207 protein-coding genes (1 of these 207 cut by a window edge) are annotated in these 228703 nt (G+C 64.0%); 80 read left to right on the top strand and 127 right to left on the bottom strand.

Going from position 1 to position 228703, the window contains the following annotated elements:
• Positions 1–537, bottom strand: partial view of a sensor histidine kinase gene (locus tag ASR47_RS21190; protein ID WP_065309775.1) — the 5' portion only. The gene continues 1068 nt to the left of window position 1, outside the view; only the first 537 of its 1605 coding nucleotides appear in the window; the start codon lies at positions 535–537; its stop codon lies beyond the left edge, outside the window.
• 206 nt (positions 538–743) lie between these two features.
• Between ASR47_RS21190 and ASR47_RS21185 the strand changes: the two genes are divergently transcribed.
• Both ASR47_RS21185 and ASR47_RS21180 read left to right on the top strand, forming a co-directional pair.
• Positions 744–1082 (top strand): hypothetical protein, encoded by a 339-nt coding sequence (locus ASR47_RS21185; RefSeq protein ID WP_065309774.1) that lies wholly within the window; start codon positions 744–746, stop codon positions 1080–1082.
• The gene (locus ASR47_RS21180) at positions 1079–1942 is read left to right on the top strand and encodes an HDOD domain-containing protein (protein ID WP_065309773.1); all 864 of its coding nucleotides are present in this window, start codon (positions 1079–1081) and stop codon (positions 1940–1942) included. The genes ASR47_RS21185 and ASR47_RS21180 overlap by 4 nt, the downstream gene beginning before the upstream one ends.
• 144 nt (positions 1943–2086) lie before the next feature.
• Here the strand turns inward: ASR47_RS21180 and ASR47_RS21175 are convergent, their stop codons facing one another.
• Positions 2087–2416, bottom strand: a complete 330-nt coding sequence (locus tag ASR47_RS21175; RefSeq protein WP_065309772.1) for a hypothetical protein — start codon at positions 2414–2416, stop codon at positions 2087–2089.
• Positions 2417–2931: 515 nt separating this feature from the next.
• Here ASR47_RS21175 and miaB point away from each other — a divergent pair.
• The 11 genes from miaB (at position 2932) to ASR47_RS21120 (ending at position 14348) form a co-directional block, all read left to right on the top strand.
• Entirely contained in the window at positions 2932–4299 is a 1368-nt protein-coding gene (miaB, locus tag ASR47_RS21170; protein WP_065309771.1) for a tRNA (N6-isopentenyl adenosine(37)-C2)-methylthiotransferase MiaB, read from the top strand.
• Positions 4296–5366 (top strand): PhoH family protein, encoded by a 1071-nt coding sequence (locus ASR47_RS21165; RefSeq protein ID WP_065309770.1) that lies wholly within the window; start codon positions 4296–4298, stop codon positions 5364–5366. The genes miaB and ASR47_RS21165 overlap by 4 nt, the downstream gene beginning before the upstream one ends.
• Entirely contained in the window at positions 5350–5838 is a 489-nt protein-coding gene (gene ybeY / locus ASR47_RS21160) for an rRNA maturation RNase YbeY (protein WP_065309769.1), read from the top strand. Before ASR47_RS21165 ends, ybeY begins: the two co-directional genes overlap by 17 nt.
• Positions 5819–6250 (top strand): DUF4259 domain-containing protein, encoded by a 432-nt coding sequence (locus ASR47_RS21155; RefSeq protein ID WP_065309768.1) that lies wholly within the window; start codon positions 5819–5821, stop codon positions 6248–6250. Before ybeY ends, ASR47_RS21155 begins: the two co-directional genes overlap by 20 nt.
• A gap of 107 nt (positions 6251–6357) precedes the next feature.
• On the top strand, positions 6358–7236 hold the full coding sequence (locus ASR47_RS21150) for a CorC family transporter (RefSeq protein WP_065309767.1): 879 nt from the start codon (positions 6358–6360) through the stop codon (positions 7234–7236).
• A gap of 16 nt (positions 7237–7252) precedes the next feature.
• Entirely contained in the window at positions 7253–8842 is a 1590-nt protein-coding gene (gene lnt, locus ASR47_RS21145; protein WP_065309766.1) for an apolipoprotein N-acyltransferase, read from the top strand.
• A 141-nt stretch (positions 8843–8983) separates the two neighbouring features.
• Positions 8984–9904 (top strand): glycine--tRNA ligase subunit alpha, encoded by a 921-nt coding sequence (glyQ, locus tag ASR47_RS21140; RefSeq protein ID WP_065309765.1) that lies wholly within the window; start codon positions 8984–8986, stop codon positions 9902–9904.
• Between the two features lie 26 nt (positions 9905–9930).
• The gene (glyS, locus tag ASR47_RS21135; RefSeq protein ID WP_065309764.1) at positions 9931–12033 is read left to right on the top strand and encodes a glycine--tRNA ligase subunit beta; all 2103 of its coding nucleotides are present in this window, start codon (positions 9931–9933) and stop codon (positions 12031–12033) included.
• A 14-nt stretch (positions 12034–12047) separates the two neighbouring features.
• A complete protein-coding gene (gene gmhB / locus ASR47_RS21130; RefSeq protein ID WP_065309960.1) occupies positions 12048–12626 on the top strand; it encodes a D-glycero-beta-D-manno-heptose 1,7-bisphosphate 7-phosphatase in 579 nt (192 codons plus the stop codon).
• Between the two features lie 13 nt (positions 12627–12639).
• Positions 12640–13380, top strand: coding sequence for a lysophospholipid acyltransferase family protein (locus tag ASR47_RS21125; protein WP_245714437.1), 741 nt, complete (start codon positions 12640–12642; stop codon positions 13378–13380).
• A gap of 44 nt (positions 13381–13424) precedes the next feature.
• A complete protein-coding gene (locus ASR47_RS21120; RefSeq protein WP_065309763.1) occupies positions 13425–14348 on the top strand; it encodes a M48 family metallopeptidase in 924 nt (307 codons plus the stop codon).
• Positions 14349–14445: 97 nt separating this feature from the next.
• On the opposite strand, the gene waaA is transcribed toward ASR47_RS21120, so the two are convergent.
• The 5 genes from waaA to ASR47_RS21095 form a co-directional block, all read right to left on the bottom strand.
• Positions 14446–15723 carry a lipid IV(A) 3-deoxy-D-manno-octulosonic acid transferase gene (gene waaA, locus ASR47_RS21115; protein WP_065309762.1) on the bottom strand — a complete coding sequence of 426 codons (1278 nt, stop codon included), beginning with the start codon at positions 15721–15723 and terminating at the stop codon, positions 14446–14448.
• Between the two features lie 8 nt (positions 15724–15731).
• Positions 15732–16718 (bottom strand): lipopolysaccharide heptosyltransferase I, encoded by a 987-nt coding sequence (waaC, locus tag ASR47_RS21110; protein ID WP_065309958.1) that lies wholly within the window; start codon positions 16716–16718, stop codon positions 15732–15734.
• Positions 16719–16751: 33 nt separating this feature from the next.
• A complete protein-coding gene (locus ASR47_RS21105) occupies positions 16752–18134 on the bottom strand; it encodes a phosphomannomutase/phosphoglucomutase (RefSeq protein WP_065309761.1) in 1383 nt (460 codons plus the stop codon).
• 77 nt (positions 18135–18211) lie between these two features.
• A complete protein-coding gene (locus ASR47_RS21100) occupies positions 18212–18520 on the bottom strand; it encodes an H-NS histone family protein (protein ID WP_065309760.1) in 309 nt (102 codons plus the stop codon).
• Positions 18521–18589: 69 nt separating this feature from the next.
• Positions 18590–19684, bottom strand: coding sequence for an MraY family glycosyltransferase (locus ASR47_RS21095; RefSeq protein WP_065309759.1), 1095 nt, complete (start codon positions 19682–19684; stop codon positions 18590–18592).
• A gap of 418 nt (positions 19685–20102) precedes the next feature.
• On the opposite strand from ASR47_RS21095, the gene ASR47_RS21090 reads away from it, so the two are divergent.
• A complete protein-coding gene (locus ASR47_RS21090; RefSeq protein ID WP_065309758.1) occupies positions 20103–20951 on the top strand; it encodes a symmetrical bis(5'-nucleosyl)-tetraphosphatase in 849 nt (282 codons plus the stop codon).
• Here the strand turns inward: ASR47_RS21090 and ASR47_RS21085 are convergent.
• From ASR47_RS21085 to ASR47_RS21060, 6 genes are all read right to left on the bottom strand, one after another.
• Positions 20948–21715, bottom strand: a complete 768-nt coding sequence (locus ASR47_RS21085; protein ID WP_065309757.1) for a lysophospholipid acyltransferase family protein — start codon at positions 21713–21715, stop codon at positions 20948–20950. The genes ASR47_RS21090 and ASR47_RS21085 overlap by 4 nt on opposite strands.
• 102 nt (positions 21716–21817) lie before the next feature.
• A complete protein-coding gene (locus ASR47_RS21080) occupies positions 21818–23119 on the bottom strand; it encodes a dihydroorotase (protein ID WP_065309756.1) in 1302 nt (433 codons plus the stop codon).
• Positions 23120–23142: 23 nt separating this feature from the next.
• Complete coding sequence (locus ASR47_RS21075; RefSeq protein ID WP_034746695.1) at positions 23143–24108, bottom strand: aspartate carbamoyltransferase catalytic subunit; 966 nt, start codon at positions 24106–24108, stop codon at positions 23143–23145.
• Positions 24101–24622 carry a bifunctional pyr operon transcriptional regulator/uracil phosphoribosyltransferase PyrR gene (gene pyrR, locus ASR47_RS21070; protein ID WP_065309755.1) on the bottom strand — a complete coding sequence of 174 codons (522 nt, stop codon included), beginning with the start codon at positions 24620–24622 and terminating at the stop codon, positions 24101–24103. The genes ASR47_RS21075 and pyrR overlap by 8 nt, the downstream gene beginning before the upstream one ends.
• Before the next feature lie 28 nt (positions 24623–24650).
• Complete coding sequence (gene ruvX / locus ASR47_RS21065) at positions 24651–25049, bottom strand: Holliday junction resolvase RuvX (RefSeq protein ID WP_171899009.1); 399 nt, start codon at positions 25047–25049, stop codon at positions 24651–24653.
• A complete protein-coding gene (locus ASR47_RS21060; RefSeq protein ID WP_425402753.1) occupies positions 25046–25693 on the bottom strand; it encodes a YqgE/AlgH family protein in 648 nt (215 codons plus the stop codon). Before ASR47_RS21060 ends, ruvX begins: the two co-directional genes overlap by 4 nt.
• Positions 25694–26013: 320 nt before the next feature.
• Here ASR47_RS21060 and ASR47_RS21055 point away from each other — a divergent pair, with 320 nt between their 5' ends.
• The gene (locus ASR47_RS21055) at positions 26014–27480 is read left to right on the top strand and encodes a cryptochrome/photolyase family protein (protein WP_065309956.1); all 1467 of its coding nucleotides are present in this window, start codon (positions 26014–26016) and stop codon (positions 27478–27480) included.
• Between the two features lie 203 nt (positions 27481–27683).
• On the opposite strand, the gene ASR47_RS21050 is transcribed toward ASR47_RS21055, so the two are convergent.
• The 6 genes from ASR47_RS21050 to ASR47_RS21025 all read right to left on the bottom strand — a co-directional run bounded on the left by ASR47_RS21050 (position 27684) and on the right by ASR47_RS21025 (position 36963).
• A complete protein-coding gene (locus tag ASR47_RS21050; RefSeq protein ID WP_065309955.1) occupies positions 27684–32972 on the bottom strand; it encodes an Hpt domain-containing protein in 5289 nt (1762 codons plus the stop codon).
• 55 nt (positions 32973–33027) lie between these two features.
• The gene (locus ASR47_RS21045) at positions 33028–35250 is read right to left on the bottom strand and encodes a methyl-accepting chemotaxis protein (RefSeq protein ID WP_065309753.1); all 2223 of its coding nucleotides are present in this window, start codon (positions 35248–35250) and stop codon (positions 33028–33030) included.
• Entirely contained in the window at positions 35250–35891 is a 642-nt protein-coding gene (locus tag ASR47_RS21040; protein ID WP_082989076.1) for a chemotaxis protein CheW, read from the bottom strand. The genes ASR47_RS21045 and ASR47_RS21040 overlap by 1 nt, the downstream gene beginning before the upstream one ends.
• A gap of 3 nt (positions 35892–35894) precedes the next feature.
• On the bottom strand, positions 35895–36260 hold the full coding sequence (locus tag ASR47_RS21035; protein WP_065309752.1) for a response regulator transcription factor: 366 nt from the start codon (positions 36258–36260) through the stop codon (positions 35895–35897).
• Between the two features lie 32 nt (positions 36261–36292).
• A complete protein-coding gene (locus ASR47_RS21030) occupies positions 36293–36700 on the bottom strand; it encodes a response regulator (RefSeq protein ID WP_082989075.1) in 408 nt (135 codons plus the stop codon).
• Between the two features lie 110 nt (positions 36701–36810).
• The gene (locus ASR47_RS21025; RefSeq protein ID WP_038488910.1) at positions 36811–36963 is read right to left on the bottom strand and encodes a rubredoxin; all 153 of its coding nucleotides are present in this window, start codon (positions 36961–36963) and stop codon (positions 36811–36813) included.
• Between the two features lie 96 nt (positions 36964–37059).
• On the opposite strand from ASR47_RS21025, the gene thiD reads away from it, so the two are divergent.
• From thiD to ASR47_RS21010, 3 genes are all read left to right on the top strand, one after another.
• Positions 37060–37920: a bifunctional hydroxymethylpyrimidine kinase/phosphomethylpyrimidine kinase gene (gene thiD, locus ASR47_RS21020; protein ID WP_065309751.1), complete on the top strand. Its 861-nt coding sequence runs from the start codon at positions 37060–37062 to the stop codon at positions 37918–37920.
• 37 nt (positions 37921–37957) lie between these two features.
• Positions 37958–39244, top strand: coding sequence for a glutamate-1-semialdehyde 2,1-aminomutase (hemL, locus tag ASR47_RS21015; RefSeq protein WP_065309750.1), 1287 nt, complete (start codon positions 37958–37960; stop codon positions 39242–39244).
• A 94-nt stretch (positions 39245–39338) separates the two neighbouring features.
• Positions 39339–40883 (top strand): FGGY-family carbohydrate kinase, encoded by a 1545-nt coding sequence (locus tag ASR47_RS21010; protein WP_065309749.1) that lies wholly within the window; start codon positions 39339–39341, stop codon positions 40881–40883.
• Position 40884: 1 nt separating this feature from the next.
• On the opposite strand, the gene ASR47_RS21005 is transcribed toward ASR47_RS21010, so the two are convergent.
• The 4 genes from ASR47_RS21005 to ASR47_RS20990 form a co-directional block, all read right to left on the bottom strand.
• Entirely contained in the window at positions 40885–41751 is an 867-nt protein-coding gene (locus ASR47_RS21005) for a hypothetical protein (RefSeq protein WP_150127907.1), read from the bottom strand.
• Positions 41752–41758: 7 nt separating this feature from the next.
• Positions 41759–42448: a hypothetical protein gene (locus tag ASR47_RS21000; RefSeq protein ID WP_082989074.1), complete on the bottom strand. Its 690-nt coding sequence runs from the start codon at positions 42446–42448 to the stop codon at positions 41759–41761.
• 13 nt (positions 42449–42461) lie between these two features.
• A complete protein-coding gene (locus ASR47_RS20995) occupies positions 42462–42794 on the bottom strand; it encodes a hypothetical protein (protein ID WP_150127906.1) in 333 nt (110 codons plus the stop codon).
• A gap of 366 nt (positions 42795–43160) precedes the next feature.
• Positions 43161–43865 (bottom strand): HAD-IA family hydrolase, encoded by a 705-nt coding sequence (locus tag ASR47_RS20990; protein ID WP_065309745.1) that lies wholly within the window; start codon positions 43863–43865, stop codon positions 43161–43163.
• A 135-nt stretch (positions 43866–44000) separates the two neighbouring features.
• Here ASR47_RS20990 and ASR47_RS20985 point away from each other — a divergent pair, with 135 nt between their 5' ends.
• Positions 44001–44486: a nuclear transport factor 2 family protein gene (locus ASR47_RS20985; RefSeq protein WP_065309744.1), complete on the top strand. Its 486-nt coding sequence runs from the start codon at positions 44001–44003 to the stop codon at positions 44484–44486.
• A 24-nt stretch (positions 44487–44510) separates the two neighbouring features.
• Here the strand turns inward: ASR47_RS20985 and corA are convergent, their stop codons facing one another.
• The 8 genes from corA to mpl all read right to left on the bottom strand — a co-directional run bounded on the left by corA (position 44511) and on the right by mpl (position 53149).
• Positions 44511–45476, bottom strand: coding sequence for a magnesium/cobalt transporter CorA (corA, locus tag ASR47_RS20980; RefSeq protein WP_065309743.1), 966 nt, complete (start codon positions 45474–45476; stop codon positions 44511–44513).
• Between the two features lie 192 nt (positions 45477–45668).
• Positions 45669–46403: a monofunctional biosynthetic peptidoglycan transglycosylase gene (gene mtgA / locus ASR47_RS20975; protein ID WP_065309742.1), complete on the bottom strand. Its 735-nt coding sequence runs from the start codon at positions 46401–46403 to the stop codon at positions 45669–45671.
• Complete coding sequence (gene aroE, locus ASR47_RS20970; protein WP_065309741.1) at positions 46400–47242, bottom strand: shikimate dehydrogenase; 843 nt, start codon at positions 47240–47242, stop codon at positions 46400–46402. The genes mtgA and aroE overlap by 4 nt, the downstream gene beginning before the upstream one ends.
• Complete coding sequence (locus ASR47_RS20965; protein WP_065309740.1) at positions 47239–48126, bottom strand: TonB family protein; 888 nt, start codon at positions 48124–48126, stop codon at positions 47239–47241. The genes aroE and ASR47_RS20965 overlap by 4 nt, the downstream gene beginning before the upstream one ends.
• A gap of 409 nt (positions 48127–48535) precedes the next feature.
• A complete protein-coding gene (locus tag ASR47_RS20960) occupies positions 48536–50587 on the bottom strand; it encodes a ribonuclease catalytic domain-containing protein (RefSeq protein ID WP_065309739.1) in 2052 nt (683 codons plus the stop codon).
• Positions 50588–50589: 2 nt separating this feature from the next.
• Positions 50590–51195, bottom strand: a complete 606-nt coding sequence (locus tag ASR47_RS20955; protein ID WP_065309738.1) for a chorismate--pyruvate lyase family protein — start codon at positions 51193–51195, stop codon at positions 50590–50592.
• On the bottom strand, positions 51192–51776 hold the full coding sequence (locus ASR47_RS20950; RefSeq protein WP_065309737.1) for a YqiA/YcfP family alpha/beta fold hydrolase: 585 nt from the start codon (positions 51774–51776) through the stop codon (positions 51192–51194). Before ASR47_RS20950 ends, ASR47_RS20955 begins: the two co-directional genes overlap by 4 nt.
• Entirely contained in the window at positions 51773–53149 is a 1377-nt protein-coding gene (mpl, locus tag ASR47_RS20945; RefSeq protein ID WP_082989073.1) for a UDP-N-acetylmuramate:L-alanyl-gamma-D-glutamyl-meso-diaminopimelate ligase, read from the bottom strand. The genes ASR47_RS20950 and mpl overlap by 4 nt, the downstream gene beginning before the upstream one ends.
• Positions 53150–53261: 112 nt before the next feature.
• Here mpl and ASR47_RS20940 point away from each other — a divergent pair, with 112 nt between their 5' ends.
• The 8 genes from ASR47_RS20940 (at position 53262) to ASR47_RS20905 (ending at position 60245) form a co-directional block, all read left to right on the top strand.
• Entirely contained in the window at positions 53262–53885 is a 624-nt protein-coding gene (locus ASR47_RS20940; protein WP_065309736.1) for a hypothetical protein, read from the top strand.
• A gap of 21 nt (positions 53886–53906) precedes the next feature.
• On the top strand, positions 53907–54458 hold the full coding sequence (locus ASR47_RS20935) for a TlpA family protein disulfide reductase (RefSeq protein ID WP_065309735.1): 552 nt from the start codon (positions 53907–53909) through the stop codon (positions 54456–54458).
• Between the two features lie 83 nt (positions 54459–54541).
• Positions 54542–54979: a type II 3-dehydroquinate dehydratase gene (gene aroQ / locus ASR47_RS20930; protein ID WP_065309734.1), complete on the top strand. Its 438-nt coding sequence runs from the start codon at positions 54542–54544 to the stop codon at positions 54977–54979.
• A 91-nt stretch (positions 54980–55070) separates the two neighbouring features.
• Positions 55071–55535: an acetyl-CoA carboxylase biotin carboxyl carrier protein gene (gene accB, locus ASR47_RS20925; protein WP_065309733.1), complete on the top strand. Its 465-nt coding sequence runs from the start codon at positions 55071–55073 to the stop codon at positions 55533–55535.
• Positions 55536–55637: 102 nt separating this feature from the next.
• Positions 55638–57053: an acetyl-CoA carboxylase biotin carboxylase subunit gene (accC, locus tag ASR47_RS20920; protein ID WP_065309732.1), complete on the top strand. Its 1416-nt coding sequence runs from the start codon at positions 55638–55640 to the stop codon at positions 57051–57053.
• Positions 57050–57994, top strand: coding sequence for a 50S ribosomal protein L11 methyltransferase (prmA, locus tag ASR47_RS20915; protein ID WP_065309731.1), 945 nt, complete (start codon positions 57050–57052; stop codon positions 57992–57994). The genes accC and prmA overlap by 4 nt, the downstream gene beginning before the upstream one ends.
• An 8-nt stretch (positions 57995–58002) precedes the next feature.
• Complete coding sequence (locus ASR47_RS20910) at positions 58003–59295, top strand: DUF3426 domain-containing protein (RefSeq protein WP_065309730.1); 1293 nt, start codon at positions 58003–58005, stop codon at positions 59293–59295.
• Between the two features lie 11 nt (positions 59296–59306).
• The gene (locus ASR47_RS20905) at positions 59307–60245 is read left to right on the top strand and encodes a carbohydrate kinase family protein (RefSeq protein WP_065309729.1); all 939 of its coding nucleotides are present in this window, start codon (positions 59307–59309) and stop codon (positions 60243–60245) included.
• 42 nt (positions 60246–60287) lie between these two features.
• Here ASR47_RS20905 and ASR47_RS20900 read toward each other — a convergent pair whose 3' ends face one another.
• Complete coding sequence (locus ASR47_RS20900) at positions 60288–60824, bottom strand: YggT family protein (protein WP_245714435.1); 537 nt, start codon at positions 60822–60824, stop codon at positions 60288–60290.
• Between the two features lie 220 nt (positions 60825–61044).
• Here ASR47_RS20900 and ASR47_RS27560 point away from each other — a divergent pair, with 220 nt between their 5' ends.
• The 3 genes from ASR47_RS27560 to ASR47_RS20885 all read left to right on the top strand — a co-directional run bounded on the left by ASR47_RS27560 (position 61045) and on the right by ASR47_RS20885 (position 63745).
• Complete coding sequence (locus ASR47_RS27560; protein WP_065309727.1) at positions 61045–61269, top strand: hypothetical protein; 225 nt, start codon at positions 61045–61047, stop codon at positions 61267–61269.
• Positions 61251–62195 carry a hypothetical protein gene (locus tag ASR47_RS27555; protein WP_171899008.1) on the top strand — a complete coding sequence of 315 codons (945 nt, stop codon included), beginning with the start codon at positions 61251–61253 and terminating at the stop codon, positions 62193–62195. Before ASR47_RS27560 ends, ASR47_RS27555 begins: the two co-directional genes overlap by 19 nt.
• Positions 62196–62863: 668 nt before the next feature.
• Complete coding sequence (locus tag ASR47_RS20885) at positions 62864–63745, top strand: EamA family transporter (RefSeq protein ID WP_065309725.1); 882 nt, start codon at positions 62864–62866, stop codon at positions 63743–63745.
• 52 nt (positions 63746–63797) lie between these two features.
• On the opposite strand, the gene ASR47_RS20880 is transcribed toward ASR47_RS20885, so the two are convergent.
• The 5 genes from ASR47_RS20880 to ASR47_RS20860 all read right to left on the bottom strand — a co-directional run bounded on the left by ASR47_RS20880 (position 63798) and on the right by ASR47_RS20860 (position 70873).
• On the bottom strand, positions 63798–64949 hold the full coding sequence (locus ASR47_RS20880) for a ribonucleotide-diphosphate reductase subunit beta (RefSeq protein WP_065309724.1): 1152 nt from the start codon (positions 64947–64949) through the stop codon (positions 63798–63800).
• Positions 64950–65017: 68 nt separating this feature from the next.
• Complete coding sequence (locus ASR47_RS20875; RefSeq protein WP_065309723.1) at positions 65018–67978, bottom strand: ribonucleoside-diphosphate reductase subunit alpha; 2961 nt, start codon at positions 67976–67978, stop codon at positions 65018–65020.
• A gap of 647 nt (positions 67979–68625) precedes the next feature.
• On the bottom strand, positions 68626–69684 hold the full coding sequence (locus tag ASR47_RS20870) for a sigma-54 interaction domain-containing protein (protein WP_065309722.1): 1059 nt from the start codon (positions 69682–69684) through the stop codon (positions 68626–68628).
• Positions 69685–69818: 134 nt separating this feature from the next.
• A complete protein-coding gene (locus ASR47_RS20865; RefSeq protein ID WP_065309721.1) occupies positions 69819–70073 on the bottom strand; it encodes a PP0621 family protein in 255 nt (84 codons plus the stop codon).
• Positions 70070–70873 (bottom strand): cytochrome C assembly family protein, encoded by an 804-nt coding sequence (locus ASR47_RS20860; RefSeq protein WP_065309720.1) that lies wholly within the window; start codon positions 70871–70873, stop codon positions 70070–70072. The genes ASR47_RS20865 and ASR47_RS20860 overlap by 4 nt, the downstream gene beginning before the upstream one ends.
• A gap of 250 nt (positions 70874–71123) precedes the next feature.
• Between ASR47_RS20860 and ASR47_RS20855 the strand changes: the two genes are divergently transcribed.
• Entirely contained in the window at positions 71124–71549 is a 426-nt protein-coding gene (locus ASR47_RS20855; RefSeq protein WP_065309719.1) for a MarR family winged helix-turn-helix transcriptional regulator, read from the top strand.
• 185 nt (positions 71550–71734) lie between these two features.
• Positions 71735–72514: an alpha/beta fold hydrolase gene (locus tag ASR47_RS20850; RefSeq protein ID WP_065309718.1), complete on the top strand. Its 780-nt coding sequence runs from the start codon at positions 71735–71737 to the stop codon at positions 72512–72514.
• Between the two features lie 47 nt (positions 72515–72561).
• On the opposite strand, the gene ASR47_RS20845 is transcribed toward ASR47_RS20850, so the two are convergent.
• The 8 genes from ASR47_RS20845 to ASR47_RS20810 form a co-directional block, all read right to left on the bottom strand.
• Positions 72562–73506, bottom strand: coding sequence for an ABC transporter substrate-binding protein (locus ASR47_RS20845; protein ID WP_425402758.1), 945 nt, complete (start codon positions 73504–73506; stop codon positions 72562–72564).
• A 156-nt stretch (positions 73507–73662) separates the two neighbouring features.
• Positions 73663–75615 (bottom strand): ABC transporter permease, encoded by a 1953-nt coding sequence (locus ASR47_RS20840; RefSeq protein WP_065309716.1) that lies wholly within the window; start codon positions 75613–75615, stop codon positions 73663–73665.
• Complete coding sequence (locus ASR47_RS20835) at positions 75612–76817, bottom strand: efflux RND transporter periplasmic adaptor subunit (protein ID WP_065309715.1); 1206 nt, start codon at positions 76815–76817, stop codon at positions 75612–75614. The genes ASR47_RS20840 and ASR47_RS20835 overlap by 4 nt, the downstream gene beginning before the upstream one ends.
• Positions 76818–76836: 19 nt before the next feature.
• Positions 76837–77178 (bottom strand): DUF3325 domain-containing protein, encoded by a 342-nt coding sequence (locus ASR47_RS20830; protein WP_065309714.1) that lies wholly within the window; start codon positions 77176–77178, stop codon positions 76837–76839.
• Positions 77175–78857, bottom strand: coding sequence for a PepSY-associated TM helix domain-containing protein (locus tag ASR47_RS20825; protein ID WP_065309713.1), 1683 nt, complete (start codon positions 78855–78857; stop codon positions 77175–77177). Before ASR47_RS20825 ends, ASR47_RS20830 begins: the two co-directional genes overlap by 4 nt.
• 2 nt (positions 78858–78859) lie before the next feature.
• A complete protein-coding gene (locus ASR47_RS20820) occupies positions 78860–79138 on the bottom strand; it encodes a DUF3649 domain-containing protein (RefSeq protein ID WP_065309712.1) in 279 nt (92 codons plus the stop codon).
• A 149-nt stretch (positions 79139–79287) separates the two neighbouring features.
• Entirely contained in the window at positions 79288–80280 is a 993-nt protein-coding gene (locus tag ASR47_RS20815) for a FecR domain-containing protein (RefSeq protein WP_245714433.1), read from the bottom strand.
• Positions 80277–80786, bottom strand: a complete 510-nt coding sequence (locus tag ASR47_RS20810) for a sigma-70 family RNA polymerase sigma factor (protein ID WP_065309711.1) — start codon at positions 80784–80786, stop codon at positions 80277–80279. The genes ASR47_RS20815 and ASR47_RS20810 overlap by 4 nt, the downstream gene beginning before the upstream one ends.
• Positions 80787–80982: 196 nt before the next feature.
• On the opposite strand from ASR47_RS20810, the gene ffh reads away from it, so the two are divergent.
• Positions 80983–82350, top strand: a complete 1368-nt coding sequence (gene ffh / locus ASR47_RS20805) for a signal recognition particle protein (protein WP_065309710.1) — start codon at positions 80983–80985, stop codon at positions 82348–82350.
• A 135-nt stretch (positions 82351–82485) separates the two neighbouring features.
• On the opposite strand, the gene ASR47_RS27180 is transcribed toward ffh, so the two are convergent.
• On the bottom strand, positions 82486–82683 hold the full coding sequence (locus ASR47_RS27180) for a hypothetical protein (RefSeq protein ID WP_150127904.1): 198 nt from the start codon (positions 82681–82683) through the stop codon (positions 82486–82488).
• A gap of 77 nt (positions 82684–82760) precedes the next feature.
• Between ASR47_RS27180 and ASR47_RS26655 the strand changes: the two genes are divergently transcribed.
• The gene (locus ASR47_RS26655) at positions 82761–83186 is read left to right on the top strand and encodes an SWIB/MDM2 domain-containing protein (RefSeq protein WP_082989072.1); all 426 of its coding nucleotides are present in this window, start codon (positions 82761–82763) and stop codon (positions 83184–83186) included.
• A gap of 303 nt (positions 83187–83489) precedes the next feature.
• Here the strand turns inward: ASR47_RS26655 and ASR47_RS20790 are convergent, their stop codons facing one another.
• Positions 83490–84038 carry a lytic transglycosylase domain-containing protein gene (locus ASR47_RS20790; RefSeq protein ID WP_082989097.1) on the bottom strand — a complete coding sequence of 183 codons (549 nt, stop codon included), beginning with the start codon at positions 84036–84038 and terminating at the stop codon, positions 83490–83492.
• 62 nt (positions 84039–84100) lie between these two features.
• Positions 84101–85837, bottom strand: a complete 1737-nt coding sequence (locus ASR47_RS20785) for a proline--tRNA ligase (protein WP_065309708.1) — start codon at positions 85835–85837, stop codon at positions 84101–84103.
• A gap of 204 nt (positions 85838–86041) precedes the next feature.
• Between ASR47_RS20785 and ASR47_RS20780 the strand changes: the two genes are divergently transcribed.
• A complete protein-coding gene (locus ASR47_RS20780) occupies positions 86042–86674 on the top strand; it encodes an RNA pyrophosphohydrolase (protein WP_065309707.1) in 633 nt (210 codons plus the stop codon).
• Between the two features lie 93 nt (positions 86675–86767).
• On the opposite strand, the gene mqo is transcribed toward ASR47_RS20780, so the two are convergent.
• Entirely contained in the window at positions 86768–88372 is a 1605-nt protein-coding gene (gene mqo / locus ASR47_RS20775) for a malate dehydrogenase (quinone) (RefSeq protein WP_082989071.1), read from the bottom strand.
• Between the two features lie 461 nt (positions 88373–88833).
• Between mqo and ASR47_RS20770 the strand changes: the two genes are divergently transcribed.
• Entirely contained in the window at positions 88834–89256 is a 423-nt protein-coding gene (locus tag ASR47_RS20770) for a DUF1841 family protein (protein WP_065309705.1), read from the top strand.
• Here ASR47_RS20770 and ASR47_RS20765 read toward each other — a convergent pair whose 3' ends face one another.
• The 3 genes from ASR47_RS20765 to nirK form a co-directional block, all read right to left on the bottom strand.
• On the bottom strand, positions 89257–91536 hold the full coding sequence (locus ASR47_RS20765; protein WP_065309704.1) for a nitric-oxide reductase large subunit: 2280 nt from the start codon (positions 91534–91536) through the stop codon (positions 89257–89259).
• 15 nt (positions 91537–91551) lie between these two features.
• On the bottom strand, positions 91552–92229 hold the full coding sequence (gene ytfE / locus ASR47_RS20760) for an iron-sulfur cluster repair protein YtfE (protein ID WP_065309703.1): 678 nt from the start codon (positions 92227–92229) through the stop codon (positions 91552–91554).
• A gap of 153 nt (positions 92230–92382) precedes the next feature.
• Positions 92383–93852, bottom strand: coding sequence for a copper-containing nitrite reductase (nirK, locus tag ASR47_RS20755; RefSeq protein ID WP_065309702.1), 1470 nt, complete (start codon positions 93850–93852; stop codon positions 92383–92385).
• Between the two features lie 141 nt (positions 93853–93993).
• Between nirK and norR the strand changes: the two genes are divergently transcribed.
• Positions 93994–95544 carry a nitric oxide reductase transcriptional regulator NorR gene (gene norR / locus ASR47_RS20750; protein ID WP_425402752.1) on the top strand — a complete coding sequence of 517 codons (1551 nt, stop codon included), beginning with the start codon at positions 93994–93996 and terminating at the stop codon, positions 95542–95544.
• On the opposite strand, the gene ASR47_RS20745 is transcribed toward norR, so the two are convergent.
• Together ASR47_RS20745 and ASR47_RS20740 are read right to left on the bottom strand one after the other, a co-directional pair.
• On the bottom strand, positions 95541–95882 hold the full coding sequence (locus ASR47_RS20745; protein WP_065309701.1) for a c-type cytochrome: 342 nt from the start codon (positions 95880–95882) through the stop codon (positions 95541–95543). The genes norR and ASR47_RS20745 overlap by 4 nt on opposite strands.
• An 11-nt stretch (positions 95883–95893) precedes the next feature.
• The gene (locus ASR47_RS20740) at positions 95894–96223 is read right to left on the bottom strand and encodes a c-type cytochrome (protein WP_065309700.1); all 330 of its coding nucleotides are present in this window, start codon (positions 96221–96223) and stop codon (positions 95894–95896) included.
• 220 nt (positions 96224–96443) lie between these two features.
• Here ASR47_RS20740 and ASR47_RS20735 point away from each other — a divergent pair, with 220 nt between their 5' ends.
• The 5 genes from ASR47_RS20735 (at position 96444) to ASR47_RS20715 (ending at position 101727) form a co-directional block, all read left to right on the top strand.
• Entirely contained in the window at positions 96444–97313 is an 870-nt protein-coding gene (locus tag ASR47_RS20735; RefSeq protein WP_065309699.1) for an AAA family ATPase, read from the top strand.
• 33 nt (positions 97314–97346) lie between these two features.
• Entirely contained in the window at positions 97347–97946 is a 600-nt protein-coding gene (locus ASR47_RS20730) for a GNAT family N-acetyltransferase (RefSeq protein ID WP_065309948.1), read from the top strand.
• The gene (locus tag ASR47_RS20725; RefSeq protein WP_065309698.1) at positions 97940–99109 is read left to right on the top strand and encodes a vWA domain-containing protein; all 1170 of its coding nucleotides are present in this window, start codon (positions 97940–97942) and stop codon (positions 99107–99109) included. Before ASR47_RS20730 ends, ASR47_RS20725 begins: the two co-directional genes overlap by 7 nt.
• A gap of 299 nt (positions 99110–99408) precedes the next feature.
• Positions 99409–100596, top strand: a complete 1188-nt coding sequence (locus tag ASR47_RS20720; protein ID WP_065309947.1) for a cation:proton antiporter — start codon at positions 99409–99411, stop codon at positions 100594–100596.
• Positions 100597–101727, top strand: coding sequence for a YbdK family carboxylate-amine ligase (locus ASR47_RS20715; protein ID WP_065309697.1), 1131 nt, complete (start codon positions 100597–100599; stop codon positions 101725–101727).
• A 132-nt stretch (positions 101728–101859) separates the two neighbouring features.
• On the opposite strand, the gene ASR47_RS20710 is transcribed toward ASR47_RS20715, so the two are convergent.
• Both ASR47_RS20710 and ASR47_RS20705 read right to left on the bottom strand, forming a co-directional pair.
• On the bottom strand, positions 101860–102918 hold the full coding sequence (locus tag ASR47_RS20710) for an alginate lyase family protein (protein WP_150127902.1): 1059 nt from the start codon (positions 102916–102918) through the stop codon (positions 101860–101862).
• The gene (locus ASR47_RS20705) at positions 102915–103931 is read right to left on the bottom strand and encodes a gamma-glutamyl-gamma-aminobutyrate hydrolase family protein (protein ID WP_245714432.1); all 1017 of its coding nucleotides are present in this window, start codon (positions 103929–103931) and stop codon (positions 102915–102917) included. The genes ASR47_RS20710 and ASR47_RS20705 overlap by 4 nt, the downstream gene beginning before the upstream one ends.
• 256 nt (positions 103932–104187) lie before the next feature.
• Here ASR47_RS20705 and ASR47_RS20700 point away from each other — a divergent pair, with 256 nt between their 5' ends.
• Both ASR47_RS20700 and dapA read left to right on the top strand, forming a co-directional pair.
• On the top strand, positions 104188–104463 hold the full coding sequence (locus tag ASR47_RS20700) for a hypothetical protein (RefSeq protein ID WP_245714431.1): 276 nt from the start codon (positions 104188–104190) through the stop codon (positions 104461–104463).
• The gene (dapA, locus tag ASR47_RS20695; RefSeq protein WP_065309694.1) at positions 104460–105410 is read left to right on the top strand and encodes a 4-hydroxy-tetrahydrodipicolinate synthase; all 951 of its coding nucleotides are present in this window, start codon (positions 104460–104462) and stop codon (positions 105408–105410) included. The genes ASR47_RS20700 and dapA overlap by 4 nt, the downstream gene beginning before the upstream one ends.
• Before the next feature lie 93 nt (positions 105411–105503).
• Here dapA and ASR47_RS20690 read toward each other — a convergent pair whose 3' ends face one another.
• The 7 genes from ASR47_RS20690 to kdpF all read right to left on the bottom strand — a co-directional run bounded on the left by ASR47_RS20690 (position 105504) and on the right by kdpF (position 114523).
• The gene (locus ASR47_RS20690) at positions 105504–106256 is read right to left on the bottom strand and encodes a TorF family putative porin (protein ID WP_065309693.1); all 753 of its coding nucleotides are present in this window, start codon (positions 106254–106256) and stop codon (positions 105504–105506) included.
• A gap of 128 nt (positions 106257–106384) precedes the next feature.
• Positions 106385–107092 (bottom strand): two-component system response regulator KdpE, encoded by a 708-nt coding sequence (kdpE, locus tag ASR47_RS20685; RefSeq protein WP_065309692.1) that lies wholly within the window; start codon positions 107090–107092, stop codon positions 106385–106387.
• Positions 107085–109826, bottom strand: coding sequence for a DUF4118 domain-containing protein (locus ASR47_RS20680; protein WP_065309691.1), 2742 nt, complete (start codon positions 109824–109826; stop codon positions 107085–107087). The genes kdpE and ASR47_RS20680 overlap by 8 nt, the downstream gene beginning before the upstream one ends.
• Before the next feature lie 141 nt (positions 109827–109967).
• Positions 109968–110543, bottom strand: a complete 576-nt coding sequence (gene kdpC / locus ASR47_RS20675; protein ID WP_065309690.1) for a potassium-transporting ATPase subunit KdpC — start codon at positions 110541–110543, stop codon at positions 109968–109970.
• 10 nt (positions 110544–110553) lie between these two features.
• Positions 110554–112620, bottom strand: a complete 2067-nt coding sequence (gene kdpB, locus ASR47_RS20670) for a potassium-transporting ATPase subunit KdpB (RefSeq protein WP_065309689.1) — start codon at positions 112618–112620, stop codon at positions 110554–110556.
• Positions 112617–114434: a potassium-transporting ATPase subunit KdpA gene (kdpA, locus tag ASR47_RS20665; protein ID WP_065309688.1), complete on the bottom strand. Its 1818-nt coding sequence runs from the start codon at positions 114432–114434 to the stop codon at positions 112617–112619. The genes kdpB and kdpA overlap by 4 nt, the downstream gene beginning before the upstream one ends.
• Positions 114434–114523, bottom strand: coding sequence for a K(+)-transporting ATPase subunit F (gene kdpF / locus ASR47_RS20660; RefSeq protein WP_034746483.1), 90 nt, complete (start codon positions 114521–114523; stop codon positions 114434–114436). Before kdpF ends, kdpA begins: the two co-directional genes overlap by 1 nt.
• Positions 114524–114989: 466 nt before the next feature.
• Between kdpF and ASR47_RS20655 the strand changes: the two genes are divergently transcribed.
• The 5 genes from ASR47_RS20655 to ASR47_RS20635 all read left to right on the top strand — a co-directional run bounded on the left by ASR47_RS20655 (position 114990) and on the right by ASR47_RS20635 (position 123340).
• Complete coding sequence (locus tag ASR47_RS20655; RefSeq protein WP_065309687.1) at positions 114990–116987, top strand: DNA topoisomerase IV subunit B; 1998 nt, start codon at positions 114990–114992, stop codon at positions 116985–116987.
• Positions 116987–118696 (top strand): molecular chaperone HscC, encoded by a 1710-nt coding sequence (locus ASR47_RS20650; protein WP_065309686.1) that lies wholly within the window; start codon positions 116987–116989, stop codon positions 118694–118696. The genes ASR47_RS20655 and ASR47_RS20650 overlap by 1 nt, the downstream gene beginning before the upstream one ends.
• Positions 118697–120541 carry a J domain-containing protein gene (locus tag ASR47_RS20645; RefSeq protein WP_065309685.1) on the top strand — a complete coding sequence of 615 codons (1845 nt, stop codon included), beginning with the start codon at positions 118697–118699 and terminating at the stop codon, positions 120539–120541. It abuts the gene before it with no gap.
• Positions 120542–120592: 51 nt separating this feature from the next.
• Positions 120593–122947, top strand: coding sequence for a DNA topoisomerase IV subunit A (gene parC / locus ASR47_RS20640; protein WP_065309684.1), 2355 nt, complete (start codon positions 120593–120595; stop codon positions 122945–122947).
• Between the two features lie 144 nt (positions 122948–123091).
• On the top strand, positions 123092–123340 hold the full coding sequence (locus tag ASR47_RS20635; protein WP_082989070.1) for a helix-turn-helix domain-containing protein: 249 nt from the start codon (positions 123092–123094) through the stop codon (positions 123338–123340).
• On the opposite strand, the gene ASR47_RS20630 is transcribed toward ASR47_RS20635, so the two are convergent.
• The 9 genes from ASR47_RS20630 to ASR47_RS20590 form a co-directional block, all read right to left on the bottom strand.
• On the bottom strand, positions 123313–123660 hold the full coding sequence (locus ASR47_RS20630) for a hypothetical protein (protein ID WP_065309682.1): 348 nt from the start codon (positions 123658–123660) through the stop codon (positions 123313–123315). The two genes, ASR47_RS20635 and ASR47_RS20630, sit on opposite strands and share 28 nt — an antisense overlap.
• Positions 123661–123672: 12 nt before the next feature.
• Positions 123673–125664, bottom strand: coding sequence for a DUF8189 domain-containing protein (locus ASR47_RS20625; RefSeq protein ID WP_217270608.1), 1992 nt, complete (start codon positions 125662–125664; stop codon positions 123673–123675).
• Between the two features lie 177 nt (positions 125665–125841).
• Positions 125842–126306 carry a hypothetical protein gene (locus ASR47_RS20620; protein WP_065309681.1) on the bottom strand — a complete coding sequence of 155 codons (465 nt, stop codon included), beginning with the start codon at positions 126304–126306 and terminating at the stop codon, positions 125842–125844.
• A gap of 192 nt (positions 126307–126498) precedes the next feature.
• A complete protein-coding gene (locus ASR47_RS20615) occupies positions 126499–127713 on the bottom strand; it encodes an acetate/propionate family kinase (protein WP_065309680.1) in 1215 nt (404 codons plus the stop codon).
• Positions 127710–129119: a bifunctional enoyl-CoA hydratase/phosphate acetyltransferase gene (locus ASR47_RS20610; protein WP_065309679.1), complete on the bottom strand. Its 1410-nt coding sequence runs from the start codon at positions 129117–129119 to the stop codon at positions 127710–127712. The genes ASR47_RS20615 and ASR47_RS20610 overlap by 4 nt, the downstream gene beginning before the upstream one ends.
• A gap of 8 nt (positions 129120–129127) precedes the next feature.
• Positions 129128–131308 carry a DUF3141 domain-containing protein gene (locus ASR47_RS20605; RefSeq protein WP_245714444.1) on the bottom strand — a complete coding sequence of 727 codons (2181 nt, stop codon included), beginning with the start codon at positions 131306–131308 and terminating at the stop codon, positions 129128–129130.
• A gap of 114 nt (positions 131309–131422) precedes the next feature.
• A complete protein-coding gene (gene fabI / locus ASR47_RS20600; RefSeq protein WP_150127901.1) occupies positions 131423–132205 on the bottom strand; it encodes an enoyl-ACP reductase FabI in 783 nt (260 codons plus the stop codon).
• A 136-nt stretch (positions 132206–132341) separates the two neighbouring features.
• The gene (locus tag ASR47_RS20595; protein WP_065309678.1) at positions 132342–132980 is read right to left on the bottom strand and encodes a hypothetical protein; all 639 of its coding nucleotides are present in this window, start codon (positions 132978–132980) and stop codon (positions 132342–132344) included.
• Between the two features lie 6 nt (positions 132981–132986).
• Entirely contained in the window at positions 132987–134411 is a 1425-nt protein-coding gene (locus tag ASR47_RS20590) for an IgA Peptidase M64 (RefSeq protein WP_065309944.1), read from the bottom strand.
• 158 nt (positions 134412–134569) lie between these two features.
• On the opposite strand from ASR47_RS20590, the gene ASR47_RS20585 reads away from it, so the two are divergent.
• On the top strand, positions 134570–136573 hold the full coding sequence (locus ASR47_RS20585; RefSeq protein ID WP_150127900.1) for a hybrid sensor histidine kinase/response regulator: 2004 nt from the start codon (positions 134570–134572) through the stop codon (positions 136571–136573).
• 3 nt (positions 136574–136576) lie between these two features.
• Here the strand turns inward: ASR47_RS20585 and ASR47_RS20580 are convergent, their stop codons facing one another.
• The 3 genes from ASR47_RS20580 to ASR47_RS20570 all read right to left on the bottom strand — a co-directional run bounded on the left by ASR47_RS20580 (position 136577) and on the right by ASR47_RS20570 (position 141690).
• Positions 136577–137842 (bottom strand): cyanophycinase, encoded by a 1266-nt coding sequence (locus ASR47_RS20580; protein WP_065309942.1) that lies wholly within the window; start codon positions 137840–137842, stop codon positions 136577–136579.
• Positions 137843–137920: 78 nt separating this feature from the next.
• Positions 137921–140668, bottom strand: a complete 2748-nt coding sequence (locus ASR47_RS20575) for a TonB-dependent receptor (protein ID WP_065309677.1) — start codon at positions 140666–140668, stop codon at positions 137921–137923.
• Positions 140669–140700: 32 nt separating this feature from the next.
• Positions 140701–141690, bottom strand: a complete 990-nt coding sequence (locus ASR47_RS20570; RefSeq protein WP_065309676.1) for a MurR/RpiR family transcriptional regulator — start codon at positions 141688–141690, stop codon at positions 140701–140703.
• A gap of 202 nt (positions 141691–141892) precedes the next feature.
• On the opposite strand from ASR47_RS20570, the gene ASR47_RS20565 reads away from it, so the two are divergent.
• The 4 genes from ASR47_RS20565 to ASR47_RS27175 are packed head-to-tail and all read left to right on the top strand — an operon-like array spanning position 141893 to position 145243.
• A complete protein-coding gene (locus ASR47_RS20565; RefSeq protein ID WP_065309941.1) occupies positions 141893–143029 on the top strand; it encodes a succinylglutamate desuccinylase/aspartoacylase family protein in 1137 nt (378 codons plus the stop codon).
• Positions 143030–143042: 13 nt separating this feature from the next.
• On the top strand, positions 143043–144434 hold the full coding sequence (locus tag ASR47_RS20560) for a YfcC family protein (protein WP_065309675.1): 1392 nt from the start codon (positions 143043–143045) through the stop codon (positions 144432–144434).
• Between the two features lie 11 nt (positions 144435–144445).
• Positions 144446–144823 (top strand): hypothetical protein, encoded by a 378-nt coding sequence (locus tag ASR47_RS20555; protein WP_150127899.1) that lies wholly within the window; start codon positions 144446–144448, stop codon positions 144821–144823.
• 30 nt (positions 144824–144853) lie between these two features.
• Positions 144854–145243, top strand: a complete 390-nt coding sequence (locus ASR47_RS27175) for a hypothetical protein (protein WP_150127898.1) — start codon at positions 144854–144856, stop codon at positions 145241–145243.
• Positions 145244–145275: 32 nt separating this feature from the next.
• Here the strand turns inward: ASR47_RS27175 and ASR47_RS20545 are convergent, their stop codons facing one another.
• Positions 145276–147324 carry a M13 family metallopeptidase gene (locus ASR47_RS20545; RefSeq protein ID WP_065309672.1) on the bottom strand — a complete coding sequence of 683 codons (2049 nt, stop codon included), beginning with the start codon at positions 147322–147324 and terminating at the stop codon, positions 145276–145278.
• 263 nt (positions 147325–147587) lie between these two features.
• The gene (locus ASR47_RS20540) at positions 147588–147785 is read right to left on the bottom strand and encodes a hypothetical protein (RefSeq protein ID WP_065309671.1); all 198 of its coding nucleotides are present in this window, start codon (positions 147783–147785) and stop codon (positions 147588–147590) included.
• 266 nt (positions 147786–148051) lie between these two features.
• On the opposite strand from ASR47_RS20540, the gene ASR47_RS20535 reads away from it, so the two are divergent.
• Genes ASR47_RS20535 through ASR47_RS20525 form a run of 3 tightly spaced genes read left to right on the top strand, consistent with a single transcriptional unit; the run spans position 148052 to position 150960 of the window.
• Positions 148052–148960, top strand: coding sequence for an alpha/beta fold hydrolase (locus tag ASR47_RS20535; RefSeq protein ID WP_065309670.1), 909 nt, complete (start codon positions 148052–148054; stop codon positions 148958–148960).
• 51 nt (positions 148961–149011) lie between these two features.
• Positions 149012–149428, top strand: a complete 417-nt coding sequence (locus ASR47_RS20530; protein ID WP_065309669.1) for a BlaI/MecI/CopY family transcriptional regulator — start codon at positions 149012–149014, stop codon at positions 149426–149428.
• Complete coding sequence (locus ASR47_RS20525) at positions 149428–150960, top strand: M56 family metallopeptidase (RefSeq protein ID WP_065309668.1); 1533 nt, start codon at positions 149428–149430, stop codon at positions 150958–150960. Before ASR47_RS20530 ends, ASR47_RS20525 begins: the two co-directional genes overlap by 1 nt.
• Positions 150961–150976: 16 nt before the next feature.
• Here the strand turns inward: ASR47_RS20525 and ASR47_RS20520 are convergent, their stop codons facing one another.
• Positions 150977–151165: a hypothetical protein gene (locus ASR47_RS20520; RefSeq protein ID WP_065309667.1), complete on the bottom strand. Its 189-nt coding sequence runs from the start codon at positions 151163–151165 to the stop codon at positions 150977–150979.
• Positions 151166–151441: 276 nt separating this feature from the next.
• Here ASR47_RS20520 and argH point away from each other — a divergent pair, with 276 nt between their 5' ends.
• Complete coding sequence (gene argH, locus ASR47_RS20515) at positions 151442–152839, top strand: argininosuccinate lyase (protein ID WP_065309666.1); 1398 nt, start codon at positions 151442–151444, stop codon at positions 152837–152839.
• A 75-nt stretch (positions 152840–152914) separates the two neighbouring features.
• Positions 152915–154165: a M24 family metallopeptidase gene (locus ASR47_RS20510; RefSeq protein WP_245714430.1), complete on the top strand. Its 1251-nt coding sequence runs from the start codon at positions 152915–152917 to the stop codon at positions 154163–154165.
• Between the two features lie 3 nt (positions 154166–154168).
• Here ASR47_RS20510 and paaZ read toward each other — a convergent pair whose 3' ends face one another.
• From paaZ to paaA, 17 genes are all read right to left on the bottom strand, one after another.
• Entirely contained in the window at positions 154169–156220 is a 2052-nt protein-coding gene (paaZ, locus tag ASR47_RS20505; protein ID WP_065309664.1) for a phenylacetic acid degradation bifunctional protein PaaZ, read from the bottom strand.
• Between the two features lie 20 nt (positions 156221–156240).
• The gene (paaY, locus tag ASR47_RS20500) at positions 156241–156855 is read right to left on the bottom strand and encodes a phenylacetic acid degradation protein PaaY (RefSeq protein WP_065309663.1); all 615 of its coding nucleotides are present in this window, start codon (positions 156853–156855) and stop codon (positions 156241–156243) included.
• 23 nt (positions 156856–156878) lie between these two features.
• A complete protein-coding gene (locus ASR47_RS20495) occupies positions 156879–157610 on the bottom strand; it encodes an ABC transporter ATP-binding protein (RefSeq protein WP_065309662.1) in 732 nt (243 codons plus the stop codon).
• Positions 157610–158365 (bottom strand): ABC transporter ATP-binding protein, encoded by a 756-nt coding sequence (locus tag ASR47_RS20490; protein WP_065309661.1) that lies wholly within the window; start codon positions 158363–158365, stop codon positions 157610–157612. Before ASR47_RS20490 ends, ASR47_RS20495 begins: the two co-directional genes overlap by 1 nt.
• A 1-nt stretch (position 158366) precedes the next feature.
• On the bottom strand, positions 158367–159359 hold the full coding sequence (locus ASR47_RS20485) for a branched-chain amino acid ABC transporter permease (protein WP_065309660.1): 993 nt from the start codon (positions 159357–159359) through the stop codon (positions 158367–158369).
• The gene (locus tag ASR47_RS20480) at positions 159356–160234 is read right to left on the bottom strand and encodes a branched-chain amino acid ABC transporter permease (protein WP_065309659.1); all 879 of its coding nucleotides are present in this window, start codon (positions 160232–160234) and stop codon (positions 159356–159358) included. Before ASR47_RS20480 ends, ASR47_RS20485 begins: the two co-directional genes overlap by 4 nt.
• Positions 160235–160318: 84 nt before the next feature.
• Complete coding sequence (locus ASR47_RS20475) at positions 160319–161470, bottom strand: ABC transporter substrate-binding protein (protein ID WP_065309658.1); 1152 nt, start codon at positions 161468–161470, stop codon at positions 160319–160321.
• A 91-nt stretch (positions 161471–161561) separates the two neighbouring features.
• Positions 161562–162767, bottom strand: a complete 1206-nt coding sequence (gene pcaF / locus ASR47_RS20470) for a 3-oxoadipyl-CoA thiolase (protein WP_065309657.1) — start codon at positions 162765–162767, stop codon at positions 161562–161564.
• Positions 162768–162801: 34 nt separating this feature from the next.
• On the bottom strand, positions 162802–164130 hold the full coding sequence (gene paaK, locus ASR47_RS20465; protein ID WP_065309656.1) for a phenylacetate--CoA ligase PaaK: 1329 nt from the start codon (positions 164128–164130) through the stop codon (positions 162802–162804).
• 43 nt (positions 164131–164173) lie between these two features.
• Positions 164174–164626, bottom strand: a complete 453-nt coding sequence (paaI, locus tag ASR47_RS20460; protein WP_065309655.1) for a hydroxyphenylacetyl-CoA thioesterase PaaI — start codon at positions 164624–164626, stop codon at positions 164174–164176.
• Positions 164616–166184: a 3-hydroxyacyl-CoA dehydrogenase PaaH gene (gene paaH, locus ASR47_RS20455; protein ID WP_065309654.1), complete on the bottom strand. Its 1569-nt coding sequence runs from the start codon at positions 166182–166184 to the stop codon at positions 164616–164618. Before paaH ends, paaI begins: the two co-directional genes overlap by 11 nt.
• 1 nt (position 166185) lies before the next feature.
• A complete protein-coding gene (gene paaG / locus ASR47_RS20450) occupies positions 166186–166977 on the bottom strand; it encodes a 2-(1,2-epoxy-1,2-dihydrophenyl)acetyl-CoA isomerase PaaG (protein WP_065309653.1) in 792 nt (263 codons plus the stop codon).
• Positions 166978–167069: 92 nt separating this feature from the next.
• Positions 167070–168149, bottom strand: a complete 1080-nt coding sequence (gene paaE / locus ASR47_RS20445; RefSeq protein WP_065309652.1) for a 1,2-phenylacetyl-CoA epoxidase subunit PaaE — start codon at positions 168147–168149, stop codon at positions 167070–167072.
• A 30-nt stretch (positions 168150–168179) separates the two neighbouring features.
• Entirely contained in the window at positions 168180–168707 is a 528-nt protein-coding gene (gene paaD, locus ASR47_RS20440) for a 1,2-phenylacetyl-CoA epoxidase subunit PaaD (RefSeq protein ID WP_065309651.1), read from the bottom strand.
• Entirely contained in the window at positions 168707–169474 is a 768-nt protein-coding gene (gene paaC / locus ASR47_RS20435) for a 1,2-phenylacetyl-CoA epoxidase subunit PaaC (RefSeq protein ID WP_065309650.1), read from the bottom strand. Before paaC ends, paaD begins: the two co-directional genes overlap by 1 nt.
• A gap of 14 nt (positions 169475–169488) precedes the next feature.
• Positions 169489–169773 (bottom strand): 1,2-phenylacetyl-CoA epoxidase subunit PaaB, encoded by a 285-nt coding sequence (paaB, locus tag ASR47_RS20430; RefSeq protein ID WP_034746356.1) that lies wholly within the window; start codon positions 169771–169773, stop codon positions 169489–169491.
• A 26-nt stretch (positions 169774–169799) separates the two neighbouring features.
• On the bottom strand, positions 169800–170789 hold the full coding sequence (gene paaA / locus ASR47_RS20425; protein WP_065309649.1) for a 1,2-phenylacetyl-CoA epoxidase subunit PaaA: 990 nt from the start codon (positions 170787–170789) through the stop codon (positions 169800–169802).
• 233 nt (positions 170790–171022) lie between these two features.
• On the opposite strand from paaA, the gene paaX reads away from it, so the two are divergent.
• Together paaX and ASR47_RS20415 are read left to right on the top strand one after the other, a co-directional pair.
• Positions 171023–171949 (top strand): phenylacetic acid degradation operon negative regulatory protein PaaX, encoded by a 927-nt coding sequence (gene paaX / locus ASR47_RS20420; RefSeq protein WP_065309648.1) that lies wholly within the window; start codon positions 171023–171025, stop codon positions 171947–171949.
• Positions 171950–172030: 81 nt separating this feature from the next.
• Positions 172031–173155: a M14 family metallopeptidase gene (locus tag ASR47_RS20415; protein ID WP_065309647.1), complete on the top strand. Its 1125-nt coding sequence runs from the start codon at positions 172031–172033 to the stop codon at positions 173153–173155.
• 50 nt (positions 173156–173205) lie between these two features.
• Here ASR47_RS20415 and ASR47_RS20410 read toward each other — a convergent pair whose 3' ends face one another.
• The 3 genes from ASR47_RS20410 to pmbA all read right to left on the bottom strand — a co-directional run bounded on the left by ASR47_RS20410 (position 173206) and on the right by pmbA (position 178425).
• Entirely contained in the window at positions 173206–174510 is a 1305-nt protein-coding gene (locus ASR47_RS20410; RefSeq protein WP_065309646.1) for an aminotransferase class V-fold PLP-dependent enzyme, read from the bottom strand.
• A 17-nt stretch (positions 174511–174527) separates the two neighbouring features.
• Positions 174528–176927 carry a TonB-dependent receptor plug domain-containing protein gene (locus ASR47_RS20405; protein WP_082989065.1) on the bottom strand — a complete coding sequence of 800 codons (2400 nt, stop codon included), beginning with the start codon at positions 176925–176927 and terminating at the stop codon, positions 174528–174530.
• Positions 176928–177072: 145 nt separating this feature from the next.
• Positions 177073–178425 carry a metalloprotease PmbA gene (gene pmbA / locus ASR47_RS20400; protein ID WP_065309645.1) on the bottom strand — a complete coding sequence of 451 codons (1353 nt, stop codon included), beginning with the start codon at positions 178423–178425 and terminating at the stop codon, positions 177073–177075.
• A 92-nt stretch (positions 178426–178517) separates the two neighbouring features.
• On the opposite strand from pmbA, the gene yjgA reads away from it, so the two are divergent.
• From yjgA to ASR47_RS20385, 3 genes are all read left to right on the top strand, one after another.
• Complete coding sequence (gene yjgA / locus ASR47_RS20395; protein ID WP_065309644.1) at positions 178518–179117, top strand: ribosome biogenesis factor YjgA; 600 nt, start codon at positions 178518–178520, stop codon at positions 179115–179117.
• A 90-nt stretch (positions 179118–179207) separates the two neighbouring features.
• Positions 179208–179840 carry a molybdopterin adenylyltransferase gene (gene mog / locus ASR47_RS20390; protein ID WP_065309643.1) on the top strand — a complete coding sequence of 211 codons (633 nt, stop codon included), beginning with the start codon at positions 179208–179210 and terminating at the stop codon, positions 179838–179840.
• Positions 179837–180505, top strand: a complete 669-nt coding sequence (locus ASR47_RS20385; protein ID WP_065309642.1) for an alpha/beta hydrolase — start codon at positions 179837–179839, stop codon at positions 180503–180505. The genes mog and ASR47_RS20385 overlap by 4 nt, the downstream gene beginning before the upstream one ends.
• Positions 180506–180562: 57 nt before the next feature.
• On the opposite strand, the gene ASR47_RS20380 is transcribed toward ASR47_RS20385, so the two are convergent.
• The 3 genes from ASR47_RS20380 to ASR47_RS20370 all read right to left on the bottom strand — a co-directional run bounded on the left by ASR47_RS20380 (position 180563) and on the right by ASR47_RS20370 (position 183631).
• Positions 180563–182119: a S1C family serine protease gene (locus ASR47_RS20380; protein ID WP_245714429.1), complete on the bottom strand. Its 1557-nt coding sequence runs from the start codon at positions 182117–182119 to the stop codon at positions 180563–180565.
• Positions 182120–182219: 100 nt separating this feature from the next.
• Positions 182220–182783: a carboxymuconolactone decarboxylase family protein gene (locus ASR47_RS20375; protein ID WP_065309640.1), complete on the bottom strand. Its 564-nt coding sequence runs from the start codon at positions 182781–182783 to the stop codon at positions 182220–182222.
• Positions 182783–183631 (bottom strand): fumarylacetoacetate hydrolase family protein, encoded by an 849-nt coding sequence (locus ASR47_RS20370; RefSeq protein ID WP_065309639.1) that lies wholly within the window; start codon positions 183629–183631, stop codon positions 182783–182785. The genes ASR47_RS20375 and ASR47_RS20370 overlap by 1 nt, the downstream gene beginning before the upstream one ends.
• A gap of 281 nt (positions 183632–183912) precedes the next feature.
• Between ASR47_RS20370 and ASR47_RS20365 the strand changes: the two genes are divergently transcribed.
• Both ASR47_RS20365 and ASR47_RS20360 read left to right on the top strand, forming a co-directional pair.
• Positions 183913–184374, top strand: coding sequence for a cache domain-containing protein (locus ASR47_RS20365; protein ID WP_065309638.1), 462 nt, complete (start codon positions 183913–183915; stop codon positions 184372–184374).
• Between the two features lie 54 nt (positions 184375–184428).
• Positions 184429–186111, top strand: a complete 1683-nt coding sequence (locus tag ASR47_RS20360) for a methyl-accepting chemotaxis protein (RefSeq protein WP_065309637.1) — start codon at positions 184429–184431, stop codon at positions 186109–186111.
• A 4-nt stretch (positions 186112–186115) separates the two neighbouring features.
• Here ASR47_RS20360 and ASR47_RS20355 read toward each other — a convergent pair whose 3' ends face one another.
• Together ASR47_RS20355 and ASR47_RS27165 are read right to left on the bottom strand one after the other, a co-directional pair.
• Positions 186116–186679, bottom strand: coding sequence for a DNA-3-methyladenine glycosylase (locus tag ASR47_RS20355; RefSeq protein ID WP_425402751.1), 564 nt, complete (start codon positions 186677–186679; stop codon positions 186116–186118).
• Between the two features lie 5 nt (positions 186680–186684).
• Positions 186685–186915 carry a hypothetical protein gene (locus ASR47_RS27165; protein ID WP_150127897.1) on the bottom strand — a complete coding sequence of 77 codons (231 nt, stop codon included), beginning with the start codon at positions 186913–186915 and terminating at the stop codon, positions 186685–186687.
• On the opposite strand from ASR47_RS27165, the gene ASR47_RS20350 reads away from it, so the two are divergent.
• Positions 186914–187792, top strand: a complete 879-nt coding sequence (locus tag ASR47_RS20350) for an HDOD domain-containing protein (protein ID WP_065309635.1) — start codon at positions 186914–186916, stop codon at positions 187790–187792. The two genes, ASR47_RS27165 and ASR47_RS20350, sit on opposite strands and share 2 nt — an antisense overlap.
• Before the next feature lie 85 nt (positions 187793–187877).
• Complete coding sequence (locus ASR47_RS20345; RefSeq protein WP_065309634.1) at positions 187878–189092, top strand: hypothetical protein; 1215 nt, start codon at positions 187878–187880, stop codon at positions 189090–189092.
• 88 nt (positions 189093–189180) lie between these two features.
• On the opposite strand, the gene ASR47_RS20340 is transcribed toward ASR47_RS20345, so the two are convergent.
• From ASR47_RS20340 to ASR47_RS20280, 13 genes are all read right to left on the bottom strand, one after another.
• Entirely contained in the window at positions 189181–189642 is a 462-nt protein-coding gene (locus tag ASR47_RS20340; RefSeq protein ID WP_065309633.1) for a hypothetical protein, read from the bottom strand.
• Positions 189643–189742: 100 nt separating this feature from the next.
• On the bottom strand, positions 189743–191287 hold the full coding sequence (locus tag ASR47_RS20335) for a methyl-accepting chemotaxis protein (RefSeq protein WP_065309632.1): 1545 nt from the start codon (positions 191285–191287) through the stop codon (positions 189743–189745).
• A 99-nt stretch (positions 191288–191386) separates the two neighbouring features.
• Positions 191387–192112, bottom strand: coding sequence for a GntR family transcriptional regulator (locus tag ASR47_RS20330; RefSeq protein ID WP_245714428.1), 726 nt, complete (start codon positions 192110–192112; stop codon positions 191387–191389).
• A 72-nt stretch (positions 192113–192184) separates the two neighbouring features.
• Positions 192185–193135: a 2-dehydro-3-deoxygluconokinase gene (gene kdgK, locus ASR47_RS20325; RefSeq protein WP_065309631.1), complete on the bottom strand. Its 951-nt coding sequence runs from the start codon at positions 193133–193135 to the stop codon at positions 192185–192187.
• Between the two features lie 97 nt (positions 193136–193232).
• Positions 193233–195299 (bottom strand): glycoside hydrolase family 28 protein, encoded by a 2067-nt coding sequence (locus ASR47_RS20320; protein WP_245714443.1) that lies wholly within the window; start codon positions 195297–195299, stop codon positions 193233–193235.
• 145 nt (positions 195300–195444) lie between these two features.
• Positions 195445–196716 (bottom strand): porin, encoded by a 1272-nt coding sequence (locus tag ASR47_RS20315; RefSeq protein WP_065309630.1) that lies wholly within the window; start codon positions 196714–196716, stop codon positions 195445–195447.
• A gap of 112 nt (positions 196717–196828) precedes the next feature.
• Positions 196829–198121 carry an MFS transporter gene (locus tag ASR47_RS20310; protein ID WP_065309629.1) on the bottom strand — a complete coding sequence of 431 codons (1293 nt, stop codon included), beginning with the start codon at positions 198119–198121 and terminating at the stop codon, positions 196829–196831.
• A 125-nt stretch (positions 198122–198246) separates the two neighbouring features.
• Positions 198247–199677 carry a tagaturonate reductase gene (locus ASR47_RS20305; protein ID WP_065309628.1) on the bottom strand — a complete coding sequence of 477 codons (1431 nt, stop codon included), beginning with the start codon at positions 199675–199677 and terminating at the stop codon, positions 198247–198249.
• Between the two features lie 11 nt (positions 199678–199688).
• A complete protein-coding gene (locus ASR47_RS20300; protein ID WP_065309627.1) occupies positions 199689–201287 on the bottom strand; it encodes a UxaA family hydrolase in 1599 nt (532 codons plus the stop codon).
• Between the two features lie 26 nt (positions 201288–201313).
• The gene (uxaC, locus tag ASR47_RS20295) at positions 201314–202708 is read right to left on the bottom strand and encodes a glucuronate isomerase (RefSeq protein WP_065309626.1); all 1395 of its coding nucleotides are present in this window, start codon (positions 202706–202708) and stop codon (positions 201314–201316) included.
• A gap of 202 nt (positions 202709–202910) precedes the next feature.
• Positions 202911–203216 (bottom strand): type II toxin-antitoxin system RelE/ParE family toxin, encoded by a 306-nt coding sequence (locus ASR47_RS20290; RefSeq protein ID WP_065309625.1) that lies wholly within the window; start codon positions 203214–203216, stop codon positions 202911–202913.
• Positions 203213–203437, bottom strand: coding sequence for an addiction module protein (locus ASR47_RS20285; protein ID WP_065309624.1), 225 nt, complete (start codon positions 203435–203437; stop codon positions 203213–203215). The genes ASR47_RS20290 and ASR47_RS20285 overlap by 4 nt, the downstream gene beginning before the upstream one ends.
• A gap of 30 nt (positions 203438–203467) precedes the next feature.
• Positions 203468–204007 (bottom strand): DNA-deoxyinosine glycosylase, encoded by a 540-nt coding sequence (locus tag ASR47_RS20280; RefSeq protein ID WP_245714427.1) that lies wholly within the window; start codon positions 204005–204007, stop codon positions 203468–203470.
• 98 nt (positions 204008–204105) lie between these two features.
• Here ASR47_RS20280 and ASR47_RS20275 point away from each other — a divergent pair, with 98 nt between their 5' ends.
• Both ASR47_RS20275 and ASR47_RS20270 read left to right on the top strand, forming a co-directional pair.
• A complete protein-coding gene (locus ASR47_RS20275) occupies positions 204106–204534 on the top strand; it encodes an Mpo1 family 2-hydroxy fatty acid dioxygenase (protein WP_065309622.1) in 429 nt (142 codons plus the stop codon).
• A 118-nt stretch (positions 204535–204652) separates the two neighbouring features.
• Positions 204653–205111 (top strand): outer membrane lipoprotein, encoded by a 459-nt coding sequence (locus ASR47_RS20270; protein ID WP_065309621.1) that lies wholly within the window; start codon positions 204653–204655, stop codon positions 205109–205111.
• A gap of 3 nt (positions 205112–205114) precedes the next feature.
• Here the strand turns inward: ASR47_RS20270 and ASR47_RS28235 are convergent, their stop codons facing one another.
• Entirely contained in the window at positions 205115–205246 is a 132-nt protein-coding gene (locus ASR47_RS28235; RefSeq protein WP_281218459.1) for a hypothetical protein, read from the bottom strand.
• Between the two features lie 162 nt (positions 205247–205408).
• On the opposite strand from ASR47_RS28235, the gene ASR47_RS20265 reads away from it, so the two are divergent.
• The gene (locus ASR47_RS20265; protein ID WP_065309620.1) at positions 205409–206353 is read left to right on the top strand and encodes a DMT family transporter; all 945 of its coding nucleotides are present in this window, start codon (positions 205409–205411) and stop codon (positions 206351–206353) included.
• Positions 206350–206862, top strand: coding sequence for a GNAT family N-acetyltransferase (locus ASR47_RS20260; protein WP_065309619.1), 513 nt, complete (start codon positions 206350–206352; stop codon positions 206860–206862). The genes ASR47_RS20265 and ASR47_RS20260 overlap by 4 nt, the downstream gene beginning before the upstream one ends.
• A gap of 500 nt (positions 206863–207362) precedes the next feature.
• Here the strand turns inward: ASR47_RS20260 and ASR47_RS20255 are convergent, their stop codons facing one another.
• The 9 genes from ASR47_RS20255 to ada all read right to left on the bottom strand — a co-directional run bounded on the left by ASR47_RS20255 (position 207363) and on the right by ada (position 218179).
• Positions 207363–208820: an ABC transporter permease/substrate-binding protein gene (locus tag ASR47_RS20255; protein ID WP_065309937.1), complete on the bottom strand. Its 1458-nt coding sequence runs from the start codon at positions 208818–208820 to the stop codon at positions 207363–207365.
• Positions 208821–208883: 63 nt separating this feature from the next.
• Positions 208884–210116 (bottom strand): imidazolonepropionase, encoded by a 1233-nt coding sequence (gene hutI, locus ASR47_RS20250; protein ID WP_065309618.1) that lies wholly within the window; start codon positions 210114–210116, stop codon positions 208884–208886.
• 9 nt (positions 210117–210125) lie between these two features.
• Positions 210126–210701, bottom strand: coding sequence for a HutD/Ves family protein (locus tag ASR47_RS20245; RefSeq protein ID WP_065309617.1), 576 nt, complete (start codon positions 210699–210701; stop codon positions 210126–210128).
• Complete coding sequence (locus tag ASR47_RS20240; protein WP_065309616.1) at positions 210698–212080, bottom strand: formimidoylglutamate deiminase; 1383 nt, start codon at positions 212078–212080, stop codon at positions 210698–210700. Before ASR47_RS20240 ends, ASR47_RS20245 begins: the two co-directional genes overlap by 4 nt.
• Positions 212065–212850 (bottom strand): N-formylglutamate deformylase, encoded by a 786-nt coding sequence (hutG, locus tag ASR47_RS20235; RefSeq protein ID WP_065309615.1) that lies wholly within the window; start codon positions 212848–212850, stop codon positions 212065–212067. Before hutG ends, ASR47_RS20240 begins: the two co-directional genes overlap by 16 nt.
• A 19-nt stretch (positions 212851–212869) precedes the next feature.
• Positions 212870–214429, bottom strand: a complete 1560-nt coding sequence (gene hutH, locus ASR47_RS20230) for a histidine ammonia-lyase (protein WP_065309614.1) — start codon at positions 214427–214429, stop codon at positions 212870–212872.
• Between the two features lie 4 nt (positions 214430–214433).
• Positions 214434–216125 (bottom strand): urocanate hydratase, encoded by a 1692-nt coding sequence (gene hutU / locus ASR47_RS20225; protein ID WP_425402757.1) that lies wholly within the window; start codon positions 216123–216125, stop codon positions 214434–214436.
• 319 nt (positions 216126–216444) lie between these two features.
• Positions 216445–217128, bottom strand: a complete 684-nt coding sequence (locus ASR47_RS20220; RefSeq protein ID WP_065309612.1) for a 2OG-Fe(II) oxygenase — start codon at positions 217126–217128, stop codon at positions 216445–216447.
• Complete coding sequence (gene ada, locus ASR47_RS20215; protein WP_065309611.1) at positions 217121–218179, bottom strand: bifunctional DNA-binding transcriptional regulator/O6-methylguanine-DNA methyltransferase Ada; 1059 nt, start codon at positions 218177–218179, stop codon at positions 217121–217123. The genes ASR47_RS20220 and ada overlap by 8 nt, the downstream gene beginning before the upstream one ends.
• Positions 218180–218336: 157 nt before the next feature.
• Here ada and hutC point away from each other — a divergent pair, with 157 nt between their 5' ends.
• The 8 genes from hutC (at position 218337) to ASR47_RS20170 (ending at position 228427) form a co-directional block, all read left to right on the top strand.
• Entirely contained in the window at positions 218337–219056 is a 720-nt protein-coding gene (hutC, locus tag ASR47_RS20210; RefSeq protein ID WP_065309610.1) for a histidine utilization transcriptional repressor HutC, read from the top strand.
• 150 nt (positions 219057–219206) lie between these two features.
• Positions 219207–222698, top strand: a complete 3492-nt coding sequence (locus ASR47_RS20205; RefSeq protein ID WP_245714426.1) for a PAS domain S-box protein — start codon at positions 219207–219209, stop codon at positions 222696–222698.
• Positions 222699–222736: 38 nt separating this feature from the next.
• Complete coding sequence (locus ASR47_RS20200) at positions 222737–223174, top strand: response regulator (RefSeq protein ID WP_065309609.1); 438 nt, start codon at positions 222737–222739, stop codon at positions 223172–223174.
• 223 nt (positions 223175–223397) lie between these two features.
• Entirely contained in the window at positions 223398–223724 is a 327-nt protein-coding gene (trxA, locus tag ASR47_RS20190) for a thioredoxin TrxA (protein ID WP_065309607.1), read from the top strand.
• Between the two features lie 151 nt (positions 223725–223875).
• Positions 223876–225138 (top strand): transcription termination factor Rho, encoded by a 1263-nt coding sequence (gene rho / locus ASR47_RS20185; RefSeq protein ID WP_034746249.1) that lies wholly within the window; start codon positions 223876–223878, stop codon positions 225136–225138.
• A gap of 285 nt (positions 225139–225423) precedes the next feature.
• Positions 225424–225693, top strand: a complete 270-nt coding sequence (locus ASR47_RS20180) for a type B 50S ribosomal protein L31 (RefSeq protein WP_065309606.1) — start codon at positions 225424–225426, stop codon at positions 225691–225693.
• A gap of 155 nt (positions 225694–225848) precedes the next feature.
• On the top strand, positions 225849–227573 hold the full coding sequence (locus ASR47_RS20175) for an ArnT family glycosyltransferase (protein ID WP_065309605.1): 1725 nt from the start codon (positions 225849–225851) through the stop codon (positions 227571–227573).
• Positions 227574–227941: 368 nt separating this feature from the next.
• Entirely contained in the window at positions 227942–228427 is a 486-nt protein-coding gene (locus ASR47_RS20170; RefSeq protein ID WP_150127895.1) for a hypothetical protein, read from the top strand.
• 70 nt (positions 228428–228497) lie between these two features.
• On the opposite strand, the gene ASR47_RS20165 is transcribed toward ASR47_RS20170, so the two are convergent.
• The coding region (locus ASR47_RS20165; RefSeq protein WP_171899007.1) for an ATP-binding protein at positions 228498–228703 on the bottom strand (206 nt) is incomplete at its 5' end.

The following is a 228703-nucleotide window of genomic DNA, read 5'->3' as shown; positions in this document are numbered from 1 at the left end:
GCTCAGGCCCAGCGCCGCCACCAGGATCACGTCGAGCAGCAGCACTTCGATCACCTTGCGCCGTACTTCGCTGCGCAGCGCCGCATCGATCTGCGCGCGGCTGAAATTGACCACCACCTTGCCGACGATCACCGGCGTGCCACCGCTGGCGGCGGCCACCGCGTCGCGAAACACCAGCGGCGCCTCGATCGCGGTGCCCTGCAGGGCGGCATCGTTGTTCAACGGCGCCAGCACGCCGTTGGCGTCGCGCATTTCACCGGCGAACAGGCCCACCGAAGCGTCATAGACGCGGATGCCGACCAGTTCCGGCGGCAGCATTTCGGCCGAGACAATGCTGTCGACCTTGGATTTGTCGAGGTCCCACAGCGCCGATGGCAAACTGGTCTGCAAGCGCGTGAGCACGCCGGTGCGCAGGCGCGTGCTGCCCGATTCGAGTTCCTTGCTGAGGGTATATTGGGTATAACTGCCGGAAATGCCGAGCACCAGGGTCACGATCACGATGAAAAGCAAGGTCAGCCGGACTTGGATACGTACCATCAAACAACACTCCCAGGGCCTGGTCCTGGCGTCCGCGACGCGGGCGCACACCGTGGAATGTACGGTATGACCTGCTGATTGGCAAGAATAAGCAGGATTGTCAGCAAGTGTGTCGTCCGCGCCATATTGACGCAGATCAGCGCGGACCCGATTGGCTTCATTGCGCCACGGCAATGGTAATATCGTGCATCACAGGAGGAGTCGTCATGGCTGTCACCCATCAACATTTACCCGTGGACCAGGTGCGTCCGGGCATGATCCTGTCCGACGTGCTGCTTGACGCGCACGGACAAGTCCTGCTGCCGCAAGGCGCGGTACTGACGGAAAACATGCTGTCGCTGATGCCGCGCCACAATATCGACATGCTGCCGATCGCCGCCGCGGCGATATCGCCGCAAGAGCAGGCGCTGCAGCAAGATGCCCACCGCGCGCGCCTGGCTCATCTGTTTCGCAAGTACGACCCCGATAATCCCGACGACGCGGCCACCAGCATGCTGCACAGCTATGTCAACAGCTACCGCCTGGGCCGGGGAGAACCGGCATGAGCGGCGTCACTGCGCCGCTGACGGCCGACGATATCGTGGCCCGCCTCGACGACCTGCCTTCGCTGCCGGTGGTGGTGATGGAACTGCTCAACAGCATGGACCAGGAAGACGTCGATATCTCGGTGCTGGCGAAAAAAGTGTCGTATGACCAGGCACTGACGGCCAAGACCTTGCGCCTGGCCAACTCGTCGCAATACGGCTTGCAGGTGAAAGCCACCACCATCCAGCAGGCGATTACCTATCTGGGCTTCCAGACCACGCGCAGCCTGATCATGTCGGCCGCCATTACCGGCTGCTTTCCGGAAGGACGCTGCGCCGGTTTTGACGACAAGCAGTTCTGGCGCCACTCGGTGGCCACCGCCGCCTGCGCCAAGGTGCTGGCGCGGCAGATCCGCTTCAACCAGGATTATGCGTTTACGGCCGGGCTGCTGCACAATATCGGCCAACTGGTGCTGGTGTCGAGCTTCCCGGAACACTATGCGCAGGTGATCGCCTACCAGGCAGCGCACGATTGCACCATGCTCGAGGCCGAACAGTTGGTGCTGGGCGTGGACCATGTGCAGGCCAGCGTGGCGCTGGCCCAGCGCTGGAATTTTTCCGACACCATGCGGCTGGCGATCGGCAACTATCTGACACCGGAAGCACCGGGCGCCGGTTTCCTGGCCGCATTGATTCATGTGGCCAACGCCATCGTCTGCGCGCTCGACCTGGCACAGGCCGGCGACGACATGGTACCGCACGTATCGCTGGTGGCGTGGAACGCGCTGGCCCTGTCGGAGGAAACGTATTTGCAGCTGTTCCGCGAAACGGAACTGCGCTACGAGGAAATCACCACCGCCCTGCTGAACCAGGCGAGCTGATCAATCATAAGCGGAAACGCGAACGACTCCCGCCGCAAGGCGAAAGCCGTTATTCGTACTGCAGGGATCGGGGTTGCCCGCTTGCCGACCGACCGGCACCGCTTGCAAACAGGCAAGCGGCCGGGTCAGCGTTCGGGCGCCGCATCAGTGATGCGCGTAGTTCGATTCCTTTGCATCACCGCGGTCTTCCGGTTTCGGACGGCCCTGGGCGTCGGACAGGCGGTACTTGGTGCGGCGGTCGCCCATCAGGTCGCGCAGGTCGCGGATGCTCATGCCGGTCACCTCGTGCATGCGGATCAGCAGCGAGGCGCCGACCGGCAAGCGGTGGTGACGGATCTTGCTGATGACCGGTGGCGCGACTTCCAGCAGACGCGACAAGGCTGCATCGTTTTTCAGCTGCATCTTACTCAGCAAAATGTCGAGCAGGTGGTTGGGGTTGTAGCTTTCTTGAGATGCCAGTGCATGATGTGCCATGATTTTTCCTCGTCTGGTGAATGTTGAAAATAATGCCGATCTGAACTTAAGGCTGGCTTAGAGCGTTCAACAGAACGCGGCCCCAGCCTTTCCCTCCCCCTCAATCCACTACACTCGACAATCCGAATGAATTGCATATAAGGCAATATACTAGTTCAAACAGCCAGCACTCGCGCGCAACGCAACCTTAGCGATTGTTAAATATCAATCAAGCTGCTGGTTGCCTTTGCAACGATGCCATTTCAACACATTAGGATGCGCAGGGGTCGCACACTAGGCTTTGCAGCAACTTGTTACAAATCAATGATGACGCATGGCAATAGTTGCCTTGCACCCGATGCCGCTGCTGTGGCCTGCGGGCCGGCGCGCGATGGCCCGGCGCGGCAATTTACGTTAAACTACCGCCTGACCGCGGCTTGCCTGCCGCCGCATGGCCCGGCAACAGCCGCACCGGCGCCCTTGCCCGCTCGGCGCAATCCACCCCCGCACCCATTACCGCTAAAGCGCCTGACTCCATGCAGAAAAAAGTATTCATTAAAACCTTCGGCTGCCAGATGAACGAGTACGACTCGGACAAGATGGCCGACGTGCTGGGCGCCTCCGATGGCCTGGTGCGTACCGACACGCCCGAAGACGCCGACGTGATCCTGCTCAATACCTGCTCGGTGCGCGAAAAGGCGCAGGAAAAAGTGTTTTCCGACCTGGGCCGGCTGCGCGAGCTGAAACTGGCGAACCCGAACCTGCTGATCGGCGTGGGCGGCTGCGTGGCCTCGCAGGAAGGCGACGCCATCGTCAAGCGCGCGCCGTACGTCGACATGGTGTTCGGCCCGCAGACCCTGCACCGCCTGCCGCAGATGATGGAACTGCGCCGTACCAGTGGCACGGCGCAGGTCGACATCAGTTTTCCGGAAATCGAAAAGTTCGACCATATGCCGCCGGCCAAGGTCGATGGCGCCTCGGCCTTCGTCTCCATCATGGAAGGCTGCAGCAAATACTGCAGTTACTGCGTGGTGCCGTACACGCGCGGCGAGGAAGTGTCGCGCCGCTTCGAAGACGTGCTGACGGAAGTGGCGGGCCTGGCCGCGCAGGGCGTCAAGGAAATCACCCTGCTGGGCCAGAACGTCAACGCCTACCGCGGCGTGATGGAAGGCGGCGAGATCGCCGACTTCGCCCTGCTGCTCGAATACGTGGCCGATATTCCCGGCATCGCGCGCATGCGCTTCGTCACCAGCCACCCGAAGGAATTCACACAGCGCCTGATCGAGGCCTACGCAAAAATCCCGCAGCTGGTCGACCATCTGTACCTGCCGGCGCAGCACGGCTCCGATAAAATCCTCGGCGCCATGAAGCGCGGCTACACGGGCCTCGAATACAAGTCCATCATCCGCCGCATCCGCGCCGTGCGCCCGAACATGGCGATTTCCTCGGACTTCATCGTCGGTTTCCCCGGCGAGACGCAAGCCGACTTCGACGCCATGATGAAGCTGATTCTTGATGTCGGTTTCGACAACAGCTACAGCTTCATCTTCAGCAAGCGCCCCGGCACGCCGGCCGCCAGCCTCGAAGACGACACGCCGCATGAAGTCAAGCTGGCGCGATTGCAGCAGCTGCAGGCGGCCATCGACGCCAATACGCGCAAATACAGCCTGGCCATGGTCGGCACGGTGCAGACCATCCTGGTCGAGGGCCGTTCGAAGAAGGACACCATTGACCGCGAACTGCAAGGCCGCACCGAGAACAACCGCGTGGTCAATTTCGACGCCGGCCCCGATGGGCTGCACCTGATCGGCCAGCTGGTCGAGGTGCGCATCACCGAGAGCCATTCCTACACCCTGCGCGGCGAACTCGTCGCCGGCGCACAAGCCTTGAAAAGAGCCAGTTGAAAACCAAAGCCCCGATCCAGCCGCACTATTTCATCCCCGAGCCGCTCGACAACACGCGCCTGGCGCATCTGTGCGGGCCGCTCGATGAAAACCTGCGCCAGATTTCCGCCGCCCTCGATGTGACGATCTTCCGCCGTGGCGAAAAATTCATCGTCGGCGGCAGCAACGCCGGGCGCGCCGTCGAAATCCTCGAGCAGTTCTACGCCATCGCCAACAAGGTCGTGCCGCTGGAAGAAGTGCAGCTGGCACTGGTCGAGCAGCGCGCCGGCCTGTCGGCCGCCTCCGAACATCATGCGCACCAGGCAGACGCGCCCGCGTCGACCTTTGTCGAGCCGGACATCGCCAGCCCGGTGCTGAAAACCCGTCGTTCCGACCTGCGCGGACGCACGCCGCACCAGATCGCCTACCTGCGCAGCATCCTCGAACACGACATCAGCTTTGGCGTCGGCCCGGCCGGCACCGGCAAGACCTATCTCGCCGTGGCCTGCGCGGTCGATGCGCTCGAACGCGACGCCGTCAAGCGCATCATCCTCACGCGCCCGGCCGTCGAAGCGGGCGAGCGCCTGGGCTTTTTGCCGGGCGACCTGGCGCAAAAGGTCGACCCTTATCTGCGCCCGCTGTACGACGCGCTGTACGACTTACTGGGCTTTGACCGCACCCAGAAGCTGTTCGAAAAACAGGTGATCGAGATCGCGCCGCTGGCCTATATGCGCGGACGCACCCTGAACCACGCCTTCGTGATCCTCGACGAAGCGCAGAACACCACCGTCGAACAGATGAAGATGTTCCTGACCCGCATCGGCTTTGGCAGCAAGGCCGTGGTGACGGGCGACGTGACCCAGGTCGATCTGCAAAAGAGCCAGAAGAGTGGCCTGATCGACGCCGTGCAAGTGCTGAAAGACGTGCGCGGCATCGGCTTCACGCAATTTAACAGCACCGACGTGGTGCGCCACCCACTGGTCGCGCGCATCGTCGACGCCTATGAAACGGCGCAGGCGGCCGGTTCCGACGCGCCCGTGCTCCCCTTGTTGAAACCAGCTAGCGCCAAAAATGTCCGAAAAAAATAAACTGTCGCTGTCCGTGCAATACCCGGACGCCCGCCTGGCCGCCGTGATCACGCGCCCGAAAATCCGGCGCTGGGTGCAGGCGGCCCTGCTGGCGCCGGCCGAACTGACGATCCGCTTTGTCGATGCGGAAGAAGGCCGGATTCTCAATCGCGACTACCGCGAAAAAGACTACGCCACCAATGTGCTGACCTTTGCCTACAACGAAGGCGAAGAACTCGGTGACGACGAGCCGACCCGCGCCGACATCATCCTGTGCACCGACGTGCTGGAAAAAGAAGCGCAAGAGCAGCACAAAAGCGTGGAAGAGCACACCGCCCATCTGATCGTCCATGGCGTGCTGCACGCCCAGGGCTACGACCATATGGACGACGAGGAGGCGAGCGAGATGGAGGGTCTGGAAACCGAGATCCTGGCCGGGCTCGGCATCAGCGACCCATACAAGGAGCAGGCGCATGGCCACCTGGGCGCTTGACGCCTTCGGCAACGACTACGCCATGGACTGGGCGCAGGACCTGCACGAATACAAAACGCTGGAACTGGTCGAGACCACGCTCGACAACGTGATCGACAGCACCGAAGCCGAACTGCAAGCGCCGTTCGCCGCAGAGGCGCTGGCCGCGCTGGACGTGATCGCGCGCCTGCAAGGCCGGCCGGGCGCGCCCGACGCCGCCACCGCCGAAGTCGACGAGTGGGTCGCGGCCTGCAGGAAGAAGGTCACGCCACAGATTCTCGACAAGGCGCGCCTGGCCTTCGAGCGTATTTTGTCGGACGCGTCCGAGCTGCGCCAGCTGTGGCAGGAAAGCGAACACGGCGACGAATGGCAGGCGGAGGTGGCGGCCTTGCGCCTGCGCGTGCTCGGCGCCCAAAGTACGCCGGCGGCCTGAAACGTCGGCAATAAGCGTAGTAAATTCACATCAAAAGCGGGGAATTCCGGTAACGGGCCGCTTTTGGTGTATCCTATATCCCTTCGCAACAACGGCTCACGCCTCCTATGCCCGAGCATCCTAGTGGCGTCAGAACTGACGTCAAGCCCCACCGGTCACTGTTTGAACGCCTGACCGCACTCATTTCCCCCGAGCCAGAGAACCGAGCAGAATTGCTTGAGGTTCTACACGATGCGCACGAACGCAAGCTGATCGACGCCGACGCCCTGTCGATGATCGAAGGCGTGTTCCAGGTATCGGATCTCTGCGCGCGCGACATCATGATTCCCCGTTCGCAAATGGATGTCATCGACATCAGCAAGCCGATCGAGGAATGGATGCCGGAAGTCCTGTCGACCGCCCACTCGCGCTTCCCCGCGATCGAAGGCGAACGCGACAAGGTCATCGGCATCCTGCTGGCGAAAGACCTGCTGCGCTACTACGCGGAAGAGTCCTTCGACGTGCGCGAGATGCTGCGCCCCGCCATTTTCATCCCCGAATCGAAACGCCTGAATGTGCTGCTGCGCGACTTCCGCGCCAACCACAATCACATGGCCATCGTCGTCGATGAATACAGCGGCGTGGCCGGCCTGATCACCATCGAAGACGTGCTCGAACAGATCGTCGGCGATATCGAGGACGAATACGACTTCGACGAAGCCGAAGACAATATCCTGTCGCTCAAGGAAGGCCAGTTCGGCCCGCGCTGGCGCGTCAAGGCCCTGACCGAGATCGCCCAGTTCAACCAGGAACTCGGCTGCCGCTTGTCGGACGACGACGTCGACACCATCGGCGGCATGGTTTCCAAGCACCTGGGCCGCATGGCGCACAAGGGCGATATCTTCGACCTGGGCGATTTGCGCTTTGAAGTGCTGCGCGCCGACGCGCGCCAGGTGCATGTGCTGCTCGTCGAGCGCCTGCCCGCCGTGCCGGAACTGGAACTCTGACATGCGCGTGCTGTAAATGCGTTTCAGACGCGTTGATCCCAACGCCCCTCCCAAGCCGCCGCGCAGCACGCTCTCGCGCATGCTGATCGCCGCTGTCGCCGGCGCGGTGGCGGTGCTGGCGTTTGCCCCGTTCGGCTACTGGCCGCTGCAGATCATCAGCCTGGCCGTGCTGTTCTACCAGGTGCTGCGCGCCGCCGACATCAAGAGCAGCGCGCGCATCGGCTGGGCCTACAGCTTTGGCTGGTGCGGCGCCGGCACCCACTGGCTGTATATCTCGATGCACCGCTATGGCGACATGGCAGCGCCCATCGCCGCCATCGCCGTGGCGCTGCTGGCGCTGCTGATGGGCATCTACGTGGCGCTGGCCATGGGCGCGGCCGCCTGGCTGCGCAAACGCTGGGTCTTGTCGCTGCCGGCCATGACGCTCCTGGTTTTACCTGCGATGTGGAGCCTGTTCGAATGGACGCGCGGCTGGCTGTTTACGGGCTTCCCGTGGCTGGCCACCGGCTACGCCCACAATACCAGCCCGCTGGGCGGCTTTGCGCCGATTATCGGTTCGTACGGCCTGGGCTGGCTGGCGGCGCTGTCGGCCGGCGCCCTGCTGCTGCTGACGCATCCGCTGCCGCGCACGCGCTGGGCCGCCCTGGGCGGCGTGCTGGCCCTGTACGGCGCCGGTATCGGCCTGCGCCACGTCGACTGGACGCATGCGGTAGGCCGCCCGATCACGGTGCGCCTGTTGCAGGGCAATGTGCCACAGCAGCAGAAATTCGACCCGGCTTTCGTGCTGGGCGCCCTGCGCATGTACCAGCAGGCCATCACCAGCGCGCCGGCCGACCTGATCGCCACGCCGGAGACGGCCGTCACGGTGCTGCCGCAGCAGCTGCCGGAGGGTTACCTCGAAGGCCTGGGCGCTTTTGCGCAGCAGAGCGGCAGCACGCTGCTGGTCGGCATGCCGGTACTCGACGAAGAACGCCGCTTTTATAACGCCGCCGTCGGCATCACGCCGAACGCCACCCCGGGGCCCTATTACCAGTACCGCAAGCACCACCTGGTGCCATTCGGCGAATTCGTGCCGCCCGGCCTGCACTGGTTTGTCGCCATGATGGCCATTCCACTGGGCGACATGGGCCGCGGCGCGCGCGTGCAGCCGCCCTTGCAGGTACGCGACCAGCTGGTGCTGCCGAACATCTGCTATGAAGACCTGTTTGGCGAGGAAATCGCCGGCCAGCTGGCCAATGCCCACCACCATGGCAAGCAGTCGGCGTCGGTGCTGCTCAATATCTCGAACCTGGCCTGGTTCGGCGACTCGATCGCCATTCCGCAGCATTTGCAGATCTCGCAGATGCGCAGCCTGGAGACGGGCCGGCCGATGCTGCGCGCGACCAATACCGGCGCCACCGCCGTCATCGACGGCAAGGGCCTGGTGGTCAATCTGCTGCCACCGGCGCGGCAAGGCGCGCTGGCGGCCACGGTGCAAGGCATGGGCGGCATGACGCCGTATATCTTGTACGGCAACAAGCTGATGCTGGGCCTGAACGCGCTGGCCTTGCTGGCCGCCTTCCTGCTGGGCCGCCGCGCCCGCAAGGCGCAAGCGACGGCGAATTGACACAAGAGTCACAGTAGCGTCATAAAACCCGCTAAAATTAGCAAAACCCCGGTCCGCACGCCCGCCTGCCTTGCAGCGCGAGCGTGCCGGCTTCAAGCAAACCTTAACAAAGCGCAGCCTGTCGCGCGGCGAACTCATACGATGCTCACATTTCAACAAATTATCCTGACCTTGCAAACCTATTGGGACAAGCAAGGTTGCGCCCTGCTCCAGCCCTACGACATGGAAGTCGGCGCCGGCACCTTCCATACCGGCACCTTCCTGCGCGCGATCGGTCCGGAGCCATGGCGCGCCGCGTATGTGCAGCCGTCGCGCCGCCCGAAAGATGGCCGCTATGGCGAAAATCCGAACCGCATGCAGCACTACTACCAGTACCAGGTGGTATTGAAGCCGGCGCCGGAAAACATCCTTGATCTGTATCTGGGTTCGCTGGCCGCGCTGGGCCTGGACTTGAAACAGAACGACGTGCGCTTTGTCGAAGACGACTGGGAAAGCCCGACCCTGGGCGCCTGGGGCCTGGGCTGGGAAGTCTGGCTGAACGGCATGGAAGTGACGCAGTTCACCTACTTCCAGCAAGTCGGCGGCCTCGATTGCAAGCCGGTGCTCGGTGAAATCACCTACGGCATCGAACGCCTGGCCATGTATCTGCAGGGCGTGGAAAACGTGTATGACCTGGTCTGGACCGAGTGGGAAGAAGGTGGCGTGACCAAGAAGCTGACCTATGGCGACGTGTTCCACCAGAACGAAGTGGAACAATCGACCTACAACTTCGAGCACGCCAACACCGAACTGCTGTTCGAACAGTTCGGCAACTACGAAGCGGAAGCCAAGCGCCTGATCGAGCTGCAACTGACCTTGCCGGCCTACGAAAAAATCATGAAGGCCTCGCACAGCTTCAATATGCTGGACGCGCGCGGCGCCATTTCGGTGACCGAACGCGCCGCCTATATCGGCCGCGTGCGCACCCTGTCGCGCCTGGTTGCCCAGGCCTATTACGACTCGCGCGAGCGCCTCGGTTTCCCGATGCTGCCAGCACAAGAACAAGCCGCCCCGGCTGCCTAACGACCGCCGTACCAGACAAGAACACCATGAACCAAACACTGCTTATTGAACTGCTGACCGAAGAACTGCCGCCGAAAGCGCTGGCCAAGCTGGGCGCCGCCTTTGCCGCCGGCATCGTCAACGGCCTCAAATCGCGCGACTTACTGGAAAGCGACAGCGTCGCCACCAGCTACGCCTCGCCGCGCCGCCTGGCCGTCTCCATCACCAATGTGCGCGAAGTCTCGCCCGACAAGTCGATCCGCGAAAAAGTGCTGCCGGTCTCGGTGGCGCTGGACGCGAACGGCAACGGCACCGCGCCGCTGGCCAAGAAACTGGCCGCGCTGGGCTTTCCCGACCTCACGGTGGCGGACCTGGAACGCGCCGTGGACGGCAAGGCCGAGAGCTTTTTCTATACGCATACGGCGCCGGGCAGCCTGCTGGCCACCGGCGCGCAAGCGGCCTTGACGGAGTCGTGCGCCAAGCTGCCGATTCCAAAACTGATGAGCTACCAGCGTCCGGACGGCAGTACCGTGCAATTCGTGCGCCCGGCCCACAGCCTGATCGCCCTGCACGGCATCAATGTACTGCCCTTGACCCTGCTGGGCCTGACGGCCGGCCGCGAGACGCTGGGCCACCGCTTCCTGACCAACGGCGAGCCGATCACCATCAAGCACGCGGAAAACTATGCGCCGTCGCTGATCCTCGACGCCAGCGTGATCGCCAGCGTGGAAGAGCGCAAGGCCACCATCCGCGCCCAGCTGCTGGAAAAAGCCGGCGCCGACCAGGTGCTGATGCCCGAGTCGCTGCTCGATGAAGTGACCGCCCTGGTCGAATGGCCGGTGGTCTACGAATGCCACTTCGAGGAGGAATTCCTGGCCGTGCCGCAGGAGTGTTTGATCCTCACCATGCAGACCAACCAGAAGTACTTCGCGCTGACAGATAGCGAAGGCAAATTGCGCTCGCGTTTCCTGATCGTCTCGAACATCGCCACCGACACGCCCGAACACATTATCGGCGGCAACGAGCGCGTGGTGCGTCCGCGCCTGTCCGACGCCAAGTTCTTCTTCGAACAGGACAAGAAAAAAACCCTGGCATCGCGTTTGCCGCTGCTGGCCAATGTGGTCTACCACAACAAGCTGGGCACGCAGGCTGCCCGTACAGAACGCGTCACCGCGATCGCCGGCGCGATTGCCGCCAAACTGGGCGGCGACGTGGCGCTGGCACAGCGTGGCGCCATGCTGGCCAAGGCCGACCTGCTGACCGACATGGTCGGCGAATTCCCCGAGCTGCAAGGCATCATGGGCACCTATTACGCGCGCCATGACGGCGAGCCGGAAGAAGTGGCGCTGGCCGCCTCGGAACACTACCAGCCGCGCTTTGCCGGCGACGCGCTGCCGTCGACCGCTACCGGCACGGCAGTGGCGCTGGCCGACAAGCTCGAAACGCTGGTCGGCATCTGGTCGATTGGTCTTGCGCCGACAGGCGACAAGGATCCGTTCGCGCTGCGCCGCCATGCTTTGGGCGTGCTGCGCATGCTGCTGGAAAAACGCCTCCCGCTGTCGATCCAGGGCCTGCTGGGCGACGCCGCCGCGCAATTTGCGGCGATTCCCGGCTTCAAGGACCCGGTGGCGGACGTCACCACCTTCATGCTCGAGCGCCTGCGCGGCATCCTGCGCGAGCGCGGTTTTTCGCCGAACGAGATCGAAGCGGTGGTGGCGCAGAATCCGGACCGCCTCGACGATATCGTGCAGCGCCTCGAAGCGGTGCAGGCGTTTGCCGCGCTGCCGGAAAGCGCCTCGCTGGCCGCGGCCAACAAGCGCATCACGAATATTCTGAAAAAGAACGAGGAAGCCGTGAGCCAGGTCGCCGCCGGCGGCGTCAATGTGGCGCTGCTGCAGGACGAGGCCGAGAAAACGCTGGCCGCCGCCGTTTCGCGCGTGCAGCCGGAAGTCGACGCCGCCTTTGCCAGGGGCGACTTCACCGGTACCTTGCAAACGCTGGCGCAGCTGCGCGACGATGTCGACCGCTTCTTCAACGACGTGATGGTGATGGCCGAGGATGTCGCCCTGCGCAACAACCGCCTGGCCCTGCTGTCGTCGCTGCACGGCATGATGAACCGCGTGGCCGACATTTCCAAGCTGGCGGCATAATGGGTGCGCCGGCGATGAAACTGATCATCCTCGACCGTGATGGCGTCATCAATCATGACTCGCCGGACTTCATCAAGTCGCCGGCCGAATGGCTGCCGATCCCCGGCTCGCTCGAAGCGATCGCCCGCCTGAACCAGGCCGGCTACCGCGTGGTGATCGCCTCGAACCAGTCGGGCATCGCGCGCGAATACTTCGACATGCCGGTGCTCAACGCAATCCACCAGAAGATGCACACCCTGGCGCAGCAGGTGGGCGCCGATATCGACGCCATCTTCTTCTGCCCGCATGCTGGCGCCGACAATTGCGACTGCCGCAAGCCCAAGCCGGGCATGTTCCATGAAATCTCGCAGCGCTACAACACCAGCCTGAAAGGCGTGCCAACGGTCGGCGATTCGCTGCGCGACCTGCAGGCCGGCTTCATCAGCGGCTGCACGCCCTACCTGGTCCTGACCGGCAAGGGCGCAGGCACCAATCAAACGGGCGGCCTGCCACCAGGCACCCAGGTCTTCGCCGACCTGGCCGCCGTGGTCAGTCACCTGCTCAAGGCGCCGGCAGCCGCCGCACCATCGCCCACCGTGGCATTCAGTATTTAATCCGGAGAACCGCTTGCGTACCATTTCCCTGTTCCTCAGGTCCCTGCTGTTCATGATCATCATGATCGTGGCCACCATCGTCTGGGCCTGCGTGTGCTTTTTCGCCGCGCCTTTAAGCTATAACAACCGTTACTGGGTCACCTCGCGCTGGAACGTGTTCATCATCTGGTGCGCCAAGGTCATTTGCGGCATCCGCTACGAAGTCAAGGGCGCCGAGAACTTCCCCGACGCGCCGGCCATCGTGCTGTCGAAACACCAGTCGGCCTGGGAAACCATTTTCCTGCTGCCCAGCCTGCCACGCCCGCTGGTCTATGTGTTCAAGAAGGAGATCCTGTACATTCCCTTCTTCGGCTGGGCCATGGCGCTGCTGCGCATGATCCCGATCGACCGCAAGCAGGGCAAGCACGCCTTCAAAAGCGTGGTCGCGCACGGAAAACGCCGCCTCGCCGATGGCCAATGGATTATCATGTTCCCCGAAGGCACCCGCATCCCGGTCGGCCAGACGGGCAAGTACAAAAGCGGCGGCACGCGCCTGGCCATTGCCACCGGCGCGCTGGTAGTGCCGATCGCCCACAACTCGGGCGAGTGCTGGCCCAAGCAGTCATTTCTCAAGCGCCCGGGAGTGATCACGGTCTCGATAGGCAAACCGATTTCGCCGGAAGGGCAAACCCCGGACAGCATGATGCAACAGGTGGAAAATTGGATAGAATCAGAAATGCGCGTCATTTCGCCTCACGCCTACAACGCTGGCTAGACGGCATCAGCGCGGTCATCCAGGAGCCGACACTGCGTGAGCAGATGAAGACCATCAGGGTCGGCGACCAGCAACTGGATCTGTTCGCGCATGACGTCTCGACCAGCACGCCCCCGGTGGCGCGCCCTGCCGCGCCGCCGGTGCTGCCCGTGGCGCCACCGATCGTGGCCCAGCTGCCTCCGATTGCCGTCCCAGCCCCGCCTCCCCTTCCCTCTCCACCGCGCACCGCCGACGGCCCGCCGCTGCGCCAGCTGCAGCTTGGGCCCCATCTGCTCGAATTCGCCCTGCGCCGCTCGACGCGCCGCTCGATCGGCTTTATGATCGACGACAATGGCCTGCGCGTGACCGCGCCCAAGCGCGTCACGCTGGCCGAAATCGACAATGCGATCCGCGCCAAGCAGGGCTGGATCATCTCGAAATTGCAGGAACGGGGCGAGCGCAAGGTACAGCGCCAGCAGCGGGCGCCGGTGGTCTGGATCGACGGCGCCACGCTGCCCTACCTGGGCGGCGAGATCACCTTGCGGCTGCACCAGGCGGCCCGCCACCGCGCCAGCTTCCAGCGCGACACCGGTGAACTGCATGTGTGGGTCACGCCTGCCGGCACCGAACAGCAGTTGAAAGAGAAAGTGAAAGCCTGGTTCCAGCACGAGGCGCGCCAACTGTTCGAGGAGCGGCTGGATCTGTATGCGGCGAAACTGGGCGTGCGCTACGATTCGCTGTCACTGTCCTCGGCCGGCACGCGCTGGGGCAGCTGCACGGTGCAGCGAAAAATCCGCCTGAACTGGCGCCTGATCCACTTCGCCCTGCCGCTGGTCGACTACGTGGTGGCGCACGAGCTGTCGCACCTGCTGGAGATGAACCACAGCCCGCGCTTCTGGGCCACCGTGGAATCGATCTACCCCGATTACGATGGCGCCAAGCAGGCCTTGCGCAAACGCTCGCAGGAGCTGCCGGTTTTATTCGGGTAGGTCGGTAGGTCGGGTTAGCGCGCAAGCGCATAACCCGACAACACCACGGCCAGAGTCAACACTGTTGTCGGATTACGCTACGCTAATCCGACCTACGCTACATTGGCAGCAAAGGCCTGATCGCCGCAATCGTGCGCGGCGTGGCGCCACGGTGCTGCGCCGCAAACGCCAGCGCCTTCGCCCCCATGTCTTCCAGGCGTGCCGCATCCTGCAGCAGCGATGAAGCCTGCGCCATCAGCGCATCGGCGTCAAGCACCAGCGCGGCGCCGCCGGCCTCGATCGCTTGTTCGGTCACCAGCGCAAAATTGAAGGTATGCGGCCCGATCAGCACCGGCTTGCCCAGCGCTGCCGGCTCGATCAGGTTTTGACCGCCCAGCGGCAGCAGGCTGCCGCCGACAAAGGCACAGTCGCAGGCCGCGTAATAGGCAAACATCTCGCCCATCGAGTCGCCCAGCAGCACCTGCGTGGTCGCGGCAACCACAGCATCGCCAGCCAGGCCGGACCTGCGCTGCACGGCCAGGGCGCGCGACGCCACCAGCGCTTCCACCTCGTCGAAGCGCTGCGGATGGCGCGGCACCAGCAGCAGCAAGGTGGCTGGCGGCAGGCTGGCACGCACAAACGCGTCGAGTATCAGTTCCTCTTCACCCTCGCGCGTGCTGGCGCACAGCAGCACCGGGCGCTGGCCGATGGCGCCGCGCAGCCAGGCACCGGTGGCCAGCGCCGCTGCCGGCACCACCACGTCAAACTTGATGCTGCCGGTAACCACTACCTCGCCCACGCCGAGCTGGCGTACGCGCGCGGCGTCGTCCGGCGTCTGCGCGGCCACCAGGGTGATGGCGCGCGCGGCTTCAAGAATCAGCTTGCCCAGGCGCTGCGCCTTGTTCAGGGAGCGCTGCGACAGGCGTGCATTGGCCAGCACCACCGGCACCCGGTGGCGCTGGCACTGGTGGATCAGGTTCGGCCACACCTCGGTCTCCATCAAAATGCAGATGCGCGGCGCAAAGTGGCGGATAAACCGGGCCGGCATGGCGCCCGTGTCGTAGGGCAGGTAGCTTTGCACCAGGCGCGCGCCATGTTTGGCGAACAGCGCCTTGCCGGTGGCGCGCCCGGTCGGGGTCATGTGGGTCAGCACGATGCGGCAGCCTGGCCACTGGGCCAGCAGCGCGTCGACCAGTGGTTCGGCCGCGCGCGTTTCGCCGACGGAAACGGCGTGCAGCCAGATGGTCATGGGGCTGGACGGCGCCTTGCTGCCGTAAACGCCCAGGCGCTCGCCCCAGTGCTGGCGGTAGCCAGGCTCCTGCCGTCCGCGCAGCCACAGGCGCGCCAGTACCAAAGGCAGGGCCAGCCACCAGGCCAGGGTATACAGTCGTCGCATGGTGGCCTTTACGGTACGCCGGCCAGCAGCAGCCTGGCCGCCGCCAGCACTTCCGGCACGCCAGGCGGCTGTCCCTGGTCGCCCAGGTTGATGATGTTGTTCGACCAGTTGCCTTCGGTTTTCCACAGCGGAGAATCGGCGTAGATTTCCACCGTCGGACGCACGAAGGCGGCGGCGATATGGGTCAGGCCGGTGTCGACGCCAACCACCAGCGCCGCATGGCGCGCCAGCAAGGTGGCATCCGCCATCGACAGTTTCGGCAATACGCGCGCGTTCGGCAGGCCGGCGGCCAGCGCTTCGGCTTCCAGTTTTTCCTTGGGCGAGCCCCACGGCAGCAGGATGGCCATCGGCGCCAGCGCCTGGCCCAGGGCGATCCAGTTTGCCGGCGCCCATTTCTTGGCGTCGCGCGCGGTGCCGTGGAAATACACGGTGTATGGCGCCTCGCCCATCCACTCGGGACGTGCGTCAGCGGCGGACAATGCGGGCAGGCCGAAATCGGCCGGCGTGTCGACCGCATAGCCGAGCGCCGCGGCCGCGACCAGGCGCCCGCGCGCCACCGCGTGGGTGCGCGGATCGAGGGGAATGCTTTTGGTATGGAACAGGCGCGAAATGCCTTCGTAGCCGGAGCCTTCGCTGCCATTGGCAAGACCCACCTTCTGGCCGCCAGGCGCCAGGCGCGCCGCGCCCATGATAATGCCGGTCTTCAGCAGTCCCTGGGTGTCGAACACATAATCGTAGCGGGTCTGGCGCAGAGTGCGCAAGAAGGCGGCGATTTCGGCGCGCGTCTCCTGCTTGCCCAGGCTCTTGCGCCAGCGCCGCAGCGCGAACGGAAAGATGGTGCCGACGCGCCGGTTCAGGCGCACCAGGCTGGTATAGCCCTCTTCCACCACCCAGTCGATGGTGGCGTCGGGATAATGGCGGGCGATGTCCGCCACCATCGGCAGATTATGCAGCACGTCGCCCAGCGAGGAGACGCGCACCAGCAGGATTTTCAACGGCGCCCGCGCGCCAGCATGGCCGGCCACGCGTCAGAACGGCAGGACGGCGTCAGGCTTGGCAGCCAGGATCACGCGCCGGAACTGGCCCTGAATGCGCGCCAGCGCCGCCGGCGTTTCGGCCTCGAAGCGCATCACGATCACCGGCGTGGTGTTCGACGAACGCGCCAGGCCGAAGCCATCCGCATATTCGACGCGCAGGCCGTCGATGGTGATGATCTGTTCATGGCCAGGGAAAACGGCGTCGCGGCGCAGCATGTCCATCAGCGCGACGTTCTCGCCCTCCTTCAGTTCCAGGTGCAGCTCGGGCGTGCTGTCCGATTGCGGCAGGGCGTTCAGCAAGCTTGACGGATCGCTTGCGCGCGTGAGGATTTCCAGCAGGCGCGCGCCCGCATACAGGCCGTCGTCGAAACCGTACCAGCGGTCCTTGAAGAAGATATGGCCGCTCATTTCGCCACCCAGCGGGGCGCCCGTTTCACGCAGCTTGGCCTTGACCAGCGAGTGGCCGGTCTTGCACATCAGCGGCACGCCGCCGTGCATGGTGATATACGGCGCCAGGTGGCGCGTGCATTTCACGTCGTACAGGATCTGCTCGCCCGGATGGCGCGCCAGCACGTCGGCGGCAAACAGCATCATCTGGCGGTCCGGGTAGATGATCTGGCCGTCCTTGGTGACCACGCCCAGGCGGTCGCCGTCGCCGTCGAAGGCGATGCCGATTTCGGCGTCGGTCCCGGCCAGGCAGCGGATCAGGTCCTGCAGGTTTTCAGGGTGGGCCGGGTCCGGGTGGTGGTTCGGGAAATTGCCATCGACTTCGCAGAACAGCTCGATCACTTCGCAGCCCATGCCGCGGAACAGGTCACCGGCGAATGCGCCAGCGACGCCATTGCCGCAGTCGACGGCGACCCTGATCGGGCGCGCCAGTTTCACGTCCCCCAGGATGCGCTCGATATAGGCCGCGCCGATGTCATGCGTGGCATAGCCGCCAGCGGCGGGATGGTCGCTGCCGTCATGCTCGACGATGCGCTGGTACAGCGACAGGATCGCCTCGCCGTGGATCGCTTCGCCGGCCAGCACCATCTTGAAACCGTTGTAGTCGGGGGGATTGTGGCTGCCGGTAACCATGATGCCCGACTTCGTGTCGAGCACATTGGTGCCGAAATAGACCATCGGCGTGGCCACCACGCCCAGGTCGATCACGTCGACGCCGGCCGCTTGCAGGCCCTGCGCCAGCGCTGCTGCCAGCACGGGACCGGACAGGCGGCCATCGCGGCCGATCACCACGCTTTTTTCACCCCTGGCCAGGGCGGCCTGGCCAAATGCCTGTCCGATTTTTCGCGCTATGCTGGCATCGAGGGTTTTGTCGATGATGCCGCGGATATCATAAGCCTTGAAAATCGTTTTTGACAGTGGGAGCATGGTCTGGTCTGGGCGTAAAAATGAAGAGGGCGGGAAATCGGCGCATCGATCCTGCGAGTGCGCCGAAGTATACCCAATTATACGCGCAGCAGATCGATGGACTTGCCCGACTCGACCCAGTGCCTGACCCACAGCGGCTGGCGGCCGCGGCCGGTCCATTGTTCGCTGGCGTTATCGGGATTGCGGAATTGGACCGCCACCTTGCCCGCGCGCGGCTGCAGGCCGTCGAGGATCAGCTGTTTCAGGGGAATGCCGGCCTGCTGGGCGATCGCCATGATCTGTTCACGCGCCTTGTTCAAATCATCATGTTCACGATGGCTCACTTCCTGCTGAACCTTGTCCGCCAGATTGCACAATTCGGCCGTGGTCAATGTCGATAAATTCATGTTTCACTTTCTGGAAAATTAATATTTACAACAAAACCCATGGAATATACACCGATTCCCCGGAGTATATTATTTCTTCTTGTGTACAATCATCCAGCGCGGTGATTTGAAGCGAATAATGCGCAAATATAACCAGATATAAGCGGCAATAAATATCAGGGAACAGCAAATCAGCAGCCAGGTCTGGCGCCAGAACAGCGAGGCCGGAATTACTGCCATCAGAGAAAATAGCCAGAGATAAGGCGAAGTCAGGGAATTGCGGCGCATCAGCGCGCGCGCTTCCTTGCGGCCCACCGTCCATTGCACGATGCGGCGAAAAATCAGGCTATGCAAATGTATGCCATCGGGCATGACTGGTGATTTTCCTTGAATAAAGGCGCGCCGGTAGGCCGAAAACAGGGTTTCAAACGCCGGATAAATCAGCAACAGGACGGCATACCAGGTAGAGACTTCCGGATTGCGCATCACCAGCAGCAAGGTCAGCTCGCCCAGCATGAAGCCGATGAAATAGGCGCCGCCATCACCGAGAAAAATCAGGCCGACCGGATAATTCCAGATCAGGAAACCGGTGATGGCGCCCGCCACCAGCAGCGCGGCGACCAGGATGAACGAATCATTGACCTGCAAGGCCACATAGGCCAGCGACAACAGCATGCAGATCGACACCACGCTGGCCAGGCCATTGAAGCCATCGATGATATTGATGGCATTGGCGATACCGGCCACGGCCAGCACCGTGAGCGGCAAACTGATCCAGATAAAGGGAATCGCCCAGCTGGAGAACAGCCAGTCGATGCGGCCAATACGCGCATCGATCAGGAAATACGCCAGCAAGGCGCCCGCCATCGTCAGCAGCAAGCGCCCGATCGGACTGACCTTGCCCGTAAAATCCTCGATAATGCCCCCGGCAAATGCAATAGCCGAGCACAGCAGCAATGAAATCATCCAGTAAGCCATTGCCGGCAGACGCCAGATGGACACCACGGCACCGAGCACGACCGCCAGAAAAATCGACAAGCCGCCGATACGCGCCACCAAATGTGAATGCACTTTTTGCACGCCGTGAAAATCCGAATCGAGCGCCGATTGATGCAAATGCACCTGCTTGATAATCAACAGTGTCAACAAGGCGGATACAACAAAACTCACGATGAAAGAAAACATTTTTTATCAATAAAAGATCGGGTTTGCCAGCTATCGCAAGGTTCGAAAATCCGGCAGGATTATCGACGTGCAGTATTTATCCGGCATCAGACAGACAGGTATCAACGGTACAAACTTCTTTTTATTGCCTGAAAATCAAGTCAGAAAAATATTATACAATTGCCAATTTTGCGCAAAAATTCCGAATCATGAGCATGGCGCGAGGATAATAACAATGCAATCCGGTGATTGCTAACACTATTTACCATTTGATACACCAACGCTAGTTTTTTTAGCAAGAAAAAAGAGGAATATCTTCCCAATGTATGCGATTTATCAAGTTTGCGGACTGTCAGGTTCGCTTTCAGGCATGATGGCATACAGTAAACCATCCGCTGCCATCATCAGGCACTGACCGCCGCCATCCCTCACGACTCCCATGAAAACTTACTTTATCGGCGACCTGCAAGGCTGCCATGAGCAGGCGCTGGAACTGCTTGCGCGTATCGCCGACACGGCGCAAGAACCGTATCGCCTGCTGTTTGCCGGCGACCTGATCAATCGCGGCCCCGATTCGCTGGCGACCTTGCGGCTGGTGTACAAGCTGGCGCAGCAGGGCCTGGCCGACAGCGTGCTCGGCAATCACGACCTGCACCTGCTGGCCGTCGTCAACGGCATCCGGCCCGAACACGCCGCCGACACGCTGGGCGATATCCTCGCCGCGCCCGATCGCGGCGAACTGATAGACTGGCTGCGCCGCCGCCCGCTGGCGCTGCGCCACGACGGCCATCTGCTGGTGCACGCGGGCCTGCTGCCGCAGTGGAGCGTGGAACAGGCCTTGCTGCTGGCCGGTGAAGTGTCCAGCATGCTGGCCAGCGATGGCTGGGTGGATTTTTTGCGCAGCATGTACGGCAACGAACCGGCCATCTGGGATGATGCGCTGCGCGGCGCCGACCGCCTGCGCTGCATCATCAACGCCATGACGCGGCTGCGTTTTTGCACGGCTGAAGGCCGCATGGACTTCAAGATGAAGGAAAGCGGCAGTGCACCGGCCGGTTCCGGCCTGGTGCCGTGGTTCGAGGTGCCAGGCCGGCAAAGCGCCGGCGACACGGTGGTGTTCGGCCACTGGTCGGCGCTGGGCCTGATGCTGCGGCCACATCTGATTGCGCTCGACAGCGGCTGCGTCTGGGGCGGCAAGCTGTCCGCCGTCTGCCTCGAGGACCGCAGCCTGATCCAGGTCGATTGCCCGGCCTTCCGGCAGCCCGCCGGCAAGTCAGGCAACACCTAGGCTGTCGCGCTGACAGCGTCCGGCTTGACCACCACGCCCAGGGAGGTGGCGACGGCCCCATGCGCCGCCAGCGCCAGTTCGCGCCGGTGCGCGCCGACCGTGGCGAGCGGCGCCAGGCATTCCAGGCGCGCGATGACTGGCTTGCCGCCGAGGATGCGCACCATGCTCTGCGCGAACGTCATCTCGCCGATAAAGTCGATCGAGTCGTGCGGCACGCCGGCCGCATCGACATACGACACGGCAAATGGCTGCACCGGCGCCTGCGCGTCGATCGCCGCCTCGAACAGATTGGCGTGAAACGGCAGCAAATTTCCCTGCGCGGCCGTGGTCCCTTCGGGGAACACGCCGATCCGCTCGCCCTCTTGCAGCTTGTCGACCAGGCCCTGGAAAATCTTGCGCAGGTCGCGCTTGTTGCCGCGTGAAATAAAGATCGTGCCGGCGCGCGCCGCCAGCCAGCCCAGAATCGGCCACGTGCGGATCTCGGCCTTGGCGACAAAGCGGCAAGGATGGACCGCGTCGATCACAAAGATATCGAGCCAGGACACGTGATTTGCCACCACCAGGCAATGATCGAGCGCCAGCGCATGGCTGGGCGACGCTTCCACGGTGACATTGCAGATGGCCAGCAGCTGGCGCGACCAGGCGCGGATGCGCCGGTTGCGGCCCTCCACGTCCAGCCATGGAAACAGCAACAGGCTTTTGGTCATGCCGATGGCCAGGTGGATGGCGACGCGGGCGAGGCGGTAGGTAAGCAGAAGTTTCAAATTAGACCAACAAATTAAATAAGGCGCCAGGCCCCAGGCAAAAGTCCGGGGTCAGACCCGGCGGGACTCCGCGTCCCCGTCTGACCCCGGCAGTGTGCTGCGTTAACGTTGGAATGCGACGCGACCCGCCACAATGGTCGCCTTGACCACGCCACTGAGCTCGTAGCCGAGGAAAGGCGTGTGCTTGCCCTGGCTGGCCAGCGAGGATGAGGACACGGTCCAGCGCGCGGCCGGGTCGAACACGCAGATGTCGGCCGCTTCGCCGATGGCCAGGCTGCCGGCCGGGATGCCGGCCACGCGGGCGGCGTCGGCGGTGACCTTGGCGACGGCGCGCGCCAGCGGACGCGCACCATTTTGCAGCTGCGCCAGCGCATAGTCGTCGGCCCATTTCAGGGCCAGCGACAGCAGCAGTTCCAGGCCGGTGGCGCCCGGCGACGCTTCGCCGAAGGGCAGCAGTTTTTCATCGTCGTCGACCGGCGTATGGTCCGAGCACATGGCGTCGACCGTGCCGTCGAACAGCGCGGCGCGGATCGCGTCGCGGTCGCGCTGGCTGCGAAACGGTGGCGTCACGCGCGCGTTCGGATCAAAGAAACCGATGTCGGCGTCGGTCAGGTGCACATGGTGCACGCCGACGTCGCAGGTGACGGGCAGGCCTTCGGCTTTGGCTGCACGGATCAGTTCCAGGCCGGCCGCCGACGAAATGCGGCACAGGTGCACGCGCGCGCGGCTGGCGCGCATCAGTTCGAAAATCGTGTGCAGGGCGATGGTTTCGGACATCACCGGCACACCCGACAGCCCCAGGCGCGAGGCCAGCGGGCCGCTGTGGGCGATGCCGCCGCGGCCGATATGCGGGTCCTGCGGACGCAGCCAGACGGTATAGCCGAAGGTGTTCGCATACTGCATCGCGCGCAGCAGCACGGTGGTGTCTTCGATCGGTTCTTCAGCCTGCGCGAAGCCGATGCAGCCCGCTTCCGTCAGTTCCGCCATTTCCGTCAGCGACTGGCCTTTCAGGCCGACCGTCAGCGCGCCCAGCGGATGCACATGGGCCTTGTCCTGCGTCTTGGCGCGGTATTTCAGCATCTCGACCAGGCCCGGCTCGTCGAGCACCGGGTCGGTGTCGGGCGGACACACCAGGCTGGTCACGCCGCCTTGCAGCGCCGCCTGCAACTCCGACTCCAGCGTGGCCTTGTATTCGTAGCCCGGCTCGCGCAGGCGCGCCGACAGGTCGACCAGGCCGGGCGCGACCACCAGGCCGGCCGCGTCAAAGGTGGTGTCGGCCACAAAACCGGCCGGCGCGCTGCCCACGGCCGCTACCTTGCCGTCGGCGATAAACAGGTCCTGCACGCCATCGATGCCGTTGGCAGGGTCGATCAGATGGCCGTTCTTGATATGTAGTGTCGTCATGCTTGCTTCTCGTCCTTGGGCCATCAGCCCTGATTACCAGCCAAAATACTCATCACCGCCATGCGCACGGCGATACCGAAGGTCACCTGCGGCAGGATCACCGCCTGCGGGCCGTCGGCCACGGCCGAGTCGATCTCGACGCCGCGGTTCATCGGACCCGGGTGCATCACGATGGCGTCCGGTTTTGCCAGCGCCAGGCGCTCGGGCGTCAGGCCGTAGCTCTTGAAGTATTCCTGCGCCGACGGCAGCAGCGCGCCGCTCATGCGCTCGTTCTGCAGGCGCAGCATGATGATCACATCGACGCCCTTGAGGCCTTCATCCATGTTGGTGAAGGTGCGCACGCCCATCTGCTCCAGGCCACCGGGCAGCAGGGTGTGCGGACCGATGGCGCGCACTTCCGGCACGCCCAGCGTGGTCAGGGCATGGATGTCGGAACGCGCCACGCGGCTGTGCAGGATGTCGCCGACGATGGCCACCGTCAGGTTGGTGAAATCCTTTTTGTAGTGGCGGATCGTGTACATGTCGAGCAGGCCCTGGGTCGGGTGCGCGTGGCGGCCGTCGCCGGCGTTGACCACGTGGACATGCGGCTGTTTGGTGTCGATCAGGTGCTTGGCGATCAGGTACGGTGCGCCCGACTGCGCATGGCGCACGACGAACATGTCGGCATGCATGGCCGACAGATTGTCGATGGTGTCGAGCAGGGACTCGCCCTTGCTGGCCGACGAGGCCTGGATATTGAGGTTGATGACGTCGGCCGACAGGCGTTTCGAGGCGATCTCGAAGGTGGTGCGGGTGCGCGTGGAGTTTTCAAAGAACAGGTTGAAGACGCTTTTGCCACGCATCAGCGGCACTTTTTTCACATCGCGGTCGGAGATGCCGACGAACGAGGAAGCGGTGTCGAGGATATGGTTGACGATAGACTTCGGCAAGCCTTCGATGGTCAACAGGTGCTGCAGTTCGCCGTGTTTATTCAGTTGCGGATTAAGCATGGTGGGTGTCTATGGTGAGCGTGAATTTATCGCCGGCCTGCTTCAGGACCAGCGCCTGGCCTGGCGGCACGGCGGTAAAGGCGGCCACGAAATCGGCGGCCACCGGCAACTGGCGCTCGCCCCGGTCGACCAGGGCGGCCAGCATGATCTTGGCCGGGCGCCCGTAATCGAACAGCTCGTTGATGGCCGCGCGCGTGGTGCGGCCCGTGTACAGCACGTCGTCGACCAGCAGGATGGTGGCGCCGGCGACATCAAAACCGATTTGCGTTGGCTTGACGTCGGCGTGCAGGCCCTTCTGCGCGAAGTCGTCGCGGTAGAAGGAGACGTCGAGCACGCCCAGGCGCGCCGTCAGGTCCAGGTCGCGCGCCAGGCGTTCGGCCAGCCAGGCGCCGCCCGAGTGGATGCCGACGATGGCCACGTTGCTGGCGCCGGCCAGGCCGCTGCGCACTTGTTCCAGCAAGACCCCGTACAGGGCCTCGGCGTCGAGTTGGGAGGGATTTACAAGATTGGACATAAAAGGAGGAGTAGTCAAAAAAAACGGTTCAGGACTGCGCGTCGAAATACTGCTGCAAGATGATGGCGGCGGCGCGGTCGTCGATCACTTCGCCGCGTTTGGCGACAATCACGGCCGAGGAATAGCGCTCGTCAACCAGTTCCACCGGCAGGCCGAAGCGCCCGTGCACCTGGTTGGCGAAGCGCCGGCAGCGCGCGCTCATCTCGTGCTCGGTGCCGTCCGGGTGGCTGGGCAAACCCACCACGATGCGCGTCGCGCCCCACTCGGCGATCAAGGCGGCGATGGCGGCAAACTTCGGTTCATTGGCAATCGCCGTGATGACGCGCAGCGGCTTGGCCTGGCAGATCATGGTATTGCCGATGGCAACGCCGATGCGTTTCAGGCCGAAATCGAAAGCGAGAACGGTGTCGATGGCCTCACCGTTCATGCGTGGCCGGCTTCCGATGCCAGCATCAGCGGGTCAATGCCCAGCAGCTTGATGGCCGCCACGTAGCGCTCGGCGATCGGGAAGTCGAACAGGATGTCGGCCGAAGCACCCACCGTCAGCCAGCCGTTGCGGCCGATCTCGTCTTCCAGCTGGCCCGGGCTCCAGCCCGAATAGCCGATCGACACCAGCATGCGCTGCGGGCCTTCGCCCTTGGCGACGGCTTCGAGCACGTCGATCGAGGTGGTAAACGCCACTTCGTCGGTGACCGTCAGCGACGAGGAATAGCGCGCGCCGGGCGTGTGCAGCACGAAGCCGCGGTCGTCCTGCACCGGGCCGCCGAACATGATCGGCTCATTGACAATCGGCGCATCGCTGCCGGCCGCCAGTTTCAGATCGATGCGTTCGAACAGCACATCCATCGTCATGTCGGTGGGCTTGTTGATGACCACGCCCAGCACGCCGTTTTCATTGTGTTCGCACACATAGACGACGGTGCCGCCGAAGATGGGGTCTTGCATCGCCGGCATGGCGATCAGAAAATGGTTGGCCAGATTCAAGGTGGACGAACCGGGTGCGGCGCCTTCGCTGGCGCTCTGCATCAAACGATGTCCCGGGAGCGTGTGGTCGATCTTACTCTTTTTCATACGCGTTGCTCTCTCTGTGGGCTTGCTGGCAAGACACTTCACCCCTGCTATCGTTATTGTTTTTGAAATATTTTTTGACTATGCTGTTTTTGAATGTGCGTGGCTTGCGTGGGGGGAAGTCGATTGTAAAATCGTTACCGTTCTGCTGGCGCACGCGAACCTTGCACGCGTCACCACCGCGCACTCAGGCGCTAGTTTACACCGAATTGCCATGGCGGCGACGTCCAAGGCGCGGCGCGGGCAGGCATAATGCGCCACAAGGGGCGAAAAACCGCTCTTTCTTGACCTTTTACAACGCCAATACGCACCATCCGCCACCCATGACACTCACTACCTCCCTGGTCTGGTTCCGCCGCGACCTGCGCGCATTCGATCATGCTGCGCTGCATCATGCCTTGCGCCAGAGCCAGGCCGTGCACTGCGTTTTTGTCTACGACAGCGCCATCCTGGACAGCCTGCCGCGCCGCGACCGCCGCGTCGACTTCATCCACGCCAGCCTGGCTGAACTGGCCAGCGAGCTGCACCAGCTCGGCGGCGACCTGATCGTGCTGCACGACGATGCGGCCACGGCCATCCCGCGCCTGGCGGCCGAACTGAAGGCCGACGCCGTGTTCGCCAACCACGACTACGAGCCGCAGGCGATCGCGCGCGATGCCATGGTTGCCGATGCCCTGACGGCGCACGCCCGATTGTGGTTCAGCTTCAAGGACCAGGTGATCTTTGAAAAAGATGAAGTGCTGACCCTGTCCGGCAAGCCCTATACCGTCTACACGCCGTATAAAAACGCCTGGCTGAAAAAAATGCGCGCCGACCCGTCGTGCCTGGCGCCCTACGATATCGAGCCGCACGCGGCCCGCCTGGCGCCGCCGCGCGGCAAGCCGGCCGCCCTGCCGGCGCTGGAAGAACTGGGTTTCGAGCCCAGCAACCTGGCCGAACTGGCGATCCCGACCGGCATGTCGGGCGGCGCCAGACTGTTCGAGGACTTCCTGCCGCGCGTGGAAAAATACGACGTGGCGCGCGATTTTCCTGCGCTCAAAGGCCCGTCCTACCTGTCGCTGCATCTGCGCTTCGGCACCGTGTCGCTGCGCTACCTGGTGCGCACCATCATCGACCTGATGGAACGCGGCGGCGGTGGCGGCGGCGCGCCGGTCTGGCTGGCAGAACTGATCTGGCGCGACTTCTACGCCATGATTTTGGTGCAGAACCCGCAGGTGGAACACGCCGCCTTCAAACCCGCCTATGACGCCATCGCCTGGGAAACGGGAGCACTGGCCGACGAGGCGTTTGCCGCCTGGTGCGCAGGGCGTACCGGCTATCCGCTGGTGGACGCGGCCATGGCGCAGCTGAACCAGACCGGCTATATGCACAACCGCCTGCGCATGGTCACGGCCTGCTTCCTGATCAAGGATCTCGGCATCGACTGGCGCCGCGGCGAAGCGTATTTCGCGCTGCACCTGAACGACTTCGACCTGGCCTCGAACAACGGCGGCTGGCAATGGGCTTCGTCGTCGGGCTGCGACGCCCAGCCCTATTTCCGCATCTTCAACCCGATTACCCAGTCGGAAAAATTCGACGCCAGCGGACGGTTTATCCGCCGCTACCTGCCGCAACTGAAAGCGCTGGCCGACAAGGAAATCCACGCACCCTGGCTGGTGCCGCGCATGCTGCTCGACCAGAAGAACATCGTGCTGGGCCGCGACTACCCGGCGCCCATCGTGCAGCACGACGAGGCGCGCAAGGAGACTTTGGCGCGCTATGAGGTGGTCAAGGTGGTGAAAAACGCGTAGGTCGGATTAGCGCGTGAGCGCGTAATCCGACACCATTGTTGGCGTTTGCGGTGTGTCGGGTAAGCGCGTGAGCGCGTAATCCGACACCATTGTTGGCGTTTGCGGTGTGTCGGGTAAGCGCGTGAGCGCGTAATCCGACACCATTGTTGGCGTTTGCGGTGTGTCGGGTTACGCTGCGCTAACCCGACCTACGGGATGAACCTTCACTCACCCGTCAGCAAGCGCTCCACCTCCGCCAGCAATTCCTGCTCCTGGAAGGGCTTGCCGAAATACGCATTCACGCCCAGGCTCAAGGCGTGTTCGCGGTGCTTGTCGGCGCTGCGCGAGGTGATCATGACGAGGGGAATGGCGCGCGTGCGCGCGTCGCTGCGCACATTGCGCGTCAAATCGAAACCGTCCATGCGCGGCATTTCCACATCGACCAGCATCAGCGCCGGCAGCGCCGCCGGTTCCAGTTCATGCAACTGCTCGAGCGCGTCGACGCCGTCCTTGGCCAGCAGCACCAGGTAGCCTTCGCGTTCGAACAGGCGCTGCATCACGCGGCGCACGGTGAGCGAATCGTCGACCACCATCACGCAGGCGCGCGGCGCGGGCAGCGCCACGCGGCCTTCGCCGGCCGCCGCCGCATACTGCGCCAGCAGTTCGGGGTGGTGCGCCAGGTGCTGCGCCAGCGCCACCGGATTCAATATCAAGACGATGTCGCCGGTGCCGAGCACGGTGGCGCCGGCAATGCCCGGCATGCGCGCCAGCTGCGGGCCCACATGCTTGACCACCACTTCGCGGTTGCCCACCACGTCGTCGACCTGCAGCGCCAGCCTGTCGTTGCCATTGCGTAGCAAGAGCACCGGCGCATGGCGCTGGGTGGAAGGCGCCGCCGGCGGGTCGCCCAGCATGGTTGACAACTGGTGCAGCGCCAGCATCTGGCCGTGCGCGTCGATCTGGCCGGCCTTGCTCACCTGCTCGAGCTGCTCGCCCTTCAGGTGCAGCACCTGCTCGACCAGCACCGAGGGCAAGGCATAGGTCTTGCCATTGGCGGCCAGCAGCACCACCTGCGTGACGGCCAGCGTCAAAGGCAGGTGGATGGTAAAGCGGATGCCCTGGCCCGCTTCGGTCATGGTGTCGACCCGGCCGCCCAGCGCCAGCGCTTCCGAACGCACGATATCCATGCCAAAGCCGCGCCCGGCCAGTTCCGTCAAACTGTCGGCAGTGGACAGGCCGGGCGCGAAAATCAGTTCGGCCGCCTGCGCATCGCTGACCTCGGCGTCCTCGGCCACCAGGCCGGCGCTGCGCGCCTTGGCGCGGATGCGTTCCAGGTCCAGCCCGGCGCCATCGTCGGAAAACGCGATCGCCACTTCATTGCCCTGCTGGCTGACCTGCACCAGCAATTCACCAGTCTCGCTTTTGCCGGCCGCCAGGCGCGCCGCGCGCGGCTCGACGCCGTGCACGATCGCATTGCGCAGCAGATGTTCGAACGGCGCGGCCATGCGTTCCAGTACGCTGCGGTCGATCTCCACATTGCCACCGCGGATATCGAGGTTGACGCGCTTGTCGACTTCCTTGGCGCTTTGCCGCGCCACGCGGAACAAACGCTCCGCGATGCTGGCAAAAGGCACCATGCGGATCTGCATCAGGTCGCGCTGCAGTTCACGCGTCAGGCGCGCCTGCAGCACCAGGTCGTCGCCCACGGCGCTCACGCTCTGGCTCAGGTTTTCATGGAAAGAGGCGACGTCGTTGACGCTTTCGGCCATCATGCGCGTCAGTTCCTGCAGGCGCGTAAAACGGTCGAATTCGAGCGGATCGAAATCGCGCTCGCTGCCCACCGCCATGCGCGAGGCGATCTGCGACTCGGCCTGCATTTCCACTTCGCGCAGTTGGCGGCGCAGCCGCGCCAGGTTGTCGGAAAATTCGCCCAGCGAGGCGCCCAGCACGCCCACTTCATTTTCGATCTTCGAGCGCGTGATCGACACCTCGCCGGCCTGGTTCACCAGGCGGTCGAGGATATCGGCGCGCACCCGCACCAGCGCCGCTTTCGGTTCGGGCGCCGGCGTGTCTGCCATGCCCGGCAGCGGCAGCAGGGGCTGCTGCAATTGTTCGAACAGATGCAGCGCATGGTCGTAGTGACCGAGCAGTTCCTCGAACGCCTGCGGCGTGGCGGTACCCGCGTGCAGCATGTTTTCAATATGGGTTTCGATTTCATGCGCGTGCTGGCCCAGGCGCATGGCGCCGGCCATGCGCGCGCTGCCCTTGACGGTGTGCAGGGTGCGCAGCAGCATCTGCGCCTGGCTGCTGTCTTGCGGCTGCTGCTGCCAGTTGCGCAGCGCCGTGCCGATCTGTGGCAGCAAATCGGCGCCCTCTTCGAGGAACACCGGCAGCAGATCGAGATCGAGTTCGTCGCTGATGCCGGCGCTGGCGGCCAGCAGGGCCTGCGCATCGGCCGGCACGACCGCCGGCGGCATTTCCGGTACCGGATCTGCCGCGGCTTGCGGCACTGGTTCGGCTGGTGGCGGCGTATCGAACACGGAATCGAACAGGTCGTCGATGACGCTGGTGTCGGGCGCCGGCGGCAGTTTCATGCGCGCCGGCGGGGTGTCCTCCACCGCTGCACTGACCTGCCCCGGCCCATCGGCGATGATGCTGGCGTAGGCGGCGGCAAACAGCGCGTCGAGGCCCGTTTCAGCCGGCTTGCTGCCTGCCTCCATGATGCTGGCGTAAGTGGCCGCGAACAGGGCATCGAGGCCGGTTTCGGCCTCCGGCGCGGTAGCCGCCGGCGGCGCCGTCAGCGCGCGCCACAAGCCATTGAGTTGCTCGATCAGCAACGGCTGTGCCGGTGCCAGGTCTCCCAGGGCAAACGCCTGCAGCATCTGGCCGATGCCGGCGGTGGCGCGTTCGAGCACGTCATGCTGCGCGCCGGCCAGCCCGGCGTGTGGCGGCACCACGGTTTCGATGGCGATTTCCAGCGCATGCGCCAGGTCGCGCAAGGCGGTAAAGCCGACCGTGCCTGAGGTGCCGGCCAGGGTGTGAACGGCCTGCAGCGCGTCGGCGCTGACGGCGCGCGCCTCATGGCGCCATTCGCCGAAGTCGCGCGTGAGCACGCGCAGCAGTTCGTCGGTTTCGGCCAGGTAGATGTTATACAGCGGCAGGCTGATGCGCAGCTCGCCCACATGTTTCAGGTTGTCGTCTGGCGCCTCGTGCTGGGCTGGCGCGGTGGCCGCCGGAAAACCGATCACCTTGCCAGTGCCGCCATTGGATGGCGTGGCTGGCGCCGGGGCATCTTGCGCCACCACGCGCCGCTTGCGCAATTCGAACGGCCCGCCTTCGCGCACCCGTTCGGCCGCGTCCGGCAGCATGCCGGCTTCGCGTCCGCGCGCGCCGCCGCCTTCCAGTTCGGCCACCCATTCGCTGAGCTGGTACCAGCCGTAATTGAGCAAGGTATATAAATCGTCGCTGGGCGGACGCGCCTCGGCCAGCCAGGTATTGAGCACTTTTTCGATGGCGCCGGCCGCTTCGGCAAACTGCGCCAGGCCGATCATGCGGCTGCTGCCTTTGAGCGTGTGGTATGCGCGGCGCAGCATGGCCAGGTGTTCGGCATTGCCGGCGTCGGCGCGCAGCGCGGCCAGGCTGGTTTCAATAAAGCCCAGCACTTCGCGCGCTTCGGCGAGGAAAATGGCCAGCATCTCGGCGTCGACATCGCCAGCGGCTGCGCCGCTGTGCGCCGGTGGCGTGGTCAAAGGCGGCGGCAGGGGATGATCGAGCACGGGCACCGGCACGCTGCCGCTTGCCGCCACTTTTTCAAACGGCAGCGCGCGAAAGGCGCCGCTGGCGGCGTCGAAATGAAAACGCGCGCTGGCCGCCTGCGGATTGCGGCCCAGCATGTCGACAAAAAAACCCAGCGCGCTGACGTTTTGCGCAATGTCGTCGAGCGCTTCCATGGGCGCCTGGCTGTCTCCATCGAGCAGCTGCCGTACCGCCGCCGCCACCTGCTGCATGCCGGCGCTGGCGGCGGTTTGCCCCAATTCTGCCAGCGTCTGGCGCATCGGCTGCAGCAGCGGCGCAACGCCCGCCAGGCCATCGCGGCGGCCAATATCGGCGTAATAGGCACCCAGCAGCCGCTCGACCTGGCGCAGTCCCGCCTTCATGTCCTCGGCCAGCGCTCCCGCCACTTGTCCCTGTTCTATCTGGCGCGACAACTCGCCCGGCGCCGGCGGCGCCACGCCTTCGAGCAGCGCCTGCAGGCGCGCGCCGATGGTTTCGGCATTGCTGGCGAAATCGTCGGGCAGGCGGCGCAATTGTTCCAGGCCGGCTTCGGCAAACAGCAGCGCCGTCTCCATTTCCTGCGCCAGCGCTGGCAGGCGGCCGCTGGCGGCGGCCTGCCGCGCCACGTCCACAGCCTGGCGCAGCAGGCTGGCCAGGGCCGGCACTTTCAGTATATCGGCCTGCCCTGCCACTTCCATCAGCGCCGCGCAGAAGGCCTCGCCGGCATCGGCATCGCGCCAGGCGCCGCGCGCGCGGGCCAGCGCTGCGCGTGCGCCCTGCAAGGCGCCCTGATCGACCTGGCCGTAGCGCCGCGCTTCCACGTCGCCGGGCACCAGGCCATCGAGTTCGAACGCCTCGCGCAGCTGGCGCGCCGCCGGCGTCGGTTGATCCGCTGCGGCGATCAGGTACAGCGCATCGCGCAGCAGAGTATCGGGCCCGCCGGCCGTGCCTTGCGCCAGGCGGCGCAATTGCAGGTTGATCAGGCCGAACAGCTGCTTCATGTACAGGCTGTCGCCGCCCTGTCCCTGGGCCGCCAGGCCGGCCACCGCCTGCATGGTGAACCAGAAGGTGCGCGCCGGCGCGTCCGTCTGCGCATCGGCCACCAGCTGCAAGGTGTCGTGCAGCGCCTGGGCATGCTGCTGGCGCGCCGCGGCGTCGGGCGCGCGCAAGTACGGCAGCAGCGACTTTTCAAAGCGGCTGCGCCAGGCCGGGTAGTCGGCGGCGATCACCGGCTCGGCCAGCGCGATGGCATGGCCCTGGTCGACGGCGGGCGGGAAAAACAGTTCGGCCGGATGCACGCGTTCCACGCCCAGCATGGCCTGCAGCGCGCGATAGTAGGGGAACAGGCGGGTCGGCTGCGGCGGCGTGCCGGCCATCAGGTCTTCCAGGTATTCGGTCAAGGCCTGGTACAGCTCGGACACCACTTGCGCATGGTCGACCGTGTATTCCAGCGTGCCGTCGCGAAAACGCGTCAGCGCCTGTTCCGCACCGGCCGTCAGCAGGGCGGCGCCGGCCACGTCGACCATCACCAGCGCGCCATGCGCCTGGTGCAGGTGCGAGCGCGCATGCTGCAGGGCGGTGGCGCGCTCTTCGCGCTCGCGCCCGCCCGCCTCGAACAACGCGGTACGGGAACGGGCCAGCGCTTCGCGGATTTCCACCATCACCCAGGACAAGGGCTCGCTGTCAAACGGCTTGGACTGCTGCGGCCTGGACTGCTGCGGATTATCTGGTGTGCTCATGCCTGCCTCGGTAAAGAATTCATAACGCAAAAATCGGCACGCGCCGGGTGCTGGCTCAGGCGGCGACGCGGAAGCGCGACACCGAGTTTTTCAGCTCCTGCGCCAGCAGCGACAGTTTGTGGATCGACTGCGCCGTCTGCTGCGTGCCATCCTGGGTCTGTTCCGTCACGCTCAGGATATGCTGGATGTTCAGGGCCACGCCGCTGGCCGAACCGGCTTGCGTGCCGGTGGCAAACGACATGCCCTGGATCAGTTCGGCCAGGTGTTTCGACACCTGGCTGATATCGTTCAGGGCCGCGCCGGCCGCGTCGGACAAATGCGCCCCTTCGACCACGCCCTGGGTCGATTTTTCCATCGCCCGCGTCGCATCCTGGGTATCGGCCTGGATGGTGCGCACCAGCGCGCCGATCTGCTTGGCCGCGCCGGCCGAGCGCTCGGCCAGGCGCTGCACCTCTTCGGCCACCACCGAAAAGCCGCGCCCCGCTTCGCCCGCCGATGCGGCCTGGATGGCGGCGTTCAGCGCCAGCACATTGGTCTGCTCGGTGATGTCGGAAATGAGTTCGGTGATCTCGCCGATTTCCTGCGACGACTCGCCCAGGCGCTTGATGCGCTTGGACGTTTCCTGGATCTGGTCGCGGATTTCATGCATGCCCTTGATGGCGTTTTCCACCGCCGTCGAGCCTTGCAGGGCGGCCGCCACCGACTGGCGCGCCACGTCGGCCGACACGCTGGCCGACTTCGACACTTCCGTGATCGCATTGGCCATTTTCACCACCGTCGCGCTGACGCCCTGGATTTCGCGCGACTGCTGCTGCGAGGCGATCAGCAGTTTGCTGGAAATGCTCTGCGCCTGGGTCGAGGCGCGGTTGACCTGTTCGGCCGTGGCCGTTACCCGCCCCACCAGGCCGCGCAATTCCTCGACCGTGTAGTTGACCGAATCGGCGATCGCGCCGGTGATGTCTTCCGACACCGTGGCCTGCACCGTCAGGTCGCCATCGGCCACTTTTTGCAGCTCGTTCATCAGGCGCAAAATGGCGGCCTGGTTCTGGTCGTTCTGCGCCTTGGCCGCCGCTTCTTTTTCCTGCGCCAGCAGGCGGCGGATCTCGGCTTCCTGGCGCCGCCGCTCGGCGTCGCGCGTGCGGTTGACGGAGTCCTGCAGCAGCACGCGGCCCATGCCGGCGGCCGCCACCAGGGTCAGCAGCACGCCGCCCACCATCAGCCAGAAGGCGGCGCCCAGGGTGTCCTGGTTCGCATGGTACAACTGCTGCAGCAGGGTCAGGCGCTGGCGCAGGTCTTCGTTTTCACTGAAGATCAGCTGCTCGGCACTCTTGGCGGCGCTGAATTTGTCGAGGCCGTCGAGCAGGGACGAGACCAGTTTTTGATAGCTGTCGAAGCCGGCCTTCAGCGCCAGCAGCTGCTCGCGCAATTGTGGATCGCGCGTGGGCGCCAGCTGCAAGGTGGCGCTGCCATTGAGCAGGCCGTCGACGGCGGCGCGGAAATAAGTGGTATCGCGGCCCAGCGCAAAGGCGGTTTCCGAACTGATGCTGCCGGAGCCGATAAAGCCGCTGGCGCTGCGGCTCATGCGCTGGGTCAGCATCATCAGCCGGCCGATCACGGCCAGCTCGCGCCCGCTGCCGCCGCGCTGCACTTTCAACGCGGCGATTTCCTCGCTCTGCGCCAGCAGCGCCGGCGTGCGCGCATTCAACTGCTGCAAGGTGTGATCGAACTGGCCCAGCTCGGCCTTCAGGCGCAAGATGGTGCCGGCGGCGCGGTCGCTGCTGGCCCATTTTTTGCGCGCGTCGGCCACCGCCGCCAGCAGGCTGGCGCGCGACTCGCCGATGTCGCGGCCATGATACGTCCCGCCGCGCACCATCAGGCGAAAATCCTGGTTCAGCTCATTGCGGCTTTCTTCCAGCTGGCGAAACGCTTCCGGATTGCCCTGCACCGCGTTCGGCGCGGCCTTGCCCAGGCGCTGCGAATGCATCAGCGCGTCGCCGGCCAGCTGCGTCTGCGCCGAGGCGATATTGCTGCTGCGCGTGTTGAGGGTGACGAACAGCAGGCTGGCGGCCAGGCTCAGGGCCAGCACGGTGGTCAGCAGCGACAGCTGCTTTTGCAGCGGCAGATGGCCGATCAGCGGCAGTTTCAGGTCGGCCGCCGGCGCGCTGGCCAGCGTCTTGCGCCGGCCCAGCGCGTCGCGCAGGCGCAGCGGCAGTTCGTCCGGCGAGACAGTCGCGGCAGGCATGGCGCCGTCGGCCAGGATCGAAGAATGGTCGCCCATCAGCGCAGTTCCTTGTGATTGTGAGCGAGGTGGGGGCCGGCGGTGGTGCCGGCAAGGGCGCTGGCAAAGCCGGCATCGAGAAAGCGTTCGGCCTGCGCCAGCTGCGCCAGGTCCAGCCGCAGCCAATGTTGTTGTTCACTGTCGCGCAGGGCGCGCGCGGCCCATGGAAACGGCGCCATCTCGGGCGGCGTGGCCGCGGCCAGCATGCCGCGCTGCTGGCGCAGGCCCAGCACGCGTTCGACCAGCACCGCGCAATCGAGCCCCAGGCGCGGCGCAAAGGTAATCAACCGGCTCTCGCCGTGCAGGCCGCAGGCCGGCTGGCCCATGTAGCGCGCCAGGTCGATGATGGCCGTCAGGCGCCCGCGCATCGCCGCCAGGCCGAGGTACCAGTCCTGTGCCAGCGGCACGCCTTGCACCTGCAGGCCGGCCGGAATCACGATCTCGCCCAGTTGCGTGAGGTCGAGCAGGCAGTGCCGCCCGCCCAGCCGCACGCCCAGATCCTTGCGCCCGGCCAGCGCGCCGCTGCGGGCAGCCTGCACCCGTTCGTGCAGCTGCAGCTGGTACTGGCGCAAACGGCCGTGCCGCGCGCCGCCTTCAAAAGGGGGCGACGCGGAGGCGCTGATGCCGGGCGTGATCCGCATCGGTCAGGACAATGCCGCAATCCTGGCCAGCAGGTCCGCTTCGGCCACCGGCTTGATCAGGTAATCGCGCGCGCCCTGGCGCAGGCCCCAGATGCGGTCGGTTTCCTGGCTCTTGCTGGAACAGATAATCACCGGCACATCGGCCAGTTCGGGGTCGCGGGCGATGGCGCGCGTGATCTGGAAACCGTTCGCGCCCGGCATCACCACGTCCATCAGGATCAGGTCGGGCCGGTTCTGCTTGAGCTGGGCCAGCGCGTCGGCGCCGTCTTCGGCGGTCGATACCGCATAGCCGGCGCGCACCAGCATCTCGCTCAGGTAGTAGCGTTCCGTCGGCGAGTCATCGACGATCAGAATGGTTTGTATGGACATCAGCTTCCTTGCTGTATTGGTTAATAACGGCGCTACAGCGGCAACGCCCCGGCGGCCAGGTGCTGCCGCACGGCCGCCAGCAGCGCCTCGCGCGCCAGCGGCTTGGCCAGGCAGGCGCTGGCGCCGGCCAGGCTGCCGCGCGCGCGGTCGAACAGGCCTTCTTTCGACGACAGCATCAGCACCGGCGTGGCGCGAAAGCCGGCGCTGGCGCGTATCAGCGCGCAAGTGCGGTAGCCATCGAGGCGCGGCATCACCACGTCGCACACCACCAGCGCTGGCCTGCAGTCGTCCAGCTTGGCCAGCGCATCGAAGCCATCGTCGGCCAGCACCACCCGGTAGCCGGCATCGCGCAGGAAACCGGCCACGCAGCTGCGCATGGTGGCGCTGTCGTCGATCACCAGGATGGTGACGGCGCTGGCGTCGGATATGAGGCTGCTCACGGCTGGTTCAGTTTGATGATTCGATCATTCCGCATACCATAGCATAGGCAGTGGCAAGCTGCCGCGCAGCCGCCGCCGTGGCACCAGGATGGACTATCGCACAAGGTTATTTAAATGGCCACCATCTCGAAATCGTCCTTGCGCGCGCCGCATTCCGGGCAGGTCCAGTTCATTGGCACATCGGCCCAACGCGTGCCGGGAGCGATGTCTTCGTCTGGCAGGCCGGCCGCTTCATCATAAACCCAGCCGCAAATAAGACACATCCACGTTTGGAATTGCTGCGTTGTTTCGTTGCTACTCACGTTCCGCCACCCTTCAATCAAGTAAAATGCTGAATTAGGTATCTTAATCTACCCGCCGTGCAAAACCAAACTTCTCCCCTCATATTAAGCTTCGGCGTGTCCGATCCCGTCGGCGCGATCGGCATCCAGGCCGACCTGGCGACCTTTGCCTCGTTCGGCTGCCATGGTCTTTCTGTCACCACCGGCCTGTTGATCAGCGATACGGCCCGCGTCGAAGACGTGCAGGCGGTCGACCCGGACTGGGTTTCCGACCAGGCCCGCGTGCTGCTCGAAGACATGTCGGTGGCCGCCATCAAGATCGGTGCGCTGGGCAGCGTGGAAAACGTCACGGCGATCGCCGAAATCGTCTCCGACTACCCCGACGTGCCCTTGATACTGGACCCCTTCGTTTCGGCGCTGCCGGAACAGGGCATGGACGACGAAGACATCCTCACCGCCGTGCGCCAGCTCCTGATCCCGCAAACGACCCTGCTGGTGCTGTCGCCGGTGGAACTGGAGCGCCTGGCCGAAACCTGGCGCGACAGCGACCCGTCCGACACCTTGCAGAACGACGTCGACTACCTGGTCGCTTTGGGCTGCGAATACGTGCTGGTGACGTGCATGCCGGCCGACGCCGGCAAGGGCGGCAGCGGCGACGGCAAGCTGCGCGCCAACACCCTGTTCGGCGAAGACGGCGTGGTGCGCCATGATGTATGGCGCCACCTGCCCGGCATCTTCAACGGCGCCGGCAGCACCCTGTCAGCGGCGGCCACGGCGCTGCTGGCGCTGGATCAGGGCGGGGGCGGCGGCGATATCGACAGCGACGTGCAGCAGGCGGTGGTGGCGGCCCAGGAATACACGGCCGGCGCGCTGAAGCATGCGCGGCGCTTCGGCATGGGCAAGCTGGTGCCGAACCGCCTGTTCAGGGCCGGCGCCTGACGCCTGGCCACCCATACACTCCATACAAGGCACTCTCATGACGACTACGCAAAACGACACCCTGTTCGCCCGCGCCCAGAAAACCACGCCGGGCGGCGTCAACTCACCTGTTCGCGCCTTCCGCTCGGTGGGCGGCACGCCACGCTTCATCACGCGCGCCGAAGGCCCGTATTTCTGGGATGCCGACGGCAAGCGCTATATCGACTATATCGGCTCGTGGGGCCCGGCCATCCTTGGCCACGCCCACCCCGAGGTGGTAAAAGCGGTGCAGGACGCGGCCGCGCTGGGCCTGTCGTTCGGCGCGCCGACCGAAGGCGAAATCCTGATGGCCGAGGAAATCACGCGCCTGGTGCCGTCGATCGAACAGGTGCGCCTGGTCTCGTCGGGCACGGAAGCGACCATGAGCGCGCTGCGCCTGGCGCGCGGCGCCACCGGACGCGACAAGATCGTCAAGTTCGAAGGCTGCTACCACGGCCATGCCGATTCCCTGCTGGTGAAAGCGGGCAGCGGCCTGCTCACCTTCGGCAACCCGACCTCGGCCGGCGTGCCCGAAGATTTTGTGAAGCACACCCTGGTGCTCGATTACAACAACGTCGAGCAGATGAAAGACGCCTTCGACAGTTTTGGCAGCGAGATCGCCTGCGTGATCGTCGAACCGGTGGCCGGCAACATGAACCTGGTCAAAGCCACGCCCGAATTTTTGCAGGCGATGCGCGAGCTGTGCACGCAGCACGGCGCGCTGCTCATTTTCGATGAAGTCATGTGCGGTTTCCGCGTGGCGCTGGGCGGCGCGCAGGCGCTGTACAACATCAAGCCGGACCTGACCGCCCTCGGCAAGGTGATCGGCGGCGGCATGCCGGTGGCGGCCTTTGGCGGCAGCGCCGCGCTGATGCACCATATGGCGCCGCTGGGTGCCGTCTACCAGGCCGGCACGCTGTCGGGCAACCCGGTGGCGGTGGCCGCCGGCATGACGACATTGAAACTGATACAGCAGCCGGGCTTTTATGAACAGCTGGGCGCCACCGCGCAGCGCCTGGCCGATGGCCTGACCGCCGCCGCAAAGGAAGCCGGCGTGGAGTTTTGCGCCGACGCCATCGGCGGCATGTTCGGCATCTATTTCAGCGCCACGCCGCCGACCAGCTACGCCGAAATGATGGCCGGCGACCGCAGCAAGTTCAACGCCTTCTTCCACGCCATGCTCGACGAAGGCGTGTACTTTGCACCAGCCGCCTTCGAGGCGGGCTTTGTCTCGGCGCAGCACGACGACGCCGTGATCGACGCCACCATCGCCGCGGCGCGCAAGGTGTTTGCGCAATTGAAGTAAGCTTTCCCAGCCTGTTCGCGGCGGCCGTCCTGGCCGCCGCGCACCATTTTCCATCGCGCTCCTGCTATATTCATGCAATAAAAAAGGAGACTGCATGGACTATGTCATCGGTGTCGATATCGGCACGCAAAGCACCAAAGCCTTATTGGTTGACAGCACGGGCGCCATCGTCGCCCAGCACGCGCACGGCTACCAGGTCGATACGCCCAAGCCCTTGTGGGCCGAACAGTGGCCCGATGTCTGGTATCAGGCCGTCATCGACTGCGTGCGCGAGGTCGTGTCCAAAGGCGGCGTGCCCGCCGCGCAGATCAAGGCCATCTGCGTGAGCAGCCTGTATGGCGGCTCCGGCATCCCCGTCGACGAGGCCATGCAGCCGCTGCACCCCTGCCTGATCTGGATGGACCGCCGCGCCACCGATGAAGTGGACTGGGTCAAGCGGCAGATCGATCTCGAACGCCTGCACGCCATCACCAGCAACGGCGTCGACAGCTATTACGGCTACACCAAGATGCTGTGGCTGAAAAACCACCAGGCCGCCGTCTGGGAACGCACACGCTACCTGCTGCCGCCGAACAGCTATATCAACTACCTGCTGTGCGGCGAAGTGGCGGTCGACCATAGTTCGGCCGGCAATATCGGCGGCGTGTACGACATGGCCGCGCGCGGCTGGTCGGCCGAGATGCTGGCGGCGCTGGGCATCCCGGCGCGCATGATGCCCAAGCGCCTGGTCGACTCGTCCGAAGTGGTCGGCGCCCTGCTGCCACACGTGGCCGAACAGCTGGGCCTTGCGGCCGGAACAAAGGTGGTGGCCGGCGGCGTCGATGCGGCCGTGGCCACGCTGGCGGCGGGCGTGAGCCGCGCCGGCCAGCATGTGGCCATGATCGGCACCAGCATGTGCTGGGGCACCATCCGCCAGCACGCCGACGCCAGCCATGGCCTGATCAGCATGCCGCACGTGTTCAACAGCCAGCACGATCTCTACGTGTTTGGCGGCGCGATCACGGCCGGCGCTTCGGTCAGCTGGTTTCGCGACGCCTTCTGCCAGGCCGATATCGACGACGCCCAACGGCAGGGCTATGCCGATGTGCACCAGCTGATGGAAGAAAACGCCGCCAGGGTGCCGGCCGGCGCGGACGGCGTGCTGTTCCTGCCCTACCTGATGGGCGAGCGCAGCCCGATCTGGGACGCCGGGGCCAGCGGGGCCTTCCTGGGCCTGAACCTGTACCACGGCCGCGCCCATCTGTACCGCGCCGTGCTCGAAGGCGTGAGCTTTGCGCTGAAACACAATATCGACGCCGGCAGCCAGGGCGCGGCCACCCTGGACGACAAACTGATCGTCGTCGGCGGCGCCGCGCACTCGCCGCTGTGGATGCAGATCATCGCCGACATCACCGGCTACCAGGTCTACACGATCGCCGAAAACGTCGAGGCGGCCCTGGGCGCGGCCTTGCTGGCGGCGCTGGGCACGGGATTGATCTCGCGCGAGACGGCGCAGCAGGGCTGGGTCACGCTGGTGCCGCGCAGCAGGCCGCAGCCGGACGCCAGCGCCACCTACCGGCGCGTGTTCGGCGTGTATCGCGATGCCTATCCGGCCTTGCAATCGCTGATGCACCGTTTGCGGCCGGACCGGCAACAGTAGCTCATGGCGCGCCGGTACAGGCCGGGTCCGCGCCCGGCGCGGAGACGGGAACCGACATCAGCGAGCCGCGCAAATTGCTGATCAGCGCCCGTCCGCACTGTTCGGACAGCACCTGGGCACGCTCGGCGGCTTCCTTGCGGCCTTCGTGATAGCGCACCGTCCTGAAAGCGCCCAGGTCGGCGGGCGCATCGCCGCCGCTGTAGGCCTGCTGCAATGCGATCTCGAGCGACAGCGCCAGCAAGGCGGCGCTCTGTTCCTGCAACTGGCGGCCCTGCTGCGCATTCCAGTTGCTTTCCAGGTCGGCATGCGTGCTGGCGCGCGACACCACGCGCACGGTGTTGCGGTAGGCCGCCTGCTTCGGTGCGCCCGGCGCATGCACGGCAATGGCGTTATCGAGCACCAGCGCGCTCTGGTCCTGCGTCATGGCGAACAGCGGCGTGCTTTCGACGATCCAGCCCGACTCGTCCTGGTCAGGAAAGGCGATCAGGCGCGGCGTGCTGCCAGGCGCCAGGCGCGCCAGCGCCTGCGCCATCAAGGTGTCGTGGCGCATGGCGCCCAGCACGGGCAGATAAGGCAGCAGCACCTTGTCGGCCGCCAGTTCGATCTCGCTTTTCTGCTTTTCCAGGCCGCTGTTGATCACCAGGCTGTGGGCCGCCAGCGCCGCCGCGAACCCGGCGATGCCGGGCATCATGTAGGTGGTACCCGATGCGCCCTTGCCGGCCTTGTCGAAATTGGCCAGGCCGCGAAAGGCCACCGCCTGCTGCTGCGGCAGGCGCAAGGACCAGGCCGCTGGCAGCGCCTGCCGCTGCGCCAGCGCGCCGCCGCACAGCGAGCAGGCGAGCACGGCAAATACGACTGTTTTCAGCATCGCCATCTCAATACAAGGGTTTGCGCAAGACATCGCGCGCACCTTCAATGGCCTGGAAATAGGCATTGCTCAAACCGGGATAAGCGGGCGCTTCGTCCCAATTGCCGGTAGCGCTCCTGAGCTGGCGCAGCGCCCGGTACCAGTCATACGCGTGATCTTCCAGGTTGACGATATAGCCGGCGCCGGCCACCAGGCCCTGCGGGTCGCCAGCCGGAATATAGCTGTTGTAGTTACGGTTGACGCCGATCTTGGTCAGATGAATCACCAGCAGCTTGTCGAGCCGGTATTGCCGGCCCAGCGCCGAAAAATCCTTTCTGGCGCCGCCCGGCTGGCTGCCCTGGCGTTCGGGCAAGGCATCGATATCAAGTGCTTCGGCGATGACGATCACCTGGTGCCCTTTTTTGCGCAGCAATACCGCGAGGTCCTCCTTGATGCTCAGCAGGTCCTCGGTCGGCAAGGTGCGCACATGCGCCGTCAGCGCGGTATTGGAGACGGTCACGGCGGCGATGCACAGCAAACAGCCGGCGCCAGGAAAATGCGTGTCCGCTGTCGGCACGGTGCTCATGGCCACGCCGATGCGCACCGGCCGGGACGACAAGGTGCTGGCCGACAGCGGCACGGCCGCCTGTTTTGGCGCCGCGCAGGCGCCAAGCAGCGCGGCACAGCACAAGACCACCAGTGTGGCGCGCGCTACCATGGCTGGCCCGCGCCTAGTGATGAACAGCCGAATGGCTGGTCGAGGAGCCAGCCCCCCCCGAACTGGCCACGCCAATGGCGATGGCGATGGCGGTGCCGATGCCCACCATCATCGTCGTACTGATCCCCGTCGTGGCGACAGCGCCAGCCGTCGTCACCGGCGCCTTGCTGGCCGAATCTCGCATGCCGACCACAGTCTGGTCATCATCCTTTTCCTCTTCGTCGGCGCTCTTGTCGGGCGCCGGCGCAGGTGCCACCGCAGGCACGGATGCGGGCGGCGACGTCTGCGCCATCGCATGCAATGGCATCGTGGCCAGCAACGCAGTCAGTAATAAAGCTCTTTTCATGGCATAACTCCTAATATGAACCTGACAATTTTTTAGTCGGATGACAACGAAATTGTCGTATCAAAATATCGTGACGGTTCAGTCCCCATGAGAGCGACACAAAAAGCATGGATTCCTGCTTGAAAATTGAGCTCAATCTCGTCGGATCAGCTCTTTTTCCAAGCGGAATTTCGCTATCGACAGCGCCTGTTCATGGGGCTGAACAGTTACCATCATTACAACTCAAACCAGCTGCTTGGCACATCACCCATTTGTGGGATGGAAAGGCGGAGATCTTGCTATATGGAACAATCAGTGCGCCTGTTTTCAACAGCGCAACCCATGCAGGCCAGGGAGACTTTTTGGGCTACCGGCGCAAAGCCGGGGTCAACCCCGGATCTGCGCTACCAACGCCGGCAGCTTGCTCATATCGCTGAACACATGGGCAGCCCCAGCCGCCTTGAGGCGGGCTTCCTGCCCCTCGGCGATATGGCCGCCGCCGATAAAGCCCAGTACCGTCATGCCGGCGGCCACGGCGGCGGTCACGCCGGTGACGCTGTCTTCCAGCACCAGGCATTGGCCTGGCGGCACGCCGAAGCCGGCAGCCGCCGCCAGGTACAGGCCCGGATGCGGTTTGGCGTGGCCGACCAGGTCGGGCGTGAAGTAGCGGCCGCCGAACAGGTCGACCATGCCGGTACGGGTCAAGGCGGCGTGCACGCGCGCGCTGACGCTGTTCGAGGCGACGGCTTTCGGCAGGCCGATGGCGGCCAGCGCCTGGGCCACACCGGGCACGGCGCTCAATTGTTCATCGCAGCGCAGGTTGACGCCATGGGCAATCGCCAGCAGTTCTTCTTCCGGCAACGGCGGCAAGCCCAGTTCGGCGTAGATATCGCGCATCAGCGGCACCAGGCGCAGGCCCAGGCGCGGTTCGATCAGTCCTTGCAAGGTCACGCCTTCAGGCAAGTCCGCCAGGCGCGGCGCCAGCAGGTCGAGCAGCGCCTGCAGGGCCACGGCTTCGCTGTCGATCAGCACGCCATCGCAGTCGCTGATCAGATGGGTGTACGGGGATTCGGTGGTAATGGTGTCCGGCATGCGTGCTCCAGTGAGGGCGCCATCGGCTGGCAAGGGCGTGGAAGGGTGGGCAAGCAAACTGTTGCTTTTATCCAAATGAAGGCATACTCCAGCTTGTCCTGATCGTTTGCATCAGACCCAACCGGAAGCCATGCCATGAAACACAACAGCTTGCAGAACCCGCGATTATCCCTGATTTCCTTTGTTGCCGCGTTTGCCGGTGCCACCGTTGCGCTGCCTGCCCTGGCCGACGACCCGGCCGACGTGCTGAACCTGGTGCGCCAGCATGTGGCGGCGCAGACCGGGTTCGACGTGCCGAAGCTGGCGGCGCTGACGGCCGACAATTATGTGGAAGTGTCGCCGCTGGGCGAAGTCGATACGCGCGACAAGATGCTGGCCTTCTATGCGCCGGAAAAAAAGACCGCCACGCCGGTGATCACGGTCGAGGAACCGCTGGTGCGCGTAAGCGGCGGCACGGCCGTCCTGATCGGCAAGCTGGCGATCTCGGTCAACGCCGGCGGCCTATCGCGCCAGATGGCCATGCGCGCCAGCTATGTGGCGGTCAGGGAGGGAACGGTGTGGAAACTGATGTCGGCGCAATATACGGCGATAGCGCCGAAACGCCCGGCCCAGCCAGAATAGGAAAAGGGCCGCAAGGCCCTTTGTTCATTTCAACCAGCCCCGGTGGCGGAAGTACAGGAACGGCGCAATCGCGCTGGTAATCATCAGGCCCCAGGCCCACGGATAGCCAAAGGTCCATTCCAGTTCCGGCAAGAACTTGAAGTTCATGCCGTACACGCTGGCGATCAGGGTCGGTGGCAGGAAGGCCACGCTGGCCACCGAGAAGATCTTGATGATCTTGTTCTGGTTGATGTTGATGAAACCGACGGTGGCGTCCATCAGGAAGTTGATCTTGTCGAACAGGAAGGAAGTGTGGCCATCGAGCGATTCGATATCGCGCAAGATCTGCCGCGCCTCCTCGAACTGCTCGGAATTGAGCAAGCGGCCGCGCATCAGAAAGCTGACGGCGCGGCGCGTATCCATCATGTTGCGGCGTATGCGGCCATTCAAGTCTTCCTCGTGGGCAATCGCGTTCAGCGCTTCGGCCGCGTGGGCGTCGGTAAATTCCTTTTGCAGCACGCGCGTGCTGACTTCTTCCAGGTTCTGGTAGATGCCTTCGAGCACATCGGCCGAATATTCGGCGTCGGTGGCGTACAGGTCCAGCAGCACGTCCATGTAGTCGGCGATCGAGCCTGGCCGCGAACGGGCGCGCATGCGCACCAGGCGGAACACGGGCAGGTCGTCCGTATGCATCGAAAACAGGATCTTGCGGGCCAGAATGAAGGCGACCGTGATCACGCGCGACGGGCCGTCGTCCTCTTCCAGCAGAAAATCGGTGCGCAGGTGCAAGTCGCCGTTTTCCGCTTCGTAGTAGCGGGCCGACGCCTCGATATCCTTGACTTCGTCTTCACCCGGCAGGGTGACGTTGTAGGTGGCCTTGACCCAGGCCCGTTCATCGTCGGTCGGGTCGGTCAGGTCGACCCACACCGGTTCGGCATTTTCGAGGTCTGCGCGGCTGTCGATCGGCACCTGGTTGAGCCGGCCATTCTGTAATACAAAGACATTGATCATGCGCGCTCTCAGCCGGATGTGGGGTTATCGTGTCAGGTGTGGCGCTGGCGCCAGAAATCAAAACAGCGCAAGTGTACTCGCAAAGCCCTTTTCACGACCACCCCCGCGCCTGCCTTTTTCACCGAAATAGTGCGGCGCAGCATCCATACCACGCTGTCTTCCTGACATGTTTATGCATTTGAACACACTGCATCACTGTGGCAACTCGGCCGCCCCCATGCGCCGCAAGATCACGCCGGTGCGCCGGTTCAGGTAGCCGGTATCGCGGTGGCTGTCGTAATAGCGCGGATTGGGCAGCATCACGGCCAGCCTGGCCGCCTGGCCCGCGCTCAGCCTGGCCGCGCTGGTGCGGTAGTAATGGCGCGCCGCCGCCTCGGCGCCAAAGGTGCCGCGGCCGAACTCCACCACATTGAGGTAGATTTCAAAGATGCGCTGCTTGTCCATCAGGCTTTCCAGCATATAAGTGATGATCAGTTCCTGGCCCTTGCGCACATAGCTGCGCGAGCCGGACAGGAACAGATTCTTCGCCAGCTGCTGGGTAATGGTCGAACCGCCGGCCACCACCTTCTGCTTCTTGCTGTTTTTCTCGTACGCCTTTTGCAGGGCATCCCAGTCGATGCCTTCGTGCTCGGAAAAGTTCGCGTCTTCCGAAGCGATGATGGCGCGTTTCAGGTTGTTCGAGATACGCTCGTACGGCACCCAGGTCTGCTGGATGACGGCGTTCGGATTTTTTTCCTGCAAGCTCGACAATTGCTCGCGCATAAAGGCCGTGCTGCTCGGGTTATGGTCGACCCACCACCATATCTGCAAGAAGAAATACAGCTGCACCACGATAAAAGCCAGCACCGGCACGATAAACAGCCATTTGATCCAGCCATAGCGGCTGGCAGACGCGCCCTTGCGCGCGCCCTTCTTGCCCGCCTTCACAGGGCGCCGCGCAGCAGCGCCAGCAAGTCCTGCGTGGCGGGCCGCACGCCACGCCATACAAAGAAGGCTTCAGCGGCCTGTTCGACCAGCATGCCCAGGCCATCGCGCACCTGCGCGCCCTGCTGCGCGGCAAACTCCATGAACACGGTCGGCGCGGCGCCATACATCATGTCCAGCGCCAGCGTGTGGCTGCCAAACACGGTGGCCGGCACCGGCGGCAAGTCGCCGGCCAGGCTGGCCGAGGTGGCGTTGATGACGATATCGAAGACGCCCTCGGGCTGCTCGAAGCCGCCCGCGCGCAAGGCGATATCGCCGGCGCCGGCCTGCTGGAATTGTTCAAGCAGCTTGGCTGCCGTGGCCACAGTGCGGTTGGCAACAAACAGTTCTTGTGGCTGCTCCTGCAGCAGCGGCAGCACCACGCCGCGCGCGGCGCCGCCGGCGCCCAGCAGCAGCACGCGCTTGCCCCGGATGGCGACGCCGGCATTGCGCAGGATGTCGGCCACCAGGCCGGCGCCATCGGTGTTGTCGCCAAGAATCTCCTCGCCATCGAAACGCAGGGTATTGACCGCCCCGGCCGCTTTTGCGCGCGGCGTCAGTTCGGTCGCCAGCGCGCAGGCGTCGAGCTTGAACGGCACCGTCACATTGGCCCCCTTGCCGCCTTCGGCCGCAAAGCCGCGCGCCGCCAGCGCAAAGCCGTCGAGCGGCGCCAGCCGGCGTTCATAGACGATGGCCTCGCCCGTCTGCCCGGCAAAGGCGGCGTGGATGGCGGGGGATTTGCTATGCGCAATCGGATTGCCGAACACGCAATAGGCGTCAGGCTGGATGGTGGCAGTGCTCAATTGCCGCCGCCTGTCAGGTTAGCTTCCATTTTTTCTTCGCGGGTAAATTTGAATCGGGTAATGACGACCCACAGGTCGTCCTTGTCGCTCGACAGCATGTTCGGCGGAAAACGCCCGAACGGCGCCGCGCGGCGCACGATGGCGAGCGCCGCCGCATCGAGCGCTGGATTGCCCGAGCTTTTCTCGACGCGGATGCCGCCTTCCTTCTGGTAAATCGTACCGTCCTGGAAGATCGGGATATACACGACCAGTTCGCCATACATCTTGCGGCCATTTTTTTGCGGGAAATTCAGCGTACCGATATCCTCGATGCGCTTTTGCAAGGTCTTGTAATACATGGCATAGCCGACCTCCTGCGTACTGGGCGTAATGAAGGTCTTGCGCGGCCGCTTGTTCTGGTCTTCCACGGTCTGGCTGATCTCGGCCGCCATGCGCGCGATCGCCTTGCTGCTCTCCAGCAAATCCGAACCGGTCGCCGTCGGCTTGGGCTTGTCTTTTTCCGTGACGGGCGCGGCGCTGTAGGGCGTGGCCTTCTGCGCCTGGGTCAGCAGTTCCTGCTGCTTCTGTTCCAGTTCGGCGATGCGGCGCGCGCTGGCCTTGGCGCTGTCGCCCTCCTCCACCTTGCGCATGTCCGGCAGCGGCGACTTGGCGCGCCCCTTGTCGGCCTGCCCGCCCCCGTCGAGATTAGCTTGCGCCAGCGCCTCGGCCTTCAACGGCTGGGCCGCATGCTTGGCGTTGACCAGGATCACTTCCAGGCCAGGATCGGTGGCCACGGCGCGCTGCGGCGCCGGCGCGACAAAGCGCACCGCCAGCAAGGTGGCATGCACCAGCAGCGAGGCGCCGATGGCGATGGCCAGGAAACGATGTTGTTGAAGTAGCTTCACGCGGGCAGCAGGTCCGTGACGTCGGGAAATGGTGAATTTTACGTCAAAGCGGTGCGGCGACCGTCGATTTTTGTGCGGGGTGGGCGGAAAGCGGCCGGCCACGCCAGCAATTCATTGTACGTCCGACAAAAGGTCAGCCAGCCAAATTGTTCAGCCGTGCCGCATATCTTGATGAATTGATGAATATATACGGCTGCCTGATGGTGCTGGCCGACTGGTTATTGCCCGGTCAGGGCCGGCAAAGACATGGCGGCGCAGCTCATCGGGCAAACCCGTTTCCACGCGCCAGCCACCATGGTCAAACACCGGCAGGGGCAAGCCGCGCCCGATCGAGCGGGCGCTCAGCCAGGCACACGGCAGTTGAGGATCAAGCATCCGGGGGCGTCTCACCGACCGTGCCACGCAGCCCTTATTTTGCCACGTCCGACGTTTCCGCCGTCACTTCGGCCATTTCCACCTCGGCCGCAGGGTTGGCAGGCTCGACAGCATCCCCCTCGGCAACGGCATCGGCGCCCTCCTCTTCCTCATAGTCCTGGCCGGCCGCGTCGTCAGGCGCGGCGGCAATTTCCAGCAGGCGCGCTTCGATGCTCAGATCGACTTCATCCCAGCGCAGCAGGTCCAGCTTGACCTGCGCGCCGCGCGCCACGGCCGGCATGCCCGGCAGCTTGATCACCAGCGGAATGTCGACCAGGCGCAGGATCTCGTCTTTCAGCACCACCGCGTCGACCTGGCGCGCGTCTTCCTGCGCCAGCCAGCGCAAGCACCAGTAGCGTTCCATGTTCGACTGGAAGTCGCCATAGGCCGCGTAGGCCGCGTCAAAGGCAGAAACGATGGCGAACAGATTGGCGTCGCGCGGCTTGAACGGCGCGACCAGCGGGGCGGTGACGCCATGCTCGGCGCAGGCAATGATCTGCCATTGATTGACCAGGTCGGTGTAGCGGCGCAGCGGCGACGTGCTCCACGCGTATTGATCGACGCCCAGGCCCTGGTGTGGCGCGGCATGGGTGACCATGCGCACCTGCATCTTTGCCGCCCAGCCATTGCCGGTACCGCCGCCCTGGCTGCGGTAGATGCCTGGCACGCCATGGTCATGCAGCATCTTGCCCCAGGTACTGTTGGCAAAGATCATCAGTTCGGCAACGATCTTGTCGAGCGGCGCGCCACGCTTGCGGCGCACCACGCTGACGATATCGTTTTCCACATAGAAATTGAAATCGACGCGGTTGTTCTGTTCGGGTTTCAGGCCAAACCCTTCGCGCTTTTTCATGCGGCCCTGTTCCAGCTGCTGGGCCCACTGCCACAGCACGGCAAAGTCGGCCTTGTGCGGATACTCGCCCTCGCCGCTGGCCAGGGTTTCCTCGTTGACCACGTCGTCGAGCTGGTTGTGGCGCAGGTTGCTGGCGATAGGCACCATTTCGGCGCGGGTGTCCGTGCTGATCACGGCCCAGTCGGCTTTCGGGTCCAGGGTGGCGTACAGCGACAGCGCCGGGCAGGTCGTGCCCTCGGCCAGCGTAAAGGCGTTGACGATTTCGTCGGGCAGCATGGTGATCTTGTCGCCCGGCATATACACGGTCGACATGCGCTGGCGCGCCATCTTGTCGATCGCGTCGTCGGGACGGATACCCAGGCCCGGCGCGGCGATATGGATGCCGACCTTGACGGTGCCATCAGGCAAAGGCTGCACCGAGAACGCATCGTCGATCTCGGTGGTGGTCACGTCATCGATGGAAAACGCCGCCACCTCGGCCACCGGCAGCCTGGCCGTGACGGACGGCACCGGCACATTGGGGAAACCGGCGCCTTTCGGGAAGTTTTCAAACAAGAACTTCGACAGATGCAGGTCTTTCGGCGTGGCGACGCCGCCGGTGGCCAGCATCAGCCGCGGCGCACTCGTGTGCAGTTCAGTGCAGGCCGCTTCCAGCGCCTTGTATTCGATGGTGTTCTTGTCGGGCTTGAACAGCAGTTGCAGCACCATCGGCTGCATGGCGGCCGGCAAGCGGTTTTGCCTGAGCTCGTCGACATAGCCGGCCTGCACCAGCGCCTGCTGCTTTTTCTTTTCGATGCCGGCCAAGGCAGCCTTCAGCGACGCCTCTGGCGCGGCCTTGTAGCGGCCACGGCCCTTCTTGTAGAAATACACGGGCGCGGTATGCAGCGACAATATCAGGCCGGCCGCCTCGAACGGCAATGGGGCATGGCCGAAATACTCGGCGCCCAGCTCGGCAAAGCCGAACTCCTCTTCGCCCGCCACTTCCCACAGGAAATCGAGATCGATCTCGGCGGAAACACCTTTCGCCTGCTCCAGCAATTCGGCTGGCGCCGGCTTTTCATATTGCAGCAGCACATCTTTTACCTTGACCTTGGTGCGCTTGCCGCTGGCCATTTCAACCTGGTACGCCTCGCCCGCCTGCGACAGGACCGTGCCGACCTTGAAATCGCCGGATTCTTCAAAAAATAGATTCATTATTATGCTTTATCGATTAATGTTTCAGTTGCAACGACAGGCGCCAATTCCAGCACCGCCGGCAGAAATAGTTCCGTCACCAGCAGCAAGCCCCGATGGCGCTGGTACAGGCAGCGGCGCGCAAAGAACAATGCTTGCCCGGGCGCGGCGCGTCCTTCCAGCGCCAGTGCCGCTTGCGCCCGCTGTACCAGCGGATGGCCAGCGCGCAGGCGCGCAAATTCAAGTTCACCGCGGCGCACCATGCGGTCGCCAAACAGGGTCGTGCCCAGCGAGCGCTCGCCCAGTCCGGAAAACAGTGGCCAGTCGGTGGCCGTGGCCTGCATCGGCACCACCGTGTGGCCATAGACGGCGGGCTGTTGATCGCAGCGCAGCAGCACGTCGCGTTCCCACACCCTGCCCGCGCGGTGCAGACCGATAATGGCCGCCTCGTCCGTCAGGCAGCGCGCTGTTTCTTGGTGCAAACATTGCACGCGAAACGCGCGGCTGTGGGCCTTCAGCCTGGCTGTCAGCGAACCGCCGCCCGTCAACCAGTGGCGCAAGGCCGGTGGCGCATCGACGGCGTTGACATGCGCATGCCATTGCGCCTGGCGCAGCGAGCCGGGCCTCACCGGCCCGCTTTCGGGTCGATGCCGCAAAATTGCAGGACCGGCGCCAGGTAGTTGGCAAATTCACTGATGCCGTGGTCGCTGCCGTCGATAACCGTCTGCCGCGCCCCCGCATAATGCGCCACCATGTCGCGGTAGTCGAGCACTTCGTCGCCGGTCGCGGCGATGAGAAAATAACGCGCTGGCCGGGAAATCGCCGGCACGGCAAAAGCGCGCAGCTCGTCGATATGCGCGCGCCTGAATTCGAACGGTGCGTCCGAATGAAACGCCGTCGTCACGCCCACATGCTGCTCCAGGTCCAGCAGCGGCACGATGGCCGGATTGAGCAGCACGGCGCGGCAGCCCAGCTGTTCCGCCAGCCAGGTGGCGTAATAACCGCCCAGCGACGAACCGATGATCGTCAACTCCTCGACTGGCACATCCTTGACCAGCGACAGCGCCAGCTCGATCGCCTGCTTCGGCGAGGCCGGCAGCTGCGGGCACAGCCATTCGTCGCTGCGGCCCAGCGCCTGCATCTGCGCGGCCAGCAGGCGCGACTTCATCGACAGCGGCGACGAGCGAAATCCATGCAGGTACAAAATCATCGGCCCAGGGCCTCCAGCAACTTCTGGTGCACGCCGCCAAAGCCGCCGTTGCTCATCACAATGATCTGGTCGCCGGGGCGCGCCGCTGCCGCCACGGCCGCCACCAGCGCATCGATCTCTTCATAGGCGCTGGCGATCTTGCCCAGCGGCGCCAGCGCGTCGCCCAGGCTCCAGCCCAGCGCCTGCCGGCTGCCAAAGCCGAACACCAGGTCGGCATCCTTGAGGCTGCCAGGCAAGGCATCTTTCATGGCGCCCAGCTTCATGGTGTTCGAACGCGGCTCCAGCACGGCCAGGATGCGGCCGCTTTTTCCTATCTTCTGGCGCAGCCCGCCGACCGTGGTGGCGATCGCCGTCGGATGGTGGGCGAAATCGTCATACACGGTAATATTGTCGACCACGCCGCGCACTTCCATGCGCCGCTTGACGCTGTCAAAGGTGGCCAGCGAGACGCAGGCCTGGGCGATCGGCACGCCCACATGGCGCGCGCAAGCAATCGCCGCCAGCGCATTGCTGCGGTTGTGCTTGCCTGTGAGCGACCACGCCACATGGCCTTCATGCTTGCCCTTGAACAACACGTCGAAGCTGCCGTTGTCCTGTTCGGTCAACTGCCAATCGGCATCCTGGCCAAAACTTTCCTGTTCGCTCCAGCAGCCGCGCGCCAGCACGCGCTGCAGGGACGCTTCATCGCCATTGACGATCAGGCGGCCGATGCCGGGCACGGTGCGCACCAGATGGTGAAATTGGGTTTCGATCGCATGCAGATCGGGGAAGATGTCGGCATGATCGTATTCGAGGTTGTTCATCACGGCGGTTTTCGCGTGGTAATGGACGAACTTGCTGCGCTTGTCGAAAAACGCCGTATCGTACTCATCGGCTTCGATCACAAAAAAGTCCGACTCGGCGCTCTTGCCGTCGATCGTGCCCGACAGGCGCGCGGAGATACCAAAGTTCATCGGCACGCCGCCGATCAGAAAGCCCGGCGCGTAGCCGGCGTCTTCCAGTATCCATGCCAGCATGGCCGAGGTGGTCGTCTTGCCGTGCGTGCCGGCCACGGCCAGCACCCATTTATTGCGCAGGATATGTTCGCCTATCCATTGCGGACCGGAGACATAGGGCAGGCTGCGGTTGAGGATTTCCTCGACCAGCGGATTGCCGCGCGACACCACGTTGCCGATCACATATAAATCCGGGTTCAGCTCGGTCTGCTTCGGATCGAAACCCTGGATCAGTTCGATACCCTGCGCTTCCAGCTGGGTGCTCATCGGTGGGTAGACGTTGGCGTCGCAGCCGGTAACTTTATGGCCGGCTTCCTTGGCCAGGACAGCCAGGCCGCCCATGAAGGTACCGCAAATGCCGAGGATATGAATATGCATGTGATCAGTGCGTAAGACGCGCAAGGCGTGCTTGTTAATGTAAGGAACGAAGGTCAAGTATGGGATTTTAACCGACGCCATGGTTTTTTCCGCTTCAGAGTATGATCGGGGAATGACGACCGATGCTTTTGATGACAACCGGCAACTACGGCTGGAAATTGCCGCCGCCGCCGCCCGCCTGGTGGCGCAGGACGGCGCCGACTACGGCAGCGCCAAGCGCAAGGCGGCGCGGCAAATCCTTGGCGACGCGCCGGGCAGCGCCCAGGTGCTGCCCGATAACGAGCTGATCGAGGAACAATTGCGCCTGTACAATGCGCTGTTCCTGGCCGACAGCCAGCCGGCACGATTGTTCCAGTTACGCACCATCGCGCTGCAGGTCATGGAAGCGTTGCAACAATTTCATCCGCTGCTGAGCGGCCCGGTGTTCAACGGCACGGCCGGCCCGCACGATGAAATCTATCTGCAGCTGTTTGCCGAGAGCGCCAAGGATATCCACATCTTCCTGCTCAATAAAAACGTGGTGCTGGACATGTCGGAAACACCGCATTTCAAGGGGCCGCGTTATGATGCTGTCGAGACCGCCAGTTTCCTGTGGAAAAATGAAGGCGTGCATGCGGCCCTGTATGAACTCGACGACATGCGCGGCGCGCTCAAGTCCAAGTCCGATGGCAAGGTGCTGCGCACCGATATCGCCGGCCTGCGCACCTTGCTGAGTCTGTCCCAGCCAGAAACATAAAAACCCTTTATACAAATCAATATGACCAAGAAGAATATTATTGCCTGCGCCATCGTCGCCCTGCTGTTCGGCGCCATGGGCGCTTACGTGGGCCTCAGCAAGAACAAGGAAGCGGCCGCGCCCGTGACCACCACCGTCGCGCCCGGCGCCAGCGGTCCTGTCACCGAACTGTATGCGCTGTCGCTGCCGGATGCGGCCGGCGCCACGCAAGCTTTGTCGCAATGGAAAGGCAAGAACCTGCTGGTGAACTTCTGGGCGCCCTGGTGTCCGCCGTGCGTGCAGGAAATGCCGGAACTGTCCGAGGTGCAGGGTGAATTTGCCGGCAAAAACCTGCAGATCATTGGCATCGGCATCGATTCGGCCAGCAATATCGCCACCTTCGCCGAGAAGGTCAAGATCGCCTACCCGGTGTATGTGTCGGGCATGAGCGGCACCGACCTGTCGCGTCATTTCGGCAATGCCACGGGCGGCTTGCCGTTTACCGTGCTGATCGGCGCCGATGGCGAAGTCAAGAAGACCTATCTGGGCCGCCTGAAATTCGATCAATTGCGCGCCGACCTGGCCAAATTGTAAATTCGACAGCGTGCTTTTTTCTCTTGCCAATGCGTATCTTTGGCGGCAAAATGCGGAACTTTCGCTAAAACGGTCTTCCATACATGGCAAAAAACCTCCTTCTGCTCAACGGCCCCAACCTGAATTTGCTGGGGATGCGCGAGCCTGAGGTCTACGGCGCCAGCACCTTGGCCGATATCGAGCAGGCGGCGATGGCGCAAGCCCTGGCGGCCGGCGCCGATCTGGTATGCTTCCAGAGTAACCATGAAGGTGCGCTGATCGACCGCATCCACGCCGCGCGAACGGAAGGCGTCGATGCGATCATCATCAATCCGGGTGGCCTGACCCATACCAGCGTGGCCTTGCGCGACGCGCTGGCGGGAGTGGCCATTCCGTTCGTGGAAGTTCATATCTCGAATATTTACCAACGTGAAACGTTTCGTCATCACTCATTCCTGAGCGCGATCGCGCTGGGAACGATCTGCGGACTGGGTATCGATGGATATCGGTTTGCCATCGACTTTGCACTTAAAAAACGTTAATCTACGCGATCTGCACGCAATTAGCGCGGCGACGGGTTTTTCGACCGCACCGCATCACTTACAAAACAAATTACATTCCTAGGGGTTTCACATGGATCTACGAAAACTCAAGACCTTGATCGACCTGGTCGCCGAATCGGATATCGCAGAGCTGGAAGTGACCGAAGGCGAAAGCAAGGTTCGCATCGTCAAATCGTCGGCCATGCCGCAAAACCAGATGGTCATGATGCAGCCGCAAGGCATGCAAGCCCCTTACCAGGCCGCGCCGCAGGCAGCCCCTGCGCCGGCCGCAGCGCCCGTCGCCGTGGCCGCCGAGCCGACCGGCTACGTGGTCAAGTCGCCGATGGTCGGCACCTTCTACCGTTCCTCCGCTCCCGGCAGCGCCGCGTACGTCGAAGTCGGTTCCACCGTCAAGGAAGGCGACACCCTGTGCATCATCGAAGCGATGAAACTGCTCAATGAAATCGACACCGACAAAGCCGGCGTCGTCACCCAGATCCTGGTGGAAAACGGCCAGCCGGTCGAATTCGGCCAACCCCTGTTCGTGATCGGCTGATACCCTGTCCACACGGCCGGCAACGGCCGTTTGCAGTTTAACGCCCCTCACACTTGTTGTTCCGCCGGCTCGCCGGCTCTCACAGACATACGCGAACCTACCATGTTTGAAAAAATCCTGATTGCCAACCGTGGTGAAATCGCCCTCCGTATTCAGCGCGCCTGCCGCGAAATGGGCATCAAAACGGTTGTAGTCCACTCTGAAGCCGACAAGGACGCGAAATACGTCAAGCTGGCCGACGAATCCGTTTGCATCGGGCCGGCACAGTCGGCCCTGAGCTACCTGAACATGCCAGCCATTATCAGCGCCGCTGAAGTGACGGACGCGCAAGCGATCCACCCTGGCTACGGCTTCCTGTCGGAAAACGCCGACTTCGCCGAACGTGTCGAAAAATCGGGCTTCGTCTTTATCGGCCCCCGTTCCGAATCGATCCGCCTGATGGGCGACAAAGTCTCCGCCAAGCAGACCATGATCAAGGCCGGCGTGCCGTGCGTGCCGGGCTCGGAAGGCGCGTTGCCGGACGATCCGAAGGCGATCGTGCAAATTGCGCGCAAGGTCGGCTACCCGGTCATCATCAAGGCGGCCGGCGGCGGTGGCGGACGCGGCATGCGCGTGGTGCACACCGAAGCGGCCCTGATCAACGCCGTGGCGATGACCAAGACCGAAGCGGGCACCGCTTTCGGCAACCCTGAAGTCTATATGGAGAAGTACCTGGAAAATCCGCGCCACGTGGAAATCCAGATCCTCGCCGACGAACACAAGAACGCCGTCTGGCTCGGCGAGCGCGACTGCTCGATGCAGCGCCGCCACCAGAAGGTGATCGAAGAAGCACCGGCGCCGGGCATCCCGCGCAAACTGATCGAAAAGATCGGCGACCGTTGCGCCGAAGCCTGCCGCAAGATCGGCTACCGCGGCGCCGGCACGTTTGAATTCCTGTACGAAAACGGCGAGTTCTATTTCATTGAAATGAACACCCGCGTGCAGGTCGAACACCCGGTCACCGAGATGATCACCGGCATCGATATCGTGCAGGAACAGATCCGCATCGCCGCCGGCGAAAAGCTGCGCTACCGCCAGCGCGACGTGCTGCTGTCGGGCCATGCCATCGAATGCCGCATCAATGCCGAAGATCCGTTCAAATTCACTCCATCGCCAGGCAAGATTGTTTCCTGGCATGCACCGGGCGGCCCCGGCATTCGCGTCGATTCGCACGCCTACGCCGGCTACTATGTTCCGCCGCACTACGACTCGATGATCGGCAAAGTGATCGCTTACGGCGCCACGCGCGAGCAGGCGATACGCCGCATGCAGATCGCCCTGTCCGAAATGGTGGTCGAAGGCATCAACACCAATATCGCCCTGCACCGTGAACTGATGATCGATGCGCGCTTCATCGAAGGCGGCACCAACATCCATTACCTGGAACAGAAGCTGGCCGACATGCCGGACCTGGGCAAGAACATTCATGGCGACACCCCGAGCATTGCCAAGAAATCGGAAATCAAGGCGGGCGCATGAGCTGGACTGAAATCGTCATCGAGATCGCGCGCGACAACGCCGAGGCCATGTCCGACGCCTTGATGGAAGCGGGCGCCCTGTCGGTGTCGGTGGAAGACGCCGACGAAGGTACCGACGCCGAGCAGCCGCTGTTTGGCGAGCCCGGCATGGAACCGAAGGAAGCGGCGTGGGAGCGCAGCCGCGTGGTCGCGCTGACCGATGTCGACGCCGACCAGGCCGCCATCGTGGCCGCCGCCGCGCAAGCGGTCGGCATGGCTGCGGCGCCGGCCTTCACCACCCGTCCGGTCGAAGAGCAGGACTGGGTGCGCCTGACGCAATCGCAGTTCGCGCCGATTCACATCGGCAAGAATATCTGGGTCGTGCCGAGCTGGCACGAGGCACCGGACCCTGACGGCCTGATCCTGGAGCTGGACCCGGGCCTGGCCTTCGGCACCGGCAGCCATCCGACCACGCGCCTGTGCATGGAATGGCTGGAAGCCCATCCCGCGCCCGGCAAGAGCGTGCTCGACTATGGTTGCGGTTCCGGCATCCTGGCCATGGTGGCCAGGAAACTGGGCGCCCAGAGCGTGGCCGGTGTCGATATCGATCCGCAGGCGATCGAATCGGCGCGCGACAATGCCGAGCGCAACCAGTGCGAAATCGACTACTTTTTGCCAGACACCTTCGCCACCTCGGCGCATGCCACGGCCAGGTTCGATATCGTGGTGGCCAATATCCTGTCGAGCCCATTGAAACTGATGGCGCCGATGCTCTCAAGCCGTGTCGCCGACGGTGGCGCCTTGATTTTGTCGGGCGTGCTGGCGCGCCAGGCGGAAGAAGTGGCGGCCGCCTACGCACCGTTCATCCAGCTCGGCGTATGGGCTGAGCAAGACGGCTGGGTGGCCCTGCACGGCCGCCTGGGCACCGATGCCGCCCCTGCGCCACGCGCGGAAGGTGCGTAAGCACCGCAATGGCTCTCGCCACCAAATGCCCCCACTGCAACACGATATTTCGGGTCGCCGCTGACCAGTTGAAATTACGTGGGGGCATCGTACGCTGTGGCACCTGCAAGGAAGTGTTTGATGGCAATGCCGCGCTGGTCGACCCAAGCGCGGCATTGTTGCCATCGCCCCATCCTGTCCCTGCCCCGGCTGCGGTCACCGCACCGCTGCCCGCAAGCCCATCGTTGCCGCCCGTGCTGGCGCTCGATATCCCCGAAGACAGCCCACCCGACGTCAGCGACGACACAGAGCCGGTCTATACGCTCGACTTCGACACCTCGTTCGACCCGTTCGGCATCCTGCCTGAAACGGCGCAACTGAAAGCCGGCGAGGACAAGGCGCGCGATAGCGAGGAAGCGATCGAGCTCGACCTCGATATCGGCCAGGCGCCCGAACCTGCAGCCGAACCCGCGTCTGAAGCCGAGCCCGGGCCGCTCCCGGCCCCGGTGATGGCGGTGCCGCCGGCACCGATGGCGCCGTTCCGCCGCCGCGAAACCGACGAGCCGCCGGCCTTTGTCACCTATTTGCGCGACAGCCGGCGCGAGCCGAAGTTCCAGGCAGAGGCGTCGGCGCAAGAAACCGACAACGCACCCTATCAGGTCAACCTGGACAAACCGGCGCGGCCGGCTGCCGCAAGCGCGCGCCAGGAACCCACGCTGAGCGATCATTCCTTCGACCTGCCGGCAGGCAGCGAGCCGCCGGCGGCCGAACTGCATGTGCTGGACGACTTGCCGCCAGTGGAAGAACCGGCTTTTGTCACCCAGGGCCGGCGCCGCGAACAGAGCGGCAAGGCGCTGCGCGTGGCCATGCTGGCCGGCGCCATCGCCCTGCTGATGCTGTTGCTGCTGCAAGTAATGACCACCTTCCGCAATCCGCTGGCGGCGCAGTTTCCGCAGTTTAAGCCAGTCCTGTCAGCGCTATGTTCGGTGAGTGGCTGCCAGGTCGATTTGCCGGCGCAGATCGAGGCGCTGGCCATCGAGCAGGGTGAATTGCAGACGCTGGCGCCGAACCGTTTTTCCTATGTATCGCAGTTGCGCAACCTGGGCCGCAGCGCGCAGGCCTGGCCGAACATCGAGCTGATCCTGAATGACGACGACGGCAAGCCCGTGCTGCGCCGCGTGGTCGCGCCGCGCGACTATCTGCCGGCGGGCACCGATGCCAGCAAAGGCTTCGCGCCGCGCTCGGAACAGAATATCAAACTGTATTTCACCTTGGACCAGCTTGCGGCATCGGGCTACCATATCGCCATCTTCTACCCCTGACAAACACTATCATGACCAAAACCTCATTGATCTGCGGCTCGCTCGCCACCGATACCATCATGCAGTTCCCGGGCCGTTTCGGCGAATCGCTGCTGGCCGACCAGTTGCACAAGGTTAACGTCTCCTTCCTGGTGCCGACCATGCGCACCGAGTTCGGCGGCTGCTCGGGCAATATTGCCTACAGCCTGAAAATGCTGGGCGGCGACCCGCGCATCGTTGGCGTCATGGGCCAGGACAGCGCCGCCTACCTGGAGCGCCTGCAAAAGCTGGGCATTTCCACCGCCAATATCATGATCAAGGCCGACAGCTACAACGCCCAGTGCTTCGTCACCGCTGACTGCGACAACAACCAGATCAACGCCTTCCACCCGGGCGCCATGTCGTTCGCGCATGAAAACCCGATCACCAACGCCGGCCCTGCCCGCGTGGCCATCATTTCGCCGGACGGCGACCTGGGCATGCTCAAGCACGCCGCCGACCTGGCCGAACTGGGCATTCCCTTCATGTTCGATCCGGGCCAGCAATTGCCGCGCTTCAATGGCGAACAGCTGATCGACTTCATCAACAAGGCTACCTATGTGTCGGCCAACGATTATGAAATGGAAATGCTGATGGAACGCACGGGCTTGACCCTGGCGGAGATCGCCAGCCGCCTGGAAGCGCTGATCGTCACGCGCGGCGAGAATGGTTCGGAAATTTATACGGACGGCAAGCGCATCGACATTCCTGCCGTGGCCGCCAAGGAAGTGCTGGACCCGACCGGCTGCGGCGACGCCTACCGCGCCGGCCTGCTGTTCGGCATCACCAACGATCTGGACTGGGAAACCAGCGGCCGCCTGGCCAGCCTGCTGGGCGCGATCAAGATCGCCACCCAGGGCGCGCAGAACCATGTGTTTACGGCGCAGAGCATTGCCGACCAGTTTGAAGCGGCGTTCGGTTACCGTTATTAAGATCGTCGGTCGGGTTGCGCGACGCGCGCAACCCGACCAATATCATCGTCCCATCACAAACATCATCCCCACCAGCATCTGCGCAATCTGCAGCAGTATCAGCGCCACCAGCAGCGACAAATCCAGGCTGCCCACCAGCGGCACCACCTTGCGAATCGGACGCAGCAGCGGTTCGTTCAGCGCGCGCACGAACGGCGCCAGCGGTGCATGCGGGTTGACCCAGCTGAAGATCGCTTCGATGATCAGCAGCGCCATGAAACCATACAATATCCACTGCAAAAAGCGCTGCAAGGCTTTCAGCAGCACCGCCTCGACCGGCAGGCCGGCGATGAACCAGATGCAGGTCGCCAGCAGCACGACCAGAAAGGCGCCGATCAGGCTGGCCCAGTCATAGCCGCCCACGCCCGGCACGACGCGGCGCAGCGGACGCACCAGCCAGTCGGTCAATTGAAAGGTGAATTGCGCCACCGACGACGGCGGACGGACGCGCACGGCTTGCATCCAGAAACGTAGCAGCAGTACGCCGCCCAGCAAGGTGGCGATGGTATCAACGATCAATGTAAGGATAGTGATCAGCACAACAAATTCTCCAAAAAAAAACCGCTGTGTGATTGAGTCACACAGCGGCGTGTTGCCTCATGCAGGCACCCGTTTCGCCAGACTTACGATGGACGGGTGCTGGTCGGGAATGGCCAGGCCGCTGCCGGCGCCAACACGGTTTTTGCTACCGGAGCGACAGGCGCCGCTGGCTTGGCCGCCTCAACTGCTTTCGGCGCGGCCTTTTTAGGCGCGGCCTTCTTTGCTGCTGGCTTGGCCGCGACTGGCGCTGCTGCTGGAGCCGCTGCCACGGGTGGCGCTGCCGCTGCCGGTGTTGCCGCAACTGCTGGCTTGGCTGCTGCTTTTGCTGCCGGCTTGGCTGCAGGTTTCGCTGCCGCCACTTTGGCTGCAGGTTTCGCTGCTGCCACTTTGGCTGCAGGTTTCGCTGCTGGCGCTTTTGCCGCTGGCTTGGCCGCTGCTGCTTTGACCGCAGGTTTGGCTGCAGGTTTCACCGCTGCCGCTTTTGCTGCTGGCTTCGCTGCCGCTTTCACCGCAGGTTTTGCCATTGGCTTGGCGGCCGCTTTTGCCGCTGGCTTGGCCGCTGCTTTCGGAGCAGGTTTGGCTGCTGCTTTTGCCGCAGGCTTGGCCGCTGCTTTTGCTGCTGGCTTGGCTGCGGTTTTCGCTGCCGGCTTGGCCGCTGCTTTTGCCGCAGGCTTGGCTACCGCTTTTGCTACTGGCTTGGCTGCGGTTTTCGCTGCAGGCTTGGCTGCTGCTTTGGCTGCAGGCTTGGCTGCTGCTTTGGCGGCAGGTTTTGCTGCAGGTTTTGCTGCAGATTTTGCTGCCGGCTTGGCTGCTGCCTTGGCGGCAGGTTTTGCTGCCGGCTTGGCTGCTGCTTTTGCCGCTGGCTTGGCTGTCGGTTTCGCTGCGGCCTTGGCTGCTGGTTTCGCCGCTGCTTTTGCCGCAGGTTTGGCTGCCGCTTTGGCTGCTGGCTTGGCTGCAGTTTTTGCCGCTGGCTTGGCCGCTGCTTTTGCAGCAGGCTTGGCTGCCGCTTTCGCTGCAGGTTTGGCTGCCGCTTTCGCTGCAGGCTTGGCTACCGCTTTCGCTGCAGGTTTGGCTACCGCTTTCGCTGCAGGTTTGGCTGCTGCTTTTGCTGCAGGTTTGGCTGCTGCTTTTGCTGCAGGCTTGGCTGCTGGTTTGGCTGCGGCTTTCGCTGCTGGCTTGGCTGCAGGTTTGGCTGCGGCCTTGGCTACCGCCTTGGCGGCGACGGGTTTTGCTGCGGCTTTGGCAGCTGGTTTGGCGGCAACCGGCTTGGCTGCGGCTACCGGCTTCTTCGCGGCAGGAGCAGCTTTGGCGGCTGGTTTCTTTACTTCTGATTTCTTAGCGGCTGTTGCCATTTGTCTCTCCTTCATCTGAGATGAGAAATTTAAGCTACAAGATTTAAACCCGTCCAACCCACCACAGTGACAGGCCAGGCGAATTATTCATCGGCACAAACGCTTGTTTGCGCTAATGAATTCGGCACCAGCTGAACTGCTGCAACTCCTCACGTTTGCAGCACTTCAGCCATCGTCGGTGCCACCCTGCTTTATCTCGCAGCTGGTGGCAAAGTCTGAATTCGGTTGTTTCGTTTTCGATGCCGTGCGTTTTTTTCCGCTCCTCGCATCGCGCTCGCCAGCACAAGGAATCGTCAAATAAAAAACCGCCATGCCTGAAAAAAATCGGGCACGGCGGCAGACGAAAACGGTGTGGTTTTGTGCATATCCGTGTAAATCTGTATCCCTGTTTTGCGAGCTTTTTTCGGCGTCGCGCTGGTCAAAAAACCCCGCATACTACCACTCGTATTTGCAATCTCCTAAAGTACACGAAAACCTTGTCGATGCGCAACCGGCACGATACGTTTTGAGGGGCTTTTTTACAGGGATAGGCGCGCTAACGTACAAACGCGCGGCAAATGGCCAATTCACATGCGCGCATGGCGCCATGGAAGCGCAGCGCACGCCGTCATCGATCAGGACAGCGGTCCCCACACAGCGGCGCAAACACAATAGAATGCCAGCTTCTTTCGCCCACCATCACTGACCATGTCGCGCCGCGCTTCCTTCATTCCCATCCTCGCCATTCTCGGCGCCGTCACCGCGCTGGGCATCGGTACCTCCTGGGCCAAGCACTCGCTGTTTCCGCTGGTCGGCGCGCAGGGCACGACGGCGGTGCGCGTCGGTTTTTCCGCCTTGCTGCTGCTGTTGTTCTGGCGTCCGTGGCGCTGGCCCCTGAGCCGCCACGACGCGCGCACGGTGGCCCTGTACGGCGCCGCACTGGGCGCGATGAACTTGTGCTTCTACATGTCGCTGCGCACCATCCCGTTCGGCATCGCGGTGGCGATCGAATTTTCAGGACCGCTGGCCGTCGCCCTTTTTTCTTCGCGCCGCGCGCTCGACTTCCTGTGGGTGCTGCTGGCCGCCACCGGCCTGGCGCTGCTGCTGCCGCTCGGTCATGACGTGTCCACGCTGGACCCGGCCGGCATGATGTTCGCGCTGGCCGCCGCCGTGTTCTGGGCCATCTACATCATCTTCGGCAAGCGCGCCAGCCATCTGCATGCCGGCCATTCCGTGTCGCTGGGATTGTTTGTCGCCGCGCTGGTGGTGGTGCCGGTCGGCGTGGCCCATGCCGGCAGCGCCCTGCTGTCGCCGCTGATACTGGCGACGGGACTGGGCGTGGCCCTGATCTCGAGCGCGATTCCCATCTCGCTCGAGATGGTGGCGCTGAAGCGCCTGTCGTCGCAGGCCTTCGGCATCATGGCCAGCATGGAGCCGGCGGTGGCCGCCTTGCTGGCACTGATGCTGCTCGATGAATACCTGAGCGCGGCCCAGTGGCTGGCGATCACGCTGATCATCGCAGCCTCGGTTGGCAGTTCGGTGACGGCGCAGCGCGGCAAACAGGCCGCGGCGGAAATCCTGCCCGGATAAAAAAAAGCGCCGTCAATGACGGCGCCTTCATGTGAAACAGCTGCGAACCGGCTTACTCCCAGTTCAGCGCGCCGCCGGTCTGGTACTCCGTCACGCGCGTTTCGAAGAAGTTACGTTCCTTCTTCATGTCGATCATTTCGCTCATCCACGGGAACGGGTTTTCTTCCTGAGCGAACAGCGGCTCGAGGCCGATCTGCTGCGCGCGGCGGTTGGCGATAAAGCGCAGGTAGCCCTTGAACATCGGCGCGTTCAGGCCCAGCACGCCGCGTGGCATGGTGTCTTCGGCGTAGGCGTATTCCAGGTCGACGGCGCGCAGGAACAGCGCCTTGATCTCCTCGCGGAATTCGGCCGTCCACAGCTGCGGGTTTTCCATCTTGATGGTGTTGATCAGGTCGATGCCGAAGTTGCAGTGCATCGATTCGTCGCGCAGGATGTACTGATACTGCTCGGCCGCGCCCATCATCTTGTTCTGGCGGCCCAGCGCCAGGATCTGCGTAAAGCCCACGTAGAAGAACAGCCCTTCCATCAGGCAGGCGAACACGATCAGGGACTTGAGCAGTTTCTGGTCGTTTTCGGTGGTGCCAGTGGTAAACGTCGGGTCGGTCAGCATCTCGATGAACGGGATCAGGAATTCATCCTTGTCGCGGATCGACTTGACTTCGTTGTAGGCGTTGAAGATCTCGGCTTCGTCCAGGCCCAGCGACTCGACGATGTACTGGTAGGCGTGCGTGTGGATCGCTTCCTCGAACGCCTGGCGCAGCAGATACTGGCGGCATTCCGGCGCCGTGATGTGGCGATAGGTGCCCAGCACGATGTTGTTGGCGGCCAGCGAATCGGCGGTCACGAAAAAGCCCAGGTTGCGTTTCACCAGGCGGCGCTCGTCTTCGGTCAGGCCGTTCGGGTTTTTCCACAGCTCGATATCGCGCTGCATGTTGACTTCCTGCGGCATCCAGTGGTTGGCGCAGCCGGCCAGGTATTTGTCCCACGCCCATTTGTACTTGAACGGCACCAGCTGGTTGACGTCCGTCTTGCCGTTGATGATGCGCTTGTCGTCGGCGTTGACGCGGCGCGCCACCTGCTCGGCGTTCGCTTCGGACGGCTCGGCGCCGGCCGACACGTTCAATTCGGTATTGCCCAGTGGCGCCTGCTGCGCCGGACGCGGCACGGCTGCCGGCGTGGTTTCATCATCCCAGGATAAGGACATAATATTTCTCTCTTAATGCGACTATTTACAATATGCAGCCCGGCCATGCCGGGCTGGCCACTCAACTCTTACTGGCAGGCTTCACACTCTTCGAAACCATCATCGCCGGGACGCAGGTAGCAAGCCTCGCCATCGGCGTCGTCCGCCGCTGCGGCCACCGGCGCCACGGCGGCGGCAGCTGCCGCGACCACGGCTGCCTGGGCGCTGTTGTGTGCACTCTGGGCGCTGGCCGACATGCCGCCATCGACCGCCACGGCGTTCAGGGCGCCGGTCTTCGATGTCGATTTTTCCATGTGGGTGGCGGCGATGGTGCGCAGGTAGTAGGTGGTTTTCAAGCCACGCAGCCATGCCAGTTTATACGTTTCGTCCAGTTTCTTGCCCGAAGCGCCAGCCATGTAGATGTTCAGCGACTGGGCCTGGTCGATCCACTTCTGGCGGCGCGACGCCGCTTCCACCAGCCAGCTCGGCGACACTTCGAAGGCGGTGGCGTAGATGTCGCGCAGGTCTTGCGGGATGCGGTCGATCTTCACCAGGGAGCCATCGAAGTATTTCAGGTCCGAGATCATGACTTCATCCCACAGGTCGCGCGCCTTCAGGTCGCGTACCAGGTAGCCGTTGATCTCGGTGAATTCGCCCGACAGGTTCGACTTCACGTACAGGTTCTGGAACGTCGGCTCGATACAGGCCGACACGCCGATGATGTTCGAAATGGTGGCCGTCGGTGCGATCGCCACGCAGTTCGAATTGCGCATGCCGAACCTGGCGATGCGTTCGCGCACCGGGGTCCAGTCCATCGCCGACGAGCTGTCCACTTCCAGGTAGCCGCCGCGCTCCTCAAGCAGCAGTTTCACGGAGTCCTGTGGCAGGATGCCGCGGTCCCACAGCGAACCGGCGTACGACTCGTAGCGGCCGCGTTCTTCGGCCAGTTCGGTCGAGGCCAGGTAGGCGTAGTAGCACACCGCTTCCATCGAGGTATCGGCAAACGACACGGCGGCGTCGGAGGCGAACGGCACGCGCATCATGTGCAGGCAATCCTGGAAGCCCATGATGCCCATGCCGACCGGACGGTGGCGCATGTTCGAATTGCGCGCCTTGTCGACGGCGTAGTAGTTGATGTCGATCACGTTGTCGAGCATGCGCATGGCGGTGCGCACGGTTTTTGCCAGCTTGACGTGGTCGAGCTTGCCTTCTTTCATGTGCGCCGGCATATTGACCGAACCGAGGTTGCAGACGGCGATTTCGTCGGCGCTGGTGTTCAGGGTGATTTCCGTGCACAGGTTCGAGCTGTGGACCACGCCGACGTGCGACTGCGGGCTGCGGATGTTGCATGGGTCCTTGAAGGTGATCCATGGATGGCCGGTTTCAAACAGCATCGACAGCATCTTGCGCCACAGGTCGAGCGCGGCAATCTTCTTGAACGAACGCATTTCGCCGGCGGCGGCTTTCGCTTCGTAGCCCAGGTAGGCCGTTTCAAAGGCCTTGCCGACCTTGTCGTGCAGGTCCGGTGCTTCCGATGGCGAGAACAGGGTCCACTCGCCTTTTTCCATCACGCGCTTCATGAACATGTCGGGAATCCAGTTGGCCGTGTTCATGTCGTGGGTACGGCGGCGGTCGTCGCCGGTATTCTTGCGCAGGTCGAGGAATTCCTCGATGTCCATGTGCCAGGTTTCCAGGTAGGCGCAGACGGCGCCCTTGCGCTTGCCGCCCTGGTTTACGGCCACGGCCGTGTCGTTGACCACTTTCAGGAACGGCACCACGCCTTGCGACTTGCCGTTGGTGCCCTTGATGTGGGCGCCCAGGGCGCGCACTGGCGTCCAGTCGTTACCCAGGCCGCCTGCATACTTGGCCAGCAGCGCGTTGTCCTTGATGGCGTCGTAGATGCCTTCGAGGTCATCGGAGACGGTGCTCAGGTAGCACGACGACAGCTGCGAGCGCAGGGTGCCCGAGTTGAACAGGGTCGGCGTCGAGCTCATGAAGTCGAACGAGGACAGCAGGCTGTAGAACTCGATGGCGCGCGCTTCGCGGTCCGACTCGTTCAGGGCCAGGCCCATCGCCACGCGCATGTAGAACGCCTGCGGCATTTCGATGCGCACGTCCTGGATATGCAGGAAATAGCGGTCGTACAGGGTCTGCAGGCCGATATAGCCGAATTGCAGGTCGCGGTCGGCCACGATGGCTTTGGCCAGGCGTTCGAGGTCGAACGTGGCCAGCACCGGGTTCAGCAGCTCCGCGGTGATGCCCTTGGCGATATAGGCCGGGAAATAGGTCAGGTATTCGCTAGCAGCGGCCGCTTGCGGCACTTCCTTGCCAAACACTTCCTTGCGCACCGTGTGCAGCAGGATGCGGGCCGTCACTTGCGAGTAGGCCGGATCTTTTTCCATCAGCGCGCGCGCCGCCAGGATGGCCGACTTGTGCAGTTCTTCGACCGGCACGCCGTCGTACAGGTTTTTGACGGTTTCAGCGAGGATGGCGTCGGCGTCGACGTGCTTTTCCAGGCCGGCGCAGGCGGCGTTGATCAGGTCGCGCACTTGCTGCATGTCGAGCGGGCGGCGCACGCCGTTGTCGAGCACGTTCAGTTGCGGTGCTGCCACTTGCGCCGAGGCGCCCAAGGCCTCCTTCTGCAGGCGGCGTTCTTCCATGTGCTTGGCGCGGTACAGCACGTAGGCACGCGCCACGTCATGTTCGCCCGAACGCATCAGCGACAGTTCCACCTGGTCCTGCACGTCTTCGATATGGAAAGTGCCGCCGCCCGGCTGGCGGCGCACCAGCGCGGCCACGACAGCACTGGTCAGTTGTTCCACCAGTTCACGCACGCGGGCGGAAGCGGCGCCCTGGCCACCGCCCACGGCCAGAAATGCCTTGGTCATGGCGATGGCGATTTTCGACGGCTCAAATGCCACCACCGCACCGTTGCGGCGGATGATGCGATAGTCGCCCATGGCCGCGCCGGTGCTTGCCACGCTGTGCGCCGCGCCTGGCGCTGGCGGTACTGGCGTTGGATGGATGGAAATATCTTGAGGTGATTGCATTGAAGCTCCCGTTGTCAGCTAAAGTCAGCCTGCAGTTTTGCTGCCGCGTGTGTTGATGAATAGAACGCCCGATGGTCCGGGCTTCTTCCGGTATTTATTGTTAATAAGATACAGTTTTGATGCATCAGATGATACTAATGAAAACAGCCCGCCCTCACGCCCGGCGGGGCGCGAAAAACATCTCGAAGGGTGATAAACCGCCTATGCCAGCTTGCCAGGCAAGCCAATATGAAGATTGACGCCGGCTAGGGCAAAAAAGCTGAAAACGTCTTTGATGGCACTACATTTAGTCGATACATCTAATTTCTGCACTAATTGTAGTACCCATCGCAGGCAGGCGCAATACCTTTTGCCGCCCGCACCGGGCTTAATTTTTGCGATTTTCCGTACGAATTCGATTGACTTTTCAGGGCATGGATAACAGGCCCGGCACCCGCGTAGTAAGCACTAACGCAGGCTTGCGCGGGCCGCTGCGCGCCCCGTTCCTGATATTAATCCAAATCAATATCAGCCTGGTTTGGCCTTGCTATGCCGGCAATTATTTACGTCAAGGCAACTAGTGGAACCGCGCTCCAGCCCAGGCTGGCGAAACAAGGTCGGCATTATAATCTACCGCGCCGCTTCGGTCCCGGGCCGCCTTTTTCGGTTCAGCCCGGCGGTTCGCGCAGTTGCAGTTTTTGCATGCGATAGCGCAACTGGCGCACGCTGATGCCCAATTGCCGCGCCGCCCGCGCGCGGTGATAGCGCGTTTGCACCAACGCCTGCAAGATCATCTCGCGCTCGGTTTGCAGCAGGAACAGCTGCAAGGGCACGATGGGTGCGCCGACCTGCGCCATGCCGGGCAGTGGCAACTGGCGGCCCGGCGCGCCGGGGTTCAGCACGGTCACCGGCGCCGGCGCCGTGCCGGTGTCAGGCAAACCCAGCCCCTCGGCCGTGATCACGCCGCCATCGGCAAAGGCCAGCGCCCGCTCCAGCAGGTTTTCCAGCTCGCGCACATTGCCGGGAAAAGCATGGCGCGCCAGCGCCACCAGTACCGCCGGCGCCAGGCGCACGCACTGCCGCGGCGCCAGGCGCGCCAGGATCGCGTCGCACAAGGCTGGCAAATCGCCCAGCCGTTCGCGCAAGGGCGGCACCGCCAGTTCGATCACATTCAGGCGGTAATACAGATCCTGGCGAAACGTGCCGGCCGCCACGCCACGCGCCAGCCCATGCTGGCTGGCGCACAGGATGCGCACGTCGACGGCCTCGTCGGCGCTGCCACCGAGTTTGCGCACGCGGCGTTCCTGCAGCGCGCGCAGCAGCTTGACCTGCATCGCCAGCGGCAAGTCATCGACCTCGTCGAGCAGCAGGCTGCCGCCATGCGCCGCCTGGAACAGGCCCTGGCGCTCGTGCAATGCGCCCGTGTAGGCGCCCAGCCGGCAACCGAACAGCTCGGCTTCCATCAGGGCCTCGGGGATGGCGCCGCAATTGACGGCGACAAAAGGGCCGCTGGCGCGCGCGCCCTGAGCGTGGATGGCGCGCGCCACCAGTTCCTTGCCGCTGCCCGACTCGCCGCGGATCGCCACCGGCGCGCAGGAGGCGGCAATGCGCGCGATCTGCGCGCGCAGCGCCTGCATGGCGGCCGAACTGCCGCTCAGTTGCGCTACAGAATCTTTGGCGGCGGGCGCAACATGGCCGCCGGCGGCCTGGATACGCGAGCTGGGCATAAGCCATCCTTTCCGGAAGGACTGCTATCGGACACGATGGGTAATCAATGTCACGGTGATGCTACGCCTGCCTGGCGGCCGACGGCGTCACGATACGGAAGAGCAATTGAGGAGGAAGGCGGCGGACGGAAAGCTTACAGTGTGGCGTGCGCGTGGCTGCAGTAATCATGGCCCTTGGCCTGCACGTTTTCGGAGGCCGGGTAGTACACGCCGCAGTGGGCGCAGCACAACATCAGCTCGGCATCGGGCAGCTCGGCCACGCGGCCGGGCGGCGTGAAGGGATTGGACTGCTGGCGTTGCTGCTGACGCTGTTGCAGGCTGCGAATCTTGCTGCGGATTGCAAACACCACCAGCAATACCAGCGCCAGCCAAAACAAAATACGGGTCATAAATATCCTCGGTGCAAAACCACTTCCAGTACAAAACGGCTGCCGACATAGGCCAGCAGCAAGGTGGCAAAACCGGCCAGGGTAAAGGTCAGCGCCGTCTTGCCGCGCCAGCCGCGAAAGCGGCGTCCGGCCAGCAGCACGGCAAACAGCAGCCACGACAGCAGGGTAAATACCGACTTGTGATCCCAGGTCAGGGCCTTGCCAAATAATTGTTCAGAAAACACGATGCCCGACAGCACGGTCAAGCTCAGTAAAATAAAACCCAGGCCGATCATGCGAAACAGCAGCTTTTCCATCGTCAGCAGGGCCGGCAGCTGGTCCAGCGCACCGGACAAAAAGCCGCGCCGCTCGCTGCGCGTGTGCAATCGCGACTCCTGCAGTGCCATCAGCACGGCGTGAAAGGCGGCGATCGTCAAGGTGCTGTAAGCGAGCACGGCGACCGTGATATGCCAGCCGAACACGGCCGACTTGCCTTCCAGCACCACCTGATTGCCGGGAAAGGCCCAGGCCAGGCCGATCGCCAGCACGGCGCAGGGCATGACCATGCGGCGCAGGCCGTCCAGGCTGAAATTGCGGTTTTCGATCCAGTAGGCGCCCACCGACACCCACAGCGCGGCCGACAGCATGGCCGAAAAACCGAAGCGCAAGGTGCCGGGCGCCATCAGGTCGAACCACAGGGTGGCCGCGTGCGACAGCCAGGCAACGCCGGTCAGCGCGGCGATCAGCCTGCCTTGCGATGAGGGAAGAAACGCGCACACCGCATACGCCAGGGCGGCAAGGAAGAAAAAATAGGTCTGCATGTTTTAAGTTTACACCATAGCCGGCCAGCGCGAATCGCGCAGCGGCACGCGAGGCTGCCAGGGTCGCTGCCGCGCGCAATGCGAAAGAACCTGCCATGATATCGCGGCTGGGGCTGAACCGGTGGCCCCAGCCTCAAGATTTCACGAAACTTTACTGCCGCACGGCAAGCTTGCAGCATATTGCTGGACATTGCTTAAAGTGCCGATTATCGCTAGGCTGGCGCCATCACCGCTTTCCGACTGCCTTGCCATGCCCTCTTCCAGCCTCGACGATAAATTGTGCTTCCAGCTGTATGCCACCTCGCTGAAAATGACCCAGCTGTACAAACCGATGCTGGCGGCCCTGCACCTGACCTATCCGCAATACCTGGTCATGCTGGTGCTGTGGGACCAGGAAGGCCTCGGTATCAAGGACCTGGCCGGGCGCTTGCAGCAGGATTCCGGCTCGATCACGCCGCTGGTCAAGCGGCTCGAAGCGGAAGGCTATCTGCTGCGCGCACGCGATCCGCGCGACGAACGCAATCGCGTGCTGACCTTGACACAGGCCGGACGCGACCTGCGCCAGGCCAGCACCGCCATCGACCAGGCGATTGCCGACAACTGCAGCGTGATCACGCCACAGTTCGAGGTGATGATGGAAGGCTTGCGCAAGCTGAACGCCAGGCTGGGCGGCTGATGGCGCCAGACTCAACAAAATCCATCAAAAAACATATTGCGCACTAATGATTAGTGCGCTATTCTTATTGCACTGACTGCCCGATGGCGCTCCTGCCAGAGGCCAAGCTCAACAATGATCGCTTTTTTTAATTAATACTTAGCGCGCTAAATAATAGCCAGCTATAAAACTCAAGGAGTCCTGCCATGTCGTCCCTCCCTTTCAAAGCTTCCCTGATCGCCGCCGCCATCGCCTCCGGCGCCGCCTTCGCTCCCGTCCATGCGGCCGCGCCAGCACAGCAGAATGCCGACACCACCGTGGTGCTGGTACACGGCGCCTTTGCCGACGGTTCCAGCTGGGACAAGGTGATCCCGCTGCTGCAGGCCAAGGGCTTGAAAGTGGTGGCCGTGCAAAATCCGCTGACGTCCCTGGCCGACGATGTGGCCGCCGCCCAGCGCGTGATCGATGCGCAGACCGGCCGCGTGATCCTGGTCGGCCACTCCTGGGGCGGCACGGTGATTACGGAAGCGGGCACCAGCGACAAGGTCAAGGCGCTGGTGTATGTGGCGGCATTCGCGCCATCGGAAGGCGAAGCCACGGGAGAACTGGGCAAGGACTACCCGACGCCACCGGGCATCGGCAGCCTGAAGGCGGACGCCGCCGGTTTCCTGTACCTGCCGGAAGAATCGGTGCGCGTCAATTTCGCCCAGGACCTGCCGGCCGCGCAAACGCGTTTGATGGCTGCCACGCAAGGCCCGATCCAGGGCAAGGCGTTTGCCGACAAGACCACCGTGGCCGCCTGGAAGAACAAGCCCAGCTATTACATCGTGGCCGGCAAGGACCGCATGATCGCGCCGGAACTGGAACAGGCGTTTGCGAAAAAAATCAAGGCCACCACCACCGTGCTGCAAACGAGCCATGTGCCGATGCTGTCGCAGCCGAAACAGGTGGCCGAGGTGATCCTGGCGGCGGCCGCCATGCGTTAAACAAGGTCCGCCGCGCCAGACAAGGCGCGGCGGGTTGGCGCCTGCCGTTATTTCACGTTCAGGCTTTTCTTGGCCTGATCGAGCAGATCGGTCTTGACCCAGTCCTTGGCCACCGGCGGCTTGCTCATGCGGCCCACGCCCGTTTTCACCATCACGTCGGTAGTGGTCTGGATATGTTCGGGCGTAATGTCGTAGGAATACGGCGAATTGCTGATCGCGTCGTCGAAGTCATCCTTGGTGATCTGGTTGCGGAACACCACTTCGCGCACGTATTTTTCGGCCGTCGGCTGGTTGTCGATAAAGGTCTTGGTCGCCTCGACAAAGCAGCGCATGAATTTCTCGGCCACCGGACGGCGTTCCTTGTAGAACTTTTCCGTCATCACCATGGTGCGCACCGGCTCGCCGATCGGCGTATCGTACGGCTTGATCACTTCGGTGCCAAACCCCTTGTTGATCGCCTGCGACGATTGCGGCTCGGACTGCATCATGGCGTCGATATTCTTGCCCATCAGGGCCTGGTTCAGGTCGGCATAGGCAAGGAACACCAGCTGCACATCCTTGCCCTTGTTCTCGGAATACGTCAGCCCCGCCTGCGACAGTTCGGCCAGCAGCAGCACTTCCTGGATGCCGCCGCGCGTCACGCCCACGCGCTTGCCTTTCAGGTCCTTGACGCTGGCAATCTTCTGCCCGGTGCCACCGACCAGCCGCGCGCCGCCCTTGGCAAAACCGGCCACCACATAGATCGGCGCACCGCCGGCGCGGCCCGAAATGGCCGCCTCGGACGCGGTCGCGCCCACGTCCAGTTCACCGGCAATAATCGCCTGCATCACGTCCAGGCCCTTGGCGAAGATATGCTCTTCGACCTTGATGCCGCACTTGGGCGCGATTTCCTTGATATACGACACGGCGCCGTAATGGGCAAATTTCAGATTGCCCAGGCGAACCACTTCCTGGGCCTGTACCTGTGCCGCGCCCATGCTGAACGTCAGCATGACGGCGGCGGCGATGGTGGTTTTCAAGATACTGTACTGGCGCATCTGCTGCTCCTGTCTCACGGTGATGGGAATGCCTGCCTTGCAGGCAAGGAAACACTGCTTTTTTATTATGCAGAGATAGTACCGTGTGTTGGAGTTGGAGCAACAGTTTTTTTACTGCCCCGCCAGCGCCACCACCGGATCGAGGCCGGAGGCCTTGCGCGCCGGCATGAAACCGAACACCAGCCCCGTCACCACGGCGCAGGCAAAAGCGCCGCCGATGGCGCTGAGCGAAAAGATCACCGGCACTTCCCACACCAGCAGCAGGCCGGCGAATGCGATGCCAACCACGATGCCGGCCACGCCGCCGACCACCGACACCAGCACCGCTTCGGTCAGGAACTGGCGCAAAATATCGCGCCGGCGCGCGCCGGTGGCCATGCGGATGCCGATTTCGCGCGTGCGCTCGCGCACCGTCATCAGCATCACATTCATCACGCCGATGCCGCCCACCACCAGCGAAACGGCGGCGATCAGGCTGAGCATCATGGTCATGTTGTCCTGCGTTTTCGCTTCGGCCGCGATCGAGGCGGCGGCGTTGCTGATGCCGTAGTCGCGGATGCGGTGGCGCTCGAACAGGACGGCGTCGACCGCCGCCTCCACTTGCGCCACGCGCTTGACGTCCGCCGCCGCCAGCACCGTGTAGGTCGGCTCGCGCTGGCCGAAGACGCGGATGCCGGCCGTGGAAAACGGCAGCAGCAGCACGTCGTCCTCGTTTTTTTCGCCCGTCAGCGCGCCCTTGGAGCTCATCACGCCGATCACCTGGAACGGCACGTTGCCGATCAAGATGCTCTGCCCCACCGGATTGGCAATATCCGGCATCAGCTTGTCGGCCAGGCGCGAGCCCAGCACGGCCACCGTCGCCATCTCGCGCTCGTCCTGCTCGGTAAAGAAGCCGCCCCTGGCCACCGGCCAGGTCTGGATCCGCGGCAGCGCCGGCCCGGTGCCGCGCACATAGGTCTGCACGTCGATATTGCCATGGCGGATCACCTTGTTGCCGGTGACATTGGGCAGCACATGCGAGATGCCCGGCACGTCTTTCAACGCTTCGAGGTCGCCCAGGGTGATGCTGCGCCCCGGAATGCGCGAACTTTCGCCGCGCGACGACATATACAGCAGGTTCGAGCCGAACGCGCCCAGCTGCGCCATGACCTGCTGGCGCGTGCCCAGGCCGATGGCCAGCATCACGATCACGGAGGCGACACCGATCACGATGCCCAGCAAGGTCAGGCCGGTGCGAAAGCGGTTGATCCACATGACGCGCCAGGCGGCACGCACGGCATCGAGCAACTCGGTGCCGAGCGACGCCCCGGTGTCGTGCGACGCGCGCGACATGTCGAGCGGCGCCAGCGCGGCGGCCGTGGCCGGGATGTCCACCGCGCCCGAGTCTTCGATGATTTCGCCGTCGCGGATCTCGATCACGCGCCGCGCCTGGGCCGCCACCTTGCGGTCGTGGGTAATCAGGATGATGGTGTGGCCGGCGTCGGCCAGTTCGCCCAGCAACGCCATGACTTCGGCGCCGCTGCCGCTGTCGAGGGCGCCGGTCGGTTCATCGGCCAAAATAATGCGCCCGCCATTCATCAGCGCGCGCGCGATCGACACGCGCTGCTGCTGCCCGCCCGACAACTGGCTGGGCCGATGATCAAACCGTTCGGCCAGACCCAGGCGCCGCAGCAGCGCCGCCGAACGCGCGTGGCGCCGCGTGGCCGGCATGCCCGCGTACAGCGCCGGCACTTCGACGTTTTCGCGCGCCGATTCGGTGGCGATCAGGTGGTAACCCTGGAATACGAAGCCGAACGCTTCGCGCCGCAGCCAGGCCAGTTCGTCGGCGTTCAGGCCGGCCACGTCCTGGCCGGCGAAATGATAGCTGCCGTCGCTGGGCCGGTCCAGGCAACCGAGCAAATGCATCAGGGTCGACTTGCCGGAACCGGAGGCGCCGACAATGGCGACGAATTCGCCGGCGCCGATCGACAGGCTCACGCCGCGCAGCACCTCGACGGCCGGTGCGCCGTCATGGCCGCCATAGCGTTTGCGGATGCCGTTCAGCTCAATCAAAGGTCCGGTCATAACTGGAACCTGCCCGGTCCATTGGCGGCCGGCTGTTCACCCGTCACCAGCAGTTCGCCCTCCTGCAAGCCTTGCACTACTTCGGCGCTGAGGCGGTTGCGCACGCCCACCGTCACTTCACGCACATCGATCTTGCCGTCGCCATCCATCACGCGGGCCGTAAACTGGCCGGCGCTGGCGCCTTCGGCGCTCGACGGTTTGAGGGCCGGCAGCGGCACCGCCAGCACATTGTTGGCCGCCGCCGTGACGAACGCCACTTGCGCCGTCATCTGCGGCATCAGTTCGCCGTCGGCATTATCGACGTCGAACAGCACTGTATACAAGATCACCTTGCTGGCCGATGGCGCCAGAGCGGTGCCGGCGCTGGCGCCGCCCGGCACCGGCGGCGCCGGCAGCACCTGCCGCACCTTGCCGCTCCAGCGCCGCTGGTCGCCACCGAGCGTGGTGAAATACACCGGCATGCCGGCGCGCACGCGGCGCACGTCCGCTTCCGACACTTCGGTCCACACGGTCATGGCCGACAGATCGGCGATGCGCAAAATATTCGGCGTCTGGTACGTCGCATTGAGTGTCTGGCCTTCCTTTGCATCGAGGCCCACCACACTGCCGGCCATCGGCGCGTAGATGCGCGTATAGCCCAGGCGCGCTTCATCGGCCTTCAGGCTGGCCTGGGTCTGGTCTATCTGCGCTTTCAGGTGATCGATCCTGGCGGCGGCCGAAGCCAGGGTGGCGACCGCCAGCTCCAGCTCGGCCAGCGGGGTCGAATCGAATTTTGCCATCTGCTGCTGGCGCACATGCTGCTGGCCGGCCAGGCGGTGCTGCGCCTGCTGGTCGGCCAGTTGCGCCCTCAAGCCGGCCAGCGCGGCGCGGCCCGCGTCCACCGTTGCCTGCTGCACGCTGGGATCGATCTCGGCCAGCAGCTGGCCTTTTTCCACCACCGTGCCCGGCTGCACGTGCAATCGCGTGATCTGGCCCGAGACCTGGGCACCCACGTCGACATAGGTTTGCGGCTGCAAGGTGCCGATCGCCGTCACGCTCGCCTCGATGCTGCCGCGCTTGACGGGCGTGGTCTCGACAATGGTGGCCGGGCCACGCGTGGCCCACAGGGCGCCGGCGCCCGCCAGCGCCAGCAGCGCCACGCCGCCAGCAATGGCCGCGCGGCGGGAAGCATACAACGGTGTCGCCTTCGGTGAAACGTGCATCGGTCTGTCCTTGAAGAAGTTACTGCAGCAGGGTCAACAGACCTGCCAGCGCGGCGACGGCTGCCAGCAGGGAACTACGAAACAGCAATCTGGGGGCATACGGCAGCAACAGGGCCACGCCCAGCGCGCCGGCCGATAGAAAACCCAGCCAGGCGACCACCCCGACCGACGCGCTCCAGCCGGCCACGCAGGGCCAGAGGGCCAGCGCCAGCAGCACACCGCCGGCCAGTTGCAGCGCGCGCCGCACGTGGACGGCGGCGTCGCGGCCGAATACCTGGCCGTGATGGCGGTCCATCGCCAGCGACAGGCTGGCCATGCCCGCATACGACAGGCCCAGCGCGCAAAGGATGGTATTGATCATGCGTTGTTCTCCATGGTGGTTGATCTGTTGATATTGGCCGGCGCGGTTTTCTTCGCGACCACGGCGCTCTTGCGCGTGCCGACCGTCCGGGCGCCCCAGGCGGCCAGCAGGCCAAAGGCGATGGCGCACAACTCCACGCCGGCGCTTTCCAGGTCGCCGCGCGCAAACTGCGCCGCCAGGTTGTCGCCGGTGCTCAGCAGGTTCAATAGCGGCAGCAGCAGGCACAGGGCCGCCAGCAGCGCCAGTTGCTCGATCCATGCGCGCTTTTCGCTGCGCAGGCAGGCGTGCGCCAGGGTCAGCAACCAGGCGCCGAAAAAGGCCCGCACTTCCCAGCCGGCGCGCAGTTCCTGGCCGATGGGGATCAGGCGGTTGGCCCACAGGTAGCTGATGCAGGCGATCGACAGGCCGGCAATCGCGGCGATATTCATGCAAGCGACCAGGCGATAGACGCGCGCCGTGGCGGCGCCGAATTCGCCGAGCGACTTCTGGCGCCGCTTGACCAGGAACAGGACGGCGCCGGTGCCCATCATGGCCGTGCCGGCCAGGCCGCACAGAAAATACAGCCAGCGCATGGGCAGGCCGCCAAAGCTGGCCATGTGCAGGCTAGCCATGACATTGCGCGTCAGCGCCGCGCCGCCCGTGTCCGAGCCGCCAGGCTGGCGCACCGCCGTTTCAACGCCGCTGGCCAGCGCATAGCAGGCGCGCCCCGTACTGGCGCTGATGCGTTTGAATAGTTCGCCGTCCTCGTTCCAGCCGTACATGCACACGCGCATCGAGGCGTCGTTCGGATTGTCGAGCACCACGGCGCGGATTTCCTGGCCGATGGCCTGCTCGGCGCGCCGCGCGAACGGTTCCAGGTCGGGTATGGCCAGCGGCTGGCCGCTGCGCGCCGGTTTGCCGACATCGTTCCAGTCGGCCAGGAACGATTTCTTGGCGTTGTCCACGCCATACTGCGCCAGCACCGGCGCCGGTACGTAATCGTCGGCGAAAAACACCAGGCCCGTATAGGCGATCATGAGCTGGAACGGCAGGGTCAACACGGCCACCGCGTTGTGCGCGTCGAGCCAGGAGCGCTGGCCCTTGGCCGGGCGGAAGGTAAAGAAGTCCTTGAAGATGCGCCTGTGGGTGATCACGCCGCTGACCAGCGCGACCAGCATGACCATGGTGGTGATCGCCACGATCCACACGCCGATGCGCCCCGCGTGCAGCTCATAATGAAAATCGACGAAATGGTGGCCGCCTTGCGTCGCGCGCTGTACGCCGCCATGCGCACACTTGATTTCCTTGCCGGTCAGCGGGTCGAGATCGGCCGCGCCATAGCCGCCCTGCGGCTGGAACCAGTAGGCCGACAAGCCTTGCCCGGGGCGCTGCACCGGCCAGATTTCCCACATGTCCGCCTGCGGATGGGCGCTGGCCATGAAATCGAGCGCCAGCGCCAGGCGCTGCGCGCGGTCGGCGACCTTGGGCGCTGGCGGCTCGCTGGCGTGCGCCGCCTCTTCCAGGGCGTGCTCGGGCTGCATCCAGTGGCCGATCGGTTCTTCGAATACCGACAGGGTGCCGGTCAGGAAAATCGCAAACAGCAGCCAGGAAATCCACAGTCCGCTCCAGGTATGCAGCCAGGCCATGGCCTGGCGCAGGCCACCCGACTGTGGCGTCTTGACGGCTTTTTCCAGCTTCATGCTCATGCGGCACCCCGCGCCAGCAGCAGGCCCAGGCCGCCGCACAGGATGGCCGGCAGCAGCATGCCGAGCCAGGCGCGGCGCAGGTCCCGCACCGCAAACACCCAGATCACGGCGCAGGTGTAGACCACGAAAGCGCTGAGGGTGGCCGTCTGCACGGCTTCGACGCGCGACAGCGGCAGGGTGGACGACAGCAGCACCGCCACGCCCGACGTCAGCGCATAGCCGCCAAAGATGGCCGCCAGCACGCGCGACAGCAGCATCATGTGTACCGGTTTCATGGCCGTGGCACTCCGTGGATAATTTGTTTCTGTTGCATCACTGCCTCTCTGCGTCAAATGGATGATGAAAACCGCATCCTTCACCTGCAGGTGCCGCGAGAACGCAAATCGGGCAGCCCTGCTGCACATTATTTTTCGAGGGGTGGCGGCTATGGCGCCGGTTCGACCGAGACCCAGTAGCGCGTGCGGCTGCGCACCTGCACCGGCAGCGAATTGGGCAGCATGTTCAGAATGCGTTCCGTGTCGAACAGCGGAAACACCCCCGACAGGCGCAGATGGGCCACTTCAGGCGCGCAGTGGATCAGGCCGGGGCGGTAGCGCGACAGGTCGGCCAGGAATTCACCCAGCGTCACGTCGTCGACGATCATCTGGCCGCGCGACCAGGCGTCAAGGTGGGCATCGATGGCCTGCGGCGCGGCGGGACGCAGGCGCGTGAAGGTGGCGCTGTGGCCGGCGGCAAGCCGCAAGGGCGCGCCAACGCCGTCCGCAGGGCTGATCTCGACCGCGCTTTCAAACACGGCGACGTCGCTCACGCCGTCGCGCTGGCGCACGGCAAAGCGCGTGCCGAGCGCGCGCACCCGGCCTTCGTGCGTGGCCACCAGCAGCGGTGCATCATCGCCGAACCCAGCGCTGCCGGCGCCATGGCCGCTGGCCACCATGATTTCGCCGGCCAGCAGTTCGATCAGGCGGTGATGGCCATCGAAGCGCACATTGACGGCCGAGGCGGTATTGAGCGTCAATACGCCGCCATCACGCAAGGCGACTTCGCGCCGCTCGCCGGTGGCCGTGCGATAGTCGGCCAGCACGGTGCGCGCGCCATCGACAGCGCCGCCGTGCGCGGCCAGCAGCCCGGCGCCGCCGGCCACGCCCAGCCAGGCCAGCAACTGGCGGCGCTTGCCGCTGGCCGGTAGCGCCACATGGGCCAGCGCCTGCGTGGCCGCGCCCTGGTGCAGATTGCCAAAACGCCCGGCAAACGCCTCGATATGGGCCCAGGCCCGCGCATGTTCAGGCTCCGCGTCACGCCAGCGCAGCCAGTCGCGCCGCTCGGCGTCGCCCGCCTCGTCCGACATCAGCACCGTCAGCCAGTCGGCCGCCTGCTGCGCCACCGCCTCGCTGATGGCAGGCTGGTTCAAGGTACTCACGGCGGCAGCGCAAAAAACACGTGCCGGTTGGCGCGCGTCAGGTACTGTTTGACCGAGCTGGCCGAGACATCGAGCCGCACGGCGATCTCGGCGTAGCTCAGACGCTCCAGCTGGGCCAGCAAAAAGGCGGTGCGCACGGGCAGCGGCAGGCCGTCGAGGGCCGCATCGATTTCCTGCAAGGCTTCCAGCGCCAGCAAGCGCGCTTCGGGCGGCGGCGCCACGGCCGGCGGCAAACAGGCCAGCGCCGCCAGGTAGGCCTCTTCCAGCACCTGGCGCCGGTAGCGGTGCGCCACCAGCCGGCGCGCGATCGTCGCCAGGAAGGGGCGCGCTTCGCGGATCTGCGGCGCGGCGCCGCTGGTCAACACGCTGACAAAGGTATCCTGCGCCAGGTCGGCCGCCTCGCCCGCATTGCCCAGCTTGTGCCGCAGCCAGCCCTGCAGCCAGCCATGATGGCTGCTGTAGAGCGCGTGCAGTTGCTGTTGCTGGACAAAGTCGGCGACGGCCATGGCATTGGGCAGTGATGTAAATAAGAATTATTCTCATTTTAACCCTGAAATGACCCTGCATGCAATCATGGCATTGCCATAAATGCCAAGCTATCACTGCCGGTGCGCGACCGTCCCAACGGCGCGATAGAGTAAAATGGCGGCCATCGTCCGGCCTAGAGCCGCCCACTCCCAAGCTTTCCACTGCAGGTTGATCATGCTAGATAATCTTACCCAACGGCTTGCCAAAGTCGTCAAGACCATGCGCGGCGAGGCGCGCCTGACCGAAGCCAATACCGCCGAGATGCTGCGCGAAGTGCGCCTGGCGCTGCTCGAAGCCGACGTCGCCCTGCCCGCCGTGCGTGAATTCATCGCCCGCGTCAAGGAAAAATCGATGGGCGAGGAGGTTCTTTCCTCGCTGTCGCCGGGCCAGGCCCTGGTCGGCGTGGTGCAGCGCGAGCTGGCCGCCATCATGGGCGCCGACCTCGGTCCCGAGGCCTCGCAGATCAGCTTTGCGCAGCAGCCGCCCGCCATCATCCTGATGGCCGGCCTGCAGGGCGTGGGCAAGACCACCACCGTCGGCAAGCTGGCGAAATACCTGAAGGAAGAAAAGAAGAAGAAAGTGCTGACCGTCTCGGCCGACGTGTACCGTCCCGCCGCGATCGCCCAGCTGCAATCGGTGACCAGCCAGGTCGGCGCCGACTTCTTCCCGTCCACGGCCACCGACAAGCCGGTCGATATCGCGCTGGCCGCGCTGGACTGGGCCAAGAAGCACTATCACGACGTGCTGATCATCGATACGGCCGGCCGTCTCGGTATCGACGAAGAGATGATGCGCGAAATCGCCGCCGTCCATGCGGCCGTCAAACCGATCGAAACCCTGTTCGTGGTCGACGCCATGCTGGGCCAGGACGCCATCAACACGGCCAAGGCCTTCAACGACGCGCTGCCGCTGACCGGCATCGTGCTGACCAAGCTCGATGGCGATGCGCGCGGCGGCGCGGCCCTGTCGGTACGCCATATCACGGGCAAGCCGATCAAGTTTGCCGGTATCTCGGAAAAACTCGACGGCCTCGAAGCGTTCGATCCGACCCGCATGGCCAACCGCATCCTGGGCATGGGCGACATCCTGGCGCTGGTCGAAGAAGCGCGCAAGGGCGTCGACAGCAAGGCGGCGGCGGATCTGGCGCAGAAGATGAAGGTCGGCGGCAAGTTCGACATGAATGACTTCAAGGCGCAGCTGGGACAAATGAAGAAAATGGGCGGCATGGCCAACCTGATGGACAAGCTGCCGGCGCAGTTCCAGCAGGCGGCGGGCGGCAAGAACATGGACCAGGCGGACAAGCAGGTGCGCCGCATGTGCGGCATCATCGACTCGATGACGCCGCAGGAGCGCGCCAAGCCGGAACTGATCAAGGCCACCCGCAAGCGCCGCATCGCCGCCGGCGCCGGCGTGCAGGTGCAGGAAGTCAATCGCATGCTGAACCAGTTCGAGCAGATGCAGACGATGATGAAAAAACTGTCGGGCGGCGGCATGATGAAGATGATGCGCTCCATGAAGGGCATGATGCCTGGTCTGAAATAAGGCTTCAAAATCTGCTGCGCGGCGCGCTTTGCGGCCGGCGATGCTCACCGTACTAAAGTACGGTTGCGCTTCTCGGCCACAAATCACATCCGCTCGCGACGATTTTGAACGCCTTAGAGACGCCTGAAGACAGGGTCAAAAAGCATTAAAACGATATGTTAAATAATGCCGGGCAGCATTTTCCTCAGCCCGGCATTCTCCCCTCCCCGCATAGCCAGTAACCATGCCGTTTTCAGGCAAAAACACCCTGCCAAGCCCTTCCACGCTGCGCCCGGGCGACAGAGGCAGGATTTCGCTGCTTTTTCCTCTTGAAAACGTGAAAATCGCTTGCATACTGTGGGAATCCCCACCAATATTAGCCGTGCGATTAATTGCGCAATTTCCCATGTGTTTGTTAAGGAGGCTCGAAGATGGCAACAGCCAAAAAAACCCCAGTAGCAGCGCCAGCCAAGGCAGCAGCAGCCAAACCTGCAGCCGCCAAGAAAGCAGCACCCGCAGCCAAAGCCGCACCAGCGGCAAAAACCGCAGCCAAGCCGGCTGCGAAACCGGCAGCGGCGAAGAAAGCGGCAGCACCGGCAACACCACGCAAGCCAAACGCAGCCTTCATGAAAGAAATGACGCCATCGAAAGACCTGGCGGCCGTCGTTGGCGCAGCACCGTTGCCGCGCACCGAAGTGACCAAGAAGGTATGGGATTACATCAAAAAACTCGACCTGCAAGATCCGGCCAACCGCCGCATGATCAATGCCGACGACAAACTGAAAGCCGTTTTTGGCGGCAAAGCCCAAGTCTCCATGTTTGAAATGACGAAACTCATCTCCGATCATTTGAAATAATCAGCTGCCCGCCGGCTTTGGCCGAGCGAGTGCCCCGCCGCTTTACTGCGAGCGGGGTATTTTTTTGGGGGCAGCCCCTGATGCCGTCAAGTTAGTGCCCGCACAGGTGCATCGGGCCAAGCGGGCCTGAAAAATGTCGAGGGCAAGGCGCAGCGACGAAGACAGTACGCATGTACGGCGAGGCGCTGCAACGCCGCCATCGGCATTTTCTCAGGTCCGCGTCTCCTGGCCCGCCATTTTTACGCCTTGCGCTTGCAATTCATAGCACAGCCTGACTCAAGGACATCAGGGTCAGACCCTGCCCTATTTGAACTCCCAGTTCCGCCAGGCCGCCCGTACCGCATTCGGATACTCGGGCCGTCCCCGGCTGCCGTTATACCGCCCCAGCGCCAGAAACAAATCACCCTTTTCCATGTCCAGATACATGCGCAAAATCGCGCAGCCATAGCGCAAATTGGTCTGCATGTGAAACAGCTTGCTGCGGTCATGGTCGCCGATCACGCCGGTCCAGAAGGGCATCACCTGCATGTAGCCGCGCGCGCCGGCCAGCGAGACGGCGTATTTGCGGTAGTTTGACTCGACCTGTATCAGTCCCAGCACCAGCGCCGGCTCCAGGCCCGCGCGGCGCGCTTCGTACCAGACGGTTTCCAGGAATTCCGTGCGCAGCTGGGCGTCCGGCAGTTTGCGCTGCAGGCGTTGCGACATCTGCGCCAGCCATTGCCGGTAGCGCTGCTGATCAGCGGGATTGGAGAATGTGGGTTGTGGCGGACGCTCGTCGCGGATCGCATGCGACAGCGCCAGGCGCACCGAGTCGGCCAGCGCCTCTTCCTTCTGGTTGCCGGCCTGCGCCATCGGGGCGCAGGCCAGGCAGGCGGCCAGCGCGAGCGCGCAGGCCGTTTTCAGTGCAAACACGCTCACTGGGCCATTTTGGCCTGGATAAAGGCGACGATGTCGCTTGGCGCCACGCCAGTGGCCTCGGTATCGCGGCGGCCCTGGTATTCCAGCTTGCCTTCCTTCAGGCCACGCTCGCCGATGACGACGCGGTGCGGCACGCCGATGAGCTCCCAGTCGGCGAACATGGCGCCAGGACGCTGGCCGCGATCGTCGAGGATGACATCGACGCCAGCGCCTTGCAGGGCCGCGTAGAGCTGCTCCGTCTGTTCCTTGACCAGTTCACTGCGGTCCATGCCCATCGGGCACAGCACCACTTCAAATGGCGCGATCGAGGCTGGCCAGATAATGCCCTTGTCGTCGAAGTTCTGTTCGATGGCGGCGCCCAGGATGCGCGTGATGCCGATGCCGTAGCACCCCATCTGCAGCGGCGCCGGCTTGCCGTTTTCGTCGAGGAAGGTCGCTTTCATGCTTTCCGAGTAGGCCGTGCCCAGCTGGAACACGTGACCGACTTCGATGCCGCGCTCGATGGCCAGCACGCCCTTGCCGTCCGGCGAAGCGTCGCCGGCGACCACGTTGCGCAGGTCGGCCACGATGGCCGCTTCGGGCAGGTCGCGGCCCCAGTTGGCGCCCGTGTAGTGGAAACCGGCGTCATTGGCGCCGCACACGAAGTCGCTCATCTTGTCGACGGTGCGGTCGGCCACCACGGTGACCGGCAATTGGGTGCCGATCGGGCCCAGGTAGCCGGGGATCGAGCCATACACTTCCAGCAGCTCTTCTTCGGTGGTGAAACGGTGGTTGGCCAGGCCGGCAACCTTGCCGACCTTGATCTCGTTCAGTTCATGGTCGCCGCGCAGCAGCAGCATGAAATGCTGTTTCGTGATCTTGCCGTCTTTTTCGGTTTCCGCCGTCAGGGCGATGGTTTTCACGGTGCGCGCCAGATCGATGCCCAGCAGGGCGGCCACGGTCTCGCATTTCACGGTGTCCGGGGTCGCGGCTTTGCTCAATTCCTCGGTGGCGGCCGGGCGCTCGCCGGTCAGCGCCAGCGCTTCGGCAGCTTCCATATTGGCCGCGTAGTCGGAAGTCGGGCAGTACACCAGCGCGTCTTCGCCGGTATGGGCGATGACGTGGAATTCGTGCGAACCGGAGCCGCCGATGGCGCCGTTGTCGGCCGCCACCGCGCGGAACTTCAGGCCGAAGCGCGTGAAGATGCGGGTGTAGGCGTCGAACATGACCTTGTACGAGGCCTGCATGCCGGCCAGGTCGCGGTCGAACGAGTAGGCGTCCTTCATGGTGAATTCGCGGCCGCGCATCAGGCCGAAGCGCGGACGGCGCTCGTCGCGGAACTTGGTCTGGATATGATAGAAATTGAGCGGCAGCTGGCGGTAGGACTTGATTTCCGTGCGCACCACGTCGGTGATGACTTCTTCCGAGGTCGGCTGGATCGCGTATTCGCGGCCATGGCGGTCCTTCACGCGCATCAGTTCGGCGCCCATCTTGTCCCAGCGGCCCGTCTCCTGCCACAGTTCGGCCGGCTGCACCAGCGGCATCAGCAGCTCGATGGCGGCGGCCTGGTTCATCTCCTCGCGCACGATGGCTTCCACTTTGCGTATCACGCGCAGCCCCATCGGCATATAGGTATAGATGCCGGAACCGAGGCGTTTGATCATGCCTGCACGCATCATCAATTGGTGGCTGACGATTTCCGCGTCAGAAGGAGCATCTTTGAGTGTCGAGATAAAAAAACGGGAGGCGCGCATAACGGTGAATTCTTTTTAAAAAGAGAGGGTTATAATCAACCTAATTTTAAAGGATTAGCTGGCTGATGCGTCCATACTTTATACAAATGCGCTCAATTGGTGCGATTCCAGCCCTTTTCGCACCCCGAAAAGACCGCTGGCACGCGGAGTTGTAGGCATTTATGTAAAAAAAGACGCGCTGTCGCAGAAAGTTTGAGGTGTTTTATGCTCGACCGTGAAGGGTTTCGGCCCAACGTCGGCATCATCCTGCTAAACGCCCAGAACGAGGTGTGGTGGGGCAAGCGGGTGCGCGAGCACTCATGGCAGTTTCCGCAAGGCGGTATCAAATATGGCGAAACACCGGAACAAGCCATGTTTCGCGAACTTGAAGAGGAAATCGGACTCAGACAGGAACACGTCAAAATTGTCGGCCGCACCCGCGACTGGCTGCGCTATGAAGTGCCGGACCACTTCATCAAGCGCGAGATTCGTGGCCATTACCGTGGCCAGAAGCAGATTTGGTTTCTGCTGAGAATGTGCGCGCGCGATAACGACGTCAACCTGCGCCTGACCGACCATCCCGAGTTCGACGCCTGGCGCTGGCATGAGTACTGGGTCCCGCTCGATGTCGTGATTGAATTCAAGCGTGATGTCTACCAGCGCGCCTTGCAGGAGCTGTCCCGCTTCCTGACCTGGCCCGCGCATGGCAACGCGCAGCAGCCGCACCGCCATACCTCACGCTATTTGCGCCAGCCCCATGCACCGCGCGTGCAGGAGGCAGGCGCACCGGCCAAGGCAGGCGAGGACGGCAACCGTGACAACTGCACGCCGGAATTGATTCTGCCCGGCAAGCCTTAAACGGCATCCCTGCCGCGTCCCATGCAAAAAGGGGGCAGCCTGCGAAGGCTGCCCCCTTTTCATTTGCCGGCCACTTCATGGCCGGCACGCCCATCAGTTTGCCGCTACCGCCGGCGCCGCAGCCGTACCCGGCACGTCCAGCGTAAACGCTTTCAGGCCCAGGATATCGCTGCTGTAGTGGCGGATCTTGTTCGCCAGCGCCGGGTCGCCATTGAGCTTCTGGCCATACGAGGGCACCATTTCCAGCATCTTGGCCTGCCATTGCGGCGTGGCCAGGCGATCCTTGAAGGCCGTCTGCAGCACCTTGATCATGATCGGCGGCGCGGTCGAGGCGCCCGGCGAGGCGCCCAGCAGGGCCACGATGCTGCCATCGGCGGCGCCGACGACTTCGGTACCGAACTGCAGCAAGCCACCTTTTACGGGGTCATCCTTGACGATCTGCACGCGCTGGCCGGCGTTCTGCAAGGTCCAGTCTTCCATTTTCGCGGTCGGCAGGTATTCGCGCAGGGTCGCCAAACGGTCTTCCGGCGAATTCATCACTTGCTGCACCAGGTATTTGGTCAGCGGGATATTGTCGTAGCCCGCTTGCAGCATCGGCTTGATATTGCCGGTGCCAATCGACGCAGGCAGGTCGATCCACGAACCGTTTTTCAGGAACTTGGTCGAGAAGGTGGCGAACGGGCCAAACAGCAGCGCTTTCTTGCCATCGATAATGCGGGTGTCCAGGTGCGGCACCGACATTGGCGGCGAGCCGACCGACGCCTTGCCATAGACCTTGGCCGCATGCGCCGCCACCAGTTCCGGATTGGTGGTCACCAGCCATTGGCCGCCGACCGGCACGCCGCCGAAGCCCTTGGCTTCAGGGATGCCCGATTTTTCCAGCAGCGGCAGCGAACCGCCGCCGGCGCCGATAAAGACGAACTTGGCGCGCACGTTCTTTTCGCTGCCATCGGCCAGGTTCTTGACGGTGACGTTCCACACGCCATCGGCGCCGCGCTTGATGTCTTCGACCTGGTGACGCAAGTGCAAGGTCATGCCATGGCTGTCGGTCAGGTATTTGACCAGGCCGCGCGTGAGGTTGCCGAAGTTGACGTCGGTACCAATGTCCATGCGCGTGGCGGCCACTTTCTGGTTCTTGTCACGGCCCTGCATGACCAGCGGCGCCCACTGCGCGATCTGGTTATAGTCTTCCGAGAACAGCATGCCCTTGAACAGGTTTTCCTGCTGCAGCGCGGCGTAGCGCTTTTTCAGAAAGGCGATATTGTCGTCGCCCCACACAAAGCTCATGTGCGGCACATTGTTGATGAAGGTCTGCGGCGCGCCCAGGTGCTTGTTGGCCACCTGGTAGGCCCAGAACTGCTTCGACACTTCGAACTGCTCGTTGATGGCAACGGCCTTCTTGGTTTCGATGCTGCCGTCGGCCGCTTCCGGGGTGTAGTTCAGTTCGGCAAACGCCGAGTGGCCGGTGCCCGCATTGTTCATCGCGTCCGAGCTTTCGGCCGACACGGAATCGAGGCGTTCAACCATTTCCATCGTCAGCGACGGATCGAGTTCCTTGAGCATGCTGCCCAGGGTGGCGCTCATGGTGCCGGCGCCCACCAGCAGCACGTCGAGCGGCTTGTCCGCCGACGCCGGCGGCGTCTTGTCACATGCCGCCAGGATCAGGCACGACATCAAAAGTAATAGCGATTTACGCATCGGTAACTCCGTTAAAAATACTGAGGGTTGGCTCTTCCAGGCCACCGGGCGGCAAGCGCAAAACCATCGGAAAACAGGGATCCTCCAGCGCAGGCCGGATCATGGGATATCGATGGTGATGAGCATGCATGCCGCCGCGCCGCGGATTGCGGCAGCGATCAGGTGGCGTGGTGCGGACAGGGAAAACACGGCGCCGCTGCTGTTTCAGCCCTCGCGCGGGGCAAAAATGACAACAAGATGACGGCGATGTCCATGGCAAATATCAAGAACAGCGATTTTATCACCGTTATTTGCGCTTGCCGGGCCGCGCGAATCGTGGATAACACTTACTTTTGAGTATTAAATTGGCGCTGAGCAGGGGTGAACATCCGTGGACAAGGCTGGTACGAGATGGGTGACAAGTCGACATCGCGCGTACGCGGTACAATATCGCCTGCCCTTTTCAGCCCTCGGCCAAAACGATGTTCAATCCTTCTTCCGACGATGTGCGCCGCTTTTTTTGCGACACCCTGCGCAAGCACCGCGCCCGCGAAATCCTGTCGCCGATGGAAGCGATCGCGATCGACTGGATCCTCGAGCATCCCGAGTATGAGAATGAACTGTCGGATGTGGAAGCGGCGCTGGCGCGCGACTATTCGGTCGAAGGCGGCCAGGCCAACCCATTCCTGCACCTGTCCATGCATCTGTCGATCACGGAACAGGTGCAGGTGGACCAGCCGCGCGGCATCCGCACGGCGGTCCAGCAACTGGCCCAGCGTCTCGATTCGGCCCATGCGGCCCAGCACGAAGTGATGGAATGCCTGGGCCAGATGATCTGGGCCTCGCAACGCTCGGGCTTGCCGCCCGATACCGATGCGTATATCGACTGCGTGCGCCGCCGATAATCAGGCAGCCCGCACCGCCTGCGGCTGCGGCACCGGAGTCTTGGGCGCCTTGCCCAGCAGCCCCAGCACCACCTGCAGCGCCATGGCCAGCGCGCCGACGATAAACACCACATCACCGAAGGTACGCACCCAGCGCAGGTTCTGCAGCAGCGGCTGCTGCATGAATGCCTCGCTGCGCGCATGCCACAGCCCTTCGGTCACGCTGGCGTGGAACTGGATGATGCCGATCGGCAGCAGGCTGGTAAAGATCATCAGCACCAGGCCCGCGTTCAGGCCCCAGAAGGCCGTCATCATCAGCGGCTTGCTGAAGCGATAGTCGGGCCGCAGATAGCGCAGCACCAGCAGGGTAAAGCCCAGCGCCAGGAAACCGTACACGCCGAACAGCGCCGCATGGGCATGCACCGGCGTGGTGTTCAGGCCCTGGATGTAGTACAGCGCCATCGGCGGATTGATCATGAAGCCGAACACGCCCGCGCCCAGCATGTTCCAGAACGCCACCGCGACAAAGCACATCAGGGGCCAGCGCAGGTGCTCCATCCAGGCCGCGCGGTCTTTCAGGCGCCAGTTTTCCCACGCTTCGTGGCCGAGCACGATCAGCGGCACCACTTCGAGCGCGCTGAAGCTCGCGCCGATCGCCATCACCGGCGTGGTGGTGCCGGCAAAATACAGATGGTGGAAGGTGCCCGGTATGCCGCCCAGCATGAACAGCGAGGCCGAGGCCAGGCTGGCGGCGGTGGCCATGCGGCCCGACACCAGTCCCAGGGTCGAAAAGATAAACGCCAGCGCCGTGGTGGCGAACACTTCGAAGAAGCCTTCGACCCACAGATGCACCACCCACCAGCGCCAGTATTCCATCACCGACAAATGCGTGCGCTCGCCGTAGAACAGGCCGGCGCCATAGAACAGGCCAATCGCGCCCACCGAGGCCGTCAGCAGCGCCAGCAGGTTCTTGTCGCCGCCCTTGCTGAGCAGCGCCGGCACCACGCCGCGCAGCATCAGTGCCAGCCACAGCAGGATGCCGATGTATTTGCCGATCTGCCACAGGCGGCCCAGGTCCACATACTCATAACCCTGGTGGCCGAGCCAGAAATTCCATTCGGGCGGCATCACCTGGGCAATCGCCAGGTAGTTGCCGACAAACGAGCCGACCACGACCACCACCAGCGCCCAGAACAGCACGTCGACGCCAAGCCGCTGCCATTTCGGGTCTTTGCCGCCATTGATCAGGGGTGCCAGGAACAGGCCGGCGGCCAGGAAGCCGGTGGCGATCCAGAACAGCGCCGCCTGGATATGCCAGGTGCGCGTCAGCGCATACGGGAACCAGCGCGACACGTCGATGCCGTAGAACTGCTGGCCTTCGACCGTATAGTGGGCCGTGAAGCCGCCGATAAACACCTGGAAAACAAACAGGGCGACGACCAGGAACAGGTATTTGCCCAGGCCACGCTGCGACGGCGTCAGGGCAAACGTGGTGAGCGGATCGCGCGCGCCGGGCGCCGGCAACGGCTCGTCGTGGTCGCGCAGGAAGGCCCAGCCCCACACCAGGAAGCCGACACCGGCCAGCAGCACCACCACACTGGCGACCGACCAGACCACGTTTTCGCCGCTCGGGCGATTGCCGATCAGCGGTTCGTGCGGCCAGTTGTTGGTGTAGGTGACGTCATGGCCGGGACGCTCGGTGGCGGCGGCCCAGGCGGTCCAGAAGAAGAACTGCGTCATCTGCTGGCGCCGCTCGGCGCTCGGCAGGGTGTTTTCCTTCATCGCGTAGTGTTCGCGGCTGCTGCGCAGCGCGGGCGCGTCCGAGAACAGCTGGTCGTAGTAACTGGCGGTGACGCGGATCGCCTCGACCCGGCGCGCCGACAGATGCAGCTCCTGCGCCGCATCGACGCCGTTGCCGCGGTATTCGAGTTTGAGCGCTTCGCGCAGCGCCGCCTGCGCCGGGCCGTCCAGCGCCGCATAGGCCTTGCCATGCTGGTCCTGCGCGGCCAGTTCCAGCCAGGCCATCAGTTCGCGGTGCAGCCAGTCGGCCGTCCAGTCGGGCGCCTGGTAGGCGCCGTGGCCCCAGATGGAACCGAGCTGCATGCCGCCCACCGATTGCCAGGCCGTCTGGCCGTCGAGAATGCCTTCGCGGTCGAACAGCAGTTTGCCGCCCGGCGCGGTGACTTGCGCGGGAATCGGCGGCGCCTGCCGGTACACTTCGGTACCATAGTAGCCGAGCAGGGAAAAGGTCACGATCAGCACGCCGATCAAGGTGAACCAGAGTTTTTTATATTGACCCATCTTGGTCTTTCTTCGTCAATGCACCATGGCCGGCGCAAAGCGCTCGAACAGGATGTTGTTTTCAGTGTGGATATGCGCCATCAGGTCTGCGCGGAAGGTGCGCAGACCCGTGTACAGCGCGCGCCAGGTGGTGCAGGCGCCGCCGGGCGGCACGATGCCGTTCGTCAGCTGCTCGATCGCGCGCAGGGCCACGCCATGGTCGTCATGCTCCATGCGCATCACGCTGATCGGCCCGCCCGCCATGGCGCCGTGGCCATTGGCGATCATCGGAAACAGCACGCTTTCCTCCTTGCGCATATGGCTTTCCAGCTCCTGCGCCATGCTTGACAACTGGTCGGCCAGGCCATGCGGGCAGTCGGCCCGCTCGCCATGCACCTGCTCGACCTTGCGCGCCAGGCGTATCAGTTCGGGCAGCTGCTCGCGGTGCACGGCGTGGTAGCGCGCCAGCACATGCGCCACCAGCTCGCCGGCCGTCGCGTGCTGCCACTCGCCCTCGCCGGACGCGTCGCCGCGCGCCAGCAGCAGTTGCAGTTCGTCGACGATGGGGGCGGTGTCGACGCCGGCGGCGGCCGCCGCCGCGCGCAGGGTCTTGTTGCCGCCACAGCAAAAATCAAGATGGTGGGCGTCGAACAGGCGCGTGGCGCCCGGAATGCGGCGGGCCAGCTGGCCCAGGGACTGGTCGATAAAATCCATGATTGCTCCTTGAAAGTGGTTATATGGTTTACAACGCCTGACAAAACCGTAGCGAGCGGAAGGTAGTTGTGGCTGAGAAGCGCAACTGTACGAAGGTACAGTGAGCATCGCAGGCCGCAAATACCGACGCGCAGTAGGTTTTGACAGGCGTTGTTATTGGTGGGCGCCGGCGTGAAACACGCCGGGAACGGGGTCGCCGGTGACCTCCAGCACGCCGACGGCGCCCTTGCCGGCGCGCGACAGGGCATGGTCGACCAGCAGGTAGCTGCCCGGATGCTGGACTTTCAGTTCGACGATGGTCGCCCCGCCCGGCGCCACCAGGGTCGTCTGCACGTCGTGTTTGGGGCTGCTGATCGAGCCTTCGCTGTAGACCTTGTCGAAGATCTCGCCGATGATGTGGAACGATGAAATCTTGTTCGGGCCACCGACGCCAAAGTAGATGCGCACGGTCTCGCCGACTTTCGCCTGCAGCTTGTGGGTCTTGCTGAGCGCACCCACCTCGCCATTGAAGACGTAGTAATCGGGCAGCTCGTTGGCCATTTTTTCCAGGTTCGCTTCCTGGTGCACGGGCGCGCCGTGCGGACGGCCGGTGTACATCTCGCCCTGCATCACGTAGTACTCGCGGTCGACCTTAGCCAGGCCGCCTTCCGGCTCGACCAGGATCATGCCGTACATGCCGGCCGCGATATGCTGCGGCACCAGGGGCGTAGCGCAGTGGTACACATACAGGCCCGGGTTGAGCGCCTTGAAGGTGACGGTTTTTTCCTGGCCCGGAGCGACCTGGGTATGCTGGCCGCCGCCATGGCCGCCGGTCACCGCGTGCAGGTCGATCGAGTGGATCATCTTGCTGTCGGCCGCGTTGAACAGGGTCAGCTCGACCGTGTCGCCCACGCGCGCGCGCAGCATGGGACCGGGCACCTGGCGGTTGAAGGTCCAGTAGGTAAAAGTGGTGCCATCGTCTAACTTGCCGGGCAGTTCCACCGTCTCCATGCGGTACTTGAGCAGCTGCGGCGCGCGTGCGCCGATGGCGACGGGCACCTGCGCCGGATTGGCCGCCACGCTGACGGCCGCGGGGTCCGGTCCGCGCATCGGCGACGGCGCCGGCGTGTACAGCGCCAGCGCGGCCGAGCCGGCGTCGCCGCCATGGCCGGCGGCCGGCGCCGCAGTGGCGCCAGCGTCGGCCAGGGCCGGGCCGCTGACCTGCAGCTTGCCTTCCATGCCGATCTGGCGATGGCCGGGAATCGAGCAGTAATAGGTAAAGCTGCCGGCTTTTGTCACCTTGAAGCGCACGGTGACCTTGCCGCTGCTGGCGCTGAACTTGGCCGAGGCGACGTTCAGTTCCGGGATCACCAGGTCATGCTCGGCGCCCTCGCCGCTTTTCAGTACCAGCTCGATGGTGTCGCCCGTATTGGCCGTCAATACCGGATTGACCTGGCCCTTGGCGTCGACAAACACCATCTTGCCGTCGACGATATTGGTTTGCAGCTCATGGTGGCGCGTGGTGGGCGCGGTGGCGGCGGCCTTGGCGGCGGGGGAGTTGGCGGGCGCCGCCAGCGCTGGCGTATCGATAAACAGCAGGCACAGGGCGGCGGCGATGGTGGCGAGGGGGAGCGACGGTTTCATGAAATGATCCTTGGTCTTGTATGCCGAGTTGGCAGTTGTAATAACGCAACTCGCATGCCAGGAAAAACCCGTTTCAAATCAAGGATTTGAAAAACACAGGGTCACAATGACCATGCCGGCAAACGGTCGGATGTACCCTGCATGGTGATCATGACCATTACCACTACCCATCTTCTTTTGCTGACCGACCTGGTGGCCGACCTGCCGGTGGCCGTGCGCCTGCAGCGTCTGGTCGTCAGCCTGCGCGCCCACTTCGGCTGCGGCGCGGTGGCCCTGTTGAAACTCGACGGCGAGCATCTGCGCCCGGTGGCCATGGACGGCCTGGTCAGCGACACCCTGGGACGCCGCTTCCTCATCAAGGATCATCCGCGCCTGGCCACCATCGTGCGCCGGCACGGCGTGACCTGCTTTCATCACGACAGCGCCATGCCCGACCCTTACGACGGCCTGATCGCCGACCGGCCCGGCGAACCGGTGCCGGTGCACGACTGCATGGGCATGGCGCTGGACGTCGAAGGTGAGCGCTGGGGCGTGGTGACGCTCGATGCGCTGCAGGTGGGCGCGTTTGGCAGCCAGGCGCAGCGCGAGCTGGGCGAACTGGCCTGCGCCATCGAGGCGGCCGTGCGCGTGACGCGGCTGGAAGCGGAAATCCGCGCCCTGCGCATCTCGGGCGGCGCCACACAAGCCAGCGTCAATACGCCACGCGACGACAGCGATTTCCTGGGCCAGAGCGAGGCCATCACGCAGCTGCTGCATGAACTCGAAGTGGTGGCCGACTCGGAGCTGCCGGTGCTGCTGCTGGGCGAGACGGGCGTGGGCAAGGAGCTGTGCGCGCACCGCCTGCACCGGCTCTCGCGCAGGGCGGGCAAGCCGCTGGTCCATGTCAATTGCGCGGCCCTGCCCGAATCGCTGGCCGAAAGCGAGTTGTTCGGCCATGCGCGCGGCGCGTTCTCGGGCGCCGTCAGCGACCGGCCGGGCCGTTTCGAGGCGGCCGAAGGCGGCACGCTATTTCTCGATGAAGTGGGGGAGTTGCCGCTGTCGATACAGGCCAAGCTGCTGCGCACTTTGCAGAACGGCGAAATCCAGCGCCTGGGCGCCGACCAGCCGCGCCGGGTCAATGTGCGCGTGATCGCCGCCACCAACCGCAGCCTGCGCGACCATGTGCGCGACGGCACGTTTCGCGCCGACCTGTATCACCGGCTGTCGGTGTATCCGGTGCCTATCCCGCCGCTGCGCGAACGGGGCCACGACGTGCTGCTCCTGGCGGGGCGCTTCCTGGAACTGAACCGGGCTCGTTTGGGCCTGCGCAGCCTGCGCTTGTCAGCGCAAGCCGAAGACGCGCTGCGCCACTACCGCTGGCCCGGCAATGTGAGGGAACTGGAACATGTGATCAGCCGCGCCGCGCTGAAAGCGGTGATACGGGGCGCGGACCGGAAAGACATCATGACGCTGGAGCGCGACATGCTGGACCTCGATGGCGTCGAGCTGCCTGCCGCCAGCGAGGCGCCAGCACCACAAGCGCCGTATGCGCCGCCCGCCACCATGCAGCAGATCGTGGACGCCAGCCAGCGCCAGGCGATCCGCCAGGCGCTCAGCCAGCATCAGGGCAACTGGGCCGCCAGCGCGCGCCAGCTGGGGCTGGACGCGAGCAACTTGCATAAACTGGCGAAGCGCGTCGGACTCAAAGCTTAGCGGCGCAGCACCAGGCTTTTCGGCAGGCTGTTGAAATAGGCGGCCAGGTCCTTGATGTCCTGGCTGCTCAAGGGTTTGACCTGGCCCGTCATGATGGCGTTGTTGCGCCCGTTCGGGCCGTCGCCGCGCTTGTAGGTGGTCAGGGCGTGCTCCAGGTAGTCGCGGTGCTGCCCGGCCAGCTTGGGATAAGAAGGGTCGATCGGCGAGGCATAGTCCTTGCCATGGCAGGTGGCGCAGCTGTATTTTTCAGCCAGGGCCTTGCCGGTATTGATATTGCCGGCGGCCAGGGCCGCACACGATATTAGCGAGCACAACAGGGCGGCGAGTAGTCTTTTCATCTGGCTGGTCCTCAGTTGGGCTTGGCTTGTTGCGCATAATAGGCCGCCACGTCGGCGATATCCTGGTCCGACAGGCTGGCGGCGATGCCCTTCATGGTGGGGTGCTTGCGGTCGCCCTTCTGGTAGGCCTTGAGCGCGTTTTCAATATATTTGGCGCTCTGGCCGCCGATCATCGGCACCTGGAACACTTCCGGAAAAGTGGCCTTGTAACCGGGGATGCCATGGCATCCGATGCACATTTCCACCTTGGCTGTCCCGGCCTTGGCGTTTCCGACGATATCAGCCGCTGTGACGGCATTTGCTATGCCGGCAAGCACGAGAAGTGCAAATATTTTTTTCATAGTGGCAAAGTAAGCAAAGGTAATCGGAGAAACGCGAAGGCTGGTTTTTGTTGATCTTATATGTTGACAATTAAACTGTTGATTGCCGATTCTAACCAAGATATTCTTGCAAGTCCACCTACATAAATGGCTTGTGTCCAGGGCGGCACGGAGCGGTGGCGTGGCGGTGCGCCACGGTTCTGTTTATACTCGGTCTTTCCCTACTTTGGCAGGATCGCTCATGCAAGCACAGCACCCACAGCAAGGCCACCGCTTCGAAGGCTCCGACAACTACGTCGCCACCGCCGACCTGAAACTGGCCGTGAATGCGGCCTTGACCTTGCAGCGCCCGCTGCTGATCAAGGGCGAGCCTGGTACCGGCAAGACCATGCTGGCCGAGGAAGTGGCGGCCGCGCTGAACATGCCGCTGATGCAGTGGCATATCAAGTCGACCACCAAGGCCCAGCAAGGGCTGTACGAATACGACGCCGTGTCGCGCCTGCGCGACTCGCAGCTGGGCGACGAACGCGTGCGCGATATCCAGAACTACATCGTCAAGGGCGTGCTGTGGCAGGCCTTCACGGCGCCCGAGCCAGTGGTGCTGCTGATCGACGAGATCGACAAGGCCGATATCGAGTTCCCCAACGATTTGCTGCGCGAGCTCGACCGCATGGAATTCTATGTCTATGAAACGCGGCAGATGGTCACGGCCGTGCATCGCCCGCTGGTCATCATCACCTCGAACAACGAAAAGGAACTGCCGGACGCGTTCCTGCGCCGCTGCTTTTTCCACTACATCAAATTCCCCGACAAGGACACGATGGAGCAGATCGTCGCCGTCCACTACCCGAACCTGAAACAGGAGTTGCTGGCCCAGGCGCTGGAGACGTTTTACGCCGTGCGCGAGGTGCCGGGCCTGAAGAAAAAGCCGTCGACGTCGGAATTCCTCGACTGGCTCAAACTGCTGCTGGCCGAGGATATTCCTGCCGAAGCCTTGCGCAGCGGCGACCAGAAAACCGTGGTGCCGCCGCTGCACGGGGCGCTCTTGAAAAACGAGCAGGACGTCAATCTGTTCGAGCGCCTGATGTTCATGTCGCGCACCAACCGCTAAGGAGCGCTCGTGAAAACCATCGCTCCCGTGGTCATGGAACTGAACGGCGTGCGCCTCGAACCGCTGGCGCCGCACCACGCCGAAGGCCTGCGCGCGGCAGCCGCCGACGGCCAGCTGTGGCAGTTGCGCGTGACCTCCGTGCCCGAACCTGACCAGGTCGGGCAGTACATCTTCAAGGCCATCGAAATGCGCCCCTCGCGCTTCGCCTTTGCCGTGCTCGACGCGGCCAGCGGCGAAGTGCTGGGCACCACCAGCTACCATGACGTGCTGCCAGAGGTGGGGCGGGTGGAAATCGGCTACACCTGGTACGCCAAACGCTGCCAGCGCAGCCACGTCAACACCACGTGCAAATTGCTGATGTTTTCGCACGCCTTCGACACGCTCGACTGCGCGCTGGTGGGCCTGCGCACCGATAACTTCAACCATGCTTCGCAGGCGGCCATCGAGCGCCTGGGCGCGAAAAAGGACGGCGTGCTGCGCCACCATGCGCTGCGGCGCGACGGCACCGTGCGCGACACCGTCATGTACAGCGTCACGCGCGGCGAATGGCCGGAAATCGCCGCCCATTTGCGCTACAAGCTGGCGCAGCGGCCCATTATGGCGCTGCCCCGTGCCGGAGAACCGCCGTGCTGATCGACTTCTTTTTCACGCTCAAGGATGCGAAAATTCCCGTCTCGATCAAGGAATTTCTGACCCTGCTTGAAGCGCTGCAAAAGAACGTGATCGACCCTTCGATGGACGATTTTTACTATCTGGCGCGCCTGACCCTGGTCAAGGACGAAGCCCATTTCGACAAGTTCGACCGCGCCTTTGCGCAGTACTTCAAGGGCATCAACGCCGCTTTTGAAACGAATGCGGCAATTCCGCTCGACTGGCTGATCAAGCGCATGCAGCGCGAACTGAGCGACGAGCAGAAAGCGCAGCTGGAAAAATTCGGCTACGACAAGCTGATGGACCGCCTGAACGAGCTGCTGAAAGAGCAGAAGGAACGCCACGAAGGCGGCGGCAAATGGATAGGCACGGGCGGCACTTCGCCGTTCGGCAATGGCGGCACCAATCCGGAAGGCATCCGCATCGGCGGCAAGGGCGGCAACCGCACGGCGGTGAAAGTGTGGGAAGCGCGCAGCTACAAGGATTACGACGGCGAACGCGAACTGGGCACGCGCAACCTCAAGGTGGCCTTGCGGCGCCTGCGCAAGTTCGCGCGCGAAGGCGCCCAGGACGAACTGGCGCTCGACGCCACCATCGCCGCCACCGCCAACAACGCCGGCTACCTCGACATCAAGATGCGCGCCGAGCGCAAGAACCGCATCAAGGTGCTGATGCTGTTCGACGTCGGCGGCAGCATGGACGACCATATCGAGCGCACCGAGGAACTGTTTTCGGCAGCGAAGACGGAATTCAAAAACATGGAATTCTTCTACTTCCATAACTGCGTCTACGACTACCTGTGGAAGAACAACCGGCGCCGCAACGCCGAACGCTTTGCCACCTGGGACGTGCTGCGCAAATACCCGGCCGACACCAAGCTTATTTTCGTCGGCGACGCCACCATGAGCCCGTATGAAATCCTGCATCCGGGCGGCTCGGTCGAGTACAACAACGAGGAAGCGGGATCGACCTGGCTGGCGCGCTTTACGCAGGCCTTCCCGAAATTCATCTGGCTCAATCCGGAACAGGAAGGCTTGTGGCAGTACCGCCAGTCGATCGGCGTGATGCGCCAGTTGATGAACCAGCGCATGTTCCCGCTGTCGATCGACGGCCTGGAACGGGGCATGCGCCTGCTCAGCAAGTAACCAAGTAACCAAGAGCGTACAACAAAAAGTCCATGGCGGCGGCAGGCCGCCATGCCGTACACTGCTGCACGACATCAGTGGGCGAACCGACCTCGCCCATGCAGCATCGCGTGCGCGGCCGCCAGGGCCGGCGCACCGTTCGATAGCGGACGGCGTGCGCGCCGCCTGCTCCGGTAGAATCTGCGCATCAGGAAGCAAGCAACTGCGCCCTCGCAAAAATGCACTACCGCCGCACCCTGTTTTTGCCGCGCCAGCCACATGCTGCCGGCCGGTGCCGGCGCTACTACAAAGGAATCAGCATGCAAAGTCTCCTCGCTATCGCCGCCGACCTGTCCTGGCCGTTCGCCATTACCATGGCCTGGGTCATCGGCGAATTCGGCCACCGCTGGACCGGCCTGCCGCGCATCAGCTTTTATGGCGTGATCGGCTTTATCCTGGCCCAGGCGCAGGTCGGCATCCTGCCGCAGATGGACGCCGGCCCCATGCTGGTGCTGGCCGACGTGGCCTTTGGCCTGATCCTGTTCGAGGTCGGCTACCGCATCAACCTGCGCTGGCTGAAGAACAACCCGTGGATCGCCGTGGCCGGCCTGGTCGAAGCGCTGGGTACCTTCGCCCTCGTGTATTTCATCGCCCTCGAATTCGATACTTCGCGCATGACGGCGCTGCTGCTGGCCTCCCTGTCGATGTCGACCTCGCCCGCCACCATCATGCGCGTGATTAACGAGGAGCGCAGCTCGGGCCAGGTGACCGAACGCCTGGTGCACCTGACGGCGCTCAACTGCGTGCTGGCCGTGTTCACCTTCAATATCATCGTCGGCTTCTGGATGTTCCACAGCTCGACCGACCTGATCGAAGCGACCAGCAGCAGCGCCGCCGTGCTGGCCGCCTCGGTGGCCGCCGGCACCGTGTTCGGCATCGTCGTGCCGGCCATGCTGCGCCGCCTGGGCAATATGGCGCAGGACGCCACCGTGGCGTTTGCCCTGTCGGTGATGCTGCTGGTGGCCCTGACCTACACCACCAGCCTGTCGCCGCTGCTGGCCACCCTGACCTTCGGCCTGGTGGCGCGCCACCGCCGCGTGGCCTTCAGCCAGGCGCAGCGCAATTTCGGCGCGCTTGGGGAACTGCTGACGGTGCTGCTGTTCGTCTACGCCGCCTCGACTTTGGAATGGGCCAGCGTGACGGCTGGCGCGGCGCTGGCCGGCGCCGTCATCGCCGGGCGCCTCCTGACCAAGGTGGTGGGCGTGGCCGCGTTTTCGCATGTCAGCGGCATCTCCTGGCGCAAGGGCATTTTGACCGGTGTGGCGCTCACGCCGGTGTCCGTGTTCATCATCCTGCTGCTCGAGCATGCGCGCCAGCTGGGCGTCAATTTTGGTGACGAACTCAATGCGCTGGCCGCCATCACCCTGATGCTCGAAGTGGTCGGTCCCGTGCTGGTACAGCGCGTGCTGATGCTGGCCAAAGAAACCCATGAAATCAAGGAGCGCTAAATGCCGCTGGAACCCTTTGGCCAATCGGCCGCGCTGACCTTCGGCGTCGAACTCGAACTGCAGCTGGTGAACCTGTCGGACTACGACCTGACGGCGGCCAGCCCCGACCTGCTGCATTTGCTGGGCAAAAAACCGTTTCCAGGCAATGTCACGCCCGAAATCACCGAGAGCATGATCGAGATTAATTCGAGCGTGCACACGCATCACGGGCCGCTGCTGGAGCAACTGCAGGAAATCCGCGACACTCTGGTGGCGGCCGGCGACAAGCTCAATATCGGCATCGCCGGCGGCGGCACCCACCCGTTCCAGCAATGGTCGTCGCAAAAGATCTTTTCCAAGGCCCGCTTCCAGGAGATCTCGGAACTGTACGGTTACCTGGCCAAGCAGTTCACCATCTTCGGCCAGCACGTGCATATCGGCTGCGCCTCCGGCGACGACGCCATGTTTTTGCTGCACTCGCTGAACCGCTATATTCCGCACTTTATCGCCCTGTCGGCCTCCTCGCCCTATGTGCAGGGGCGCGACACGCTGTTCGATTCGGCCCGCCTGAACTCCGTGTTCGCGTTTCCGATGAGCGGGCGCGCGCCATTTACGCTCAGCTGGGACCAGTTCTCGAACGAGTATTTCGCCAAGATGGAGAACACCGGCATCATCAAGAGCATGAAGGATTTTTACTGGGATATCCGGCCCAAGCCGGAATTCGGCACCATCGAACTGCGCGTGTGCGACACCCCCTTGACCGTGGAGCGCGCCGCCGCGCTGGCCGCCTACCTGCAGGCGCTATGCCGTTACCTGCTCGAACGGCGCGAAACCCCGCCGGTGGAAGACGATTACCTGGTCTACAACTACAACCGCTTCCAGGCCTGCCGCTTCGGCCTGGACGGCGCCATCACGCACCCGAAAACCTACGAGACCATGTCGCTGCGCGAAGACATCATGACCACCCTGCGCAAAATGGAACCGCACGGCGAAGCGCTGGGCAGCACGCAGGCGCTGAAGCATTTGTCGGACGTGGCCAAGCAGTGGAGCGACGCGCAGTATCTGCGCAAGCAGCACAATGTGCAGGGCAGCGCGGAGGGGATGGTGGATTCAGCGATTCGCTGCTTCCGGGGCGAACCCATGAATTACTAGCAGCGCCAACAATGGTGTCGGATTACGCCCTGCGGGCTAATCCGACCTACGCATCCTCAACCACCTCTGTCTTCCGCTCGCTACCGTTTGGCCCAGCGTCGTGGCGTTCAAAACGCAAAAAATACACATTCATCAAAACAGCGCCAGCGCCCACGCTGGCGGCTGCAATTCCCGCGCCAGCGGCGCATAGGCGGCGTCGAAGCGCGACGCCAGCAGATACACATTGGCCGCGCCCGAGCGGTCCCAGTTGCCCGTAAAACCCTTCTGGCCGGCGGCCACGCGCTTGCGGTCAAAGGGCACGGCGCTGTTGGCGAACTCCGCGTGGGTTTTCTTGCCTTGCGCGTAGGGCGCCAGCCAGGCCAGCGCTTCTTGCAAACGCTGTGCACCGGGCGCGGCGAACCAGTCGTCGCCATGGTTTTTCGCCATCAGGGCGGCGGTCAGCAGCGGCTCCAGGCTGTAGGTGGTGTAATGCAGGGCGTCGCGCTGCTCGAAGTCGAACGGCACGCCGCCCTCACCGATATTGCGCGGCACGTGGGACATAAAGCGCTGTTTGGCGCGCGCGATCAAGGCCGCGTCACCTGTCAGATAGCTTGCCGCCGTGCCGATCTTGATGCGGTGGCTATGCCAGTTATTGCGCGCCGTCGACGGCCCGCCGACCTTGATTGGGTCACTCAGGTAGCCGCTCGCCAGGGTGCGGCAGAATGCCTGCAGCTGCTCGCGTTCGCTGGTACCGAGCAGCTCCTGGATCAGGTCCACGCCCATCAGGAGGCTGGCCAGTTCCGTCTCGTCGACGGGGCTGAACGAGGGCTGGTAGCCGCTGCTCCAGGCCAGCGCCAGCTTGCGCGCATTGTCAAGATAAGCGGCATCGCCAGACAGCCGCCACGCCAGCGCCTGCAGCCGCGCCTGGCGCCAGTCTTCCTGCGCTTGCTGGCTTTGCTTGCGTCCGCCATCGCCATCGAGCAAGCCGCCGGTGCGCACTGCGTCCATCAGGTGCACGGGCCGGTCCACCGCCTTTTGCGCCGCGCGGATCACTTGCGCCGCCAGTTTTTCAGGTACCTGTGCTTTCAAGGCGGCCGCGCGCGACTGTGGCGTTAGTGCAAACGGCAAAGCTTCACCACCCGGTTTTGCCGCCCGCACGCCGGCCAACGGCAGGGCCAGCAGGCCGGCCAGCACTGTGCGCCGGGTAATCAAAAGCGGGTCTCCCGCGCCGCGCGCAGGAAGTTATCGAGTATCGGCGTGCAATCGAGCAGCTCGACGCCGCCGGCCGAATGGAATTCCGGGTGCCACTGCAAGCCCATCACGAAGCGCGCGCGCTGGTAGCGGATCGCCTCGACGATATTGTCGCCATGCGAATACGCTTCCACCGTGATGTCGCGCCCCAGATCCTTCACAGACTGGTGGTGGATCGAGTTCACCAGCGCCTCGCCCGCCTTGGGAAACATCCCGGCCAGGGTCGAGCCTTTCGGGAAGACGATGGTGTGGCGGTGGCGGTCGTACAGGTCGTTTACGTGCGAGGACGCGCCCTCCACGTCCGAGGCGATATCCTGGTACAGGGTGCCGCCAAAGCCCACGTTGATCAGCTGGCAGCCGCGGCAGATTCCCAGTACCGGCTTGCCCGCGTCGACGAATTCGTGCAGCAGTTCCAGCTCATACAGGTCGCGCGCGCGGTCGCCGCTCCATTCGGGCCGGGTGGCCGCTTCCGAATACGTCTGCGGCGACACGTCCGCGCCACCCTGCAGCACCAGGCCATCGAGGTGGCGCGCATAGTGGCGCAGCGTGATATTGCTGGGATGCAGCAGCCCGCTGGTATTGACGGTCGGGATCATGAACACCAGCACATCGCGCGACATCACCCACTGCGCGATCGACTCTTCCAGGTACTGCAAATTCTTGCTGCGCAGGCCAGTGGCGCCCGGCTCCGGGTGAAAAATGCGCGCCGAAATCCCGATGCGCAAAGTGCGCCGCATGAAGTCGCGCCCCGCCTTGTCGCGCATCGAACGGTAGCGCGACGTCAGCACACGCCAGGCCAGCGCGAACGGCGTATCGTTGTCCTTCAGGTAACGCGGCGGCGCCTCGCGCGAGCGGCGGTCGCGCTCATCGGCATCGGAGGCGCGGCCCACGCGGTCAGGGCGCACCGGCGGCACGGCGGCTTGCGGTGCGGGCGTGGGGGGAGAAACGACAGGGGGGATTTTTTCGTCTGACATGGCGTGACTTGCTGGATGGCGGAGACGGTTTCAATATAAACCTCCGTTCCCGAAAGCACGATTCAATTTTGTAACAAAAGCGTACGCATGCCCTGCGTGCGGGGCAAAAACGCAACAGCCCAGCCCTCGCGCACATGGCGGCGGCTGCCAAAAAATACACCGCGTTTACGCCCGCCACCACGCTTTTTAGACCATCTTTACAGGCCCGCTGCTAACCTCGATTGCATCTCAACCACCGCTGCAAAGCACCATCGCCATGGACACATCCCTGCGCCAAGCCACTTTTCTCATCCATATCACGGTCGACAAGGAGTGCCTGTCGGCGCTGCGCCAGCTGGTGTTCAAGACCTGCGGCGCGATGCTGTCGTTCATGCGGGTGGTGGCGGTCGACCATGCCGAACGCATGCGGGTGGACCTGTGCGTGACCGAACCGGCGCTGCGCCTGACGATGGACGCCGTGATGCGCTCGCTGCCGGCGGCGGAATTTGGCCGCATTTGCCAGGACCATCCACGCCACGGTGGTGCGCAATGAACCAGTACGCGTGCGAACACGCGATGTCCTGCGAGCGCATCACGGCCCACTTCCAGGGCATCTGGGTGCCGATGGTCACGCCGTTTCGCGATGGCGCGATCGATGTCGACGCCGCCCAGCAGCTGGCCGGCGAACTGGCCGCCAGCGGCGTCAATGGCTTGGTGGTGTGCGGCACCACCGGCGAGGCGGCCATGCTGAGCCAGGCCGAACAGGGCATGCTGCTCGATAGCGTGCTCGAAGCGGTCGGCCCGCGCTTTCCCGTCGTGATGGGCATCGGCGGCAGCGACACGCGCGCCGTCACGGCCGCCGTGCAGCGCTATCACGACCATCCGCTGGCCGGCCTGCTGATCTCCGCGCCGGCCTATGTGCGGCCATCGCAGGAAGGGATCGTGCGCCACTTCCAGACGATTGCCGCCGCCACCGACCATTCCATCGTGCTCTACAACGTGCCGGCCCGCACCGGCGTGCACATCACGACGGCGACAGCGGCGCTGCTGGCGCGCGACTCGCACTTTGTCGCCATCAAGGAGGCGGGCGGACAGCTCGACCAGTTCGGCCAGCTGCTGCGCGATACCCACCTCGACGTGCTGTGCGGCGACGATGCGCTGCTGCTGGCCAGCCTGTCGATGGGTGCGCATGGCGCCATGTCGGCCGCCGCCCAGGTGCGCCCCGACCTGTATGCCCAGCTGTTCGAACTCGTCAAGTCAGACAACCACGCCGCCGCCGGCGCGCTGTTCCAGACCATGCTGCCTGCCATACGGCTGCTGTTCGCCGAACCGAACCCCGGCCCGATCAAGGCGGCGCTGGCCATGCAGGGCAAGCTGCGCGACGAACTGCGCCTGCCGATGACAACCATGTCGCGCGCCGGCCAGCAAAAGCTGGCGCTGGCGCTCGAACCGATGCTGGCGCTGCCGCACATAGGTCGGGTTAGGCGCGAAGCGCCGTAACCCGACAACACCAGCAACGCCAACAATCATGTCGGATTACGCGGCGTTCCGCCGCTAATCCGACCTGCAACACTGGCCGATGGACGGTGGTGTTCAAAACACCTTGCTGACCGTCAAAATCAACGCCGTCTTGCCCATGAATTTGCCATTCACGGGCGAGGCGTAGGCGGTCTTGCCGGCATTGCTGCCGATCACGGCCAGCGCGCCGGTGAGCACGCCGAAGTCGCGCATGACACCCACTTTCCAGTCCGTATAGCTGGCCGCGTCGTTGTTTTTCACCTTCTGGTGGCCCGCGTGCAGGTTGCCGGTCCAGCCGTTGGCGAGGTCGATATTGGCGCCCAGGTCGAGGTAGCCGCTGTTCTTGCTGTTGACGATGCCGAACAGGTTGGAGACGGCGTGCGAATACTTGATGTAGGCGGGGCCGTACGACAGCTGGCCATAGACTTCCTGGGTGTCCGCATCGGCAAAGCCGGCCACGTGTGTCAAGCCGTTGTCGGCATACACATAGGCCAGCACGCCGGCGTCGTAGCCGATATCGTCGGTGAGCTGGCCGCGCTTGCCCGCATACAGATCGACTTCCACGTCGCCGCTGCCGCCCGCGTCCTTGGTCCACTTGATGGTCGAGGCCCAGGCGCCCGCATACAGGCCGGTGGGGTTGTTGACGTAGTCGGCACCGCCCTGCAGCGCCGGCTTCAAACGCGTTTGCGAGATGCCGCGATAGCGGTAGTCCGACACGCCGGCCACATTGAAACTGACTTCATGGTCCGGTTTGGCTTCCTGCGCGTGGAGCAGGCCGGAGGAAAAAGTAGCAAAGGTGGCGGCGATGGCAAATACGATGTTGTTCATGGTGATACTTCTCATTGGTGGTTGGCCTTTGCCGGGATGGCGCAGCTGGCCCGTCGCTGCAAAATTTTGGGTAAAACGCTCCCCCGGCGCACGTGGCGCCTGATTTCAAAGCGGGGGAATAGAAAGTTTTAGAGCGGCAGCAGCAAGCGGTAACCGACGGCTGTTTCCGTCAGCAGGTATTGCGGCTGGGCCGGATCGGCTTCGAGCTTCTGCCGCAAGTGGCCCATGTAGATGCGCAGGTAGTGGCCGTTTTCACTATTCGACGGCCCCCACACTTCGCGCAGCAGTTGCGGATTGGTCACCACCCTGCCGGCGTTTTTGACCAGCACCGACAGCAGGCGAAATTCGGTCGGCGTCACATGCACCAGTTGCTTGTCGCGCATCACCAGGCGGTTCTGCACGTCGACCGACACGTCGCCGAAGCGCACCACGCCATCGTCAGGCGCGGCCGGGCGGCGCTGGCGGCGCAAGGTGGCGCGCACGCGGGCCAGCAGTTCGCCCACGCCGAACGGCTTGGTCAGGTAATCGTCGGCGCCGGCGTCCAGGGCACGGATTTTTTCGTCTTCGCCCACGCGCGCCGACAGCACGATGACGGGCACGGCCGACCATTTGCGCAGGTCGCCGAGAAAATCGATGCCGTCGCCGTCGGGCAGGCCCAGGTCCAGCACCACCAGGTCGGGGCGGCGCGTGCCGGCGTCGATCAGGCCGCGCTGCAAGGTGGCCGATTCGTGCACCTGCCAGCCTTCGGCTTCCAGCGCGGCGCGCACGAAGCGGCGGATCTGCGGTTCATCCTCGACCAGCAGCGCGGTCGGAGCGGTGGCGTTAGCGTCATTCATGATGTGTTCCAGTGTCAGTCAGTTCGCTGCCCAGTTCTTCGGGCGGCGCCGGCGGCGTCCCCAAAGGCAGCGTCAATACAAAGGCCGCGCCGCGCGCGGGCAGCGGCACTTGCGCGGCAATGGTGCCGCCGTGCGCTTCGACGATGGCGCGGCAGATCGCCAGCCCCAGTCCCACGCCGGGCAGGTTCGATTCGCGTTCGCCGCGCGTGAATTTTTCAAAGATCGCTTCTTCGCGCCCTGGCGGCAGGCCCGGTCCGTCGTCGCTGACCGTCACCCGCAGCCACTGGCCATGCACGCCGGCGGCAATCGTGATGGTGCTGCCGGACGGCGTGTACTTGGCCGCGTTCTCCAGCAGGTTGCACAGCACGCGCTCGATCAGCACGGCGTCGTAGCGCGCCAAAGGCAGGTCGGGCGCGAGCTGCGTGCGCAGCTGGTGCCGCGCCAGTTGCGGGGCGCTGACGCGCAGGGAACTGCCCACCACCTCTTCGAACGCCTGCCATTGCAGGTTCAGGCGCACATGGCCGCTCTCGATGCGCGCCATGTCGAGCAGGTTGGCCACCAGGGCGCTCATGCGCACCGTTTCGGACTGCAAGGAGCGCGCCATGTCCAGCTGCGCGCTCGACAGGGCCGGGCTTGAGCGCGCCAGCGATTCGGCCAGCCCCACCAGCGAGGTCAAGGGCGTGCGCAAGTCGTGCGACAGCGCCGCCAGCAGCGAATTGCGCAGCCGTTCGGACTCCATCTGCACCAGCGCACCCTGCGCCACGGTTATATAGTGCACGCGTTCGAGGGCAATGGCGGCCAGCGCGGCAAAGGTGTCGAGCTGCTGGCGCTGTTCCGGCACCAGCAGCCAGCGCCGGTGCTGGGACGAGTGCTGGGGCGCGCCAAGGGGCAGCAGCGCCAGCAGGCCGCGCGTGCGCATCGGCGCGATCAGGGGCAGATAGAAAATATCGGAGCCGGGCAAGGTATCGGTGCCGGTGCCGGCCGCCTGCGCGCGATCGAAGGCCCACTGCGCGATGCCCAGGTCGAGCTGGCCGGCATCCTTCGGTGCCTGCAGGCGGCCGTCGTCATCGGGCAGCAGCAAGGTGGCGCGGGCGCGAAAAGCGCGTTCGACGGCGCGCCGCGTGATATCGAAAATCTCTTCGGTCTGCAGCACGCCGGACAAGTCGCGCGCAAACTCGTACAGGGCGCGGGCGCGCGCTTCGCGGTGCGTGGCGACGCGCGCCTGGAAGCGCAACCCGGCCGTCAGGCGTCCCGTGATCAGGCCCACGGCCAGCATCACGCCAAACGTGATCACATATTGAAAGTCGCCCACGGCAAACGAAAACCGCGGCGGCACGAAGGCAAAGTCAAAAATGGCCACGCCCAGCAGGCTGGCCAGCGCAGCCGGCCCGCGCCCCAGCCGCACCGCCACCAGCACCACCGTCAGCAGCGACAGCATGGCGATATTGGCCAGGTCGATATACGGCAGCAGCGGCACCGAAGCCAGCGAGGTGGCCAGGCTGGCGCCAGCGGCCAGCCCGTAGCGCCAGGCGCGTCCGGGACGGGGTATGCGCACGTCCTCGACAGTCTTGCGTGGCGCGGCGTCGAGCGCCGGCTGGCCCACTTCGATCAGATCGATATCGGGCGCCAGGCCGGCGATGCGCGCGGCGCTGGCCGCATGCCACAGCCGCGCCAGCGGCCCACCCTGGCGCCGTCCCATCACCAGCTTGGCGATATTGGCGCCGCGCGCATGCTCGACGATCGCGCCGGCGATGTCGTCAGCCGCGACGATGGCGGTACGCGCACCCAGGTCCTGCGCCAGTTTCAGGGTATTGAGTATGCGTTCGCGCTCGCGCGCCGGCAGGCGCTGCAAGCGCGGCGTTTCCACATACAGCGCATGCCATTCGGCGTTCAGCTGGCCGGCCAGGCGCGCCGCGCTGCGCACCACCTGTTCGCTCCCCGCATGCGGGCCCACGCAGGCCAGCAGCGCGGCGCCTGTCTTCCAGACCGGGTTGATCGATTTTTCCAGCCGGTAGGCCTGCACGTCGTCCTGCACGCGGTCGGCCGTGCGGCGCAGCGCCAGCTCGCGCAGGGCGATCAGATTGCCCTTGCGGAAAAAATGCTGCGACGCGCGCTGCGCCTGCTGCGGCTGATACACCTTGCCCGCTTTCAGGCGCAGCAGCAGTTCGTCGGCGGGAATATCGACCAGCACCACTTCATCGGCGCGGTCGAACACGGTGTCGGGCAGGGTCTCGGCCACGCGCACGCCGGTAATCCCGCCCACCACATCGTTCAGGCTTTCGAGGTGCTGCACATTGACGGTGGTGAGCACGTCGATGCCGGCGGCCAGCAGTTCCTCGACATCGTGCCAGCGCTTCGGATGGCGCGAGCCTGCCACGTTCGAGTGCGCCAGCTCATCGATCAGTATCACGGCCGGCTGGCGCAGCAGCGCGGCGTCGAGGTCGAATTCGCCGAGCGACTTGTCGCGGTAGACGATGCTTTTCAACGGCAGCTGCGGCAAGCCGTCCAGCATGGCCGCCGTCTCCGTGCGCCCGTGCGTTTCCACCACGCCCACCAGCACGTCGACGCCATCGGCCAGCAGCTTGCGCGCCGCGGCCAGCATGGCGTAGGTCTTGCCGACGCCGGCCGAGGCGCCGAAATAGATGCGCAGGCGGCCACGCGTGGCTTTGTGTTCCTGTGCCTGGACCTGGGCCAGCAGGGCATCGGGATCGGGGCGGTGGTCGTTGGAGGGCATGGGTGTATTCTAATCTTCCTGGGACAGGGCGTAGGTCGGATTAGGCGGGGCCGCCGAGGCCGCAGGCCGTAATCCGACAACATTGTTGGCTTGGGCTGGTGGTGTTGTCGGATTACGCGCAAGCGCTAATCCGACCTACCGTTACCGCGCAGCGGCGTCCAGCGCCAGATTCAGTTCCAGCACATTCACGCGCGCTTCGCCGAAAAAGCCGACATAGGCGGTTTTTTGCGCCTTGGCGATGGCGTTTTCCACTTGCGCCAAAGGCAGGCCGCGCACGCGGGCCACGCGCGGGGCCTGGTAGATGGCGGCGGCCAGGCTGATTTCCGGGTCCAGGCCGCTGCCCGACGCCGTCACCAGGTCGACCGGAATGGCGCGCGTGTTGCCGGGGTCGGCTTCTTTCAATGCCGCGATGCGCGTCTTGACGGCGTCGACCAGGGCCGGATTGCTCGGCCCCAGGTTCGAGCCGCCCGAGCCGGCGCCGTTATTGGCCATCGGCGCGGTGGCCGAGGGGCGGCCCCAGAAGTATTTGGGTGACGTAAAGGACTGGCCGATCAGGGTCGAGCCGACCGGCTTGCCGGCGTGTTCGACGATGCTGCCAGCGGTCTCCTGCGGGAAGACGACCTTGCCGATGCCGGTGGTGGCCAGCGGATAGAGCACGCCGCAAATCACGGTCAGCGAAGCAAACAGCACCAGGGCGGGACGTACGATGGTATTCATGCTATTTCCTTTAGATAAAGTTCAGTGCCGACAGCACCATGTCGATCAGCTTGATGCCGACAAACGGCAGCACGATGCCGCCCAGGCCATAGACCAGCAGGTTGCGGCGCAGCAGGCTGGCCGCACCGATGGCCCGGTACTGCACGCCCTTCAAGGCCAGGGGAATGAGCACGACGATGATCAGCGCATTGAAGATCACCGCCGACATGATGGCCGAGGCGGGGCTGGCCAGGTGCATGATGTCGAGCGCCTTCAATTGCGGATAGGTGCCGACAAAGGCCGCCGGAATGATGGCGAAATACTTGGCGATATCGTTCGAGATCGAGAACGTGGTGAGCGATCCCCGCGTCATCAGCATCTGCTTGCCGATTTCGACGATTTCCAGCAGCTTGGTCGGGTTCGAGTCGAGATCGACCATATTGCCCGCCTCCTTCGCCGCCTGCGTGCCCGAGTTCATGGCCACGGCGACGTCGGCCTGGGCCAGGGCCGGCGCGTCGTTGGTGCCGTCGCCCGTCATCGCCACCAGGCGGCCTTCGGACTGGTAGCTGCGGATCAGTTTGAGCTTGTCCTCCGGCGTCGCCTCGGCCAGGAAATCGTCGACGCCCGCTTCGGCCGCGATCGCCGCCGCCGTCAGCTTGTTGTCGCCGGTGATCATCACCGTCTTGATGCCCATGCGGCGCAGTTCGGCGAAACGCTCCTTGATACCGCCCTTGACGATATCCTTCAGTTCCACCACGCCCATGACCTTGCCGGCATCGACCACCACCAGCGGCGTGCTGCCGCGGCGCGCGATATCGTCGACGGCGCGCGACACTTCCGCCGGATACGGCTGGCCCAGCGCTTCCACATACTTCTTGACCGATTCGGCCGCGCCCTTGCGCACCTGGCGATCCGCGATATCGACGCCGCTCATGCGCGTTTGCGCCGTGAACGGGACAAAGGTCGCATTCAGGCTGGCCATCTCGCGTTCGCGGATATTGAACTGCTGCTTGGCCAGCACCACGATGCTGCGCCCTTCCGGCGTTTCGTCGGCCAGCGAGGCCAGTTGCGCCGCGTCGGCCAGCTGCTGTTCCGTCACGCCGGGGGCCGGCACGAAGCTGGCCGCCTGGCGGTTGCCCAGGGTGATGGTGCCGGTCTTGTCGAGCAGCAGCACGTCGACGTCGCCGGCCGCTTCCACCGCACGGCCCGAGGTGGCAATCACATTGGCCTGCATCATGCGGCTCATGCCGGCCACGCCGATGGCGGACAACAAACCGCCGATGGTGGTCGGGATCAGGCACACCAGCAGCGCGATCAGCACCGTGATGGTGACCGGCGTGCCGCTGCCGGCGGCGGCCACCGCGAACAGCGAGTAAGGCAACAAGGTGACGGTGACGATCAAAAACACGATCGACAGGGCCACCAGCAGGATCGTCAAGGCGATTTCATTGGGCGTCTTCTGGCGCTTGGCGCCTTCGACCATGGCGATCATGCGGTCGATAAAGGCTTCGCCGGGGTTGACGGACACTTGCACCAGCAGCCAGTCCGACAGCACGCGGGTGCCGCCGGTGACGGCGGAAAAGTCGCCGCCCGACTCGCGGATCACGGGCGCCGACTCGCCGGTGATCGCGCTCTCGTCGACCGAGGCCACGCCGGCCGTCACTTCGCCGTCGGCGGGAATCACGTCACCGGCTTCGACCAGCACCGTCATGCCACGGCGCAGGTCGGTGGCCGGTGTCGGCAGCCAGGAGGTGCCGTATTTGGGCACCTGCATTTTCTTGGCCATCACGGTCTGCTTCAGGGCGCGCAGCGAGGCCGCTTGCGCCTTGCTGCGTCCTTCGGCCAGCGCTTCGGCAAAGTTCGCGAACAGCACGGTGAACCACAGCCACACGGCAATCGCCGCGATAAAGCCGAACGGCGCCTCGCCTTTGCCCGCCAGGGCCTGGATCGCCAGCAAGGTAGTGATGATGCTGCCCACGTAGACAACAAACATCACGGGGCTGCGCCACTGCGTGCGCGGGTCGAGTTTCTTGAAGGCGTCGCCGATGGCGGGCAGCAGCAAGGCAGGGTCGAACAGGGTTAATGTTCTGGTTTTCATGGTAATTGAGTAAAGAGTTGGAGGTGTTCGATGACAGGGCCCAGGGCCAGCGCAGGAACATAATTGAGCACGCCCACCAGGATCACCACGCCGATCAGCAGGCCGATGAACATGGGGCCATGCGTGGGCATGGTGCCGGCGTTGGCCGACAGGCGCTGCTTGGCGGCCAGCGACCCTGCCACGGCCAGCACCGGCACGATCACGGCAAAGCGGCCAAACCACATGGCGATCGCCAGCATCACGTTGTAGAACGGCGTATTGGCCGACAGCCCCGCAAACGCGCTGCCGTTGTTATTGGCGGCCGAGGTAAAGGCGTACAGGATTTCCGAGAAACCGTGGGCGCCGGGATTGGCCACGCCCGCCTTGCCCGGTTCGAGCATGACGGCGATCGCCGTGCCGACCAGCACCAGCGCTGGCGTGACCAGGATGGCCAGCGAGACCATCTTCATTTCATGCGCCTGGATTTTCTTGCCCAGGTATTCGGGGGTGCGCCCTATCATCAGGCCGGCGATAAAGACGGCCAGGATGGCGAACATCAGCATGCCGTACAGGCCCGTGCCCACGCCACCGAAGATCACTTCGCCGAACTGCATCAGCAGCAGCGGCACCATGCCGCCCAGCGGCATGTAGGAGTCGTGCATGGAGTTGACGGCGCCGCACGACGCGGCCGTCGTCACGGCCGCAAACAGGGCCGACGAACTGACGCCGAAGCGCGTTTCCTTGCCTTCCATATTGCCGCCCGCCTGCAGGCTGCTGACCTGCTGGTCGACGCCCAGCGCCTGCAATGCCGGATTGGCCTGCTGCTCGGCCTGCATCACGCCGGCCGTCATGACGACAAAGATCACCGTCATCGCGGCCAGCACGGCCCAGCCCTGGCGCATGTCGCCCACCATGCGGCCAAAGGTGAAGCACAGGCCGGCGGGAATCAGGAAGATGGCCAGCATCTGCAAAAAGTTCGAGGTGAACGTCGGGTTTTCGTACGGATGGGCCGAATTGGCGTTGAAAAAACCGCCGCCGTTGGTGCCCAGCATCTTGATCGCTTCCTGAGATGCCACCGGGCCCATGGCGATGGCCTGCGTGGTGGCGACCTGCGCCTGCATCACCGGCTTGCCGGCGGCGTCCAGTACCGGCTGGCCGGCGGTATCAACTTTCGGCGTTTCATAGCTGACCTGGTCGAGCAGGGTGACTTCCTTGTACGGTGAAAAATTCTGGATCACGCCTTCGCCCATGAAGACGACGGACAAGGCCAGCGACAGCGGCAGCAGGATGTACAGGGTGGAGCGCACCAGGTCGACCCAGAAATTGCCGATCGATTTGCTCGAGCGTGCGGAAAATCCCCTGACCAGCGCGAAGATCACGGCGATGCCGGTGGCGGCCGAAAAGAAGTTCTGGCAGGCCAGGCCCAGCAACTGGGTCAGGTAGCTCATGGTCTGCTCGCCGCCATAGCCCTGCCAGTTGGTGTTGGCGACAAAGCTGACGGCCGTATTGAACGAGGAATCGGCGCTCACGCCGGGCAGCCCCTGCGGATTGAAGGGCAGCACGCCCTGCAGGCGCTGCAGGCCATAGACAAAAAAGGCGCCCACGGTATTGAAGGCAATCAGCGCGATGGCATAGTGTTTCCAGCCCATGGCGCGCTCGGCACCGGCCTTGACGCCGGCCAGGCGGTAGAGCACATTTTCACCGCGTTGCAGCCAGCCCAGGCCGCGGATCGGCGCCTCGCCAGCCACCCTGGCCATGTACAGGCCCAGCGGATAGCCGGCCGCCAGCAGCACGGCCAGGAACAGCACCAGCAGCAGTATCGATTGCGTCGTCATTACAGCTCCTCCGCTTTCAGCAGCGCCACCAGCAGATAGACCAGCAGGCCGGCCGAGACCACGGCGCCCAGCACATAAAAGGCGTTCATTGCGCGCCTTTCCGCTGGGGCTGCCCCAGGCGGTCGCAGGCGCCGGCAAAGCCGGCCACCACGACATAGAACACGGCCATCAGGCCCAGGTATACGAGATCCATTCCCACCCTCATTCAGGTTTGTTTTTGACAGGGGGAAGCTTAGCCAGAAGGGTCTAAAAAATTCGTAAAGACTGGCTCGGCCGGTGTAAACAGGATGTAAAAATTGCGTATTACTATCAAGGCGCGAGATGAACGGCGCACCATCGTTGCCAAGGAGTAGCGCCATTGCGCGCCGATCACGATAGAATGCGCGAGCGTCCGCACAAGGACGCCCGGCCTGCCGCAATGCGCTGCCACAGTGACGCGAGGCGCGATATACTGTATATTCATACAGTTATCGCCGCCGCTGTCAATCTGGCTATTCCCCGCACAGCAAGCGCGCCTGGCGTTCCAACCACTGTCTTTACTTAGCTTGAACACGTATGGCCACTAAAAAACCAGCATCCGACTACAGCGAATCATCCATCCGTGTCCTGAAAGGGCTGGAACCCGTCAAGCAGCGCCCGGGGATGTATACCCGCACTGAAAATCCGCTGCACATCATCCAGGAAGTGATCGACAATGCCTCCGACGAGGCGCTGGGCGGCCATTGCACGCATATCGCCGTGACGCAAAACGTCGACGGCAGCATCACGGTCGAAGACAATGGCCGCGGCATTCCCGTCGGCCTGCACCCGGAAGAAGGCGTGCCGACCGTGGAAATCGTGTTTACGCGCTTGCACGCGGGCGGCAAGTTCGACAAGGGTTCGGGCGGCGCCTACGCGTTCTCGGGCGGCCTGCATGGCGTCGGCGTGTCGGTCACCAATGCGCTGTCCTCGCGCCTGGAAATCACCGTCTGGCGCAAGGAAAGCGACGGCAATGGCCTGCACCATATGGTGTTTGCCGATGGCGACGTGATCGAGCCTTTGACCTCGCGCCCTGCCCCGCGCGACGGCAAAAAGTCGGGCACGCGCGTGACCGCCTGGCCGAACGCCAGGTATTTTGACTCGCCGAATATCTCGCAGCCCGAGCTGCAGCGCCTGCTGCGCTCGAAAGCCGTGCTGCTGCCCGGCGTGACCGTCACGCTGACCAATGCGAAAACCGGCGACACCCAGACCTGGCTGTACGCCGAAGGCCTGCGCGGCTACCTGACCGAATCGCTGGCGCAGGTATCGAACGGCGAAACCCTGATCCCGCTGTTCGAAGGCGCGCAGTACGCCAGCGGCGAGTCCGACGGCTTTGCCGAAGGCGAAGGCGCCGCCTGGGTGGTGGCGTGGACCGAAGAAGGCGCCATCGTGCGCGAATCCTATGTCAACCTGATTCCCACCTCGAACGGCGGCACGCACGAATCGGGCTTGCGCGAAGGCCTGTTTGGCGCCGTGAAGAACTTCGTCGAGATGCACTCCTTGCTGCCCAAGGGCGTGAAACTGCTGCCCGAAGACGTGTTTGCGCGCGCCTCCTTCGTGCTGTCGGCCAAGGTGCTGGACCCGCAATTCCAGGGTCAGATCAAGGAGCGCCTGAACTCGCGCGACGCCGTCAAGCTGGTCTCGACCTATACCAAGCCGCCGCTGGAACTGTGGCTGAACCAGCACGTCGACTACGGCAAGAAGCTGGCCGAGCTGGTGATCAAGCAGGCGCAGTCGCGCCAGCGCTCGCTGCAGAAAGTGGAAAAGAAAAAATCGTCGGGCGTGGCCGTCTTGCCGGGCAAACTGACCGACTGCGAATCGTCGGACATCACGCGCAATGAACTGTTCCTGGTCGAGGGCGACTCGGCCGGCGGCTCGGCCAAGATGGGCCGCGACAAGGAGTTCCAGGCGATTTTGCCGCTGCGCGGCAAGGTGCTCAACTCCTGGGAAACCGACCGCGACCGCCTGTTCGCCAATAACGAGATCCACGATATCGCGGTGGCCATCGGCGTCGATCCGCACAGCGCCGGCGACACGCCCGATTTGTCAGGCCTGCGCTACGGCAAGGTGTGCATTCTGTCCGATGCGGACGTCGACGGCTCGCACATCCAGGTACTGCTGCTGACGCTGTTCTTCAAGCACTTCCCGGCGCTGATCAAGAAAGGCCATATCTGCATCGCCCGTCCGCCTTTGTACCGGGTCGATGCGCCGGCGCGCGGCAAGAAGCCGATCCAGAAAATCTATGCGCTCGACGACGGCGAGCTGGTGGCCATCGAAGACAAGCTGCGCAAGGAAGGCGTCAAGCAAGGCGCCTGGGCGATCTCGCGCTTCAAGGGCCTGGGCGAGATGAACGCCGAGCAGTTGTGGGAAACCACCATGAACCCGGACACGCGCCGCCTGCTGCCCGTGACGCTGGGCGCGGTCGACCATATCGATTCGAGCGCGCGTTTCAATATGCTGATGGGCAAAGGCGAAGCGGCCGGCCGCCGCGCCTGGATCGAAGAACACGGCAATGAAGCGGAGGCGGACATCTGATGATCATCGGCATCGACCTGGGCACCACCAACAGCCTGGTCGCCATCTGGCGCGACGGCAAGGCATCGATCATTCCCAATGCATTGGGCGAGCACCTGACGCCATCGTGCGTCAGCATCGACGACGACGGCACGGTGCTGGTGGGCCGCGCCGCGCGCGAACGCCTGCAGACGCACCCGCAACTGACGGCGTCCGTCTTCAAGCGCTACATGGGCAGCGAAAAGAAGATCACCCTCGGCACGCAGCAGTTCCGCCCCGAGGAGTTGTCGTCGATGGTGCTGCGCGCGCTGAAGGAAGATGCCGAAGCCTTTTTGGGCACCAGGGTCGAAGAAGCCATCATCACCGTGCCGGCCTACTTCAGCGATGCGCAGCGCAAGGCCACGCGCATCGCCGGCCAGCTGGCGGGCTTGCGCGTGGAGCGCTTGCTCAACGAGCCGACGGCAGCGGCACTGGCCTACGGCATCCGCGACAAGGAACAGGAAAGCAAATTTCTCGTGTTTGACCTGGGGGGCGGCACGTTCGACGTGTCCATCCTGGAGCTGTTCGAAGGCGTGATGGAAGTGCGCGCCTCGGCCGGCGACAATTTCCTCGGTGGTGAAGACTTCGTTACCGTGCTGGTCGACGCCTTCCTGGAACACAGCGGTTTACAGAAGGCGATGGGCAGCCGCCAGTTCGATTTGCGCCAGCAGCAGTTGCTGCGCGACGAGGCCGAACGGGTCAAGCGCTTGCTGTCCGATCAATCGCCGGTGCGCATGAACACGCGCTTTGAACACACCGACTACAGCTGGGAAATCAGCGAAGACAGGCTGGCGCAGTTGTGCGAACCGCTGCTGGCGCGCCTGCGCGTGCCGGTCGAGCGCGCGCTGCGCGACGCCACCATCCGCGCCGCCGAACTCAATGAAGTGGTGCTGGCCGGCGGCGCGACCCGCATGCCGCTGGTGCGCAAACTGGTGTCGCGCATGTTCGGCCGCTTCCCCGCCATCCACCTCGATCCCGACGAAGCGATCGCACTGGGCGCGGCCGTGCAGGCGGGCCTCAAAATGCGCGACGCGGCGCTCGACGAAGTGGTGATGACGGACGTGGCGCCCTACTCGCTGGGCATCGGCATTTCACGCCAGATGGGCCCGAACCAGTACGAAGGCGGCCACTACCTGCCGATTATCGAGCGCAATTCGGTGGTGCCGGTGTCGCGCACGGAAAACATCGTCACCATCCACGACAACCAGAAGGAAATCAATGTGGCGATCTACCAGGGCGAATCGCGCCTGGTGGCCGACAACGTTTTCCTGGGCAAGATCAACTTCCCGATTCCCGCCAAAAAGGCCGGCGAAGTGGGCATCGACGTGCGCTTTACCTACGATATCAGCGGCGTGCTGGAAGCCGAAGTGACGGTGCTGGCCACCCAGGAACGCCACAAGATGATCATCAGCGACAACGCCGGCGTGATGACGCCGGAGCAGATCGAGCAGCGCTTTCTTGAGCTGGCCGACCTGAAGATCCACCCGCGCGACCAGATCGAAAACCGCACCCTGGTCACGCGCGCCGACCGCCTGTACGAACAGTCACTGGGGGAAGTGCGCCAGTACCTGGCCGATCATACGGCCAACTTCCAGGCCGCGCTTGAAACGCAGGACCCGTCCACCATCCGCAAGGCGCGCCAGGCCCTCGACGAGGTGCTGCGCCAGGTCGAGAGCGAGAGCTTTTTGTAAATGAACAGCAGGCGCAGTCTATGGCACATCCTCGGCACGGAGCCGACCGGCGACGAGCGCGCCATCAAGCGCGCCTATGCGAAGCGCCTGAAGGTCACGCGCCCCGAGGACGATCCGCAAGCGTTCCAGGAGCTGCGCGACGCGTATGAATACGCGCTGCACCATGCGCCGCGCTTTGCCGAAGAATTGGCGCAATCACATGAAGAGTTTGAGGTAGCGGCGCCCGTTGCCGTGCCTGAACCGGTGGTCGAAATGCCGCTGGAAGCACAGGTAGAGACAAAGCTGGAGTCACCTCCGGCCGAGCTATGGGGCATCGTCGAAAACACGATTCCGGCGCCACCGGCCGAACTATGGGGCGTCATCGACACCCCTCCACCACCGCCGCCCGAGCTATGGGGGGTCATCGAGATCGATCCTGCCGAGGAAGCGGCCAGCATCTGGCAGGCCTGCCTCGACCAGTTGCAGCAGTTGGGCGCCGAGCCGGCATTGGCCCATACCCTGCAGGACCCTGCCCTGCTGCGGCTCGACGTGCGCGAAGAGTTCGAGCTGTGTGCGCTGCGCTACTGCGCCAGCGAGAACTACAATATCGACCTGCGCGACGCCGTATTTGCCGCGCTGGGCTGGAACGGCGACTTTTCCTACCTGGCGCGCAGCCATGGCGAGCTGGTACGCAGCGCCGTGCAGCGCTACCGGGCCGACCAGTCGTTCATGCACTTTATCGACTTTGGCGAGAATTATCCGGGGCTTGACGTCATCATGTCGCAAAAGCCGCCATCGGCCTATGCGCGCCAGCTGTCCGATCAAAAATTCACCAGGCAGCTGCGCGAACTGCTGTACACCATACGCTGGCATCACGGCGAAATGCTGGCCTGCAAACTCGATATCGCGCAGTTCGAACGCTGGGAGCATGCGGTCTTTTCCAAGCGCTATTTCCGGCAGACGGCCCTGCACTCGGCCGCGCTGGGCTTCGCGCTGCATTTCATGCTGGCCGGTGTGGTCAGCGTGGCCGGCATGGAGCTCGATAATGTCGGCAGCAAGGTGAGCCTGTTCGGCTGCCAGGCGCTGGCCTTCGCACTGCTGGCCATGCTGGCCTTGCGCTGGCCGGCGGCCCTGTTCGACCAGTTGCAAGGTTTCAAGGAGCGCACGGACGAACGCCTGCCCGCCTTGCAGTCGCGCCCCGGCCTGCTGCAGCTGGGATGGATTATTCCCTTCATGTTCGTCTCGCTGCTGCTGTTCGCGCCCGGCCCGGCGCCGACGCTGCGCGTGGCCACCGCCAGCGCGCTGTGCGTGCTGGCCTTGCTGGCGTATGCCGCCAATCGCAGCCTGCTGCAAGGCCTGTTCGGCTACGCGGTGGGCCTGTCGCTGTTTGCCAGCATCTTCATGAGCGGCAAGGGACAAAGCGCGCTGGCGATCGGCGACAGCATGATGCTGGTGTTCTGCCTGCTGGTGCTGGCGCTGCGCACGGCCAACGGCCTGTATGGCCAGTGCGGCTGGCCGGAAGCGATGCTGCCGCGTCTGCGCGCGACGTGGGTCACCGGCGCCGCCATTGGCCTCGCTGCGCTGGCCCTGCAACCGGCGGTCGCAACCGTGCTGGGCGCCATGCTGTTTGCCTGGGCCTGCGTCGGCATGCTGTTCGCCCCTGCCGACCTGCGCTGGAAGTTTTCCTGGCCGCTGGTGCTGGCGCCGGCAATCGCCAGCTTTTTGCTGGCCGGCCAGGTCTCGGGCACGCAAACGCACACCATGATCAAGCTGGGCGCCGTGCTGGCGCTGGCCGTGCTGTATTTCACCATGCTGCATCTGTATCGCCTGCACCGGCTGTCGCGCACCCAAAACGGGCTGTCATGACAGGCCCACGAATTCAACCGCAATCACTCCATACTGAACTGAACCCGCACCATGTCCACACAAACGAATTTATTTGACGATCCCCAGAGCGAGCCTGTCGTGCCCGAAGAACCGGTGTTCGACGGCGAGGCGCTGACCTTGTCCACCTTTGCCGAACGCGCCTATCTCGATTACGCCATCTCGGTGGTCAAGGGCCGCGCCCTGCCCGACGTGTGCGACGGCCAGAAGCCGGTGCAGCGCCGCATCCTGTACGCGATGAATGAGCTGGGCCTGAATGCGACCGCCAAGCCGCGCAAGTCGGCCGCCGTGGTCGGCGACGTGCTGGGCAAGCTGCACCCGCATGGCGACCAGTCGGTGTACGACGCGCTGGTGCGCATGGCGCAGGACTTTTCGCTGCGCTATCCGCTGATCGACGGCCAGGGCAACTTCGGTTCGCGCGACGGCGACGGCGCGGCGGCCATGCGCTACACGGAAGCACGGCTGACGCCGATCGCCAAGCTGCTGATGGATGAAATCGGCATGGGCACGGTGGACTTCCAGCCCAACTATGACGGCTCGACGGAAGAGCCAAAACTGCTGCCGGCGCGCCTGCCGATGGTGCTCCTCAATGGCGCGTCCGGCATCGCCGTCGGCCTGGCCACCGAGATCCCGTCGCACAACCTGGCGGAAGTGGCGAAAGCGGCCGTGGCCCTGATCCGCGACCCGAAAATGACGCACGCCGAACTGATGAGCTTCATCCCCGGCCCCGACTTTCCCGGCGGCGGCCAGATCATCACCCCGGCGGCGCAGATCGCCGACATGTATGCGAGCGGGCGTGGCAGCATGAAGGTGCGCGCGCGCTGGAAGATCGAAGAGCTGGCGCGCGGCCAGTGGCAGGCCGTGGTGACGGAACTGCCGCCCGGTACCTCGTCGCAAAAAGTGCTGGAAGAGATCGAAGAGCTGACCAACCCGAAAATCAAGCTGGGCAAGAAAGCCCTGTCGCCGGAACAGATGGCCCTGAAAGCGCTGATCCTCAATTCGCTCGACACCATCCGCGACGAATCGGGCCGCGCCGCGCCCGTGCGCCTGGTGTTCGAACCGAAGTCGAAGAACCAGGACCAGACCGAATTCATGCTGATGCTGCTGGCCCATACCTCGCTCGAATCGTCGACCTCGATCAACCTGGTGATGATAGGCGGCGATGGCCGCCCGCGCCAGAAAGGCCTGGGCGACATCCTGCGCGAATGGATCGCCTTCCGCTTCGAAACCGTCACGCGCCGCACCGGCTACAAGCTGGGCAAGGTGCGTGACCGCATCCATATCCTGGAAGGGCGCGAAGCGATCCTGCTCAATATCGACAAAGTGATCCACATCATCCGCAATTCGGACGAACCGAAGGCGGCGCTGATCGAGGCCTTCAACTTGTCGGAACGCCAGGCCGACGATATCCTGGAAATCCGCCTGCGCCAGCTGGCGCGCCTGGAAACGATCAAGATCCAGCAGGAGCTGGCCGAGCTGCGCAAGGAAGAAAAATCCCTGCAGGACCTGCTCGACAACCCGGGCTCGATGAAGCGCGCCATCATCCGTGAAATCGAAGCGGACGCCAGGCAGTTTGGCGACGCGCGCCGCACCCTGATCGAGGAAGCGCAAAAAGCCGTGGCCGAACAGAAGGTGGTCGACGAGCCGGTTACCGTCATCATTTCCGAAAAAGGCTGGGTGCGCGCGCGCACCGGCATCGGCCATGACGCGGCCCAGTTCACCTTCAAGGCAGGCGACGCGCTGCACGGCGCGTTCGAGTGCCGCACGGTCGACACCTTGCTGGGCTTCGGCAACAACGGCAAGATCTATTCGGTGCCCGTGTCGGCGCTGCCCAACGCGCGCGGCGACGGCGTGCCGATCACCACCCTGTGCGACATGAGCGGCGGCACGCCCGGCAACGCCGTGCGCATCCTGCACTACTTTGCGGGCAATGGCGCGACCAACCTGCTGCTGGCCACCAGCGCCGGCTACGGTTTTATCGCCAAGGCGGGCGACATGGTCAGCCGCCTGAAAGGCGGCAAGTCCTTCATTACCCTGGGCGATGGCGACGTGCCACTGGAGCCGAAAGTCATCGCGCCGGCCGCCAGCGCCGTGGCCTGCCTGACCGACAGCACGCGTTTGCTGGTGTTCGGCCTCGATGAAATGAAGACCCTGACCAAGGGCGGCACCGGCGTCAAGCTGATCGAACTGGAAGGCAAGGACAAACTGCTGGCCGTCCAGCCGATCACCCAGCGCGGCGTGGTGGTATCGGGCATCGGCCGTGGCGCCAAGCCGCAGGATGTGTCGCTGGGCGCCACCGGCCTGGCCGAGCACTTCGGCAAGCGCTCCAGGAAGGGCAAGGCGCTGGCGTCGAAACTGAAGCCGGTCAAGATGACGGCGATCGGTTAATTGTCATCACGCAGGTCTGGTAGGTCGGATTAGCGCGCAAGCGCGTAATCCGACACCACCGTCGGCGCCAACAATTTGTCTCCATACAAATAGTTTTGCACATTCCCGCCCGTTCTCCGTTATCCCTGCAAGGCATGCATCGGCATGCCTGCAGATCGACAGGAGAACCGGCATGGCCATCGCAGTTTCAAGCAGTTTCCCATGCAGCGCCTGACGCCGGCCGAACGGCAGGTGGCCGTCATGGCGGCCGAAGGCGCCGCATATAAAACCATCGCAAAAGTGCTGGGCAAGTCACCCGCCACGGTGCGCAACCAGCTGCACGCCGTGTATCAAAAGCTCGGCGTGGCGAACCGCACGGCGCTGGCCTACAAATTGGGCGCGCCGCCGCCCTGACGGCGCACCAGTTTCAACAGGCCGGGCGTGGCCTCGACGATTTCCAGTTCCCTGCCCTCTCCCCATGCGTAGCGCCCCTGGCCCAGCGCCCGCAAGGTGGCTGGCGGCGCGGCGCGCGGACGGTCGTCGGGGCCGGGCAGCAGCGAAGTGACGGCCGGCGCGCCATCGTCCTGCGTGGAAAACTGCAGCACCTGCCTGCCCTTGCGGCTGGGCGGAAAGGCAAATGTGGCCGTGGGCCGGTAGACTTCGACGCCGGCTTCATCCTCTTCAAAGGAATGGGTCCAGCTGCCGGCGGGCAGTTCCATGTTCGCATCCGTCATGTCCATCCTCCTTCAAAAGCACGATACCACGCCGCCCAGGTCCTCAAAGCCATCGACGGCGGGCTGCCAGGCGCCGCCGTCCCAGGCCTTGTGGAACAGCGCGCCATTGGTGCCGGTCACAAAAACATCGAGCCGGTCCGGGCCCCAGGCCACGGCGCGTGGGCGCGAGGCGCAGGCGCCGCCCAGGTTTTCAAAACCATCGGCCGAGGGCAGCCAGGCCGCGCCGTCCCAGGCCTTGTGGTATAGCGCGCTGTCGGTGCCGATAACGAACACGTCGAGCCGGTTGGCGGACCACGACACCGCTTCCACCTCGCCCACGCACACGCCGCCCAGGCGCTCGAAGCCGTCGATCGATGGCGCCCATTGCGCGCCATCCCACCACTTGTGATACAGCGCGCCATCGGCGCCGGTGACGAAGACGTCGAGACGGTCAGGGCCCCAGCTGAGCGCACGCGGCGACGACAGGCACACGCCGCCAAGACGTTCATAGCCGGTGAGCGACGGGCCCCAGGCGCCGCCATCCCACCACTTGTGGTACAGCGCATGGTCGGCGCCGATAACGAACACATCGAGCCGGTTTTCGCCCCAGGACACGACCTCAGGCTGGCCCAGGCACACGCCGCCCATCGCTTCGTAGCCCGTCAGGGACGGTCCCCAGGCCGTGCCGTCCCACCACTTGTGATGCAGCGCGCGGTCGGTGCCGACGACGAACACGTCGAGGCGATTCGGCCCCCAGCTGACAGCGCGCGGGTCGCCGACACACAGGCCGCCCATGGTTTCAAAGCCGTCCACCGACGGTCCCCAGGCCGCGCCGTTCCACCATTTGTGATACAGGGCGCTGTCGCTGCCGGTGACAAAAATATCGAGCCGCTCCGGGCCCCAGGCCACCGTCTGCGGCGCACTGAAACAGACGCCGCCCTGCGCCTCAAAGCCGGTGGCGGACGGCTGCCAGGCCGCGCCATCCCAGGCCTTGTGATACAGCGCATGGTCGGTGCCGAGCACAAAAATATCGAGGCGGTTTGCGCCCCAGGCCACCAGCGGCGAGGAACTGTTGCGCGGCGCCAGACCAGCTGCGCCACCATCGGTGCCGATGGTGGCGCGCGGGCCGTCCAGGCAAGCCTGCATGCGCTCCACCTGGCCGGCGGTAAACATGAACATGGCCGGGTCATCGACGTAATCCATATAGTTCATGAACATGTCGCCGTGCGGCCCGTTATTGCACGACAGCTGAGGAAACGGCGGCTGGCCCGTGTGCGGCCCGCCCTGGTTGGGTGTGTCGTCGACATTGTCGGTGCCGCTGCAGCCGGTGCCGTCGTCGCCCCAGATATGGTTCAGGTTCAGCCAGTGCCCCACCTCATGCGTGGCCGTGCGGCCCAGGTGAAATGGCGGCGCGGCAGTGCCGGTGGTGCCGAACGCCGATTGCAGGATCACCACGCCATCGGTTTCATCGGGGCCACCCGGAAACTGCGCATAGCCGAGCAGGCCGCCACCGAGCTGGCAGACCCAGATATTGAGATAAGATGCGGCCGGCCAGGCGTCCAGGCCGCCCGAGGCGTGCGACTTGACGGCGTCGTCTGCGCCAAAGGCGGCCACCGTCGTCTGGCGCCGCTCGATGCCGCTGGTGGGCGCACCGTGCGGATCGACGGTCGCCAGCGCAAACGCCACGCGCGCGTCGGCGGTGAACGGCAGGAAGGGCGCCGGCGTGGTCTCGACATCGGGATTGGCGCGGCGAAAATCGCGGTTCAGCACGGCGATCTGGCTGGCGATCTGTTCATCGGAGATATTCTGCGCAGCCGTATTCCACACCACGTGCACCACCACGGGAATGCGCGTCACCCCCGTGCGCCCGGCCATGCCGCGCCCCTCCTGGTACAGCATGGTCATGTTTTCGATATCGTCGCGCACCAGCGCATAGGCCGGGTCCTCGCTGAGCAGGCGCCGGTGCACGTCCATGGTGGCGCAGCGGCGTACTTGCGGCGTGCTGCTGGGGTTCGAGGTGACCATGATGTCTCCCTTTCAGTCTGTCAGGAAAAACACTATGGCATGGCAGAAACGAGGGGAGTTGATACGGATCAAGTCCGGCAGACGGACTGGTGAAAACGCGCAGACGACAAAAAGACAGCCGAAGCTGTCTTTCTGTCTTTCTATCCCGCAGGAGTGGCCTGCGGGAAGAAGGGTTGATTACTTGGCGGCTGCGGCTTTCACATCAGCGTCGGCCTTGGCCTTCGCTTCCATGGTTTTGGTGGCGGCGACAGCCTTGTCGGCGTTCGCTTCCACTTTTTCCTTGGCCAGTTTTTCGTCGGCTTTTACGGAAGCTTTGTGGGCTTTCGCATCAGCTTTGGCGTCCTTTTTGTCGGCCTTGGCTTGTGCTTTCATTTTGTCTTCCGGATCGGCATCGACGACGTTGTCGTGTGCTTTTGCTTTGGTCTTGGCTGCCTTGTTATGGGCGTCGGCTTTCTTTTCGTCAGCCTTCATCTGTGCCTTGGCAACATCTTCATTGGCGTTGGCGACGACTTTGGCTTCCTTGTTGGCGGCCTTGTTGACGTCTTTTTGTGCCGAAGCCTGGGCTTCGGCAACTGGAGCGGTTTGAGCGATGGCTGCGGTAGCAAATACGGTAGCGATCAGGGCGGCGAGTAATTTGTTCATGATGTGTGACCTTTCAAGTGGTTTAAATTATTCTGACTAAAGGCGGGCAAAATGTTCAAAATTTGCCAGCACTGCGCTGGTTTCTGGTGAAACACCGCAGTGGCATGACTTCATAGTAGAGAACAATCAAAAACCAGACAGTGCGCTAGCGCACTCAAGAGAGAAAACACTGCAAGCAAGCAATTCCCACTCTCAGGACAACACCGCCCGCGCCGCATGGCGGGCTGCCACCCATTCCTCGTTCGCCGGCTCCACGCCCACCACGATGCGGCTGTCCGCCGTCGAAATCAGGCTGGCGTTGCGGGCATTGGCGTCGCCATCGAGCACGGGACCGGCAAATGCCAAGGCATCGCAGATGCGCTGGCGCAGCACCGCGCTGTGTTCGCCGATGCCGGCCGTAAACACCAGCATGTCCAGTCCACCGAGCACGGCCGTCAGCGCACCGATCTCGCGCACGATGCGGCGCACGTACAGCGCCAGCGCCGCGCGGATGCGCTCGCCCGTCGCGTCCATGCGCTCTTCCTGCGCCAGCAGCACCGGCGGGTCGGCCGACACGCCCGACACGCCGAGCAGCCCCGACTCGTGGTACAGCACATGGGCGACTTTTTCCAGCGACAGCTTTTCAATCTCCATCAGGTAGATCACGGCGCCCGGATCGAGCGCGCCGCAGCGCGTGCCCATCATCAGGCCGTCGAGCGCCGAAAAGCCCATGGTGGTGCCGACGCTTTGCAGGTTCTCCATCGCGCACAGGCTGGCGCCGCTGCCCAGGTGCGCCACGATCACCTTGCCGCGCGCCACAGGACCGTAGCGCCGCTCCAGCACCAGCGACTGGTATTCATACGACAGGCCATGGAAACCATAGCGGCGCAAGCCCCGCTCCCACGCATCGTAGGGCAGCGCCAGCATCTGCTCGACCTGCGGCACGGTGTGGTGAAAAGCCGTGTCGAAGCACGCCACCTGGACGATATCGGGGCGCGATGCCAGCAGCACTTCAATCGCCTCCAGGGCGAACGGCTGGTGCAGGGGCGCCAGCGGCACATAGGTCTTCAGGTCGGCCAGCACCGCCGCGTCGATCAGCACCGGCGCAAAATACTTGCTGCCGCCATGGACCACGCGGTGCGCCACCGCATGCAGGCGCCGTCCCGCCAGTTGTTCGACGACTTTTTCGCGGATATGCGCGAGCGAATCGTGGTGCGCCTGTTCAGGCGCGAACACCAGCGTCTCGGCGGGCAGGCCGCCGGCGCGATAGGTGGTTGTTTCGCGGCCGATGCCTTCGACCTTGCCGCTCCATTCGCTCTGCTGCGCCACGCCGCCCTGGCTGGCCGCGAACAGCGCGAACTTGATGCTCGACGAGCCGCAGTTGAGCACCAGGATCAGCGCGCCTTCTTGATGGACGGGTGTATTCATGGTGGCGTGCTCCGGTAGTGGCTGGCCAGCAGTACGGCCAGCGCGCACGAGGCGATGCGGCTGGCGCGCGAGTCGGCGCGACTGGTGAGAATGATGGGGATCTTCGCGCCCAGCACGATGCCGGCCGTGTCGGCGTCGCCCATGTATTCGAGCTGCTTGGCCAGCATATTGCCGCTTTCCAGGTCCGGCACCAGCAAAATATCGGCGCGCCCGGCCACGTCCGAGACGATGCCCTTGACGGTGGCCGCCGCGATCGAGACGGCGTTGTCGAACGCCAGCGGACCGTCGAGGATGGCGCCGGTGATCTGGCCACGGTCGGCCATCTTGCACAGCGCGGCGGCGTCCACCGTGGCCGGCATGGCCGGGTTGACGGTTTCCACTGCCGCCAGAATCGCCACGCGCGGGCGGGCCACGCCGATCACATGCGCCAGGTCGATCGCGTTGCGCACGATGTCGGCCTTGATTTCCAGGGTCGGCACGATATTGACGGCGGCGTCGGTAATGATGAAGGGGCGCGGATAGGCTGGCGTCTGCATCAGAAAGCAGTGGCTGACGCGCCGCTTGGTGCGCAGGCCGGCGGTGGCCACCAGCACGGCCGACATCAGTTCGTCCGTATGCAGGCTGCCCTTCATCAGCGCTTCGACTTCACCCTTGCCAGCCAGCTCGGCGCCGCGCGCGGCCGCCGCATGGCTGTGTTCCACGTCCTCGATGGCGATGCCGGCCAGGCTCAGGCCCGCAGCCGCCGCCACCGCTTCCAGGCGCGCGCGCGGCGCCACCAGGATGGGCGTGATCAGGCCGGCTGCATGCGCGTCAAGCGCGCCGGCCAGGCTCAGTTCATCGCAGGGATGAATCACCGCCACCTTGATCGGGCCCTTGCTGCGCGCCTGCTCCACCAGGCGGCGCGTGCCGTCGCCATTGTGCAGCCGCACCTCGGGCAAGGTGGCGCGCGTGCGTGCTATCTGCTCGGCCGGCGCAATCACTTCGGCCACGCCATCGAGCACGGTTTCGCCGCGCTGGTTGACGCAGCGGCAGGCCAGCGTCACCTGGCGCGTGGAAGGCTCGCGCTGGGTCACCGTCACGCCGATATCGAGCGTGTCGCCAACGCGCACCGGCAGCAAGAAGCGCAGGGTCTGGCCCGCATACACGGTGCCGGCGCCGGGCAAGCGCGTGCCCAGCACGGCCGAGATCAGGGCCGCGCCCCACATGCCATGGGCGATCACGCCCTGGTAGCGCGACGCGGCGCCAAATTCGGCGTCGAGATGCTGCGGATTGTCGTCGCCCGACATCACGGCGAACAGCGCGATATCATCGGCGCTCAGGGTGCGCTCGATGCTGGCGCTGTCGCCGATGGCGATCTGCTCGAACGTGCGGTTGCGCACGATATTCAACTCATCACGGGAATTCATAGGGGCCTTCAAGCGGTAGTCGCGGATTGGGTGGGCGTCTTTGCGGACGCCGCGTTCTTCGTATTGGTCGCTGCTGGCGTGGCGTGCCCGAACACTTCCAGCATCTGCGCCAGGCTGGCTTTTTCCCCGGGCGTGGGTGCGTCCAGCATCAGCACCACCTGCCGCAGGCCGTCCGCCATCGCGCGCACGGCATCGGGATGGGCGTGCGACAGCAGCACCGGCAGGGCCGCCATGCTGGCCTCGCCATCGTGCTGCATCAGTCTCGCCTGGCGGCGCACGATGCTGCGGAAGTCATCCATGCGCAAGCCCTGTTCGAACAGCGGCTGCAGCAGTTTCAAGGTCAGGTTGAAGCGGCGCTCGTCGGCGGCCGTGCGGAAACGATGGACATAAAACAGCGCGCGCACGCCCGCTTCCACCAGGGCGCCCTGGTAGACCTCGTCGTCCAGGCTGGCGCCATCTTCGAGGCGTTCATGCGCGACGTCCGGATGCGGCCGGGGCACTGCCCCGGCGCCCTGTCCGGCCAGCGCCTGCACCAGCGCATTGCCATAGACCATGTTAAACGCCTGCTCGGTGGCCGTGTCGCGCACGTCGCGCCAGCGGTCCAGGCCCGCCGTGACGGCGCTGGAGAACGCCTGCTGCAGCGCCAGCAGCGGATTGCCGGCCGCCACCGGGGCACGCCGGGCGCGCACCTTGTCGGCTTCCTTTGCCACCAGTCGCGCCAGCGGATTATGGTCGTTCCAGCGCTCGTACGACACGCGCAGCGGATGCATCAGTTCGAGCATGCGCGCCGATTGCGGCGTGACCACGGCGCGCACCCATGGCTGCATGAAGGTTCGGTACAGCGACAGATTGATTTCCGACACGCGCGCGGCGGCGGCAAACTTGCGGTCGTTTTCGACGCTGGGCCGCACGATGGCGCGCACGTCGTCGACGCCGCGCTGCTCGACCGACAGCACATAGTCGCCGCTGGCCAGGTCGGCGTTCGGCGTATCGGCGGTCTTGTCGACGATCTTCGCTTCATACAGGCCGGCCGGCAGCAGGTTGATCAGGTCGATATTGCTGGCAAACTTCTGGTGCTCCTTGTGGCCCACCTTGCCGGACACGAAAATGCCCAGGTGGCCGATGCTGTCATGCACCGCATAGACGATGGTCTGGTCGTGGGCCCGCAGTTCGGCGTCGTCGCGGTACAGGTCCGTGATCCAGCCCAGCGCCTGCGGCGGCGGCGTGATGTTGTCGCCGTTCGAGCAGAACACGACGATCGGCGAGCGGATCTTGCGCAGGTCCAGGCGTATGCCATCGGATGTGACCAGCTGCGCGGTGGCCAGGCGGTTGCCGATAAACAGATTGTCGACGATGTACTGCATCTCGACGGCGTTCAGGAACACATGGCCGCCCCAGTATTTTTCAAACTCCAGGTAGCGCGGCGCTTCCGTATCGATGTTGGCGTAGAGGTTGTACTGCTTGCTCCAGTGCGTGTTGGCCGGATTGAGCTTTTCGAAATTTTGCACCAGGTTGGCGCCGTCGAAACGGCCGTTGCCCAGGTCGCCGGCCAGCGCGGTGGCCCAGCTGCCGCCCATGGTGCCGCCCGAATAACGCATCGGATTGCGGCCATGCCAGCCGGCCCAGTACGACACGGGCGCGCCGGCCACGATGATGGGACCGAACAGGTCGGGGCGCATGGCGGCCGTCATCAGGATCTGCCAGCCTGCCTGGCAATTGCCGATCACGGTGGGCCTGCCTACACTGTGCGGGTGCAGGGCGATCACTTTTTCCAGGAAGGCCACTTCCGCATGCATCACGTCTTCCACCGTCTGGCCCGGCACCGGGTTGGGCAAGAAGCCGATGAAATAGCAGGGGTGGCCGGCGCGCAGCGCCACGCCCACTTCGCTTTCAGCCTTGAAGCCGCCGATGCCGGGGCCATGGCCGGCGCGCGGGTCGACCACCACGAAGGGGCGCTTCGATGGATCGGGTGCGGGCAGGTCGGGCGCGAGGATGCGCACCAGGCCATAGTTGACGGGGCGCGGCAGATCCACGCCCGTCATCACCACTTCGGCCGGAAAGTCGAGCACGTTGGGCACCTCTTCGGCCAGGTGTTCCCGGTACTGGTTGCCGCGCTTGCGCATCACGTCCGCGTACAGCACGATGCGCTGCCACGAGTCGCGCGCATAATCAGCTGTTGCCCCCAGCATGCCCGGCAGGCCGCCGGTCGAAAAAATGGCTGCGGAAGGTGTCTTCATGGAGCTCCTTGTTGGACGGCATGGCCAGACCCGGCCCGGTGGCAAGGCGCGCATTGCCGCCATCGGTTAATTGAGGATGTTGTAGCCGCCGTCGACATACAGGGTGCCGCCAGTGATAGCGCGCGCGCCGTCACCGGCCAGGAAGGCGCACAGGGCGCCGACGTCATCGATGCTGGCCAGGCGGCGCATCGGCGAGCGCGCTTCGGCGTCGGCCAGCAGGCGGTCGAAATGAGCGATGCCGGAGGCGGCGCGCGTGGCCAGCGGCCCCGGCGAAATCGCATTGACGCGGATGCCGGCCGGGCCCAGTTCGGCCGCCAGGTAGCGCACCGACGCTTCCAGCGCGGCCTTCACGGGGCCCATCAGGCCATAGTCGGCGATCACGTCCTCGGCGCCCAGGTAGGTCATGGCCATCAGGCTGCCGCCCTGCCGCATCAAAGGCTCGGCCAGCTTGGCCATGCGCATGAAGGAGTGGCACGACACATCCATCGCCTGCGCAAAGCCGGCCGCCGAGCTGTCCGTCACGCGGCCATGCAGGTCCTGCCTGGGCGCAAAGGCGATCGAGTGGACCAGGAAATCGAGGCCGCCCCACTCGCGTTCGATCTGCGCGAACAGCGCTTCGAGCTGGCCCGGCACCGACACGTCGAGCGGCGCCGTGAGGGCCGCACCCAGCTGCTGCGCCAGCGGTTCCACATGCGGGCGCGCCTTGTCGTTGAGCCAGGTGAGTGCCAGTTCCGCGCCGGCCGCGCGCAGTGCGCGGGCGCAGCCCCAGGCGATGCTCTGGTCATTGGCGATGCCGACCACCAGGCCGCGCTTGCCCCGCAAATCAAATAGTGCTTGTGTCATGCTCATGCTCGCTTAGGCTCATGTTTGGCGACAGACTATAACGGCGTTTGCGGCGGTGCAACATTGATATGAATCAAATTTTACTGCAATACTATGTCAGTGCCATGACAGCAGGCCTATCATGCTGCGCCCTGTGGGCGGGCTAATTCAGTATCAGATCGATCGTTTCCACGCGATTCGACAATTCAGGCTCGGGACGGTTATTCAGTATCCATGCCACCAGCCTGCCATGTTCGATGATTGCCTTTTTTGAATACACCAGGCTGAAATACTCCATGCGATCCATCGGGTCTTGCGGTACCGGACGAGTTTTGTCGGGAACATCTTCAAAATAATAGCGCGAGGTTTTCAGCGCCGGATATTTCTGCAGCAGATACTCATCGATCTGATGCGGGTCGCGGCCCGTTCTTCTGCCATACAGGTCATTGCGCGAGATGCCGGTGATGACGACAGACTTGATATTGCCCTTCAGCTCGCCATAGGCTTTTTTGGTGGTGGAGAAATCTCCCTGGACAATCTGGTCGCCAGCGCTCAATTTCCTGATCACGGCCAGCCGCACGAAATCGCCCTGGATTTCCGTGACCTTGAAGATGAAATACTGGTTTTCCATGCTCTGGCTGCCATTATGGCCGCGCTGCTGGCTGAAAATAAAACTCCCCATCTGTAATTGATGTTCAGGCGTATTGATGGCCTTTTTCCACAGATACGGTTCCACCACCATGCGCTTGAAGGCATACAAGGCGATCACGGCAACAATCACGACGAGGAGTATTTTTTTCATGGTATCTCAGTGTTTTGGTGTGCCGGCATACAGGTCGATAATCGTGCTGATGCCGTCCCGGCAGACCGAACAGAAAGTCTGGCTGCGGTCGAACATGATGCACTGCATCTCGGGACGGTAGAAGCCGGTCGACTCGTAGTTCGCCCCTTCGAAGGCGCCCACCGCATGGCGCTGCGGCGCGGCCGAGAACAGCTGTTCGGTGCGCGCCAGGTCGGCCTTGAACAGCGCGCTCATCTCGCTTTCCGGGCGATTTTGCGCACGCAGGGCCGCGCGTGCTTTCTGGTACTCGCGGGCGTGGCTGTCATAGGCTTGCTTGGGCCACGGCGTGGGCAGCGGCGTGCCCGTCTTCACATGGCTGCGCCATTTCAGCCTGGCCGGGTCGCGCAGCGCGGTGGCGTTCGGCTCCCACGGTTCCTGGCGTTCGCCATTTGACTGATAGGCCACCGGCGAGGTGTAATACTCGTCGGCCAGGCCGGCGAAATGGTGGCCGAATTCGTGCACGAACAGGTAGTTGGCCCAGTCGTTATTGGCCGCCGCCGTGCTGAACTGGCCAAAGATGCCGCCACCGCCATAGGTGTCGTTGTTGACGAGGATTTCAATGAACTCATACGGCGCGTACTGGGCCAGGTCGCGCAGCGCGCGGTTGTCGGTGGTCAGCACATAGCGCTCGCTGCCGAAGATATCGTAGCGCGTGCCCAGCGGCGACGCATGGTGCACGCCGGTCGACGGGCGCGACACGCCCGACTCCGAAGTCGGCGCGGCCATGGCCCACACATTGAAATCCTTCGCCCGCTCGCGAAACGGCGAGACGGTAAACAAATGGTCGGCCAGCTTGCGCGCCGTCGCTTCAAACTTCGCCATCTCGGCGGCCGTATAGCCGTCACCTAAAATCAGCAGGTCGACCTTGTCGGCCGAATCGCCATTGACGCGGATGGGAATCGGCTTGACGGGCGCCGGCGGCTGACTGCGGATCACGTCCTGCGCCTTCGGATCGACATCGGCAGACCAGACGACGGAAAACAGGCCGCGCTCGTCGCGTTTCAGGATGCGCACGCGCACCGGCTGCTCTGGCTGCGGGAAGCGTACCGATTCCTGGAAGGCGCGCGTGGTGGTCTTGGCCTCGTCGGTGCTGCTCCACTCGCCGAAAATGGTGGAGAAGCCGCGCGAATACAGCACCTTGCCGGACTTGATATCGACCACTTCCACCATGTTGACGCCACGGTTGCTGTCGTCGATGGTGCGCGCCATGCTGCCCGGCCAGGGCAGGGGCTCGACCAGCACGCGCTCGACCGCATAGTGCTCGCCCAGCGCGTTGCCGCTGTGCTGGTAGTCGAGGCGCATGGTGGCCGGCTGCGCGGCCTGCACGGCGGGAAGGACGCCGGCGGCCAGCGCCAGCGCACAGAGAAAAGATCGGATCGAGATGGGCTGCATGGTGTTCCTGAAAGCGGAGTTGAGCAAAGAAGCGGCAAACAGCGAGCGTTCGCTGCGATACATTGTAGCGACAAACACGCGTGTTTTAACTGAAGAGCTTGATACAATCGCATGGCGATGGCCCGGTTGCAGGCCGTTTGATACTGAAAGGTAATAACGTGAAGCAAACGGACTTGTCAGATACGCCGCCACCGGCCTTTCTCGCCGGTGGTGGCGAAATGGGCGCCCTGATGCGCAGCCACGACTGGGGGTCACACCCGATGGGCGTGCCCGAGCTATGGCCGTCGCTGCTGAAATCGACCTTGCGCCTGTTGTTGACCAGCAATCACCCGATGTTCATCTGGTGGGGCGACGAACTGCATCAGTTCTACAACGACGCCTATCGCCGCACGCTGGGGCCGGAGCATCATCCGGCGGCCCTGGGCCAGTGTGGCCGGGAATGCTGGGCCGACGCCTGGCATCTTATCGGTACCGAAATCGATGACGTGATGGCCGGGCGCGGCGCCAGCTGGCACGAAAATGCGCTGGTGCCGATGACCCGCCATGGCAACCGCGAAGACGTGTACTGGACCTATGGCTGCAGCCCGATCGAGGATGAAGAGCGGGTGCACGGCGTGCTGGCCTTGTGCACCGAAGTGACCGGCGAAGTGCGCCTGCGCGAAAAACTCAAGCAGTCGTACGTGACGGTGATCGACTCGATGGACGAAGGCCTGGCCGTGATCCAGATCATCGTCGACGATGCGGGCAAACCGGTCGACTACCGCTTCCTGGAAGTCAATCCCGCGTTTGAACGCCAGACCGGCCTGGTGGGCGCCATCGGCAAGACCGCGCGTGAGCTGGTGCCCGGCCTGGAAGAACGCTGGTTCCAGATCTACGGCAAGGTGGCGCTGACGGGCGAATCGGTCCGCTTCATGGAAGGCTCGGAGCCGATGAACCGCTGGTTCGATGTGTATGCGATCCGGGTCGGCCCGGCCGAAGAGAAAAAAGTGGCGCTGATGTTTCGCGATGTGTCCGAGCGCACCCGCACCGAACAGGCGCTGCGCGACGCGGACCGGCGCAAGGATGAATTCCTGGCCATGCTGGCTCATGAGCTGCGCAATCCGCTGGCGCCGATTTCGGCGGCGGCCAACCTGCTGCAGCTGGCCGGCACCGATCCGGCCCGGGTGCGGCAGGCCAGCGCCGTGATCGGACGCCAGGTGCGCCATATCAGTGGCCTGATCGACGACCTGCTCGATGTGTCGCGCGTCACGCGCGGCATGATCCCTTTGGTGAAAGTGCGCACCGACGTCAAGCGCGTGGTGGCGGACGCGATCGAACAAGTGCGTCCGCTGATCGAAAGCCGCGGCCACCGCCTGACAGTACAGACGCAGGCGGCTTCCGCGCTGGTACTGGGCGACGCCAAACGGCTGGTGCAGGTGGTGGCCAACCTGCTCAACAACGCGGCCAAATATACCCCGCATGGGGGCAATATCGCCTTGAACCTCGAGGTCGAGGGCGACAAGGTGCGACTGACGGTGCTTGATAACGGCATCGGCATGACGGCCAAGGTGCTGGAACACGCGTTTGAACTGTTCGCCCAGGCCGAGCGCGAAACCGACCGCGCGCAGGGTGGCCTGGGCATCGGCCTGGCGCTGGTAAAAAGCCTGGTCGAACTGCACGGCGGCGAGGTGGTGGCCAGCAGCGACGGCCTGGGCCTGGGCAGCCGTTTTACCATCTGCCTGCCGCATCTGCTGGCGCAAGAAGAACGGACCTCGGCACCTTTGGTGACAAGGCAGGAGCGCGGCGCCGGCTGGACCGCGCTGCAGGTGATGGTGGTCGACGATAACGTCGACGCGGCCGAGATGCTGGCCATGCTTTTGGAAACCACGGGCCACCAGGTGAGCATCGAGCACCATGCGCTGCTGGTACTCCAGCGCGCGCAGGCATGCGTGCCCGACGTGTTCCTGCTCGATATCGGCCTGCCGGACCTCGACGGCTATGCGCTGGCGCGCCAGATCCGCGCGGTACCGAAGCTGGCCGGCGCGGTGCTGATCGCGGTGACCGGCTATGGTGACGAACAGGCCAGGCAGCAAGCCAGCGCGGCCGGTTTCGACCACCATTTCGTCAAGCCGATCGAGACGGCCAAGCTGCTGGCGCTGCTCGATACGCTGGCTATCGCTTGACGCCTATTTGTAACGGTAAAGCGGCTGGCGCAGCTGGATCGGACGGATATCGAGCCGCAGTTTCAATACCGAATAGGCTTCCGCCTCGGTCGAGCTGTAGCCGACGCTGTTGACGGTCTTGCTGAACCGAAATTCGAAACCGAGATCCGGGTAAGGGTCGCGCGGGTTGCCGAAGGCGATGCCGATCGCTTCCTGCTGGGCATTGTCGATCAGGTTGCCCATCAGGTCGAGCACGGCGTTATTGCCGAGGATATCGTTGGTAAATACCGGTTCGCGCATATCGGGCTGGTTCGGATCGAGCTTGTTGTCGGCTTTGTCAGGCGATGGCGTAAACACCTTGGTGATCAGGTTGAACTTGTCGCCCCGGTCCAGGTAGCTGATGGCCGCATTGCTGATATTGAAGTTCTTCACGCCACGGTCGCTGATGGCGCCCGACAGGTCGATCAGCAGCGCGCCGCTGTAGCCGATCACTTCCACATCGCGCTTGGCGTCGACGATCATGGCGCTGTTCTCATCGATGCCCAGGCCTATGTGATAGCCCTTTTTCAGCATCACGGGAATCATGCGCGCAAAGCGGCCGCGCACCAGCAAGTGCTGGTCGACGAAGACGTCGCTGCCGATAAAGCCCAGGCCCGGCGCGATTTCGCGGCCGTCGGTGACGCCCATTTTCAGCATGTCGAGCACCGGGCGCGCATCGTAGAACATGGTGGTGCTCATGATGGCGGCGCCGGCGCTGGAGCCGGCGATCACGCCGCCGCCTCGGTAGACCGACCAGATCGCTTCAAGCGCCGCCGTGCGGCTGCCGTCCGGGCGCAGCAGGGCCTGGGTGATGCGGCCCTGGTCGCCGCCGGCAAAGTAGATGCCGCTGGCCGACTTGATCTGGGTGACGATGGCCGGGTCTTCGGCCGCCTTGCGGTAGTCGCTATTGGCCAGTTTCACGCCCAACGGGATGAAAAAGGCGTCGGCGCCATATTGATTCAGCTTGGCCATGATGCTGGCGCCCGATTTTTCAGGATTGATCGAGGCCGACGCCATCACGGCGATGCGCGCGCCCTTGCCGCCGGCCAGGTCGACGATGCGCTGCCACACTTCCGCATTGTCGGCGCGCAGGCCGCCGCCGATGATCACCAGGGTGCCCTGCGGCGCATTGGCCGGGACGGCTGGCGTGGCGGGAGCGGCCATCACGGCCTGCATGCCCGTGATGGCCAGCGCCACCGTCAGCAAAAAGGCGGTGCACAATTTTTGAAGCGGGATTGTGGATGATTTCATGGTGCCTTTCAAATGCGATGAAAACGGCGCGCGCAACACGCGCGCCGCACACTACAACTGCCTTGTTATTTGAAGCTGTTATTTGAAGCTATAGTTTGCGCTGGCATAAAAGCGCCGGCCGCGCGGATCCGTATAGCTTGGATCATACCCGGACAGGAAGTAATAGGCCTGGTTCGAATACGGCGGGCTGGTGTTGAACAGGTTCTGGATGCCCGCGCGCAGCTTGAACTGCTTGCTGAAGGCATACGCGCCCGACATGTCCCAGATGGTGTAGGCCTTGACCCGGTTCGGCTGGACCACGCTGCCGTCATCGGTATTGATGGCCGAGTTCTGGTCACGGTAGCCGCTCGAATAGGTGTTCGACAGGCTGGCCGAATACGGGCCCAGGTCCCAGTCCAGGGTGATGGTATGGCGCCAGCGCTGCACCACGCCGTCGGTAACAAACGTGTTCAGGTTGCTGACATAGGCGTCGCCGGGGCTGGTCTGGATTTTCGAGGCCAGCACATAGGTGCCGCTCAGGTGGCCGCCGAAGCGCCCCCACGCCGTTTTCACGCCATGCAGGTCGGCCGTCAGGTCGATACCCGAGGCTTTTTGCGCGCCGCGGTTCTCCTTGCGCAGGTCGATGTAATCGATCTCGTTATCTTCATTGCGGTGCACCAGGTCGCCGTATTTGGCCAGGTTGCCCAGGATGATATCGTCACCGATTTCGCTGATCAGGCTGGTGCGTTCGATGTTCCAGTAGTCGGCACTGAAGGTCCAGTGCTGGCTCGGTTCGAGCACCAGGCCGGCCGAGAACTGGCGGCTGCGCTCCGGTTTCAGTTTGTCGTTGCTGTAGCGGCGCGTATCCCAGTTATTGGCGCAACTGGAGTAATCATTGTCTTCCGCAGCGCACAGCACCGGATCGGGCAGGGTCGCCGTCTGGCTGTAGACGGTGGGTCGGTGCAGGTCCGACATCGACGGCGCGCGAAAACCCTTGCCGGCCGAGGCGCGCATCAGCACCTGCTTGTTCGGCATGAAGGTCAGGCCGATCTTCGGACTGAGCGCCCCGCCCACCTGCTGGTAATGGTCGTAGCGACCGGACAGCTGCGCCTGCCATTGTTTGGTGAACGGCAGCAGCAGCTCGCTGTAGATCGCCTGCACGTTGCGGCTGTCGCTGGTGACACGGCCGCCTTCCGGCGCCGGATCATCGGTGATATTCCCGCTCAACAACAATTCGGACGGACGGAATTCCGTGCGCTCGCGCCGCACTTCGCCACCGACGGCCAGCGCCAGCTCACCGCCGCCCATCGCGGTCAAGGCGCGTGAAAACTTGAAGTCCAGCGAGTCCATGCTGCCGCGCGCGTGGCGTACTTCGTCGTTGACCTGGATTTTGTCGAGCAAGGCCTTGCCTTGCGCGGTCGACGCGCCGAAAGGATTGATCTGGCCGTCGGTAATGCCTTGTTGCAACTGGTCGGCCAGCAGGTAGCCATGGGTATCACGGTCCTTGACCACGTTGACGCTGTGATTGAGGCCGATGTCATAGTCCCACTTTGCCACCGTGCCGGTGGCGCCCACCACATAGCGCTGGCTCTCGCTGGTCAGTTCACTGGTGCGCCGGCCCGCTTCGTCCAGGCGGATGCGCAAGGCCAGCGGGCCGGTCAGCCCGGCGGCGGCCAGTTGCGGCACCATGCCCGCGTCGATGTCGCCATCCGGGCGCGAGGTCGATCCGACGTAATAGCTGCGCGAACGGCTCAGCGCCGCTTCGGCATACAGCTGATGGTCGCTGTTGACCTTGAAGACGCCGCGCGCGAGCAGGTTCTGCTTGTCGGTCTTCGGATACAGCTCGGTGTCGCCCATGTAGTTATAAGTACAGGCATCGACGCCACCGGTGCCGGCCGGCAGATAGACATTGGCCGGTCCACTGCAGCCAGGAATCGACAGATTGATCAGGCGATTGGTGATCGGCTTGCCGTTGAGCAGGAACCCTTTTTCCTGCAGAAAGTCGCGCTGGTCGCCGCTCAGGCGGATATTGGCCGGACTGGTGTAGCTCGACAGCAAATGGCCCAGGCGCTGCGGCACCTGCAGATTGGGAATGAACTTGCGCTGCGAGGTGCTCAGGCGATCGGTCTTTTGCAGGTCCACCACGGCAAAAACGTTGTAGCCATCCGTTTCCAGGTTGCCGGTGCCGGCCGTGATGCTGGCCGTGCGCTTGCCGGCGCCGCCTTCATCGGTGCGGCTGCCGTACACGTTCAGGTCCAGGCCCTGGTAGTCCTTGCGCGTGATGAAGTTGATCACGCCGCCGATGGCGTCGGTGCCGTACAGGGCAGAGGCACCGTCGAGCAGCACTTCCACGCGCTGCAGCGCGGCGGCCGGAATATTGTTCAGGTCCACGCCGGTGTCGTCGCCGGGCGAGGCAAAGTTGGCCATGCGCCGGCCATTGAGCAGCACCAGGGTCGACGAGGTGCCCACGCCGCGCAGGTTGGCGCTGTTGAAGCCGCGCTGGTCGCCGCCCACGTTGATGCTGGCGCCGTCCGTCAGGCCGCCGACGTTGGCCGACACGCGCGCCATCAGTTCGGCCGCCGTCGTCACGCCGGCCTTTTCAATTTCGGCGCGCGTGATCACCTGCACCGGCAGCGCCGTTTCCGATTCGAGCCGCTTGATGGCCGAACCGGTGATTTCCACGCGGCGCAAGGCCGGGTCGATCTCGCCATCCGCCGTTTGCGCCAGCGCGCCGGGGCTCATGCCCAGCGCCGCCGTCATGCCCAGCGCCCCCAGCGCCAGGCGCACCGCGCGCGCCAGTTGCGCTTCGCGCGGCATGGCGTCCCTGCCTTGATGTTCTGTTTTCATTTATCACTCCCGATGGTGTTTAGCCTGAATTTTTATATGAACTGCTTTTTTTGTACTGCCCTGCTTTTATGCTTTGCTGCGGATTTCCTGGGTCCCTGCACGCCATGTTCGCCGCCATACAGATAGGCGGCGATCACGTCGCTCAGGCGCGCGGCCTTTTCGACATTGCCCTTGTTCGACACCATCAGCGCCACGGCCAGCGCTTCGATCATGGCCAGCGCCGTGCTGGCGCTGCTGGGCAGCACCGGATGCGTGCTTTGCGCATACAAGGCATGGTCGGCCAGTTCGGCCAGCGGCGAGGCCGGCGAATCGGTCAGCGCGACGATATGGGCGCCGCGATCGCGTGCAAAGCTGGCCAGGCCGATGCAATCGAGCGTATAGCGCGGAAACGAAATCACCACCAGCACATCGTGCGCCGTCAGATTGACCAGGTGGCCGGCCGCCACTTCCGAGCCGCCGATGCCCACCACTTCCACCACATGCGGGCAGAATGGCTGCAAGTGCTGCACCAGCATGCCGGCCAGGTTGGCCGACAGGCCAAAGCCCATTACATAGACGACCCTGGCCCGCGTCAGGCGCCGCACCACCGCCTGCATCTGCGCCAGCGACAGGGCGTCGGCCGTGGCGGCGATATTGGCGGCCGCATATTCCAGGCTTTGCGTGACGGGCGAGGTGGCGCGCGCGCGATGGAGGATGGTGTGGCGCAGCTTGTCGACCGGCTGCAACAGCGACTGCAAGGTTTCGGCCATGGCGCCGCGCATGGCCGAATAATTCTTCTGGCCGATATCGCGCGCAAAGCGGCTGATGGTGGCGGTGGACACCTGGCAGCTGTCGGCCAGCTCCTCGATGCCAAGAGCGGTGACGCGCAGCTGGTTGCGCAGCAAATAGTCGGCGATCTGCCGGTGCGACGCGGAGCCGGTGGCCAGCACGCGCATCAGGCTCTGGCCCAGCGCGGACTGCGCAAACGCGGCATCGGGCGCGTGAACGCCGGCGACGGAGGCAGGACTGGCGGATGGCTTCATGGGGCTGGCGGCCTGTGTTTGTTGCGTGCAAAGGACATGCGGCATGGTTCTGAAAACGTCTGCCGCAAGCCACTGTACTCATATCAAAAACAAAACTCAATCAATATCTGTAAAAGGATTTTCATTTATTTACTTAGTGAAAATAATGCTACATAATCGACGCAAAACCCACCCACCATGCCCCGTTTTGGAGCGCCTCATCATGCAAGTTCGCCAGCACACCCTCTCCACGCCGCACGCCAGCGTTGCCTACCAATTGAGCAGTTTTCATTTCGGCGGTCCCGCAGCGACCAGCGCCAGCGGCAAAAAAGTCTATCTCCAGGCGGCCCTGCATGCGGACGAAGTGCCGGGCATGCTGGTGGCGCAATTCCTGCGCCGCGAACTGCTGAAGCTGGAAGCGGACGGCAAGATCCTCGGCGAAATCATCCTGGTGCCGGCGGCCAATCCGATCGGCCTGTCGCAAGCCATCCACGGCGCGCCGTTCGGCCGCTTCGACCTGTCGACCGGCATCAACTTCAACCGCGCCTACCGCCATGTAGCCGACGAACTGAAAACTTCGCTCGACGGACAACTGGGTGCGGATACGGGCGCCAACGTGGCGCTGATACGCCAGCAGGCGCTTGCCGCGGTGGCCAAATGGGAGCCGCGCACCGACGCCGAGACGCTGAAAAAAACCCTGCTCGGCATGGCCATCGACGCCGACATCGTGCTCGACCTGCACTGCGATAACGAGGCCGCGCTGCACCTGTACACCGGCACGCCGCTGGCGGCGCAATTGGCGCCACTGACGGCGCTATTGGGCGCGCGCGCCGTGCTGCTGGAACTGGCCGCCGGCGAAGAACCGTTCGACGAAGCGTGCAGCCGCCTGTGGTGGGATCTCGATACCCATTTCCAGGGCCGCTACCCGATCCCCGCCGCCTGCCTGTCGGTGACGGTGGAGCTGCGCGGCGAAGTGGAAGTCAATTACGCGCTGGCCGAACGCGACGCCCAGGCCCTGCTGCGCTTCCTGGCCATCGAAGGCGTGCTCGATATCCCTGGCGCGGCCGACGACCTGCCGGCGCCGCAATGCGTGCCCACGCCGCTGGCCGGGGTGGAACCGATCCTCGCGCCCCACGCCGGGGTGCTGGTGTATTTGCGCGAGATGGGCGACGTACTGGCAGCCGGCGACGCGGTGGCCGACATCATCGACCCTGTCAGCGGCGACACCACCACCTTGCGCTGCACCGTGGCCGGCGTGTTTTTTGCGCGCAGCGCGCACCGCCATGTGCTGCGCGGCATGAACGTCGGCAAGGTGGCCGGCGCCGTCGCCTACCGTGGCGGCAGCCTGCTGAGCCAATAAGAAGACCATCTCCATGAAAAAATCGTTCAAGCTGCCCAATACCTTCGTGCTGTTGTGCGGCATCCTGGCCATGATCGCGCTGGCCACCTGGCTGGTCCCGGGCGGCAAGTTCGACACGCAGCTGGTCAACGGCAAGCAGCTGATCATCCCCGGCACCTTTCACTACGTCGACAACAAGCCGCAGGGCCTGGCCGCCCTGATGATGTCGCCCATCAAGGGCTTTGTCGACGCCAGCCTGATCATCGGTTTCGTGCTGATCGTCGGCGGCGCCTTTGCCGTGCTGCAGAAAACCGAAGCGTTCGACTCGCTGATCAAGGCCATCGCCAAGGCCCATACCAGTTCGCGCTTCGTGCGCGCGGCCATCATCCCGGTCTTCTTCACCATGTTCTCGCTCGGCGGCGCCACCTTCGGCATGAACGAGGAAGCGATCCCCTTCATTTTGATCTTCGTGCCGCTGGCGCTGGCGCTGGGCTATGACACCATCACCGGCGTGTCGATTCCGTTTCTCGGCTCGCAAGTGGGCTTTTCCGCCGCTTTCCTGAACCCGTTCAATGTCGGCATCGCGCAGGGCATCGCCGGCGTGCCGATCTTCTCGGGCATCGGCTACCGCCTGATCGTGTGGAGCATCGCCACCGCGGTCAGCATCGTGTTCCTGATGTGGTACGCCGCGCGCATCAAGCGCCACCCTGAAAAAAGCCCGACGTACCAGCTCGACATCGAAAAGCGCAGCGAGCACACGATGGACCTCGACAGCTTCGCCGGCATGACCGGCACGCACCGCGCCGTGCTGTGGATTTTCCTCGGCACGCTGTTGACCATGGTGGTCGGGGTGGTCAAGTACGACTGGTTCATCGATGAAATCGCCGCCCTGTTCCTGGTCATGGCCATCGTGGTGGGCCTGGTGGGACGGCTCGATGCCGACAGCCTGGTCGCTTCTTTTGTTCAAGGCGCGCGCGACATGGTCGGCGTGGCGCTGGTGATCGCGCTGGCCCGCGCCACCATGATCCTGGCGCGCGACGCGCAGATCATCGACACCATGCTGCATGCGCTGACGCCGCTGGTGGCCTCGTCGAGCCCCGTCTTCGCCGCGCAGAAGATGTTCTTCATGCAGACCGTGATCAACTTCTTCATCCACTCCGGCAGCGGCCAGGCGGCGCTCACCATGCCCATCATGGCGCCGCTGGCGGACCTGGTCGGCGTGACGCGCCAGACGGCGATTCTGGCGTTCCAGTTCGGCGAATTCACCACCCCGATGATTCCCACTTCCGGCATCACGGTGGGCGTGCTGGCGCTGGCGCGCGTGCCCTGGCTTACCTGGGCCAAGTGGATGATCCCGCTGCAGCTGATTTACCTGGTGCTGGCGCTGCTGCTGTTGATACCGCCCTGTCTGATGCACTGGCAGTGACGATGCAATACATGGACAAGCTCACCGTAGTACTGGTCGAGCCGCCAGGCGACGAAGCCGCGTCGGTGACGCTGCGCAGCGCAACAGGCGAGGTCGTCGCGTTCTGCTGGCCTTGCGATCTGCACGCTGGCGACCGCATCGACAACCGCTTGTCGACACTGGAAGCGGATGTTCGCGCCAGCTACTGTTCCGACTGGCCCGAGGATGAAAGAGAGGCCTTGTCGACAGAGTGGATCGAGCGTACCGGCCCCCATGCATATCGGGGACGGGGGCGTGTCGTCGATCAGGCGCAAGGGCTGGTCGAAGTCAACGGGTTCATTATCGAAATGAACGTGCCCGGCGGCGCGTACGTCGATTTCAGCATCACCCGGCTTGATGTGGGAAGATAGCTCCCTGGATTAACACTGCCTGCCATGCCCATGTCCGATATCACACCCCACAACCCCGCCCTGCTGACCGACGGCGACGTCGAATATAGCCACTTCCACTGCTGCGGCGACGAAGACCTGGTCTTCCTGCGCTGCCCTGCCTGCGGCCATATTTCGGTGCAGTGCTACGAGTGCGAGACGTGGTATGTCGACCTGGCGGACACCAGCCAAAGAAAGCGCAGCTATTTGTTGAGTGAAGATGAGCGGTTGGAGTGTACGCAGTGCCGGCAACCGTTCGAGGATGCCTGCCATCTGATGGATGAGGTAGTGGATAAATATTTGCCGACAGCCGAACAGGTGATCGCTGCCGGCCATGGCCGGCATCTGGCGCGCCATCTGCGGGAGCGGCACTGCCTGGTCCCGCCGGCCCCTGACGCGTAGCATCACGGCCCGGCGGGGCCATCGTTACAGCCTTACCACATGATCACGCGCTGCTCGGGCGGCAAATACATGGCGTCGCCCGGCTTGATGCCGAAGGCCTCATAAAAGCCAGGCTGGTTCATCACGGTGCCCTTGGCGCGGAATTCGCCAGGCGAATGCGGGTCGCTCTTGATCTGCGCGATCGCCGCTTCGGGGCGCAGCTTGGCGCGCCATTTCTGCGCGAAGCCGATGTACAGGCGCTGTTCGCCCGTCAAACCATCGATCACCGGTGAAGGCTTGCCGCCAAGCGAGCGGCGATAGGCGTTGTAGGTCAGCGACAGGCCGGAGTTGTCGCCGATATTTTCACCCAGGGTCAGCTCGCCGTTGATGTAGTAGCCGGGCACCGGGCTGTAGGCGCCGTACTGCTTGACGAGACCGGCGGCGCGCGCCTTGAAGGCGGTGCGGTCTTCGGCCGTCCACCAGTTGCGCAGGCGGCCGTGGGCGTCGTACTGGCTGCCCGAGTCGTCGAAGGCGTGGCTGATTTCATGGCCGAAAGTGATGCCCAGCAGGCCGTAGTTGACGGCGTCTTCGGCCTTCACGTTGAAGAACGGCGGCTGCAGGATGGCGGCGGGAATGGTGATGGCGTTCAGGGCCGGGCTGTAGCTGGCGTTGACGGTTTGCGGCGTCATCGACCACTCGTCGCGGTCGACCGGTTTGCCCAGTTTGTCGAGATTGTTCTGGCGGCCCCACGCGCGTGCGGCGCGCACGTTGGCGATCAGGTCGTTCGGCCGGGTTGTCATGCTGCCGTAGTCGCGCCATTTGTCAGGGTAGGCGATCTTGGGCTTGAGGCCGGCCAGCTTGAGCTGGGCTTCCTTTTTGGTCTCGGGGCTCATCCAGTCCAGGTGCTCGATACCGTCCTTGAACGAGGCGACAAAATTGTCGAACATGGCCATCACGCGCGGGCGGGTCTCTGGCGGCAAATACATTGCCACATAGCGCTTGCCGACGGCGTCGCTGATGGCGTTATCGGTAAAGCGCAGCGCCAGCTGCCACTGCGGTTCGCTTTGCGGCACGCCGCGCAGCACCGTGCCTTCGAAGGCAAAGCGCTCCCTGACGGTGGCGCTGTCCAGGTAGGACGCATAGCTTTCGACGATGCGCCAGTTCAGGTAGCTCTTCCAGGACTCCAGCGGCATCTCGGCCACGGCGGCGGAAAAACCACCGAGGAAGCTGGGCTGGCGCACCACGGCCATCGACGCTTTCGGCGCCAGGCCGGCGGCGGCAAAGTAGCTCTTCCAGTCAAAGGCCGGCGCCAGCTCGCCGAATTTGTCGAAATCGACACGGTTGTACGATTTGACCGGATCGCGCATCTGCACGCGCGTCCACTGGGCCGCAGCCAGGCGCGTTTCGATATCGAGCGCCTGGGCGGCATGGGCGGCGGCGTCCTTGTCGCCGCTCATGGCCAGCATGGTCGCGACATGCTGCTGGTATTTGGCGCGCACGGCGGCCAGCCTGGCGTCGTCGTCCTTCAGGTAGTAGTCGCGGTCGGGCAGGCCCAGGCCGGACTGGCTGATATTGACGGTGTAATTTTCGGGGTCTTGCGCATCGGGGGCGACGCCGGCCGAAAACGGCGTGGCGATGCCGCTGCGCTGCAAAAAGGCGAACAGCGCCGGCAGATCTTTCTTGTCCTTGACGGCCGCCACGCGCGCCAGTTCCACGCGCAGCGGCTTGAAGCCGGCCGCGTCGCGCGCCTTGTCGTTCATGAAGCTGGTGTACAGGTCGGCGATCTTGTGCGTTTCGCTGCCGGCCTTGCCGGGGTTCTTGACGGTGGCGTCGATCAGGGCGCGCAACTGGCGCTGGGCGATTTCGCGCAATTCGATATACGTGCCCCAGACCGATTTGTCGGCCGGGATCTCGGTATTGCGGGTCCAGATGCCATTGACGTAGGCATAAAAATCGTCCTGCGGACGCACTGCCGTGTCCAGCGTTGTCATGTCGATGCCCGAGACGGGAGTGGCGGCATTGGGGGCTTGCTGGGCATGCAGCAGGGGAGTGGCGAGAGCGAACAGGGCGCAGCAGGCGGCGCTGATAAGCGAACGATGCACGAAGATTCCTTTGGTGGTGAGTGAGACTTCCTGTTGAACAGCATGCTGGGGTACAGACATGCAAGCGCAGGATTATACGCACAGACCGGTGCTGCATTACAGCAGGATCAAAGGCTGGACCAGGGCTTGTTTGCGCGGGCGGCGATGACTGGCATGGCTGTCAGCAGGGCTGGAAAGAACCGGGGGCGCCGCCCGTCCTGACTGCCTGTGATGGGGTATTGCGACGTGCTGCGGGTGCTGGGTACTGCATGGGGCAGCGCGGCTTACAGCGCGGCTTTTTCCTCGGCGCTCAAGCGCCTGGCGCTGACATGCACGGTATGCATGACGGCGGTGTCGCTGCTGGCAACGATGGTCGCCGGCGCGGCGCGGAAAGCCGGCACCGAGGCGGTGGCGATGCTGGTGGCGGCGGCGATGGCGATGATGGCGACGAAGATGGCTTCCATGTTTTTGGCGATGTTCATGATGGTGTCCTTTGCGTGAGTGGTTCGGTGGCTTGTGTGCTGCGATGATTGAACTTTAGTCCGATCACCCCGCAAGCACCACCGGATTGCGACCAACTGCGCAAAAGGCGGGACAGAATACAAAAAGTGGCGATGAAACGCGGTAGCCGCTCAGGGGTTTGCGGGGCCGTATTGTGACTGTTCGCATCAAACTTTTATTCCTTGCCATGCCTGCTACAAATGTGACATGCTACAAATGTAGCCAAATCAACCGACAAGGAAAACACATGCTGTCAATCGCACGCAACTGGACACTGGCCGCCCTGCTGTCCGCCGCCGCCTTCACGCACCCGGCCACGGCTGCTGCCGCCGATTTTGATGGCATGGTCACGGTCGGCCAGCACCAGCTGCAAGTGGCGCAGGCGGGCCAGGGCCCTTATACGGTGGTATTCGAGGCGGGCTTTGCCAGCGACCAGTCGGTGTGGCGCAAGGTCGCGCCGGAAGTGGCAAAAAAAGCGGCGGTGCTGGTCTATTCGCGCGCCGGCTACGGCAAGTCGCCGGCACGCACGGCGCCGCTGACGATGGCGCAAAGCGCGGCCGAACTGGCCGCCGTGCTCGAAGAGCGCAAGGTGCAAGGCCTCTTGATCCTGGTCGGCCATTCGTATGGCGGCTTCCTGATCCGCCATTTCGCCGCCAACCATCCGCAGCAGGTCGCCGGCCTGGTGTTGGTCGACCCGGCCGATGAAGGCCTGGAAGCCGTCCTGAAAGGTGTCGATGCGGCGCGCCTGCGGCAGGACCAGCAGATGCTCGCGTCGAGCATCCCGCCCAAATGGCAGGGCGAGCTGCAAACCATCCAGGCCATCCTCGACGCCGGAAAATTGCCGGCCATGCCGGCGCTGCCCGACGTGCCGGCGGTGCTGATCACCTCCGTGCAGGCGCGCGCTGGCTCCGACTTTTTCCAGGAAACCCCGGAGGTCATCAAGATCAAGCGCCAGCGCCACGCGGCCTTCATCAGCCAGTTCTCCAACGGTGCGCACGTCTTCACGTCCGGCAGCGGCCATGGCATCCAGATGCAGGAGCCGGCGCTGGTGATCGCGGCGATCGACCAGGTGACGACACTGGCCACGCAGAACGCGGCGCGCCTGGCCAGGGCGAAAACAGCCGGCCTTGGCCAACCTGGTGCAGGCGTACAATAGACAGCCTTGCGCACCGCATCTTTGAACAGCAGAACAAGCGTTGAAACAACCATGAAAAAAGCCCCATCACCGACCGGCATCACCGAGACGCAGGGACTGGAGGACCTGGCGCCGCGCGAGCGCCAGGTGGCAGAGTGCGTGTACCAGCTGCAGGAAGCGACCGCGGCGCAGGTGCAGCAAGCACTGGGCCCGGACCTGAGCAATTCGGCGGTGCGCGCGATGCTGGGGAGGCTGGAGGCGAAAGGCCTGCTGCAGCACCGGGTCGATGGCCAGCGCTATCTGTACAGCGCCGTGGCGCCGCAGGCGCAGGTGCGCGAATCGGCCCTGAAAAAACTGGTCGGCACCTTCTTCAACAACTCCAAGGCCAGCGCCGCGACGGCCCTGCTGGGCATGTCGGGCAAACTGAGTTCGGAAGAACTCGACGACCTTGAAGCGATGATTGCAAAGGCGCGCAAGGAAGGCAGGTAATGGCGGGTACCGATCTGGCCCAGCTTCTGCTCAAGCATGGCGTGACGGTCCTGTTGCTGCTGTGCCTGTTGCGATTGCTGCTGCGGGCATCGGCCGCGCGGCGCGTGTTTGCCGCCCGCTGCGGCCTGGTGGCGCTGCTGCTGATGCCCTTGTTCTGGCTGTCGCTGCCACCGCTGCCGCTACCCATGCCGCTGGCCGTGTCGGCCCTGTTTGACCCGCCGCTGGTGATACCGGCCAGCGTGACGCAGGCCGACGTTCCCGCCCTGGCGGACGCCATTTCCCTGCCCTCGCGCGCCGCTCGGCTCGGGCGCTGGCTGCTGGCGCTCTACGCGGTGGGCGTGCTGTGCCACCTGCTGCGCCTTGCGCTGAACCTGCTGCGGCTGCGCCGCGAGACCGCTGCCGCGCAGGCAGCCAGCGCGTCCGCATGGAGCGCCGCGCTGGCAACGCTACGCCAGTCGATGGGACTGCGCCGCCCGGTCACCATGCTGGTATCGGATGCGGCCTCGTCGCCCTACAGCTGGGGCTGGCGCCATCCCGTCATCGTGCTTGACAGGCACAGCATCGGCAGCGCCGATCCGGGCGCCGTGCTGGCCCACGAACTGGCGCATATCCGCGCGCATGACTGGCCGATGCTGATCGTGGCGCGCGTGCTGCTGGCGCTGTACTGGTGGCACCCGCTGATGTATGCGCTGCTGCGCACGCTGGAACACGATACCGAATGCGCCGCCGACGATGCCGTGCTGGCCGCTGGCGCCACGCCGTCGCACTATGCCCATACCCTGCTAACGGTGTCGCGCCAGGCCTTCGGCGGCGCCGTGGCGGGCACGCTGGCCAACCCGATTGCCAGCCGTGGCGCCATGCTGCGCGCGCGCATCGCAGCGCTGCTCGAAGCGCGGCGCTCGCGCGGGCGGGTCACCGCAAGTCAATGGTGGGGTGGCGCGCTGGCCACCTTGCTGCTGCTGTGCGCCATCGGCAGCCTGCAGCTGCGCGGCGAACACGTGCTGTGGCCCGACAGCCTGCTGCCGGTCGCTGGCACGCGGCCCGATTCGATTGGCTGGCTGGAAAGGCTGGATAACCCGAACTTTACCCAGCTGGCCGCCGCCATGCGCGCCGGAGATTTTTCGCTGCGCCATGCGGCGCAGGTGGAATCGTTCCGCCAGCGCGCCGCCATCCCGCCATTGCTGCAGCTGCTGCGCTCAGATATATCCGTGGTACGCCAGCTTGCCGTCTGGGCCCTGGGCGAGATGCGTTTTGCCGAAACGGCACCGGCGGTGGCGGCGCTGCTGGCCGACCCCGATGCGCCGGTACGCGCCGAAGCGGCCGGCGCCCTGGGCGACATGGAACAGACGCGCTGGCTGGCGCCGATGATCGCCATGCTGAACGACCCGCAGGCCATGGTGCGCGCCCGCGTCGCCCATGCGCTGGGCGACTTGCAGGCCAGCGCCGCCATCCCCGTGCTGCGCCAGCGCCTCCATGACGCCGATCACGGGGTGGCCGGCGAGGCGCGCTGGGCGCTGGCGGAAATGCGCTAGCGCGGTGAGGAGATATTTACAGCGCGGCTTTTTCTGCGGCGCTCAGGCGCTTGGCGCTGACATACACCACATGGGTGGTCACGGCCTCGGCGCTGGTATCGGCATGGGCGACCGCTTTCGGCACCGAAGCGGTCGCCATGCTGGCGGCGGCGGCAACGGCGATGATGGCGATGGCGACGGCTTCGATGTGTTTGGCGATGGTCATGATAGCTTCCCTGGGATCGGTGGTTGTGTGCTGCGATGAGTGAACTGTAGACGCAGCGCCCGCCGCTCGCCACCGGATTGCGACCAGACGCGCAAATCGCGGCACAGAATACAAACAGCGCCGACAAAACGCAGAAATGGCGGAAAAACCGCCTGTACGCCGCATTTTGATGCGTGCAAGCCCCATTTCCTGCCCTGCCAGCGCCGTCTGCCACCCTAAAAGCCCTGATGCGGGCCAACCTTGTTTATAATCGCCGTACACTAAAGGACCTCTTTCATGACTGATCAATTCTCCAAAAAGGGCGAAGCCTGGTCGGCCCGGTTTTCCGAACCGGTCTCGGACCTCGTCAAGCGCTATACCGCATCCGTATTTTTCGACAAGCGCCTGGCGCTGTTCGATATCGAAGGTTCGCTGGCCCATGCGGAAATGCTGCATGCGCAAGCCATCATCAGCCCGGCCGATTACGCTGAAATCCAGCGCGGCATGGCGCAGATCTCGCAGGAAATCGCCGCCGGCCAGTTCGAATGGCTGCTGGACCTGGAAGACGTCCATCTGAATATTGAAAAACGCCTGACCGAACTGGTGGGCGACGCCGGCAAGCGATTGCACACGGGCCGTTCGCGCAACGACCAGGTGGCGACCGATATCCGCCTGTATGTGCGTTCCGCCATCGACGACATCACCGCCCTGCTGGCCACCTTGCGCGGCGCCCTGACCGACCTGGCCGAACAGCACGCCGACACCATCATGCCGGGCTTTACCCACATGCAGGTGGCCCAGCCGATCACCTTCGGCCACCATATGCTGGCCTACGTTGAAATGTTCGGCCGCGACGCCGAGCGCATGGCCGACACGCGCAAGCGCGTCAACCGCCTGCCGCTGGGCGCGGCCGCACTGGCCGGCACCACCTTCCCGATCGACCGCCTGCGCGTGGCCAAAACGCTGGGCTTTGACGACGTCTGCCACAACTCGCTCGACGCCGTCTCGGACCGCGATTTCGCCATCGAGTTCTGCGCCGCCTCGGCCGTCTTGATGATGCACGTGTCGCGCATGGCCGAAGAACTGGTGATCTGGATGAGCCCGCGCATCGGCTTTATCGATATCGCCGACCGCTTCTGCACCGGCTCGTCGATCATGCCGCAAAAGAAAAACCCGGACGTGCCGGAACTGGCGCGTGGCAAGACCGGCCGCGTCTACGGCCATCTGATCGGCCTGCTGACCCTGATGAAAGGCCAGCCGCTGGCCTACAACAAGGACAACCAGGAAGACAAGGAACCGCTGTTCGACACGGTCGATACCGTCATCGACACCCTGCGCATCTTCGCCGACATGGCCGGCGGCATCACGGTGAAACCGGAAGCGATGCGCGCGGCTGCCCTGCAAGGCTACGCCACCGCAACCGACCTGGCCGATTACCTGGTCAAGAAAGGCCTGCCGTTCCGCGACGCCCATGAAGCGGTGGCGCTGGCCGTGCGCGCCTGTGTCGACGCCGGCTGCGACCTGGCCGACCTGTCGCTGGAGCAGTTGCGCGCCTTCTCGCCATTGACGGGCGAAGACGTGTTCGAGGTACTGACGCTGGAAGGTTCCGTGGCCGCGCGCGACCACGTGGGAGGCACCGCGCCGCGGCAGGTACGTGAAGCCATCGCGCGCGTACGCACGCAGCTGGGAAGATAAGGACTTCTGCGCCGCCCCTTTCACAGAGGCGGCTGCTATCATGCCTGCCTTCTGAATGATCTTTGGGGAGCAGGCATGGATAGCGTCATGAACGCCGGCGGCATCGGCATCGGCGGCAAATCAATCGAGGAAGCACTGTCCACATTGTCGGACATGACGGCCGGCATGGCCGCCATCGGCAAGGACGAACACGCGCAGCGCATCGCCACGGCGCAGTCCTTCATGCGCCAGCACGGCATCGCCGCGATCTACCTGAACGCGGGCGCCAACCTCACCTATTTCACGGGCACCAAATGGTATGCCAGCGAACGCATGGTGGGCGCCATCCTGCCCGCCACCGGCAGCCTGGAATATATCGCCCCGGCGTTCGAGGAAAGCACCTTGCAGGGCTTCATGCAGATCGAGGGCAAGGTCAACTGCTGGGAAGAGCATGAAAGCCCGTACCAGCTGTTCGTCGACGTGCTGGCGCGCATGGGGGTGGCGCAAAACGCGGATCAACCGCCGCGCGTGGGCATCTGCGAAAGCGCCGCCTTCTTTATCTACGACGGCATCAAGCCGCTGGCCGCCGGCTATGCGCTGGAAAACGCGCGCGCCGTCACCGCCCACTGCCGCAGCCGCAAGTCGCCGGCAGAAATCGCCCTGATGCAGCGCGTGATGGACATGACGCTGGCTGTGCACGTGGCCACCGCCAGCATGCTGCACGAAGGCATCACGACGGTGGAAGTGGAGGAATTCATCAGCCGTGCGCACCGCAAGGTGGGCGCGCCCCGCTCGTACTTTTGCATCGTCCTGTTCGGCGAGGCGACGGCCTATCCGCATGGCGTGAACTATGTGCAGACGTTAAAGGCGGGCGACACGGTGCTGATCGACACGGGCTGCCAGGTGCTGAACTATATCTCCGACATCACGCGCACCTATGTGTTCGGCGCCATCAGCGAGCGCCAGCGCAGCGTGTGGAACAGCGAAAAGAAAGCGCAGGCGGCGGCCTTCGCGGCAGCGCAGTTGGGCGTGCCCTGCGGCGACGTCGACCGCGCCGCGCGCGTGTCTTTGGTGTCAGATGGCTTTGGCCCCGGCTACAAGCTGCCGGGCCTGCCGCACCGCACCGGCCACGGCATCGGCCTCGACATCCACGAGTGGCCTTACCTGGTCGGCAGCGACACTACGCCACTGGACGTCGGCATGTGCTTTTCGAACGAGCCGATGATCTGCATCCCCGGTGAATTCGGCATCCGCCATGAGGATCATTTTTACATGACGCAAGCGGGACCGAAGTGGTTTACCGAACCGGCTCACAGCATCGATAACCCCTTCGGCCTGGCCTTGTAATACTTACTCGCGCTTCGAGACCAGGGTCAGGATGTCATAGCTGGCCACCAGCTCATCGTTCTGGTTGGTGACCTGCACGTCCCACGCCACCACGCCCTGGCCGACGCCAAACACGTCCTTGCGGTTGCGGTCCACCTTGCGCTTGCAGGTCAGGCGGGCGCGGATGGTGTCCCCTATCGCCACCGGCGCCACGAAACGCAGGTTGTCCAGCCCGTAGTTGGCCAGCACCGGGCCGACGCCGGGCGAGACAAACAGGCCGGCGGCGGCCGACAGCACGAAGTAGCCGTGGGCGATGCGTTTGCCGAACTGCGATTCCTTCGCCGCGATTTCGTCGAAGTGCATATAGAAGAAGTCACCCGAGATGCCGCCAAAGGCGACGATGTCCGCTTCGCTCACCGTGCGACGGTGGGTCAGCAGCGAGTCGCCCGTTTTCAGGTCTTCGAAATGCTTGCGGAACGGGTGGATCGGGCTTTCGTTGACGGCGGCGCCACGCACGTATTCACCGGTGACGGCCGCCAGCATGGTGGGCGAGCCCTGCACCGCCGCGCGCTGCAGATAGTGGCGCACGGCGCGCACGCCGCCCAGCTCCTCGCCGCCGCCGGCGCGGCCAGGGCCGCCGTGTTTCAGCTGCGGCAAAGGCGAACCGTGGCCGGTCGAATCGACCGACGCTTCGCGTTCCAGGATATGCACGCGGCCATGGGTGGCGGCCACCAGCGGCACCACGCGCGCGGCCAGTTTCGGGTCGCGCGTGACCAGTGTGCTCACCAAACTACCCTTGCCGCGCGCGGCCAAGGCCAGCGCCTCGTCGATATCGCTGTAGCCCATCATGGTGCTGACCGGGCCGAATGCTTCGACGTCATGCACGGCGTCGTTGCCAAACGCGTTGCGGCACATCAGCAATGTTGGCGAGAAGAAGCTGCCATCAAGAGCGCCTTCGCCCAAAGGATTAAAACCGTCGGCCGCGCCGAACACCACCTCGTTACCCTTGGACAGCGTGGCGACCCTTTCGGCCACGTCATTCTGCTGTTCTTTCGAAGCCAGTGCCCCCATGCGCACGCCCTCGATCGAGGGGTCGCCCACCACCACCTTGGCGAGGCGTTCGCGCAGGCGCGCGCCGACCGCATCCAACAGATGATCGGGCACGATCACGCGGCGGATCGCCGTGCACTTCTGGCCCGACTTGCCCGTCATTTCGCGTACCACTTCCTTGACGAACAGGTCGAACTCCACGTCGTCCGGCGTGACGTCCGGCGCCAGGATGGCGCAGTTGAGCGAATCGGCTTCGCCGTTGAATGGCACCGACTGGGCGATCAGGTTCGGATTGGTGCGCAGCTTGGCGGCGGTGGCCGCCGAGCCGGTAAACGTGACGACATCCTGGCCGTTCAGGCGGTCGAGCAGGTCGCCGGTGGAACCGATCACCAGTTGCAGGCTGCCCTCGGGCAGCAAGCCCGATTCATGCATCATGCGCACCACGGCCTGCGTCAGATAGCTGGTGGCGGTGGCCGGCTTGGCGATGCAGGGCATGGCGGCCAAAAAGCTCGGCGCGAACTTTTCCAGCAGGCCCCAGATCGGGAAGTTGAAGGCATTGATATGCACGGCCAGGCCGCCGCGCGGCACCAGGATGTGGGTGCCGGCGAAACCGCCCTTCTTGCCGAGCGCGATGGCCGGGCCTTCGTGCAGCACGTTCGACGACGGCAGTTCGTTGCTGCCCATGCTGGCGTAGGCAAACAGGGTGCCGGTGCCGCCTTCGATATCGACCCAGCTGTCGGCGCGCGTGGCGCCCGACAAATGCGAGATCACATACAGCTCTTCCTTGCGGTCGACCAGGTACAGCGCCAGCGCTTTCAGGCGCGCGGCGCGCTGCTGGAAGTCCAGCGCCATCAGGCCTGGCACGCCCGTCTTGCGGGCATAGGTAACGGCTTCCTCGAAATCGATCTTCTCGGCGTGGGTGTGATAAATCACGTTGTTGTTCAGGGCGCTGTGCAGCGGCACGGCGGCCGATTCTCCCAGCCAGCGGCCGGCGATCAGGCTTTGTAAAGTTGAAACATGAGCCATGGTTCGTATTCCTATATTGGTTATTGCGCAGCCGCGTTCTTGTGCAGATGCAGCGGCAGCGCCGATTCAAAATTGAGTCGCTGGCGGTTCGCTTCGACTTGCGTCAGCGCCTCGACTTCGCGCATGGTGTGCATGGAGCGCACGGCCAGTTCGTGGTACTGGCCGGTGCCCGAGGTTTTCCATTTGATCTCGTCGTCAGTCAGGCTGCGCATGATCTTGGCCGGGGTGCCCACCACCATGCTGCGCGGCGCGACGATCATGCCGGCTTTCACGAAACTCATGGCGGCGACGATGGACTCTTCGCCGATGACGGCGTTGTCCATCACCACCGCATTCATGCCGACCAGCGCATTGCGGCCGATGCGGCAGCCGTGCAGCACGGCGCCGTGGCCCACATGGCCGTCGACTTCGACCACCGTGTCGCAGCCGGGAAAGCCGTGCATCACGCAGGTGTCCTGCAGATTGGCGCCCTCTTCCAGGATCAGGCGCCCGAAGTCGCCGCGGATCGAGGCCAGCGGCCCGATATAGCAGCGCGGACCGACGATCACGTCGCCGATCAGCACCGCGCTCGGGTGCACATAGGCGGACGGGTGGACGACGGGGGTGATGCCGTTGATTTCGTAGACTTTGACCATACAGACTCCTTACATGCCCAGGGTTACATACCTAAATAAGCGCTTTGTACCTGCTCGTTATGCAGCAGTTCCGGCCCCGGACCGGACAGGGTGATGGCGCCCGTCTCGATCACGTAGCCGACATCGGCGATCGACAGCGCCGCGTGGGCGTTCTGCTCGACCAGGAAAATCGTGATGCCGCGGTCGCGCAGTTCGGCGACGATGCGGAAGATCTCGGCAATCAGGAGCGGCGCCAGGCCCATGCTCGGCTCATCCAATAGCAGCAGTTGCGGGCGGCCCATCAGCGCACGCGCCATGGCCAGCATCTGCTGCTGGCCGCCGGACAGGGTGCCGGCAAGTAAAAGACGCTTTTCCTTCAGGATCGGGAACAGGCCATACATGCGCTCGATCTCGCCGGCCACTTCCTGCTGCGGGCGGGTAAAGGCGCCCAGGCGCAGATTGTCTTCCACCGTCATCGGACCGAATACCTGCCGCCCTTCCGGCACTTGGCAGATACCGGCGCGCACGCGCTTGTCGGCGCTGGCGCGGCTGATGTCCTGGCCGGCAAAGGTGATGCTGCCGGCGCTGATCGGCTGCACGCCCGAAATTGCCCGCAGCAAGGTGGTCTTGCCGGCGCCATTGGCGCCCACCAGCGCCACCAGCTGGCCCTGGCGCACCTGCAGGTCGATGCCGTGCAGCGCCTGGATGCGGCCGTAGTGGCTGGTGAGGCCCTTGATATCGAGCACCAGCGGTGTTTGAGGTGTTTCCATCTTCATCATGCCGCCACTCCCAGGTACGCCGCCACCACGTCGGGATTCGCGCGCACTTCGGCGGCGGTCCCTTCGGCCAGCTTCTTGCCATAGTCGAGCACCAGGATATGGTCCGACAGATTCATCACCAGCTTCATGTCGTGCTCGACCAGCACCACCGTCACGCCCGATTGCGCCACCTTGCGGATCAAGGCTTCGATCTCGCCCGTTTCGGTATGGTTCAGGCCAGCGGCCGGTTCATCGAGCAGCAGCACCTTCGGCTTGGCCGCCAGCGCACGCGCGATCTCCAGGCGTTTTAACGCGCCATACGACATCTGGCCCGCCTCGTCATCGATATGGCGGCCCACGCCAACGAATTCCATCAGCTGCGCCGCCTCGTCGCGACAGGCGGCGTCCGCGCGGCGCACCGATGGCAGACGCAGCATGGAAGCGAACAGGTTCTGGTTCAGGCGCAGATGGGCGCCGACCATTACATTGTCGATCGCCGTCATGTTCATGCACACCTGCAGGTTTTGAAAAGTGCGGCTCATGCCGCGCCGCGCCAGCGCATCGGGCGGCATGGCGGCCACGTTCTCGCCATTGAGCAAAATCTCGCCTTTGGTCGGCGTATAGACCCCGGTGATCAGGTTGAACAGGGTGGTCTTGCCGGCGCCGTTCGGGCCGATCACGGAGTGGATATGGCCTTCCTTGACGGTAAAGCTGACATCCTGCACCGCGTGCACGCCGCCGAAACTCTTGCTCAGGTTGTTAATCGTCAGCATCTCACACCTCCTGCACAGGTTTGGCCGGCGCCTTCGGCGCGGTTGGCGTGCCAGCCCGCTTGCGCGAACGGCTGGCCAGGCTCGGGACCAGGCCCTTGGGCATGAAGATCATGGTGGCCATCAAAATCACGCCAAACACCACCGTTTCCCAGCCTTCAAAACTGGACAGCAGCTGCGGCAATATCGTCAGCAGCGCCGCGCCGATAATGGAGCCGAAGATCGACGCCATGCCGCCCACCACCACCATCGTCACCAGCTCGATCGAGTGGAAGAAGCCGGCCAGGTTGGGGGTGATGAAGCCGATGTAGTGGGCGCTGATGCTGCCGGCGATACTGGCGATCACGGCCGACAGCACGAAGACGCGCACCTTGAAGCGGGTGGTGTCGACACCAACCACGCGCGCCGCCACTTCCGAACCGTGAATGGCCTGCAGCGCGCGGCCGACGGGCGAATCGATCAGGTTCAGCGCCAGCCAGGTCACCAGCAGCAGCAAGACGGCGCACACCAGGTACCATGATTTTTCGCCGGCGATCTCCAGGCCGGCGACACTGAAGGCGGACACGCCAATGCCGTCCGGGCCGCCGGTCCATTGCGTTTCGTTGTTGATGACGATGGAAATGATGATGCCCAGGCCCAGAGTGGCCATGGCCAGGGTATGGCCCTTGAGTTTCAATACCGGACGCGCCAGCAGCAGCGCCAGCAGGCCGGTGGCGACCGCGCCGGCGCCCAAGGCGGCCAGCGGCGGCCAGCCGTAGTGGGTGGTCAGCACGGCCGAGGCATACGCGCCCAGGCCATAGAAGCCCGCGTGGCCGAGACTGATCTGGCCCGTATAGCCCATCAAGAGATTGAGGCCGATGACGACGATGGCGTTCAGCGCAATGCGGATCGCCACGTCATAGTAGAACGCGTTGGTGAGAAAGAGCGGCAAAATGGCCAGGATCAGCGCCAGCACCAGCAGGCCGGCATGGCGCGAGCGGGAGAAGAAGGTCGTCATACACGCTCCGAATTTTTAGCGCCGAACAGGCCTTGCGGCAGGAAGAACAGGATCAGCAGGATCAGCACGAACGGTACCGCGTCCTTGTAGGCCGACGAGATGTAGCCAGCCGTCATCGCTTCGGCGACGCCGAGGATCAGGCCACCGGCGATCGCGCCCGCGCCGCCACCCAAGCCACCCAATACGGCCGCCACAAAGCCCTTCAGGCCCAGCATGATGCCGGCGTCGTAGGACGTGTACGTGATGGGGGCGACCAGGATGCCGCCAGCCGCGCCCAAAAGCGCCGACAGGCCGAACGAGAACAGCAGTACCTTGCGGGTGTTGATGCCGACCAGTTGCGCGGCCAGCTTGTTGTGCGAGGTGGCCAGCATGGCCTTGCCCATCAGGGTGCGCCCGAAGAACCAGCCCAGCACCAGCACGATGATAATGGTGACGCCCAGCACCCACAGGCTTTGCGGCAACAGGCTGGCGCCGAGGAATTGAATCGACGTATCGCCGGAAAAGGCCGGCAGCGAATGCGTGTCCTTGCCCAGCCAGATCTGCACCAGGCCGCGCAGCACCAGGGAAGCGCCGATGGTAATGATCAGCAAAGTGATGACCTGCGCGTTCTGCGCCGGCTCGATCACGGTTTTTTCCATCAGGAGGCCCACCAGGCCGGTGGCGATCACGGCCAGGAAAATGGCCAGCGGCAGCGGCACGCCGGCGGCCGACATCACGGCGGCCAGCATCCCGCCCAGCATGATGAATTCACCTTGCGCGAAGTTGATCACGCCGCTGGTGTTGTAGATGATGGTAAAGCCCAGCGCCGCCAGCGCATAGGCGGAACCGACCGTCATCCCGGAATACAGAAATTGTAGAAATTGTGCGACTTCCATGATGTCTCCAATATGTTCGGCTGCGCGCGGGCCGCCCTCCAGGGCGGCCCGCGCGGATGCTTCTGGCTTACCGTATTGCGAACATTACTTCGACAATTGCCATTCGCCGTTCTTCACTTCGACCATGCGGAAAGCCGACAGGTCCAGGCCCATATGGTCCTTGGCTGACATATTGAACACGCCGGTGGTGCCCACAAAACCCTTGGTCGACTCCAGCGCGGCGCGCACTTTTTCGCGGTCGGTGCCGCCGGCGCGCTTGATGGCGTCGACCGACAGGTTCAAGGCGTCCAGCGCATAGCCGCCAAAGGTCGACGGATCGATCTTGTAGCGGTCCTTGTAGGTCTTGTCGTAGCCGACGACGATGGCCTTTTGCGGATCGGCGTCCGGCAGCATGGCGCCGATCAGCAGCGCCGGCGTGGGCAGGCGCACGCCTTCGGCGGCCTTGCCCGACAACTTCAGGTATTCATCCGAGGCCACGCCGTGCGACTGGTACAGCGGCAGCGCCGTCATGCCCAGCTGGCCATAGTTCTTGGTGACCACGGCAGGGCCCTGGCCCAGGCCGAACACGAACACCGCCTGCACGCCGGCCGTGTTCTTGATGCGGGTCAGCTGGGCCGTGATGTCGGTGTCTTTCGGGCCGTAGGTTTCATCTGATACCAGGGTGATGCCGTACTTGGAGGCGACGATCTGCGATTCCTTGCGCCCCGACGCGCCAAAGCCGCTGGTTTCCGACAGCAGGCCGACCTTGGTGATGCCGCGCTTCTTCATGTCTTCGAATACCTTTTCGGCCGCCATGCGGTCGGTATGCGGCGTTTTGAAGACCCATTTTTTCACCGGATCGATGACCACCACGGCGCCGGCCAGCGAGATGAATGGCAGGCTGGCGCGCTCGACCAGCGGCGCCATCGCCATCGTCGCGCCGGTGGTGGTGCCGCCGATCAGCACATCGACCTTGTCGGACTCGATCAGGCGCTTGGTAAAGCCGTTGGCCTTGGCCGCGTCGCTGCCGTCGTCGTAGTGCACCAGTTCGAGCTTGCGGCCCAATACGCCGCCGGCCGCGTTGATTTTTTCGATATACAGCTGCAGGGTTTTCAGTTCGGGGTCGCCCAAAAAGGCGGCCGGGCCCGTGACGGACAATACGGAACCGATCTTGATATTGTCGGCCGCATAAGCGCCAGCGGCAGACATGGCCAGCACGCCGGCGATCAGGGTTTTCTTGAAGAGGTTGGCAATCATTGTGGTCTCCACCAGGTTGGCACTACGGTCAATGTATGGTTGGCGCTTTTTGACTAGCCTGCGCCTTTTTGTATTGCTCTTTTATACTCGTTCAGATGCGTTCAATCACGACGGCAATCCCCTGCCCCACGCCGATGCACATGGTGCACAGCGCATAGCGCCCACCGGTGCGTTCGAGCTGGTTCAGGGCGGCCATCACCAGGCGCGCACCGGAAGCGCCCAGCGGATGGCCGATGGCGATCGCGCCGCCATTCGGATTCACGTGGGCCGCGTCGTCGGCCAGGCCCAGGTCGCGCGTCACCGCCAGCGCCTGCGCGGCAAATGCTTCGTTCAGTTCGATCACGTCCATCTGTTCGATGGTGAGACCGGTCTGCGCCAGCACCTTGCGCGTGGCCGGCGACGGGCCGAAGCCCATGATGCGCGGCGCCAGGCCGGCCGTGGCCATGCCCAGCACTTTTGCGCGCGGTGTCAATTTGTACTTGTCGACGGCGGCGCCGGAGGCCAGCAAAATGGCGCAGGCGCCATCGTTCAGGCCCGAGGCATTGCCGGCCGTGACGGTGCCGTCAAGCTTGACGACGCCCTTGAGCTTGGCCAGCATCTCCAGCGAAGTATCGGGGCGCGGATGTTCGTCGGTGGTGACCATTTTCGGCTCGCCCTTCTTTTGCGGCACGGCCACCGGCACGATTTCGCGTTCGAACACGCCGGCCGCGTGGGCGGCCGCCCAGCGCTGCTGGCTGCGCAGCGCCAGCGCGTCCTGGTCGGCGCGGCTGATGCCGAATTCCACGGCCACGTTTTCCGCCGTTTCCGGCATGGTGTCGATGCCGTACTGCGCCTTCATCTTGCCGTTGACGAAGCGCCAGCCCAGGGTGGTGTCTTCGATTTTTGCCGCCCGCGAGAAAGCGCTGTCGGCCTTGCCCATCACGAAAGGCGCGCGCGTCATGCTTTCCACACCGCCGGCGATGATCAAGTGCGCTTCACCGGCCTTGATCGAGCGCGCCGCCAGGCCCACGGCGTCCAGGCTGGAGCCGCACAGGCGGTTGATGGTATTGGCCGGCACGTCGACCGGCAGGCCGGCCAGCAGCGCGGCCATGCGGCCCACGTTGCGGTTGTCTTCGCCGGCCTGGTTGGCGCAGCCATAAAAGACGTCGTCAATGGCGGCCCAGTCGACGGAAGGATTGCGCGCGATCAGCGCGGCGATCGGCAGCGCGCCCAGGTCATCGGCGCGCACGGTCGCCAAAGCGCCGCCATAGCGGCCAAACGGGGTACGCACAGCGTCACAGATAAAAGCGTCGTTCATGTTCGGTTCCTTGTTCGTTTTCTTGTTCAAACTATCAGGAGAAAATCTTCGGGCGCTGGTCGACCACGCGCCTGGCCTTGCCGGTCAGTGTGCGTTCGATGCCCGAAGCGGCCACCAGGCGCACGCGGGTGCTCACGCCCACATGGGTCTTGATGCGCTGTTCCAGCTCGCGCGCCAGGCCGTCGGTTTCGCTGGCCGAGATGGTCGCGCTCATGTCGATGCGCAGTTCGGCGATCACTTCCAGTTTGTCCAGGTGGCCGTCGCGCGTCACCACCAATTGATATTGCGGCGCCAGCTTCGGCATCTTCAAAATCAGCTCTTCGATCTGCGTCGGGAACACATTCACACCACGGATGATCAGCATGTCGTCCGAGCGGCCCGTGATCTTGCCGATGCGGCGCATCGAGCGCGAAGTCGGCGGCAGCAAGCGGGTCAGGTCGCGCGTGCGGTAGCGGATGATGGGCAGCGCCTCCTTCGACAGCGAGGTGAATACCAGCTCGCCCTCCTCGCCGTCGGGCAGCACTTCGCCCGTTTCCGGGTCGATGATCTCGGGGTAAAAATGGTCTTCCCAGATCACCGGACCGTCCTTGCTCTCGATGCATTCGGACGCCACGCCAGGGCCCATCACTTCGGACAGGCCGTAGATATCGACCGCGTCGATGCCGGCGCGCGCTTCGATTTCCGAGCGCATGGCGTCGGTCCACGGCTCGGCGCCGAAGATGCCGACCTTCAGCGACGAATCGGCCGGGTCCAGTCCCTGGCGCGTGAATTCCTCGATGATATTGAGCATGTACGACGGTGTGACCATGATGATGGACGGCTTGAAATCCTGGATCAGCTGCACCTGTTTTTCGGTCTGGCCGCCCGACATCGGGATTACCGTGCAGCCCAGGCGCTCGGCGCCGTAATGCGCGCCCAGGCCGCCCGTAAACAGGCCGTAGCCGTAGGAGATATGCACCATGTCGCCCGCGCGGCCACCGCCGGCGCGGATCGAACGGGCCACCACATTGGCCCAGGTATCGATATCGTTCTGCGTGTAGCCGACCACCGTGGCCTTGCCGGTGGTGCCGCTCGAGGCGTGGATGCGCACCACCTGCTCGCGCGGCACGGCAAACAGGCCGAACGGATAATTGTCGCGCAAGACCTTTTTATCGGTGAACGGAAATTTGGAAAGATCGGACAAGGATTTCAGGTCGTCCGGATGCACGCCCGCCGCGTCAAAGGCGGCGCGGTAATGGGGCACGTTGTCATAGGCGTGCCTGAGCGTCCATTGCATGCGTTCGAGCTGCAAGGCTTGCAACTCGTCCTTGCTGGCGCGCTCGATGGGCTCGAGGTCATTCGGGGAAGGCGTACGTTGGACCATGATTGTCTCCTGTTGATTCTATAACTGTTCGGTGTGGGGCAGTTCAAGCCTGCTCTTGGATCACTTCACCGGCCACGCGGATCGACTTGCCGCGAAATAGCGCGATCGCGCGGCCGTCCTGGTTGCTGACCCTGACGTCGTAGACGCCGCTCTTGCCCGCCAGCGCCTGCTCGACGGCGTCGGCCACCAGCACGTCGCCCTCGCGGCCCGGCGCCAGGTAGTCGATGGTGCAGCCTGCCCCCACGGTGTTGAGGTTGTAGCTGTTGCAGGCAAACGCAAACGCGCTGTCGGCCAGGGCGAAGATAAAACCGCCGTGGCAGCTCTGGTGACCGTTGAGCATGTCGGCGCGCACTGTCATGGTCATGCGCGCATGGCCAGGGCCCACTTCATCCAGGGCGATGCCCAGGGCCTGCGTGGCGCTGTCGCGCGACAGCATGGAGGCGGCGGCCGCTTCTGCCAGCGCCTGGGCGCTCATTTGATGGTCTTCATTCGGCATGAAACGATGCTCCATTGGCGAGTTTGCGGCGCAGCAGCGGCGAGACGCGGTAGCGGTCTTCGCCATAGCCTTGCGCCAGGTGGTGCAGCACGGTCACGACATGTTGGACGCCGACCGCATCGGCCCAGGCCAGCGGTCCGCGCGGATAATTGACGCCCTTCTGCATGGCGATATCGACGGCGGCGGCCGTACACACGCCCTGGTTGACGGCGTCGGCCGCTTCGTTGGCCAGCATGGCCACCGTGCGCATCACGGCCAGGCCCGGCACGTCGTCCAGGCGCGTGACGGCAAAGCCGGCCGCCTGGAACAGGCCGACGGCGGCAGCCCAGGCTTCGTCGCCGCACTGGTCGGCGCGCGCCAGCGCCACGCGTTTGGCTGTCGCATAGTCGAGCGCCAGGTCGAACAGCACCGTGTCGGCGTGGCTGTTGTCCTGTGCGCGCTGGGTGGCGCTGCGGCCATCCGTCAGGTAAATGGCGGCGCCGTTGCAATGCAGGGCCGGCGCCGTGTCGCTGGCCTGGCCTTCGAGCGTGACGCGGCTGGTGACACCGATGCCGGACGCTTCCAGGCGCCGCACCAGCGCATGGATGACGCCCGTGTGGCCACGGCCGTCGCCGCCGACGGCGCTGGACAGGGCCACCACTTCGGGGCGCGGCTGGGCGCTTTCCTGCTGCGCCGCAGGCACGCTGGCGCCTTCGCCATACCGGTAAAAACCACGGCCCGACTTGCGGCCCAAAAAGCCCGCATTGACCATTTCCTGCTGCAGCACCGAGGGCGTAAAGCGCGGGTCGTTGAAGTAGGCGCCGAACACCGATTGCGTGACCGAGAAATTGACATCGTGGCCGATCAGGTCCATCAGCTCGAACGGGCCCATGCGAAAGCCGCCCGCCTCGCGCAGCACCGCGTCGATGGTGGCGGCGTCGCCGGCCTGCTCGCTGAGCAGGCGCCAGCCTTCGGCGTAGAACGGACGCGCCACGCGGTTGACGATAAAGCCGGGCGTCGATTTCGCATGCACGGGTTGCTTGCCCCAGGCGATGGAAGTGTCGTAGACAGTAGCGGCGACCTCGTCGCTGGTGGCCAGTCCACTGATCACTTCGACCAGCGCCATCAGCGGCACCGGGTTAAAGAAGTGCATGCCGACCAGGCGTTCCGGGCGGCGCAGCTTGGCGGCAATCGCCGTGACGGAAATCGACGAGGTATTGGTGGCCAGGATGCAGTCGTCACCCACCAGCGCTTCCAGGTCGGCGAACAGGCCGCGCTTGACGTCGAGGTTTTCAACGATGGCTTCGACCACCAGCGACGCGTCGGACACGTCTTGCAGACTGCTGGCGGCCTGCAGGCGCGCGCTGGCTTCCTGCGCTTCTTGCGCCGTCATGCGGCCCTTTTCGGCCAGCTTGACATACATCTTGCCGATGTCCTGTATGGCCTTGCTGACGGCTTCAGCGTGCGTGTCGTACAGTTTGACACGGTAGCCGGCTGCCGCCGCCACCTGCGCGATGCCGGCGCCCATGGCGCCGCTGCCGATCACGGCGACGATGCTGTTGTTGTCCAGAGCTGCCATCTTAGTGTCCCTTGAATTGTGCTGCGCGTTTTTCCATAAAGGCCGACACGCCCTCGCGGTAATCGTCGCTGTTGCCCAGTTCGCTCATCATGCGCGCTTCCAGCGCCAGCTGCTGCGGCAGGGTATTGGCGCCGCTCGCGGCCAGCGCCTGTTTGGTCAACGCCAGGCCCTTGGTTGGCGCCGTGGAGAAATGCACGGCCAGCTTGCGCGTTTCGGCGGCCAGCTCGGCGTCGTCCACGCACTTCCAGATCAGGCCCCAGTCTTCGGCTTTTTCGGCCGTCAGTTTTTCGCCCAGCATGGCCATGCCCATGGCGCGCGCGGAACCGACCAGGCGCGGCAAAAAGAAGGTGCCACCCGTGTCGGGTATCAGGCCCAGCTTGCAGAACACTTCGACAAAGCTGGCCGATTTGCCGGCGATAACGATATCGCAGGCCAGCGCCAGGTTGGCGCCGGCGCCGGCCGCCACGCCGTTGACGGCGCAGATCACCGGCATCGGCAAGGCTTTTAACGCCAGCACCAGCGGCGCATAGTTTTTTTCCACCGACTCGCCCAGGTCCACGCCTTTCGAGCCCGGTTCGACGGCGCGGTCGGACAGGTCCTGGCCGGCGCAGAAACCACGGCCGGCGCCGGTCAGCACGAACACGCGCACGGAATTGTCAGCGTTGACTTTGGCGACGGCGTCGCGCACTTCCTCGTGCATGGCCTGGGTGAAGCTGTTGAGCTTGTCCGGGCGGTTCAGGGTCAGCGTGGCGATGCCCTGCTCGATGGTGAAAAGGATGTTTTGGTAGGTCATGGCGTGTCTCGTATACGTTATTTTTAACCCAGGTGCCACTGCCGGGGTCGGACCCTGAGGGTCCGACCCCAGATGTCGTTTAGGGTCGGCTTTTATTCTGCCTGGTCAAAGTCCACCACGACCTTGTCGGTCACAGGAAAACTCTGGCAGCTCAGCACAAATCCGCGAGCCACTTCGTAGTCTTCCAGCGCGTAGTTGACGTCCATCTCGACCTTGCCGTCGAGGACCTTGCAGCGGCAGGTGGAGCATACGCCGCCCTTGCAGGAATAGCGCATGTCGATGCCTTGGCGCAGGCCGGCGTCGAGCAGGGATTCCTTGTCCTTGTCCATCGTGAAGGTGGTGTGGTTGCCGTCCAAAATCACGGTCACTTCCGTTTCCTTGACGGCGCCGGCGTCGAGCTGTGCGCGCGGCTTGTGCGCGTTTTTCGGGATGCTGGCGGCGAACAGTTCGATCTTGATGTTCTGCTTGGGCATGCCGGCCGCCTGCAGCGCGGCGGACACGCCCAGCATCATGTCTTCGGGGCCGCAGATAAAGGCGTGGTCGTAGTCTTCGACACGGATCCAGTGCTGGAGGAACTGCTCGCATTTTTCCTGCGTGATGCGCCCGTTGAACAGCTCGATGTCCTGCTGCTCGCGGCTCATCACGTAGACCAGGTTCAAACGCTCCAGGTACACATCCTTCAAATCCGTCAGTTCTTCCTTGAAGATCACGGACGACGAGGCGCGGTTGCCGTAGAACAGGGTGAAGCGGCTCAACGGCTCCGTCAGCAGGGTGGTCTTGATGATGGACAGTATCGGCGTGATGCCGCTGCCCGAGGCGAACGCCAGGTAGTGCTTGCGGTTGACGCAGTCGAGCGGCACGTTGAAGTGGCCCATCGGCGGCATCACCTCGATGGTCGTACCGGCTTTCAGGGTATCGTTGGCCCAGGTGGAAAACGCGCCGCCGGGCGTGCGCTTGATGGCCACGCGCAGCGTGCCGTCCTGCACCGCCGAACAGATGGAATACGAACGGCGCACGTCTTCGGCATTGATGTTGGCGCGCAAGGTCAGGTGCTGGCCCTGCTGGAAGCGGAACTGCTGCTGCAACTCGGGCGGCACGTCGAAGGTGACGGCGATGGTGTCGCGCGTTTCATTGCGCACCTTGGACACCGACAGCGGATAAAATTTACTCATGCTTCATCTCCAGTTTCTACACACTGCATGCTAGTGGCACTTGAAGTAATCGAACGGTTCGCGGCAATCGAGGCATTTGTACAGCGCCTTGCAGGGCGTGGAGCCGAACTGGCTGGTCAGCTGCGTGTGGGTCGAACCGCAGTTCGGGCAGACCACCTCCAGCTTCGGCATCGCCACGCGCTTGACTCCCCCCTTCAAGCCGCTGATATCGATCACCTGCTGCTGCGGCGGGGCGATGCCATAGCCTTTCAGCTTGGCCTTGCCCTCGTCGCTCATCCAGTCGGTGGTCCAGGCCGGCGACAGCTGGTTCACCAGCGTGACCTTATTCACGCCGTGTTCGCGCAATGCGTCCGTCACCGCATCGGCGATCACCTGCATCGCCGGGCAGCCCGAATAGGTCGGGGTGATCGTCACCACGCAGGCGTCGCTGCCGGTCACCTCGACGGCGCGCACGATGCCCAGGTCCACCACCGAAATGACGGGGATTTCCGGGTCCGGCACCTCGGCCAGCCAGGACCAGACCTGGCCCGCGTCGAGGGTAGCTGCCTGCGTGTTCATTACCACTCCGCCCCGGGATAGGCGCGCTGCAGGAACTGCATCTCGGCCAGAATAAAGCCCAGGTGTTCCGTGTGCTTGCCCTGCTTGCCGCCCTTTTGCATCCAGGCGTCGGGCGCCGGCATGGTCAACGTCGCTTCGGCAAAGATCTCGGCCACGTGTTCGAGGAAAGAAGCGCGCAGCAGCTCACACGGCGGCGCGATGCCGGCCGCCGCCATGGCGCTGTCGACCGCGTCATACTGGAACATCTCGCCCGTGTACATCCACAGCGCATCGGCCGCGGCCTGCGTTTTCTGGTGGCTGTCAAGCGTACCGTCGCCCAGCCGCACCACCAGGTCGCCGCTGCGGCGCAGGTGGTACGTCACTTCCTTGATCGACTTTTGCGCCACTTCGACGATGCGCGCATCGCTAGCCTTGGCCAGCTCCAGCAGCTGGAAATAGTGCCAGGTATCGAAGAAGAACTGGCGCATCATGGTGTCGGCGTAATTGCCGTTCGGCTGTTCGACCAGCAGGCAGTTGCGGAAGTCGTGGGCGTCGCGCATGAAGGCGATATCGTCCTCGTCGCGGCCCGCGTTTTCCAGTTCGGCCGCATAGCTGAACCACAAACGGGTCTGGCCCAAGAGGTCCAGCGCGACGTTGGTCAGCGCCATGTCTTCTTCCAGCGCCGGCCCCTTGCCGCACAGCTGGGACAGCTGCTGGCTGAGGATCAGGGCGTTGTCGCCCAGGCGCAGCAAGTAGTCAAACTTTTGTTGAGTGATTTTGTCGTCCATGACAGCCATCCCGATCACAGATTCTTGACTTCTTCCGGCATCGGGAAGAAGGTGGGGTGGCGGTAGACCTTGCTGTTCGACGGCTCGAACAGGGCGCCCTTGTCGCCGGGGCTGCTGGCGACGATATCGGCCGCGCGCACCACCCAGATGCTCACGCCCTCATTGCGGCGCGTGTAGACGTCGCGCGCATGGTTGACGGCCATGGTGGCGTCGGAAGCGTGCAGGCTGCCCACATGCTTGTGCGCCAGGCCGTGCTGGCTGCGGATGAAAACTTCCCACAAAGGCCATTCTTTGCTCATGATGCTATCCCCTTTTATATGTGTATTCAGGCTGCCGCTTTGACTGCGGCTTGCTTGTCGGCGTAGGCGACCAAGGCATCGCGGAACCATGCGCCATCTTCATACGCTTTCACGCGCGTTTGCAGGCGCTCGCGGTTGCACGGGCCATTGCCCTTCAGGACATTGTTGAACTCGGACCAGTCGATCTCGCCGAATTCATAGTGGCCGGTCTCGGCATTGAATTTCAAATCGGGATCGGGCACCGTCAAGCCCAGGTATTCGATCTGCGGCACGGTCTGGTCGACCATGCGCTGGCGCAGTTCGTCGTTCGAGAACAGCTTGATGCGCCATTGCGCCGACTGCGCGCTGTTGACGGAAGCGGCGTCGGACGGGCCGAACATCATCAGGGAAGGCCACCACCAGCGGTTCAGCGCATCCTGCGCCATGGCTTTCTGTGCCGGCGTGCCCTTGCACAGCGACATCATGATGTCGTAGCCCTGGCGTGCATGGAACGATTCTTCCTTGCAGACGCGGATCATGGCGCGCGCATACGGACCGTAGGAGCAGCGGCACAGCGGGATCTGGTTGATGATGGCCGAGCCGTCGACCAGCCAGCCGATGGCGCCCATGTCGGCCCACGACAGGGTCGGGTAGTTGAAGATGCTCGAATATTTGGCTTTGCCCGAATGCAAGGCGGCCAGCAGCTCGTCGCGCGACACGCCCAGGGTTTCGGCCGCGCTATACAGGTACAGGCCGTGACCCGCTTCGTCCTGGATCTTGGCCAGCAGGATCGATTTGCGCTTCAGGGTCGGCGCGCGCGTCACCCAATTTCCCTCCGGCAATTGACCGACGATTTCCGAGTGCGCGTGCTGCGAAATCTGGCGGATCAGGGTCTTGCGGTAGGCGTCCGGCATCCAGTCCTTGGCCTCGATCTTGATGCCTTCGTCGATGCGTGCCTGGAAAGCCTGCTCTTCCGCGCCCATGTCGTCGATGGAGCGAACGTTCTTGAGGCCGGTTTCAACCATTTGTGCGTACATGATCTGTCTCCCATGTCTGTGTTTGCGCTGAAGCGCAAGGCGATCAACACATAATACGATACATAAAACTATTTGCATACACTTGATTTGAATCGTTTTAAAATTCCGTATCTTATGTTTCTTTTGCGGAGGTATCATATGGAAAATAGTGCGTGTCACGGCGCAGGGCGAAGTAAACTGCTGCCTTTATAGAAATACCCTGAAATATCTTTTTACGGCCAGACCAGGACCACATGAACAACACCGCTTGCACCGCATGGATAGCCGCTTTCCTCGCCACGGACCCACCGCGTTCGAAGTCGCTGGTGATGACCATTTTTGGCGACGCCATCGTGCCGCGCGGCGGCGCCATCTGGCTGGGCAGCCTGATTGACCTGCTGGCGCCGTTCGGCGTCAACGACCGCCTGCTGCGCACCAGCGTGTTCCGCCTGGCGCAGGAAGGCTGGCTCAGCTCGCAAAGAGATGGCCGCCGCAGCGCCTATGCGATCCGCCCGGACGCGCTGGCCCGCTTCGAACGCGCCTACCGCCGCATCTACGCGCCGCTGGTCAAGCACTGGGACGGCAGCTGGACCCTGGTGATCGGCGCGGCCGGCAATATCAACGCGGCCGAACGGGGCGCCCTGCGCAAGGAATTGCTGTGGGCCGGCTACGGCCTGGTGGCGCCCGGCATCTTCGGCCATCCGGCCAGCAATGGCGATGCGCTGGAAGACATCCTGGTGCGCAACGAGGTGCAGGGCAAGCTGTATATCTGCCACAGCACAGAGTTGCCAGGCGTCAGCACGCGGCCCCTGCGCGAGATGGTCGGCGAATGCTGGGATCTGTCGGAAGTGATGGCCGGCTACGAAAAATTCATCGCCAGCTTCCAGCCGCTGCTGGCCCTGCTGCAGGATGAGCCGGCCATCGCGCCCGAACAGGCTTTCGTGATCCGCTCGCTGCTGACGCACGCGTATCGCCGCGTGCAGCTGCACGACCCGCAACTGCCGGTCGAGCTGCTGCCCGAGCCGTGGCCCGGCACGCAGGCCTATGCGCTGGCGCGCGCGCTGTACCGGCGCACGTATGCGGCGGCGGAACAGCATATCCTGGCCACCCTGCGGCGCGAGGACGAGCAGGCGGCGCAGGTCGAACCATGGTTTTATGAGCGTTTCGGCGGCCTGCGCTAGCCCCAGCTTCCGGGCCAAAACGGGTATCATCGCGCCATTGCACACGATGCAAACCCTAACTTGTTTTTACCAGGAACAATCATGACCATTAAAATCAGCCAGCAGTTCGACGCCGGCGCGATCGAGGTGCTGCGCGCCGACGATGCGCAATCCATCGAGCTCAACATCCGCAAGGACTCGCACGCCGACATCACGCAATGGTTTTACTTCCGCCTGCAAGGCGCGCAAGGCGAAGCCTGCACGATCCGCTTCATGAACGCGGGCAAGTCCGCCTACCCGGACGGCTGGAAGGACTACCAGGCCGTGGCCAGCTACGACCGCGAAAGCTGGTTCCGCGTGCCGACCAGCTATGACGGCAGCGTGATGACCATCGAACATACGCCGGAAGAAGAAAGCGTGTATTACGCCTATTTCGAGCCCTATCCATGGGACCGCCACCTGGCGCTGATCGACAGCGCGCAGGCGTCGCCGCTGGTGCGTTTGCTCGATCTGGGCAGCACGGTGGAAGGGCGCGACATGAATCTGCTGGTGGTCGGCGACGCCGATGCCGAGAAAAAAGTCTGGGTCATCGCGCGCCAGCATCCTGGCGAGACGATGGCCGAATGGTTTGTCGAAGGCATGCTCGAAGCGCTCCTGGACCAGGCCAACCCGTTTGCCCGCCAGTGTCTGCAGGACGCCGTGTTCTACGTGGTGCCGAACATGAACCCGGATGGTTCCGTGCACGGCAACCTGCGCACCAACGCGGCCGGCGCCAACCTGAACCGCGAATGGATGACGCCGACCATGGAGCGCAGCCCGGAAGTGTTCCTGGTGAAACAGAAGATGCATGAAATCGGCTGCGACCTGTTCCTCGACGTGCATGGCGACGAAGGCCTGCCGTATGTGTTCGTGGCCGGCAGCGATGCGCTGGAAAATTTCACGCCAGCACAAAAAGCCGAGCAGGACCGCTTTATCGCCGACTTCAAGGTGGCCAGCCCCGACTTCCAGGACGAACACGGCTACGAAGACGGCCCGTTCACGCCCGAAGTGCTGACCATGGGCTCGCCGCATGTCACGCACGCGTTTGGCTGCCTGTCGCTGACCCTGGAATTGCCGTTCAAGGACAATGCCAACGACCCCGACCAGCAAACTGGCTGGAGCGGCGCGCGCAGCGCCGCCCTCGGCGCGGCAGTGCTGCAACCGATATTGTCGACGCTGCGCGCTTGACAATTGGGGTCGCGGGTTTTGTCGGGTTACGCTGTTCCAGCTAACCCGAGCTACCCGACCTGCGTGACCTGGCGCAAGGCTGCCACCAGCTTGTCCAGGTGCGATTCGGGCGTAAAGATGGCGGGTGTGACGCGCAGGCATGCGCCGCACGCCAGGCCATCGCGCGGCACGGCAAACACGCCGTGCTGTTGCACCAGCTTTTTCGACAAGGCGAAATTGTCGGCCACGCTGGTCTTGCCCTTCAGGCGGAACGAAGCGATGGCGCTGGTCAGGCGCGGATCTTCCGAGGCCAGCACTTCTATCCCCTTGATGCCGCGCGCCGCTTCCACCCAGCGGTTGCGCAGCAGCCGCAGCCGCGCCTCTTTGTTGGCCACGCCGATCTGCGCATGCGTGTCCAGCGCCATGGGCAAGCTCAGGTAGGCGGCAAAGTTCACCGTGCCCGTATGCACGCGGGTGTGGATATCGTCGCCCATCACCTCGCCCATGCAGGGGTCGATATCGGCCACCCTGCCCCGCTTGATATAGAGGGCGCCCACGCCCACCGGCGCGCCTATCCATTTGTGCAGGTTGATGCCGGCAAAATCGGCCTGCAGGTCGGGAATCGTCATGTCGAGCTGGCCGAAGCCGTGCGCCGTGTCGACGATCACATCGATGCCGCGCTCGCGCGCCATGCGGCTGATCTGGGCCACCGGCAGCACCATGCCGTTGCGGTGGTTCACATGCGTGAGCAGCATCATCTTCAGCTTCGGGTGGCGCGCCATCGCCTGCGCATACGCATCGATCACGCCGTCGTGCGTGAATGGTTCGGGCATGGCAATCGACACGACATGGACGCCGCGCCGCTGTTCCAGCCAGCGCGTGACGGTGATCATATTGTCGTAATCGATATCGGCATACAGCACCGTGTCGCCGGGGCGCAGGCGGTTGTAGCCGGCGATCAGGATTTGCAGCGCTTCGGTGGCGCCGCGCGTCAGCACGATCTCGTCCGTTGCAACACCGAGCGCCGTGGCGGCCGCCGCGCGCGCCGCTTCGAAGTCGGCCGGAAAGCGCATGCGCGCATACCAGGCGTTGTCGCGGTTGACCATCGCCACTTGCTGCTGGTAGTGCGCCAGCACGGGCCGGTTCATCGAACCCCAGAAGCCGTTGTCGAGCTGTACCACCTGATCGGTCACGTCATACTGCGCGGCCACCGCCTGCCAGTAGGCCTGGTTGCCGGCCAGCGCCGCGGGCGACATGCCCGCCGGAATGGCCGGCAGGCCCGGCATGGCGGAGGCGGCCCTGGCGGCGCCGCCCGACAGCAGCGGCAGCGCGGCGGCCAGCGAACTGGCGCACAGCAAGCGGCGTTGTGGATTCATTTTCAAGCTGCTCCCCCTTAGAATTTGAGGTTGTACTCGGCGTACAGATTGCGGCCATCCGTATCGTAGGGCGCGTTGCGCGAATAGATCAAGCCGCGGCTGGCCTGGAAACTCGCCTCTTCCGGGTATTTGTCGAACACATTGTCGATGCCGACCCGGATTGATTGCCGCGCCGTGATCCTGTAGCTGGCCGCCAGGTCGAAAAATTGCCGCGCGCCAAAACGCTGGAAGATATCGCCGGTGGCGTTGCCGGAATTGTCGGTCCACGCGCCATAGTAGCGCACGCGGGCCAGGGTATTCCAGCTGCCCAGCTCATAGTTGCCGCTGATGGTGGCTTTCTGGCGCGGCAGCCGCTCCTCGAACACTTGGCGCTGCGCCGCACTGGTCACCAGGGCCGAACTGCCGCCATCGACCCTGGTGCTGTTGTAGTTGTAGGCCAGGGTCAGGTTCAGCTTGCCGCCGCCGACACGGCTCAGGTGGCTACCGACGATGTCGATGCCGCGCGTGGTGGTGTCGAAGTCGTTGGTGAAATAGCTGACCGAGGTGTAGCGCAGCGGATTGGCCACGCCGGCCGGCACGGCAAACGCGGCCGAGGTGCTGAAGCGGTCGCCGACCTGGATGTCATACACATCGACCGAGCCGGAAAAGCCGGCCGGCGTCCTCCACGTCAAACCGAGCGACAGGTTGTTCGATTTTTCCGGCTTCAAGGCCTGCGCGCCCAGCAGCACGGCCAGCGGGTCGCTATTGGCCAGGCGGCCGCTGGTAAACAGCAGCAAGGTTTTGGTGTCGAGGCCCTGGCTGGTGCTGTTGGTGTTCGACTGGCCCGGCGTCGGCGCGCGGAAACCGGTCGAGTACGAGCCGCGCAGGGCCAGCTTGTCGCTCAGCGCATAGCGCGCCGACAGCTTGCCGTTGACGGTGCCGCCGAACTCGGAAAAATGTTCGTAGCGCGCCGCGCCGCCCAGGCTCAGCGCCCTGGTCACCGGTACTTCCACGTCGAGGTAAGCCGCGTAACTGTCCTGGCCCCAACTGCCCGCCTGGCGGCTGCTGAAGCCCGGTGCGCCGTTGGCGTTGGCGTCCAGGCCCACCGCCGCGCCCGGCCCCACCGTCCACGACGCCGTGTCGCCGGCCGTCACGCCATAGGTCTCGTTGCGCGCCTCCGCGCCAAAGGCGATATTGACGGGCTGCGGCAACGCCGCGACGGGCAACTCATAGTTGAAATTGGCGTTGAGGATTTTTTCCGTCTGCGACAGCTGGCCCAGGTAAAACGCCGTCGGACTGGCCGGTCCCATCGAGGCATTGATGGAGTTGGCCAGGTGGTAGTCGATGCGGTTGCGGCCGAACGACGCGCTGACATCCCAGCCCAGCTGCTCGCCGAGACGCCCGCGCAGGCCGGCCACCAGTTGCAAATCATCCTGGCCGTTCGAATAGCTGGGGCTGAAACCGAGTGGATACACGCTGCGCAAGTCCCAGCCAGGGAACAGGGTGCTGGTTTTATAGGCGCCGCTGCTGGTGTCCGGATTGCGCCAGTTGAAGTCCGAGCTGCCGTCGCTGTGGCTGTACAGACCAAAACCGTATAGTTCGATATTGTCGGACAAGCCCATGCCGGCGTTGAAGCCCAGGCGCTTGCTGTCGAGCTCGGGCTGGCCCCAGCGCTGCACCGGGTTCGGTACTGTCAGTTCCGGATGGGCCTGCTGGAAAGCGATGGCGTCGGCGCGCTGGCGCGTGCGCGAGGTAGGATCGGACTGGGCCAGCGCGCCAAAAATGCTGGCCTTGCCCGTCTCGCCAAGGCTAAAGCCCGTCTTGAGGTTGAGCTCGTTGGCCTTGCCGTCGCCTTCCGAATATTGCGAGTGGTGCACCGACAGTTCCGTGCCGACGCTGTCGTCGAGAATGATATTGATCACGCCGGCAATCGCGTCCGAGCCGTACTGGGCCGAGGCGCCGTCGCGCAGCACTTCGATGCGCTTGATGGCGGATACGGGTATCTGCGCCAGGTCGGGCGCCTGCGCGCCGCGCGCGCCGAGCAGCGCGCTGCGGTGAAAACGCTTGCCGTTGACCAGCACCAGCGTCTGGTCAGGCGACAGGCCGCGCAAGGTGGCCGGGCGCACGAACACCTGGCCGTCGGCCATCGGCAAGCGCTGCACCACATAGGACGGCACCAGTTGCGCCAGCACATCGTTCAGGTCCGAAGACTCGACGCCGGCGATATCTTCGCGGCTGAACACATCGACCGGCGCCATGGTATCGAACTGGGTGCGGTTGCTGCCGCGCGTGCCGGTCACGATCACGGCTTGCGTCGCATCGACAGCGTCATGGTCAGCGGGCGCCTCGCCACGGGCATGCGCCGGGCTGGCCAGCACGGCGCTGATCGCGCACATCAGGGCCACGGCACGGGCGATGCGGGTACGGTTACAGGTCATGATGGAAGTTCTTCAGGCAGATTGGAAGAGAGAAGGAGGGGCTTTGAAGCAGCCACATCATACGAAGCGAATATGTCCGCCGTATGACCCGCCGGCACGAAAAAAAAGGCGCCAGCGGCGCCTTTGTCGATCAACTGGTCCAGCCTCAGCCACCCGCCACCACCATGCTCTCGATCAGGATCGAGCCAGTTTCCTTGGTGCCACGGCGCAGGGTGTCGGCGCCGATGGCGACGATATGGCGCAGCATGTCTTTCATGTTGCCGGCAATCGTGATCTCTTCCACCGGATATTGAATCACGCCGTTTTCCACCCAGAAGCCGGAGGCGCCACGCGAATAGTCGCCCGTCACGTAATTGGTGCCCTGGCCCATCAATTCCGTCACCAGCAGGCCCGTGCCGAGCTTTTTCAGCATGGCGGCAAAGTCGTCCGATGGCGCCGTCAGGCTGGACGTCATGTAGAGATTGTGCGAGCCGCCCGCGTTGCCCGTGGTCTGCATGCCCAGCTTGCGCGCGGTATAGGTCGACAGGAAATAGCCTTGCACCACGCCATCCCTGACGACGTCGCGGCTGGCGGTTTTCACGCCCTCCTCGTCGAACGGCGCGGAGCCGACGCCGCCGATCACATGCGGATCTTCGACAATCTGCACATGCCCCGGCAACACCTGGGTGCCGAGTGTATCGTTGAGGAAAGTGGACTGGCGGTACAGCGCGCCGCCGGACGTTGCTTGTACGTATGTTCCCAGCAGGCCTGCGGCCAGCGGCGCCTCGAACAGCACCGGACAGGTGCGCGTGCCGAGCTTGCGGGCGTTCAGGCGCGACAGCGCGCGCTCGGCGGCATAGCGGCCGATGGCTTCGGGACTGGACATTTTTGAGGCGTCGCGCACCGAGCAATACCAGTCGTCGCGCTGCATGTTGGCGCCCTTGCCGGCGATCGGCGCCACCGACAGGGTGTGGCGCGAAAACGGATAGCCGCCGATAAAGCCGCGCGAGTTGGCCGACACGAAGTGCGACTGCTGCACATGCACGCTGGCGCCTTCGCTGTTGGTGATGCGAGGATCGACGGCAAACGCGGCCGCTTCGCCGCGCTGCGCCAATGCCACCGCTTCTTCGGTGGAGATCAGCCACGGGTAGAACAGCTGCAGGTCGCGCGGCGCCATTTCCAGCATGTCGGCGTCGGCCAGGCCGGCGCAATCGTCCTCGGCCGTGAAGCGGGCGATATTGCAGGCCGCGTCGACGGTGGCGCGCAGCGCTGCCGGTGAAAAATCGGAGGTGCTGGCGTTGCCGCGTTTTTTGCCGACAAACACCGTCACGCCCATGCCCTTGTCGCGGTTCTGTTCGATGGTTTCGATCTTGCCTTTTCGTACAGAAACGGACAGGCCGCCGCCTTCGCTCACTTCGACCGCCGCATCGCTGCCGCCCGCTGCGCGCGCAAAAGACAACACATCACGGGCAAGTTGCTGCAATTGCTCTTGACTATGGGTAAATACGGACTCGTTCATGTGCTGTTTTCTTCGGAGAGGCCCTAAAAAGGTTATCATAGCAGTCGTTTACAGTTTACAGGTGCGGCCAACGAGGCCAATCCCGCCTTATCATGCCAAATCCAAACCGGGGAGCTTGCGGCTTCCAATCGTCCGAATTCGAACAGGAATATGAACGTCCTTCGAAGTCGGAACTCAAGCGCCAGATGACCGTCCTGCAAAAGCTGGGCGAAGAATTAGTCAATGAAGCACGCGACCGCGTCAAGCGCGTTCCGATGCCCGAAGACGTGCGCGACGCCATCCTCGAATGCCAGCTGATCAAGGATCACGAAGGCCGCCGCCGCCAGCTGCAATATGTCGGCAAGAAAATGCGCACCCTCGACGACGACGAAGTGGCCGCCATCCAGCGCACCATCGACAGCTGGAAAGGCTTGTCGAAAGCCGACACGGCCGCCATGCACGCGATGGAACGCCGCCGCGACAAGCTGCTGACGGACGACAAGGCGCTGACCGTGCTGCTGTCGGAAAACCCGGAACTCGACGTGCAGCACCTGCGCACCCTGATCCGCAATGCCCGCAAGGAGCAGGCCGAGAACAAGCCGCCAAAAGCCTACCGCGAAATCTTCCAGATCCTGAAACAGATCGCCAAGAAGAACAATGGTGGCAAGGATGATGCGGATGAAGATGGCGTTGACGCCGAAGAAGACGAATAAGCGCCTGGGGCATGCCCCGGTGCAGCGCAAAAACCGGGATCATCCCGGTTTTCTTGTTTTTACGCTTCCCCACTCTTTTACAGGTGACCGATGACAACCACTCTCGAAGACGAATTGATTATCGGCCTCGTGTCGATCTCGGACCGCGCCAGCGGCGGCGTGTATGAAGACCAGGGCATCCCCGCGCTGGAAAGCTGGCTGGCGGCCGCCCTGCGCACGCCTTACCGGCTGGAAACGCGCTTGATCCCGGACGAGCGCTCGCAGATTGAAAACACCCTGATCGACATGGTCGACCTCAACCATTGCCACCTGATTTTGACCACCGGCGGCACCGGACCGGCGCGGCGCGATGTGACGCCGGACGCGACCTTGTCGGTGGGCACGAAAGAGATGCCGGGCTTTGGCGAACAGATGCGCCAGATCAGCCTGCAATTCGTGCCGACGGCGATACTCTCGCGCCAGGTGGCGGTGATCCGCGAAACACCGGAGCGCGCCTGCCTGATCATGAACCTGCCGGGCCAGCCGAAAGCCATCAAGGAAACCCTGGAAGGCCTGAAGGATGCCGACGGCAGGCAATTGGTGAACGGCATCTTTGCCGCCGTGCCCTACTGCATCGACCTGATAGGTGGCCCGTATATGGAAACCGACCCGGCCATCTGCAAGGCCTTCCGTCCCAAATCGGCGCTGCGTCCGGCGCACATCATCCCTGAGGAAAACCCATGAGCACTTTGCTGAAAACCATCGAACTCGACAGCGCACCCGATACCACCGTCTCGATTATCTGGATGCATGGCCTGGGCGCCGACAATAATGACTTCGTGCCACTGGTCAAGGAACTCGACCTGCGCGGCTGTCCGGCCATCCGTTTTATCTTCCCGAACGCCGGCACCATGCCCGTTACCATCAACAACGGCTATGTGATGCGTTCGTGGTACGACATCCGCAGCAACGACCTGGTGCGCCGCGAAGACGAGGCAGGCCTGCGCGCTTCGCAGGCGCAGATCGAAGCGCTGATCGCGCGCGAAAAAGCGCGCGGCATTCCGGCCAGCCGCATTATCCTGGCCGGCTTCTCGCAAGGCTGCGCCATGACCTTGCAGACGGGCTTGCGCCACCCGGAAACCCTGGCCGGCCTGATGTGCCTGTCCGGCTATTTGCCGCTGGCCGACATGACGGCCGCCGAGCGCACACCAGGCAGCCTGCAAACGCCGATCTTCATGGCGCACGGCACGGCGGACCCGGTGGTGCCGATCACGCGTGCCGAACAGTCGCGCGACTTGCTGACCGGCATGGGCTACCAGGTCGAGTGGCATGCCTACCGCATGCAGCATTCGCTGTGCCAGGAAGAAATCGATGCGATCGGCGCCTGGCTGAAAAAAGTGCTCGCTTAAAATAAAACAGGCGCGATCTGCACCGCGCCTGTTGCTTCACTTTATGACGACGGCCAACTAATTGTTCGCCGTCGTTTTGTCATTCCAGACCTTCAGCATGTCCGGCGAGGCTTCGGAGCGGATGCCGTTGTCGCTCAATACCGATTCGGTGGCGGCCAGCATCTCCTTGCGCGGCACCACGACCAGTTCCGCATCGCGCTGCTCGAAGCGGAAAGTGACCATTTCATCGGGCAGGTCACGCAGCAGGGTCACCATATGCGCCAGGCTGCGCACGGGGATGCCATTGACGGAGTACACGACCGAGAAGAAACGGTTGCTGTAGCCATTCATCAGCTTGTGCGGGAAGAATGGCGCGGAGACCGCCACCAGTTCCTCGCGCTGGGCGTCCGGCGCATCGCCGCGCCGCGTGACGAGCGGATTGCCGGCAAAGCTCATGCCCACCAGCATGGGTGCGTTGGCGCTGGGGCCGGCCATGAATTCGGCCGTCACTTTTGAAAACACCATCGGCCCGAAGATGAAATACGAGGGGTAAGCGCCTTCCAGGCCAGGCACCAGCATCGGATGCGAGGCCGAGACCGGCACGCTGACATTCATCGGTGCGCCATTGCGCACCACGGTCAGGGGCAGCATGCCGTTTTTCGCCAGCTGCTGCACCCGGTACTGGAAGCGTACGCGGCTGTTGGCGGTCAGCTTGACCATGCCCTGGTTGTCGATCGGGTAATCGCCGATTTTGGTGATGACGTCGAATTCCTTGAGCGGATATTGGGCGTCCTTGCTGGCCGGCGTCATCACGATGGCGCCCTCGACACCCTTGCCGAGTTTGAGCATGCTGCGCAGGGCCGGATTTTCCATCGTCTGCGTCACGTCGAACAGGGCCGGCTTGCCCTTGGGCGCGCCGCTGTCCTGGTCGCGCAGGAACAGGTCGATCTCTTCGTTGGGAATGATGTAACCGACGTTTTGCGCATTGGTGACGGTGGCAAACGCCAGGCCGATCATCTTGTCGCCGGCAATCACGGCGCCGCCGCTGTTGCCGTGATTGATGGCCGCATCGATCTGGATGCGCAGGCCCGAGACGGGATAATGGTAGCGCACGAACTCGATGCGCGAGACGATGCCCTTGGTGATCGACAAGGAATTGCCGCCCAGCGGATAGCCATAGGCCATCACGGCGTCGCGCACGTCGGGCAAGACATTGGCGCGCGGCATGGGTTTATGCGTGTCGAAAAAACTCTCGTCATCGACCTTCAGCAAGGCCAGGTCCATGCCTTCGGAAATGGCCAGCACCGTGGCGGACAATTTGTCGCCGGAACCATTGGCCTGGATCTGCACCTGGCTGGCGTAAGCGACCATATGGGCATTGGTCAGGATGCGGTGGCCGTCGATCACCACGCCCGAGCCCGTCACCGACTGCGGCGCCGCCTTGCTCCACGGCTTGTACGGATCGGGCGGGCGCAGGGTGGAGAAGACCTTGACGACGGCGTTTTCCAGCGCCGTGGCGTTCGCCGTGGAAGCGGTCTCGGCGGCCATCGACCGCAGCGCCATCAATGGGGAAAAAGAAAGGGCCAACGCCAGCAAGGCGCGGCCCATCAGGGACTGGCAGAGTCGAATTGTCATGGTCGGTCAAGCAATGGATGATGGAAAATAAAGTATATATTGCGCAACACTCGCAAAAATTACAGTTTGTCCATCATCCGGGCCCGGCACCCGCGAGCTGCTACGGTAGCGGCGTCACGTTCAAGGGCGGCACCGCCGTCTGGGCCCCGTTCATCACCATCGCCAGGAAGGTGTAGTAGCCGTTGATGCCCATCAGGTCGACCACGCCGTGCTCGCCGAACAGCGCCAGCGCGCGCGCATAGGTGGCGTCGCTGACACGCTTGTTCTGCTGCAATTCGATGCAGAAATCATGCACGGCCTGCTCGTCTTCCAGCAAGGCATCGGGTGCGCGGCGCTGGGCGATGGCGTCGATGGCGGCCGGCGCAATGCCGTTCTGCGCCGCCAGCGGCGCGTGGATGGCCCACTCGACCTGCTGGTCCCACTGCCGCGCCGTCACCAGGATGGCCAGCTCGGACAGGCGCGTGCCGATGGCGCTGCGGTAGCGCAAATACTCTCCCATGCGCTGCGCCGCGTCCATCAGTTCCGGGCTGCGGATCAGCGGCACGAAGGGGCCGTACAGCGCCCCGCGCGGACCGGCCATGATCGCTTGCGCGGCCGCGCGCTGCCGGGCGTCGAGCTGGTCGGCAGGCAGCGGCGGCAGACGGTCGAGCTCGACACCGGGCATCAGGCGGTCCAGGCGATGACGTCCTGTTGCTGCTCGCCCAGGCCGGCGATGCCCAGGCGCATGGTGTCGCCTTTTTTCAGGAAGCGCTGCGGCTTGCGGCCCTGGCCCACGCCCGGCGGCGTGCCGGTGGCGATCACGTCGCCCGGTTCCAGTGTCATGAATTGCGACAGATAGCTGACGATTTGCGCGACCGTGAAGATCATGGTTTGCGTGTTGCCGGTCTGCATGCGCTTGCCGTTTACTTCCAGGTACAGGTCCAGGTCCTGCTCGTCGATCACTTCGTCGCGCGTGACCAGCCATGGGCCGACCGGGCCGAAGGTGTCGCAGCCCTTGCCCTTGTCCCAGGTGCCGCCGCGTTCGAGCTGGTAGGAGCGCTCGGAAATATCATTGACGACGCAATAACCGGCCACGTGTTGGAGCGCATCTTCTTCGCTCACGTATTGCGCGCGCGTGCCGATGATCACACCCAGCTCGACTTCCCAGTCCGTCTTTTTGGAGCCCTTCGGCAGCACCACGGCGTCGTCCGGGCCGTTCAGGCAGGTGATCGCCTTCATGAACACGATCGGTTCGGCCGGAATCGGCATATTCGATTCGGCCGCGTGGTCGGCGTAGTTCAGGCCGATGCCGATGAATTTGCCCACTTTGGCGACCGGCACGCCGAAGCGCGGATTGCCGCGTACCAGCGGCAGCGTTTTTTCGTCGAGCCTGGCCAGCTTGCGCAGCGCCTTGTCGGACAGTTGCGCGCCATCGATATCGGCGATCACGCCGGACAGGTCGCGCAGTTTGCCTTCTTCATCGATCAGGCCAGGTTTTTCCTTGCCGGGACGACCATAACGAACGAGTTTCATATTCTTCCTTGGAGTTGATCATTGCCGCTGTGCAGGCCATCATTTTACCGGATGGCCCGGCACGCCTGTGGCGGCCGATGAAAACCATGGCCATGTCACCGAAAGCGTCTTGCTTTTTCAGCACGAAATTACGCTGAATCAATATCTCGCACCATCCCTTGTTGCCGTCAATAAACCTGCATTCAGGCAATGAAAAACTTGTGCTATCGCAATTTCAGAGGCGGCGACAAACAGTAAATTACGGTTTGGCAACTTCCCATCACTTGATCAAAGGACCCATCATGAAACGTATATTGACCGGCACCGCGCTGTGCCTGCTGTTTGCCTGTGCCGGCCAGGCCAGCGCCGCCGTGGAGCCGACCGCCAGGGATGCGATTGCCATGGCGGAAAAAGGCGCCGCCTTTATCAAGCAGCATGGCGAGAAAGAGATGATGAAAAAGCTCGGCGCCAAGGACCCCGAATTCGTGCAGGGCGAGCTGTATGTGGACATGCGCGACATCAGGACCGGCATCGTGCTGGCCCATCCGATCAACCCGTCCATCGTCGGCAAGGACCTGACGGACGTGCCCGATGCGAACGGCAAGAAATACCGCCGTGAAATCATCGAGCTGGCGCAAAAACAGGGCAAGGGCTGGGTCGATTACCAGTATAAAAATCCGGTCAGCGGCAGGATCGAACCGAAGACCACCTATATCCTGCGCGTCAACGACGTGGTGCTCGAAGCGGGAATTTACAAGAAATAGACAGCGGCGGGCCGGCCCGGCTGGCCCGGCTTCCATCCACAGGCAGGAGGACATATGCTCGACAAATTACGCATCGGCCCCAAGCTGTTGCTGGCGCCCACCCTGGTGCTGCTGTTGCTGGTCTTGAGTTCGGCCAGCGCCTGGTACGGCATGGTGCGGCAGAACGCCTCGATGGAAAACATGGTGCAGGTGCGCATGGCGCACCTGAAGGCGGCCTTGGACGTGGCCGGTGACGTGCGCTATGCGCACAGCAATATGTACCAGCTGCTGTCGTGGACCAATGGCAGCTTTGCCAAGGCCCGCCTCGATGCGCTGGAAGGACAGATCAAGCAGCGCCACGGCGATATCGCGCGGCAACTGGCAACCCTGCGCGCCACCTCCAGCGGCGCGGAGCTGGCGATGGTCGACGGCGCCAGCGGCGCCCTGGGCGCCTACCGCAAGGCGGTGCTGGAAACCATGGAAATGGCGCAGATGGATCTGTCGATCGCCGCCAATTCCATGATCAAGGCGGAAAGCCAGTTCGGCCAGCTCAATGCCCAATTGGGGAAACTGGCGGCGCTGGAAACGACGCTCGGCACCGGGGCGCATGCGGCAGCTGTCAAGCAATTCCACAGCCTGGGCTGGACCCTGCTGACCACCGTGCTGCTGTCGATTTGCGCCTCGGTGGTGGTGACGATGCTGGTGCGGCGCGCCATGCTGCAGGAAATACACGGTATCGCCGAGGCGGTGCGGCAACTGGCAGCGGGCAAGCTCACCGCCGGCAAACCGAAGCAGGGCAGCGACGAGATCGCCGCCACCTCGCGCGTGCTGGACCAGTGCATCGCCAAGTTGAACCAGACTTTGCGCACCATTTTGTCGTCCGTGCAGTCGATCGATACGGCCTCGCGCGAGATCGCCACCGGCAATATGGACTTGTCGTCGCGCACCGAAATGCAGGCCAGCTCGCTGGAAGAAACCTCGAGCGCCATGGCCACCTTGACCGAAGCGGTCAACGGCAATGCCGGCAATGCGCGCCGCGCCTGCGAACTGGCGGCGCAAGCCTCGAACCTGGCGGTACAGGGCGGCGCGGCGATGCAGCAGGCGGTCGCCACCATGGCCACCATCCGCGGCAATTCGCGCCAGATCGTCGACATTATCGGCGTCATCGACGGCCTGTCGTTCCAGACCAATATCCTGGCGCTGAACGCGGCGGTGGAAGCGGCGCGCGCGGGCGAACAGGGCCGTGGTTTTGCCGTGGTGGCCGCCGAAGTGCGCACCCTGGCGCACCGCTCGGCGCAGGCGGCGAAAGAAATCAAGACTCTGATCGCCACCTCGGTGGCCACCATCGACGGCGGCAGCGTGGCGGTGCAGCAGGCCGGCGACAGCATGGGCGCCATCGTCGCCTCGGTGCGGCAGGTCAACGACATCATCCAGCGCGTGGAGCAGGCCAGCGCCGAACAGGCGACCGGCATCAGCGAGGTGAATCTGGCGGTGGCGCAGATGGATGATGTGACCCAGCAAAATGCGGCGCTGGTGGAACAGGCGGCCGCGGCAGCGGCCAGCCTGCAGGAGCAGGCCGTGACTCTGTCGGCGGCGGTGGCCGTATTTACCTTGGACCAGCCTCGGGCGGCGTCAAGCGCGGTGGTCGCCGTGCAAGCGTTCCAGGAGCCGGCCATCTCGCCCACTTCGGCCGAGCGGCGCGCCGCACGCAGTCCGCTGCGCGGCAAAACCCCGCCAGCGCGCCGGCGCAGCGCCTAGCAGCCTAGACCATCCGCATCGGCTTGCTCAAAAACGTCGAGCCGGCTTCGACAAACCGCCACGGCACCTCCATCGCCTTCGAGATGCCGATGCGGGGGCCGGCCAGCACCGCCACCTCGTCTTCACGGGGCAGCAGCACGAACGGCGGCGCGCCCAGCGGCAAGCCGTTGTGCGCATGCGTGACACCGAGCGCCTGGCAGACCTTGCCCGGCCCCGAACACAGCAGTCGCTTATCGGCGGCACCACGCCGCGCGCGCATCACGTCCAGGCCGAACAGCGGTTCGATGGCGCGGATCAGCACGCCGGCGCCATGGTCGGCCTCACGGCACACAAAATTGAGGCACCAGTGGATGCCATAGGAACGGTAGACATAGGCGTGTGCGGGCGGGCCAAACATGGACGCATTGCGCGGCGTCTTGCCGCCGAACGTGTGCGAGGCCGGATCGAGCCGGTCATAGGCCTCGGTTTCCACGATGCGCACGCCGACACCGTCAACCAGTACCGTCACGCCGATCAGCTGGCGCGCCACCACGCTGGAGTCCTGGGCGAAGTCGATCTCTGCAAGCATGTTTTTCATGCACTGATTGTAGCGCGCGGCACGGCGCGCACGTTTCTTGAAAACATATAAAACTTGCAGCTAATGCCATCAAAATGCGCGCTGTTGACGCCAGAAAAGCACCAGCCACCATCGGGCTTACGAAAGAATTCGCGTTTTTTGTCATAAACAGGGACAGTTCTGAACCATTGCTTGCGATAAACAGCGATAATCGTTGGCGACAGAGCAACCAGCGATAGTGACGACATGAAGAGAGCAGCATTGAAAGTGGCCGAGCCAGCCAAGGCCCTGCAAGGCGATCCGGTCGAGGCATTGATGAAGTCCATCCGGATTCCACCGCGCCCCAGCCTGCTGGTCGACCTGCAGCGCGAACTGGCCGAGCCCGATCCATCGCCTCGCAGGATCGCGCGCATTATCGGCGACGATGTCGGCATGTCGGGCGCTTTGTTAAAGCTGGCCAATTCGCCGTTCTATGGCGCGGCGCGCAAGGCCAAATCGGTCGAGCAAGGCATCAATTTCCTCGGCATCAACCAGTGCGGCGCCCTGATGACGGGCTTGCTGGCACGCCAGGCGCTGGAAGCCGAAGGCGTGGAACTGAACAATTTCTGGGATGTGTCGGCCAAGCGCGCGCGCGCCGTGGTATTTACCTCGCGCAAGCTGCGCATCGCCCCGCCCGATATCGCCCACACTTTCGGCCTGTTCTGCGATATCGGCGTGCCGCTGCTGATGAACCGCTTTCCCGATTACGTCAACACCTACGCGGCGGCCGCCAACGACGCGCACAACAATTTCACGGCGGTGGAAGACGCGCGCCACCAGACCAACCATGCGGCCATCGGCTGCTTGCTGGCGCGTAACTGGGGCTTGTCCTCGGACGTGGCCTGGGCCATCTTGCACCACCACGACTACAACGTGCTGGGCGATCCTTCCACCGACGACGCCATCCGGTCGCTGATCGCGCTGTCGCTGCTGGCCGAAAAAGGCATACAGCGCTACCATGGCAACAGCAGCTCACTCGAATGGGACAAGGGCGGCGAACTGGCCTGCCAGCACCTGGGCCTGTCGGCCGAGGAAACGGCCGACCTGCTCGACGAGCTGCATGAAATGTTCGACACCGATCACTAAGCTGCCGCGACCTGTATCATCGCAATGGGCGCCAGGTTGTTGACCTTGCGCCCTTTTCCATTTCACTTCAATTCATATACTCACCATGCCCAAGAACAAGCGCCCTGCCCCCCGCAAATCGTCCAACTCGCCCGAAGACAAGGATGAAGCCGTCGCGCGCATGCTGAGCACGATGGCGCTGAACCTGGCGGAACAGGAAGACAGCGAATCGCAGGGCACGGTGCTGGCCGAGCAGGCCGTCGAATTCGGCCGATTGATACGCAAAAGCCTGAACCAGAAGAAAGATGAAGTGCTGTACGACGCCATCGAACGCGCCAAATACGAAGACCTGGGCGCCTATCAATACCTGCGCAGCCAGATCGAGGAAGCCTCGTCGGTGGTGGTCATTCGCCGCGACAATGCGCCGGCGATGGAAATCAACGCCTTCGTGGTGCCGCTGCTGGTGCAGAGCACGGGCGGCCTGAAGGAAGCGGACGGCTTCCAGGACCAGGAAGCGTTCGAAGCGCTGGTAAAGAGTTTCCAGGACTCGGAGCTGGAAAGCGCCAGGGCCAAGGTCGTGCTGATGAGCCACGCCTACGACCTCGACGAAATCGACAACATCACCTACAGCCACCTGCACGAAATGGTGCGCGACGCCTACACCTCGATGACGGACAAGAAGATCGTGATCGCCGCCGGCCTCGAACGCAGCATCGCCGGCTGGAGCGCCACCGCATTCGGCGCCGACGACACCGCCGTCGAGCTGCGCTTCCTGCTGGGCTTTGCCCTCAAGCGCGCCGACGACCCCTTCTATGCCGAACCGAAAGACGAAGCGGCGCTCGACGCCTGGTTCGACGCGCGCATGGAACGCTACCAGCAATGGACGGCCAAGGTCGGCGAACTGGTCAAGCGCTGCCTGGCGCCGGCCGGCAAGCCACTGGAAGTGAGTTTCCTGTACCAGGACCTGTTCCACGGCGGCAAGGAACAAGGCATGGCCGAATACGCGATGCTGCAAATGATGTCGGGCATCAACCATGCGCTGGCGGAAAACAAGCTCGACGCTGGCGACGTGTCGGTGGTGGTCGGCCCGGCCGACGAGCATGGCGAACTGCTGTTGCGCGTAAATGTCTACGCCGCCAGCGGCGACGTGCTGCACGGCGCCGACAAGCCGCTGGACCTGGCGGCCGACCTGCAGGACGAAGTCAACGATGTGTGCGATGCGCTGGCGACGATCGGCGTGACCAACTTGTCGGTGGCGCTGAAGTTCGATGCCCACGGCCAGCCGGTGGAAGTGCACGCTTACTCGCCAGAATTAGGCTAACCATACGCGGTCGTGCCGCCAGCATCTTTTCATACCCCTGAAGCAAGCCCCGGGGTCAGACCCGCCGGGTCTGACCCCGGCACTTCTTCTAACTGCGCTGCTTGACGATGGTCACCGGCCCGGGCGCAGCGGGCCACAGCTTTAAATGATACTGGTCGCTGCCGTCGAGTTGATCGTCCGACACCGTGTCGAGCTGCGCGAAACACACGCGCACCCGATAGCTGCCAGGCGTGACGTCGATGCATTTCGCGTCAGGCAGGTAGTCGGTGGTCCCGGCGGCGACCAGCACGCCGCTGTCCAGCGCGATCGAGCACTCGACGATATGGTCAAAATCTCCGGCATCACATTCCGGCTCCCTTTCCAGGATCTCGATGGTGACCGGCACATCCGTGTTGCGCACCGTGCCGACACCGACGGCGCCGGGTGCGACGGCCAGAAGACGTTCGACAGCCTCGTTGGTCCAGGCGTCCGGGAGCTTGTCCGTGGCTCGCTCGTCCTGGATACGGAACTGAAAATAATCAGCAAACAATTCGAGATGATAAAGACTCATGGGGCTCCTGAAAAATCCTGATGGAAAGCGAGCGTCATTGCTGACGCTCGGCAGGGCTGAGTCTACGATTTTGTCGTGATCGGTACAAGCACGCACTGTATCAAGCGTGCCCACCGTGCCTCTCCAGCCTGAACAAGCTCACCAGTTCCGCCAACTGCCGCGCCTGATCCTGCATGGCCTGCGCGGCCGCCGCCGCCTGTTCGACCAGGGCCGCGTTCTGCTGCGTCACATCGTCCATGCCGATGATGGCCTGGTTGACTTGCGCGATGCCCGTGCTTTGCTCATGCGTGGCGCTGCTGATGTCGCGCATGCAGGCGCTCACTTTCGCGATGCCGTCCACCACATGGCGCATGGCTTCGCCCGCTTCGCCGGCCAGCGCGCCACCCTGCGCCACCTGCGCGCCGGACAGGCCGATCAGGTCCTTGATTTCTTTTGCTGCGGCAGCCGAGCGCTGGGCCAGGTTGCGCACTTCGCCGGCCACCACGGCAAAGCCGCGTCCCTGCTCGCCGGCGCGTGCCGCTTCCACCGCCGCGTTCAGGGCCAGGATATTGGTCTGGAAGGCGATCGCGTCGATCAGGCCCGTGATGTCGGCGATCCGGCTGGACGACTGGCCGATGGCGCCCATGGTGTCGACCATGCGCGCCACCACCGCGCCGCCCCGCTCGGCCAGTTGCGTGGCCTCCGAAGCCAGACTGCTGGCCTGGCGCGCGTTGCCGGCGTTCTGGCTGACGGTGCCGGTCAGTTCCTCCATCGAGGCGGCCGTCTGCTCCAGGGCGCTGGCCTGCGCTTCGGTGCGCGCCGACAGATCGAGGTTGCCCTGGGCGATTTCCTGCGAGGCGGCGGCGATCGCCGCCGCATTGCCTTGCACCTGGCGCACGGTGGCGGCCAGGTCCTGCTGCATGCGGGCGATGCTGTGCAGCAAGCTGTCGCCGTCGCCTCGCCGCAAGGTGACGGGCACGGACAGATCGCGCCCGGCGATGCGGCGCGTGACTTCCCCCGCATAGGCCGGCTCGCCGCCGAGCGCACCGAGCACGCGCAATATCACCTGCCAGCCCAGCGCCGACATCAGGACCAGGGCGGCCAGGAAAAACCACAGGAATTGCAGCGCCGCCTGCCAGAAGACGCGCTCGATATCGTCGCCGAAAAAGCCCGTGCCGATCCACCAGCCCCAGGGTTTGAAGGCGATGATGCCGTTCAGTTTCGCCACCAGCTGGCCGTCGCGCCGGCTTTTGACCGACACCAGCCCCACTTCGCTGTGGGCCAGCGCCTCGACATAGGCCTGCGCATCGGGCCGGCCGTCCATGGTCTCGCCCTGGGCGATGACGCCGATATTTTTCGGATTCGGGTGCACCAGGTTCAGGCCGTTGGGCAGGCGCGCCCAGTAGTAGCTCTTGCCTTCGTTGTTCAGCTGGGTCAGCGCGGCCTTGGCGGCGGACTGCGCCTCATCGCGCGCGAGATGGCCGGCCAGTTCCTCGGCATGGTAGTGCGCGACCAGGTGTTCGCCCATCTTGAGCATATTGACGATCTGCGCTTCGCGCTCATGCAGCATGGTCTGGTGCAGGGTGCGCAGGCTGTAGGCGCCCAGCAGGGCCATGGCCAGCAAGGCGGCGCCGACCAGCAGGATCAGGCGGTGTGACACTTTCATGATGTTCTTTCAAAAGGCGCAGCGCATCTGCCATGGACGTGACGGCCCCTGGCCGCGCGCGTGTGGCGGCCCATCGGGACTGGCTGGCAGAAAAGGGAGCTAGCGCAAAGGTTTGGTGGCGAGGTGCGGCATGAAGTATTCAGGCCGCAGTTTGCGGGTTATTTCCAGCACCGGCAGCACATGGTCGAGATGGCTGCGCATGGCGGCGACAGCAATCTTCGGGTCGCCCGAGGCCACCGCTTCGATCACCTCGCTGTGCTCGTGCATCACGTCGCTCATGCGCCCTTCCAGTGGCAAAGTCAACTGGCGATAGCGGTCCATCTGCGTTTTGGCCTGCAGGATCATCGGCCACACGCCGGGATAGCCGGACAGTTCGGCGAGCGCCGCATGAAAGCCTTCGTCGGTGCGGTGAAAGCCGCGGATATCGTTGTTGGCGATGCATTCGGCCTGCGTGGCGAGGATGGCGCGCAGGCGGGCGATGCCTTCCGGCGTGGCCCGTTCGGTGGCTTTTTCAATGATCGCCGTTTCCAGCGCACAGCGCACCAGCATGGCTTCTTCGAGCGAGTCGAGCGGAATGCGCGCGACAAAGGTGCCGACCCTGGGCAGCACCTCGATCAGGCCTTCCTCGGCCAGCCGCTGCACCGCTTCATGCACGGGCGTGCGGCTGGTGCCCAGTTCTTCGGCCAGCTCCTTTTCGACGATGCGCGTGCCGGGCAGCATGCTCATCTCGACGATGCGCTGGCGCAGCAGGCCGTACACGCGGCGCGCAGCGCTGATGCCGGTTTCGGCACCGGCGGCAGGAGGAGAAAAAGACGACAGATTCATAGGCTGGGCCAGGTTAAACGGATCAACGACAGGGCAAGCGATCATACCCTGTCCACTCTCATTACGAGCTTGTCAACGCGGCATCAGCGCGCGCGCGATAATCGCGCCGCGCTGGCCGATCACGCAGCCGGCCAGGCGGTGGCCTGCCAGGGCCGCGTCGGCCGGGTTCTGGCCCGCCAGACGCGCCGCGAAATAGGCAGCGCCGAACGAGTCGCCGGCGGCCGTGGTGTCGACCACCCTGGCCACCGGCGGCGCCGCCACTTCCCGCAGCTGGCCGTCGCGCCAGACGATGCAGGGCTGTCCACCGCGCTTGAGCACGATTTCGGCCACGCCCAGCGCGCTGGTGCGTGCGATCACCTGTTCGACCGACGCCGCGCCATGCAGCGCTTCTTCATCATCGAGCGTCAGCAGGGCCAGCGAGGACAGCTGCAATACGCGATGATAAACCCCGGCGGCCACTTGCGCCCCCTCCCAAAGGCGGGGCCGGTAGTTATTGTCGAAGACGATCTGGCCGCCATTCGCACGGCACTGCGCCAGGGTCGCCAGCAGCAGGTCGCGGTCGGCAGGCGACAAAATCGCCAGGCTGATGCCGGACAAATAGACATACGGCGCTTGCGCCAGTTGCGCCAGGATGGCGGGCGCCTGCGGGCCGCGCAGCCAGTGGCGCGCCGCCGAATCGCTGCGCCAGTAATGGAAGCGCCGCTCGCCGTCGGCATCGGTCTCGATCAGATACATGCCGGGCAGCTTGTCGGCCAGGCGCTGCACGCAGGCTGTGTCGATGCCCTCGGCCTGCCAGCTGGCGGCCATGTCGTCGGACAGGCCGTCGGTACCGAGCGCCGTCACATAGGCGATGCGGTGGCGGCTGGCGTCGACCAGGCGCGCCAGGTACACGGCGGCGTTGAGGGTATCGCCGCCGAAACGGTAATCCATCGCCTGCGCCGTGGCGCCGCGTTGCCCACGCTGCAGTTCGATCATGCATTCGCCGATTACAAACACGGTGCCGGCGCTATTGTTCGTCTCCATCTCACTCCTATCGATCATGAATGCCAGCGTGACGCCGCGCCGGCATCGGTGAAGATGGCCGGCGCGGCAGGGTGCTCTCAAGGCTTGTAACTGACGCTTACTTCTTGTCCCAGGTCGAACCGAACAGGTTGGACTGGCCGATCGCCGGGAAGTCGACGAAGGCGCGGCTGCAATCGACCACCTTGTCGACGTCGACCGCTTGCGTGGCCGTGCCGTTGACCGTCACGCGCTCGGCGGCGTTGGCGAAGATCGGCAGGTTGCTGCCCTTGATCGTCAGGTTCGCATCCGACGACGTCATGGTGGTGCCATTCGGCGAGTCCGTCACCACGTTGTTCAGGTTCATCACCAGCGGATATTGCGGGTTGGCAAAGCCGCCCGTGTTTTCCTTGAAGCCTTGCAGCTTGATGGCAGTGTTACCCAGGATGCGCACATTGTCCAGCGTGATATCGTGGAAGTTCGGAATCTGCGGGCCGGCCGCCGGCAGCGCCTTGGTGCTGTAATACGTGGTAAACAGCAGCGCGTTGAGGGCGTCGCGGATGCAGATGTTGCGGTAGTGGATATTGCTCACTTCGCCGCCACGCGCATAGTCGGACTTGATGCGCAGGCCTTCTTCGGAGTGGGTAAACGAGTTGTCATACACTTCGACATTGGTCACGCCCGCATTCGTCTCGCTGCCGACCGAAATGCCATGGCCCCAGTAGATATGGTTGTGGGCGATGATCATGCCGTGCTTGCGGTCCGACCGCACATCGCGCTTGCCGTCGATGGCGAACAGGCCGGAACCTGGCGGCGACGGATTGGCGCTGCCTTTCAGGGCCACGTCATCGTCGCCGGTGCTGACGAAATTATACGCAAACACGAAGTTCTTCAGGTAGCCGTCGAACGACATGGCGCCGGTCGAGGTGGTGTTGCTGCCGGTGGCCAGCTTGCCCGAAATCGCCTTGCCAGCCGCGCCCGGATCGAACGCGTCGGTGTTCTTGACGTTGTCGGCGTTGTAGGTTTCGCCGTTGTACAGCGGGTTGCCATTGCCGGCCGGATTGGCGAACGCCGCCAGGGTCGGGGTCTGCACTTTCACGCCCCATACCGTCAGGCCATCGACGCCGCTCGGCACGACGTGGAAGTTGGCGCTGTTGTTGAGCGAGATGCGGTACAGGGTCAGGTTTTTCGCATAGTTGAACACCATCATGCGGAAGTTCGACTGCGAGCCCGTGCCCGTCACGCCGTTCTGCACCATATTGCCGAGGAAGGCCAGGTCCCACCAGCTCATGTTGCGCGCCGACGATTTCGAGTCGACCGTGGTGCCGCCGTTATCGCACGACACGCCGTCGGCCGCCTGCTTGCCGGCGGCATAGGCGGTATAGGTGTTCGAGCAGGTCATGTCGACCTTCATCAGCGGGTACAGCTTGTTGGTGGTGACGATTTCAGCATAGGCGCGGCTGTCGATCGAACCATCGCCCATCACGGCCGAGTTGACCAGGTTGGAGCCGTTGATGAGCGCGCTGCAATTGCCGGAGCTGCCGGCCTTGGTCGAGCTGACCGCGGTATTGCCGCAGTACGGGCCGGCCGGGTTCGGCGAATAGGTGGTCACGTCGCGCGACGCGTACAGGGTCACGCCCTTGTCGATCCACAGCGTGACGCCGGACGGCAGGGTCAAGGGGCCGCTGATAAAGCCGTCGCCCACGCCGGATTTGTTGACCACCAGGCGCACCGCGTATTTGCTGGCGCGGTATTCGGGCTTGGCCAGCTCTTCGCCGGAGACGCCGGCGATATTGACGTTCTTGACGTTGGCGGTTTTTTGCGCGGCGGTGGCGGCGGCATCGGCGGCGGCGATTTTCGCGCCCACTTCGGCGTCGACCGCGGCGCCGCAGGCGTCGAGCGCGGCCTGGATGCGGGCCTGGTCAGGATTGGCGGTGGCGGTGGTCACGGCCACGCCGACGCCGGCTTTCGACGGGTCGGCTTCCGGCGGCAGCGAACCGTCCGGACGGCGCACCAGGTTGGGCTTCGCTTCCAGGGTGGCGCAGACTTGCGTGTCTTTCGGCAGCGTCGGCTCGGCCGGCAGATCCGGATCGAAGGCGGTAGTGCCGACCTGGAACACGCTGCCCGGGGTGTAGCTGGTGGCCGTTGCGCCCTTGGTGTCGCCACCGCCGCCGCAAGCGGCCAGCATGACGGCCAGCGGCAGGGCGACGCATGCCTGCGTCCAGCCTGTATTGCGTTGTTTGATACCTGATTTCATTGTGTGCATCTCCTGATGGAAGCGCGCTCTGGGGCGCGCTGTGTGCCGGCTCGCGCCGGCTCTTTTTGGAACAAATTTAGAAACGGGCGATCATGCCGATGCCGAAGGCGCGTGGCGAATTGCCGGGCGCCAGGAAGGCGTCGTCGGTGCCGGCCTTGTTGCTGTGCAGCGGCGACTGGCCCAGGTTGACGTTCTGCTGCGACTTGTTGTTGATGCGCGTGAAGTACACATAGGGCATGAACTGTTCGTCGATCCGGTAGGTCGCGCCCAGCGACACTTGCGTGGCGCCGAAGTCGTCGGCGCGGCCGAAGGTGGTGTTGTCGAGCTTGCCCAGCTTGCCGGCGGCCAGCATCACGGTGGTGTCAAAGCCCACTTCCTGCGTCAGCGACGCCATCACCGAGCGCTGCTTCATGCTGCCCGTTTGCAGGGCCGTGTAGATATTGCCGGGGGTTGGCAGCGACTGCCGCGCATAGCCGTAGCTGCCCGACTCGAAGCCCAGGCCAACGCTGGTCTTGGTCGGGAACTTGTAGGTCGCCAGCACCTTGTAGAACGAGGTGTTCACGCCGCTCACCGAGGTGTTGCGAAAACCAAAACCCTTGGACAGGTTTTCCACGTCCACGCCGGTGTTTTGCTGGCGGTCGTAGCCGGCGCCGATCGAGAAGGCGCCGATGCTGTACTTGGCGGCCAGCGCGTAGCGCGCGCGGTCGTCGCCGGTGTCGCGCACCTCATCGAAACCGTAGGAGGCGCCAGCCTGGAAGCCGTTCCATTGCGGCGACAGGTAGTGGGCCGAGTTCTTGTAGCGCGCTTCGCCGCGGCCGAACAGGCTGTCGGCATTGCCGCTCAACTGGGCCGAAGTATTGTTCCACACGTCCAGGCCCTGCACCGTCAGGCCCAGATTGCCGCCCAGGGCGCCGCCCGAGCCGACCAGGCTGCGGTAGACGGAATCGTTGTTGCCGATGATGAAGCGGCCAAAGCGTTTGCTCTCGATGCCGACAAAGGTATTGCGCGATTCGATGGTCGAGGACTTGCCCTGGCCGTTGATGCCGCCTTCGTCAAAGTTGTTCAGGCTGCCTTCGATCTGCCACAGGCCGCGCACGTCGCCCTTGATGCCGATCGAGCCGGCAAAGCCGATGCGCGAATTGCCGTCCGAGACGCGGCCACGGCTGCCGTACGGGGTGGCGCCGCCTTCGGCTTTCACCGATTCGATCTCGCCGTTCAAAAAGCCATAGATGCGCGTTTCGACCTTGCGCTCTTCCATGAAGCTTTGCGCCATGACGCCGCCCGACAGGGCCGCCAGCAGTGCGGTGGCCAGCACGCGGCGGGTCAATTTGGTGTTCAGTTGTTGCATGTCTTTCTCCTCTGGTCGCGCCTTGGGGTGGCGCTTTATTAACTTCGTTGAAAATGGTGATCCCTCCGCCCGGCGCGGATATGAACAGGTCGAAGGGAGTGAAAGGCTGGCGTCAGCCGAAGGCCGGTTTGCCCAGCGGGACCGATGGCGCGATTTTTTCGCGTATCAACATGCACACCACGGCGGCGGCCACCAGGTCGAACACGGCCAGCAGCATGAACAGCGGGCTGTAGCCGACCAGGGTGACCAGCACGCCGAACAGCAGGGTGAAAATGGTGGCGCCCAGGTAGCCGGACATGCCGGCCAGGCCCGTGGCGGTGGCCACTTCGTTCTTGCCGAAGACGTCCGAGGTGATCGAATAGAGCGCACCGGACAGGGTCTGGTGGGCAAAGCCGCCCACGCACAGCAAGGCAATCGCCGCATACGGGCTGGCAACGAGGCCGATGCAGGCCGGGCCGATCATGCACACGGCGCCGACCACCACCACCAGCTTGCGCGAGGTAAACAGCGACACTTTCCAGTATTTGTGGAACCATGGGCTCAAATACCCCCCCAGCACGCAGCCGATATCGGCGGCCAGGAACGGCAGCCAGGCGAACATGGCGATTTCCTTGATGTTCATGTGGCGCTCGGTGGCCATGTACAGGGGAATCCAGGCATTGAAGGTCTGCCAGGCCGGTTCGGACAGGAAGCGCGGAATCGCGATGGCCCAGAAATTACGGCTGCGCACGATCTGGTGCCAGCGCGCTTTCGGCGCCACGCCGGCACCATTGGCGTCGCTCTGCTCCTGGCCTTCGAGGATAAAATCGCGCTCCTTGTCGGAGAGCATCTTCTGGTCGCGCGGGTGCTTGTAGAATGCCAGCCACAAGCCGGTCCAGACGATGCCGATGGCGCCGACGATGACAAACGACATCTGCCAGCTGCCGTGCAGAATGGTCCAGACCACCAGCGGCGGCGCGCACAGGGCGCCGATCGAGGAACCGATATTGAACCAGCCGATGGCGATCGAACGCTCCTTGGCCGGGAACCACTCGGTGGTCGCTTTCACGCCGGCGGGGATGCCGGCCGCTTCGGTCAGGCCCAGCATGCCGCGAAACAGCGCCATGCTTTGCCAGCCGGTCGCCATGGCGGCGCAGGCGCAGGCCACCGACCAGGCCAGCGCGAACATCGCAAAACCGATCTTGGTGCCCACCGCGTCGATCACATAGCCGGCGATCGGCTGCATCAGCGCGTAGCAGACCTGCCACGCCACCACGATATAGGAATACTGCTGGGTGGTGATATTGAGCTCGCTCATCATCGTTGGCGCCGCCACCGACAAGGTATTGCGCGCCAAATAATTCACGATCAGTCCAGCCGTCACCAGCCCGACCATCCACCAGCGCATGCCGCGTACTTTAGTCATTTTGTCTCCCTCTAGCCATCCACGGCGGCGCAGCTGCGCCGCCACTTTGCGGGCCGTTCAGCCTTCCTTGTGGAAGTGCCTTCGGCCTCGGTTTTACTTTTACTGCGGTACTGCTGAAACTTTTTTTACAGCGCCTGCAGGGCGCCGCGCATGCCCTGCGCGTCGATGCGCGCCAGCGCGCCGGCCACCGCCTGCGCCAGGCCCGGCACCGCATGCATGTCGCGGCCCCACACTTTTTCGTTGGCCAGCCAGCCCTGCGCCAGTTGCGCCAGACTCAAGGCGCCCGCATCGACGTCCGCCCAGGCGGCCTTGAACCAGGCCAGCGTGGCCGCATCGTCAGCCAGCGCGATCACGTCGCCGCGATACAGGCGCATGGTGGCGGCCAGGGCCAGCACCAGCCGTTGCGGCAGCTGGCCCTGCACTTCCACGTGGCGCAGCAGTTGCGGCGCGATGCGGGCGGCAAATTTGCTCCAGCTGTTGAGGGCAATCGAGGCCAGGCGGTGCTGGATATACGGGTTGCGAAAGCGCAGCAGCACGTCGCGCGCAAATTGCTGCAGTTCGTCCTGCGGCAGCGGCAGGGCCGGAATGATTTCCTGCGCCAGCGTGTCCGCCAGAAAGGCGCCGACCTGTTCGTCGTTGACGGCCTGGCCCACGGTTTCCAGGCCGGCCAGCAGGGCCACCGGCACCAGCGCCGTATGGCCGCCGTTCAGAATGCCGACCTTGCGCTTTTTATACGGCGCGATGTCGTCGACCAGCCGGATATTCAAGCCAGCGCCAGCCAGATGCAGTTCCTCGGCCAGCCAGGCCGGGCCTTCGATGACGAACAGGTAGTAATACTCGGCCGCCACCAGGAACTGGTCGGTGTAACCGAGGTCCGCCGCAATCGCTTCGGCTTCGCCGTCGGGAAAACCGGTGACGATGCGGTCGACCAGGGTCGAGCAAAATACGCAGGCCGAATCGATCCACGCGGCAAAGCCGGCGTCGAGCTGCCACAGGCGCGCGAAATGCAGCACGGCCGCCTTCAGGGCCGGGCCATTGTTGTCGATCAGTTCGCACGGCAGCAGCACCACGCCTTTGTCCGCGCTGCCCTTGAAATACGTGTAGCGGTCGAACAGCAGGCGCGCCAGCTTGGCGGGAAAGCTTGACGGCGGCGCGTCGCCGAACGCATCGCTGTCGTTGGTGGCGATGCCGGCCTCGGTGGTGTTGGAGACGACAAAGCGCAGCTCGGGCAGTTGCGCCAGCGCCAGGTAGTCGCCGTACATGGTGGCCGGGTTGATCTCGCGCTGCACGCAGGCGATGGTGCGGTACGCGCTGACGGGCGCGCCGCTGTCGTCGAGGCCGCGCACGACGGTGGTAAACAAGCCGTCCTGCACGTCGAGCAGGGGCGAGCCGCCGCCGCCGCGCGGACGCACCACGACCACGCCGGCGTTCAGGCCAGTGCGCTCGTTGAGCAGGTCGACCTGCCAGTCAAAAAAGCCGCGCATGAAGTTGCCTTGGCCGAACTGGAGGAATTTGATCGGCAGCGCGTAGGGCGCGCTGCGGCGCAGGGTAGGCATGGACGTGTGGCTCACAGTGAAATGTCGCGTTTCCAGAAGATGAAGTCGTACTGCTGCAGGCGGTCGGCCTTGGCCGTGTACTGGCCGCCGGCGGTCGCCACCACCATGTCGAACAGGCCGTTGGCCACCTCAGGCAAGGGCGTGCCGTCGATCACCGGGCCGCAGTCGTAGTCGATCAGGTCCGACAGTTTTTTGGCGACGCGGGTGTTGCTGGAGATTTTCAATACCGGCACGATGGGGTTGCCGGTCGGCGTGCCCAGGCCGGTGGAAAACAGCACCACGTTGGCGCCGGAGGCGACGATGCCGGTCACCGATTCGACATCGCCGCCCGGGGTGCACAGCAGCGACAAACCGGCTTTCGGGCTTTGCTCGCCGTAGTCGAGCACCGAGACGATGGGCGAGGTGCCGCCCTTCTTGGCCGCGCCGGCCGATTTCATGGCGTCGGTAATGAGGCCATCGCGGATATTGCCGGGGCTGGGGTTGTCGGCGAAATGCGTGCCGACCGCTTCGGCGCGCGCTTCGAAGTCGCGCATCAGGCCCAGGAAACGGCGCTTGTCGTCGTCGTTTTCGCAGCGCTCGATCAGGTTCGCTTCGACGCCGCACAGTTCGGGAAATTCGGCCAGGATGGACGAGCCGCCAACGGCCACCACCATGTCCGACACCAGGCCCATGGCCGGGTTGGCGGAGATGCCCGAAAAGCCGTCCGAGCCGCCGCACTTGACGCCGATTTTCAGGTGCGACAGCGGCACCGGCTGGCGCCTGACCTTGTTCGCTTCCTTCAGCTGCGCCAGGGTGTCGGTCAGCACGGCCTTCATCATCGTGTCTTCGCTGTCCCACTGCTGCTGTTCGTAGATCAGGCAGGGCTTGTCGAAGTCGGGATTCTGCTTGGCCAGCGCGTCCTTGAACATGGCAATCTGCGCGTTCTGGCAACCGAGGCTGAAGACGGTGATGCCGGCCACGTTCGGATGGTCGGCATAGGCCGACAATATCCTGCACAGCGAACGCGCATCGGCGCGCGTGCCGCCGCAGCCGCCGTTGTGCGTGATGATGCGCACGCCATCGAGGTTCGGGAACGGGCGCACCACCGGTTTCGGCGCTTCCATGTCTTCGCCCAAGAGCGACAGGGTGAATGACGCGAGGTCGTTGCGCGTGTAGCCGAGCGGCGCTTCGAGCGCATTGCGCAGGTGCTCGACATTGCGGTTTTCGCAGAACACCAGCGGAAACACCAGCCAGTAATTGGCCGTGCCGACGCGGCCGTCGGCGCGCACCACGCCGGGGAAGGTGGCGCCGTCCAGGCGGGCCACGTCGGGCGGTGTCCAGGTGTACGGCGCTTGCGGTTCCAGTTCCACTTCGGCCGCGTAGTGATGCAGGTTGTCGGTGGTGACGGCTTCGCCGCGGCGGATAGCCACCGTGGCTTTGCCAACCGGCACGCCGTACAGGCGCAGGATCTCGCCGGCCGCAAACGCGCGGCGGGCCAGCTTGTGCTTGGTCTTGACGGCGCTGCTGATCAGGATGGACTCACCCTCCCAGTTGACGACTTCGCCGGCGGCCAGGTCGGACAGGGCGACCAGCATGTCGTCGTCGGGGTGAATACACAGTACTTTTTGCATGACTATTCCTGGCGGCGGCTGAGGGATTACAACTGGAAGTATTTGCGTGCGTTGTCGTAGCAGATACCGCGCACGATGGTGGCCAGCGCCTCGAAGTCGTTCGGGTATTCGCCACCGTGCACCCATTCGCCGATCTGGCGGCAGACCAGGCGGCGGAAGTAGTCGTGGCGCGGGTAGGACGCGAAGCTGCGCGAATCGGTCACCATGCCGACGAACACGCCCAGCACGCTGTGGTTGCCGAAGCCGACCAACTGCTGCAGGTTGCCCTCTTTATGGTCGTTGAACCACCAGGCCGGGCCGAATTGCAGCTTGCCGGCGACGGTGCCGTCCTGGAAGTTGCCGACCATGGTCGACAGCACTTCGTTCATGTTCGGGTTCAGGCAGAACAGCATGGTCTTCGGCAGGCGGTCGTCCTGGTCCAGCGCATTGAGCAAGGAGGCCAGGCCGGCGCTGGTGCCCATGTCCGAGATCGAGTCGTAGCCGGTGTCCGGGCCCAGTTTGGCGCGCATGCGGTCGTTGTTGTTGCGCTGGGCGCCGATATGCAGGCACATGGTCCAGCCATAGTTGGCATACACGCGGCCAATGGCTTCGAGCAGCCCGCGCAGATACAGGCCATTTTCTTCGTCGGTCAACAGGGTGCCTTGCAGGCGCTTGGCGAACAGCGCTTCGAGCTGCGCCGGGGTGGCGCCGGCCACCGGCAAGGTGACGTCGACGGCGTGGTCCGAAATGCGCGCGCCACGCGAGTGGAAGAATTCCACGCGCACGGCCAGCGCGGCGATCAGCGAGGCAAACGAGGTCACGGAGACGGACGACACCTGGCCCAGGCGCTGGAGGTAGTCGATAAAGCGCGGCTGGTTGATGCGCATGGCCTTGTCGGGACGGTAGGCCGGCAGCACGCGCGTTTTCAATGCCGAGCTGGCGATTTGCGCGTGCTGCAGCAGGTCGTCGGCCGGGTCGTCGGTGGTGCAGGCGATTTCCACGCCGGCCTGTTCCAGCAGCGACCAGGTGTCCATCGTGGCCAGCCTGGCGTTGGCCTGTTCCCAGATCGCATCGGCATTCGCTTCGTTGATCAACAGGTCGATATTGAAGATGCGGCGCAGTTCCAGGTGGCTCCAGTGATGGATCGGGTTACCGATCGCCAGCGGCAGCACCTTGCAGAAGGCGCGGAATTTTTCCTGGTCAGAACGCTCGCCGGTGATGAATTCCTCGGCCACGCCCGCCGTGCGCATCAAGCGCCATTTGTAGTGGTCGCCCGCCAGCCACAGCTCGGCGATATTGCGGAAGGTCTTGCGTGCGGCGATTTCGCCTTGTTGCAGGTGCGAGTGGTAATCGATGATCGGCAGGTCGGCCGCCACCTCGTGATACAGCTTGCGGGCCGTCTCGGTGGTGAGTAGAAAATCCTGATTCATGAACTCGGTCATCGTAACCATCTCCTTGCTTGCATGTTGTGTCGTGGCACCAAACTGGCGCACTCTGATATATCAGAATATTAAATGTAATATATCAGTGGAAGCAAGCGCAAAAGTGAAGCAGGGGCAAAAAAAGTGGCGGTGGAAACAACAGGCGTGAGAAAGACGATGCGGTGCAACGATCAGCGGGAGAGTGTGCCGGGTAACGGCGCGGTCAGCGCGATGGGTGCTTGCGCCAGGCGGCGGGGTAGCGGCGGTGGTGGGGAATCGCGAGAATACCCAGCTCGTCGTTCACCTTCACCAGACGATAGATGATGCGGTAGGGAAATCGGCGCAGCGAAAACTGCTGGAAACGGCGAGAAAATGTGGCGCCGCTGGCGGGATTGGCCAGCAACAAGGTGGTCGTACGTTCAAATTCGTCAATAAAAGCGCTGCCCAGTGCACTATTTGCCCGCTCCGCATACCAGGCCGCGATGTCCTGCAACTCTTCTGCCGCTGCAGGCGTGATCAGCAGTTTCATTTCAGGGCTGCACGCGCCTGCATCAGCGCATCGGCAAGAGGCAACAAAGGACGCTCTCCGCTATCGGCCTGCGCCTCGCGCCGTTCGACTTCTTCCAGCCAGGCGACGTCCAGACTCTCGTCGGCATCCAGGCTTTCCAACAGTAACTGCGCAAACGCGGCACGCTCGCTGGCAGTCAACTTGAGGGCGGCGGACGCCAGTTTTTCCAATGGTGTGTCCATGGATGACTCCTTCGTCAGTAAGTACTTATTCTACCCTTGCTCGCCTGCCGTGGCATGCGGCAAGCCGCGCAACGTCTGCCACGCGTGCAATTTTTCCGCATATGCCAGGGTGTACGCCGGGCTGCTCGACGGCAGGCTGACGATGCGGTAGCGGCTGGCGTGCTCGCCCAGCACCTTCAAGCCCAGTTTGGCGGCCGTGCCGCCATTGAAGGCGATGGTGTCCAGCTGCGGCAAACTGGCAACCAATGCCACCAGGTCATTGTCGTCGCGCTCGCGGATATTGCTGTCCAGGCTGCCAGAACGATGGGCTTGCGCCACCACGTCCCACAGCCCTACCCCATGCGCCAGCAAGGTGGACAGGCGCTCTTCATACGGCAGGCTTTTCAGCTCGACGCCCAGCACTTCCCCCAGCAGCAGCCAGAACTTGTTTTGCGGATGGGCATAGTACTGGCTGCGCGCCAGCGATTTTTCGCCGGGCAGGCTGCCCAGGATCAGCCGCCGCGTCTCGGCGTTGACGACGGGATCGAAGCAGCGCTTGCGGGTGTCAAGATTAGCGAGAGATAATGTCAACTGCATTCCTGCATGGAATAAGGAAGCCACCATTCTACGCGCTCAGTGCGCCGGCAAACCGGTGTAGAATTTCCTGACAATCAACCACAGAGACTGCCATGCGCACCATCGACACCCTGCTGGCGCGGTACGGCGACAGCCACCGCAATCACGCCAACGAATGGGTGCACATCGTGTGCGTGCCGCTGATCGTGTTCAGCGTGCTCGGTTTGCTGTGGAGCGTGCATGCAGCCGTGGCGCTGGTGGGCAGCGTGGCCGCGCTGGCGTACTATATGAAGCTGTCGCGTCCGCTGGCGCTGGGCATGCTGGCCATGCTGGCGCTGATGCTGGTGGTGCTGGCGATCTTGCCTGCTGTCGTCGTCTTGCCGCTATCGCTGGTGCTGTTCGTGCTGGCCTGGATCGGCCAGTTCATCGGTCACCAGATCGAGGGCAAGAAACCATCCTTCCTGGACGATCTGCGGTTTTTGCTGATCGGCCCCTTGTTCGTGCTGGGCTTTGCCTACCGGCGCTGGCGCCTGGCGTATTAGTGCTTGAGTAACAGATTCTTACGATTGCAAGCTATTTATTGGAAGCAACTTATCTTATCATCAATGTGCAGCCGATGCCATTCGACGCGATCGGCGCACTATTTTGCTGGAGTTGAACATGAAAACATCGATTATTGCCGTGGCCTTGGTCAGCACCTTGGCGACCCTGGCCGGTTGCGCCGTACAACCGAATTCAGCCAATGTTTACCGGGCAGGCCAGGCGCAAAATGAACAATCCGTGCGCATGGGCACTGTGGAATCCGTGCGCCAGGTCACCATCGACAAGGGCGAAACCGGCACCGGTGTGCTGGCCGGCGCGGCGCTCGGTGGCGTGGCCGGTTCGGCCGTGGGCGGTGGCAAGGGCGCGATTGCCGCCAGCATCCTCGGCGCGGTGGCGGGCGGCATCGCCGGCCAGAGCATTGAAGCGAACTCGGCGAACAAACCCGGCTTCGAGATCACCGTGCGCCTGGACAATGGCGACATGCGCGCCATCGTGCAAGACGCGGACGAGCAATTCCGTCCCGGCGAACGCGTGCGTTTGCTGTCTGATGGCCGTAAAACACGCGTCACACATTAAACTTCAGCCGAAGCTGCCGGTCGCCATCAAATGGGTGGCCGGCGCCATGCCTTCATGCAAGCAAATGGCAAGCACCGTCATGGCCACCACCCAGACGATCACGGTCCATACTTTGATGTGCAGCGAGGCTGGCATGATGGGCTCCCTGAAGAGTTGAAGCAAAAAAACATTTACTTAATAATAATATAAATATTTTCATAAATTCAATATTTTCCATCGCTTCTGTTTTGCCTCAAGCGTCGCTGTGGCGCCCATGCCGCACTGGTCAAGTCCCGGGCGACACCGTATACTGCCGCGATGTCCTCTCCCCTCCTGTTTATCACCGCCTGCCTGATCTGGGGCTCCACGTTCTGGGCCATCACCTTGCAACTGGGCGACGTCGCCCCCGCCGTTTCCGTGGTCTACCGCTTCGGTCTGGCATCAGGCACCTTGTTCGCCTGGTGCGCGCTGCGTGGCAATACCTTGCGCCTGCCCTGGCGCGCACAAAAATGGATGATGCTGCAGGGCCTGGCTTCGTTCGCGCTCAGCTATGTGTGCACTTACAGCTCGGAGCAATACCTGGTGTCGGCGCTGGTCAGCGTGCTGTTTGCGCTGATGGTGTTCTGGACCCCGCTGCTGAACCGCTTCGCGTTTGGCACGCCGATTACGCTCAGTACCTGCTTTGCGGGCGCGGTCGCCATCTGCGGCATCGTGCTGCTGTTTTACCAGTCGATCGATGCGGCGTTAAAGGAGATCCTCGGCGGCGGCAACGGCCACTTTTTACTGGGCTTCATCCTGGCGCTGGTGGCCACCATGGCCAGCACGGTCGGCAATGCGCTGGTGATGAAAGTGCGCGAGCATTCGAGCAATGTGATGCTGACCATGGCCTGGACCATGTTGTGGGGCACCCTGATGGTGGCGCTGTGGGCGCTGCTCACGGGCCAGGCCTGGACGGTGCCGGCGCGCGCCAGCTACTGGATGGGCCTGGTCTACCTGGCCCTGTTCGGCTCGGTGATTGCCTTCAGCGCCTACTTCACCCTGATCGCCCGCATCGGCACGCAAAAGACCGTGTATATCGGCGTGGTCACGCCCGTCATTTCCGTGCTGCTGTCGATACAGTTCGAACACTACCGCCCGGCCGCCATCGAGTGGCTGGGCATGGCGCTGTGCCTGTCGAGCGTGGCCTGGGCCTTGACCTCGGGCGCGCGCAAGACCCGCACCGCGTCCTCGATTTCCACCCAACCCACCGCAAAGGCACCATGAACAACCCGTCCACCCTCGCCATCCGCCCCGCGCAAGCGGCCGACGTCGCCGCCATCTTCGGCATGATCCACGAACTGGCCGTGTTCGAACATCTCGAACACATGATACTGGCCAACGAAGCGATGCTGCACGACAGCCTGTTCGGCCCGCACCCCGGCTGCGAAGCGCTGGTCGGCGTGGACAACGGCGACGTCGTCACCTTCGCCCTCTTCTTCCACAATTTCTCGACCTTTTTGTGCCGCAAGGGCCTGTACCTGGAAGACCTGTATGTGAAACCGGCCATGCGCGGCAAAGGCTACGGCAGACAGATGCTGGTCGCCCTGGCGCAACTGGCGGTGGCACGCAACTGCGGCCGCTTCGAATGGTCGGTACTGGACTGGAACGAAAACGCCATCAATTTCTACCAGGGCATGGGCGCCGACGTGATGCCCGACTGGCGCATCTGCAGGGTGACGGGCGAGGCGCTGACGAAATTATCAGCAGGCAAACCGCAAAGAATTTCTCAATAGCGTCTCGACGCATGACCAGACCGTCGCGAGCGGAAGGTAGAGGTAGCCGAGAAGCGCAACCGTACGTTGCTACGGTGAGCATCGCAGGCTGCCTATACCGACGCGCAGCAGGTTAGGTCAGGCGCCACCAGACAAAAAAAACCCTGCGGGCTAGCGGCACCGCAGGGTAGAACCCATTGTCAAGTGGGAGGGGGAGAATGCAATCAACGGTTATGAATATAAACGTTGCACAATACGTTCAGGCCCACCCTTACATTTGCTTACCAGCTCTTACATTTCCTCGGTAGTTCGTTACTATTTCCGTGGCTCAATCAACGTGCCATGCAAGCCGATATGCTGCTGGGCGGCGCTGCCCTGGCGCTGCCTGTTTTTATGGAAAAAGGCAATACAGCAGGCGACAAAGTGGCGGGTCATGCGGATCTCCTTGAAGGTGTGAGGACCGGCCATGCGGCGGGGAACAAGCAGTGTGGCACCTTGAAGCGCGCAGGCTTTGCGTCAGATCAAGCGCGCGTCTGGCCCTCGCGGCGCACCGCCCACCGCTCCACCAGTTCAAAGATACCCTGCGTCAGCAGCGCCAGCACGGCGGCGGGAATCGCGCCGGCCAGCAGCATGTCGTTGTCGTTCAGCGCCAGGCCGATGGTGATGCGCTCGCCATAGCCGCCGGCGCCAATGAACGCCGCGATGGTGGCCGTGCCCACGCTCATCACGGCGGCAGTTTTGACGCCGGCCAGTATCACCGGCAGGGCCAGCGGCAGGTCCACGTACAGCAGGCGGTCGCGGCGGGTCAGGCCCAGCGCCAGCGCCGCCATGCGCAAGCCCGGCGCAATCTGCAGAATGCCGGTGCAGGTGTTGCGCACGATGGGCAGCAGCGCATAGACAAACAGCGCCACCAGCGCCGGCACCATGCCGATCATGCCCAGCACCGGTATCAATATCGCCAAGAGCGCCAGCGACGGCACGGTTTGCAAGACGCCCACCAGCGCCAGCACGGTTTGCCGCAGCGGCGGCGAAAACGCCGCCAGCACGCCCAGCGGCACGCCGATCAGGCAGGCCAGCGCCACCGACAGCAGCACCAGCGCCAGGTGCTGGCGCGTCAAGGTCCACAGATCGTCGCCGATGATTTTATCGAGCAGCGTGGCGCGCGCAGCCGCGGCCACCGGTTTGCCGCCGCCGGACGCCAGCCATTCTTGCGCGACGACGGCAAAGCTTTTGCCATCGATTTCCACGGCCGCGTTCATGGCGATCATGGCCTGCTCGCTGATGCGCCCTTGCAGCCCTTGCAGCGCCTGCCAAGCGGCGGGAAAGCGCCCGGGCAGATCGAGGCGGTACAGCAGCATGGCGTCGTAGCGGGGGAAATACCGCTGACTGTCGGCCAGCACGCGCAGGCGGTACTGGCGGATCTTGGCGTCGGTCGAATAGATATCGATCACATCGACCTGCCGTTGCGCCAGCGCTTCATAGGCGATGCCGTGATCGAGCCCGCGCGGGCGCTGCTGCAAGCCGTAGCGCGCGGCCAGGCCCGGCCAGCCGTCGACGCGGCCAATGAATTCGTGCGACAGGCCGAATTTCAGCGCCGGATGCCTGGCCAGGTCGGCCAGGCTGGCGATGCTTTTGTCGTCGCCGCGCATGGCCAGCGCATAGGTGTTGTTAAAACCCAGCGGCACGGCCACGCCCAGGCCCAGCGCCGCCAGTTCGCGCCGCATCTGCTCGAGGGTAATCGGCTTGTCGTGCTTCAGCACTTCGCTGGCGATGGTGCCCGTATATTCCGCATACAGGTCGATACTGCCGGCCTGCAGCGCGGCCAGCACGATGGCCGTGTTGCCCAGCCCCTGGCGGTGTTCAACCTTCACCTGCGGCGCGGCGCTTTGCCGCACGATCTCGCCCAGGATATACGATTCCGTAAAGCGCTTCGAGCCCACCTTGAGGGTGCCGCTGTCCATCGCATGGACCGGCGCCATGCCGCAAAAAACCAGTAAAGCCAACAGGTAAATGACGCGCACGCGGCGCTCCCGGACGAATGATCAATCGGCCAAGCTTACCACCGGCGCGCGCCACACGCCGCCGTGCACCACGCCGGCGCAGGGATTGAAACCGATCGCATACGACAGGTCGGCCGGGCGGGCGATGCGCCACAGCGCAAAGTCGGCGCGCTTGCCGGCCGCCAGGCTGCCCCGGTCATGCTGCAGGCCCAGCGCGCGCGCCGCCATGATGGTGGCGCCGGCCAGCGCTTCCTGCGGCGTCAAACGCCATAAGGTGCACGCCATGTTCATCGCCAGCAGCAAGGACGTCATCGGCGAGGTGCCCGGATTGCAGTCGGTCGATACGGCCATCGGCACGCCGGCGGCGCGCAGGGCGGCAATCGGCGGGGGCTGCGTCTCGCGCAAAAAGTAGTAGGCGCCCGGCAGCAGCACGGCCACCGTGCCGTGGCGCGCCATGGCGGCAATGCCGTCTTCACTCAGGAACTCCAGGTGGTCGGCCGACAGGCCGCCCAGGCTCGCCACCAGCGCCGCCCCGCCCTGGTCCGACAGCTGCTCGGCGTGCAGCTTGACGGGCAGTCCCAGCGCCTGCGCCGCTTCGAGCACGCGCCGCGTTTGCGCCGGGGTAAAACCGATGTTCTCGCAAAAGGCGTCGACGGCGTCCATCAGGCCGGCGCTGGCGATCACCGGCAGCATCTGGCGGCACACCAGGTCGATATAGTCGTCCGGGCGGCCCGCGTATTCGGCCGGCAGCGCATGCGCGCCCAGAAATGTGGTGCGCACACTGACCGGTAATTGTTCGCCGATGGCGCGCGCCACGCGCAGCATTTTCGCTTCGCCCTCCAGCGCCAGGCCATAGCCGGACTTGATCTCGATGGTGGTCACGCCTTCGGCCAGCAGGGCCAGCACGCGCGGCAGGCTTTGCCGCAGCAGCGCGGCCTCGCTGGCGGCGCGCGTGGCGCGCACGGTGGAGGCGATGCCGCCGCCGGCGCGGGCAATGTCCTGGTAGCTGGCGCCATTGAGGCGCGCTTCGAATTCATCGCTGCGGCTGCCGGCGTGGACGATGTGGGTGTGGCAGTCGATCAGGCCGGGCGTGAGCCAGCAGCCGCCGCCATCGTGCACGGTGGCGGCCTGGCTTGTGGGCAGTGCCGCCCATGGGCCCAGCCAGGCGATGCGGCCGTCCTTGACGGCGATTGCGCCATCAAGGATCTCGCCATAGCCGTCATCGCCGGCCATGGTTGCCAGGTGCACATTGGTCAACAACAGGTCCCACGCCATGGCTGGCCTTTAATTGGCGATGAGGTCGACGACGAACACGGTGGCCTGGGCCGATTCCAGCGTCCAGTCCTGTTCGTCTTCCAGCACCAGCAGGTCGTAGCGCACCAGCGCCAGCCGTTCGCGCGCGCTGCTCACCGACAGGCTCTCGCCATCGGCCAGGAACACCAGCGTGGTGCCGCTGCGGCGCGGCAGCGGCACGCTGCCGCAGACCACGAACGGTTCGATCCGGTGGCGGTAGCTGCCGCGCCGGGTGAGGACGTTGAAGTCGAGCGTGGACTGGCCGCTGACGGTGGCATGGACGCGATCTTCGCCGGCAAACTCCACCAGCGGTTCGCTCGGGCTGAGCACCACGCGCTCGCCGCCGACCTCGAGCAGCACGCCGTCGCCGGCGACCATCACCAGCGTGCGGTCCACGCCGGGAAACTGCGAGAACGGACCATCTTCGGCAATGCTGGCCAGGCTCACGCGCCAGTCAAAATCGCCGAGACCGGCGCCGGGCGGCGACATCGCCAGTTCGGTGGTGACGCCGCCGCCGTTCTTCCACGGCGTGGGCCGCAGGCTTGCGTACTGGATTAGCCGGCTCATTGAAACTCCCTCAGTTCTGCCATCGTTTGCTTGAAGCGCGCAGCAATCGCCTGCTGCGCCACATGTTGTGCGTTGCGTACTACCCACCTGCCGCCGACCATGACGTCGCGCACCAGGTTGTCGTTGCCGCTGAAGACCAGGCTGCCCAGCACCTCGTGCAGCGCCAGGCCCCACAGCTTGGGATGCGCGCCGTCGAGCACCAGCACGTCGGCCCGGCGGCCAGGCGCCAGCGCGCCCACCGGCCGCCCCGCCGCCTGCGCCCCGCCCTGCAAGGCGCCCTGCCATAAAAAGTCGCCCACCTGGCGCTGCTCCCTGGACACCGCGATATTGCGGCGCTGCTGCCGCAGGCGCTGGCCATACTCGAGCCAGCGCAGTTCTTCCACCGGGCTTTGCGACACGTGGCTGTCGCTGCCGATGCCAAAGCGCCCGCCTGCCGCCAGAAACGCTTCGAGCGGGAACAGCCCGTCGCCCAGGTTGGCCTCGGTGGTGGGACACAAGCCCGCCACCGCGCCGCTGGCGGCGATGTGCGAAATCTCGCTTGCGTCCAGATGGGTGGCGTGCACCAGGCACCAGCGCGCGTCGACAGTCACCTGATTGTACAGATACCGCACCGGCCGCATGCCGGTCGCGGCCAGGCACTGATCGACTTCGGCCTGCTGCTCGGCGATGTGGAGATGGATCGGGCGCCCGGCCGGCAAGGCCGCCACCACCTGCTTGACCTGCTCCATCGATGCCGCGCGCAGCGAATGCGGCGCCACCCCCACTTCGGTCTGGCCGTCGCGCAGCGGCGCCAGTGCCTCGATCACGCGCAGCACGTCGTCGGCCTCGGTGCGGAAACGCCGCTGCTCCGGTTTCAGCGGGCTGTCGTTAAATCCTGAATAACTATACAACACCGGCAGCATGGTGACGCCGATTCCAGCCACCCGTGCGGCGGCAATCACGCGCTCGGCGGTTTCGGCCGGCCGGTCGTACCAGGCGCCGTTCGGCTGGCGTTGCACATAGTGGAATTCGCACACCGAGGTGTAGCCGTGGCGCAGGCATTCGGAGAACAGCTGGGCGGCAATCGCCTCGAGCTGGTCGGGCGTGATGTTGCGCGCGAAGCGGTACATCAGGTCGCGCCAGGTCCAGAAGCTGTCATGGCTGCCAGCGCCATCGGCGGCGAATTCCGTGCGCCCGCCCAGCGCGCGCTGGAAGCTGTGCGAATGCAGGTTGACCATGCCCGGCAGCACGTACTCGGCCAGTTCCGCACCATCGGGCCGCATGGCGTTATCGATCACGCTCGTCAAATCGCCATGCGCATCCCAGGCCAGCAGCACGTCGCGGCGCCAGCCTTGCGGCAGCAGCGCATGGCGCGCGAACAGCTTCAACGCCGCACCCATGCCACGGCCGCCGCCATCATCTGGCGCAGCAGCGGCTGCACCTGTTGCGCCAGGTCGGGCCGGTAGGCAAACGGCGCCACCTCGTCCATGTACAGGCACTGGCACATTTCAAGCTGGATCGCGTGCACGCGGCGCGCCGGCTGGCCGTAGTGGCGCGTGATATGGCCGCCCTTGAAGCGGCCGTTCAGGGCCACCGTAAATTGATCGCCGCGCGCCAGATCCACCACGGCGCTGGTCAAGCCGGCATCGCAGCTGGCGCCGTCGGCCGTGCCGAAGTTCAGGTCGGGCAGCTTGCCGTCGAAAAAACGCGGCACGCGCGAGGCGATCGAATGCGCTTCCCACAGCACCACCGCGCCATGCACGCGCAGCAGGCGCCCGAGCTCCTGCTGCAGCTGCCGGTGATACGGCGCCCAGTAGTGCTCGACGCGCCGCTGACGATCCTGCGCATCCGGCTCCTGGCCCGCCAGATACAGCGGCTCGCGGTGAAAGGTGTCCACCGGCAGCAGGCCGGTGGTGTCCTGCCCGGGATACAGATTCGTGTCTTCCCGTGGCCGGTTCAGATCGATCACATAGCGCGACCAGCGCGCCGACAGCACCGACGCATCCATCTCCCGCAAAAAACCATGCAGCTCGCGCAGATGCCAGTCGGTGTCGGACTTGGCCAGCGCCTGCGGCGTCATGCGCGCGGCAATCTCGTCGGGGATATCAAGGCCCACATGCGGCATCGATACCAGCAGCGGGATGCTGCCTGCCTCAAATTGATAATCCATGCTGGTCTCCTGGCGCCATTCAGTCGTACAGCGGCGCGAACAGCTGCTTGCAGGTGAGGCTCAAGTCGCCGGCAAGCACCATCTGGCGGGCCGCTTCGATATCGGGCGCAAAGTAACGGTCGGCGTCAAAGAACGGCACCTTCTGGCGCAGCTGCTGGTGCACATGTTCCAGCTGCGGCGAAGTCTTCAAGGGCCGGTGGAAATCGATGCCCTGGGCGGCGGCCAGCAGCTCGATGCCGACGATCACCGCCGTATTGTGCGCCATGTCGTCCAGGCGCCGCCCGGCGTAGGTGGCCATGCTGACATGGTCTTCCTGGTTGGCGGAAGTGGGCAGGCTGTCGACGCTGGCCGGGTGCGCCAGTGACTTGTTTTCCGACGCCAGCGCGGCCGCCGTCACATGCGCGATCATGAAACCGGAATTGATGCCCGGCTCGCGCACCAGGAAAGGCGGCAGGCCCGACAGGGTAGCGTCGATCAGCAGCGCGATGCGGCGCTCGGCCAGCGCGCCGATTTCGGCGATCGCCAGCGCCAGGGTGTCGGCAGCAAAAGCCACCGGCTCGGCATGGAAATTGCCACCCGAGACGATTTCGGCCAGCTGCCTGCGGTCGTCACGGAAGATCAGTGGATTGTCGGTGACGGCATTGGCTTCGATCAGCAGGGTGCGGCGCGCGTTGACGATCAGGTCCAGGCAGGCGCCCATCACCTGCGGCTGGCAGCGCAGGCTGTACGGGTCCTGCACGCGCTCGTCGCCCTCCAGGTGCGAAGCGCGGATGGTGCTGTGCGCCACCAGCTGGCGGTACATCTGCGCCGCCAGGATCTGCCCCGGCTGGCCGCGCACCGCGTGCACGCGCGCGTCGAACGGCGCGTCGCTGCCCCTGGCGGCGTCGAGCGACAGCGCGCCCGTGACCATCGCCGCTTCGAGCAGCCGTTCGGCCATGAACAGGCCGTGCAGCGCCAGCGCGGTCGACACCTGCGTGCCGTTGATCAGCGCCAGTCCCTCCTTGGCCGCCAGCACCACCGGCGCGATGCCGGCCTGCGCCAGCGCGTCAGGCGCAGGCATCAGCACGCCGTTCATGCGCACGTCGCCCACCCCCAGCATGGCCAGGGTCATGTGCGACAGCGGCGCCAGGTCGCCCGAAGCACCTACCGAGCCCTTGGCGGGAATGGCCGGCATGATGCCGGCGTTGTACAGCGCGATCAGGGTATCGACGATCAGCGGACGCACGCCCGAATAGCCGCGCGCCAGGCTGCCGATCTTCATCAGCATGACCAGGCGCACCACCGCGTCCGGCAGCAGCTCGCCGGTGCCGACCGAATGCGACAAGATCAGGTTGCGCTGCAGTTGCTCGAGCTTGTCATCGGCAATGCGCGTCTTGGCCAGCAGGCCGAAGCCGGTGTTGATGCCATAGGCCGCATCGCCCTTGGCGACGATGGCCCGCACGGCCGCGGCCGACGCTTCGATCACGCCATACGCTTGCTGCGCCAGGTTCAGGGTGGCCGGCCCGGCCCATACCGTGCGCAGATCGGCCAGGGTCATCGCGCCCGGGGTCAGGGTCCAGCTTTTCAGAGGTGGTGTCATGTTTTCAATCCATCATGGGCAGGTTCAGGCCATTGCGCCTGGCGCAGGCGGCCGCCGTTTCATAGCCGGCATCGGCATGGCGCATCACGCCAGAGCCGCTGTCGTTGACCAGCACGCGCGCCAGGCGTTTTGCCGCAGCGTCCGTGCCATCGGCCACGATCACCATGCCGGCATGCTGGGAGTAGCCCATGCCGACGCCGCCGCCGTGGTGCAAGGATACCCAGGTGGCGCCGCCGGCCGTATTGAGCAGGGCGTTGAGCAGCGGCCAGTCGGACACCGCATCGGTGCCATCCTTCATGCTTTCCGTTTCGCGGTTCGGGCTGGCCACCGAGCCCGTATCGAGATGGTCGCGGCCGATCACGATGGGCGCCTTCAGTTCGCCCGTGCGCACCATCTCGTTGAAGGCCAGGCCGGCGAGATGGCGCTCGCCCAGGCCCAGCCAGCAGATGCGCGCCGGCAGGCCCTGGAAGGCGATGCGCTCGCGCGCCATGTCCAGCCAGTGGTGCACCTGCGCGTGCTGCGGGAACAATTCCTTGATCTTGGCGTCGGTTTTATAGATGTCTTCCGGGTCGCCCGACAGCGCCACCCAGCGGAACGGTCCGCGCCCCTCGCAGAACTGCGGACGGATATACGCCGGCACGAAGCCGGGAAAATCGAAGGCATTCTGCACGCCCTGGTCGAACGCCACCTGGCGGATATTGTTGCCATAGTCGACCGTGTGCACGCCCATGGCATGAAAATCCAGCATGGCCTGCACGTGCGCGGCGCACGAGTCGGCGGCGGCCAGCGCCAGGCGCGCATGGCGCTGCGGGTCCTGCTGCGCCGCCTTCCAGTCCGACACGCTCCAGCCGCGCGGCAAATAGCCGTTGACCAGGTCATGCGCCGAAGTCTGGTCCGTCACCAGGTCGGGCAGCGGGCCGCCCGCTTTGGCGCGCTTGACCAGTTCCGGCAGCAGTTCGGCCGCATTGCCCAGCAGGCCGATGGAGACCGCTTCCTTGCGTTCGGTGTGATATTGCACCAGCGCCAGCGCGTCGTCCAGACTGGCCGCCTGCTTGTCCAGGTAGCGCGTGCGCAAACGGAAATCGATGCTGCTTTGCTGGCATTCGATGGTGAGCGACACGGCGCCGGCCATGGTGGCGGCCAGCGGCTGCGCGCCGCCCATGCCGCCCAGGCCCGCCGTCAGGATCCAGCGCCCGGCCCAGTCGCCGCCGAAGTGCTGGCGCCCCGCCTCGGCGAAGGTCTCATAGGTACCCTGCACGATGCCCTGGGTGCCGATATAGATCCAGCTGCCGGCCGTCATCTGGCCGTACATGAACAGGCCCTGGCGATCGAGTTCGTTGAAGTGTTCCCAGTTGGCCCATTTGGGCACCAGGTTGGAGTTGGCGATCAGCACGCGCGGCGCGTCGACATGTGTGCGAAACACGCCGACCGGTTTGCCGGACTGTATCAAAAGGGTCTGGTCTTCTTCCAGCTCGCGCAAGGACACCAGGATCTGGTCGTAGCAGGCCCAGTTGCGCGCGGCGCGGCCAATGCCGCCATACACCACCAGGTGCTGCGGATTTTCGGCTACCTCGGCATCGAGATTGTTCTGCACCATGCGATAGGCCGCTTCGATCTGCCAGTTCTTGCAGGCCAGTTCGGTACCGCGCGGGGCGCGGATGCTGCGGCTGGCGTCGAAGCGCGGATCGCTGTCCATCTTGTTCATGCTGTCTCCTCTCAAGGGGGAAAGCGGGCATGCGTGGCCCGCCCTGTATGACAAGCATAGGTTGTCTATACAAGCAAGTCAACCGCTTTTGTCTTACTTGTGTCAGCAATGGGGAAACGTGGACGGGCACGACGGACGCCAAAGGCCGCACGGCGCGTATCGCCAGCCAGGAACAAAAATATGGTCTTTTATCTTGCCTGGTGCGGACACCACTCCTGTCCGCGCCAACTCTTGCATCCCGTCTGGAGTGGCACCTGCAGGCGCGGAAACCAGTTGCGAGCAACATGCGGCGCAGAAATAGTCCACGCCGTCAGTTCGCATCATGAAAAATCACCCCCAGGGCATGCCGCACACCCGAGCGCAGGCGCGATACGCCATGGCGCATGCTGACTCTGTAGCTGCCGCGCACGCCATTGACGGGGCGTTGTGACACGGGAAAGATGACGGCGTCACCCTGCTGCAGGGGCACCACTTCCACGCGCGACTGCATGCGCGGGCGCTGTTCCGTCAGCACGAATTGGCCGCCCGTAAAGTCCCGCTGCGGGCGCGACAGCAGCACGGCCAGTTGCAGCGGAAACACATGCTCGCCATACAGGTCCTGGTGCAGGCAGTTGTAATCGCCGTCGCCGTAGCGCAGCAGCAAGGGCGTGGGCCGGGCTTGGCCGGCCGCATGGCAGCGCGCCAGGAAAGCGTCGTGCGCCAGCGGAAAGCGCGCCGCCTGCCCCAGCGCCGCCTGCCAGCGGTTGGCGATCGCCGCCAGCGGCACATACAGCGCGGTGCGCAAGGCCGCCACCGGTTCAGGCAGCGGATAGGCAAAATACTGGTATTCGCCGCGCCCGAAGCCATGGCGCGCCATCACCACCCGGCTGCGGAATTGGCCGGGCTGCGCATAGCGCGCCGCCAGCGCCACGCAGACATCCGCATCAAGCAGGCCCGGCACGACGGCGCAGCCGTGCGCATTGAGGTCGTCTTCGATGGCCCGCCAGTCAAGCATCGCCGGCCTCGCGATCGAGCAGCTGCTGCTTGCGCTCCACGCCCCAGCGGTAGCCGGACAGGGCGCCGTCGTTGCGCACCACGCGGTGACATGGTATCGCCACCGCCAGCGCGTTGGCGGCGCAGGCGCCGGCCACGGCGCGCGCACCGCTGGGCACGCCGATGCGCCGCGCCAGTTCCGCATAACTGACGGTGCTGCCGGCGGGAATCTCGCGCAGCGCCTGCCAGACGCGCTGCTGGAAAGCCGTGCCGCGCACGTCCAGCGGCAGGTCCAGCCCCAGCGCCGGCGCTTCGACCAGGCCGATCACCCTGGCCACCGTCTGTTCATAATCGGCCTCGGCGCCGCGCAGCTCGGCCTGTGGAAAGCGGTCCTGCAAGTCGCGCAGCAGCGCATCCGGATCGTCGCCCAGCAGGATGGCGCAGACCCCCCTGGCGGTGCTGGCCACCAGCAGCGCGCCGAGCGTGCAGGCGGCGATGGCGAAGCGGATCACGGCGCCGCTGCCGCCGGCACGAAAGGCGCCTGGCGTCATGCCCAGCAAGGCTGGCGTGGCGGCATAGAAACGCCCGCTGGAATGGAAGCCGGCCGCATACAGGGTGTCGGTCACCGTGCCCGGCTGCGCCAGGCCGGCCTTGACCCGTTCGCCACGGCGCGCCGCCGCATAGGCTTTCGGCGTAATGCCGGTGTGCGCCTTGAAGACACGGTGAAAATGAAAGCGGCTCATGCCGGCCGCCTGCGCCAGGGTGTCGAGGTCGGGCGGCTCGTCGCTCGCTTCGATCAGGCGGCAACTTTGCGCGACGATCGCCGCCTGGCGCTCGGCCAGCGGCGGCTGGCCCGGCTTGCAGCGCAGGCAGGCGCGAAAGCCGGCCGCTTCGGCCGCCGCGCAACTGGCGTGGAAGGCGATATTGGCGCGCAGCGCCGGGCGCGCCGCGCAGGACGGGCGGCAATACACGCCGGTGCTGCGCACCGAATAATAGAAGACGCCGTCGGCGTTGCTGTCGCGCTGGCGCACCGCCGCCCAGCGTGCTTCATCGTTGCTATATGGCTGTTCCATCGCCTGCTCCTTGTTGATCTCTGGCCACCATCGTGACACGCGGCGCGCCATGCCGCACTCCGGCGCTTGCTTTTGAATTCAGCGCCCGGCGGCGGTGCTAAAATCGGCCATCGCGCCGCCATGGGGCCGCGCGGCCTTGCGCTTCGGAGAAACTGCATTGGACGACCAGCTTACACAAGAAAATACGCCCATTTTCCAGCGCATCAAGGATTTTTTATTGGCCGGCATCGCCGCCGGGCGCTGGAAGGAAGGCGACGTGATTCCGTCCGAGCAGGCGCTGGTCAAGCAGTTTGGCGTGTCGCGCATGACCGTCAACCGTGCGGTGCGCGAGCTGACCAGCGAACAGGTGCTGACGCGCCGCCAGGGCGCCGGCACCTATGTTGCGCAACAGAAGTACCAGGCGACCTTGCTCGAAATCAAGAGCATCGCCGACGAAGTGCGCGCACGTGGTCATTTGCACCGCAGCAACCTGCAGCTGCTGGAACACGTCAGGGCATCCGAACTGATGACCAGGCAATTCGGCCTGGCGCCCGAGCAGACGCTGTTCCATTCGCTGATCGTGCACTTTGAAAACGGCGTGCCGATCCAGGTGGAAGACCGCTGGGTCAATCCCGCCTGCGCGCCCGACTACATGGCGCAGGACTTTGCCACCGTCACGCCCAATGAATACCTGATGGCGGCCGCGCCGCTGCAGGGCGCCAGCTACAGCATCGAAGCGCTGTCGGCGCCGCGCAATATCGCCGACATGCTGGCGATCGACATGAAACAGCCGTGCCTGGTGCTGCGCCGCCAGACCCGGTCGGACGGCAAGATTGCATCGATCGCCACCATGTGGCATCCGGGCCACCGCTACCAGTTTGCGGGCTCGTTCAGCTGATCATGATGTTATGTGGCTAGCATAAATTCCACCGTTCTTTCTCTCGGATACTCACCAGAGCAGCAGAAAAGCGATGATTCCTTATGGAAAATTTTGCCTTTTGCACGGCAAAGGAAGTTAGATAGTCGGCATAAATATTCGGTGCTATAGTTGCCGCCAGAACAGGATGCCGGCCACCTGCCGGCCCGCACCATCGCAGCAGCGCCGGGCTTTATCACGCAGCAGAAAGGGATGCATTTGTCGCATCGCAGCCTCACCATATCCAGCGTACGACGCCTGCGGCGGCTTGCGCGGCATGCGCTCGTCCGGATACCGCTGGCCTGCGCCTGGCCGGCGCTGGCCTGGGCGGCGCCAGGCGAGGCGGTCGCTGGCGTGGGCCCGTGGCCATGGCTGGCCGCCAGCGCCACCGCGCTGGCCGGCCTCGCCGCCTGGCAAACCTGGCGCTGGCGCCGGCAACTGCTGGCCGGGCCGACCGACAAGGGCAGCGGCGGACCGGCGGTGCAGGCGCTGCAAGGCGCCGTGTTGATCGGCTGGTCGTGGCAGCGCGCCGGCGACCGCCTGAGCATGTCCGGGCTGTACCGCAACATGCTGGGCGACAAGAAAGCCAGCCTGGAACATACCCTGGCCGACTGGCTGGCCGAAGTGCACCGCGATGACCGTGCACGCCTCGAACGGGCCTTGCGCGAGCATTTCGACGGCCAGGCGCCGGCCCCCGTCAGCTGTGAATTCCGCCTGCGCCATGGCGACGGCCAGTGGCGCTGGCTGCTGCTGCGCGGCGCGGTGCTGGCGCGCGCCTCCGATGGCGCGCCGGTGCAGGCCAGCGGCATCCTGTGCGACATCGCCGAGCGCAAGACCGACGAACAGGCGCGCATGCGCAGCATGCTCGAAGCGGCGCCCGAGGCGATGCTGATCGCCGACATCGACGGCCGCGTGCATTTCGCCAACCAGATCGGCGCGCGCTGCTTCGGCTATCCGCTGGCCGACATCATCGGCATTTCGCTCGACCAGCTGGTGCCCGACAGCACGCAAGGCCAGACGGCGGGCGAGGCCCAGTCGCGCCACAGCCTGCCGGGACGGGTGATGATGGCGCGCCGCCGCGACGGCTCGCACTTTCCGGCCAAGGTCAGCCTGTCGCCGCTGCGCATGGCCGGCCAGGTGTATTCCATCGTCTCGCTGCGCGACATGACGCAGCGCCAGCGCGCCGAGGAAGCGCTGCACGCCAGTTCCGAACGCTACCGCCTGATCGTGCAGACGGCGGCCGAAGGCATCTGGATGACCAATAGCGCCGGCCAGACCACGTTCGTCAATCCGAAGATGGCGCACATGCTCGGCTACACGGTGCAGGAAATGCTGGGCCGGCCCCTGCTCGAGTTCATGGACCGCGACAGCCAGCTGCTGATGCAGCGCCGCCTCGACAGCCTGGGCAGCCTGCACAGCCAGCCGGACCAGGTCGATTTCCGTTTTTTCCGCAAGGATCAATCGAGCATGTGGGGCTTGCTGTCGAGCAGCAGCATCCAGACCGACAACGGCGAACCCGGCGGCACCCTGGCGATGATCACCGACATCACCGAACGGCGCCAGGCCTCGATCGCGCTGGCCAATTCCAGCCAGCGCATGGCCTCGGTGTTTGGCGCCGTCACCAACGGCCTGGTGGTGCAGAACAGCGAAGGTCATATTCTGGAAAGCAATGCGGCGGCCGAGCGCATGCTGGCCGCCAGCCGCGCCGGCAACAGCCTGTGGCAAGCCATCCGCGAAGACGGCTCCACCTTCGAGCAGCGCGACCATCCGGTGCACATCACCCTGTCGACCGGCCAGGCCATGCGCGACGTGGTGATGGGCGTGCAGCAGCTCGATGGCAACCTGTGCTGGCTGTCGGTCAATACCGAAGCGATCCGCGACGAATACGGCAAGGTCGGCATGGTGGTGGCCAGCCTGACCGACATCACGTATCACAAGCGCAGCGAAAGCACCCTGCGCGAAATGAACGAACACCTGGAAGAGCGCGTGGCACGGCGTACCGAGCAGCTCGACCAGGCCAAGCAGGTGGCCGAGGAAGCAAGCCTGGCCAAGGGCCAGTTCCTGGCCAACATGAGCCATGAGATCCGCACGCCGATGAACGGCGTGATCGGCATGGCCTACCTGGCCCTGAAAACCGACCTGGAACCGCGCCAGCGCGATTACCTGGAAAAAATCCGTTTTGCCGGCGAACACCTGCTGGGCATCATCGACGACATCCTCGACATTTCCAAGATCGAGGCCGGCAAGCTGAAGATCGAACACGTCAACTTCAGCTTCGACCATGTGGTCCAGACCCTCAACACGGTGGTGGCGCCGCGCGCGGCCGGCAAGAACCTGGAACTGCTGTTCGAGATCGATCCGCAATTGCCGCCCATCCTGGTGGGCGACCCATTGCGGCTGGGCCAGGTGCTGATCAACTACGCCAATAACGCCATCAAGTTCAGCGAACAGGGCAGCATTACCGTCAAAGTGCGCAAGGTGGTCGGCGACGACAAGCATTGCCTGGTGCGCTTCGAAGTGTGCGACCACGGCATCGGCCTGTCGCAGGACGAAATGAGCAAATTGTTCCAGTCGTTCCAGCAAGCCGACACCTCGACCACGCGCGAATACGGCGGCACCGGCCTGGGCCTGGCCATCAGCAAGCAGCTGGCCCAGCTGATGGGCGGCGACGTCGGCGTCGACAGCAGCCCCGGCCTGGGCAGTACCTTCTGGTTCACGGCCCGCCTGGGCATTTCCAGCCAGGCCGCGCCGGCCCTGCTCGACAGCATGCTCAAATCGGCGCAGTCCATGCGCGCCAGCGCCGATGCGGCGATGGTGATGGGCGCGCTCAAGCACGCCCGCATCCTGCTGGTGGAAGACAATACGTTCAACCAGCAGGTGGCGCTGGAGTTGCTGGAAGAGGCGGGCGCCTCGGTCTGCCTGGCCAACAACGGCGTCGAAGCGATGGACCTGCTGCGCCAGACGCAGTTCGACTGCGTGCTGATGGACGTGCAGATGCCGCTGATGGACGGCCTGCAGGCCACGCGCCTGATCCGCGCCGATCCCAAGCTGGCGCACCTGCGCGTGCTGGCCATGACGGCCACCGCCACCAGCGAAGACCGGGTGCGCTGCCTGGAGGCGGGCATGGACGATTTCATTTCCAAGCCGATCCAGCCGGCCATGATGTACCAGACCATCGCCGGCTGGCTGCCGGCGCGCGAGGTGCCGCCCCAACCGGTGCGCATGCGCAACGCGCCGGCCTTCAAGACCACGCTGGCGGGCGACCCGCAGGTGATCGATCTGTCCATCCTGGCCAAGTTGCTGGGCTACAACCCGCAAAAAGTGCGCAAGTTCGCCTTCAAGTTCCTGCAGACCACGCAGGACGGCTTTGCCGAGATCGATGCGTCACTGGGCCGCGGCGACGTGGCGCAGGTGCGCGAACTGGGCCACCGCATCAAGTCGTCGGCGCGCACGGTGGGCGCGCTGGGCATGTCCGAGCTGTGCGACAGGCTGGAAAACCTGCCACTGGGGGCGCCAGAACAGGAAGCCGAACAGGCGCGCCACATCGTCAGGCTGCTGTGGCCGCTGCTGGAGCAGATTACCGAACAGATCATGAACAACACCAGCTTTGCCAACGATGATTAACCGCGGCCAGGCTGGCGCACCGATCGAAAGGGATTGCGATGGACAATGATGTTCCAGCTCCAGGGCCGGCGCCGCTGCGCGTGCTGCTGCTCGACGACGACGTCTTCATGCTCGACGTGCTGGCCGACATGCTGGGCCAACAGGGCCAGTTCGACATCCGCTGCGAGAGCGCCAGCATGGGCGCCTTGGACGCGCTGCGCCAGCAGCCGCCCGAACTGCTGATCTGCGACCTGTCGATGCCGGACATGGATGGCATCGAATTCCTGCGCATGGCGGCCGAGCTTGGCTTTCGCGGCGGCGTGGTGCTGCTGTCGGGCCTGCATAGCGCGATTCGCCAGGCCGCAGAGCGGCTGGCGCTGGCCAATGGCCTGCGCATCCTGGGCGCCTACCCCAAGCCCTTGCGCCGTGACGACCTGCGCGACATGATCGCGCTGCAGCGGCAGGCGCGTGCCGGGATTGCGGCGCTGCCAGGCTAAAAGACCAGGCGCGCCAAGTTTTTCTGCAATAATCGCCACGCTTTGAAAAAATGGGTTATTATTTCAGCCATCCCCGCCTGCATACCCCTGGTCGCACCTTCCAAGAACATTGAATTTGTGCCCATCGCCCCCACCTGCCAGATGTACTCCAGGAAGCGTGGATGGCGAACCAGCGTATGGTTAATTCCAGGCATTATTGATCCCACCCTCATTTGAGGAAAATATGAGCGAAAATATCAAACACATTAGCGATGCTTCTTTTGAAGCAGACGTCCTGAAATCCGAATTGCCGGTCCTGGTTGACTTCTGGGCCGAGTGGTGCGGTCCATGCAAGGCCATCGCGCCTATCCTGGAAGAAGTGGCCAAGGAATATGCCGGCCGCATCCAGATCGCCAAGATGGACGTCGATTCGAACCAGGCAGTGCCTGCCAAGTTCGGCATCCGCGGCATCCCGACCCTGATCCTGTTCAAGAACGGTGAAGCAGCGGCGCAAAAAGTCGGCGCCATGGCCAAGGGCCAGCTGACCGCTTTCGTCGACAGCAATATTTAATGTATGATAGGCAGCGCTGCGCCCGCAGCGCCGCCTGACTGGATAGACCGGGAAGCTCAAGCACCATACGCTGTCCCTTCCCTGATAACTGATCAACGCCACGCAGTCCCCTCCCCTACCTTTACCTCCCGTCTCGGGACACTCAACATATATGCATTTATCCGAACTAAAGGCCCTACACGTATCCGCCCTGCTTGAGATGGCGATCGGTCTTGACATTGACAACGCGGCCCGCTTGCGCAAACAGGAGCTGATGTTTGCGATCCTGAAAAAACGCGCCAAGTCCGGCGAACAGATTTTTGGCGACGGCGCCCTGGAAGTGCTGCCTGACGGCTTCGGCTTCCTGCGCTCGCCCGACGCCAGCTACATGGCGTCCACCGACGACATTTACATTTCCCCTTCGCAAATCCGCCGCTTCAATCTGCACACCGGCGATTCGATCGAAGGCGAAGTAAGGACCCCGAAAGATGGCGAACGCTATTTCGCATTGGTCAAAGTCGACAAGGTCAACGGCGAATCGCCGGAGATGTCGAAGCACCGCATCCTGTTTGAAAACCTGACACCGCTGCACCCGAACGAGCCGCTGCGCCTGGAACGTGAAATGAATGGCCAGGAAAACATTACCGGCCGCATCATCGACCTGATCGCACCGATCGGCAAGGGCCAGCGCGGCCTGCTGGTGGCGTCGCCGAAGTCCGGCAAATCCGTGATCCTGCAGCACATCGCGCATGCGATCACGGCCAATCACCCGGACATCACCCTGATCGTGCTGCTGATCGACGAACGTCCGGAAGAAGTGACCGAGATGCAGCGCTCCGTGCGCGGCGAAGTGGTCGCCTCGACCTTCGACGAGCCGGCTACCCGCCACGTGCAGGTCGCCGAGATGGTGCTGGAAAAAGCCAAGCGCCTGGTCGAAATGAAAAAAGACGTGGTGATCCTGCTCGACTCGATCACCCGCCTGGCGCGCGCCTACAACACCGTGATCCCGGCCTCGGGCAAGGTGCTCACCGGTGGTGTCGACGCGAACGCGCTGCAACGCCCGAAACGCTTCTTCGGCGCCGCGCGCAATATCGAAGAAGGCGGCTCGCTGACCATCATCGCCACCGCGCTGATCGAAACCGGTTCGCGCATGGATGACGTGATCTTTGAGGAATTCAAGGGTACCGGCAACATGGAAGTCCACCTGGAGCGCCGCCTGGCCGAAAAACGCGTCTACCCGGCCATCAACCTGAATAAATCGGGTACCCGCCGCGAAGAACTGCTGATCAAGCCAAACGAGCTGCAAAAAATCTGGATCCTGCGCAAGTTGCTGTACTCGATGGACGAGATCGAAGCGATGGAGTTCATTCTCGACAAGATGAAAGCCACGAAGAACAACGCCGAGTTCTTCGACATGATGCGCCGGGGGGGATAAACCTACTGCGCGGCCAGATTTGCGATCTCCGTTGCTCACCGTACTAAAGTACGGCTGCGCTACTCAATCGCAACTCAGGCCTGCTCGCTACGGTTTCGCCCTCCCCGGTGGCAACATGCTGCCGACAAAGCCGCTCATCGAGCGGCTTTTTTATTGCCGCCACCCGCAAACCGCTATATAATCGACGGTTGCATTTATTTAAACCCTGGCAAGTGATCGGCAATCGGGTCAAGAAGCAAGACGACCGACGAAGTGCTGTTTGGCTACCAACCTAGAGAGAAGACCATGAAAGTCGATACCCATCCAGATTACCGCGAAGTTGTTTTCCACGACCTGTCGTGCGATTTCAAATTCGTTACCCGTTCGACCATCCAGACCCGCGAAAAAATCACCCACGACGGTAAAGAATACCCGCTGGTGAAAATCGAGGTGTCGGCTGAATCGCACCCATTCTTCACGGGCAAGCACAAAATCGTCGACACGGCTGGCCGCGTCGAGAAGTTCCGTCAGAAATTCGGTTCCGTCGGTTCGAAAACCGCAGTCGCAGCAGGCTGATTTTTGCCGCTTGCGGCAAAAACAGGCAGCTTCGGCTGCCAGCAAAAAGGCAGCCATGGCTGCCTTTTTTGTCTTTCAGCGCTTTACTTTATACTGCCGCTTAGCCCGGCGCGTCCGCACGCGTCCCAGATTCCTTTTTACTGATACCACCATCGATGAAGCCAGTCCGCCTTCCCGCCGCTGCCACACTCGCGCTGCCACGATGGGCCTTGTTTGCGCTTGGCCTGCTGTACATCCTGCCTGGCCTGATCGGCCGCGAACCGTGGAAGAACGATGACGCCGCCAGTTTCGGCATCATGTGGACCATGGCCCACGGCGGCCTGCCTGACTGGCTGTGGCCGAATATCGCCGGCATGTCGATGCCCGACGAAGGCCCGCTGGCGTTCTGGCTGGGCGCTATCTTCATCAAGCTGTTCGGCTGGATCGGCAACGAAGTGTTTGCCGCGCGCATGTCGACCATCGGCATCTTCGTCATCAGCGCGCTGTCGGTGTGGTACACGGCCTTCAACCTGGGGCGGCGCAACGACGCCCAGCCGCTGCGCCTGGCCTTTGGCGGACAGCCCGAGCCGGACGACTTCGGCCGCACCCTGGCCGACGCGGCCGTCCTGATCTACCTGGGCTGCCTGGGCCTGCTGCAGCACAGCCACGACATCACGGCCGAGGCGCTGTATGTGTCGCTGATGGCGTATATGCTGTACCGCGCCGTGCGCTATGTGGAACGCGCCTCGCTGCGCAATGCCGTCCTGATGGGCCTGGCGCTGGGCGGGCTGACCCTGACGCGCGGCTGGATCGCGCCGGCGGCGCTGACCCTGTCATTGCTGCTGTGCTCGCTCTTCCTGCGCCTGCCCCTGCTGCGCAGCGTGGGCCACCTGGCGCTGGCGGTGCTGGTCGGCGCCCTGCTGAGCATGGTCTGGCTGCTGCCGGGCGAACTGCTGCAACCGTACGGCCACTCACCGCTGCAAGCCTGGATGGACTGGAACTGCCGCCAGTTCAGCCTGCCGGATCGCCAGAGCGTGGTGTATTTCTTCCGCGTCGGCATCTGGTTCTTCTGGCCGGCCTGGCCGTTTGCCGCCTGGGCCGTGTACGCCTGGCGCCGCCAGCACCATGTGCTGCACATCGTGGTGCCGCTGACCTTTGTCGCCATGCTGGCCTTGCTGGCCATGTTCCATCCCGATCCCGACCCGGCGCAATTGCTGCCGCTGCTGCCGCCGCTGGCCGTGATGGCCGCCTTTGGCCTGTTGACCATGAAGCGCGGCGCCATCAACGCCATCGACTGGTTCTCGGTGATGGTGCTGACCATTTGCGCTTTCGTGTTGTGGCTGTTCTGGTTTGCCGCACTGAGCGGCTGGCCGCCCAAGCTGGCGCACAATGTCCTGAAACTGTTGCCAGGATACAAACCTGAACTGGGCCTGGCCGCCTTTTTTGTGGCCGCTTGCGTCACCGCCGGCTGGGTCGCGCTGGTGCACTGGCGCATCTCGCGCCAGCCGGCCGTGCTGTGGCGCGCGGTGGTGCTGTCGTCGGGTGGCCTGATACTGATCTGGGTACTGATCATGACCCTGTTCCTGCCCGAATTGAACTACAGCAAGAGCTATGCGGGCGTGGCGCACCAGATTTCCGTCAACCTGCCGCAAGGCAGTGCCTGCATCAATACCAATGTCGGGGCGGCCCAGCGCGCTTCGTTTGCGTACTACGGCCACCTGCCGTTTGCCGGCGTCGACAACCAGCGCTGCGACCTGCTGCTGCTGCAAGACAGCAGCCGCAAGCGCGAAGGCGCGGAGCAGTTGCCCGAGCACCACGGCGCCGACTGGATCAAGCTGTGGGAAGGCCGCAGGGTCACCGACGATGCCGAGCGCTTCCGCCTGTACCAGCGCGTAAAATAGCCAGCACATCAAAAACCGGGTTCTCCACCCGGTTTTTTTACGTCTTGCCATCCTTGCCGGAACAGCATGGACACTACGCCAAGCTGTTGTTCCGCCTGCCTTTTTTTTCAGCAGTGACGCCACAAAGTCCGCCGGCAGCGCTATAGTTGACAGCAGTATGTTGCCTCGCGGCATGTCACATTGACACGCCGCCGCGACCTGCGCTTCGCTCCAAACAATCGTCTGCCGCTGCCCTGCCCCGCAAGTCCGGCCTACCATCCGAGTCTTTCATGCCCTTTCTGTACCAACTCCGGCTTGCGCTCCGGAATACCTACGTCCGCCTGCTCCTGGCTGCGTGCCTGCTCGCTGGCGTCGGCGCCGCCCTGTATTTGTCCAATACCGTCGTGCAAGACAGCAGCCCCTTGCTGCGCTCGCAAAATATCGGCGAGATCACGGCCCTGCCGGGCCAGCGCGCGCGCCTCGAGTATTTGCTGCTGGCCAAACCCTTGTCGGAAACGCCGCGCTACCTCTTCAAATTCAAGGATGCGCCGGCGATCCACGTGGTCAAGGTGCCGGCCACTTCGCACCTGAGCCTGGAGCGCGAAGTGCTGCTGCGTCATGGCCTGCCGTACGCGATCGCCACCGATGCCTACCTGGCGTCGCACAAGGCGGCATTGCAGGATGGCGACAATGGCCCGATGGATGAGGCGGGCGCCTTCCTGCAGCGCCATGCGGTCGATATCGCGCTGGCATTGCTGCTGCTGTGCGTGCTGAAATTCGGCATCCCCGGCATGGGCGTGAGCGCCAATGTCATCGCACCGGGCAAGCTCAAGGGCAGCCTGGACGACCTGATCTGCGTATTCCGGCGAACGTGACCAGCCATTCCGGCGAACGTGACCGCTGCGCAGCGGATGGCGTTACGCGGTCAAATTCTAATCCCTGCGGTCACGATGGGTCGATATTTTTCTCCTTTTTGGCTGTTTTAGGTCGCTGAGCACGCAGCGAGTCGCCGGTCAGCGTGAAGCGGTGGTTGCGCTGCATGACGCGGTCCAGGATGGCGTCGGCGATGGTGGCATCGCCGATCCATGCATGCCAGTGTTCGACCGGCAGTTGGCTAGTAATGATGGTGGCCTTGTTGCCGGCGCGGTCGT

The sequence above is a fragment of the Janthinobacterium psychrotolerans genome (genome assembly GCF_001677885.1).
Lineage (GTDB): Bacteria > Pseudomonadota > Gammaproteobacteria > Burkholderiales > Burkholderiaceae_D > Janthinobacterium > Janthinobacterium psychrotolerans.
The sequence above is the reverse complement of the archived record's forward strand: the minus strand, read 5'-3'. Positions and strand labels throughout refer to the sequence as shown.

What these genes read in the sequence shown, in the direction of transcription:
- ASR47_RS21185 (WP_065309774.1), top strand. Translation starts at nt 744, where the DNA reads ATGGCTGTCACCCATCAACATTTACCCGTGGACCAGGTGCGTCCGGGC.
- ASR47_RS21180 (WP_065309773.1), top strand. Translation starts at nt 1,079, where the DNA reads ATGAGCGGCGTCACTGCGCCGCTGACGGCCGACGATATCGTGGCCCGC.
- ASR47_RS21175 (WP_065309772.1), bottom strand. Translation starts at nt 2,416, where the DNA reads ATGGCACATCATGCACTGGCATCTCAAGAAAGCTACAACCCCAACCAC.
- miaB (WP_065309771.1), top strand. Translation starts at nt 2,932, where the DNA reads ATGCAGAAAAAAGTATTCATTAAAACCTTCGGCTGCCAGATGAACGAG.
- ybeY (WP_065309769.1), top strand. Translation starts at nt 5,350, where the DNA reads ATGTCCGAAAAAAATAAACTGTCGCTGTCCGTGCAATACCCGGACGCC.
- ASR47_RS21155 (WP_065309768.1), top strand. Translation starts at nt 5,819, where the DNA reads ATGGCCACCTGGGCGCTTGACGCCTTCGGCAACGACTACGCCATGGAC.
- ASR47_RS21150 (WP_065309767.1), top strand. Translation starts at nt 6,358, where the DNA reads ATGCCCGAGCATCCTAGTGGCGTCAGAACTGACGTCAAGCCCCACCGG.
- lnt (WP_065309766.1), top strand. Translation starts at nt 7,253, where the DNA reads ATGCGTTTCAGACGCGTTGATCCCAACGCCCCTCCCAAGCCGCCGCGC.
- glyQ (WP_065309765.1), top strand. Translation starts at nt 8,984, where the DNA reads ATGCTCACATTTCAACAAATTATCCTGACCTTGCAAACCTATTGGGAC.
- glyS (WP_065309764.1), top strand. Translation starts at nt 9,931, where the DNA reads ATGAACCAAACACTGCTTATTGAACTGCTGACCGAAGAACTGCCGCCG.
- gmhB (WP_065309960.1), top strand. Translation starts at nt 12,048, where the DNA reads ATGAAACTGATCATCCTCGACCGTGATGGCGTCATCAATCATGACTCG.
- ASR47_RS21120 (WP_065309763.1), top strand. Translation starts at nt 13,425, where the DNA reads ATGAAGACCATCAGGGTCGGCGACCAGCAACTGGATCTGTTCGCGCAT.
- waaA (WP_065309762.1), bottom strand. Translation starts at nt 15,723, where the DNA reads ATGCGACGACTGTATACCCTGGCCTGGTGGCTGGCCCTGCCTTTGGTA.
- ASR47_RS21105 (WP_065309761.1), bottom strand. Translation starts at nt 18,134, where the DNA reads ATGCTCCCACTGTCAAAAACGATTTTCAAGGCTTATGATATCCGCGGC.
- ASR47_RS21100 (WP_065309760.1), bottom strand. Translation starts at nt 18,520, where the DNA reads ATGAATTTATCGACATTGACCACGGCCGAATTGTGCAATCTGGCGGAC.
- ASR47_RS21095 (WP_065309759.1), bottom strand. Translation starts at nt 19,684, where the DNA reads ATGTTTTCTTTCATCGTGAGTTTTGTTGTATCCGCCTTGTTGACACTG.
- ASR47_RS21090 (WP_065309758.1), top strand. Translation starts at nt 20,103, where the DNA reads ATGAAAACTTACTTTATCGGCGACCTGCAAGGCTGCCATGAGCAGGCG.
- ASR47_RS21080 (WP_065309756.1), bottom strand. Translation starts at nt 23,119, where the DNA reads ATGACGACACTACATATCAAGAACGGCCATCTGATCGACCCTGCCAAC.
- ASR47_RS21075 (WP_034746695.1), bottom strand. Translation starts at nt 24,108, where the DNA reads ATGCTTAATCCGCAACTGAATAAACACGGCGAACTGCAGCACCTGTTG.
- pyrR (WP_065309755.1), bottom strand. Translation starts at nt 24,622, where the DNA reads ATGTCCAATCTTGTAAATCCCTCCCAACTCGACGCCGAGGCCCTGTAC.
- ruvX (WP_171899009.1), bottom strand. Translation starts at nt 25,049, where the DNA reads ATGAACGGTGAGGCCATCGACACCGTTCTCGCTTTCGATTTCGGCCTG.
- ASR47_RS21060 (WP_425402753.1), bottom strand. Translation starts at nt 25,693, where the DNA reads ATGAAAAAGAGTAAGATCGACCACACGCTCCCGGGACATCGTTTGATG.
- ASR47_RS21055 (WP_065309956.1), top strand. Translation starts at nt 26,014, where the DNA reads ATGACACTCACTACCTCCCTGGTCTGGTTCCGCCGCGACCTGCGCGCA.
- ASR47_RS21050 (WP_065309955.1), bottom strand. Translation starts at nt 32,972, where the DNA reads ATGAGCACACCAGATAATCCGCAGCAGTCCAGGCCGCAGCAGTCCAAG.
- ASR47_RS21045 (WP_065309753.1), bottom strand. Translation starts at nt 35,250, where the DNA reads ATGGGCGACCATTCTTCGATCCTGGCCGACGGCGCCATGCCTGCCGCG.
- ASR47_RS21040 (WP_082989076.1), bottom strand. Translation starts at nt 35,891, where the DNA reads ATGCGGATCACGCCCGGCATCAGCGCCTCCGCGTCGCCCCCTTTTGAA.
- ASR47_RS21035 (WP_065309752.1), bottom strand. Translation starts at nt 36,260, where the DNA reads ATGTCCATACAAACCATTCTGATCGTCGATGACTCGCCGACGGAACGC.
- ASR47_RS21025 (WP_038488910.1), bottom strand. Translation starts at nt 36,963, where the DNA reads ATGTGTCTTATTTGCGGCTGGGTTTATGATGAAGCGGCCGGCCTGCCA.
- hemL (WP_065309750.1), top strand. Translation starts at nt 37,958, where the DNA reads ATGACGACTACGCAAAACGACACCCTGTTCGCCCGCGCCCAGAAAACC.
- ASR47_RS21010 (WP_065309749.1), top strand. Translation starts at nt 39,339, where the DNA reads ATGGACTATGTCATCGGTGTCGATATCGGCACGCAAAGCACCAAAGCC.
- ASR47_RS21005 (WP_150127907.1), bottom strand. Translation starts at nt 41,751, where the DNA reads ATGCTGAAAACAGTCGTATTTGCCGTGCTCGCCTGCTCGCTGTGCGGC.
- ASR47_RS21000 (WP_082989074.1), bottom strand. Translation starts at nt 42,448, where the DNA reads ATGGTAGCGCGCGCCACACTGGTGGTCTTGTGCTGTGCCGCGCTGCTT.
- ASR47_RS20995 (WP_150127906.1), bottom strand. Translation starts at nt 42,794, where the DNA reads ATGAAAAGAGCTTTATTACTGACTGCGTTGCTGGCCACGATGCCATTG.
- ASR47_RS20990 (WP_065309745.1), bottom strand. Translation starts at nt 43,865, where the DNA reads ATGCCGGACACCATTACCACCGAATCCCCGTACACCCATCTGATCAGC.
- ASR47_RS20985 (WP_065309744.1), top strand. Translation starts at nt 44,001, where the DNA reads ATGAAACACAACAGCTTGCAGAACCCGCGATTATCCCTGATTTCCTTT.
- corA (WP_065309743.1), bottom strand. Translation starts at nt 45,476, where the DNA reads ATGATCAATGTCTTTGTATTACAGAATGGCCGGCTCAACCAGGTGCCG.
- ASR47_RS20960 (WP_065309739.1), bottom strand. Translation starts at nt 50,587, where the DNA reads ATGAATCTATTTTTTGAAGAATCCGGCGATTTCAAGGTCGGCACGGTC.
- ASR47_RS20950 (WP_065309737.1), bottom strand. Translation starts at nt 51,776, where the DNA reads ATGATTTTGTACCTGCATGGATTTCGCTCGTCGCCGCTGTCGATGAAG.
- mpl (WP_082989073.1), bottom strand. Translation starts at nt 53,149, where the DNA reads ATGCATATTCATATCCTCGGCATTTGCGGTACCTTCATGGGCGGCCTG.
- ASR47_RS20940 (WP_065309736.1), top strand. Translation starts at nt 53,262, where the DNA reads ATGACGACCGATGCTTTTGATGACAACCGGCAACTACGGCTGGAAATT.
- ASR47_RS20935 (WP_065309735.1), top strand. Translation starts at nt 53,907, where the DNA reads ATGACCAAGAAGAATATTATTGCCTGCGCCATCGTCGCCCTGCTGTTC.
- aroQ (WP_065309734.1), top strand. Translation starts at nt 54,542, where the DNA reads ATGGCAAAAAACCTCCTTCTGCTCAACGGCCCCAACCTGAATTTGCTG.
- accB (WP_065309733.1), top strand. Translation starts at nt 55,071, where the DNA reads ATGGATCTACGAAAACTCAAGACCTTGATCGACCTGGTCGCCGAATCG.
- accC (WP_065309732.1), top strand. Translation starts at nt 55,638, where the DNA reads ATGTTTGAAAAAATCCTGATTGCCAACCGTGGTGAAATCGCCCTCCGT.
- prmA (WP_065309731.1), top strand. Translation starts at nt 57,050, where the DNA reads ATGAGCTGGACTGAAATCGTCATCGAGATCGCGCGCGACAACGCCGAG.
- ASR47_RS20910 (WP_065309730.1), top strand. Translation starts at nt 58,003, where the DNA reads ATGGCTCTCGCCACCAAATGCCCCCACTGCAACACGATATTTCGGGTC.
- ASR47_RS20905 (WP_065309729.1), top strand. Translation starts at nt 59,307, where the DNA reads ATGACCAAAACCTCATTGATCTGCGGCTCGCTCGCCACCGATACCATC.
- ASR47_RS20885 (WP_065309725.1), top strand. Translation starts at nt 62,864, where the DNA reads ATGTCGCGCCGCGCTTCCTTCATTCCCATCCTCGCCATTCTCGGCGCC.
- ASR47_RS20880 (WP_065309724.1), bottom strand. Translation starts at nt 64,949, where the DNA reads ATGTCCTTATCCTGGGATGATGAAACCACGCCGGCAGCCGTGCCGCGT.
- ASR47_RS20875 (WP_065309723.1), bottom strand. Translation starts at nt 67,978, where the DNA reads ATGCAATCACCTCAAGATATTTCCATCCATCCAACGCCAGTACCGCCA.
- ASR47_RS20870 (WP_065309722.1), bottom strand. Translation starts at nt 69,684, where the DNA reads ATGCCCAGCTCGCGTATCCAGGCCGCCGGCGGCCATGTTGCGCCCGCC.
- ASR47_RS20865 (WP_065309721.1), bottom strand. Translation starts at nt 70,073, where the DNA reads ATGACCCGTATTTTGTTTTGGCTGGCGCTGGTATTGCTGGTGGTGTTT.
- ASR47_RS20860 (WP_065309720.1), bottom strand. Translation starts at nt 70,873, where the DNA reads ATGCAGACCTATTTTTTCTTCCTTGCCGCCCTGGCGTATGCGGTGTGC.
- ASR47_RS20855 (WP_065309719.1), top strand. Translation starts at nt 71,124, where the DNA reads ATGCCCTCTTCCAGCCTCGACGATAAATTGTGCTTCCAGCTGTATGCC.
- ASR47_RS20850 (WP_065309718.1), top strand. Translation starts at nt 71,735, where the DNA reads ATGTCGTCCCTCCCTTTCAAAGCTTCCCTGATCGCCGCCGCCATCGCC.
- ASR47_RS20845 (WP_425402758.1), bottom strand. Translation starts at nt 73,506, where the DNA reads ATGCTGACGTTCAGCATGGGCGCGGCACAGGTACAGGCCCAGGAAGTG.
- ASR47_RS20840 (WP_065309716.1), bottom strand. Translation starts at nt 75,615, where the DNA reads ATGACCGGACCTTTGATTGAGCTGAACGGCATCCGCAAACGCTATGGC.
- ASR47_RS20835 (WP_065309715.1), bottom strand. Translation starts at nt 76,817, where the DNA reads ATGCACGTTTCACCGAAGGCGACACCGTTGTATGCTTCCCGCCGCGCG.
- ASR47_RS20830 (WP_065309714.1), bottom strand. Translation starts at nt 77,178, where the DNA reads ATGATCAATACCATCCTTTGCGCGCTGGGCCTGTCGTATGCGGGCATG.
- ASR47_RS20825 (WP_065309713.1), bottom strand. Translation starts at nt 78,857, where the DNA reads ATGAAGCTGGAAAAAGCCGTCAAGACGCCACAGTCGGGTGGCCTGCGC.
- ASR47_RS20820 (WP_065309712.1), bottom strand. Translation starts at nt 79,138, where the DNA reads ATGAAACCGGTACACATGATGCTGCTGTCGCGCGTGCTGGCGGCCATC.
- ASR47_RS20810 (WP_065309711.1), bottom strand. Translation starts at nt 80,786, where the DNA reads ATGGCCGTCGCCGACTTTGTCCAGCAACAGCAACTGCACGCGCTCTAC.
- ffh (WP_065309710.1), top strand. Translation starts at nt 80,983, where the DNA reads ATGCTAGATAATCTTACCCAACGGCTTGCCAAAGTCGTCAAGACCATG.
- ASR47_RS27180 (WP_150127904.1), bottom strand. Translation starts at nt 82,683, where the DNA reads ATGCAAGCGATTTTCACGTTTTCAAGAGGAAAAAGCAGCGAAATCCTG.
- ASR47_RS26655 (WP_082989072.1), top strand. Translation starts at nt 82,761, where the DNA reads ATGGCAACAGCCAAAAAAACCCCAGTAGCAGCGCCAGCCAAGGCAGCA.
- ASR47_RS20790 (WP_082989097.1), bottom strand. Translation starts at nt 84,038, where the DNA reads ATGGCGCAGGCCGGCAACCAGAAGGAAGAGGCGCTGGCCGACTCGGTG.
- ASR47_RS20785 (WP_065309708.1), bottom strand. Translation starts at nt 85,837, where the DNA reads ATGCGCGCCTCCCGTTTTTTTATCTCGACACTCAAAGATGCTCCTTCT.
- ASR47_RS20780 (WP_065309707.1), top strand. Translation starts at nt 86,042, where the DNA reads ATGCTCGACCGTGAAGGGTTTCGGCCCAACGTCGGCATCATCCTGCTA.
- mqo (WP_082989071.1), bottom strand. Translation starts at nt 88,372, where the DNA reads ATGCGTAAATCGCTATTACTTTTGATGTCGTGCCTGATCCTGGCGGCA.
- ASR47_RS20770 (WP_065309705.1), top strand. Translation starts at nt 88,834, where the DNA reads ATGTTCAATCCTTCTTCCGACGATGTGCGCCGCTTTTTTTGCGACACC.
- ASR47_RS20765 (WP_065309704.1), bottom strand. Translation starts at nt 91,536, where the DNA reads ATGGGTCAATATAAAAAACTCTGGTTCACCTTGATCGGCGTGCTGATC.
- ytfE (WP_065309703.1), bottom strand. Translation starts at nt 92,229, where the DNA reads ATGGATTTTATCGACCAGTCCCTGGGCCAGCTGGCCCGCCGCATTCCG.
- nirK (WP_065309702.1), bottom strand. Translation starts at nt 93,852, where the DNA reads ATGAAACCGTCGCTCCCCCTCGCCACCATCGCCGCCGCCCTGTGCCTG.
- norR (WP_425402752.1), top strand. Translation starts at nt 93,994, where the DNA reads ATGGTGATCATGACCATTACCACTACCCATCTTCTTTTGCTGACCGAC.
- ASR47_RS20745 (WP_065309701.1), bottom strand. Translation starts at nt 95,882, where the DNA reads ATGAAAAGACTACTCGCCGCCCTGTTGTGCTCGCTAATATCGTGTGCG.
- ASR47_RS20740 (WP_065309700.1), bottom strand. Translation starts at nt 96,223, where the DNA reads ATGAAAAAAATATTTGCACTTCTCGTGCTTGCCGGCATAGCAAATGCC.
- ASR47_RS20735 (WP_065309699.1), top strand. Translation starts at nt 96,444, where the DNA reads ATGCAAGCACAGCACCCACAGCAAGGCCACCGCTTCGAAGGCTCCGAC.
- ASR47_RS20730 (WP_065309948.1), top strand. Translation starts at nt 97,347, where the DNA reads ATGGAACTGAACGGCGTGCGCCTCGAACCGCTGGCGCCGCACCACGCC.
- ASR47_RS20720 (WP_065309947.1), top strand. Translation starts at nt 99,409, where the DNA reads ATGCAAAGTCTCCTCGCTATCGCCGCCGACCTGTCCTGGCCGTTCGCC.
- ASR47_RS20715 (WP_065309697.1), top strand. Translation starts at nt 100,597, where the DNA reads ATGCCGCTGGAACCCTTTGGCCAATCGGCCGCGCTGACCTTCGGCGTC.
- ASR47_RS20705 (WP_245714432.1), bottom strand. Translation starts at nt 103,931, where the DNA reads ATGTCAGACGAAAAAATCCCCCCTGTCGTTTCTCCCCCCACGCCCGCA.
- ASR47_RS20700 (WP_245714431.1), top strand. Translation starts at nt 104,188, where the DNA reads ATGGACACATCCCTGCGCCAAGCCACTTTTCTCATCCATATCACGGTC.
- dapA (WP_065309694.1), top strand. Translation starts at nt 104,460, where the DNA reads ATGAACCAGTACGCGTGCGAACACGCGATGTCCTGCGAGCGCATCACG.
- ASR47_RS20690 (WP_065309693.1), bottom strand. Translation starts at nt 106,256, where the DNA reads ATGAACAACATCGTATTTGCCATCGCCGCCACCTTTGCTACTTTTTCC.
- kdpE (WP_065309692.1), bottom strand. Translation starts at nt 107,092, where the DNA reads ATGAATGACGCTAACGCCACCGCTCCGACCGCGCTGCTGGTCGAGGAT.
- ASR47_RS20680 (WP_065309691.1), bottom strand. Translation starts at nt 109,826, where the DNA reads ATGCCCTCCAACGACCACCGCCCCGATCCCGATGCCCTGCTGGCCCAG.
- kdpC (WP_065309690.1), bottom strand. Translation starts at nt 110,543, where the DNA reads ATGAATACCATCGTACGTCCCGCCCTGGTGCTGTTTGCTTCGCTGACC.
- kdpB (WP_065309689.1), bottom strand. Translation starts at nt 112,620, where the DNA reads ATGAAAACCAGAACATTAACCCTGTTCGACCCTGCCTTGCTGCTGCCC.
- kdpA (WP_065309688.1), bottom strand. Translation starts at nt 114,434, where the DNA reads ATGACGACGCAATCGATACTGCTGCTGGTGCTGTTCCTGGCCGTGCTG.
- kdpF (WP_034746483.1), bottom strand. Translation starts at nt 114,523, where the DNA reads ATGAACGCCTTTTATGTGCTGGGCGCCGTGGTCTCGGCCGGCCTGCTG.
- ASR47_RS20655 (WP_065309687.1), top strand. Translation starts at nt 114,990, where the DNA reads ATGGCCACTAAAAAACCAGCATCCGACTACAGCGAATCATCCATCCGT.
- ASR47_RS20650 (WP_065309686.1), top strand. Translation starts at nt 116,987, where the DNA reads ATGATCATCGGCATCGACCTGGGCACCACCAACAGCCTGGTCGCCATC.
- ASR47_RS20645 (WP_065309685.1), top strand. Translation starts at nt 118,697, where the DNA reads ATGAACAGCAGGCGCAGTCTATGGCACATCCTCGGCACGGAGCCGACC.
- parC (WP_065309684.1), top strand. Translation starts at nt 120,593, where the DNA reads ATGTCCACACAAACGAATTTATTTGACGATCCCCAGAGCGAGCCTGTC.
- ASR47_RS20635 (WP_082989070.1), top strand. Translation starts at nt 123,092, where the DNA reads ATGCCTGCAGATCGACAGGAGAACCGGCATGGCCATCGCAGTTTCAAG.
- ASR47_RS20630 (WP_065309682.1), bottom strand. Translation starts at nt 123,660, where the DNA reads ATGACGGATGCGAACATGGAACTGCCCGCCGGCAGCTGGACCCATTCC.
- ASR47_RS20625 (WP_217270608.1), bottom strand. Translation starts at nt 125,664, where the DNA reads ATGGTCACCTCGAACCCCAGCAGCACGCCGCAAGTACGCCGCTGCGCC.
- ASR47_RS20620 (WP_065309681.1), bottom strand. Translation starts at nt 126,306, where the DNA reads ATGAACAAATTACTCGCCGCCCTGATCGCTACCGTATTTGCTACCGCA.
- ASR47_RS20615 (WP_065309680.1), bottom strand. Translation starts at nt 127,713, where the DNA reads ATGAATACACCCGTCCATCAAGAAGGCGCGCTGATCCTGGTGCTCAAC.
- ASR47_RS20610 (WP_065309679.1), bottom strand. Translation starts at nt 129,119, where the DNA reads ATGAATTCCCGTGATGAGTTGAATATCGTGCGCAACCGCACGTTCGAG.
- ASR47_RS20605 (WP_245714444.1), bottom strand. Translation starts at nt 131,308, where the DNA reads ATGCTGGGGGCAACAGCTGATTATGCGCGCGACTCGTGGCAGCGCATC.
- fabI (WP_150127901.1), bottom strand. Translation starts at nt 132,205, where the DNA reads ATGAGCATGACACAAGCACTATTTGATTTGCGGGGCAAGCGCGGCCTG.
- ASR47_RS20595 (WP_065309678.1), bottom strand. Translation starts at nt 132,980, where the DNA reads ATGAAAAAAATACTCCTCGTCGTGATTGTTGCCGTGATCGCCTTGTAT.
- ASR47_RS20590 (WP_065309944.1), bottom strand. Translation starts at nt 134,411, where the DNA reads ATGCAGCCCATCTCGATCCGATCTTTTCTCTGTGCGCTGGCGCTGGCC.
- ASR47_RS20580 (WP_065309942.1), bottom strand. Translation starts at nt 137,842, where the DNA reads ATGAAATCATCCACAATCCCGCTTCAAAAATTGTGCACCGCCTTTTTG.
- ASR47_RS20575 (WP_065309677.1), bottom strand. Translation starts at nt 140,668, where the DNA reads ATGAAAACAGAACATCAAGGCAGGGACGCCATGCCGCGCGAAGCGCAA.
- ASR47_RS20570 (WP_065309676.1), bottom strand. Translation starts at nt 141,690, where the DNA reads ATGAAGCCATCCGCCAGTCCTGCCTCCGTCGCCGGCGTTCACGCGCCC.
- ASR47_RS20565 (WP_065309941.1), top strand. Translation starts at nt 141,893, where the DNA reads ATGCAAGTTCGCCAGCACACCCTCTCCACGCCGCACGCCAGCGTTGCC.
- ASR47_RS20560 (WP_065309675.1), top strand. Translation starts at nt 143,043, where the DNA reads ATGAAAAAATCGTTCAAGCTGCCCAATACCTTCGTGCTGTTGTGCGGC.
- ASR47_RS20555 (WP_150127899.1), top strand. Translation starts at nt 144,446, where the DNA reads ATGGACAAGCTCACCGTAGTACTGGTCGAGCCGCCAGGCGACGAAGCC.
- ASR47_RS27175 (WP_150127898.1), top strand. Translation starts at nt 144,854, where the DNA reads ATGTCCGATATCACACCCCACAACCCCGCCCTGCTGACCGACGGCGAC.
- ASR47_RS20540 (WP_065309671.1), bottom strand. Translation starts at nt 147,785, where the DNA reads ATGAACATCGCCAAAAACATGGAAGCCATCTTCGTCGCCATCATCGCC.
- ASR47_RS20535 (WP_065309670.1), top strand. Translation starts at nt 148,052, where the DNA reads ATGCTGTCAATCGCACGCAACTGGACACTGGCCGCCCTGCTGTCCGCC.
- ASR47_RS20530 (WP_065309669.1), top strand. Translation starts at nt 149,012, where the DNA reads ATGAAAAAAGCCCCATCACCGACCGGCATCACCGAGACGCAGGGACTG.
- ASR47_RS20525 (WP_065309668.1), top strand. Translation starts at nt 149,428, where the DNA reads ATGGCGGGTACCGATCTGGCCCAGCTTCTGCTCAAGCATGGCGTGACG.
- ASR47_RS20520 (WP_065309667.1), bottom strand. Translation starts at nt 151,165, where the DNA reads ATGACCATCGCCAAACACATCGAAGCCGTCGCCATCGCCATCATCGCC.
- argH (WP_065309666.1), top strand. Translation starts at nt 151,442, where the DNA reads ATGACTGATCAATTCTCCAAAAAGGGCGAAGCCTGGTCGGCCCGGTTT.
- ASR47_RS20510 (WP_245714430.1), top strand. Translation starts at nt 152,915, where the DNA reads ATGGATAGCGTCATGAACGCCGGCGGCATCGGCATCGGCGGCAAATCA.
- paaZ (WP_065309664.1), bottom strand. Translation starts at nt 156,220, where the DNA reads ATGGCTCATGTTTCAACTTTACAAAGCCTGATCGCCGGCCGCTGGCTG.
- paaY (WP_065309663.1), bottom strand. Translation starts at nt 156,855, where the DNA reads ATGGTCAAAGTCTACGAAATCAACGGCATCACCCCCGTCGTCCACCCG.
- ASR47_RS20495 (WP_065309662.1), bottom strand. Translation starts at nt 157,610, where the DNA reads ATGAAGATGGAAACACCTCAAACACCGCTGGTGCTCGATATCAAGGGC.
- ASR47_RS20490 (WP_065309661.1), bottom strand. Translation starts at nt 158,365, where the DNA reads ATGCTGACGATTAACAACCTGAGCAAGAGTTTCGGCGGCGTGCACGCG.
- ASR47_RS20485 (WP_065309660.1), bottom strand. Translation starts at nt 159,359, where the DNA reads ATGACGACCTTCTTCTCCCGCTCGCGCCATGCCGGCCTGCTGGTGCTG.
- ASR47_RS20480 (WP_065309659.1), bottom strand. Translation starts at nt 160,234, where the DNA reads ATGGAAGTCGCACAATTTCTACAATTTCTGTATTCCGGGATGACGGTC.
- ASR47_RS20475 (WP_065309658.1), bottom strand. Translation starts at nt 161,470, where the DNA reads ATGATTGCCAACCTCTTCAAGAAAACCCTGATCGCCGGCGTGCTGGCC.
- pcaF (WP_065309657.1), bottom strand. Translation starts at nt 162,767, where the DNA reads ATGAACGACGCTTTTATCTGTGACGCTGTGCGTACCCCGTTTGGCCGC.
- paaK (WP_065309656.1), bottom strand. Translation starts at nt 164,130, where the DNA reads ATGGTCCAACGTACGCCTTCCCCGAATGACCTCGAGCCCATCGAGCGC.
- paaI (WP_065309655.1), bottom strand. Translation starts at nt 164,626, where the DNA reads ATGCCGAATGAAGACCATCAAATGAGCGCCCAGGCGCTGGCAGAAGCG.
- paaH (WP_065309654.1), bottom strand. Translation starts at nt 166,184, where the DNA reads ATGGCAGCTCTGGACAACAACAGCATCGTCGCCGTGATCGGCAGCGGC.
- paaG (WP_065309653.1), bottom strand. Translation starts at nt 166,977, where the DNA reads ATGACCTACCAAAACATCCTTTTCACCATCGAGCAGGGCATCGCCACG.
- paaE (WP_065309652.1), bottom strand. Translation starts at nt 168,149, where the DNA reads ATGAGTAAATTTTATCCGCTGTCGGTGTCCAAGGTGCGCAATGAAACG.
- paaD (WP_065309651.1), bottom strand. Translation starts at nt 168,707, where the DNA reads ATGAACACGCAGGCAGCTACCCTCGACGCGGGCCAGGTCTGGTCCTGG.
- paaC (WP_065309650.1), bottom strand. Translation starts at nt 169,474, where the DNA reads ATGGACGACAAAATCACTCAACAAAAGTTTGACTACTTGCTGCGCCTG.
- paaB (WP_034746356.1), bottom strand. Translation starts at nt 169,773, where the DNA reads ATGAGCAAAGAATGGCCTTTGTGGGAAGTTTTCATCCGCAGCCAGCAC.
- paaA (WP_065309649.1), bottom strand. Translation starts at nt 170,789, where the DNA reads ATGTACGCACAAATGGTTGAAACCGGCCTCAAGAACGTTCGCTCCATC.
- paaX (WP_065309648.1), top strand. Translation starts at nt 171,023, where the DNA reads ATGAACAACACCGCTTGCACCGCATGGATAGCCGCTTTCCTCGCCACG.
- ASR47_RS20415 (WP_065309647.1), top strand. Translation starts at nt 172,031, where the DNA reads ATGACCATTAAAATCAGCCAGCAGTTCGACGCCGGCGCGATCGAGGTG.
- ASR47_RS20410 (WP_065309646.1), bottom strand. Translation starts at nt 174,510, where the DNA reads ATGAATCCACAACGCCGCTTGCTGTGCGCCAGTTCGCTGGCCGCCGCG.
- ASR47_RS20405 (WP_082989065.1), bottom strand. Translation starts at nt 176,927, where the DNA reads ATGACCTGTAACCGTACCCGCATCGCCCGTGCCGTGGCCCTGATGTGC.
- pmbA (WP_065309645.1), bottom strand. Translation starts at nt 178,425, where the DNA reads ATGAACGAGTCCGTATTTACCCATAGTCAAGAGCAATTGCAGCAACTT.
- yjgA (WP_065309644.1), top strand. Translation starts at nt 178,518, where the DNA reads ATGCCAAATCCAAACCGGGGAGCTTGCGGCTTCCAATCGTCCGAATTC.
- mog (WP_065309643.1), top strand. Translation starts at nt 179,208, where the DNA reads ATGACAACCACTCTCGAAGACGAATTGATTATCGGCCTCGTGTCGATC.
- ASR47_RS20385 (WP_065309642.1), top strand. Translation starts at nt 179,837, where the DNA reads ATGAGCACTTTGCTGAAAACCATCGAACTCGACAGCGCACCCGATACC.
- ASR47_RS20380 (WP_245714429.1), bottom strand. Translation starts at nt 182,119, where the DNA reads ATGACAATTCGACTCTGCCAGTCCCTGATGGGCCGCGCCTTGCTGGCG.
- ASR47_RS20375 (WP_065309640.1), bottom strand. Translation starts at nt 182,783, where the DNA reads ATGCCCGGTGTCGAGCTCGACCGTCTGCCGCCGCTGCCTGCCGACCAG.
- ASR47_RS20370 (WP_065309639.1), bottom strand. Translation starts at nt 183,631, where the DNA reads ATGAAACTCGTTCGTTATGGTCGTCCCGGCAAGGAAAAACCTGGCCTG.
- ASR47_RS20365 (WP_065309638.1), top strand. Translation starts at nt 183,913, where the DNA reads ATGAAACGTATATTGACCGGCACCGCGCTGTGCCTGCTGTTTGCCTGT.
- ASR47_RS20360 (WP_065309637.1), top strand. Translation starts at nt 184,429, where the DNA reads ATGCTCGACAAATTACGCATCGGCCCCAAGCTGTTGCTGGCGCCCACC.
- ASR47_RS20355 (WP_425402751.1), bottom strand. Translation starts at nt 186,679, where the DNA reads ATGCTTGCAGAGATCGACTTCGCCCAGGACTCCAGCGTGGTGGCGCGC.
- ASR47_RS20350 (WP_065309635.1), top strand. Translation starts at nt 186,914, where the DNA reads ATGAAGAGAGCAGCATTGAAAGTGGCCGAGCCAGCCAAGGCCCTGCAA.
- ASR47_RS27165 (WP_150127897.1), bottom strand. Translation starts at nt 186,915, where the DNA reads ATGTCGTCACTATCGCTGGTTGCTCTGTCGCCAACGATTATCGCTGTT.
- ASR47_RS20345 (WP_065309634.1), top strand. Translation starts at nt 187,878, where the DNA reads ATGCCCAAGAACAAGCGCCCTGCCCCCCGCAAATCGTCCAACTCGCCC.
- ASR47_RS20340 (WP_065309633.1), bottom strand. Translation starts at nt 189,642, where the DNA reads ATGAGTCTTTATCATCTCGAATTGTTTGCTGATTATTTTCAGTTCCGT.
- ASR47_RS20335 (WP_065309632.1), bottom strand. Translation starts at nt 191,287, where the DNA reads ATGAAAGTGTCACACCGCCTGATCCTGCTGGTCGGCGCCGCCTTGCTG.
- ASR47_RS20330 (WP_245714428.1), bottom strand. Translation starts at nt 192,112, where the DNA reads ATGAATCTGTCGTCTTTTTCTCCTCCTGCCGCCGGTGCCGAAACCGGC.
- kdgK (WP_065309631.1), bottom strand. Translation starts at nt 193,135, where the DNA reads ATGGAGACGAACAATAGCGCCGGCACCGTGTTTGTAATCGGCGAATGC.
- ASR47_RS20320 (WP_245714443.1), bottom strand. Translation starts at nt 195,299, where the DNA reads ATGCTGGCCGCTTGCGGCGGCGGTGGCGACACCAAGGGCGCAACGGCC.
- ASR47_RS20315 (WP_065309630.1), bottom strand. Translation starts at nt 196,716, where the DNA reads ATGCAACAACTGAACACCAAATTGACCCGCCGCGTGCTGGCCACCGCA.
- ASR47_RS20310 (WP_065309629.1), bottom strand. Translation starts at nt 198,121, where the DNA reads ATGACTAAAGTACGCGGCATGCGCTGGTGGATGGTCGGGCTGGTGACG.
- ASR47_RS20305 (WP_065309628.1), bottom strand. Translation starts at nt 199,677, where the DNA reads ATGCCTACCCTGCGCCGCAGCGCGCCCTACGCGCTGCCGATCAAATTC.
- ASR47_RS20300 (WP_065309627.1), bottom strand. Translation starts at nt 201,287, where the DNA reads ATGCAAAAAGTACTGTGTATTCACCCCGACGACGACATGCTGGTCGCC.
- uxaC (WP_065309626.1), bottom strand. Translation starts at nt 202,708, where the DNA reads ATGACCGAGTTCATGAATCAGGATTTTCTACTCACCACCGAGACGGCC.
- ASR47_RS20290 (WP_065309625.1), bottom strand. Translation starts at nt 203,216, where the DNA reads ATGAAACTGCTGATCACGCCTGCAGCGGCAGAAGAGTTGCAGGACATC.
- ASR47_RS20285 (WP_065309624.1), bottom strand. Translation starts at nt 203,437, where the DNA reads ATGGACACACCATTGGAAAAACTGGCGTCCGCCGCCCTCAAGTTGACT.
- ASR47_RS20275 (WP_065309622.1), top strand. Translation starts at nt 204,106, where the DNA reads ATGCGCACCATCGACACCCTGCTGGCGCGGTACGGCGACAGCCACCGC.
- ASR47_RS20270 (WP_065309621.1), top strand. Translation starts at nt 204,653, where the DNA reads ATGAAAACATCGATTATTGCCGTGGCCTTGGTCAGCACCTTGGCGACC.
- ASR47_RS28235 (WP_281218459.1), bottom strand. Translation starts at nt 205,246, where the DNA reads ATGCCAGCCTCGCTGCACATCAAAGTATGGACCGTGATCGTCTGGGTG.
- ASR47_RS20265 (WP_065309620.1), top strand. Translation starts at nt 205,409, where the DNA reads ATGTCCTCTCCCCTCCTGTTTATCACCGCCTGCCTGATCTGGGGCTCC.
- ASR47_RS20260 (WP_065309619.1), top strand. Translation starts at nt 206,350, where the DNA reads ATGAACAACCCGTCCACCCTCGCCATCCGCCCCGCGCAAGCGGCCGAC.
- ASR47_RS20255 (WP_065309937.1), bottom strand. Translation starts at nt 208,820, where the DNA reads ATGGCGCCGGTCCATGCGATGGACAGCGGCACCCTCAAGGTGGGCTCG.
- hutI (WP_065309618.1), bottom strand. Translation starts at nt 210,116, where the DNA reads ATGGCGTGGGACCTGTTGTTGACCAATGTGCACCTGGCAACCATGGCC.
- ASR47_RS20245 (WP_065309617.1), bottom strand. Translation starts at nt 210,701, where the DNA reads ATGAGCCGGCTAATCCAGTACGCAAGCCTGCGGCCCACGCCGTGGAAG.
- ASR47_RS20240 (WP_065309616.1), bottom strand. Translation starts at nt 212,080, where the DNA reads ATGGGTGCGGCGTTGAAGCTGTTCGCGCGCCATGCGCTGCTGCCGCAA.
- hutG (WP_065309615.1), bottom strand. Translation starts at nt 212,850, where the DNA reads ATGGATTATCAATTTGAGGCAGGCAGCATCCCGCTGCTGGTATCGATG.
- hutH (WP_065309614.1), bottom strand. Translation starts at nt 214,429, where the DNA reads ATGACACCACCTCTGAAAAGCTGGACCCTGACCCCGGGCGCGATGACC.
- hutU (WP_425402757.1), bottom strand. Translation starts at nt 216,125, where the DNA reads ATGGACAGCGATCCGCGCTTCGACGCCAGCCGCAGCATCCGCGCCCCG.
- ASR47_RS20220 (WP_065309612.1), bottom strand. Translation starts at nt 217,128, where the DNA reads ATGCTTGACTGGCGGGCCATCGAAGACGACCTCAATGCGCACGGCTGC.
- ada (WP_065309611.1), bottom strand. Translation starts at nt 218,179, where the DNA reads ATGGAACAGCCATATAGCAACGATGAAGCACGCTGGGCGGCGGTGCGC.
- ASR47_RS20200 (WP_065309609.1), top strand. Translation starts at nt 222,737, where the DNA reads ATGGACAATGATGTTCCAGCTCCAGGGCCGGCGCCGCTGCGCGTGCTG.
- trxA (WP_065309607.1), top strand. Translation starts at nt 223,398, where the DNA reads ATGAGCGAAAATATCAAACACATTAGCGATGCTTCTTTTGAAGCAGAC.
- rho (WP_034746249.1), top strand. Translation starts at nt 223,876, where the DNA reads ATGCATTTATCCGAACTAAAGGCCCTACACGTATCCGCCCTGCTTGAG.
- ASR47_RS20180 (WP_065309606.1), top strand. Translation starts at nt 225,424, where the DNA reads ATGAAAGTCGATACCCATCCAGATTACCGCGAAGTTGTTTTCCACGAC.
- ASR47_RS20175 (WP_065309605.1), top strand. Translation starts at nt 225,849, where the DNA reads ATGAAGCCAGTCCGCCTTCCCGCCGCTGCCACACTCGCGCTGCCACGA.